The 222067-nt window shown below is 66.8% G+C and carries 234 protein-coding genes (2 of these 234 only partly in view); 126 read left to right on the forward strand and 108 right to left on the reverse strand.

Going from position 1 to position 222067, the window contains the following annotated elements:
• Positions 1-2153 carry the 3' portion of a methyl-accepting chemotaxis protein gene (locus MU553_RS15790; RefSeq protein WP_247379166.1) on the forward strand. Its footprint begins 235 nt before the window's first position, so the window shows 2153 of its 2388 coding nt (coding positions 236-2388); the start codon falls outside the window, past its left edge; the stop codon is at positions 2151-2153.
• A gap of 3 nt (positions 2154-2156) precedes the next feature.
• Here MU553_RS15790 and MU553_RS15795 read toward each other — a convergent pair whose 3' ends face one another.
• Positions 2157-2855 carry a queuosine precursor transporter gene (locus tag MU553_RS15795; RefSeq protein ID WP_247379168.1) on the reverse strand — a complete coding sequence of 233 codons (699 nt, stop codon included), beginning with the start codon at positions 2853-2855 and terminating at the stop codon, positions 2157-2159.
• The gene (locus MU553_RS15800) at positions 2845-3021 is read right to left on the reverse strand and encodes a ribbon-helix-helix domain-containing protein (protein WP_247379170.1); all 177 of its coding nucleotides are present in this window, start codon (positions 3019-3021) and stop codon (positions 2845-2847) included. The genes MU553_RS15795 and MU553_RS15800 overlap by 11 nt, the downstream gene beginning before the upstream one ends.
• Positions 3022-3191: 170 nt before the next feature.
• On the opposite strand from MU553_RS15800, the gene MU553_RS15805 reads away from it, so the two are divergent.
• Positions 3192-4112: a formate/nitrite transporter family protein gene (locus MU553_RS15805; protein ID WP_247379172.1), complete on the forward strand. Its 921-nt coding sequence runs from the start codon at positions 3192-3194 to the stop codon at positions 4110-4112.
• Positions 4113-4121: 9 nt separating this feature from the next.
• Here MU553_RS15805 and MU553_RS15810 read toward each other — a convergent pair whose 3' ends face one another.
• Positions 4122-6371 carry a twin-arginine translocase subunit TatC gene (locus MU553_RS15810; protein WP_247379174.1) on the reverse strand — a complete coding sequence of 750 codons (2250 nt, stop codon included), beginning with the start codon at positions 6369-6371 and terminating at the stop codon, positions 4122-4124.
• A gap of 126 nt (positions 6372-6497) precedes the next feature.
• On the opposite strand from MU553_RS15810, the gene tatC reads away from it, so the two are divergent.
• Positions 6498-8078, forward strand: coding sequence for a twin-arginine translocase subunit TatC (gene tatC / locus MU553_RS23645; protein WP_282594336.1), 1581 nt, complete (start codon positions 6498-6500; stop codon positions 8076-8078).
• A 54-nt stretch (positions 8079-8132) separates the two neighbouring features.
• Positions 8133-8777, forward strand: a complete 645-nt coding sequence (locus MU553_RS15820) for a histidine phosphatase family protein (RefSeq protein WP_247379176.1) — start codon at positions 8133-8135, stop codon at positions 8775-8777.
• Positions 8778-8783: 6 nt separating this feature from the next.
• On the opposite strand, the gene larE is transcribed toward MU553_RS15820, so the two are convergent.
• Entirely contained in the window at positions 8784-9680 is an 897-nt protein-coding gene (larE, locus tag MU553_RS15825; protein ID WP_247379178.1) for an ATP-dependent sacrificial sulfur transferase LarE, read from the reverse strand.
• A 140-nt stretch (positions 9681-9820) separates the two neighbouring features.
• Here larE and MU553_RS15830 point away from each other — a divergent pair, with 140 nt between their 5' ends.
• The 4 genes from MU553_RS15830 (at position 9821) to MU553_RS15845 (ending at position 14514) form a co-directional block, all read left to right on the forward strand.
• Positions 9821-10597: a MinD/ParA family ATP-binding protein gene (locus tag MU553_RS15830; RefSeq protein WP_247379181.1), complete on the forward strand. Its 777-nt coding sequence runs from the start codon at positions 9821-9823 to the stop codon at positions 10595-10597.
• A gap of 46 nt (positions 10598-10643) precedes the next feature.
• Entirely contained in the window at positions 10644-12722 is a 2079-nt protein-coding gene (locus MU553_RS15835) for a helix-hairpin-helix domain-containing protein (protein WP_247379183.1), read from the forward strand.
• Positions 12723-12748: 26 nt separating this feature from the next.
• Positions 12749-13306: a hypothetical protein gene (locus MU553_RS15840; protein ID WP_247379185.1), complete on the forward strand. Its 558-nt coding sequence runs from the start codon at positions 12749-12751 to the stop codon at positions 13304-13306.
• 74 nt (positions 13307-13380) lie between these two features.
• The gene (locus tag MU553_RS15845) at positions 13381-14514 is read left to right on the forward strand and encodes an ORC1-type DNA replication protein (protein WP_247379187.1); all 1134 of its coding nucleotides are present in this window, start codon (positions 13381-13383) and stop codon (positions 14512-14514) included.
• Positions 14515-14544: 30 nt separating this feature from the next.
• On the opposite strand, the gene MU553_RS15850 is transcribed toward MU553_RS15845, so the two are convergent.
• Entirely contained in the window at positions 14545-15762 is a 1218-nt protein-coding gene (locus MU553_RS15850) for a DUF2238 domain-containing protein (RefSeq protein WP_247379189.1), read from the reverse strand.
• Positions 15763-15823: 61 nt separating this feature from the next.
• Complete coding sequence (locus tag MU553_RS15855; RefSeq protein ID WP_247379191.1) at positions 15824-16522, reverse strand: SDR family NAD(P)-dependent oxidoreductase; 699 nt, start codon at positions 16520-16522, stop codon at positions 15824-15826.
• A 240-nt stretch (positions 16523-16762) separates the two neighbouring features.
• On the opposite strand from MU553_RS15855, the gene MU553_RS23875 reads away from it, so the two are divergent.
• The gene (locus MU553_RS23875) at positions 16763-16921 is read left to right on the forward strand and encodes a DUF7563 family protein (RefSeq protein ID WP_428222015.1); all 159 of its coding nucleotides are present in this window, start codon (positions 16763-16765) and stop codon (positions 16919-16921) included.
• 79 nt (positions 16922-17000) lie between these two features.
• On the opposite strand, the gene glmM is transcribed toward MU553_RS23875, so the two are convergent.
• Positions 17001-18308, reverse strand: a complete 1308-nt coding sequence (gene glmM, locus MU553_RS15860; RefSeq protein ID WP_247379193.1) for a phosphoglucosamine mutase — start codon at positions 18306-18308, stop codon at positions 17001-17003.
• 81 nt (positions 18309-18389) lie between these two features.
• Here glmM and rpiA point away from each other — a divergent pair, with 81 nt between their 5' ends.
• Positions 18390-19073 (forward strand): ribose-5-phosphate isomerase RpiA, encoded by a 684-nt coding sequence (gene rpiA, locus MU553_RS15865; RefSeq protein WP_247379195.1) that lies wholly within the window; start codon positions 18390-18392, stop codon positions 19071-19073.
• 14 nt (positions 19074-19087) lie between these two features.
• Here the strand turns inward: rpiA and MU553_RS15870 are convergent, their stop codons facing one another.
• Together MU553_RS15870 and MU553_RS15875 are read right to left on the reverse strand one after the other, a co-directional pair.
• A complete protein-coding gene (locus tag MU553_RS15870) occupies positions 19088-19441 on the reverse strand; it encodes a hypothetical protein (protein WP_247379198.1) in 354 nt (117 codons plus the stop codon).
• A gap of 98 nt (positions 19442-19539) precedes the next feature.
• The gene (locus MU553_RS15875; protein ID WP_247379200.1) at positions 19540-19707 is read right to left on the reverse strand and encodes a DUF1931 domain-containing protein; all 168 of its coding nucleotides are present in this window, start codon (positions 19705-19707) and stop codon (positions 19540-19542) included.
• A 275-nt stretch (positions 19708-19982) separates the two neighbouring features.
• On the opposite strand from MU553_RS15875, the gene larB reads away from it, so the two are divergent.
• The 4 genes from larB (at position 19983) to MU553_RS15890 (ending at position 23088) form a co-directional block, all read left to right on the forward strand.
• On the forward strand, positions 19983-20759 hold the full coding sequence (gene larB / locus MU553_RS15880) for a nickel pincer cofactor biosynthesis protein LarB (RefSeq protein ID WP_247379202.1): 777 nt from the start codon (positions 19983-19985) through the stop codon (positions 20757-20759).
• Positions 20760-20891: 132 nt separating this feature from the next.
• Entirely contained in the window at positions 20892-21038 is a 147-nt protein-coding gene (locus tag MU553_RS23880) for a DUF7563 family protein (protein WP_428222016.1), read from the forward strand.
• 131 nt (positions 21039-21169) lie between these two features.
• Positions 21170-21427: a GIY-YIG nuclease family protein gene (locus tag MU553_RS15885; RefSeq protein WP_247379204.1), complete on the forward strand. Its 258-nt coding sequence runs from the start codon at positions 21170-21172 to the stop codon at positions 21425-21427.
• Between the two features lie 287 nt (positions 21428-21714).
• Positions 21715-23088 carry a phosphoglucomutase/phosphomannomutase family protein gene (locus MU553_RS15890; RefSeq protein ID WP_247379206.1) on the forward strand — a complete coding sequence of 458 codons (1374 nt, stop codon included), beginning with the start codon at positions 21715-21717 and terminating at the stop codon, positions 23086-23088.
• Here the strand turns inward: MU553_RS15890 and MU553_RS15895 are convergent.
• Both MU553_RS15895 and samp2 read right to left on the reverse strand, forming a co-directional pair.
• Positions 23085-23435: a GNAT family N-acetyltransferase gene (locus tag MU553_RS15895; RefSeq protein ID WP_247379208.1), complete on the reverse strand. Its 351-nt coding sequence runs from the start codon at positions 23433-23435 to the stop codon at positions 23085-23087. The two genes, MU553_RS15890 and MU553_RS15895, sit on opposite strands and share 4 nt — an antisense overlap.
• A gap of 55 nt (positions 23436-23490) precedes the next feature.
• Positions 23491-23700, reverse strand: coding sequence for a ubiquitin-like small modifier protein SAMP2 (gene samp2 / locus MU553_RS15900; RefSeq protein ID WP_247379210.1), 210 nt, complete (start codon positions 23698-23700; stop codon positions 23491-23493).
• Positions 23701-23840: 140 nt separating this feature from the next.
• Between samp2 and MU553_RS15905 the strand changes: the two genes are divergently transcribed.
• Together MU553_RS15905 and MU553_RS15910 are read left to right on the forward strand one after the other, a co-directional pair.
• Positions 23841-24818 (forward strand): replication factor C small subunit, encoded by a 978-nt coding sequence (locus tag MU553_RS15905; protein ID WP_247379212.1) that lies wholly within the window; start codon positions 23841-23843, stop codon positions 24816-24818.
• Between the two features lie 201 nt (positions 24819-25019).
• Positions 25020-25184: a hypothetical protein gene (locus MU553_RS15910; RefSeq protein ID WP_247379214.1), complete on the forward strand. Its 165-nt coding sequence runs from the start codon at positions 25020-25022 to the stop codon at positions 25182-25184.
• Between the two features lie 64 nt (positions 25185-25248).
• Here the strand turns inward: MU553_RS15910 and MU553_RS15915 are convergent, their stop codons facing one another.
• Positions 25249-25761: a TspO/MBR family protein gene (locus MU553_RS15915; protein ID WP_247379216.1), complete on the reverse strand. Its 513-nt coding sequence runs from the start codon at positions 25759-25761 to the stop codon at positions 25249-25251.
• 179 nt (positions 25762-25940) lie between these two features.
• Here MU553_RS15915 and alaS point away from each other — a divergent pair, with 179 nt between their 5' ends.
• The 6 genes from alaS (at position 25941) to MU553_RS15945 (ending at position 35025) form a co-directional block, all read left to right on the forward strand.
• Positions 25941-28724: an alanine--tRNA ligase gene (alaS, locus tag MU553_RS15920; RefSeq protein WP_247379218.1), complete on the forward strand. Its 2784-nt coding sequence runs from the start codon at positions 25941-25943 to the stop codon at positions 28722-28724.
• Between the two features lie 170 nt (positions 28725-28894).
• Positions 28895-30400 carry a glycosyltransferase family 39 protein gene (locus MU553_RS15925; RefSeq protein WP_247379220.1) on the forward strand — a complete coding sequence of 502 codons (1506 nt, stop codon included), beginning with the start codon at positions 28895-28897 and terminating at the stop codon, positions 30398-30400.
• Positions 30397-31914, forward strand: coding sequence for a glycosyltransferase family 39 protein (locus MU553_RS15930; RefSeq protein ID WP_247379222.1), 1518 nt, complete (start codon positions 30397-30399; stop codon positions 31912-31914). Before MU553_RS15925 ends, MU553_RS15930 begins: the two co-directional genes overlap by 4 nt.
• Positions 31915-31918: 4 nt before the next feature.
• A complete protein-coding gene (locus MU553_RS15935) occupies positions 31919-33406 on the forward strand; it encodes a glycosyltransferase family 39 protein (RefSeq protein WP_247379224.1) in 1488 nt (495 codons plus the stop codon).
• Between the two features lie 48 nt (positions 33407-33454).
• Entirely contained in the window at positions 33455-34243 is a 789-nt protein-coding gene (locus tag MU553_RS15940; RefSeq protein WP_247379227.1) for an alpha/beta fold hydrolase, read from the forward strand.
• 56 nt (positions 34244-34299) lie between these two features.
• Positions 34300-35025, forward strand: a complete 726-nt coding sequence (locus MU553_RS15945) for a type 1 glutamine amidotransferase (protein ID WP_247379231.1) — start codon at positions 34300-34302, stop codon at positions 35023-35025.
• Between the two features lie 6 nt (positions 35026-35031).
• Here the strand turns inward: MU553_RS15945 and MU553_RS15950 are convergent, their stop codons facing one another.
• The 5 genes from MU553_RS15950 to MU553_RS15970 form a co-directional block, all read right to left on the reverse strand.
• A complete protein-coding gene (locus MU553_RS15950; protein ID WP_247379233.1) occupies positions 35032-36192 on the reverse strand; it encodes a LolA family protein in 1161 nt (386 codons plus the stop codon).
• 143 nt (positions 36193-36335) lie between these two features.
• Complete coding sequence (locus MU553_RS15955; protein WP_247379235.1) at positions 36336-36566, reverse strand: hypothetical protein; 231 nt, start codon at positions 36564-36566, stop codon at positions 36336-36338.
• A gap of 179 nt (positions 36567-36745) precedes the next feature.
• A complete protein-coding gene (locus tag MU553_RS15960; protein ID WP_247379237.1) occupies positions 36746-37213 on the reverse strand; it encodes a cupin domain-containing protein in 468 nt (155 codons plus the stop codon).
• Positions 37214-37378: 165 nt separating this feature from the next.
• Positions 37379-37543, reverse strand: coding sequence for a DUF6757 family protein (locus MU553_RS15965; RefSeq protein ID WP_169302421.1), 165 nt, complete (start codon positions 37541-37543; stop codon positions 37379-37381).
• Positions 37544-37836: 293 nt separating this feature from the next.
• Positions 37837-38346 carry a metallophosphoesterase gene (locus MU553_RS15970; RefSeq protein ID WP_247379239.1) on the reverse strand — a complete coding sequence of 170 codons (510 nt, stop codon included), beginning with the start codon at positions 38344-38346 and terminating at the stop codon, positions 37837-37839.
• A gap of 112 nt (positions 38347-38458) precedes the next feature.
• Between MU553_RS15970 and MU553_RS15975 the strand changes: the two genes are divergently transcribed.
• Positions 38459-39412, forward strand: a complete 954-nt coding sequence (locus MU553_RS15975) for a cation diffusion facilitator family transporter (protein ID WP_247379241.1) — start codon at positions 38459-38461, stop codon at positions 39410-39412.
• On the opposite strand, the gene MU553_RS15980 is transcribed toward MU553_RS15975, so the two are convergent.
• Positions 39409-40596, reverse strand: coding sequence for a hypothetical protein (locus MU553_RS15980; protein WP_247379243.1), 1188 nt, complete (start codon positions 40594-40596; stop codon positions 39409-39411). The two genes, MU553_RS15975 and MU553_RS15980, sit on opposite strands and share 4 nt — an antisense overlap.
• Before the next feature lie 121 nt (positions 40597-40717).
• On the opposite strand from MU553_RS15980, the gene MU553_RS15985 reads away from it, so the two are divergent.
• The 3 genes from MU553_RS15985 to MU553_RS15995 all read left to right on the forward strand — a co-directional run bounded on the left by MU553_RS15985 (position 40718) and on the right by MU553_RS15995 (position 45842).
• Positions 40718-42913, forward strand: a complete 2196-nt coding sequence (locus MU553_RS15985) for an ATP-dependent DNA helicase (protein ID WP_345893386.1) — start codon at positions 40718-40720, stop codon at positions 42911-42913.
• A gap of 109 nt (positions 42914-43022) precedes the next feature.
• On the forward strand, positions 43023-43190 hold the full coding sequence (locus MU553_RS15990; RefSeq protein WP_247379245.1) for a hypothetical protein: 168 nt from the start codon (positions 43023-43025) through the stop codon (positions 43188-43190).
• 66 nt (positions 43191-43256) lie between these two features.
• Positions 43257-45842 (forward strand): PAS domain S-box protein, encoded by a 2586-nt coding sequence (locus MU553_RS15995; RefSeq protein ID WP_247379248.1) that lies wholly within the window; start codon positions 43257-43259, stop codon positions 45840-45842.
• On the opposite strand, the gene MU553_RS16000 is transcribed toward MU553_RS15995, so the two are convergent.
• The 3 genes from MU553_RS16000 to MU553_RS16010 form a co-directional block, all read right to left on the reverse strand.
• A complete protein-coding gene (locus MU553_RS16000; protein WP_247379250.1) occupies positions 45843-46349 on the reverse strand; it encodes a 2'-5' RNA ligase family protein in 507 nt (168 codons plus the stop codon).
• 48 nt (positions 46350-46397) lie between these two features.
• Positions 46398-46583 (reverse strand): hypothetical protein, encoded by a 186-nt coding sequence (locus MU553_RS16005; protein WP_247379252.1) that lies wholly within the window; start codon positions 46581-46583, stop codon positions 46398-46400.
• A gap of 125 nt (positions 46584-46708) precedes the next feature.
• A complete protein-coding gene (locus tag MU553_RS16010) occupies positions 46709-46891 on the reverse strand; it encodes a DUF7554 family protein (RefSeq protein WP_247379255.1) in 183 nt (60 codons plus the stop codon).
• A gap of 88 nt (positions 46892-46979) precedes the next feature.
• On the opposite strand from MU553_RS16010, the gene MU553_RS16015 reads away from it, so the two are divergent.
• The 12 genes from MU553_RS16015 to argF all read left to right on the forward strand — a co-directional run bounded on the left by MU553_RS16015 (position 46980) and on the right by argF (position 59273).
• Entirely contained in the window at positions 46980-48077 is a 1098-nt protein-coding gene (locus MU553_RS16015; protein WP_247379257.1) for a helix-turn-helix transcriptional regulator, read from the forward strand.
• Positions 48078-48232: 155 nt separating this feature from the next.
• Positions 48233-49099 (forward strand): hypothetical protein, encoded by an 867-nt coding sequence (locus tag MU553_RS16020; protein WP_247379259.1) that lies wholly within the window; start codon positions 48233-48235, stop codon positions 49097-49099.
• A gap of 47 nt (positions 49100-49146) precedes the next feature.
• Positions 49147-49863: a DUF7345 domain-containing protein gene (locus MU553_RS16025; RefSeq protein WP_247379261.1), complete on the forward strand. Its 717-nt coding sequence runs from the start codon at positions 49147-49149 to the stop codon at positions 49861-49863.
• A gap of 246 nt (positions 49864-50109) precedes the next feature.
• A complete protein-coding gene (locus tag MU553_RS16030; RefSeq protein WP_247379264.1) occupies positions 50110-51357 on the forward strand; it encodes an argininosuccinate synthase in 1248 nt (415 codons plus the stop codon).
• A gap of 4 nt (positions 51358-51361) precedes the next feature.
• On the forward strand, positions 51362-52843 hold the full coding sequence (gene argH, locus MU553_RS16035; protein ID WP_247379266.1) for an argininosuccinate lyase: 1482 nt from the start codon (positions 51362-51364) through the stop codon (positions 52841-52843).
• A gap of 198 nt (positions 52844-53041) precedes the next feature.
• Positions 53042-53206: a lysine biosynthesis protein LysW gene (lysW, locus tag MU553_RS16040; protein WP_247379269.1), complete on the forward strand. Its 165-nt coding sequence runs from the start codon at positions 53042-53044 to the stop codon at positions 53204-53206.
• A gap of 122 nt (positions 53207-53328) precedes the next feature.
• Positions 53329-54189 (forward strand): lysine biosynthesis protein LysX, encoded by an 861-nt coding sequence (lysX, locus tag MU553_RS16045; protein WP_247379271.1) that lies wholly within the window; start codon positions 53329-53331, stop codon positions 54187-54189.
• Positions 54189-55244, forward strand: coding sequence for an N-acetyl-gamma-glutamyl-phosphate reductase (argC, locus tag MU553_RS16050; protein ID WP_247379273.1), 1056 nt, complete (start codon positions 54189-54191; stop codon positions 55242-55244). Before lysX ends, argC begins: the two co-directional genes overlap by 1 nt.
• A gap of 17 nt (positions 55245-55261) precedes the next feature.
• Entirely contained in the window at positions 55262-56098 is an 837-nt protein-coding gene (locus MU553_RS16055) for an acetylglutamate/acetylaminoadipate kinase (RefSeq protein WP_247379275.1), read from the forward strand.
• 58 nt (positions 56099-56156) lie between these two features.
• Positions 56157-57299: an aspartate aminotransferase family protein gene (locus tag MU553_RS16060; protein ID WP_247379277.1), complete on the forward strand. Its 1143-nt coding sequence runs from the start codon at positions 56157-56159 to the stop codon at positions 57297-57299.
• Entirely contained in the window at positions 57296-58381 is a 1086-nt protein-coding gene (locus MU553_RS16065) for a [LysW]-lysine hydrolase (protein WP_247379279.1), read from the forward strand. The genes MU553_RS16060 and MU553_RS16065 overlap by 4 nt, the downstream gene beginning before the upstream one ends.
• Position 58382: 1 nt before the next feature.
• Positions 58383-59273: an ornithine carbamoyltransferase gene (argF, locus tag MU553_RS16070; protein ID WP_247379281.1), complete on the forward strand. Its 891-nt coding sequence runs from the start codon at positions 58383-58385 to the stop codon at positions 59271-59273.
• Between the two features lie 202 nt (positions 59274-59475).
• Here the strand turns inward: argF and MU553_RS16075 are convergent, their stop codons facing one another.
• The 3 genes from MU553_RS16075 to MU553_RS16085 all read right to left on the reverse strand — a co-directional run bounded on the left by MU553_RS16075 (position 59476) and on the right by MU553_RS16085 (position 60944).
• Positions 59476-59862, reverse strand: a complete 387-nt coding sequence (locus MU553_RS16075; RefSeq protein ID WP_247379283.1) for a DUF7979 domain-containing protein — start codon at positions 59860-59862, stop codon at positions 59476-59478.
• A 308-nt stretch (positions 59863-60170) separates the two neighbouring features.
• Positions 60171-60344: a hypothetical protein gene (locus MU553_RS16080; RefSeq protein ID WP_247379285.1), complete on the reverse strand. Its 174-nt coding sequence runs from the start codon at positions 60342-60344 to the stop codon at positions 60171-60173.
• A 222-nt stretch (positions 60345-60566) separates the two neighbouring features.
• A complete protein-coding gene (locus MU553_RS16085) occupies positions 60567-60944 on the reverse strand; it encodes a CBS domain-containing protein (protein WP_247379287.1) in 378 nt (125 codons plus the stop codon).
• A gap of 262 nt (positions 60945-61206) precedes the next feature.
• On the opposite strand from MU553_RS16085, the gene MU553_RS16090 reads away from it, so the two are divergent.
• The 6 genes from MU553_RS16090 to MU553_RS16115 all read left to right on the forward strand — a co-directional run bounded on the left by MU553_RS16090 (position 61207) and on the right by MU553_RS16115 (position 66413).
• The gene (locus MU553_RS16090) at positions 61207-61815 is read left to right on the forward strand and encodes a stage II sporulation protein M (protein ID WP_247379290.1); all 609 of its coding nucleotides are present in this window, start codon (positions 61207-61209) and stop codon (positions 61813-61815) included.
• A gap of 45 nt (positions 61816-61860) precedes the next feature.
• Positions 61861-62868 (forward strand): RNA 3'-terminal phosphate cyclase, encoded by a 1008-nt coding sequence (gene rtcA / locus MU553_RS16095; protein WP_247379292.1) that lies wholly within the window; start codon positions 61861-61863, stop codon positions 62866-62868.
• Between the two features lie 79 nt (positions 62869-62947).
• Positions 62948-63334: a helix-turn-helix domain-containing protein gene (locus tag MU553_RS16100; RefSeq protein WP_247379294.1), complete on the forward strand. Its 387-nt coding sequence runs from the start codon at positions 62948-62950 to the stop codon at positions 63332-63334.
• A gap of 60 nt (positions 63335-63394) precedes the next feature.
• A complete protein-coding gene (locus tag MU553_RS16105; RefSeq protein WP_247379296.1) occupies positions 63395-64387 on the forward strand; it encodes a CapA family protein in 993 nt (330 codons plus the stop codon).
• Between the two features lie 42 nt (positions 64388-64429).
• A complete protein-coding gene (thrC, locus tag MU553_RS16110; protein ID WP_247379298.1) occupies positions 64430-65695 on the forward strand; it encodes a threonine synthase in 1266 nt (421 codons plus the stop codon).
• A 331-nt stretch (positions 65696-66026) separates the two neighbouring features.
• Positions 66027-66413 carry a hypothetical protein gene (locus MU553_RS16115; RefSeq protein ID WP_247379300.1) on the forward strand — a complete coding sequence of 129 codons (387 nt, stop codon included), beginning with the start codon at positions 66027-66029 and terminating at the stop codon, positions 66411-66413.
• A gap of 9 nt (positions 66414-66422) precedes the next feature.
• On the opposite strand, the gene MU553_RS16120 is transcribed toward MU553_RS16115, so the two are convergent.
• Both MU553_RS16120 and serA read right to left on the reverse strand, forming a co-directional pair.
• Positions 66423-66944 (reverse strand): hypothetical protein, encoded by a 522-nt coding sequence (locus MU553_RS16120; protein ID WP_247379302.1) that lies wholly within the window; start codon positions 66942-66944, stop codon positions 66423-66425.
• A gap of 188 nt (positions 66945-67132) precedes the next feature.
• Positions 67133-68743, reverse strand: a complete 1611-nt coding sequence (serA, locus tag MU553_RS16125) for a phosphoglycerate dehydrogenase (RefSeq protein ID WP_247379305.1) — start codon at positions 68741-68743, stop codon at positions 67133-67135.
• Between the two features lie 112 nt (positions 68744-68855).
• Here serA and serB point away from each other — a divergent pair, with 112 nt between their 5' ends.
• From serB to MU553_RS16140, 3 genes are all read left to right on the forward strand, one after another.
• A complete protein-coding gene (gene serB, locus MU553_RS16130) occupies positions 68856-69497 on the forward strand; it encodes a phosphoserine phosphatase SerB (protein ID WP_247379307.1) in 642 nt (213 codons plus the stop codon).
• Between the two features lie 90 nt (positions 69498-69587).
• Complete coding sequence (locus tag MU553_RS16135; protein WP_247379310.1) at positions 69588-70031, forward strand: universal stress protein; 444 nt, start codon at positions 69588-69590, stop codon at positions 70029-70031.
• A 309-nt stretch (positions 70032-70340) separates the two neighbouring features.
• Positions 70341-71465 (forward strand): PAS domain S-box protein, encoded by a 1125-nt coding sequence (locus MU553_RS16140; RefSeq protein ID WP_247379312.1) that lies wholly within the window; start codon positions 70341-70343, stop codon positions 71463-71465.
• 42 nt (positions 71466-71507) lie between these two features.
• Here the strand turns inward: MU553_RS16140 and MU553_RS16145 are convergent, their stop codons facing one another.
• Entirely contained in the window at positions 71508-72800 is a 1293-nt protein-coding gene (locus MU553_RS16145; protein WP_247379314.1) for an O-acetylhomoserine aminocarboxypropyltransferase/cysteine synthase family protein, read from the reverse strand.
• 168 nt (positions 72801-72968) lie between these two features.
• Between MU553_RS16145 and MU553_RS16150 the strand changes: the two genes are divergently transcribed.
• Positions 72969-73229 carry a hypothetical protein gene (locus MU553_RS16150; protein WP_247379316.1) on the forward strand — a complete coding sequence of 87 codons (261 nt, stop codon included), beginning with the start codon at positions 72969-72971 and terminating at the stop codon, positions 73227-73229.
• Positions 73230-73375: 146 nt separating this feature from the next.
• Here the strand turns inward: MU553_RS16150 and metX are convergent, their stop codons facing one another.
• Entirely contained in the window at positions 73376-74584 is a 1209-nt protein-coding gene (gene metX / locus MU553_RS16155) for a homoserine O-acetyltransferase MetX (RefSeq protein ID WP_247379318.1), read from the reverse strand.
• Positions 74585-75877 (reverse strand): O-acetylhomoserine aminocarboxypropyltransferase/cysteine synthase family protein, encoded by a 1293-nt coding sequence (locus MU553_RS16160; RefSeq protein ID WP_247379320.1) that lies wholly within the window; start codon positions 75875-75877, stop codon positions 74585-74587.
• Positions 75878-76111: 234 nt separating this feature from the next.
• Between MU553_RS16160 and MU553_RS16165 the strand changes: the two genes are divergently transcribed.
• Positions 76112-76831 carry a TraB/GumN family protein gene (locus MU553_RS16165; protein ID WP_247379323.1) on the forward strand — a complete coding sequence of 240 codons (720 nt, stop codon included), beginning with the start codon at positions 76112-76114 and terminating at the stop codon, positions 76829-76831.
• Positions 76832-76897: 66 nt separating this feature from the next.
• The gene (locus tag MU553_RS16170) at positions 76898-78010 is read left to right on the forward strand and encodes a pyridoxal-phosphate-dependent aminotransferase family protein (RefSeq protein WP_247379325.1); all 1113 of its coding nucleotides are present in this window, start codon (positions 76898-76900) and stop codon (positions 78008-78010) included.
• Between the two features lie 84 nt (positions 78011-78094).
• Here MU553_RS16170 and MU553_RS16175 read toward each other — a convergent pair whose 3' ends face one another.
• A complete protein-coding gene (locus MU553_RS16175; RefSeq protein ID WP_247379327.1) occupies positions 78095-78448 on the reverse strand; it encodes a DUF8028 family protein in 354 nt (117 codons plus the stop codon).
• Positions 78449-78606: 158 nt separating this feature from the next.
• Between MU553_RS16175 and ligA the strand changes: the two genes are divergently transcribed.
• Positions 78607-80691, forward strand: coding sequence for an NAD-dependent DNA ligase LigA (gene ligA, locus MU553_RS16180; protein WP_247379329.1), 2085 nt, complete (start codon positions 78607-78609; stop codon positions 80689-80691).
• Positions 80692-80749: 58 nt separating this feature from the next.
• Here ligA and MU553_RS16185 read toward each other — a convergent pair whose 3' ends face one another.
• Genes MU553_RS16185 through MU553_RS16195 form a run of 3 tightly spaced genes read right to left on the reverse strand, consistent with a single transcriptional unit; the run spans position 80750 to position 82884 of the window.
• The gene (locus MU553_RS16185; protein WP_247379332.1) at positions 80750-81604 is read right to left on the reverse strand and encodes an ABC transporter permease subunit; all 855 of its coding nucleotides are present in this window, start codon (positions 81602-81604) and stop codon (positions 80750-80752) included.
• A complete protein-coding gene (locus MU553_RS16190; protein WP_247379334.1) occupies positions 81601-82551 on the reverse strand; it encodes an ABC transporter ATP-binding protein in 951 nt (316 codons plus the stop codon). Before MU553_RS16190 ends, MU553_RS16185 begins: the two co-directional genes overlap by 4 nt.
• Positions 82552-82611: 60 nt before the next feature.
• Complete coding sequence (locus MU553_RS16195) at positions 82612-82884, reverse strand: DUF7967 family protein (RefSeq protein WP_247380103.1); 273 nt, start codon at positions 82882-82884, stop codon at positions 82612-82614.
• Positions 82885-83006: 122 nt separating this feature from the next.
• Between MU553_RS16195 and MU553_RS16200 the strand changes: the two genes are divergently transcribed.
• Both MU553_RS16200 and MU553_RS16205 read left to right on the forward strand, forming a co-directional pair.
• The gene (locus tag MU553_RS16200; RefSeq protein ID WP_247379337.1) at positions 83007-83636 is read left to right on the forward strand and encodes a hypothetical protein; all 630 of its coding nucleotides are present in this window, start codon (positions 83007-83009) and stop codon (positions 83634-83636) included.
• A gap of 39 nt (positions 83637-83675) precedes the next feature.
• Positions 83676-85484, forward strand: coding sequence for an excinuclease ABC subunit C (locus tag MU553_RS16205; RefSeq protein WP_247379339.1), 1809 nt, complete (start codon positions 83676-83678; stop codon positions 85482-85484).
• 322 nt (positions 85485-85806) lie between these two features.
• Here MU553_RS16205 and MU553_RS16210 read toward each other — a convergent pair whose 3' ends face one another.
• Positions 85807-86439 carry a DUF7344 domain-containing protein gene (locus MU553_RS16210; protein ID WP_247379341.1) on the reverse strand — a complete coding sequence of 211 codons (633 nt, stop codon included), beginning with the start codon at positions 86437-86439 and terminating at the stop codon, positions 85807-85809.
• Positions 86440-86762: 323 nt separating this feature from the next.
• Here MU553_RS16210 and MU553_RS16215 point away from each other — a divergent pair, with 323 nt between their 5' ends.
• From MU553_RS16215 to MU553_RS16235, 5 genes are all read left to right on the forward strand, one after another.
• A complete protein-coding gene (locus tag MU553_RS16215; RefSeq protein WP_345893394.1) occupies positions 86763-87815 on the forward strand; it encodes an SPFH domain-containing protein in 1053 nt (350 codons plus the stop codon).
• Positions 87816-87878: 63 nt separating this feature from the next.
• On the forward strand, positions 87879-88685 hold the full coding sequence (locus MU553_RS16220; RefSeq protein WP_247379345.1) for an MOSC domain-containing protein: 807 nt from the start codon (positions 87879-87881) through the stop codon (positions 88683-88685).
• A gap of 314 nt (positions 88686-88999) precedes the next feature.
• Positions 89000-89344 carry an ArsR/SmtB family transcription factor gene (locus tag MU553_RS16225; RefSeq protein ID WP_247379347.1) on the forward strand — a complete coding sequence of 115 codons (345 nt, stop codon included), beginning with the start codon at positions 89000-89002 and terminating at the stop codon, positions 89342-89344.
• 1 nt (position 89345) lies between these two features.
• Complete coding sequence (locus MU553_RS16230) at positions 89346-89657, forward strand: DUF7521 family protein (RefSeq protein ID WP_247379349.1); 312 nt, start codon at positions 89346-89348, stop codon at positions 89655-89657.
• A gap of 63 nt (positions 89658-89720) precedes the next feature.
• Entirely contained in the window at positions 89721-90032 is a 312-nt protein-coding gene (locus MU553_RS16235) for a DUF7521 family protein (RefSeq protein ID WP_247379351.1), read from the forward strand.
• Here MU553_RS16235 and MU553_RS16240 read toward each other — a convergent pair whose 3' ends face one another.
• The 4 genes from MU553_RS16240 to MU553_RS16255 all read right to left on the reverse strand — a co-directional run bounded on the left by MU553_RS16240 (position 90033) and on the right by MU553_RS16255 (position 93527).
• A complete protein-coding gene (locus MU553_RS16240; protein WP_247379353.1) occupies positions 90033-90422 on the reverse strand; it encodes a tautomerase family protein in 390 nt (129 codons plus the stop codon).
• 40 nt (positions 90423-90462) lie between these two features.
• Positions 90463-91305, reverse strand: a complete 843-nt coding sequence (locus MU553_RS16245; RefSeq protein WP_247379356.1) for an ABC transporter permease — start codon at positions 91303-91305, stop codon at positions 90463-90465.
• On the reverse strand, positions 91305-92306 hold the full coding sequence (locus tag MU553_RS16250; protein WP_247379358.1) for an ABC transporter ATP-binding protein: 1002 nt from the start codon (positions 92304-92306) through the stop codon (positions 91305-91307). The genes MU553_RS16245 and MU553_RS16250 overlap by 1 nt, the downstream gene beginning before the upstream one ends.
• A gap of 102 nt (positions 92307-92408) precedes the next feature.
• Positions 92409-93527 (reverse strand): sulfite exporter TauE/SafE family protein, encoded by a 1119-nt coding sequence (locus MU553_RS16255; RefSeq protein ID WP_247379360.1) that lies wholly within the window; start codon positions 93525-93527, stop codon positions 92409-92411.
• Positions 93528-94106: 579 nt separating this feature from the next.
• Here MU553_RS16255 and MU553_RS16260 point away from each other — a divergent pair.
• Positions 94107-94301: a hypothetical protein gene (locus MU553_RS16260; RefSeq protein ID WP_247379362.1), complete on the forward strand. Its 195-nt coding sequence runs from the start codon at positions 94107-94109 to the stop codon at positions 94299-94301.
• A 68-nt stretch (positions 94302-94369) separates the two neighbouring features.
• On the opposite strand, the gene uvrB is transcribed toward MU553_RS16260, so the two are convergent.
• Positions 94370-96436, reverse strand: coding sequence for an excinuclease ABC subunit UvrB (gene uvrB, locus MU553_RS16265; RefSeq protein ID WP_247379364.1), 2067 nt, complete (start codon positions 96434-96436; stop codon positions 94370-94372).
• 97 nt (positions 96437-96533) lie between these two features.
• On the opposite strand from uvrB, the gene MU553_RS16270 reads away from it, so the two are divergent.
• Positions 96534-96794: a hypothetical protein gene (locus MU553_RS16270; RefSeq protein ID WP_247379367.1), complete on the forward strand. Its 261-nt coding sequence runs from the start codon at positions 96534-96536 to the stop codon at positions 96792-96794.
• Positions 96795-96824: 30 nt separating this feature from the next.
• Here the strand turns inward: MU553_RS16270 and MU553_RS16275 are convergent, their stop codons facing one another.
• Positions 96825-97688 (reverse strand): DUF106 domain-containing protein, encoded by an 864-nt coding sequence (locus tag MU553_RS16275; RefSeq protein WP_247379369.1) that lies wholly within the window; start codon positions 97686-97688, stop codon positions 96825-96827.
• A 32-nt stretch (positions 97689-97720) separates the two neighbouring features.
• Entirely contained in the window at positions 97721-98995 is a 1275-nt protein-coding gene (locus tag MU553_RS16280; RefSeq protein WP_247379371.1) for an MFS transporter, read from the reverse strand.
• A 144-nt stretch (positions 98996-99139) separates the two neighbouring features.
• Between MU553_RS16280 and MU553_RS16285 the strand changes: the two genes are divergently transcribed.
• Positions 99140-100366, forward strand: a complete 1227-nt coding sequence (locus MU553_RS16285) for a right-handed parallel beta-helix repeat-containing protein (RefSeq protein ID WP_247379373.1) — start codon at positions 99140-99142, stop codon at positions 100364-100366.
• A gap of 20 nt (positions 100367-100386) precedes the next feature.
• On the opposite strand, the gene MU553_RS16290 is transcribed toward MU553_RS16285, so the two are convergent.
• Together MU553_RS16290 and MU553_RS16295 are read right to left on the reverse strand one after the other, a co-directional pair.
• The gene (locus MU553_RS16290) at positions 100387-101010 is read right to left on the reverse strand and encodes a rubrerythrin family protein (protein WP_247379375.1); all 624 of its coding nucleotides are present in this window, start codon (positions 101008-101010) and stop codon (positions 100387-100389) included.
• A gap of 160 nt (positions 101011-101170) precedes the next feature.
• Positions 101171-102025, reverse strand: a complete 855-nt coding sequence (locus MU553_RS16295) for a sulfurtransferase (RefSeq protein WP_247379377.1) — start codon at positions 102023-102025, stop codon at positions 101171-101173.
• 272 nt (positions 102026-102297) lie between these two features.
• Between MU553_RS16295 and MU553_RS16300 the strand changes: the two genes are divergently transcribed.
• Together MU553_RS16300 and MU553_RS16305 are read left to right on the forward strand one after the other, a co-directional pair.
• Positions 102298-103113, forward strand: coding sequence for a sulfurtransferase (locus MU553_RS16300; protein WP_247379379.1), 816 nt, complete (start codon positions 102298-102300; stop codon positions 103111-103113).
• Between the two features lie 129 nt (positions 103114-103242).
• Positions 103243-103485: a hypothetical protein gene (locus tag MU553_RS16305; RefSeq protein ID WP_247379381.1), complete on the forward strand. Its 243-nt coding sequence runs from the start codon at positions 103243-103245 to the stop codon at positions 103483-103485.
• A gap of 257 nt (positions 103486-103742) precedes the next feature.
• Here MU553_RS16305 and MU553_RS16310 read toward each other — a convergent pair whose 3' ends face one another.
• Together MU553_RS16310 and MU553_RS16315 are read right to left on the reverse strand one after the other, a co-directional pair.
• The gene (locus MU553_RS16310) at positions 103743-104753 is read right to left on the reverse strand and encodes an AI-2E family transporter (RefSeq protein WP_247379383.1); all 1011 of its coding nucleotides are present in this window, start codon (positions 104751-104753) and stop codon (positions 103743-103745) included.
• A 134-nt stretch (positions 104754-104887) separates the two neighbouring features.
• Positions 104888-105625 (reverse strand): class I SAM-dependent methyltransferase, encoded by a 738-nt coding sequence (locus tag MU553_RS16315; protein ID WP_247379385.1) that lies wholly within the window; start codon positions 105623-105625, stop codon positions 104888-104890.
• Positions 105626-105730: 105 nt separating this feature from the next.
• Here MU553_RS16315 and MU553_RS16320 point away from each other — a divergent pair, with 105 nt between their 5' ends.
• Positions 105731-106153, forward strand: a complete 423-nt coding sequence (locus tag MU553_RS16320; RefSeq protein ID WP_247379387.1) for a DUF2391 domain-containing protein — start codon at positions 105731-105733, stop codon at positions 106151-106153.
• A 55-nt stretch (positions 106154-106208) separates the two neighbouring features.
• Positions 106209-106787 carry a DUF7090 family protein gene (locus MU553_RS16325; protein ID WP_247379389.1) on the forward strand — a complete coding sequence of 193 codons (579 nt, stop codon included), beginning with the start codon at positions 106209-106211 and terminating at the stop codon, positions 106785-106787.
• Here MU553_RS16325 and MU553_RS16330 read toward each other — a convergent pair.
• The 6 genes from MU553_RS16330 to MU553_RS16355 all read right to left on the reverse strand — a co-directional run bounded on the left by MU553_RS16330 (position 106784) and on the right by MU553_RS16355 (position 111511).
• Positions 106784-107053, reverse strand: a complete 270-nt coding sequence (locus MU553_RS16330; RefSeq protein ID WP_282594338.1) for a UPF0058 family protein — start codon at positions 107051-107053, stop codon at positions 106784-106786. The genes MU553_RS16325 and MU553_RS16330 overlap by 4 nt on opposite strands.
• A gap of 164 nt (positions 107054-107217) precedes the next feature.
• Positions 107218-108015 carry a DUF7089 family protein gene (locus MU553_RS16335; RefSeq protein ID WP_247379393.1) on the reverse strand — a complete coding sequence of 266 codons (798 nt, stop codon included), beginning with the start codon at positions 108013-108015 and terminating at the stop codon, positions 107218-107220.
• A gap of 153 nt (positions 108016-108168) precedes the next feature.
• The gene (locus MU553_RS16340) at positions 108169-109638 is read right to left on the reverse strand and encodes an MATE family efflux transporter (protein ID WP_247379395.1); all 1470 of its coding nucleotides are present in this window, start codon (positions 109636-109638) and stop codon (positions 108169-108171) included.
• Positions 109639-109820: 182 nt separating this feature from the next.
• On the reverse strand, positions 109821-110426 hold the full coding sequence (locus MU553_RS16345) for a hypothetical protein (protein ID WP_247379397.1): 606 nt from the start codon (positions 110424-110426) through the stop codon (positions 109821-109823).
• 125 nt (positions 110427-110551) lie between these two features.
• Positions 110552-110797, reverse strand: coding sequence for a ferredoxin (locus tag MU553_RS16350; protein ID WP_247379399.1), 246 nt, complete (start codon positions 110795-110797; stop codon positions 110552-110554).
• Between the two features lie 48 nt (positions 110798-110845).
• Positions 110846-111511 carry a chemotaxis protein CheC gene (locus MU553_RS16355; RefSeq protein ID WP_247379401.1) on the reverse strand — a complete coding sequence of 222 codons (666 nt, stop codon included), beginning with the start codon at positions 111509-111511 and terminating at the stop codon, positions 110846-110848.
• 126 nt (positions 111512-111637) lie between these two features.
• Here MU553_RS16355 and MU553_RS16360 point away from each other — a divergent pair, with 126 nt between their 5' ends.
• The 4 genes from MU553_RS16360 (at position 111638) to MU553_RS16375 (ending at position 116829) form a co-directional block, all read left to right on the forward strand.
• Positions 111638-113998 (forward strand): ATP-dependent DNA helicase, encoded by a 2361-nt coding sequence (locus MU553_RS16360; RefSeq protein WP_247379404.1) that lies wholly within the window; start codon positions 111638-111640, stop codon positions 113996-113998.
• Positions 113998-114486 (forward strand): KEOPS complex subunit Cgi121, encoded by a 489-nt coding sequence (gene cgi121, locus MU553_RS16365; RefSeq protein ID WP_247379406.1) that lies wholly within the window; start codon positions 113998-114000, stop codon positions 114484-114486. The genes MU553_RS16360 and cgi121 overlap by 1 nt, the downstream gene beginning before the upstream one ends.
• 79 nt (positions 114487-114565) lie before the next feature.
• Positions 114566-115900 carry an oxidoreductase gene (locus MU553_RS16370; protein WP_247379408.1) on the forward strand — a complete coding sequence of 445 codons (1335 nt, stop codon included), beginning with the start codon at positions 114566-114568 and terminating at the stop codon, positions 115898-115900.
• A gap of 65 nt (positions 115901-115965) precedes the next feature.
• On the forward strand, positions 115966-116829 hold the full coding sequence (locus tag MU553_RS16375; RefSeq protein ID WP_247379410.1) for an alpha/beta fold hydrolase: 864 nt from the start codon (positions 115966-115968) through the stop codon (positions 116827-116829).
• 118 nt (positions 116830-116947) lie between these two features.
• On the opposite strand, the gene MU553_RS16380 is transcribed toward MU553_RS16375, so the two are convergent.
• Positions 116948-117556 (reverse strand): MaoC family dehydratase, encoded by a 609-nt coding sequence (locus MU553_RS16380; RefSeq protein ID WP_247379412.1) that lies wholly within the window; start codon positions 117554-117556, stop codon positions 116948-116950.
• A 235-nt stretch (positions 117557-117791) separates the two neighbouring features.
• On the opposite strand from MU553_RS16380, the gene MU553_RS16385 reads away from it, so the two are divergent.
• From MU553_RS16385 to MU553_RS16410, 6 genes are all read left to right on the forward strand, one after another.
• Positions 117792-118100 carry an AbrB/MazE/SpoVT family DNA-binding domain-containing protein gene (locus MU553_RS16385; RefSeq protein ID WP_247379414.1) on the forward strand — a complete coding sequence of 103 codons (309 nt, stop codon included), beginning with the start codon at positions 117792-117794 and terminating at the stop codon, positions 118098-118100.
• A gap of 4 nt (positions 118101-118104) precedes the next feature.
• Positions 118105-118653, forward strand: coding sequence for a hypothetical protein (locus tag MU553_RS16390; protein WP_247379416.1), 549 nt, complete (start codon positions 118105-118107; stop codon positions 118651-118653).
• Positions 118654-118707: 54 nt separating this feature from the next.
• The gene (locus MU553_RS16395; RefSeq protein ID WP_247379418.1) at positions 118708-119250 is read left to right on the forward strand and encodes a poly(R)-hydroxyalkanoic acid synthase subunit PhaE; all 543 of its coding nucleotides are present in this window, start codon (positions 118708-118710) and stop codon (positions 119248-119250) included.
• Positions 119247-120677 carry a class III poly(R)-hydroxyalkanoic acid synthase subunit PhaC gene (phaC, locus tag MU553_RS16400; protein ID WP_247379421.1) on the forward strand — a complete coding sequence of 477 codons (1431 nt, stop codon included), beginning with the start codon at positions 119247-119249 and terminating at the stop codon, positions 120675-120677. The genes MU553_RS16395 and phaC overlap by 4 nt, the downstream gene beginning before the upstream one ends.
• Before the next feature lie 144 nt (positions 120678-120821).
• Positions 120822-121562: a 3-oxoacyl-ACP reductase FabG gene (gene fabG / locus MU553_RS16405; protein WP_247379423.1), complete on the forward strand. Its 741-nt coding sequence runs from the start codon at positions 120822-120824 to the stop codon at positions 121560-121562.
• 6 nt (positions 121563-121568) lie between these two features.
• Positions 121569-122018 carry a TIGR00725 family protein gene (locus tag MU553_RS16410; protein WP_247379426.1) on the forward strand — a complete coding sequence of 150 codons (450 nt, stop codon included), beginning with the start codon at positions 121569-121571 and terminating at the stop codon, positions 122016-122018.
• A 4-nt stretch (positions 122019-122022) separates the two neighbouring features.
• On the opposite strand, the gene MU553_RS16415 is transcribed toward MU553_RS16410, so the two are convergent.
• From MU553_RS16415 to MU553_RS16430, 4 genes are read right to left on the reverse strand one after another with little or no spacing between them, the layout of a single operon-like run.
• On the reverse strand, positions 122023-123267 hold the full coding sequence (locus MU553_RS16415) for an ABC transporter ATP-binding protein (protein ID WP_247379428.1): 1245 nt from the start codon (positions 123265-123267) through the stop codon (positions 122023-122025).
• 5 nt (positions 123268-123272) lie between these two features.
• Positions 123273-124196: a carbohydrate ABC transporter permease gene (locus MU553_RS16420; RefSeq protein WP_247379430.1), complete on the reverse strand. Its 924-nt coding sequence runs from the start codon at positions 124194-124196 to the stop codon at positions 123273-123275.
• Positions 124196-125185, reverse strand: a complete 990-nt coding sequence (locus MU553_RS16425) for a carbohydrate ABC transporter permease (protein WP_247379432.1) — start codon at positions 125183-125185, stop codon at positions 124196-124198. Before MU553_RS16425 ends, MU553_RS16420 begins: the two co-directional genes overlap by 1 nt.
• Before the next feature lie 2 nt (positions 125186-125187).
• Positions 125188-126633 carry an extracellular solute-binding protein gene (locus MU553_RS16430; protein WP_247379434.1) on the reverse strand — a complete coding sequence of 482 codons (1446 nt, stop codon included), beginning with the start codon at positions 126631-126633 and terminating at the stop codon, positions 125188-125190.
• A 211-nt stretch (positions 126634-126844) separates the two neighbouring features.
• On the opposite strand from MU553_RS16430, the gene MU553_RS16435 reads away from it, so the two are divergent.
• Complete coding sequence (locus MU553_RS16435; protein WP_247379436.1) at positions 126845-127447, forward strand: cupin domain-containing protein; 603 nt, start codon at positions 126845-126847, stop codon at positions 127445-127447.
• A 27-nt stretch (positions 127448-127474) separates the two neighbouring features.
• On the opposite strand, the gene MU553_RS16440 is transcribed toward MU553_RS16435, so the two are convergent.
• The 3 genes from MU553_RS16440 to MU553_RS16450 all read right to left on the reverse strand — a co-directional run bounded on the left by MU553_RS16440 (position 127475) and on the right by MU553_RS16450 (position 129733).
• Positions 127475-128992, reverse strand: coding sequence for a glutamate-cysteine ligase family protein (locus MU553_RS16440; protein WP_247379438.1), 1518 nt, complete (start codon positions 128990-128992; stop codon positions 127475-127477).
• Between the two features lie 43 nt (positions 128993-129035).
• Complete coding sequence (locus MU553_RS16445; protein WP_247379440.1) at positions 129036-129416, reverse strand: universal stress protein; 381 nt, start codon at positions 129414-129416, stop codon at positions 129036-129038.
• A 101-nt stretch (positions 129417-129517) separates the two neighbouring features.
• Positions 129518-129733, reverse strand: coding sequence for a hypothetical protein (locus tag MU553_RS16450; RefSeq protein ID WP_247379442.1), 216 nt, complete (start codon positions 129731-129733; stop codon positions 129518-129520).
• A gap of 504 nt (positions 129734-130237) precedes the next feature.
• Here MU553_RS16450 and MU553_RS16455 point away from each other — a divergent pair.
• Complete coding sequence (locus tag MU553_RS16455; RefSeq protein ID WP_247379444.1) at positions 130238-130993, forward strand: ribonuclease H-like domain-containing protein; 756 nt, start codon at positions 130238-130240, stop codon at positions 130991-130993.
• Here MU553_RS16455 and MU553_RS16460 read toward each other — a convergent pair whose 3' ends face one another.
• The 4 genes from MU553_RS16460 to MU553_RS16475 all read right to left on the reverse strand — a co-directional run bounded on the left by MU553_RS16460 (position 130994) and on the right by MU553_RS16475 (position 134342).
• Entirely contained in the window at positions 130994-132424 is a 1431-nt protein-coding gene (locus tag MU553_RS16460) for a carotenoid oxygenase family protein (RefSeq protein WP_247379446.1), read from the reverse strand.
• A 52-nt stretch (positions 132425-132476) separates the two neighbouring features.
• The gene (locus MU553_RS16465) at positions 132477-133091 is read right to left on the reverse strand and encodes a GNAT family N-acetyltransferase (protein ID WP_247379448.1); all 615 of its coding nucleotides are present in this window, start codon (positions 133089-133091) and stop codon (positions 132477-132479) included.
• Between the two features lie 189 nt (positions 133092-133280).
• Entirely contained in the window at positions 133281-133550 is a 270-nt protein-coding gene (locus MU553_RS16470) for a hypothetical protein (RefSeq protein WP_247379450.1), read from the reverse strand.
• A gap of 75 nt (positions 133551-133625) precedes the next feature.
• Positions 133626-134342: a hypothetical protein gene (locus MU553_RS16475; protein WP_247379452.1), complete on the reverse strand. Its 717-nt coding sequence runs from the start codon at positions 134340-134342 to the stop codon at positions 133626-133628.
• A 371-nt stretch (positions 134343-134713) separates the two neighbouring features.
• Here MU553_RS16475 and MU553_RS16480 point away from each other — a divergent pair, with 371 nt between their 5' ends.
• The 4 genes from MU553_RS16480 to MU553_RS16495 are packed head-to-tail and all read left to right on the forward strand — an operon-like array spanning position 134714 to position 137117.
• A complete protein-coding gene (locus MU553_RS16480) occupies positions 134714-135376 on the forward strand; it encodes an energy-coupling factor ABC transporter permease (protein WP_247379454.1) in 663 nt (220 codons plus the stop codon).
• Positions 135373-135654 carry an energy-coupling factor ABC transporter substrate-binding protein gene (locus MU553_RS16485; RefSeq protein WP_247379457.1) on the forward strand — a complete coding sequence of 94 codons (282 nt, stop codon included), beginning with the start codon at positions 135373-135375 and terminating at the stop codon, positions 135652-135654. The genes MU553_RS16480 and MU553_RS16485 overlap by 4 nt, the downstream gene beginning before the upstream one ends.
• 3 nt (positions 135655-135657) lie before the next feature.
• Positions 135658-136386 carry a cobalt ECF transporter T component CbiQ gene (gene cbiQ, locus MU553_RS16490; protein ID WP_247379459.1) on the forward strand — a complete coding sequence of 243 codons (729 nt, stop codon included), beginning with the start codon at positions 135658-135660 and terminating at the stop codon, positions 136384-136386.
• Positions 136383-137117 carry an energy-coupling factor ABC transporter ATP-binding protein gene (locus MU553_RS16495; protein ID WP_247379462.1) on the forward strand — a complete coding sequence of 245 codons (735 nt, stop codon included), beginning with the start codon at positions 136383-136385 and terminating at the stop codon, positions 137115-137117. Before cbiQ ends, MU553_RS16495 begins: the two co-directional genes overlap by 4 nt.
• On the opposite strand, the gene leuS is transcribed toward MU553_RS16495, so the two are convergent.
• From leuS to MU553_RS16515, 4 genes are all read right to left on the reverse strand, one after another.
• Positions 137110-139752, reverse strand: a complete 2643-nt coding sequence (leuS, locus tag MU553_RS16500; RefSeq protein WP_247379464.1) for a leucine--tRNA ligase — start codon at positions 139750-139752, stop codon at positions 137110-137112. The genes MU553_RS16495 and leuS overlap by 8 nt on opposite strands.
• Positions 139753-140485: 733 nt before the next feature.
• Positions 140486-140920, reverse strand: coding sequence for a hypothetical protein (locus MU553_RS16505; RefSeq protein WP_247379466.1), 435 nt, complete (start codon positions 140918-140920; stop codon positions 140486-140488).
• Positions 140921-141145: 225 nt separating this feature from the next.
• Positions 141146-142360: a site-2 protease family protein gene (locus tag MU553_RS16510; protein ID WP_247379468.1), complete on the reverse strand. Its 1215-nt coding sequence runs from the start codon at positions 142358-142360 to the stop codon at positions 141146-141148.
• A gap of 702 nt (positions 142361-143062) precedes the next feature.
• Positions 143063-143623 carry a SprT-like domain-containing protein gene (locus MU553_RS16515; RefSeq protein WP_247379470.1) on the reverse strand — a complete coding sequence of 187 codons (561 nt, stop codon included), beginning with the start codon at positions 143621-143623 and terminating at the stop codon, positions 143063-143065.
• Between the two features lie 141 nt (positions 143624-143764).
• Between MU553_RS16515 and MU553_RS16520 the strand changes: the two genes are divergently transcribed.
• Together MU553_RS16520 and MU553_RS16525 are read left to right on the forward strand one after the other, a co-directional pair.
• Positions 143765-144982, forward strand: coding sequence for an acyl-CoA dehydrogenase family protein (locus MU553_RS16520; RefSeq protein WP_247379472.1), 1218 nt, complete (start codon positions 143765-143767; stop codon positions 144980-144982).
• A 43-nt stretch (positions 144983-145025) separates the two neighbouring features.
• Positions 145026-145817 (forward strand): N-acyl homoserine lactonase family protein, encoded by a 792-nt coding sequence (locus tag MU553_RS16525; RefSeq protein ID WP_247379475.1) that lies wholly within the window; start codon positions 145026-145028, stop codon positions 145815-145817.
• Here the strand turns inward: MU553_RS16525 and MU553_RS16530 are convergent.
• The 5 genes from MU553_RS16530 to MU553_RS16550 form a co-directional block, all read right to left on the reverse strand.
• Positions 145814-146923, reverse strand: a complete 1110-nt coding sequence (locus MU553_RS16530; RefSeq protein ID WP_247379477.1) for a site-2 protease family protein — start codon at positions 146921-146923, stop codon at positions 145814-145816. The genes MU553_RS16525 and MU553_RS16530 overlap by 4 nt on opposite strands.
• A gap of 52 nt (positions 146924-146975) precedes the next feature.
• On the reverse strand, positions 146976-148073 hold the full coding sequence (locus MU553_RS16535; protein WP_247379479.1) for an NADH:flavin oxidoreductase/NADH oxidase: 1098 nt from the start codon (positions 148071-148073) through the stop codon (positions 146976-146978).
• 66 nt (positions 148074-148139) lie between these two features.
• Positions 148140-148784 carry a hypothetical protein gene (locus MU553_RS16540; RefSeq protein ID WP_247379481.1) on the reverse strand — a complete coding sequence of 215 codons (645 nt, stop codon included), beginning with the start codon at positions 148782-148784 and terminating at the stop codon, positions 148140-148142.
• Between the two features lie 65 nt (positions 148785-148849).
• Positions 148850-149863, reverse strand: coding sequence for an NADP-dependent oxidoreductase (locus MU553_RS16545; RefSeq protein WP_345893391.1), 1014 nt, complete (start codon positions 149861-149863; stop codon positions 148850-148852).
• A 68-nt stretch (positions 149864-149931) separates the two neighbouring features.
• Entirely contained in the window at positions 149932-150813 is an 882-nt protein-coding gene (locus MU553_RS16550) for a universal stress protein (RefSeq protein ID WP_247379483.1), read from the reverse strand.
• Between the two features lie 100 nt (positions 150814-150913).
• Between MU553_RS16550 and MU553_RS16555 the strand changes: the two genes are divergently transcribed.
• Positions 150914-151792 carry a universal stress protein gene (locus tag MU553_RS16555; protein WP_247379485.1) on the forward strand — a complete coding sequence of 293 codons (879 nt, stop codon included), beginning with the start codon at positions 150914-150916 and terminating at the stop codon, positions 151790-151792.
• Between the two features lie 21 nt (positions 151793-151813).
• On the opposite strand, the gene MU553_RS16560 is transcribed toward MU553_RS16555, so the two are convergent.
• Positions 151814-152971, reverse strand: a complete 1158-nt coding sequence (locus tag MU553_RS16560; protein WP_247379487.1) for an MBL fold metallo-hydrolase — start codon at positions 152969-152971, stop codon at positions 151814-151816.
• A gap of 222 nt (positions 152972-153193) precedes the next feature.
• On the opposite strand from MU553_RS16560, the gene MU553_RS16565 reads away from it, so the two are divergent.
• Positions 153194-153910 carry a profilin-fold protein gene (locus MU553_RS16565; RefSeq protein ID WP_247379489.1) on the forward strand — a complete coding sequence of 239 codons (717 nt, stop codon included), beginning with the start codon at positions 153194-153196 and terminating at the stop codon, positions 153908-153910.
• A 44-nt stretch (positions 153911-153954) separates the two neighbouring features.
• A complete protein-coding gene (locus tag MU553_RS16570; RefSeq protein WP_247379491.1) occupies positions 153955-154245 on the forward strand; it encodes a DUF7526 family protein in 291 nt (96 codons plus the stop codon).
• Here MU553_RS16570 and MU553_RS16575 read toward each other — a convergent pair.
• The 4 genes from MU553_RS16575 to MU553_RS16590 form a co-directional block, all read right to left on the reverse strand.
• Positions 154242-154730 carry a hypothetical protein gene (locus MU553_RS16575; RefSeq protein ID WP_247379493.1) on the reverse strand — a complete coding sequence of 163 codons (489 nt, stop codon included), beginning with the start codon at positions 154728-154730 and terminating at the stop codon, positions 154242-154244. The genes MU553_RS16570 and MU553_RS16575 overlap by 4 nt on opposite strands.
• Positions 154723-155178, reverse strand: coding sequence for a hypothetical protein (locus MU553_RS16580; protein ID WP_247379495.1), 456 nt, complete (start codon positions 155176-155178; stop codon positions 154723-154725). Before MU553_RS16580 ends, MU553_RS16575 begins: the two co-directional genes overlap by 8 nt.
• A 77-nt stretch (positions 155179-155255) precedes the next feature.
• Complete coding sequence (locus tag MU553_RS16585; RefSeq protein WP_247379497.1) at positions 155256-155597, reverse strand: glutaredoxin family protein; 342 nt, start codon at positions 155595-155597, stop codon at positions 155256-155258.
• A gap of 48 nt (positions 155598-155645) precedes the next feature.
• Positions 155646-155897 carry a BolA family protein gene (locus MU553_RS16590; protein ID WP_247379501.1) on the reverse strand — a complete coding sequence of 84 codons (252 nt, stop codon included), beginning with the start codon at positions 155895-155897 and terminating at the stop codon, positions 155646-155648.
• Between the two features lie 284 nt (positions 155898-156181).
• Between MU553_RS16590 and MU553_RS16595 the strand changes: the two genes are divergently transcribed.
• From MU553_RS16595 to MU553_RS16605, 3 genes are all read left to right on the forward strand, one after another.
• Positions 156182-156790, forward strand: a complete 609-nt coding sequence (locus tag MU553_RS16595; protein ID WP_247379503.1) for a class I SAM-dependent methyltransferase — start codon at positions 156182-156184, stop codon at positions 156788-156790.
• Positions 156791-156846: 56 nt separating this feature from the next.
• A complete protein-coding gene (locus tag MU553_RS16600; protein WP_247379506.1) occupies positions 156847-157296 on the forward strand; it encodes a CBS domain-containing protein in 450 nt (149 codons plus the stop codon).
• A gap of 272 nt (positions 157297-157568) precedes the next feature.
• Complete coding sequence (locus MU553_RS16605) at positions 157569-158543, forward strand: ROK family protein (protein ID WP_247379508.1); 975 nt, start codon at positions 157569-157571, stop codon at positions 158541-158543.
• A gap of 10 nt (positions 158544-158553) precedes the next feature.
• Here the strand turns inward: MU553_RS16605 and MU553_RS16610 are convergent, their stop codons facing one another.
• The 5 genes from MU553_RS16610 to MU553_RS16630 form a co-directional block, all read right to left on the reverse strand.
• Positions 158554-160032, reverse strand: coding sequence for a sodium:solute symporter family protein (locus tag MU553_RS16610; RefSeq protein WP_247379510.1), 1479 nt, complete (start codon positions 160030-160032; stop codon positions 158554-158556).
• A complete protein-coding gene (locus MU553_RS16615; RefSeq protein WP_282594339.1) occupies positions 160033-160245 on the reverse strand; it encodes a DUF3311 domain-containing protein in 213 nt (70 codons plus the stop codon).
• Positions 160246-160319: 74 nt separating this feature from the next.
• Positions 160320-161039, reverse strand: coding sequence for a 7-cyano-7-deazaguanine synthase QueC (queC, locus tag MU553_RS16620; protein ID WP_247379512.1), 720 nt, complete (start codon positions 161037-161039; stop codon positions 160320-160322).
• A gap of 2 nt (positions 161040-161041) precedes the next feature.
• Positions 161042-161806: a 7-carboxy-7-deazaguanine synthase QueE gene (locus MU553_RS16625; protein ID WP_247379514.1), complete on the reverse strand. Its 765-nt coding sequence runs from the start codon at positions 161804-161806 to the stop codon at positions 161042-161044.
• On the reverse strand, positions 161806-162267 hold the full coding sequence (locus tag MU553_RS16630; protein ID WP_247379516.1) for a 6-pyruvoyl trahydropterin synthase family protein: 462 nt from the start codon (positions 162265-162267) through the stop codon (positions 161806-161808). Before MU553_RS16630 ends, MU553_RS16625 begins: the two co-directional genes overlap by 1 nt.
• Positions 162268-162375: 108 nt before the next feature.
• Between MU553_RS16630 and MU553_RS16635 the strand changes: the two genes are divergently transcribed.
• From MU553_RS16635 to MU553_RS16650, 4 genes are all read left to right on the forward strand, one after another.
• Positions 162376-164229 carry a PAS domain-containing sensor histidine kinase gene (locus MU553_RS16635; RefSeq protein ID WP_247379518.1) on the forward strand — a complete coding sequence of 618 codons (1854 nt, stop codon included), beginning with the start codon at positions 162376-162378 and terminating at the stop codon, positions 164227-164229.
• 175 nt (positions 164230-164404) lie between these two features.
• Entirely contained in the window at positions 164405-166705 is a 2301-nt protein-coding gene (locus tag MU553_RS16640) for a PAS domain-containing sensor histidine kinase (RefSeq protein ID WP_247379521.1), read from the forward strand.
• A gap of 328 nt (positions 166706-167033) precedes the next feature.
• Positions 167034-168353 (forward strand): APC family permease, encoded by a 1320-nt coding sequence (locus MU553_RS16645; protein WP_247379523.1) that lies wholly within the window; start codon positions 167034-167036, stop codon positions 168351-168353.
• Positions 168350-169456 carry a 3-hydroxyacyl-CoA dehydrogenase gene (locus tag MU553_RS16650; RefSeq protein ID WP_247379525.1) on the forward strand — a complete coding sequence of 369 codons (1107 nt, stop codon included), beginning with the start codon at positions 168350-168352 and terminating at the stop codon, positions 169454-169456. The genes MU553_RS16645 and MU553_RS16650 overlap by 4 nt, the downstream gene beginning before the upstream one ends.
• Before the next feature lie 2 nt (positions 169457-169458).
• Here MU553_RS16650 and MU553_RS16655 read toward each other — a convergent pair whose 3' ends face one another.
• The gene (locus MU553_RS16655; protein ID WP_247379527.1) at positions 169459-171108 is read right to left on the reverse strand and encodes a thiamine pyrophosphate-binding protein; all 1650 of its coding nucleotides are present in this window, start codon (positions 171106-171108) and stop codon (positions 169459-169461) included.
• Between the two features lie 148 nt (positions 171109-171256).
• Between MU553_RS16655 and MU553_RS16660 the strand changes: the two genes are divergently transcribed.
• Complete coding sequence (locus MU553_RS16660) at positions 171257-171832, forward strand: peroxidase-related enzyme (protein WP_247379530.1); 576 nt, start codon at positions 171257-171259, stop codon at positions 171830-171832.
• A 275-nt stretch (positions 171833-172107) separates the two neighbouring features.
• Here MU553_RS16660 and MU553_RS16665 read toward each other — a convergent pair whose 3' ends face one another.
• From MU553_RS16665 to MU553_RS16690, 6 genes are all read right to left on the reverse strand, one after another.
• Positions 172108-172881 (reverse strand): creatininase family protein, encoded by a 774-nt coding sequence (locus tag MU553_RS16665; protein ID WP_247379532.1) that lies wholly within the window; start codon positions 172879-172881, stop codon positions 172108-172110.
• 91 nt (positions 172882-172972) lie between these two features.
• A complete protein-coding gene (locus MU553_RS16670) occupies positions 172973-173494 on the reverse strand; it encodes an Lrp/AsnC family transcriptional regulator (protein WP_247379534.1) in 522 nt (173 codons plus the stop codon).
• 92 nt (positions 173495-173586) lie between these two features.
• Positions 173587-174375, reverse strand: coding sequence for a carbon-nitrogen hydrolase family protein (locus MU553_RS16675; protein WP_247379537.1), 789 nt, complete (start codon positions 174373-174375; stop codon positions 173587-173589).
• The gene (locus MU553_RS16680) at positions 174372-175169 is read right to left on the reverse strand and encodes an enoyl-CoA hydratase/isomerase family protein (RefSeq protein ID WP_247379539.1); all 798 of its coding nucleotides are present in this window, start codon (positions 175167-175169) and stop codon (positions 174372-174374) included. The genes MU553_RS16675 and MU553_RS16680 overlap by 4 nt, the downstream gene beginning before the upstream one ends.
• Positions 175162-177354, reverse strand: coding sequence for an acetate--CoA ligase family protein (locus tag MU553_RS16685; protein ID WP_247379541.1), 2193 nt, complete (start codon positions 177352-177354; stop codon positions 175162-175164). Before MU553_RS16685 ends, MU553_RS16680 begins: the two co-directional genes overlap by 8 nt.
• Before the next feature lie 2 nt (positions 177355-177356).
• Positions 177357-178157, reverse strand: a complete 801-nt coding sequence (locus tag MU553_RS16690) for an enoyl-CoA hydratase/isomerase family protein (protein WP_247379543.1) — start codon at positions 178155-178157, stop codon at positions 177357-177359.
• Between the two features lie 148 nt (positions 178158-178305).
• Between MU553_RS16690 and MU553_RS16695 the strand changes: the two genes are divergently transcribed.
• The 4 genes from MU553_RS16695 to MU553_RS16710 are packed head-to-tail and all read left to right on the forward strand — an operon-like array spanning position 178306 to position 182089.
• Complete coding sequence (locus tag MU553_RS16695) at positions 178306-179394, forward strand: ABC transporter substrate-binding protein (protein WP_247379545.1); 1089 nt, start codon at positions 178306-178308, stop codon at positions 179392-179394.
• Between the two features lie 6 nt (positions 179395-179400).
• Positions 179401-180444 carry an ABC transporter ATP-binding protein gene (locus tag MU553_RS16700; RefSeq protein WP_247379547.1) on the forward strand — a complete coding sequence of 348 codons (1044 nt, stop codon included), beginning with the start codon at positions 179401-179403 and terminating at the stop codon, positions 180442-180444.
• Positions 180441-181304 (forward strand): ABC transporter permease, encoded by an 864-nt coding sequence (locus MU553_RS16705; RefSeq protein WP_247379549.1) that lies wholly within the window; start codon positions 180441-180443, stop codon positions 181302-181304. The genes MU553_RS16700 and MU553_RS16705 overlap by 4 nt, the downstream gene beginning before the upstream one ends.
• Positions 181301-182089 (forward strand): ABC transporter permease, encoded by a 789-nt coding sequence (locus tag MU553_RS16710; protein WP_247379551.1) that lies wholly within the window; start codon positions 181301-181303, stop codon positions 182087-182089. The genes MU553_RS16705 and MU553_RS16710 overlap by 4 nt, the downstream gene beginning before the upstream one ends.
• 76 nt (positions 182090-182165) lie before the next feature.
• On the opposite strand, the gene MU553_RS16715 is transcribed toward MU553_RS16710, so the two are convergent.
• Positions 182166-182570: a CBS domain-containing protein gene (locus MU553_RS16715; protein ID WP_247379554.1), complete on the reverse strand. Its 405-nt coding sequence runs from the start codon at positions 182568-182570 to the stop codon at positions 182166-182168.
• Positions 182571-182774: 204 nt separating this feature from the next.
• Between MU553_RS16715 and MU553_RS16720 the strand changes: the two genes are divergently transcribed.
• Positions 182775-183671 (forward strand): hypothetical protein, encoded by an 897-nt coding sequence (locus MU553_RS16720; protein WP_247379556.1) that lies wholly within the window; start codon positions 182775-182777, stop codon positions 183669-183671.
• A gap of 15 nt (positions 183672-183686) precedes the next feature.
• Here MU553_RS16720 and MU553_RS16725 read toward each other — a convergent pair whose 3' ends face one another.
• From MU553_RS16725 to MU553_RS16735, 3 genes are all read right to left on the reverse strand, one after another.
• The gene (locus MU553_RS16725) at positions 183687-185087 is read right to left on the reverse strand and encodes an MEDS domain-containing protein (RefSeq protein ID WP_247379558.1); all 1401 of its coding nucleotides are present in this window, start codon (positions 185085-185087) and stop codon (positions 183687-183689) included.
• A 77-nt stretch (positions 185088-185164) separates the two neighbouring features.
• Positions 185165-185383: a DUF7542 family protein gene (locus MU553_RS16730; protein WP_247379560.1), complete on the reverse strand. Its 219-nt coding sequence runs from the start codon at positions 185381-185383 to the stop codon at positions 185165-185167.
• Between the two features lie 68 nt (positions 185384-185451).
• Entirely contained in the window at positions 185452-186693 is a 1242-nt protein-coding gene (locus MU553_RS16735) for an RNA-guided endonuclease InsQ/TnpB family protein (protein WP_247379563.1), read from the reverse strand.
• A gap of 218 nt (positions 186694-186911) precedes the next feature.
• Here MU553_RS16735 and MU553_RS16740 point away from each other — a divergent pair, with 218 nt between their 5' ends.
• The 7 genes from MU553_RS16740 (at position 186912) to sfsA (ending at position 194116) form a co-directional block, all read left to right on the forward strand.
• Positions 186912-187829, forward strand: a complete 918-nt coding sequence (locus tag MU553_RS16740; protein ID WP_247379566.1) for an SDR family NAD(P)-dependent oxidoreductase — start codon at positions 186912-186914, stop codon at positions 187827-187829.
• Positions 187830-187842: 13 nt separating this feature from the next.
• On the forward strand, positions 187843-188223 hold the full coding sequence (locus tag MU553_RS16745; protein ID WP_247379569.1) for a hypothetical protein: 381 nt from the start codon (positions 187843-187845) through the stop codon (positions 188221-188223).
• A gap of 140 nt (positions 188224-188363) precedes the next feature.
• Complete coding sequence (locus MU553_RS16750) at positions 188364-188765, forward strand: thiamine-binding protein (protein ID WP_247379572.1); 402 nt, start codon at positions 188364-188366, stop codon at positions 188763-188765.
• Between the two features lie 190 nt (positions 188766-188955).
• Positions 188956-191670 (forward strand): aconitate hydratase AcnA, encoded by a 2715-nt coding sequence (gene acnA, locus MU553_RS16755; RefSeq protein WP_247379574.1) that lies wholly within the window; start codon positions 188956-188958, stop codon positions 191668-191670.
• Between the two features lie 261 nt (positions 191671-191931).
• The gene (locus tag MU553_RS16760) at positions 191932-192183 is read left to right on the forward strand and encodes a hypothetical protein (protein WP_247379576.1); all 252 of its coding nucleotides are present in this window, start codon (positions 191932-191934) and stop codon (positions 192181-192183) included.
• A 131-nt stretch (positions 192184-192314) separates the two neighbouring features.
• Complete coding sequence (locus tag MU553_RS16765) at positions 192315-193319, forward strand: arsenic resistance protein (protein ID WP_247379578.1); 1005 nt, start codon at positions 192315-192317, stop codon at positions 193317-193319.
• Between the two features lie 83 nt (positions 193320-193402).
• On the forward strand, positions 193403-194116 hold the full coding sequence (gene sfsA / locus MU553_RS16770; RefSeq protein ID WP_247379581.1) for a DNA/RNA nuclease SfsA: 714 nt from the start codon (positions 193403-193405) through the stop codon (positions 194114-194116).
• A gap of 84 nt (positions 194117-194200) precedes the next feature.
• Here the strand turns inward: sfsA and MU553_RS16775 are convergent, their stop codons facing one another.
• The 3 genes from MU553_RS16775 to MU553_RS16785 all read right to left on the reverse strand — a co-directional run bounded on the left by MU553_RS16775 (position 194201) and on the right by MU553_RS16785 (position 196013).
• The gene (locus tag MU553_RS16775) at positions 194201-194473 is read right to left on the reverse strand and encodes a DUF7577 domain-containing protein (protein ID WP_247379583.1); all 273 of its coding nucleotides are present in this window, start codon (positions 194471-194473) and stop codon (positions 194201-194203) included.
• Between the two features lie 386 nt (positions 194474-194859).
• Positions 194860-195639, reverse strand: a complete 780-nt coding sequence (locus MU553_RS16780; RefSeq protein WP_247379585.1) for a DUF7504 family protein — start codon at positions 195637-195639, stop codon at positions 194860-194862.
• 200 nt (positions 195640-195839) lie between these two features.
• Complete coding sequence (locus tag MU553_RS16785) at positions 195840-196013, reverse strand: DUF7556 family protein (protein WP_247379587.1); 174 nt, start codon at positions 196011-196013, stop codon at positions 195840-195842.
• Between the two features lie 754 nt (positions 196014-196767).
• Here MU553_RS16785 and MU553_RS16790 point away from each other — a divergent pair.
• From MU553_RS16790 to MU553_RS16815, 6 genes are all read left to right on the forward strand, one after another.
• The gene (locus tag MU553_RS16790) at positions 196768-198171 is read left to right on the forward strand and encodes a dihydrolipoyl dehydrogenase family protein (protein WP_247379590.1); all 1404 of its coding nucleotides are present in this window, start codon (positions 196768-196770) and stop codon (positions 198169-198171) included.
• Between the two features lie 52 nt (positions 198172-198223).
• Positions 198224-198391, forward strand: a complete 168-nt coding sequence (locus MU553_RS16795; protein ID WP_247379593.1) for a hypothetical protein — start codon at positions 198224-198226, stop codon at positions 198389-198391.
• 71 nt (positions 198392-198462) lie between these two features.
• Positions 198463-198804, forward strand: coding sequence for an ArsR/SmtB family transcription factor (locus MU553_RS16800; protein WP_247379595.1), 342 nt, complete (start codon positions 198463-198465; stop codon positions 198802-198804).
• 1 nt (position 198805) lies between these two features.
• On the forward strand, positions 198806-199132 hold the full coding sequence (locus MU553_RS16805) for a hypothetical protein (RefSeq protein ID WP_247379597.1): 327 nt from the start codon (positions 198806-198808) through the stop codon (positions 199130-199132).
• Positions 199132-199434: a DUF7521 family protein gene (locus MU553_RS16810; RefSeq protein ID WP_247379600.1), complete on the forward strand. Its 303-nt coding sequence runs from the start codon at positions 199132-199134 to the stop codon at positions 199432-199434. The genes MU553_RS16805 and MU553_RS16810 overlap by 1 nt, the downstream gene beginning before the upstream one ends.
• Before the next feature lie 158 nt (positions 199435-199592).
• The gene (locus MU553_RS16815) at positions 199593-200723 is read left to right on the forward strand and encodes a hypothetical protein (protein WP_247379602.1); all 1131 of its coding nucleotides are present in this window, start codon (positions 199593-199595) and stop codon (positions 200721-200723) included.
• A gap of 81 nt (positions 200724-200804) precedes the next feature.
• On the opposite strand, the gene MU553_RS23960 is transcribed toward MU553_RS16815, so the two are convergent.
• Together MU553_RS23960 and MU553_RS16820 are read right to left on the reverse strand one after the other, a co-directional pair.
• On the reverse strand, positions 200805-201035 hold the full coding sequence (locus tag MU553_RS23960; RefSeq protein ID WP_465262012.1) for a DUF8106 domain-containing protein: 231 nt from the start codon (positions 201033-201035) through the stop codon (positions 200805-200807).
• 22 nt (positions 201036-201057) lie between these two features.
• Entirely contained in the window at positions 201058-201237 is a 180-nt protein-coding gene (locus MU553_RS16820) for a DUF7317 family protein (protein ID WP_247379604.1), read from the reverse strand.
• Between the two features lie 289 nt (positions 201238-201526).
• Between MU553_RS16820 and MU553_RS16825 the strand changes: the two genes are divergently transcribed.
• On the forward strand, positions 201527-202201 hold the full coding sequence (locus MU553_RS16825; RefSeq protein ID WP_247379607.1) for a cupin domain-containing protein: 675 nt from the start codon (positions 201527-201529) through the stop codon (positions 202199-202201).
• A gap of 108 nt (positions 202202-202309) precedes the next feature.
• Here the strand turns inward: MU553_RS16825 and MU553_RS16830 are convergent, their stop codons facing one another.
• Together MU553_RS16830 and MU553_RS16835 are read right to left on the reverse strand one after the other, a co-directional pair.
• The gene (locus MU553_RS16830) at positions 202310-202609 is read right to left on the reverse strand and encodes a DUF4242 domain-containing protein (protein ID WP_247379609.1); all 300 of its coding nucleotides are present in this window, start codon (positions 202607-202609) and stop codon (positions 202310-202312) included.
• Between the two features lie 170 nt (positions 202610-202779).
• Positions 202780-203040, reverse strand: a complete 261-nt coding sequence (locus MU553_RS16835; RefSeq protein ID WP_247379612.1) for a hypothetical protein — start codon at positions 203038-203040, stop codon at positions 202780-202782.
• Between the two features lie 403 nt (positions 203041-203443).
• Between MU553_RS16835 and MU553_RS16840 the strand changes: the two genes are divergently transcribed.
• The 3 genes from MU553_RS16840 to MU553_RS16850 all read left to right on the forward strand — a co-directional run bounded on the left by MU553_RS16840 (position 203444) and on the right by MU553_RS16850 (position 205569).
• The gene (locus MU553_RS16840; RefSeq protein WP_247379614.1) at positions 203444-203689 is read left to right on the forward strand and encodes a DUF7861 family protein; all 246 of its coding nucleotides are present in this window, start codon (positions 203444-203446) and stop codon (positions 203687-203689) included.
• 106 nt (positions 203690-203795) lie between these two features.
• A complete protein-coding gene (locus MU553_RS16845; protein ID WP_247379616.1) occupies positions 203796-204227 on the forward strand; it encodes a ribonuclease H family protein in 432 nt (143 codons plus the stop codon).
• Positions 204228-204303: 76 nt separating this feature from the next.
• Positions 204304-205569: a saccharopine dehydrogenase family protein gene (locus MU553_RS16850; RefSeq protein WP_247379619.1), complete on the forward strand. Its 1266-nt coding sequence runs from the start codon at positions 204304-204306 to the stop codon at positions 205567-205569.
• A 46-nt stretch (positions 205570-205615) separates the two neighbouring features.
• Here MU553_RS16850 and MU553_RS16855 read toward each other — a convergent pair whose 3' ends face one another.
• From MU553_RS16855 to MU553_RS16865, 3 genes are all read right to left on the reverse strand, one after another.
• Positions 205616-206452 carry a bacteriorhodopsin gene (locus MU553_RS16855; protein ID WP_247379621.1) on the reverse strand — a complete coding sequence of 279 codons (837 nt, stop codon included), beginning with the start codon at positions 206450-206452 and terminating at the stop codon, positions 205616-205618.
• 142 nt (positions 206453-206594) lie between these two features.
• Positions 206595-207812 (reverse strand): PQQ-dependent sugar dehydrogenase, encoded by a 1218-nt coding sequence (locus MU553_RS16860; protein WP_247379623.1) that lies wholly within the window; start codon positions 207810-207812, stop codon positions 206595-206597.
• Positions 207802-207954 (reverse strand): hypothetical protein, encoded by a 153-nt coding sequence (locus tag MU553_RS16865; RefSeq protein ID WP_247379625.1) that lies wholly within the window; start codon positions 207952-207954, stop codon positions 207802-207804. Before MU553_RS16865 ends, MU553_RS16860 begins: the two co-directional genes overlap by 11 nt.
• Before the next feature lie 258 nt (positions 207955-208212).
• Here MU553_RS16865 and MU553_RS16870 point away from each other — a divergent pair, with 258 nt between their 5' ends.
• The gene (locus MU553_RS16870; protein WP_247379627.1) at positions 208213-209577 is read left to right on the forward strand and encodes a CapA family protein; all 1365 of its coding nucleotides are present in this window, start codon (positions 208213-208215) and stop codon (positions 209575-209577) included.
• Positions 209578-209724: 147 nt separating this feature from the next.
• On the opposite strand, the gene MU553_RS16875 is transcribed toward MU553_RS16870, so the two are convergent.
• Positions 209725-210411, reverse strand: coding sequence for a helix-turn-helix domain-containing protein (locus MU553_RS16875; protein ID WP_247379629.1), 687 nt, complete (start codon positions 210409-210411; stop codon positions 209725-209727).
• Between the two features lie 217 nt (positions 210412-210628).
• On the opposite strand from MU553_RS16875, the gene MU553_RS16880 reads away from it, so the two are divergent.
• From MU553_RS16880 to MU553_RS16920, 9 genes are all read left to right on the forward strand, one after another.
• A complete protein-coding gene (locus tag MU553_RS16880) occupies positions 210629-211420 on the forward strand; it encodes an alpha/beta fold hydrolase (protein WP_247379631.1) in 792 nt (263 codons plus the stop codon).
• Positions 211421-211594: 174 nt separating this feature from the next.
• Positions 211595-212845, forward strand: coding sequence for a hypothetical protein (locus tag MU553_RS16885; RefSeq protein WP_247379633.1), 1251 nt, complete (start codon positions 211595-211597; stop codon positions 212843-212845).
• Positions 212846-213081: 236 nt separating this feature from the next.
• A complete protein-coding gene (locus MU553_RS16890) occupies positions 213082-215958 on the forward strand; it encodes a bacterio-opsin activator domain-containing protein (RefSeq protein WP_247379636.1) in 2877 nt (958 codons plus the stop codon).
• Between the two features lie 106 nt (positions 215959-216064).
• The gene (locus MU553_RS16895; protein WP_247379638.1) at positions 216065-216208 is read left to right on the forward strand and encodes a rubrerythrin-like domain-containing protein; all 144 of its coding nucleotides are present in this window, start codon (positions 216065-216067) and stop codon (positions 216206-216208) included.
• A 106-nt stretch (positions 216209-216314) separates the two neighbouring features.
• Complete coding sequence (locus tag MU553_RS16900; protein WP_247379640.1) at positions 216315-216617, forward strand: hypothetical protein; 303 nt, start codon at positions 216315-216317, stop codon at positions 216615-216617.
• 169 nt (positions 216618-216786) lie between these two features.
• A complete protein-coding gene (locus MU553_RS16905; RefSeq protein ID WP_247379642.1) occupies positions 216787-217263 on the forward strand; it encodes a DsrE family protein in 477 nt (158 codons plus the stop codon).
• Between the two features lie 158 nt (positions 217264-217421).
• The gene (locus MU553_RS16910; protein ID WP_247379644.1) at positions 217422-218078 is read left to right on the forward strand and encodes a hypothetical protein; all 657 of its coding nucleotides are present in this window, start codon (positions 217422-217424) and stop codon (positions 218076-218078) included.
• A gap of 384 nt (positions 218079-218462) precedes the next feature.
• The gene (locus MU553_RS16915) at positions 218463-219638 is read left to right on the forward strand and encodes a thiolase C-terminal domain-containing protein (protein ID WP_247379646.1); all 1176 of its coding nucleotides are present in this window, start codon (positions 218463-218465) and stop codon (positions 219636-219638) included.
• Between the two features lie 7 nt (positions 219639-219645).
• Positions 219646-220116 (forward strand): Zn-ribbon domain-containing OB-fold protein, encoded by a 471-nt coding sequence (locus MU553_RS16920; protein ID WP_247379648.1) that lies wholly within the window; start codon positions 219646-219648, stop codon positions 220114-220116.
• Between the two features lie 281 nt (positions 220117-220397).
• On the opposite strand, the gene MU553_RS16925 is transcribed toward MU553_RS16920, so the two are convergent.
• From MU553_RS16925 to MU553_RS16940, 4 genes are all read right to left on the reverse strand, one after another.
• A complete protein-coding gene (locus MU553_RS16925) occupies positions 220398-220682 on the reverse strand; it encodes a type II toxin-antitoxin system RelE family toxin (protein WP_247379651.1) in 285 nt (94 codons plus the stop codon).
• Positions 220672-220968, reverse strand: a complete 297-nt coding sequence (locus MU553_RS16930) for a ribbon-helix-helix domain-containing protein (protein WP_247379653.1) — start codon at positions 220966-220968, stop codon at positions 220672-220674. Before MU553_RS16930 ends, MU553_RS16925 begins: the two co-directional genes overlap by 11 nt.
• 77 nt (positions 220969-221045) lie before the next feature.
• Complete coding sequence (locus MU553_RS16935) at positions 221046-221435, reverse strand: HIT family protein (RefSeq protein WP_247379656.1); 390 nt, start codon at positions 221433-221435, stop codon at positions 221046-221048.
• Positions 221436-221555: 120 nt separating this feature from the next.
• Positions 221556-222067 carry the 3' portion of a hypothetical protein gene (locus MU553_RS16940; RefSeq protein ID WP_247379658.1) on the reverse strand. The gene runs 352 nt beyond the window's last position, so the window shows 512 of its 864 coding nt (coding positions 353-864); its start codon lies beyond the right edge, outside the window — the gene reads right to left on this strand; the stop codon is at positions 221556-221558.

Here is a 222067-nt window from a genome sequence, read left to right on the forward strand (position 1 = left end):
TGAACGAGACGCGCGAGTACGAACGAACGTACGAGTTCTTCGACGAGTTCGCGCTGCAGAACACCGATATCGACTCGATCCGCGTGTTCTGGCGAGACGGCAACGTCCTGGCAGGGTACAAGCGCGGCAACCCAGTCAGGCAGGACTACAAGTGGGACAAAGCGTGGTTCCGGACCGTGATGGACGATGACGCGGTCGACGACGACGAAGTGTACGTTTCCGCGATCAACGTCGCCCGGTCGACGGATTCGCCGACCATCCGGTACGCGATGCCCATCCACGTCGACGGCGAGCGAGTTGGGGTCGTCATTATCAATTACGAGTCTACGCCGCTCACGAAACCGGTCACCCACCTCGACCTCGGAGAGGAGGGGTACGGGCTGTTCGTCGATCCGGACTACACGAACGCGGAGGGCGAACAGTTGGGTGCTGCGTATCTAGCCAACGAGCGCGATCCCTCGCTGGCGTTCAACGAGTCGGCCGCGGGCAACCTCACCATCCCGACGGATGAGTTGGTCGGCATGGACGGGACGTTCACATTCACGGACGGGGGAACTACCTGGCACGTCCAGTACGAACAGGTGGAACTCGCGGGCGGCCGAACCTACTACGCCCTGGCGGTGGAGCCGATGTCCCAGATCCTCGCCAGCTCGCGGGCCATTCGCGAGAAAGGGATACTCGTCGGCGGCATCTCCGGTGTTATCGCCATCGGGCTGGGACTGATCGTCACCCGACGACTCGTCACCGGCCCGATCACGCGACTCACGCGAGACGCCGAGGCCGTCGCCGACGGCGAGATGGACCACGAGATACGCACCTCAGACACGAGTGCGGAGATCGGCAGACTCACGCGCTCTGTCCAGCAGATGAAGGGGAACGTCGTCGACGCGCTGGAACAGGCCGACGAACAGCGTCGCGAAGCCGAAGCCAGTCAGGACGAAGCCAGGGAGCAGCGCCGGGAGGCCCAGGCCGCAAAGGAGCAGGCCGAGCAGCTCACCGCCCACCTCGAAGCCCAGGCCGAGACCTACGAGTCGGTGATGCGCGCGTGCGCCGACGGCGATCTCACCCAGCGGATGCGTCCGGACGACGAGAACGAGGCCATGCGCAGCATCGCCGAGGCGTTCAACGACATGGTCACCGACTGGGAGCGAACCGTCGCGGAGATCCAGACGTTCGCGGCCGACGTCGCGGAGTCGGGCAATGAGGTCCAGCACAGCACGGACAGCGTCCGGGACGCCGCCGGCGAGGTGAGCGAGTCCGTCCAGGCCATCGCCGACGGCGCACGCCAGCAGAGCGAGAACTTAGAGCAGGTGTTAGACGAGATGAACGACCTCTCGGCGACCGTCGAGGAGATCGCCTCGACCGCCGAGACCGTCGCCGACACCTCCCAGGAGACCGCGACCGTCACCCGCGAGGGGAAGCAGGCGGGAGAGCAGGCGCTCGACGAGATGCGCGGCGTCGAGGACACGGCCCACCGCACCGTCGAACGCGTCCGGGCCCTCGACGACCAGATGGAGCGCATCGGCGAGATCACGGGCGTCATCGCCGACATCGCCGAGCAGACGAACATCCTCGCGTTGAACGCCAACATCGAGGCCGCCCGCGCCGGCCAGGACACCGACGGCGAGGGCTTCGCCGTCGTCGCCAACGAGGTCAAACAGCTCGCCGAAGAGACCCAGTCCTCGGCGGCCGAGATCGAATCGGTCATCGCGGACGTGAAAGCCCAGACGGACGACGTGGTCGCGGACGTCGTCGAGACCGAAGACCGAATCGCCGACGGCGTCGAGACCGTCGAGACTGCCGTCGACGCCTTCGAGACCGTCGCGGAGAACGTCGACGCCACCGACAGCGGCGTCCAGGAGATCGACCGCGCGACCGGCACGCAAGCGGACTCGACCCAGGAGATCGTCGTGACCGTCGAGGACGTCGCGGCCGTCAGCGAGGAGACGACCGCCGAGTCCGACAACGTGGCCGCGGCGGCCGAAGAACAGAGCGCGACCCTCGAAACGGTCGCCGAAACGACCCGCACCCTCGCAGAGCAGGCCGCGGACCTCGAAGCGCTGCTCGGGCAGTTCGAGGTCGATCAGGACGGCACGGCAGACGGTGCGATCGGCAGTGAGACGTCAGTTGCAGCAGACGGCCGCGGCGACTAATCGTCAGTCAGCGACCGTCGGTTCTGCCGCCCCCGACTCCCGCGAGCGGACGGCCCCGACCACGAGATAGACGAAGGGCGTGTCCACGATCGCGACGAGCAGTTTGAAGACGTACTGGCCGACCATCAGCGAGATCGCCAGGTCCAGCGGCATGCCCTGGAAGACGACGAACGCGATCGTGACGAAGATGACCGTGTCCAGCAGCTGGCTGGTCGCCGTCGACCCGATGTTCCGGAGCCACAGCGCGTCGCCGTCCGTGAGTTCTCGGATGCGATGGAACACGAGCACGTCCCAGTTCTGACTGACGAGGTACGCCACCAGACTCCCGACGACGACGCCAGTGCTCGCGCCGAGCACCTGCTGGAAGGTGCCGGCGGCCACGGGCGAGTTCCGAGCGACCGGCGCCGCGATCGTGGACCAGACCAGCAACAGGAGCACGAAGTTCATGACGAAGCCGACGTTGACGACGACCTGCGCCGCCCGCTTGCCGTACAGCTCCGTGTAGCAGTCCGAGGCGAAGAAGGTGAGCGCGTAGGCGAGTGCTGCGCCGGGCAGGACGAGCGCCCCGCCGGCCAGCGGTAGCTCGAACGGGATGCCGAAGGACAGCACCTTCGAGGCGGTCACCTGCGCGGCGACCAGCGCCGTAATGAACAGCGAGACGAGCCCGACCTGCGCGACCGAGGGATGGGTGTTACTGCTCATCGTCGAGTCGTCCGTGACGTGCATCGATTTCGTCGAGCTGATCCAGCGTCTTCCGAATCGAGGCGCGGATCGCCTCGCTGCGGTTGACGAACTTGCCGCCGCCGCCGACGTGGTCGTCCAGATCGTCGAGCAGTTCCTGGGGCACTTCGACGCTTATCTTGGGCATATCCCAGTGTTATCGGACCCGTCCTAAATCGGTATCGAACAGCCCAGATAGCTGGGAGCTGTCGCTGAGCCTGCTTCCTGCGCGGGAGGCCAGTCTCAGAAGCGGGTGCAGGGAGTGGCAACTGCCCGACGTAACGTAGTTTGATTGGCGAGAACGTTGACCCACGGACCATGGATCCTGGGTCCGACCCCGGGGGCGATGTGGACGGCGACGCCGCAACAGCGGAACGAGACGATCTCGACCCCAGTCGCGCGCGGTCAGCAGTGAACACGGATCCCGACCGGTTCTCGACGGACGAGATCTTCCATCGGGTCGTGATGACGGCGTTCCACGAAGTCAGCGCCCGTAGGAGAGCGCTCTATCTCAGCGGCCTGTCCGCCGGGTTGGCGATCACGGTCACCTTCTTCGGGTACGCGACGGTGCGAACCGCCACCGCGCCCGACCCGACGGGACTGCTCGGCCCGCTGTTGTACCCGCTTGGGTTCCTCTACATCATCCTGGGTCGCTACCAGTTGTACACGGAGAACACGCTGACCCCGGTGACGCTCGCGTTGACCCGGGTGTGCAGCGTACCAGCAGTGTTACGCGTCTGGGTGCTCGTGCTGGCGGGGAACGTCTCCGGGGCGGCCGTCGGCGCGTTCGTCCTGGCGAACACTGGGGTGTTCGACGCGGCGAGTGCGACCACCGCGGCACAGCTCGGACGGGGCGGCATCGAGACGCCGTGGTGGGACCTCGTGTTCAAAGCCGTGTTCGCCGGCTGGCTGGTCGCCGGCGTCGTCTGGCTCGAACACGCCGTCCGGGACTCCATCGCGCGAGTGCTGCTGGTGTACATCGTCATCTACACCATCCCGGTGACCGGCCTGTACCACGTCGTCGTCAGCGTCTGTGACGTGGCGTACCTCGTGTTCCTGGGTCGGGAGAGCCTACTCACCGGCCTGTGGGAGTTCGTGATCCCGGTCCTCCTGGGCAACACGCTCGGCGGCGTCTTCCTCGTCACCGTACTCAACTTCGGCCAGCTCAGCCGGACCCTCCCCGCCGAGATCTCGCGACAGCAGACGCTATCCCTGCGAGCGTGGCTGTTCGGCAAGTGAGCGAGCGCGTCAGTCGGCGGTCGCCTGCTCCGGTTTCGGTCGCCCGCGCCGACCGCCGAACGTGATGAGCCACAACAGCAGGAGGCCGACGAGGAACGCGACCGTCGCCGGGACGGCCAGCAACAGCATCGTGAACACGCCGCGGGGCGAGACGAACGCCGCGACGGCGAAGACAGTGACGACGACCTGTCGCCAGTACCCGACCATGGTGTGATAGGAGAGCACGCCCCCGAGGTGGAACAGCACCATCGAGACCGGGATCTCCGCGATCAGGCCGATCCCGACCGTCGTGTAGATCACCAGCCAGCCGAAGTTGTTGATCCGGTAGGCGATGATCATGTTCGACTGGACGACGTCGGCCGCCAGCCAGGAGATGATCGACGGGGCGACGTAGAGGAAGCCGAGCAGACTCCCCCCGACGACGCCCAGGATGAGCGACCCGCCCCAGACGAGCATGACGCGCGGATCACCGCGGACGAGGCCGCGCTCTTTCAGCGCCGGCCACGCGTAGTACAGTACCAGCGGAATGGTGACGACCGCCGCCAGCAGCGTCGAGAACTTGATCTCGAAGATGAGCGCCTCGACGGGGTGGAGCGTCACGATCTCGACGTCGGGCTGGAGCCCGGCGGGCATCTGGCTGAAGAACGTATTCTTGACCTTCCTGATACCGCCCGTGTACAGCCAGCCGAAGGTCCCGGCCAGCACGAGCATGAACAGCCCGACGATGCGGAACGCCTTCGAGGTGAGCGACTCGAGGATGAAGGCGACGTCGTAGTAGTAGCCGCCGATGTCCTCCTCGGTCGTCTCGTCCTCGGTGAAGGCGTTCATCATGCCGGCGGCCGTCTCGGTCATCGTCCCGCTGCCGCCGTCGTCGCCGCCCTGTCCGCCAGCGCCTGCGGCCGCGCCCGCTGCCGCACCGCCGGCCGCCGCGGCCGCCTCCTCTCGGGCTTCGACCTGTTCCTGGACCTCGTCGAAGCGGTCCAGGATCGCCTGGGCCTTCTCCGGGTCGTCCTCGTCCATGGCCTCGCGGGCGTACGCGAGCGACTCCTCTTCGGACATCTCCTGGAACGCTTCCGGGGGTGCGGCCCGGACGCCGCCGGCGGTGAGGTTCTCGACGTCGATCGCGGCGGGCGAGCCGGCGCTGGCGGGTGCCGCCGGGCTGCCGTAGGCGGCTCGGTCGGCCTCGCTCAGGGATTTCATCACCAGAGAGAACAGGACGATCCCCGTCGCGACGAGCGCGACGACGACGGCCGCGATCCCGGCCGCGATCTCGTCGGGGAGACCGGTCGCCTGGCCCAGGGTCGCGACCTGGAAGCGATACTCCGCGGGGAGTTGGCCGAGCGCGCGGTTGACCAGTTCGACTCCGCCGCGCGCGAAGAAGGCGTAGACGCCGACCAGCGCGAGGAAGGCGACGCCGGCGACGACGTTCCAGCGCTCGCGGACGACGCCGGTCACGTCGACTTGGTCGCTGCTCCGCTTGGCGATGGTGACGAGTTTCGCCATCTGGAGACTGAACGCGTAGAGGAGAACGAGCGGGATCGCCCACATGACCTGCGTGAACGGGTCCGGCGGCGAGAACAGCGCGCCGAACACGAAGATGCCGACCACCGCGTAGCGCCACTTGTCGCGGAAGGTCTCGTACCGGACGATGCCGGTGTAGGACAGCGCGCTCATCACGAGCGGGAGTTGGGCGGCCAGCCCAAACGAGATAGTCAAGAGGAAGATGAACTGCGCCCACTTGACGATGGAGTAGGTGGGCTTGAACCCGACCTGCACGGCGTTGGTCGCGAGGAAGTTGAACATCAGCGGGAAAAAGAGGAAGTAGGCGTAGGAGACCCCGGCGATCAGCAGGACGACCGCGAGCAGGAGGATGACCGCGAGCTTCCAGCGGGCGACGCGCTCGCCGGGCCAGTACCCCCGTCGCCGCAGGGCGTCCCGCGAGAACCAGATGAACACGGGGATCGCCAGCAAGAGCCCGACGACGAGCCCGATCTTCACCTGCAGGAGGATGACGTCGAACGGCGTGATGGCGACGACCTCCGTCTGACTGCGGACGTAGTCGGGCATCCGGCGGAACAGGTCATCCTTGAGCATTCCCCAGACGAACCGGCGCAACACGTAGATGGTCCCCATGAGGCCGATGACGGCGACGATAAACACCTTCTGAAGGTCGGACTGGGCGGCCGAAAGCATCGCTCCGACCGTTTCCCGACCGCTCTGGATACTCTGACGGGTGTCATCACCGACGGCCCCAGACATTGTCGTGCCAGAGGTTACTGGTTGGCTGTTATCAACCTTTTTGAAACGGGCAGCGACCGGTTGGCCTCAGTGACAGCCGACTGGAAAAGAAGGCTTACAATACCTGACGAGCAAATCCGACGCAGAATGAGCGACGGCGACTCGGGACCCCGGCCGGAAACCGACAGCGAGGGTCCCGAGCCACCGGACGACGACTCTCACACACGCCCGGACGACGCAGTCGAGGACCATCCGGAGACCGGACCGGACGTCCCACCGGACGAAGAGTCGGCCAGTCCACAGGAATCCGAGGCGGTCACGCCGACCGAAGAGCACAACCAGGTGACGGTCCCAGGCGAGGAACCGGCCGAAGCCGCCGGAGCGCCGACTGGCGAGCCGACACCGGCCCCAGGGGGCGCGGGACCGGAGCCCGTCGACACGCCCGGTGTGACCGGCGGTGAACCCGGCGGCCCACCGGGCGGCGCGCCGGCGTCGACGCCCGGCGCACCCGACGACGAGGAGATGCCACTGACCGCTCACATCGAGGAGATGGTCCACCGGCTGGGCGTCGTCCTCGTGGTGATGGCCATCGTCGCGGGGATCGCCTTCCCCTTCGCCGACCGGCTCATCAACTTCCTGTGGTTCTCGCTGCTGCCGGGCGTCGCCCAGCAGTGCCCGCCGCCGACCGGCACCAGCCCGGCTGCGTCGGAGGCGGCCTGTCCGCGCGTCTACCACCCGCTCGCGCTGATGCTCGCGCGGCTCAAGGTGGCGACGCTGGCCGGCTTCATCGTCGCCCTGCCCGTCTTCGTCGCCGAGACGTACCTGTTCATGCGCCCCGGCCTGTTCCCCCGCGAGCGGAAGTACTACCTCGCGGCCGTCCCGACGAGCGTCGTCCTCGCGGGCATCGGCGTCGCGTTCGCGTTCCTGCTCGTCCTGCCGGCAATCTTCACGTACTTCCTCTACTACTCCGAAGACGCGGCGGTCATCGCCTTCGGCCTGTCCGAGACGTTCAACCTGATGGTGATGATGCTCGGCATGTTCGCCTTCATCTTCCAGATTCCGCTGTTCGTGATGCTGGCGATCATGATGGGCGTCACGACCCGCCGGTGGCTGGAAACGCGACGCCTCTACTTCTGGGGTGGCTTTCTGACGATCGCCTTCTTCTTCAGCCCCGATCCGACCGGCATGGCACCGATCATCGTCGGGCTGACGATGGTCATCCTCTTCGAGGGGACGCTGGGGCTGCTCCGGTGGACGGGCGAAGGGTCGATGGCGCCCGGCGCCGCGGAGTTCGAGACGCTCCGGCCGCTCGTCTGGCTCCTCGTCGCGGCCGCCGGCTATCTGGTGAGTCCGGCCCCGATCCCGCGAGGGTACTACGACCAGTTGCCGGCCGTCGTCGTCGACGCCACGACGGCGCTCGGGCTGGGTGACGCGATTCCGGTGCTGATCGGCGGCGGGCTGCTCGTCCTGTTCGAGGGGGCGAACTACCTGCTCCGACGGGTCGACGGACCGCTCGCCGTCCGACGACTCCTCGCGAAAGTCAGGGTGCCCGTCTGGCTCGGCTCCGTCGTGGTCGGCTATCTCGCGAGCCCGAACCCGACGCTGCTCCGAGCCGCGGACGTCTCACCGCTGAGCACGATGGAGTCCGCCCTCCTCGTCGTCGGGCTCATCGTGTGGTACGAGCTGCTGTTGCTGGTGGCCAAGCGGCGCGGACGGCGCAACCGGTGACAAATAGGACCGTGAGGTGAACCCTCATCCGGGTGGCCGCCCACTGTCTCGCTAATGACGACTGTCGTGTTGCTCCGCCACGGCGAGACCGACTGGAACCGCACCCGGCGCATCCAGGGGTGGGCGGCCTCGCCCCTGAACGACCGCGGTCGCGACCAGGCCCGCGCGGCCGGCCGCTACCTGGCCGACGCGTACGACCTCGACCGCGTCGTCGCCTCCGACCTCCGCCGAACCAGAGAGACGACGGCGCACCTTCGCTCGGCGGGACCGTTTCCGGAACCCGAGTTCACGAAGGGATGGCGCGAACGGTCGTTCGGCGCCCACGAGGGGCTGTCGTACGAGCGCGTCTTCGGCGAGTTCCCCGAACACAACGCCGGCTACGGAATGGTCGGCCTGGAATCGACGCCCCAGCGCGGCGAGAGCCTGCTGGAGGCCCGCGAGCGCGTCATGGACGCCTGGGACGGCCTCCTCGCGGCCGCCGCCCCCGACGACGAGGTGCTGGTCGTCACGCACGGCGGCCCCATCTACGTCCTGCTGGCGGCTGTCCAGGGGACCGACCTGCCGACGGCGCTGAGCGAGTTCGATCAGAGCAACTGCGCGATCAACGAACTCCGGCACGATCACGACAGCGGCGAGACAGAGATTCGGCGGAAGAGCTACTGCGAGTATCGCGCGGCGGACCTCGAACCGGAACCCTGACGGCCGTCAGTTGCCGGTCGGGTACTCGGCGCTGAACACGTCCTCGACGAGCGGTTCGTCGTCCTCGCCGTCGGGACTGACGCTCCCGGTCCGATAGCCGTGCAGGTCCAGCGTCACGTGGTCGAACCCGGCGTCTTCGATGTGGTCACGCGCTGCGCGGACGAAGTCGGGGTCGAGCGCCGTCTCCAGTTCGTCCTCGCCGACCTCGATCCGAGCGAGGCCGTCGTGGTCGCGGACGCGGAACTGTTCGAAGCCCCACGTCCTGAGGATGCGTTCGGCCTTCTCGACGCGGGAGAGGCGTTCTTCGGTGACCTCCAGTCCCGTCGGGATGCGCGAGGAGAGACACGCCATGGACGGTTTGTCCGCGACAGAGAGGTCGTACTGGCGGGCGATCTCGCGGACTTCGGGCTTGGTGATCCCGTGTTCCAGCAGCGGTGAGTAGGCGTTCAGTTCCTCGACGGCCCGGAGGCCCGGGCGGTGGCCCTCGCCGGGGTCGGAGGCGTTCGTGCCGTCACAGACGATGTCGATGCCCAGGTTCCGGGCGCAGTCGTACATCGCCGAGAGGCGCAGGGACCGACAGTGATAGCACCGGTCGTCGTCGTTCTGGACGAACTCGTCGCTCGTGAGTTCCGAAAACTCGACGATCTCGTGACGGATGCCGATCTCGTCCGCGACGCGGTTGGCGTCGGTCAGTTCTTCGGCTGGTAGCGTCTCGCTCTTTGCGGTACAGGCGACTGCGTCCTCGCCCAGGGCGTCGTGGGCCAGCGCGGCGACGACGCTCGAATCTACGCCGCCGGAAAAGGCCACCAGCACGCCCTCGCGGTCGGCGAGGTCGGCGCGAACAGCGTCGAGTTTCTCCGCGACACTCTCCGCATCAACGTCACCTGACTGCTCGGCTGCCATATCTCTCCTTTTCGACGTGGCAGCAAAAGCCCGTTGTCTCGACGCGCGCGCCCTCTCCTCACGCGACCGTCACGTTGGTTTAAATAACCGGAAAAGTCCGGTGTAATTTATTCCACTTAGGGTGGGGACGAAACGTACACATGGGGGGAACGGTGTACGCAGTCGCCGGCGGCAAGGGCGGCGTCGGAAAGACGACGACGGCGATCAACCTGGGCGTGGTCCTGAAGCAGGCAGGGCAGGACGTCGTCGTGGTGGACGCGGATCTGGCGATGGCGAACGTCGGCCAGCAGTTGGGCATCGACCACGAGCCCGGCATCCACGAGGTGCTCGCCGGTGACGCGACGGTGCGTGACGCCGTGGTCACGGGACCGGCGGGGCTCAGGGTGATCACGGGCGACCGGGCGCTCGACTCGTTCGCCGCGGCGGAGCCGACTGAACTCGACGGCGTCCTCGACCTGCTCGCGGTCGCCTACGACGTCGTCCTGGTCGATACGGCGGCAGGGGTCCAGCGAAACAGCATCGTCACGTATCGGGAGGCAGACGGCGTCGTCCTGGTGACGACGGCGGACGACGTGGCCATCGCGGACGCGAATAGAACGGCGACCATGGCAGCCGACGCCGACTGTCCGACGGTCGGGGCAGCGGTGACCAAAGACGAGTCTGGAACCGCGCCCGACGCCGTGGCGGGACTCGACGCCGACGTGCTGGCCGTCGTGCCAGCGCACCGAACGGGCGGCCCGGTTACGGCGAGCGAACCGAACAGCGACGCGGCGGGGGCCTATCGCACGCTCGCAGCGAGTCTCCCGGCAGTCGACGCCCAGGGCGTCATCCCGGAGGATTCGACCCCGGAAACGGAAGAATCGGACGACAGAGGCACTGAAGATGGGGTCGAACGGGAGGAGACGGCCTCGCCGTAAAGGCGCGAACGCTTTTGTCGCAGGGCGAGATACTGACCGCTATCCGATGGACCTCGAAGCGATCCCGGGGGTCGGGACGAAGACCGCCGAGCAACTGGCGCAACTCGACGACCCCGAGCGCGCGCTGCGGAACGGAGACGTCGCGGCGATCGCCCGAGCACCGGGCATCTCCGAGGGTCGCGCCGCCCGCATCGCCCGCGCGGCCATCCGCGAGGAACACGACGACCCCGGCGGGTTTCTGGGCACCGGACGCGCCCGCGAGCTCTACCAGGACGCGCTCGCGCTGCTCCAGGACCGCACCGTCACCGACTACGCCGCCAGCCGGCTGGAGACGCTGTACCCGAGCGCCGCCGAGTCCCGCATCGAGGAGGTCCGCGCGTTCGCCGCCGCGGCGATGGACCGCGACGTGGACGACGACGTGCTGGACGCGCTGGCGGCCGTCGAACCGCTCGAAACGCCCGGTGACCTGCACGTTCGGGACCGCTGTCTCGCGACCGGCGACGCCGAGACCTACGCCGAGGCACAGGAGGCGATCCCCGAGGTGAGCGTCGAACTCGTCGACGACGCCCGGAAGATATCCGAACTCGCCCGCGGCTACGCGACCGTGATCGTCTTGGACGAGTCGTTCTCCGGCGTCGACGTCGAGGGCGACGTCCGCGTGAGCCCGAACGCACTGGAAAACCCCGAGGAGGTCGTCCCCGAGCGCGTGCTGACGTTCTTCGCGCGCAACCGCGACCGGATACGGGCTGCCGTCGCAGTGCATCAGGCGGCCGGTCTCGACGCCCCCTGCGATCTCGACTCGCTCGAAGCGGCGCTCGCGCGCCTCGAACCCGACGGGACGGTCAAAGGCGACGAGGAACTCGATCGCCTGACGAACGCCGTCGACGACATCGACGCGGCGGTTTCGACCGCCGAGTCGGTGGCCAACGACCGGCTCCGAGAGGCCATCGAGGAGCAGGACGTGACCATCGAGGGGTCGGACCTACTCTCGCTGGTCGAGCGCGGCGCGGGCGTGGACTCGCTGCTCCAGCGGGAACTCGCCGACGAGTACGCCGACGCCGTCGAGGCGGCCCGCGACCACCTCGTCGACGCGCTGGGGTTGCGCGACACCGAGGCCATCGCCCGACGGGCGTTCCCGGACGAGCCCACGTTTCCCGTCGAACACGAGGAGTCGGTCGTCAGCCGACTGCGCGAAGAGTTGACCGCCGCGCGAGACCGGCGGGCGACGCGGCTCAAGCGCGAGTTGGCCGACGACCTGGCCGACGCCCGTGAGGACGCACGGGCGCTGGTCGACGCGGCGCTCGAACTCGACGTCGAGTTGGCCGTCGCGCGCTTCGCCAGCGACTTCGAGTGTACGATGCCCGAGTTCCGCGGGGACGGGTTCGAGATCGAGGGCGGGCGCTCGCCGCTACTGGACGTCCCCTTCGCCGAGGTCGAACCGGTCGAGTACGGCGTCGACGGCGTGACGCTGCTCTCGGGAGTCAACAGCGGGGGGAAGACCTCGACGCTCGACCTGGTCGCGCTCGTGATCGTCCTCTCCCACATGGGACTGCCCGTGCCCGCCGACGAAGTCGAGATCGAACGCGTCGCGGAACTGCACTACCACGCCAAGACACAGGGCACGCTCGACGCCGGCGCGTTCGAGTCCACGCTGCGAGAGTTCGGCGATCTCGTGACGGGCGTCGGGGGCGAGGCGCGGAGCGCCTCGGAGACAGCGAACGGCGAAGCCGTGAGCGAAAGTGCCGAGGCCGACGGGGGCACGGCCGCCCGGAAGCTCGTCCTCGTGGACGAACTGGAGTCGATCACGGAGCCGGGCGCGAGCGCGAAGATCATGGCGGGCATCCTCGAAGCGCTCGACGAGCGGGGCGCGACCGCCGTGTTCGTCTCCCATCTGGCACGAGAGATCCGCGAGGCGGCCAGCACCGACATCCAGGTCGACGGCATCCAGGCCGTCGGCCTCGAAGACGGCGACCTCAAGGTGAACCGCTCGCCGGTCAAGGGGACGCTGGCGCGGTCGACGCCCGAGTTGATCGTCGAGAAACTCGCCGACGACGAGGCCGACGGGGCGGACAAAGCAGACTTCTACGAGCGGTTGCTGACGAAGTTCGAGGCGTCCCAGGACTGATTGTTCAGCGGTGTGATATCACCGATATGGTTCCGCTCGACCGCCTCCGCCCCCGGAGCGCCCTCCTCGTCCCCACGATCGTCTTCGCCAGTCCCGCGCTGTGGTTTTTGTTCCGCGAGGTGAACCGTCCAGACGTCGGCCGGAGCGGCGGGACAGCCGTCGGCTGGACGGTCGCAGTCGCGGTGGGAGCACTCCTGGGGAGCTATCTCCTTGCCGCCGCGGCGGTCCCGACACTCCAGGCGAGTCGGGCTGGTGACCATCCGGTTGTGCGGGCCGTACTTGAACCGCGACCGACGGCGCGATTGGTGTTTGCCGCGCTGCTCGGTGGCGTGGTCGGATACGTCGGCCTCTCTGCCGTGGCGACGATCCCGGCGCCACTCGATTCCCTCGCGCGGCTGGCCGGCGGACTCCTGGCACTCCCGCTGATCGTGCTGTACGGCGGCGTCATCGTCGTCGCGAACGGGCTCTGGGGCGGGTCTGCACCGGTGTGGCTGGAGTGGAGTGCTGTCGCCGTCGGCGTGATGGCGTCAGTCGTCTGGACGGCCCTGCTTGCCAGCGGTGTGACGGTGGTCGCCGAGGGGTGACGGGCCGATCACGACGGGGGTGAACGGGCGCTGCCCAAGGGGTTAAGTGGGCTCGGAGGCTCGGTGAAAGTGAAATGGCCGACGACCCCGAGGAGGGGATGCTCGGGTGGGACGAATCCGTGTTCCGCAACGAGCACGTCTTCGAGATCGACTATCTCCCGGAGACGTTCCACCACCGGGACTCCCAGATGGAGAGCCTGAAGTACTCACTGCGCCCGGCGGTTCGCGGATCGCGGCCGCTGAACGTCATCGCCCGCGGGCCGCCCGGGACCGGCAAGACCACGGCAGTCCAGAAACTGTTCAGCGAGTTGCGCGCCCAGACGCGGGACGTTCAGGCGGTTCGGGTCAACTGCCAGGTCAACGGCACGCGCTACTCGGTCTTTTCCAGGTTGTTCGAGGGCATCTTCGACTACGAACCGCCATCCTCGGGCATCTCGTTCAAGCGTCTGTTCGAGCAGGTCACCGACCGCCTCGTCGAACAGGAGCAGGTGCTCGTCGTCGCGCTCGACGACGTGAACTACCTCTTCTACGAGAACGAGGCCTCCGACACGCTGTACTCGCTCCTGCGCGCCCACGAGGAACACGCCGGCGCGAAGATCGGCGTCATCTGCATCTCCTCGGACCTGGACCTGGACGTGATCGAGGAACTCGACGGGCGCGTCCAGTCGGTGTTCCGCCCCGAAGAGGTGTACTTCCCGAAGTACGATGAACCCGAGATCGTCGACATCCTCGGCGAGCGGGTCGACCGCGGGTTCCACGAGGGCGTCGTCTCGGCACCCGTGCTCGACCGGGTAGCCGAACTCACTGCCGAGAGCAACGGCGACCTCCGCGTCGGGATCGACCTGTTGCGCCGCGCCGGCCTGAACGCCGAGATGCGCGCGGCCAAATCCGTGAGCAAAGAGGACGTCGAGAAGGCCTACGACAAGGCCAAGTACATCCACCTCTCGCGGGCGCTCCGGGGGCTCTCCGACAGCGAGGCCGCCCTGGCCGCGGTCATCGCCGAGCACTCGGGCGAACAGGCGGGCGACGTCTACGAGGCGTTCCACGAGCAGACCGACCTGGGCTACACGCGCTACTCGGAGATCATCAACAAACTCGACAGACTGGGAATCATCGACGCCACCTACACCGAAGTCGAGGGGCGCGGGCGCTCCCGCGAGTTGACGCTGAACTACGAGCCCGACGCGGTGTTAGAGCGGCTGGAGTGACGCCGCGACTCGCGGGCAGTTCTTTTTCGATCACTTCGACGCCCGGAGCGACGCCGAAATGAGGTCCGCCACGCCGTCGAAGTAGCTGATCCCCCACAGCGCGACCGCGAGCGCGCCGACGGCGTCGAAGACGAGATCAAGCACCGTGTCTCGGAGCCCGTACTGGACGAGAACGGCCTCGTGGCCGAGCAGTGACGCGGCCCCGCCGGCGCCGAACTCGACGAGTTCCCAGCAGACGCCAGCGGCCAGGACGAACAGGACGACACAGACCACCCGAAACGCCGGCGTGAAGGTGACGTCAGTCGACCAGTGATCGACCGCCCGGACGATCGCGTACCCGACGCCGGCGACGAGCGACGCCGAGAGGGTGTGGGTGACCTGATCGTACCAGCCGACCGACCCGTACGGTCCCAGGAGGCCGATCGCGTGGAGGAACGCCGCAGCGGTGATCCACAGCGCCAGTCCGGCGCTAACCGACCGGCCGTACCGCCGGCCGACGACCGTCGGCACGAACGTGACGCCGAGTGCGATTCCCGCGTTGCTCACGACCGCGAGGTCGACGGTCGCGACGCCGTAGACGGTAACTGCGAGCAGGGTGGCCTGCATTCCCCTGACGACGTACCGCAGCCGCGACGCCGAGAGCGGGACGCGGTCCTGTCGTGCCGTGTCGTCGCTCGGCGCAGTCGGTTCGGGGGCCGCCAATCGGCCGACGCGTCGCAGGTACGCCTCGAACGTCACGCCGGCGGCGACCCCGACGACCGTCGCGGCGAGCAGGTCCCACATCAGGTCGGCGTTGCTGGCGAGGTGGGTCGTCCCGGCGACGGCGTCGATCGCGTACTGCGTGATTCCCCACAGCGCCGCGATGGCCATGGTGGTCACGGTCACGAACCCGACGCTGAACCAGGGCGTCATGTCGACGGGCGTGAGCACGTCGACGTCGACGGCGACGGCCAGGGCCAGCGCCGCGACGACGCCGTATCCCGAAAGCGGGACGGCCACACTGGCCGCTCGAGCGAGGAGGAAGCCGACGAGGACGACGAGCAGTTCCCAGGGCAGCATCGCGGACGGATCGCGGCGGACGACCGCCGGGAGCACGACCGCGACGACGCAGCCGAGCGCGAACACCGGCACGAGCGTCTCCCCCGCCCGCAATTCGAGCCCGACGACGAGCAGACACGTCAGCACTGCCATCCACCCCACGACTGCGTTGAGCCGCTCGCCCCGAACGAACTCCTCGATCGTCGTCACAGTCGCCAGTCACGCCGGGGCGATGTATTGGCCTTCTGATTCGTCGCGCGTGCGACCGGGATCAGAACGCCTCGACGTGCGGTCTGAGATCCAGTTCCAGCGTCCAGGCCGAGCGATCCTGCTGGACGAGGTGCCAGTAGTTCTCGGCGACGGCGTCGGGGTCGAGGTAGTCCTCGGGCGACGCGACCTGCTGGTCCGGCGGGCGAACCTGCCCGTCGAGCACGACGTGGGCCACGTGAATCCCCTCGGGACCGAGTTCCCGAGCCATCGATTCGGCCATCCCGCGGCAGGCGAACTTGGCCGCCGAGAACCCGATGGCGTTCTCTCGCCCGCGGACCGACGTGGTCGCGCCAGTGAAGATGATGGTTCCCCCGTCGTGTTCGCGCATATCTGCGACGGCTTCCTGCGAGCAGTGCAGCGCCGCTCGGGGGCCGACGTCGAGCGCCCGGTCGAACTCCGCGTCGGTGACGGCTTCGAGTCCCTTCCAGGGCGCTGCACTGGCGTGGTTGACGAGCACGTCGACCGGACCGAACGACTCGCGGACCTGCTCGAACCCGGCAGCGATGGCGTCGGGATCTGCCAGGTCCGTCGGCACCGCCAGCGCGTCGCCGGCAGTCTCGGACAGCTCGGCCGCCAGCGCCGTGAGATACGACTCCGAGCGGGCGAACAAACCGACTCGACAGCCCTCGGTCGCGAACTTGCGAGCGATCGATTCTCCGAGCCCGGGACCGACACCGGCGACGACGACAGTCCGTGTCATGTCTCGACGTGCGAGCGCCACCGACAAAAGACCGATGTGGACACTATATCAGATATAATACCTGTCCGCGCGCGAGCGAATACGGCCCGGGAGATCGCTCACCACGGCGAGAAACCCGGAAATCGTTGCCGAGAGTAACCGGCCGGAGAGCGCGTGAACCGCGTCGCAGGGGTGCGTGGTTGAGAAGGTCTTACGCACACCACCCAAAGTTAAGACACCCCCTTCCTATTCAACACTTGTATGCCGGAATGTCAGAACTGCGGCGCTTTTGTGACGGCCGCATATGCACGTGTCTTTACACCGAACGGCATCCAGAAACCACGAGTCTGCCCGCAGTGCGAAGACAAGATTCGCGACGGCGCCGACGTCCGACAGGCGCGGTCGACGCGACGCGGGTAACGAAAGAGGGCTCCCCCACCTCTCGTCTCTCATCTACTGATTTTTCGGCGCACCCACCGACCGAGTCACCACTGTCGCGTCAGTCGAGTGCCGTCTCCAGCAGCGACTGCGCTTCCGCGAACACGTCGTCGGCTCGCGATTGCTCGCGGGCTTCGGCCGTGATGCGGACCAGCGGTTGGGTCCCGCTGGCACGCAGGAGGAACCAGCCGTCGCCGAGGTCCACGCGGACGCCGTCCAGCGTCGACACGTCGTCGTACGTCTCGTGGACGCGGTCGCTGACGCGCTCCATCACCGCCGCCTTGTCCGCGACCTCGACGCTGTCTCTGCGGATGGGGTAGGTGTCGACGGCGGCCGTCCGTGCCGACAGCGGTCGCTCACTCGCGAGTTCGGCCAGCCGACAGGCCGCAAGCGGCCCGTCCGGACAGAGCGTCGCGTCGGGCCAGATCCAGGCCCCGCTGGGCTCGCCGCCGAACGCGACGCCCCGGTCGGCCACGCGCTCGGCCACGTAGACGTCGCCGACCTTCGTCCGAGTGACCTCGACGCCGCCCTCGGCCAGGTAGTCGTCGACCGCGAGGCTCGTGTCCACCGGCGCGGCGACCTGTTCGCCCTCGCTGGCGGCTGCCCTGGCGAACAACGCCAGCGTGACGTCTCCCGAGAGGTAGGTTCCGTCACCGGCCACGGCGCGCATCCGGTCGGCGTCGCCGTCGTGGGCGATCCCGAGATCGGCGTCTGACTCGGCGACCAGCGCGGCCAGCGACGTGCAGTTCTCGGCGGTCGGCTCCGAGGGACGACCCGGGAACGAGCCGTCCGGTTGGGCGTTCAGCGTCTCGACCTCGCAGCCGAGTCGCTGGAGGGCGTCGACCGTCACGCCGCCGGCCCCGTTGCCGACGTCGACGACGACCGAGAGATCCTCGTCCACGTCCACGGCGTCGACGAGCGCCTGGACGTGCCGTTCGTGGGCGTCGGCCGACTCGCGGTCGCCCAGTCCGGTCCAGTTCTGGAGGTCGGCAGCGTCAGTTTGGATGCGTTCGCTGATCGTCTCCCGACGCGACTCGTCGAAGGCCTGGCCGCTGGGCTGCCAGAGTTTGAGGCCGTTGTCCTGCGGCGGGTTGTGCGAGGCAGTGACGGAGACACCCGCGTCGGCGTCCTCCCAGCCCACGGCACGGGCGACCGTCGGCGTGGCCGCGATCCCGAGGTCCAGCACGTCGGTGCCGGACTCGCGGAGCCCTGCAGTGAGGGCGTCGACGAGTAGTTGACCGCTCTCGCGCGGATCGCGACCGACGACCACGCGATCAGCGTCGATACCGACGGCGCGCCCCACCCGGAGCGCCAGGTCGGCAGTGACGTCTTCCCCCACTGGCCCGCGAATACCGCTGGTTCCGAACATACGCGAGTCGACGGGTGAAGGGGTGAAAAGTATCCGGCTCTTTCCCCGGTACTTTTGTCCACCGAGGGGGTTCCCTCGCCCATGAAACGCGGTGGGAGCGAGGCGGCGAAACGGCAGGCTGGAGAGTCGGCAGCGACGGTCGTCGAGGACGGAGCGGTCGTCGGCCTCGGCACCGGGAGCACGACCGCACACGCGATCAGAGCACTCGGCGAGGCCGTCGAATCTGGGTTGGACGTTCAGGGAATCCCGACGTCCTACCAGTCGCGGGAACTCGCCCGCGAGGTCGGCGTCCCGCTGACGACGCTCGACGACGCCAGTCCAGACGTCGCCATCGACGGCGCGGATCAGGCCGCGAACGGCGACCTCGTCAAGGGCGGCGGCGCGGCACACGCCCGCGAGAAACTCGTCGCCGACGCCGCCGATCGGCTGGTGATCGTCGTCGACGACTCGAAACTGGCCGACGCGCTGTCCGTGCCCGTTCCGGTCGAGGTTCTCCCGGACGCTCGCACGCCGGTGGCCGCCCGCATCAGCGAACTCGGCGGCGAGCCCGACCTCCGGGCCGCAGAACGCAAGGACGGTCCGGTCGTGACCGACAACGGCAATCTCGTCCTGGACTGTGACTTCGGCACCATCGACGATCCGGTCGGGCTGGCGACGACGCTCTCGGCGATCCCGGGCGTCGTGGAACACGGGCTGTTCGTCGGGATGGCCGACGAGCTACACGTGGGGAGTGCCGACGACGTCACGGTCCAGCGGTTCGACTAGCGGCGGCGTCTCAGTCAGGATTTTTCAGCGCTCGTCCCCATCTCGACCCCGAGTCCCACTGCGGTGAGTCCGACACCGAAAACCAGCAACTGGAGTGCATACTCTTGCTCGTTCGACAGCGGGAGTCCACCGTGTACACCGTATTTACCGACGGCGAATGGAAGGATCCCAGCGAGGATTCCCCAGAGTTTCTCTGGCCCTTGCCCATTCCAGACCTCCCACTGACGGGCAGTAAGCCACCCACCGAGTGCCCAGGTGAGTGCCAACAGAACGAGCAACTGCCCGTCTCTGAAACCCACGATCCACAACAGAACGACTGGAAACCCACCGAGCAACAGGCCGAACTTCGGGCGAAACCACTCTGGCATATCCTTCCCCCGTCGAGAAGGTGTCACTGTAAGCAAATATCGCTATCGACTGATGCAGTCGCTACTGGGCTCGAAAAATATTGAGAAGGTAGCCCTGCTTATAGGTCGCGGGGCTGAACGGTTTTTCGGTCGTTCTCCTCTGCACGACGCGCTGCGTCATCGAGCAGCTCGGCGACCTCGTCGTCGAGGGCGTCGTAGAAGTCAGAGGCAACGTTCATGTCATCGAGCGCTTCTTTCACGGCGGCTTTGACAATCAGGTCTGCCATACACCCGGCCATTCCAGAGGGGGATTTATATACTTTCCTGATTGTGCGGTTTCTCGCCGGTATTCACGGGGGTTTGAGCGGTTGTACCGGCCATTCCACACTTAAAGGGGAGGGCTAGTATTTAAACAATTCGGCCAATCATCCGTTTTCGGAGAGTTCGAGGGCGCTCTGTGGGGTCGGCAGACCGCTCGCGCGCGCTCCCCGCGCGGTTCGCGCGCACTCGTCGTCACGCCCAAAAGCGATGGGTAAGAGTACTTCGAGCGTCGAGGAGAGGTATGCGCGAATTGCTCGAAGCAGTCGCGGCCGGCGACCTCTCGCCAGCCGAGGCGGAGGCGGAACTGGCTGGCTACGCGTCGAGCGAGGGCGGGCGGTTCGACGCCGCTCGCGAGACCCGGGCCGGCGTGCCCGAGGCGATCCTCGCCGACGGGAAGACGCCGACGGAGGTCGCCGATCTCGCGACGACTGCCGTCGAGACGACCGGACGAGCCATCGCTACCCGGCTGACCGCCGACCACGTGACGGCAGTCCGTGACCACCTGGGGAGAGAACACGCTGACGTCACCGTCGACTACGACGAGCGCGCTCGGATGCTGGTCGCCCACACGCCCGCGTTCGAGCGCCCCAGTCTCGCCGCCACGGTCGGGATCGTCACCGCCGGCACCTCCGACGCCATCCCGGCGGGCGAAGCCGCGATCATCGCCCGGGAGATGGGCGCGAGCGTCGAGCGCGTGGACGACGTCGGCGTCGCCGGCATCGCCCGCCTGCTCGACCGGCTGGAAGAGTTACGCGAGTACGACGTGCTCATCGTCGCGGCTGGTCGGGAGGGCGCGCTCCCGACGGTCGTCGCTGGCCTCGTCGACACACCGATCATCGGCCTCCCGGTCTCGACGGGCTACGGGTACGGCGGCGAGGGCGAGGCCGCACTCCTTGGCATGTTACAGTCCTGTACGGCCCTGACCGCCGTCAACGTCGACGCCGGCTTCACCGCCGGGGCACAGGCCGCGCTGATCGCCCGTGCAGTCGACGCGGCGTGGGACGCGGACCCTGCCTGAACGCCGAGAAAACCGGCAACATCACCGGATTCGAGGAGGCGTGCGGGGGACACCCAACAGGTTCGGTACCGTCTATTTATCCACTCACTGCTTACAGATCAGCGTCGGCAGCGTCCCTGCCGGCAGAGCCCAATGCCAAAGTGCAACCACTGTAGCGCGCACGTGTCCGAGCAGTTCGCTCGGGTCTTCGCGGACGAATTCGGACGGGTCCACGCCTGCCCAAGCTGCTCGGCGAACGCTGGCATCGCCGAGGTCGCCCGCGAGCGCGCCAAGGCATGAGTGCCACCGTTCCGACACGAATCGTGGGATAACCACCACGCGAAGCCCCTCATGATACGACGCGCATCCACGGACCGGCCGTCGGCCGGTCGGACGGAACACTCACGGTCCGGTCCCGTCTGCGTCCAGGTGTGAGCGACGGTCACTACGTGTACGTGCTGCGCTGTGCCGACGACACGCTCTACACCGGCTACACGACCGACGTCGAGCGACGCGTCGCGGAACACGACGCCGGCGAGGGCGCGAAGTACACGCGCGGGCGCACGCCAGTCGAGTGCATTCACGTCGAGTCCTACGAGACGAAATCGGCGGCGATGAGCCGCGAGTACGAGATCAAACAGCTCTCTCGTGCTGAGAAAGAGCGGGTGGTAGACAGCGAGCGGGAGTAGAAGCCGTAACTTATCGGTTTGTCTGGAGTTGCTGTGCAGTGAGTACACCAGCATCCGCGCGAGCGAAGCGAGGCGCGACCGACGGGAGCGCCTCGGCAAGGCGAGCGGTGGAACCGCGAGCCAGCGAGCGCGGTTCACTCCAGACGAGCGTAGCGAGTCTGGAGCAAGTTTTAGTCCAGGTTTTGGAAACGGGGGTTCCCGCAGGCCCGTCAGGGTCGAGGACACCCCCGTTTGTAAAAAGTGGTCAGTGACGGGAGGTTTTTCACCTGGGGACGGGGACAGAGAGTATGGACGAAATCGCGTTCGGGACCGACGGGTGGCGGGCGACGCTGGAGACGTTCACCGACCGCCGCGTCCGGATCGTCGGGCAGGCCGTCGCAACGTATCTCCGCGCGGAAGGCAACACGGGGACGGTTGCAGTCGGCTACGACGCCCGCGAACACTCCAGAGGCTTCGCCGAGGAACTGGCCCGCGTACTCTGTGCGAACGGCTTCGACGTCCTGCTCCCCGAGCGGGACACCCCGACGCCAGTCGTCGCCTGGACGGTCCGCGAGCGGGACCTCGCAGGGGCGCTCCAGGTGACCGCCTCGCACAACCCGCCGGAGTACAACGGCGTGAAGTTCATCCCCGAGGACGGCGCGCCGGCACCGGCCGCCGTCACCGACGCCATCGAGTCGAACCTGGCCGAGCCGGATCCCATCGACGAGAGCGAGTTCGGCGTCGTCCGCGAGGAAGACCTCGTCGAGCCGTACGTCGACCACGCACTCGAATTCGTCTCGGCGGACCTCGACGGGCTGACGGTGGCCTACGACGCGATGCACGGCAGCGGCCGAGACGTGACCGACCGAATCCTGGACGCCGCGGGCGCGGATGTCGAGCGCCTGCGCTGTGACACCGATCCCGAGTTCGGCGGCGGGTCGCCCGAGCCGAGCGCGGAACGACTCGGCGACCTCGTCGAGCGCGTCCAGACCGGGGACGCGGACCTCGGCATCGCCAACGACGGGGACGCCGACCGCATCGGCGTCGTCACGCCGGACCGTGGCTTCCTCGACGCCAGCCTCTTTTTCGCCGCCGTCTACGACTTCCTCCTCGGCGGCCACGAGGGGGCCGCGGTGCGGACGGTCTCGACCAGCAGCATCGTCGACCGGGTCGCGGAGGCCCACGACGAACTGGTGTACGAGACGCCGGTCGGCTTCAAGTGGGTCGCCGAGGCGATGGCCGACAACGACGCGCTGATGGGCGGCGAGGAGAGCGGCGGCTTCGGCGTCCGCGGTCACGTCCGCAACAAGGACGGCGTCATCGTGGCGCTGCTGGCGGCCGCCGCCACGGCCGACCGTCACCTCGACGAGCGGGTTCGCGAGCTCGAGGCCGAACACGGCGAGATTCACCAGGACCGCATCAGCGTGGACTGCCCGGACGACCGGAAAGCACCAGTCATCGCCGACCTCGACGGCGCGCTCCCCGACGAGATCGCGGGCACGGCCGTCGAGCGCGTCAACGACGTCGACGGGTTCAAAATCTTCCTCGCGGACGGCTCCTGGCTGCTCGTCAGGCCCAGCGGCACGGAACCGAAGCTCCGCGTCTACGCCGAGGCCACGAGCGCCGAACGCGTCGAGAACCTCCTCGTCGCGGGTCGCGGGCTGGTCGAACCGCTGGTCTAACTGGTCTCCACGTCGGTTTCGGCGGTCTCCAGCACGCCCCGATAGCGGTCGCCGCCGCCCAGCGGTTCGACGGCGAACCCGAGAGAATCCCAGAACGGGCGCACTCGGCGGTCGAACTCGGCGACGAGTCGCTCACGGTCGGCTGCGGCGGCCTCGACGAGCGCGGTGGCGATGCCCTGGTCGCGGCGCTTCTGCCGGACGGCGACGGCCTCGATCTCCTCACCAGCGAGGAGACACGCGCCGAGGATGCGGTCCCCCTCGACCGCGAGCAGCAGGTCACCGCGGTCGATGGCCTCGCTGACGGTCTCGGCGTCCGTTTCGAGCATCGCGCTGTCGAAGACCGTCATGACGGCGGGTCGATCGTCCGATGTGGCTTCCTGAACGTGCATCTGTTACCTCTGGTCACCCGCCCTGGATGAGCCGGAGGACGCGGACGTGGTCGGCTTCGACGGGGCGGTCCTCCGGCACTGGCACCCCGTCGACCATCACCGACACCTCGTGCGGACTGTAATCGACGGCCGCGAGCAGATCCGCGTACGTGGGCTCGGACCCGTCGAGTGCGCCGACGTCGACCTCGTAGGTGTCCTCGCCGACGACTTCAACCGTGACCATACGTGGAGTTCGCTGTTCGCGGCCTTGAGCGTGTCGACGCCGTGCCTGGGTAGCACGTCGGGACGGCACCGAGACCGAACGCCAGGAGCCGACGCACCCGTCCCGGACCGTTTAAGACTCGCCCCCGCCTGTCACCGGACATGAGCGAGGCCGACACAGAGTCGCGGGCCAGGCGGGACGAGATCTGGATCGAGAAGTACCGCCCGGAGACGCTCGACGACATCGTCGGACAGGAGACCATCACCGAGCGCCTCAAAAGCTACGTCGCCCGGAACGACCTGCCCCACCTCATGTTCAGTGGACAGGCCGGAATTGGCAAGACCACCTCAGCACAAGCCATCGCCCGCGAACTGTACGGCGAGGACTGGCAAGAGCACTTCCTCGAACTCAACGCCTCCGACCAGCGCGGGATCGACGTCGTCCGCGACCGCATCAAGAACTTCGCGCGCTCCTCCTTCGGTGGGTCGAACTACCGCATCATCTTCTTAGACGAGGCCGACTCGCTGACCTCCGACGCCCAGTCGGCGCTCCGCCGAACCATGGAGGAGTTCTCGAACAACGTCCGCTTCATCCTCTCGTGTAACTACTCCAGTCAGATCATCGACCCGATCCAGTCGCGGTGTGCGGTCTTCCGGTTCTCGCCGCTCAGCGACGACGCCGTCGAGGAACAGGTCCGAATCATCGCCGAGAACGAGGACATCGAGGTGACCGACGACGGCGTCGACGCGCTCGTCTACGCCGCCAGCGGCGACATGCGCAAAGCGATCAACGGGCTCCAGGCCGCCGCCGTCACGGGCGAGGTCGTCGACGAGGACGCCGTCTACGCCATCACCTCGACCGCCCGCCCCGAGGAGATCAAGGAGATGGTCACCGAGGCCCTGGAGGGCGACTTTCTGGCCGCCAAGGCGACGCTGGACGAGTTGCTCACCGACGAGGGGATCGCCGGCGGCGACGTCATCGACCAGCTCCACCGCTCGGTCTGGGAGTTCGATCTCGACGACCGCGCCGCGGTGAAGCTGCTCGACCGCATCGGCGAAGCCGACTACCGCATCACAGAGGGTGCGAACGAACGCATCCAACTCGAAGCGCTGCTCGCCTCACTCGCGCTCGACGACTGATTCGCGACAGTTGTTGCTATTTTTATAAGTTTCGGATTTTCTAATTTTGCGGCCAGGAATATCGTATCCCGGCAGTAATGTAGCGCCTGAGAGGAGAAAGGCTGATATATATTCACTTCTGACTGGCCGAACGTCATATCACTATAAATCATGAAGGTTTATTATGGTCCGCATCGACGAAGGGAATGAGGACGAAATCCAATGACGAACAGGCCTCGACCCGACGAAATCGACCCGATGGTGCCAGACATGTCTAACAAGATGCTTCGCGCAGACGGTGGCATCGTTGCGGTAGCCGAATCGTCGGGACGCTCCCGCTACCACCGCGACGAGGCCGACGCACCGCTCGTTCCGGATCTGTCCTGAACGACCACCCGACCTTCTCACGGTTTCCCGGTCCGGTAGCCGCGGCGCTCGCCGTCGGTCCCCGTCAGTTCAGCCGCCAGAGTTCGTAGTTCAACACCGCGGCGAAACTGACCCACGCGAGATACGGCACGAGCAGCAGCGCCGCGCGGCGGTCGATCCTGGCGAAGGCGGCCAGGGTGGCGACGATCCCGACCCAGAGGACGGCGATGATCACCAGACCGCCGAAGGGATCGCGCAGCCCGAAGAAGACGCCCGACCAGGCGACCTGGACGACGTACTGGGCGGCGAACAGACCCAGTGCGACCCGGACGCGTCGGTCGTCCAGGCCGACGCGCCAGACCAGCCAGGCGGCCACGCCGAGCAGGGCGAACAGCGCCGTCCAGACGGGCGCGAACACCCAGCTCGGCGGCGTGAACGCGGGTTTCGTCAGGGAAGGATACCAGGACGTGACCCCCGACCCCGAGAGGAGGTTACCCGAGGCACCGACGAGTTCGCAGACGAGGATCGCGAGCGCGAGCGAGCCGAGCGGTCGCCGATTCGGGAGTGGCGCGTCAGCGTCACGGGAGACACTCGCCATACGTGAACGTCGTGGTGCAGGGCCAAGAACGCTGGCGTGGGTTCCCGAGAGATGGCCGCGAGGACCGGACAGCGACGGCGGCGATACGTTCGACCGGGGCGACGAGACGGACCAGGTGCGACAACGCTTCGACTGTTCGGAACTGTTTTAGGCTCCGATAGGCGACAATAGACCAACGAATGAGCTTAGAGGAGGAGTACCAGCTCCAGTACTTCGAGGACGAGGGCTTCCATCGACTGGAATGCTCGGAGTGTGGGGCTCATTTCTGGACGCGGGACGGGGACCGACAGACTTGCGGCGAACCGCCCTGTGCTGAGTACAGCTTCATCGACAACCCCGGCTTCGAAGAGGAGTACACCTTGGAGGAGATGCGCGAGGCGTTCCTCTCCTTCTTCGAGGAGAACGGTCACGAGCGCATCGAGCCATATCCGGTCGCAGCCAACCGCTGGCGCGACGACGTCCTGCTCACGCAGGCGTCGATCTACGACTTCCAGCCGCTGGTCACCTCGGGTGAGACGCCGCCGCCGGCCAATCCCCTCACGATCTCCCAGCCCTGCATCCGGATGCAGGACATCGACAACGTCGGGAAGACCGGCCGGCACACGATGGCCTTCGAGATGATGGCCCATCACGCGTTCAACGCGCGCGAAGACATCGAGGACCCCGACCAGTACGCCTACGAGGGCGAGGTCTACTGGAAAGACGACACGGTCCGCTACTGCGACGAACTGTTCGCGTCGCTCGGTGCGGATCTCGACGAGATCACGTACATCGAGGACCCGTGGGTCGGCGGCGGCAACGCCGGCCCGGCGATCGAGGTCATCTACCGCGGTGCCGAGCTGGCCACGCTCGTCTTCATGTCCATGGAACAGGACCCCGAGGGCGAGTACGAGATGAAAGACGGCAACCGCTACAGCCCGATGGACACGTACATCGTCGACACGGGCTACGGGCTGGAGCGGTGGACCTGGATGAGCCAGGGCACCCCGACCGTCTACGAGGCCATCTATCCCGAGATGATCGACTTCCTCAAGGACAACGTCGGCATCGACCACACCGACGAGGAAGAGTCGATCATCCACGACGCCGCGCGGCTCTCGGGCAACCTCGACATCGACGACGTCGACGACGTGGAGGCCGCCCGCGACAACATCGCCGACCAGGTCGGCGTCTCCACCGCGGAACTGCGCGACCTCGTCGAACCCCTCGAAGACATCTACGCCATCTCGGACCACTGCCGCGCGCTGGCGTACATGCTCGGCGACGGCATCGTCCCCTCGAACGTCGGGACGGGCTATCTCGCCCGGATGGTCCTCCGGCGTACGAAACGGCTGTGTGACAACGTCGGCGTCGACGCGCCGCTGGACGAACTCGTCGACATGCAGGCCGAACGGCTCGGTTACACGAACCGGGACACCATCCGCGACATCGTCCGGACGGAAGTCGAGCGGTACCGCGAGACGCTGGACCGCGGCGGTCGCCGGGTTCGCCAGCTCGCCGACGAGTACGCCCAGAAAGGCGACCCGATCCCCACGAGCGAACTCATCGAGCTGTACGACTCCCACGGCATCCAGCCGGACATGGTCGAGGAGATCGCCGCCGAGAAGGGCGTCGACGTGGCCATCCCCGACGACTTCTACTCCCTCGTGGCAGAGCGCCACGGCGGCGGCCAGGCCTTCGAGGACGACGAGGAAGAGCCGTACGCCGACCGCATCGCCGAGTTGCCCGACACCGACCGGCTGTACTACGAGGACCAGCAGCGGACGGACTTCGAGGCAGTAGTACTAGACGTCTTCGAGCGCGAGGGCGGCGAGTACGACGTGGCGCTCGACCAGACGATGTTCTACCCGGAGGGCGGTGGCCAGCCCGCAGACCACGGGACGCTCTCGACGGACGACGTCACCGCCGAAGTGACCGACGTCCAGATCACCGAAGGCGTGATCCTCCACCGGACCGACGAGGACCCCGGCAAGGGCGAGTTCGTCCGCGGCCAGGTCGACGCCAAGCGCCGCCGGCAGTTGATGCGCCACCACACCGCGACCCACGTCGTCGGCTACGCCGCCCGACAGGTCCTGGGCGAGCACATCCGACAGGCCGGTGCCCAGAAACACACCGACAGCGCCCGGCTGGACGTGCGCCACTACGAACCGATCTCGCGCGAGGAGGTCAAGGAGATCGAACACCTGGCCAACGAGATCGTCATGGACAACAGCACGGTCAGCCAGGAGTGGCCCCACAGAAACGAAGCCGAGGCCGAACACGGGTTCGACCTCTACCAGGGTGGCATCCCGCCGGGTGAGCAGATTCGCCTCATCTACGTCGACGAGGACGTGCAGGCCTGCGGTGGGACCCACGTCTCCCGCACCGGCGATATCGGCGCCATCAAGATTCTGGGCACCGAGCGCATCCAGGACGGCGTCGAACGCATCACCTTCGCGGCCGGCGACGCCGCCATCGAGGCCACCCAGGAGACCGAAGACTTCCTCACCGAGGCCGCAGAGATCCTCGACGTGAGTCCGCCGGACGTCCCCGAGACGGCCGAGCGCTTCTTCACCGAGTGGAAAGAGCGAGGCAAAACCATCGAGGAGCTCAAAGAGGAACTCGCGGAAGTCCGCGCGGCTGGATCGGACGCGGGCGAAGAGGTCGACGTCGGCGGCACGACCGCCGTGATCCAGCGCCTCGACGCCGACATGGACGAACTCCGGGCGACGGCCAACGCCATCGTCGACGAAGGGAAGATTTCAGTCATCGGCAGCGGCGTCGACGGCGCGCAGTTCGTCGTCGCCGTCCCGGACGACGCCGACGTCGACGCCGGCGACGTGGTCGGCGAACTCGCCGGTCGCGTCGGCGGTGGCGGCGGCGGCCCGCCGGACTTCGCCCAGGGCGGCGGTCCCGACGGTGACAAACTCGACGACGCACTCGACGACGCGCCGGACGTCCTCCAGCAGGTCCAGAACGCGTAGTCCGACGCATCTTCTTTCTGCGGTCCGATCCGCCCGGCAGGCCGGGTGGCGCGACATGTGTCGCCACAGTAACCTTTTTGCCGACGGATTCGAGACGGAGAAAACGAACCGCAGTACTGCCGCATCGGTTGGACGGGGCCGCCGACACCGGCGACTACGGGGGAGCGGGTATGGACACGAGGGGACTGTCGACGCACGTGCGAGCGCGGCTGACCGCCCAGCCGCCGGTGTTGTATTTCGTCGTGGCGCTCGGGGCAGCGCTGCGGCTGTACGGGCTCGGCGCCGAGAGTTTCTGGATCGACGAGTACAGTTCGCTGGCGTACGTCACCTCGCGGACGACGTTCGAAGTCGCCCGGGAAGTGCCGCTCGTCGATCCGCATCCGCCGCTGTACTACCTGCTGTTGGACATCTGGACGAGCCTCGTCGGCGTCTCCGAACCGGCGGTCCGGCTGCTCTCCGCCCTGTTCGGCATCGCGGCCATTCCGCTGCTGTACGCGCTCGGCGCCGAACTGTACGACCGGCAGGTGGGCGTCTTCGCCGCCGGCGTGCTGGCGTTCTCGCGGTTTCACGTCTCTCACTCCCAGAACGTCCGCATGTACAGCCTGCTCGTGTTCGCTACGGTCTGTTCGATGCTGTTCCTCGTCCGTCTCCGCACTGCACCGACGCGCCGTGCCGCCGTCGGCTACGTCGCGGCGTCGGTGGCCCTGTTGTACACCCACGCGTTCGGCGCGCTGGTGCTCGTCGCCCAGCACTGCTACGTCCTGGGGAGTCGGTTCGTCCGGACCGGTGGGACGTGGGCCGTCGACCCCCGCCGCTGGCTCGGCGTCCAACTCGCCGTGGCCGTCCTCGCCGTGCCGTGGGCGATCGACATGGGGCGGCAGGCGCTGGCGCTGCTCACTCCCGGCGGCGGGAGTGGAGCCGTCGCGTGGGGGTGGATACCCGAGCCGACGCCGATCCGACTCGTCTCGGCGGTCGGAGCGTACGTCACGCCCTCCTTCGAGGACGGGTTCGGCGGCTTCCTCGTGCTGGTCGTGATCGGTCTCCTCGCGCTGGGAAGTCAGCGGCGCGTCTCGCTCGACCGCGAGCGAACGCTGTTGCTGGCCTGCTGGATCGGGATCCCCGTCGTCGCGCTCTTCGTCGTCTCCTCCCTGGTCGTGCCGCTGTTCATCCCGCGATACACGATCGCGGCCATGCCCGCCGTCGCGCTCTTCGTGGCCAAGGAGATCCGGCGCGTGGGCACGGTGGAAATACGCTACATCAGCGTCGTGCTGTTGGTCGTCGCGCTCGTCGCCGGCCTCCCCGGCTACTACCAGACCTCGCAAAACACCGAGTGGGACGACGCGGCGGCCGTCGTCACCGACGGGGCCGACGGGGACGACGTCGTGCTCGTCCACCGGGGGTACTTCGCCGGGCTGGTCGCACAGTACGTCCATCGAGATCGTCCGACGGTCCCCGTCGAGCGGGTGTCGGTCGCGACGCCGGTGGAGTCAGTGCGACAGACGGTCCGCTCACACGACGGCGACGTGTGGCTCGCGATGTCGTCGTCGACCGCCAGGAACCGAACGGAGATCCGAGCCGTCCTCGCTCGCTCGGGCCGCCACGTCCGCACTGAGCGGGCGTTCGACGACGTGACCGTCACACACTACGTGACGAACGACACCGGAGGGACACAATGACGACGAGTGACATCAGTCGTGACGTTCGCACCGCCCTGTCGAACTACCCCGCGGGACTGTACGTCGCCCTGGCGGTCGGGGCGCTCCTCCGTCTGTACGGGCTCGGCGCCGAGGACTACTGGATCGACGAGTTCCGGTCGCTGCAGTACGTCGCGACCCGGTCGCCGATCGAGGTCGCCCTCGAAATCCCGTTTTTCGACCCGCACCCGCCGCTGTACTACGTCGTCCTCGACCTCTGGACGAGTCTCGTCGGCGTCTCCGAGCCGGCGGTCCGACTGCTGTCGGCGATCTTCGGGATCGCCGCCATTCCGCTCGTCTACCTCGTCGGCGCGCAGCTGTACGACCAGCGCGTCGGCGTGCTGAGCGCGGGCATTCTCGCCCTGTCGCAGTTCCACGTTCGGTTCTCCCAGACGGCGCGGATGTACAGCCTGCTCGTGTTCGCGACGCTGCTCTCGATGGACGCGCTGCTCAGACTACGGGCGAACCCGACGCGGCGGACGACTGGCTGGTATCTCCTCGCGACGGTCGTCCTGGTCTACTCGCACGTCTTCGGCGTGCTCGTCGTCGCCGCCCAGCACTGCTACGTACTGGGGAGCCGGTTCGTCCGCGCCGACGGAACGTGGGCCGTCGACCCCCGCCGCTGGCTCGCGGTCCACCTGGCGGTCGCTGCCCTCGCGATCCCGTGGGGAGTCGGCATCGGCCAGCAGGCGATGACGCTGGTCACGAGCGGTGGCAGCGGCGGGTCCGGGTTAGCCTGGATTCCCGACCCGACGCCGATGCGACTGGTTTCGGCGGTCGGCGGGTACCTCACGCCGTCCATCCAGAACGGGTTCGCCGGCCTGCTCGTGCTCATCGTCGTCGGCCTCCTCGCGCTCGGGAGCCAGAGCCGCGTGCCGCTGGACCGCGAGCGCACGCTGCTGCTGGGCTGCTGGCTCGCCGTTCCCGTCCTCGGCCTGTTCGTCGCCTCCTACCTCCTGGTCCCGCTGTTCGTCGCCCGCTACACGAGCGCGGCGCTGCCCGCGGTGGCGCTCCTCCTCGCCAAGGAGATCAGACGGATCGGCTCGGTCGAGTTCCGCTACATCGCGGTCGGACTGGTCGTCCTGTCGCTCGTTGCCGGGTTCCCCGGCTACTACCAGCAGCCCCAGTACACCGAGTGGGACGAGGCAGCCGGGACGATCGCCGGCAACGCCAGCGAGAGCGACCTCGTACTCGTCTACTACGGCCACGCCACCGAGACGTTCGGGCACTACCTCGACGGCCGGCAGTCGAATCTTACCGTCGAAGGCATCAACGGGACGGAGCTGGACGCGATCGAAACGGGTGAGACGCCGCCGGCGACCCGCGACGCGATCGCCGACCACGACGACGTCTGGGTGACGCTCACTGACGTCGGGCCCACGCGCCGCCAGCACGTCCTGGACCTGCTGGAGCGGACCGGCTACGGCGCGCGCAACTCGTACGAGTTCAACCGCGTGAGAGTCTACCACTACGTCGCAAACGGGAGCGAGGGGTGACAGCATGGGGTCGACGACACACCAGGAGACCGACGCGACCGAGAACGTCGACGGCCGTGAACGACTGACCGACTACCCGGCGTGGCTGTACGTCGTAGTGGTCCTCGGCGCTGCGCTCCGACTCGCGGGGCTCGGCGCCGAAGACTACTGGCTCGACGAGATCACCTCGCTGCAGTACGTCCTCTCGCGCTCGCTCGGCGAGGTGATCGTCGAACTCCCCCTCGTCGACCGACACCCGCCGCTGTACTACGCGCTGCTGGACGGGTGGGTCGGACTCCTCGGGACCGGAGAAGCGTCCGTCCGGTTGCTGTCGGCCGGCTTCGGCATCGCGTCACTCCCGCTGTTGTACGCTCTCGGGAAGCGCCTCTACGACGAGCAGGTCGGCGTGCTGGCCGCGGGACTGCTGGCCGTCTCCGGGATGCACCTCCAGCAGTCACAGAACGCCCGCATGTACAGTCTGCTCGTGCTGGCGGCGCTGGCCTCGATGTACTGGCTCGTCCGCCTCCGCGAGGCCCCTGACCGTCGGGCCGCCACCGGATACCTTCTCTCGACCGTCGTCCTGGGGTACACGCACGTCTTCGGGCTGTTCGTCGTCGCCGCGCAGAACGGCTATCTACTGACCTCGCGGCTCGGACCCGACCGGGACTGGCCCGTCCCGCTCCGTCGGTGGCTGGGCCTGCAGGTCGGGGTCGGCATCGCAGTGCTTCCGTACCTCGCCGTCCTCTCGCGGCAGGTGCTGGCCCTCGGCGACGGTGGCGGCGTCGCGCTCGGTTGGATTCCCGACCCGACCGTCTCGCGGCTCGTGTTCGCCATCGGCCAGTATCTCCACCCCCGGAACCCGATGCTCGGACTGGCTGCAGTCGTGCTGGTCGGCGTGTTCGCCGCTGCCGGCAGGACCCGAGCGCCGCTGCATCGCGAGAACACGGCCCTCCTCGCCTGGTGGCTCCTGGTCCCGCTGCTCGTGCCCTTCGCCCTCTCGTATCTCGTCGCCCCGCTGTTCGTCGCTCGCTACACCATCGCCGCGCTGCCCGCGCTCTTGCTCCTCGTCGCCGCGGAGATCCGCCGGCTCGGCGCCGTCGAGTTCCGCTACATCGGCGTCGCGCTGCTCGTCGGTGCGGCGGTTGCGGGACTGCCGGGTTACTACGGACAGCCACAGAACGGCGAGTGGGAGGCCGCGACGGGCCTCGTCGCGGGGAACGCCAGCCAGGACGACCTCGTGGTGGTCAGCGACCGCGCGGCCAACGACACGTTCGCGTTCTACTACGACGGGGCGGCCCCGGTCCGCGGCGTCCAGGAGGACGCCAACGACAGCACGATCAACGAAACGATACGGGGGCACGACACCGTCTGGCTGGTGTTCTCGCGGATGGACCCGACGCAGGAATCGCAGTTCACCCGACTGCTGGACCGTGAAGGGTACGACGTGCGGACGACGCGCGAGTTCAACGCCGTCGACGTCCGCCAGTACGTCCGCAACGGGACGGCGGACTGAGTCGCGAAAGCGAGGTTCTTGTCGCTGGACCCGGTAGGACGAGCCACGATGGCGACGGCGACCAACGACGGCGTGGAGTTGTACTACGACACAGCAGGCGAAGGACCGACCGTCGCGTTCGTCAACCCGGTGGGGTACGGCGCGTGGTGCTGGAGCTGGCTCGCGGACGCCCTCGCCGGCCCGGTCGAGACGCTCGTCTGGGACCTCCGCGGGACCGGGCGCTCGGACGCGCCCGCCGGACCCTACGACGTGCCGACGCTCGCCGACGATCTGGACGCCGTCTTGGCCGACAACGGCTCGCGGACCGCCCACCTCGTCGGGGCGGGGCTGGGCGGGATGGTCGCGCTCGAACACGCTCGCGAGTACGCCCGGGCGGGCACGCTGACGCTGCTCGGGACGACGGCCGACGGGAGCCGAGTCGACCGGGACGCACTGGACGCGCTCGCGGCCCCGCGCGACGATCCCGACGCACTCCGGGACTCCCTTCGCGGTGCGTTCGCGCCCGGCGTCGTCGACGACCACCCCGAGATCGTCGACCGCATCGTCGCGTGGCGAGGGGAGGACGACGCCGACCGCGACGGGTGGGACGCCCAGACCGGCGCGATGACGGGCTTCGACGCCGGCCCGCTCTACGAGGTGACGACGCCGGCGCTGGTCTGTCACGGTCGCGCGGACGGGGTGGTTCCGTTCGAGGCTGGCCAGGCGCTCGCCGACGAGCTCCCGCGCGGCGAGTTCGAGGCGATCGACGCGGGGCATCTCCTGGCGGCCGAGGAGCCGGCGGCGGTCGAGGACGCGCTGACGGCGTTCCTGGCCGACCAGCTCGACACGCCGCTGTAGCGGCAAGCCCTGCCGAACCGAGAGCCATTTGAGGCGAGAGATGCTGTACTAGAGTGATGACGCGGCCACGCATCGCTCTGCTGAACGCAGCCCACGACGGCGCAGACACCCGACGGAACTTCCGTCGCGAACTCGACGCGGACCTCGTCGAGTACCACTGTCCATCCGGCGAGGTCCCCCAGTCGTTCGCGTTCGACGGCTGTCTCGTCACGGGCTCGCGCGCCTCGGTCTACTGGGACCGCGAGTGGATCGACCAGGTCCAGTCCTGGGTCGGCGAGGCGATCGACGCCGGGCTGCCGTTCCTGGGCGTGTGTTGGGGCCACCAGTTGCTCGCCGACGTGCTCGGCGGCACGGTCGAGGACATGGGCGAGTACGAGATCGGCTATCGGACCGTCGAGCACGACGACACGGCGCCGCTCCTGGCCGGCGTCGACGACGAGTTCACCGTCTTCACGACCCACTCGGATCGAGTGGTCGAAGCCCCGCCGGGTGCGCGAGTGTTCGCCGAGAACGACTACGGGATTCACGGCTTCCGGAAAGACCACGTGTTCGGCGTCCAGTTCCACCCCGAATACGACACGGCGACCGCCGCCGACGTGACGAAGGGCAAAGACGACCAGCTCTCGGCGGACCGCATCGAACGAGTCCTGGACGGCATCACCGCAGAGAACTACACCGCCGCCTGCGAGGCCAAGCGCCTGTTCGACAACTACACCGAGTACGTCCGGCAGGTCAGCCGCGACGGCACTGCGAACGGACCACCGAGCGCCGCGGACGACTGAGGTCGGTCAGTCGCTGCCTGTTTCGTCCGGACAGCCGACCGACGCTGCCACTTCTATCAGCTGTTCTTTCGAGAGTGCCACGTCGACCGGCGCCGAGACGAAGTACTCGTCGTCGCCACAGCGCCAGCGGACGCGTCCGTGACCGTAGTGGACGTACTGGCGCTCGAACTCGGCGGGCCGGCCCGCGACGGTCGTGTTCGGGTCGACGGCGTCGTCCGTGATCTGCGGGTCGGTCCGGATGACGCCCAGCCGCGAGATGCCGTCGCTGTACACCTGTGAGACCGTCGTGCCGTTGGCCTCGTGGACGCGGAGACCGTAGCTGAACTCGAAAGAGTCGGGCACCGCCGCCGTCACCAGCGACCCGCTCGCGTTCCGGGCGAGGGCGGCCCGCGTGTGGTACCGCGTGACGTCCGGGTGCTGTTCGGTGACGATCGGGACGCCCTCGACCGGCGGCGCCGCGAACCGCTCGTCGGGCACGTCGACGCCGAGGGAGACGTTCGTCAGCCGGACGGTCCGCACGACGGTCTCGTTCCCGTGGGTCGCCGTCGTGCGGGCCCGCACGGGAAGCCGTCGCTGGGCGTCGATCCAGATGCGCGTCGACGCGTTGCCGATCTCGCTGTCGGGAGCCGTCAGCAGCGACGCCTCCTTGCCGCCGACCGCGAGCGAGATCGTCCGATCGTACTGACTGTAGGAGAGCTGGACCGTCTCGGTCCCCTCGATCGTCTCGCTGCCGTCGTACGTGACGTTCCGGTGGTCGAACAGCGACTCGGTGATCCTGACGAGGAGGTTCGTCGACCGCGACTGGTTGCGGGGCCGACGACGGACGACGTCCTCGCCGGTGTCGTAGTACCACTGAGTCGTCTGGTTGGCCAGGAATATCGGCTGCCTGCCGGCCGGCGTCTCCAGGTAGGTGAGGTTGTATCGACCCGATTCGTAAGCGAGGCGCATACGGACTCGCTGGGTCGTGTCGCCGTACGTGACGGACTGAACCATCGTGACGCGGTAGCTCTCCAGGTTCGCGACGCGGTCCGAGACCGTCTGCTGGATCGCCGTCGAGTTGTTGGGCAACTCGCTGCCGTCGTCACTGCCGAGGAAGGCGACGGCACCGGCCAGGACGAGGGCAACCACCAACACCGTGGCGAGGACCCGGCGGTCGGGCGCGGTCATTGTTTGCAGCGTACTGTGCCGAGTGGTTTGAATCATCCGCTTCGCCGACATAAGGCGCTGCCGCCCGGGACGCCCACCAGGCGGGAACGGTACCACCGGTGCGTCGCTCCCGTCCACAGACGCCGCGACGGCGCGTCCGCGGGTCACGCCCCGACGCGCGCGCCGAGCTGAACCGCCAGGAGACCGACGACCGAAAGGGCCGCAACGAACGCGAAGACCTGGCCGAGGAACAGCGGGTCCGCCCGGCGGAGGTGGATCGCGATCAGTGCCGTGGACGACAGCGAGAAGACCACGACCTTTCCGAGCTGTTTCCGCATCGGCGTGGAACCGGCGTCGCGTTCCGCCGTCGCCGCGTCCCGAGCACCAGGCGCCATGTACGCATCATGCCAGCGCCGGCAAAGATAAACCCGAGTAAGTTTGAGAACGTTGTCTACGGACGACACCGGTGTGCTATGTGGACGTACAGAGACAGCGGAACGCTCGATCGATCCGATCGAAACGAAGCAGGCAGACGGCGGACCGACGGCGGCCGTCCCAGCGGAGAGCGACCACGCTACTGGAAGCGGCCGGTCTCGGCGCCGCACTCGGCGCAGATCGTCAGGATCGCGTCGCGGTCGTCGGTGAGTTCCAGTTCCTGTTCGGTCCGGCCACCGCAGTCCGAACACGCCCGGAGCATCTCGGTCTCGCCCATCTCTGCGGGCGCGCCCATCGCGAGGGCGATCACGCGCTCGTCGTCCTCGTTGGTGCCGAGTTGCCACTCGCCCGGTTCGAAGCGAACGGCCTCGCCCTCGGTGGCGGTCACGTCGCCGTCCTCCGTCTCGAACGTGACGGTCCCCTGGGCGATGTAGAACACTTCCTCCTGGTCGGCGTGGCGGTGATAGCCGAAGCCGAAGCTGTCGCCCGGCGCGAGTTCGTAGTAGTTCAGTACCATGTCGGTCGCCCCCAGCGCGTCGGAGACGGGCCGTTTCACGTCGGCCGGCCCCATCCGGTCCTCGACGTCGTCGACGTTCGTCCGTTCCATGCCAGCGTGTTTACCTGCCCGCACCAAAAGTCACTCGGCGTAACACCTCGTCGGTGACCGACGCGGCGCCACGGCTGGCGGGTCGAAACACCACGGCGACGAATCAAAGAGAGGGCTCGCGGCGCGAGAGCGCCGGCTAGTCAGCCGGTCGGCCAGACGCGGAACTCACTCCGGACCGTCGATGTCGAGTTCCTCTTCGAGATTGGCGAGGGCGTCGCTATCCGCGAGCTGCTCCATCTGTTCGCGAAAGTGCCGCTGGCAGACACCGACTTTGACGCCGTCTTTTTCGACCGCGACTTCGGCGTTGCGGTCGCAGTAGTGACACCGCATACCCTACCGTTGAACCTCCGGTGCTTTGAACCCTACGGCGGCGTCTGACAAGTGGCTCACATCTGGCAGACGGCATGATTTCGCTTCCCTGACCCCCTGAACCAATAGCTGTCGGACGAGAACGGAAGCGGCGAACGTCACCGCGACCCGGATGGGTAAAACGGCTCTTTGAGTCTCCGTCGACTACATTTAAGTGTGGGCTGTAGCAGTGAGTGTCCCCGCACGCTTCGGCCCTCCACGACGACCCCGCTGGCGGCTCTCCGCGACCCGTGCTGTCCTGGGACGTGCGTTCGCTACTTCTTTATCTCGAACTCCTCGAAGACGGTCCCGTCGGGTTCGACCAGGCGGCCGCTGATCCGACCGTCTCGCCGTTCGAGTTCGGCGTGCGCCGGCCGGTAGCGACGCGGCTGGGCGTGGCTCCCGGGATTGAGTAGCGTCACGTCCCCCGCCTCGTGAACGCCGGGGCGGTGGGAGTGGCCGAACACGACGAGGTCGGCGGCCTCCTGACGACCGAGCATGGCCAGTGCCGTCTCGGAGTGTTCGTGACCGTGTACGACGACCAGTCGGATGCCCTCGCTCTCGACGACGCGCTGGTCGGGCAGGCGCTCCCGAACGGCGGGCGTGTCGTTGTTGCCGACGACGCCGGCGACCGTACCGGCTTCCGCGACGAAGGCGTCGAGGACGGACTCGGTCGTGAAATCGCCGGCGTGGACGACGAAGTCGGCTTCGCGGACGGCCTCCAGCGTGCGACCCTCCAGACGATGTGCGTCCTGGCTGTGCGTGTCGGAGACGACGGTGAGCATGGCAGCGGCTACGGGGCAGGAGGCAAAAGGGAGCGTGACTCGGCGTCGGCGAACTGGTCGACGAACCAATCGAACAGAACACCTTTTGGGCTGCCGGGGGAGCGGTGACGTAATGGCAGGCAACAGCAAAGGGGTCGTCATCGCGGCACTCGTCGCGAACGGCGCGATTGCGATACTGAAGTTCGTGGGGTTCCTGCTGACACAGAGTCCGTCGATGCTCTCGGAGACGTATCACTCGATCTCAGACACCGGCAACCAGGTGTTCCTGCTGATCGGCATCCGGTACGGCGCTCAGGAGGCCGACCAGCGCCACCCGTTCGGCTACGGGAAAGCGCAGTTCTTCTACAGCTTTCTCGTCTCCGTCCTGCTCTTCGGGATCGCCGGGTGGGAGTCGGCGAAACACGGCTACGAAGCGCTCACCCACCTCGGTGAGGGACACCACGCGAGCACGGCGACGCTCCCGATCCTCGACATCACGTTCGACGCCGTGTTCGTCAACTACGCCGTCCTCATTGGGGCGATCGTCTTCGAGACCTACGCGTTCGTCAAGGCGCGCAAGGAACTGAAACGCCAGATCGACGTCCACGACTGGAGCGGCTACCGCGAGGCGTTCAGCAAAACGTCCGACGTGACGACGCTGACGGCGTTCACCGAGGACTTCATCGCCCTGGCCGGTGCCGGCATCGCACTCGTTGGCATCTACCTCTCGCGGACGACTGGGAACCCCGTCTTCGACGCGGCGACGGCGCTGCTCATCGGACTGATGCTCATGGGCTTTGCCATCGCGCTCGCCTGGGAGAACAAGCGGCTCCTGCTGGGCGAGAGTCTGCCCAGCATGCGTGAGCAGAAGCTCCGTGACATCGTCACCGACAGCGAGGGCGTCAGCGACATCGTGGACTTCCGGACGGTGTACTTCGGTCCGGGGAAGATCTTCGTCGCCGCCGACGTCGCCTTCGAGAACGGCTACTCCACCGACGAGATCGACGAGCGCATCACCGCCATCGAGGACGCGCTCAAGGCCGCGGAATCGCACGTCCACAAGGTGTACATCGAACCCGAGATCTAACCCGCGTTCTGCCAGGCCTGGTAGTACGTCGGCGCGTGCAACACGACCACCACGGGGCGACCCTGGGGATGGTTGATCGTCGGGCGGATCGTCTGTTCTGGGCCGCCATCGGTCGAGTAGGTGACGTTGTACGCCCGGGTCGCCGTCGCCGTATCGGCGTCGGCGTCCACCGTCGTGTTCATCTGAACGTACGTCCCGACGGTTTCGTTGTAGAGGAACAGCGAGACGTTCCGCTCGTTCGCCCCAGCGGGGAGTTGCGACTCGTCGTACCCCACCGTGATGGTCGCGTTCGCCGACCGGTCACGGACGACGGGATCGACGACGGGAGAGACGGCAGCGTCCGCGACGAATCCCTCCGCGAGCCAGTCGTTCTCGTTTTCTCGCAGGGCGACGTGTCTGCGGTCGGTCGCGTCGGTCACCCGCAACCGGGCGTCCAGTTCGGGATGTTCGACGACGACGGTCCCGGTAGCCTCGGCCACCGGAGCATCGCGGATCAGGGACACCCAGCGGGGTGGCTCGACGGTCGTCTCGCCGACATCGGTGACGGTGAACGATTCGACGACGTCGATGCCGCGGTCCGGAGAGAACGTCCCGCTGGTGTAGTTCGTGACGAGTCCCGACTCCGTGGCGACGGCTTTGCGGTACGGGCGTGGCCCCGAGGCGTTCGTGTAGTCGATTCCCGGCGTCAGGACGTATCGCGTCTCACCCTCGACAGTCGTGGTGTTCGTCACGACGAGTCCACCGCTGGTAGCCGCGAGCAGGTCCGCCCCGGTCGAGCGGTTCAGCGTCGCTGGCCGCGCGACGTACCGGTGCGTCCCGTCCTCGGTCCGGTTGCGAAACGCCGCTTCGTCCGTCTGGAAGAACGTGTCTCTGAACGTGTCGTCGATGCGGGCGAGACCGCTCCCGTCGACGCTCGTGACCCGCGGACCGCCCCGCCGGTCGACCCTGAGCGTGTAGCTCCGGTTCTCGAGCAGTTTCGCGTGCGCACGAGCCAGCGTTTCCAGTTCGACAGTCGCACCGACGGCGAGCGTGAGACCGGACTCCTCGGAGGCGGGTGCGGTCGACGTCGGCGATTCGGGCGATGGGTGCGTCGTCTCGGCCGTCTCGGTGGTCGGTCCACCGCCGGCACACCCCGCGAGCGCCACCAGCACGGCGCAGCAAATGACAGCGAGCGGACGAGACATAGTTCGTAGACGTGACCGTTCGACGATAATTGTATCGGCTACGTATGGGGGACAGTTCGAGCCGATTCGGTTGCCAGTTCGACGCCGCATCTTTTTGTTCGAGAGCGAACAACGAGTGCGTGTGGCGACAGACGGCGCGGACTACACGCGGTTTTTCCCCTACGATGAGCCGTACGACCACCAGCGCGAGGCGATGGCCCAGATCCACGAGGCGCTCACCGACGGCGACGACGTCCTCTTCGAGGGCGCGACCGGGACCGGCAAGACGCTGGCGTCGCTCGTACCGGCGCTCGACTACGCCCGCGAGCACTCGAAGACGGTGGTCATCACGACCAACGTCCACCAGCAGATGCGCCAGTTCATCCAGGACGCCCGCGCCATCACGAAGCAGGAACCCATCCGCGCCGTCGTGTTCCGCGGGAAAGGGTCGATGTGTCACATCGACGTGGGCTACGACGAGTGTCAGGCCCTCCGCGACACCACTCGCGACCTCGTCGACACGGAACAGGACAGAGCGGAACTGAAAGAGCGCGAGCAGGCGCTCTTAGAAGACAGTCAGGCCGGCAGCGAGGAGGCGGCGGAAGCTCGCCAGTCCGTGATGAACGAACTCGACGCGGTCGAGGACGACCTCGAAGACCTTCGTGAGACCGAGAACACCTGCGAGTACTACTACCAGAACCTCACCGGGAACACCGACGAGTTCTACGAGTGGCTGTTCGCGGACGTGCGCGACCCGGACGACATCTACGAGTACGCCGAGATGGAGGGCTTTTGCGGCTACGAACTCCTCAAAGAGGGGATGGAGGGCGTCGACCTGGTGGTGTGTAACTACCACCACCTGCTCGATCCGACGATCCGCCAGCACTTCTTCCGGTGGCTCGGCCGGGACCCCGAGGACGTCATCGCCGTCTTCGACGAGGCGCACAACGTCGAGAACGCGGCCCGCGACCACGCGACGCGCACGCTCACCGAGAACACGCTCGACAGCGCGCTGGACGAACTCGCCGAACGCGACGACCTGCGGGCCGAAGCGGCCGCGAACGTCATCCGGGCGTTCCGCATCGCGCTGGCGGACACCTACGAGGACGCCCTGGAGTTCGGCGAACGCGAGAAAGTCGGCGAGAACTGGTACGACCTGTCGATCACCAACGAGACCGGCCGGGACGACCTGACGCTGGCCTTCCTCAAGCAGTACACCGGCCCGGGCATCGAGCAGGATCTGGAGGACGCCCTCACCTACGGGCGCATCCTGGACGAGGAGTACGAGGACGCCTACAAGAACGGCGACGCCAGCACGCGCCAGGAGTGCCAGACGCTCCAGGCCGCCCAGTTCATCGCGACCTGGATGGACGAGAGCGCCCAGGAGGGCCAGTACCCGGTCGTGAGCCTCCGCCGGGAGGACGGAGACGGGGAGATCTACGGCCGGGCAGAGCTGTACCGGTGTATCCCCCAGCACGTCACGCGCTCGCTGTTCGACGAACTCCACGCGAGCGTCCTGATGAGCGCGACTCTGCGCCCCTTCGAGGTGGCCGAGGACGTGCTCGGCCTGGACGAGCCTGCAACGCTGGCCTACGGCGCGCAGTTCCCCGAGGAGCGCCGTCGGACGTACACGGTGGAAGCGCCCGCACTGTTCGCCAGCAAGCGCGACGACCCCGGCGTGCAGGACACGATCGCCGGGATCCTGGAGGACGCCATTCGGTTCACGCCGGGCAACACGCTGGCTTTCTTCCCCAGTTACGGCGAGGCCGAACGCTATCACGAGCGAGTCAGGTCGAACTCGACACTCATGCTGGACAAGCCAGCGACGCGCGCCGAGGACCTCCGCGAGCGGTTCACCGACAGCGACGACGCGGCGCTGTTCACGTCGCTGTGGGGCACGCTCGCCGAGGGGGTGAGTTTCGACGACGACGACGCCAGAACGGTGGTGGTCGTCGGCGTCCCCTACCCGCACTTAGACGACCGGATGGAAGCCGTCCAGGCGGCCTACGATCAGGCGTTCGGCGACGGCGGCAACGAGTGGATGGGCACCGAGGACGCTGGCTGGGCCTATGCCGTCGAGATTCCGACGGTACGCAAAACCCGCCAGGCGCTCGGCCGCGTCGTGCGCTCGCCCGAGGACTTCGGGGCGCGCATCCTCGTCGACAAGCGCTACACCCTCGAAGGCGAGCGCGAGATGGGCAACTACACGGTCAGGGAGACGTTCCCGGCCGAGCAGCGCCGAGAGATGATCGACATCGCCCCCGAGAAGCTCAAGTTCGCGATGCTGAACTTCTACACCGACATGGACGCCTGGGACGGCGACCCGCCGAAACCCTAGCGTCGCGGTCAGTTGCCCCACGGTTGCGAGGAAATAGCGGAGACGTCTCGCTTACATACCAGATCCGAGTAGGCAAGCGACGACACTGTCCGACGACCGCAAGGGCGAGATGTTCGGGAAAGGCCACGACAGCGATGGGACCGGTATCGGACTGTCCCTCGTCTACCGGTTAGTCGACCAGTACGGCGGGTCGGTGTGGGGAGACGGCGCAGTGGCGCGGGGAGCGATCGTCGGCATCGAACTTGAAACCCAGCTACCAGATGATCGAGTGACATAAGCGGGAAGTGAGACGGTGACAAGCGAGGTATGTATATGGCCGGAGTCAAATTTGAGAGCGAGCAGAATGTCAACTGACGGGGCACCAAGGGAGATTCGCGTGCTGGCAGTCACTGCTGACGACGAGTACGCGACGCAGATCGAAGCGCGGCTTCCTGCTGACGGTGACATCGAAGTCACGACCGTTGCGACCGTCGAGGAGGCACTGGACCGCCTCGCCGACGGCACGAGAATCGACTGTATCGTCAGCGATCACGACCTCCCGGACACCGACGGGGTCGCGTTCCTGGAAGCCGTCCGCGCCCAGACGCCCAACCGTCCCTTTATTTTGTTCACCAGCAAGGGGAGCGAATCGCTGGCCAGTCAGGCGATCTCGGCCGACGTGACCGACTACCTCGTCAAGGAGCGCCACGGCGACCAGTGGGAGCGGTTGGCCGACCTCGTCCGTGACGCCGTCTCCTACTCGCGGTCACACGGCGACCTCATCGAGCCCCACGAACGGGCGAAAGACGTTCTCAACGCGGCACACGATACGATCGCGATCGTCCGCGACGGACGCTACGAGTTCGTCAACGACGCCGGTCTCGAACTGCTGGGTGCCTCGACCAGGGCAGCTCTCATCGGAACGCCCGTGGCAGCCACCATCGCAGGCGACGAGCATCCGTTCTCGGTCGACAACATGGCGGAGATTCAGCGCAGAGACCGGAGCGTCAACCGGAGTGAAGCACGGCTCCTCGGCCTGGACGGGACGGAGACGCCGGTCGATATCACCGGCACCGGCATCGAGTGGGCGGGAGACCCGGCGATCATTCTGGTCGTCCGGGACATCTCGGAGCTCAAAGAACGCAAACAGGAACTCGCGCTGAAAGACCGGGTGATGGACGACGCCCCGGTCGGCATCACGATCGCCGACGCCACGCAGGACGATCATCCCCTGCTGTACGCCAACGAGCGGTTTCAAGAACTGACGGGCTACAGTGAGGGCGAGCTACTCGGGCGGAACCCGCGCTTTCTCCAGGGCGAGAAGACGAAGCCGGAGCCGGTCGCGGCGCTGCGGCAGGCGATCGACGACGACGAGTCCGTCACGGCCGAACTCACGAACTACCGGAAAGACGGGTCCGAGTTCTGGAATCGCGTCACCGTCGCGCCGGTCGAAAACCGCGACGGGGACGTGACACAGTACGTCGGGTTCCAGGAGGACATCACCGAGCGTCGGGAGTCCGAACGGAGCCTCCGCCAGTTCCGGCGCGCCGTCGAAGCCGCCGGGAACGTCATCCTCATCACCGACACCGACGGCACGATCGAGTACGTCAATCCCGCCTTCGAGTCGGTCACGGGCTACAGCAGCGAGGAAGCCCTCGGCGAGACGCCGCGCCTGTTTAGCTCCGGCAAGATGTCGGACGAGTACTACGAGAACCTCTGGGAAACCGTCCTCGCGGGCGACGTCTGGAAAGACGAAATCGTCAACCGCCGCAAGTCGGGTGAGCTGTACCACGCCCGCGAGACGATCGCGCCACTGACCGACGACGACGGGGACGTCACGGCCTTCGTCGCCATCCAGACCGACATCACCGAGCAGAAAGAGCGCGAAGGCCAGCTCCAGCAGTACGAACGGGCCATCGAAGGCGCGAACGACCTCATCTGCGCGACGGACACGAACCACAACTACCTGTTCGCCAATCGGGGCTACCGGGAGTACCACGACATCGAGCAGGACGACATCAGCGACCTGACGCCCGAGGAGGTGCTGGGATCGGACGTCTGGGAGACGGTCGAACCGCACATCGACCGGACGCTCGCCGGCAACTCCGTCCACTACCGGATGGAACGGTCGCGCCCGAACCGCTCCGATCGGACCTTCGACGTCCGGTACTATCCGCTCGAAGACGGCGAAACCGGCGAGGTCGAGGGCGTCGTCGCAACCCTGCGGGACGTCACGCCACAGAAAGACCGGGAACGCCAACTCCACGTGCTCGACCGCGTGTTGCGACACAACCTCCGGAACGCGATGAGCGTCATCACCGGGAACGCGGAACTGATCGCCGCCGAAACGGAGACCGAGATGCAGGGACTCGCCGAGAACATCATCGAGACCGCCGACCAGTTGCTCGGGGTGACGGAACGCGAACGCAAGATCGTCGAGGTGCTCTCGGAGGCGCGGCTCGTCCACCCGCTCGAAATCTCGGCGCACATCAGGCGGCCAGTCGCGGATCTCCGCCAGCGCCACCCGAACGCGACGATCGACCTGACGATGCCCGAGGAGGTCCACGCCGCCACGATCCCCCAGATCGAGCAGGCGATCAGTGAACTCCTCGATAACGCCGTCGAGCACAGCGACCGCGACGAACCAGCGGTCTCGGTGACTGTCGAGTCTCATCCCGAAACGGTCGAGGTCCACATCGCGGACGACGGCCCGGGCATCCCCGAACAGGAGCAGACGATCCTGACCGGCGAGGACGAGATCGACCCCCTGTATCACGGCAGCGGCCTGGGGCTCTGGCTGGTCAACTGGATCGTCACGCACTCCGACGGAACGCTCGGCTTCGAGGAGAACGACCCCCGGGGCAGCGTCGTCCAGCTCACGCTGCCGAAAACCCACACGGACCAGCCGATCGCAGTCGCCGGCCGACCGACAGAGACGTCCGGCGAGTGATCACAGCGGCAGCGAGACGCGACTCGCTGGCTGTTCGCGCGTGGCGTCCCAGAAGACGAGTTCGTCGACGACCCACTCGATCGGGTCGATCTCCGTCTCGGCGAGGCGACGTGCAGCCGCGGCCTGGCCCCCACGGGCGACGGTGACGTGTGGAACGTACGCCGCTCCCTCGATTTCGGAGACTGGATCGAACGTTTCGCAGAGTCGGTCGTGCAGGGCCTCGAGCCCTGGGCTCTCGACCCGGAGGTAGACGACCGGCGCTGGACCGGACGGCACCGTCTCGAAGAGTTCGACGTCGGCGACGCGGGCTTCACAGGCGGGCGTACCGGCCAGGGCGTCGCGAGCGCGGGCCTCCAGATGGGCGTAGCCGAGATCGTCGTCGGTCAGGCGCTTGACGACGAGCGTGTGCGACCCGCGAACGCGGGACTGGGCGTCGAGGAGGTCACGCGCCAGGTCGTCGGCGAGGGCTGCGACGGCGGACGGGACGGGCGCGTTCAGGCTGTACACGATAGGCACTGCTGGGAGCGGGACGACCGAAAAGGGTGCTGGTCCCGGTCAGAACGTCGCGATGAAGATCAGCCCGGCCGAGACGAACCCGAGCAGAATGAACTGCAAGGGGAACAGCGGGATCGTGATGCTGTAGTAGTGCGCCAGTCCCTCCAGGATCACCATGATCTGCAGCAGTCCCAACCCCAAGAAAGTGAAGAGGTTTCTGACCTTCGCCGCCGTAACTTCCCCCATTGCTACCGATAAATTCGACTGGTTTCAGTATAAAACCAAGGGTCTCGACAGAACTACCGGCCGAGCCTCGTATTCTTGGTAGGTTGTACTTGAAGGGTCGGGGTCCCGGCGGGGACGGCGAGTGGCTAGATGCGGTCGGTCAGATAGAGGGCGATGAGGACGACCATGAGAAGGCCAAAGAGCGGGCGGAAGGGGCCGAACACGACGCTGATGAACTCGGAGATGATTTCCAGGAGAATCCAGACGATAGCGAGCACGAGGAGGATCTTCAGGAGGTCCTCGACGTCGACCGCTGCGCGGGGCGTCATTGGCGGATGTCGTCGCGACGGAGGGATAGGCGTTGTGGCCGACGGCGAGCAAGAAAGGATTTCAGGACGCCACGAATACGGGGCAGCGATGACACGCGCCGGCACGGTCGTCCTCATGCTGGTACTCGGGATGGTGAGCCTCGGAGCGGTCGGGGTGACCGTCGCAGCAGCGGACGCGTCGACGCACACCCACGCCGTGACGCCCGAGGCAGTGACGGGAACCCAGACGGACGTCGATCCGGACAGGGTCCTGTTACGGGCCGCCGTTCAGACTGACGGCACGGCCACGTGGACCATCGAGTACCGGGTGCGGCTCGACGACGAGAACGCCACCGACGCCTTCGAGTCCGTCGCCGCGGAGATCCGGAACGACTCCTCGCCGTACACCGAGCGGTTCACCGACCGCATGCAGGGGACGGTCTCGGGCGCGGCGGACGCGACCGGGCGCGAGATGGCGCTCCGGAACGTCAGCGTCGAAACCGACCGGCAGAACATCGGCCAGCCCTACGGGATCATCCGGTATCGGTTCACCTGGACCGGGTTCGCCGTGACCAACGAGACGCACATCGAGGCAGGCGACGCCCTCGCCGGGTTCTACCTCGACGGCGAGTCCCAGTTACGCGTCGACTGGCCCAGCGAGTACCGGACCGTCTCCGTCTCGCCGAACGCGACCGAACGCCTCGACAACGGCGTCGTCTGGGATGGCCGTCGCGACTTCGGCAGCGACGGCCCGCGCGTCGTGGTCACCACCGAGCCAGCGCCCAGTTCCGGGAGCGGCGTCAGCGGGACCACGCTCGTCGGTGCCGCCGTCGTCGCCGTGCTCCTCGGGGCCGGCGGCTACCTCTGGGCGCGCCGCCGGGGCCTGATCGGCGGCCAGGACCGCGGCCGACCCGCCGAAGCCGGGACCACCGCTGGAACGCAGTCGACGGAGCCAGCCAGCGAACAGTCGGCCGACGGTCAGGACGACGACCCGGCCGAGGAACTCCTGAGCAACGAGGAGCGAGTACTCAAGCTCGTAGAGGAGGAGGGCGGCCGCATCAAACAACAGCAGGTCGCCCAGCGGCTCGACTGGACGGACGCGAAGACCAGCCAGGTCGTCACGAAGCTCCGGGAGAACGACGAGATCGAGGTGTTCCGCCTCGGCCGCGAGAACGTCCTCACGCACCCGGACGACGACAGTATTTAATCCTGGCGACGGTTCAGCGGACCGTTCACGATATCGGCTCCGAAAACCACCCGACTACAGCAGGTTTGAATCTGGCTTAATCCGGCTTAAGCGTCGTTGATTCGGGACAGCGATCGACCATTTATATGCTCGTAGAGTGCCAAGCAGGAGACACAATGCGACGCACACTGTCCCTCCTCGCGGCTGTGCTCGTCGTCGTCGGCACGCTGGGTGCCGGGACGGCACTGGGTGCAGTCCACTCGCCACTCAGCGAGACGAACGACCCGGCGGCCGTCGCCGCGAACGAATCGAACGCGACCGTCGCGCCCGGCGAACGCCTGGCAGGCGTCGTCGGCGCCCAGGAAGCCGAACTGGACGGCGAGATCGACTCCCGGAGCTTCGGGCTGGCGGTCGCCGGTGCGTCCAGCGACGAGGCCAAGGCCGCGCTGATCGCCGAGAAGGTCAACGAGACCCAACGGGAACTCGGGAACCTCACGCAGCAGCGCGAGCAGTTGCGCGAGGCCCGCCAGAACGGTAGTATCAGCCAGGGCGAGTACCGCGCTCGCATCACAGAACTCGCTTCCCGAACGGAGAACGTCGAACGCGCGGCGAACGACACCGCCAACGCCTCGCAGGGACTCCCGGCTGACCTGCTCGAATCCAAGGGCGTCAACGTGACGGCGATCCAGACGCTCGGCGACCAGGCGAAGAACCTGAGCGGCGGCGAAGTCGCCGACATCGCACGGTCCATCGCCGGGCCGCAGGCGGCTGACAGGGGTCAGCCCGACGACCGCGGGGCCGACAAGCGGCCGGACGAGCGCGAGCGGGGCAACGCCAGTGATAGCGGCCAGGCCGGACAGTCGGGCGGACCGAACGCCCCGACGGCGTCGGGCCAGAACGGTGCGGGACAGCCCGACGGCACTGCCACCGACCAGAGCGAGCCGAGGGCCACGGCGACCGACGACAGCGGGTCGAGCGATCGCGACCGCGGTGGCAACGCCGGTGGGTCGAGTGGCAGCAGCGACAGCGCAGGGGCCCGCTAACCGCACTGGCCACGGTTTTTATCACTTCGCCGATGAATGTTCCTGACATGAACCGCAGCTACGTCGTCACGATGGCGGTCGTCGCACTCACGGTTTTCAGCGCAGTGACGCCGGCGGCCGGAGCGACGGCCGCGGAGTCCCCCGAGCGGTCGTTCGTCGTGGACGTCCACGAGGACGGTTCGGCGACGGTGACGATGACGACGACGTTCGATCTGGCGAGCCAGAACGAGAGCGACGCCTTCGAGCAACTCAAAAACGACCAGCAGGCGCGCGAGCGCTTCCGCGTTCGGTTCCGCGACCGGATGCAACGCGTCGCCGCGGACGCGGCCAACGCGACGGGGCGCGAGATGTCGATCACCGACGCGACCGTCGACCTGCGAACGGTCGGAGCGACCGGCGTCGTCGAACTCTCGGTAACCTGGGACGGCCTGGCTGCCGTCGAGGGCGATACGCTCACGATCACAGAGCCGTTCGCCAGCGGCTTCACGCCGGACCGACCGCTCAAACTGATCGTCCCCGACGAGTACGCCGTGACGAGCATGGCCCCAGCCGCGGATAGCAGTCTCGACGGAACCGCCACCTGGAAGGCGGGATCGCCCCTCGACGGGTTCGCGGTGACGGTCGAACCGATCGACGCCGGCGAGTCGGGGACGACGGCAGCAAGCGGGACGGAGACGTCCAGCGGAGACGGCCCCGGGTTCGGGACGGGGCTCGCAATTACCGCGATCCTTGGTACCGGATACCTCGCTCTGCGACGCTTCTAGCGGGCGATTTCCATCTCGGAACTTTTTAATACGCGTCTGTGAATAGATTCGAGTACATGACACGGACCCGCCGGAATGGCTCGCAAGCGGTTGCGAGTGGCGAGTCCGTCCGCCTTTTCCGACGACGACGACCGGGCCGTTAGGCCCACCTCTACTCCACTTCATTCCACGGTTGTTCTCACTCACCGCACACCGGCTGGTTCCGGAGCGGTCTTGAACCACTGATACATCACCCACACCACACACATGCCAGAACCAAACGACACCGAAGGAACGGTCGCGCTCGCCTTCTCCGGCGGGCTCGACACCACAGTCTGCGTCCCGCTGCTGAAAGAAGAGTACGGCTACGACGACGTCATCGGCGTCACCGTCGACGTCGGTCAGCCCGAAGAAGAGTTCGAGGAAGCCGAAGAGACCGCCGAGGCGCTCGGCCTCGACAACTACGTGGTCGACGCCAAAGACGAGTTCGCGGACCTCTGTCTCGACGCCGTCAAGGCCAACGCCACCTACCAGGGCTATCCGCTGGGGACCGCGCTCGCGCGCCCGGTCATCGCCGAGGCCATCCTCGAAGTCGCCGAAGAGCAGGGCTGTACCGCCCTCGCCCACGGCTGTACGGGGAAAGGCAACGACCAGCTCCGCTTCGAGACGGTCTGGCGCGACTCCGAGCTGAACGTTCACGCGCCCGTCCGCGAACTCGGGCTCACGCGCGAGTGGGAACAGGAGTACGCCGACGAGAAGGACCTGCCCGTCGAGGGCGGCGACGGCGGCCGCTGGAGCATCGACACGAACCTCTGGAGCCGCTCGGTCGAAGGGTCGGAGCTGGAAGACCCCGCACACGTTCCCGGTGAGGAGATTTACGACTGGACCGAGACGCCCGGCGGCAAGGACGCCGAACTCGTCGAGATCGAGTTCGAGCAGGGCGAGGCCGTGGCCGTCGACGGCGAGGAGATGGACGCCGTGTCCCTCATCGGTCACCTCAACGACCTCGCTGGCGCCCACGGCGTCGGCCGCACGGACACGATGGAAGACCGCATGCTCGGGCTCAAGGTACGCGAGAACTACGAGCACCCGGCAGCGACGGTCCTGCTGGCCGCCCACGAGGCGCTCGAAGGGCTCGTCCTCACGAAGGAGGAGCGCAGCTTCAAGCAGGGCATCGACCAGGAGTGGGCCGAGAAGGGCTACCAGGGCCTCGTCAACGCCCCGCTGTTCCGCGCGCTCGAAGGGTTCATCGACGAGACCCAGACGCGCGTGACCGGCACCGTGACCGTGAAACTGCAGGGCGGCCAGGCTCGCCCGGTCGGTCGCGAGAGCCCGTACGCCTGCTACGCCGAGGGCCACGCCTCGTTCAACACCGAGGACGTCACAGACGACATCGAACAGGGCGACGCGACGGGCGTCGCGAAGTACCACGGCTTCCAGGAGCGCCTGGCGAACAAGGTCAGCGAGGCCGCCGACGCCGAGACAGCGAACAAAGCAGTTTCAGACGACGACTAAATCCATGAGCGAGGAACCCACAGACGATAGCAGCACGGATGCCAGTGGTGACGTGGTCCGCCGGGACCGCTTCAGCGGCGGCCCCGCGCGTGGGTTCCTCTCGTCGCTCGCCGCCGACGAACGCATCTTCGAGGCTGACCTCGCCGTGGACCGCGCCCACGTCGTGATGCTCGCCGAGCAGGGGATCGTCGACGAGGACGACGCCGGGGCCATTTTCGACGCGCTCGACGAGATCGAGGACGCCGGCCACGGCGACCTCCCCGACGGCGAGGACGTCCACGCCGCCATCGAGACCGCAGTGATCCAGCGCGTCGGACAGAAGGGCGGCCGGATGCACACCGCCCGCTCGCGCAACGACGAGGTGGCGACCTGCATCCGCTATCGCCTGCGCGCGGACCTGCTCGACGCAGTGGAAACGGTGGTCGGCGCACGCGAGCAACTGCTGGAGACGGCTCGCGAGCACACCGAGACGGTGATGCCCGGCTTCACGCACCTCCAGTACGCCCAGCCGACGACGGTGGCGCACTACCTGCTCTCCTACGAGCGGGCGCTGGCCCGTGATACGGAGCGTCTCGTGGACGCCTACGACCGGACGAACCGCTCGCCCCTGGGCGGCGCGGCCTTCGCGGGCACGCCGTTCGACGTCGACCGCGAGCGCACCGCCGAGTTGCTCGGCTTCGATTCGGTACTGGTGAACTCGATGGACGCCTCTTCGGCGCGCGATTTCCTGCTGGAGGCGACGACGGCGCTGGCCAACCTGGCGACGACGCTGTCGGGGCTCGCCGAGGACGTCGTGATCTTCGCCAACGACGGGTACGTCGACCTCTCGGACGACTACTCCTCGACGTCGTCGATCATGCCCCAGAAGAAAAATCCCGACACGCTCGAACTCGTCCGGTCGCGGGCGGGCGACGCCCACGCGGCCGTGTCGGGACTGCTGACCACGCTGAAAGGGCTACCCCGTGCGTACAACCGCGACCTCCAGCGAGCGACAGGGCACGGCTGGGAAGCCGTCGACGCCGTGATCGACGCCACGGAGGTCGCCGCCGGCGCTGTGGCCACTGCCGAGTGGAACGAGGACGTGCTCGCCGCGGAGGCGGGCGATGGGTTCTCGACGGCGACGGGCGTCGCCGACCTGCTGGCGATGTCCGGCGTTCCCTTCCGGACGGCCCACGAGATGGTCGCGCTGGCGGCCGAGCAGTCGGCCGATCCCGACTACGAGACGCTCGAATCGGCGGCCCAGGAGGTCCTGGGCGAGTCGCTGTCGGCACACGTCGACCGCGACGCCGTCGAAGCGGCGCTCGATCCCGCCGAGAGCGTGGCGAGTCGTGACTCGGCCGGCGGCCCGGCTCCCACGGCAGTCGAGGGACAGCTCGACGCTGCCGAGGACGACCTGGCAGCCGACGAGGCGGCGCTGGCCGACGAGCGCGAAGCGCTGTCGGGTGCCGAGAACATGCTCCGCGAGGAGGTGGCCGAGTATGTCTGAGAGCCTCGTCCGCTGCCGACACCCGCGACGACCGACCTTCCCATCCCCGCGAGGGGATAATATACCAAATTCATGATACTGAAATCGTGAAACACCGTATTGCCCGCTTTTGCACCGTTAGACGGTAGTTTGTGACTTTCATTTTCGCCGACAAGTCCGAAGGGTTTAAGTACATCCGAAGGGGAGATAGAGGTACCAATGACGGAATGCATCGAGTGCGGGGCGGAAGTGTCCCTGCACGACGACCTGGAAGTTGGAGAGATCGTTGACTGCTCGACCTGCGGTGCGGAACTGGAGGTCGTGGACACGGATCCCGTCGAGCTCGACTCGGCGCCCGAGCTCGAAGAGGACTGGGGTGAATAAGCGGTGACAGCGGTCGGAGCGGCTTCCACAACGACCACCCTCGCGTTCGTGCGCGCGGGCGCTGAGACCTCGGCCGGAGAGGGAGCGCTCCGTCCCGCCTGCACGACCCAGTGGAGGTAACAATGAATGTAGGAATTCTCTACTCGCGCATCCGCAAAGACGAGAAGCTCTTGCTCTCGGAACTGCGCGATCGCGACCACGACGTCACGAAGATCGACGTACGCAAACAGCAGTTCGGACTCACGGAGGCGCCGGCGGACTTCGAGGACGTCGACGTCGTCGTCGACCGGTGTCTGGCGACCAGTCGGAGCGTCTACGCCACTCGCTTCATCGAGTCCTACGACATCCCGGTCGTCAACCACCCCGACACCGCCGAGGTCTGCGCCGACAAGGCGAAAAACAGCCTCGCGCTGGTCGAAGGCGAAGTGCCGACGCCCGAAACGACGGTGGCGTTCACGAAGGACGCGGCCATGGAGGCCATCGAGGACTTTGGCTACCCCTGCGTCATCAAGCCCGTCGTGGGCTCGTGGGGTCGGCTGATGGCGAAGATCGACAGTCGGACCGCTGCCGAAGCCATCCTCGAACACAAGGCGACCCTGGGCCACTACGAGCACAAGGTGTTCTACGTCCAGGAGTACGTCGAGAAGGGCGGCGAGGACATCCGCGTGCTGGCGACCGACGGCGAACCCGTCGCCGCGATGGTCCGCTCGTCGGACCACTGGATCACGAACGCCGCCAAAGGCGCCGACACCGACGAGTTCGGCCTCGACGACGAAGCGCTCGATCTCGTCGAACGCGCCTCCGAAGCGGTCGGCGGCGGTCTGCTCGGGATCGACCTCATGGGCACCGAGAACGGCTACACCGTCCACGAGGTCAACCACAACGTCGAGTTCAAAGCGCTGAACGACACGACCGACGTCGACGTGCCCGCCAAGGTCGTCGACTGGCTCGAAACCAAAGTCGAGCAGGAGGTGACCGCCTGATGTCCGCGAACGGCGAACCGTCACTGACGGCCTCGGTCGTCGGCGGCTCCGGCTTTACTGGTGGGGAGCTCCTGCGGTTGCTGTACCAGCACCCCGAGTTCGAGGTGACCCAGGCGACGAGTCGCTCGTACGCGAACAAGACCGTCGGCCACCAGCACCCCAACCTCCGCGGGATGGACCTGCGTTTCTCCAGCCCCGAGGACCTCGAATCGGTGGACGTGCTGTTCGCCGCGACGCCCCACGGCGTCTCGATGGAACACATCGACGAGTTCCAGGACGCCGCCGGAACAGTGGTAGACCTCTCGGCTGACTTCCGCCTCGACACGGAAGAGCAGTACGACGAGTGGTACGACGGCCACGACCGCCCCGAACTGCTCGAAAAGAGCGAGTACGCTCTGCCCGAACTGAACCGGGAGAACCTGGAGGGCGCGGACCTCATCGCGTCGGGCGGCTGTAACGCCACGGCGACCATCATGGGGCTGCTCCCCCTGTTCGAGCAGGACGTGCTCTCGGGCGACGAGCAGATCGTCGTCGACGTGAAGGTCGGTTCCTCCGAGGGCGGCGCTGGCGGCGGCGAAGCCTCCAGCCACCCCGAGCGCTCGGGCGTCGTCCGCCCGTACGCGCCCACGGGCCACCGTCACGAGGCCGAGATCCAGCAGTTCCTCGGCGTCGACGTCTCCTTTACCGTTCACGCGGTGGAGATGACGCGCGGTGCCTCGGCGACGTGTCACGTCTTCCCCAACGGCCCCGTCTCGAAGGGCGACCTCTGGGGCGCGTATCGGGGAGCGTACGAGGACGAACCGTTCGTCGAGCTCGTCGCGGGCGGCGGCGGGGTGTATCGCTACCCCGAACCCAAGGCCGTCGCCGGGACGAACAAGGCAGAAGTCGGCTTCGAACTCGACCCCGCGAACAAGCGCGTCGTCGTGTTCTCGGCCATCGACAACATGATGAAAGGCTCGGCCGGCCAGGCCGTCCACGCGGCCAACGTCGCGCTCGGCTTAGAGGAGACTGCTGGCTTGGACTTCGCGGGCCTGCATCCCGTCGGCTCCCCATAGCCAGAGGTGATTTTTATATGACAATCGTAATCAAAGTCGGAGGTGCCCGTGCCGTTGACCCGGCGGGTGCCCTTTCGGACGTCGCATCGCTTTACGAAGACGGCGAGTCGGTTGCCGTGGTTCACGGCGGCTCGACCGCCGTCGACGACACGCTGGAACGCCTCGGGATGGAGCCGGAGTACGTCGAGACGCCGTCGGGCGTCGTCGGTCGCTTCACCGACGAAGACACGATGGAAGTGTTCGAGATGGTGTTCGGCCACCTCAACACGCAGCTCGTCGCTGGCCTCCAGAGCCTCGACGTGGACGCCGTCGGTCTCAACGGCGTCGACGGGAAGCTGCTGCACGGCCCGCGGAAGTCGGCCGTGCGCGTCAAAGAGGACGGCAAGAAGAAGATCAAGCGGGGCGACCACTCCGGGACCATCAAGGAGGTCAACACTGACCTGCTGGAGTCGCTACTAGACGGGAGCTACGTCCCCGTCGCCAGTCCGCCCATGGCGGGTGCCGACGACGGCGAGATCACCCCCGTGAACACGGACGCCGACCGCTCGGCCGCCGCCATCGCCGGCGCGCTCGACGGCACGCTCGTCCTGCTGACGGACGTCGAGGGCGTCTACGAGGACCCCGACGATCCCTCGACGCTCATCGAGTCCGTCGAGACCGCCGAGGAGTGGGCGGAACTGGAAGCAGCAGCCGAGGGCTTCATGAGCCGCAAGATCATGGCCGCAGAGGAAGCGCTGGACAACGGCGCCGAAGAAGTCGTCATCGCCGACGCCAACGCCGAGGACCCCATCCTCTCGGCGCTCGACGGCAGCGGGACGCACCTGTATCAGGAAGCTTTGGAGGACACACAATGAGTTCTGAAATACGCAAGGCGCATTTCAACGTCACAGGTCTCACCGGAGGTGAGACGCTGTGACCGGATTCGTCTTCAACGAGAAACCCATTCAGATCGAGTCCGGCGACGGACCGTATCTGTACGACGACAGCGGCACCGAGTACCTGGACATGGGCGCGAGCTACGCCTGCGTCCCGCTCGGCCACAGCCACGAGGCCGTCGACGAGGCCGTCCGGGACCAGCTCGACGACCTGACCTACGTCCAAGCCTCGTACCCCAACGCGGCCCGGACCGAATTGTACGAGAAACTGGCCGCCACCGCCCCGGACCCCATCGACAAGACGTGGCTCTGTAACTCCGGGACCGAGGCCAACGAGGCCGCGCTGAAGTTCGCCCGGAGCGCCACGGGCAACTCGAAGCTCATCGCGACGATGCAGGGGTTCCACGGCCGGACGATGGGCGCGCTCGCCACCACGTGGAAGAACAAGTACAAGAAGATGTACGAGCCGCTCATCGGCGACGTGGAGTTCGTCCCCTACGACGACCCCGAGGAACTCGCCGCGGCCGTCGACGACGAGACCGCGGGCGTCATCGTCGAACCCGTCCAGGGCGAGGGTGGCATCAACCCCGCCTCCACCGAGTTCCTCGAAACCGCCCGCGAGGCGACCGCGGACGTCGGTGCGGCGCTCATCTTCGACGAGGTCCAGACTGGGATGGGTCGGACGGGATCGCTGTGGGCCTGCGAGCAGGCTGGCGTCGTCCCGGACATGATCACGAGCGCGAAGGGGCTGGGCAACGGCTTCCCCGTCGGCGCGACGCTGTGTCGCGACTGGATCGCCGAGAACTACGGCTCGCACGCCTCGACGTTCTCCGGCGGCCCGGTCGTGTCGGCGGCCGCCAACGCCACCGTCTCGACCATCGTCGAGGAGGACCTGCCCGGCCACGCCGCCGAGATGGGCGACTACATCCTGACGGAACTGGAGTCGGCCATCGGTGACGACGTGCGCGAGATCCGCGGCGAGGGCCTGATGATCGGCGTCGAGGTCGGTCGCGGCGCCAACAAGGCGCTGAAGGAACTGGCGCTGAACCACGGCGTGCTGGCGCTGCCTGCCGGCCGAACCGTGGTGCGGCTGCTCCCGCCGCTAACCATCGAACAGGAGCAGGCTGACGCCGTGGTCGCGGCCCTGACCGACGTGCTGGCGGAGGACGACGACGCATGAGCGAGACGCAGTTCACCAGTACGAGCACGATCGACGTGGAAGGCGAGGCGCGGCAACTGCTGGTCGACCTCGTCGACACGCCGTCGGTCACCCGCGAGGAGCGAGAGTGTGCGGACGTCCTCAAGTCCTTCTTCGAGAGCCACGACCGCGAGGTGTGGATCGACGACGTCGGCAACGTCCGCGCCCCCGCCGACGACGGCTGCCTGCTGACCTCCCACATCGACACCGTTCCCGGGAACATCCCGGTCGAGATCAGAGAGGCCGAGGACAGCGACGAGCCGGCGCTCTGGGGTCGCGGCTCCGTCGACGCGAAAGGCCCCCTGGCGGCGATGGCCGTCGCCGCCGTGCGGACGGGTGCCTCGTTCGTCGGCGTCGTCGGCGAGGAAGTCGACTCGAAGGGCGGTCGCTACCTGGTCGAGGACCGCGAGAACGCGCCCGACGCCGTCGTCAACGGCGAGCCCTCCGGCTGGGAGGGCATCACGCTGGGCTACCGCGGCCTGGTCGCCGGGACGTACGTCGCGACGAGCGAGTCCGGCCACAGCTCTCGCCCGGAGAACAACGCCATCCAGGACGCCATCGCCTGGTGGTCGGCCGTCGAAGAGGAGTTCACCAACGACGAGTGGGAGGCCGTCTTCGAGCGCGTCACGCCCAAACCGACCATGATCGAGGGCGGACTGACGGAGGACGGCCTCTCGGTCGAGGCGACGATGGAAGTCCAACTGCGCGTCCCGCCCAGCATGAACACGGAGGAAGTCATCGAGATCACCGAGGGCCACCTCGACGTGGCCGACCGCGTCCACTGGAAAGACAGGGTCGAGCCCGTCATGCAGAGCCCCCGCACTGACGTGGCGCGAGCCTTCCGCGTCGCCATCCGCCAGGAAGGCGGCGACCCCCGACTGCTCCGGAAGACGGGGACGAGCGACATGAACGTCTACGCGCAGGAGTGGGACTGTCCCATGGTGACGTACGGACCCGGCGATTCGGACCTCGACCACGCGCCCAACGAACACCTTCCCCTCTCGGAGTACGACCGCTCGGTCGCCGTGCTGGAGGAGGTCGCGACGCGGCTGCTGGAGGCCTAACATGCCACGGTCACTACTGGACATCGACGACCTGACGACCGACGAACTCGACACCGTGCTCTCTCGTGCGGCCGACCTGAAAGCCCACGGCGACGGCGAACCCCTGCACAACCAGACGCTGGGAATGGTCTTCGAGAAACCCTCGACGCGCACCCGCGTCTCCTTCGAGACCGGGATGACACAGCTCGGTGGCCACGCCGTCTTCCTCGGCCCCGACGACATCCACCTCGGGCACGGGGAACCGGTCAAGGACACCGCCCGCGCGGTCGCCCGCTACGTGGATTTCATCATGGCGCGCGTGTTCGACCACGCCGACGTGGAGGAACTCGCCGAGTACGCCACCGTCCCGGTCATCAACGGGCTCACCGACGACGCACACCCCTGCCAGACGCTGGCGGATCTGCTGACGATCCGCGAGCAGTTCGGCGGGTTCGACGACGTCTCCGTGGCGTGGGTCGGCGACGGCAACAACGTCTGCCAGTCGTTCGTCATCGGCGCGGCCATGGCCGGGATCGACCTGACCGTCGCCACGCCCGAAGGCTACGGGATCGACGACGACGTGCGCGAACGCGCCGCCGACCTCGGCAACGAACCGGAGACGACCAACGATCCGGAGGCGGCCGTCGAGGACGCGGACGTCATCTACACGGACGTCTGGGTCAGCATGGGCCAGGAAGACCAGCGCGAGCAGAAACTCGCCGACTTCGAGGGCTTCCAGGTCGATTCTGCCCTCGTGGGAGATCGGACGGTGATGCACTGTCTGCCCGCCCACCGCGGCGAGGAGATCACCGACGAGGTCTTAGAGAGCGACAACGCCATCGTCTGGGACCAGGCCGAGAACCGGATGCACGCCCAGAACGGGCTGTTGACCTGGCTGGCTGAGCAGGAGTAGTCTCCGGCGAGCGACGTGAGCTGCTTTTTGGTCCAGATTTTTCAAGGACAGGGGCGCGACCGCAGGGAGCGACCCCGACGCAGAAAAAGGTGGCTTGGAACGGGCTGTCGACGTGGCTGGCTGAGTAGGCGTAAGGACCGAGCGCGAACGGAGTTCGACTTCACACGGACTGTTGCCCAGGCTATCCGAGCAAGCGTAGTGATTAGTCGATTGTCATAGAACGAAGGTAGAGAGTGAACAGACTCCGGGCACAGAGCAGGAAGCCGACGAGGCCGGCGATACCCACGAACGGCGTCAAGAAGACGCCACTGAGTCCGGGAGTGCGCTTGTTCGTGGCGAGCAAGTAGTTCCGTCCGTCGTGTCGGACGACGTACCAGCCAGACCCGAGGTTGTTGTAATCCGTCGGATACATGAACGCAGACACCGTCTGGTCTTCGGTCTCGACGACGTGCTTCCCACGATCTATCGTGTGGTCGACGACCTGCTGGCCGCGGGTAGAGAGGTTCGTGTAGCGGACGTGACCTTCGTGTGAAGCGTTGAACGTCCCCTCCTCTTCCGATTCTAATCTGTGGACGTAATCCGTGTTCAAGGTAGTCTGACCGGTCCAGATTGAACCGATCAGCAAAACTCCGCCAACAATAAGATAGAACCAGTTCCTGTCAGCCCACATTACTGTCGGATCTTCAGTCAGCTATTAAGTGTCTTCTGTTCAGCAAGTAAGCGACGGAGTTGGAATAGCGGTGTGGATGCAGCCAGCACCTGCATCCGCGCGAGCGAATGCGAGCGCGGTTCACGGGAGCGAGCGGAGCGAGGTCCCGACTTTTTCGCCCACGTTTTTCGAGGAGCGGGTCGCGAGCGACTGAGAGCGACCCCGACGAACAAAAAGGTGGAGTTGCATCACCGAAAGAGGACGCCGAGGATACAGAGAAGGAGCCCGACCAATCCGAAGGCGGACAGGAATGGGATGACGAGAATACTAACGAGCCCTGAGACCTCGTAAAGCCCCCACGTGGAACCAACCAACAGGAGGGTCCCGAGCAGCAGAAAGACCTGGCTCTTGTCGAGGTCCATTACGGTCCGGTCCTCGCGCCGGCACAAAGTGTTTTCTGGGCGTCACATGAGAGAATAGTGCTTATCGAGCCGTGAGCAGTCCGTCGTTCACCTTGCATCCGCGCGCCTGTGGCGCGCGGTTCACTGCCGGTGAATCGCGTAGCGATGAGCCGGCAGCCTTTTTTGGTCCAGATTTTTTGGCCGGGGTCGAGCGCAGCGAGGCCCCGGTGAAAAAAGGTGGGGTTATTGGGAAAGGTGACTGGTGATGTCGGTCGAGGAGACCATCCCGATGTAGTCGTCCTCGACGACCGGCAGGTGGCTGATGCCGAAGGTGGTCATCATCTGGGCGGCTTCGTTGATCGGGAGGCCCGGCGGGACGGTCTCGACGGATTCGGTCATCACGTCGGTGACGTCGAGTTCCGACGTGTCCTTCCCCTCGGCGACGGCGTCGAGAATGTCCGTGCTGGTGATGATCGACGGCGGGGCAGAGGTGACGAGGAGCGCGCTCATTCCTTTCTCTCGCATTTCGGTCGCGGCCTGGACGAGGGTCACGTCCTCGGAAATCGTCTCGATCGGCGTCGTCATGAGATCTTCGACGCGGATCTGTTCGGTTGAGTTCATATGTCACATACCAACGGCCGGGGTTAATGGTCTTTCCAATACCGATGAGAGCACGGCCCGTGGCTGTTGGTAGCAATCCAGGAGGTCGTTCGACGCGACAGACTGTCAAGAGCGGGCGTCAGAGCTCCGGTGAACGAGTTGTGACGGTCGTCGCGGCGAGCTGGCAGGCGTTCGGTGGCGGGGCGGTAGGGAGCATCACCAACGACCGCGGATTCGCCGGGACCGCCGCCCTGAAACCAGTGGTCATCGTTAGTGAGACTACATGAGCGAGACCCCGTCGAGTCAGGCGGCGAGTGAGTCGCGCTGGCTCCCGGTGCGGCTCTGGGCCGACTACTGGCGCTACGTCGCCCTCTCCGGTGCGCTGTTCGCCGTCGGCATCGTCGTCGGTGCCCTCCTCGTGGATCTGGTCAGCTTGAGCGTGCTGTTCGGTGGCCGGGAACTCGAAGGCGCGTTTCCGGAGCCGACCGTCGGGCTCCTGGTCGTCAACAACGCCATCGTCATCCTGTTGCTCGTCGCCAGCAGCCTGACGCTCGGGCTCGTCACCGCCGCGGTTCTGCTGTACAACGGCGTCATCGTCGGATACGTCGCGACGGAGGTCGCCCGCGAAGGCGGACTCGCGGTGGTCCTGGTCGGCCTGTTGCCCCACGGCGTCCTCGAGATTCCCGCCTTCCTCTTTGCGAGTGCCGTCGCGTTCCGGTTCACGCATCAGGTGCTCGGGGCCGCTCTGGGTCGACGCGAGGACGTGATGACCCAGCGCGAACTCCGGGAAGCCGCCGTGATGGTCGTCGTCGCACTGGTGCTCATCCCCATCGCAGCGTTCGTCGAAGCCGAGATCACGACGGCGCTGCTCGATGGCATGCGAACCGGATAACGGGCAGCCACCGGCGCTTTTCTTTCGCGCTAGCGTACAGCGCGTATGCTCGAACTCGACGGGTCTGACGCGGGCGGACAGTTCCTCCGGCGGGCGCTGGCGCTGTCGATCCTGACCGACACGCCGGTGACCGTCGAGCACGTCCGGGGCTCGCGACCCGAACCGGGACTGAAGCCACAGCACCTCGCCGCCGTCCAGGCCGCAGCGGACGCCTGCGACGGCACCGTCGAGGGCGCACGACTGGGCGCCGAGACCGTCAGTCTCGATCCCGGCCGGCTGTCCGGCGGCACCGTAACTGCCGACATCCAGACGGCAGGCAGCGTCACACTGGTGTTCGATACGCTGCTCCCGCTCGCGCTCCGCATCGACGACCCGCTGACAGTGCGGGCGACGGGGGGCACCGACGTGGCGTGGTCACCGCCGATGACCTGGTACCGCCACGTGAAGCTCCCACTGCTCCGGGACCTGGGCGTCGAGGTCGCCGTCGACGTCGACCGGACCGGCTTCTATCCGGTCGGTGGCGGTGCGGCGACGCTCTCCCTCAACCCCTCCGATCCGGCACCCCTGGCACTGAGCGACCGCGGTTCCCTCGAAGGCATCCGCGTCTACTCGAAAGCCGCAAACGGCCTGGCCGACGCCGAAGTTGCCGAACGCCAGGCCGAGGCAGTGCTCGAACAGTTCGACGACGACGTCACCGTCCTCGAACGAACGATAAGTTACGTCGACACCGACTCCCCCGGGACGGCGTGCTGTGTCCGGGCCGACTACGAGAACGGCGTGGCCGGCGCCAGCGCGCTGGGCGAAAAAGGGAAGCCGGCGGAAGAAGTCGGCCGCGAGGCAGCGAGCGACGTTCATTCCTTTGAGGGCACAAACGCGGCAGTGGACCGCTACCTGGCCGATCAGCTGCTCGTCGTCCTCGTTGCCGCCGGTGGCGAGCTGACGATTCCGACGATGACCAATCACGTCGAGACGAGTCTGGCGTTGTTCGAGGCGTTCGGCGAGTCGGTCGACGTCAGTGAGAAAGACGAGAGAGTCGTCCTCCGGGCCGGCTAAGTACCGGGAAACACCCAGCACACGGGGTGAGCCTGCGGTAACGGCCCCCTTTATCCGGTTCGCACCGTTACCAGAAGCTATGGCAGAGGTCGATCCACAGCCTGATCGGTTCCGGGACCTCATGGTAGACGACGAGCCGGGGTTCGAGGAGGTGCTAACCTGTGTGTTCGGCGTCCAGCGCCACGAAGCCCGAACGTATCTGACGCTGCTGGACCAGCCGGGCAGCACCGTCGCCGAACTGGCAACGACGCTCGACCGCGACCGCAGCAACGTCAACCGATCACTCTCCACGCTCCGCGAGAAAGGACTCGCCACTCGCGAGCGACGCCTCCTCGACGGCGGGGGCCACGTCTACCAGTACACCGCGACGCCGCTCGACGACGCCCGCGAGTTGATGCACAACACGCTCGACGAGTGGGCCGCCTACGTCCACGAACGGATCGACGAGTTCGGTCTCGATCCCTAGGGGCTCTCAGTCCGACCCACCGACGGCACCGTTTTCCACCAGTGTGTGGTACGACCCCACATGCCACTCACGCTCGGCCTGACCGGCGACGTCATGCTCGGTCGAAAGGTAGACGAGTTCCAGCAGCGTCGGGCGGTCGACGCGGTGTGGGGCGAGGTGCTGGGGCACCTGCAGGCGCTCGACGGGCTGCTCATCAACCTGGAGTGTTGTCTCTCGACGCGCGGCCAGCCCTGGCGACGGACGTATCGACCGTTTCACTTCCGGGCCGATCCGGACTGGGCGCTACCGGCGCTCCAGGCCGCCGGCGTCAACTACGCCAGCCTGGCGAACAACCACCTGCTGGATTTCGAGGTGCCGGCGCTCCTCGACACCGTGGACGCGCTCACGGAAACCGGGATCGCTCACGCCGGCGCCGGGCGGACTGTCGAGGCCGCCCGTGAGCCAGCCATCGTCTCGTTCGACGGGCTCGACGTGGCGGTCGTCTCGCTGACCGACAACACGCCGGAATTCGCGGCAGGCCCCACCGAACCCGGCGTCGCCCACGTCCCGATGGAACTGGACCGAGAAGAGCGCGAGACGGTGCGGACGATCCTCGCCCGTGCCCGCCGACACGACCCAGACCTGCTCGTCGCGTCGCTGCACTGGGGACCGAACATGGTCGCAGAGCCGGCTGCCAACTATCGGGAGTTCGGCCACTTTCTCGTCGACGAGGGCGTCGATCTGATCCACGGGCACAGCGCCCACGTCTTCCAGGGGATCGAGGTGTACGAGGGCGTCCCCATCCTGTACGACTGCGGGGACTTCGTCGACGACTACCGCATTAACCGGGACCTCCGCAACGACCGGAGCTTCCTGTTCGAGGTAACGGTCGAGGACGGACGGGTGACCCGTCTGCGACTCCGACCGACCGAGATCGCGGACTATGCCGTTCACTGGGCCGACGGCGACGTGGCCCGGTGGTGTCGCGAGCGAATGCGCGAGCGGTCCAGTCCATTCGGGACGGCCGACGCGTTCGAACGGCTCGGACGAGGGCTGGAACTGACGGTCGCGTGAAAACCGCCCTCTTTTTGCGGCGTGCGGCCCTCGACACGCGCAATGACAGATCTCGGACTCTCCGGTCTGAAAGGAGACACCGTGCCCGACGTCGCCGACGACGGCGTCTGGCTCACCTGTATCGAGTGCGGACACGTTCACCCGCCGTTCGACGACGTCATCTACACCTGCGAGGAGTGCGACGGCCTGCTCGAAGCACGCTACGCAGACGCGCCGACGTTCGACGACTTCGAGGGCCGCGGCGTCTGGCGTCACAGTTCCGCGCTCCCCTTTGAGGAGGGCGTCACGCTTCCCGAGGGCGACACGCCGCTGCACTACGTTCCTCGACTGGAGGAAGACGTCGGCGTCCGGAACCTCCGGATCAAACACGAGGGGATGAATCCCACCGGCTCGTTCAAGGACCGTGGCATGACCGTCGGCGTCCGCGTCGCCGAGGAGGTCGGCGTCGACCGTCTCGCCTGCGCGTCGACCGGGAACACGAGCGCTGCACTCGCAGCCTACGGCGCTCGCGCCGGCCTCGAAACGCTCGTCTTGCTCCCCGCCGGGAAGGTCGCAGCCGGAAAGGTCGCCCAGGCCAGCCTCCACGGCGCGCGCATCCTCGAGGTCGACGGCAACTTCGACTCCTGTCTCGACATCGTCCAGGACCTCGCCGACCGCGGCGAGGCCTACCTGCTCAACTCGCTCAACCCCTTCCGCCTCGAAGGCCAGAAGACCATCGGCTTCGAGATCCTCGAACGCTTCCACGACGACGAGGGTCGCTTCCCCGACCGCATCGTCCTCCCCGTCGGCAACGCCGGCAACACCTCCGCGCTGTACAAGGCGTTCCGCGAACTCGTCGCCAGCGGCGAACTCGACGAAGATCAGGTACCCAAACTGACCGGCGTCCAGGCCGAGGGTGCGGCCCCGATGGTCGAAGCCATCGAGCACGGGTGGGACGACACCGAACGCTGGGACGAGGTCGAAACTCGCGCGACCGCCATCCGCATCGGCAACCCGGTCAACGCCCCGAAGGCGCTCCCCGGCATCCGGAACACCGACGGCACCGCCGTCGCCGTCTCCGACGAGCAGATCACCGCCGCCCAGCGCGACCTCGCGGAAGAGGGTATCGGCGTCGAACCGGCCTCCGCCGCCTCCGTCGCCGGCCTCCGCAAACTCCGCGACCAGGGCGAGATTGGCGCGGACGAAGACGTGGTCTGTCTCACCACCGGCCACCTCCTCAAGGACCCCGACGCGGCCGCCGAGGCCGGCGCTGACCCCGAACCAGTCCCCAACGACACGGACGAAGTCCTCGCTCACCTGCAGGACTGACGATACCCTCGACGGAACTTTTTGCGAGTCGCGACTGAACAGCAATTGAGACGGTCGTCTCGGTCGCTGGCGATGCGGCGAGGTCGACGAGGGTACCCGGACCCCCTGGCGCCACCATACCACCTGTTCCCCACTTCGCGTCGACTACAAAAATTCAGCTACCAGGTAGAAATATATACGTACAGTTTGAATAAAATACAGTGCAAATCACCTACCAGAAACATCCCAGAGAGGCGCGGAAACCGCCAGACTGCAGGGCGTCGGCCGGGCGTGTGACCCCTGTCTGACGGAACTTTTTGAGACTGTGGCACATATTGGTACTCCCGCGACGATGGTACCCGAAACCACCCACAGCCAGCCCGGGGGGGCACCCGAAACGCAGGTCGACACGGCACCAGGCGTGCCACTCGATGCGACTGCGGTCGAGACCGAGGCGAACTCGCTGGCCGCTGAGACACGGCCGGTCTCTGCGGCGACGCGTCTCAGACTCGACAGGATGGAACGAACGATTCTCCACACGCGGATCGCCGCCCTCGAGCGAGCGCTCGAAGCCAAGGATCGACAGCGAACCGCGATCGTCGACCGGTACGAGACGATCGTCGCCGACCTCGAACGGCGAACCGACGACGACGCAGTGGCGATCGAGTTCGACGGCGACGCGACGGCCAGCCAGGACGGCCTCCTAGGGAGTCTCCACTCGCTTCTCGAACGCCGCTAGTCCCCCGACTCAGGACCGTTTTCCCGGAATGCCGATCGTCTGTGCGTCACCAGCCGACGCCGTGTCGGCCGCAACCGTCGCCCGGCGCTGTTCGGCCGCGGCGCGGAAGAACTGCGAGAGATACCAGACGGTCTCCGTCGAGTACGTCTCGAACGACGGCGGCGACGAGCCGTCGGTCGTCGCGTCGTTCGACCCGAAACGTACGAGCAGCGCCGTGACGACCGCGGCGAGCGACCGCCACAGCCGAGACAGTCCAGCCCCGACTGTCGGCGACTGGTCGACGGCTGCTCCCCGGGTTCGATCCTCGACTCGCTTTCGCCGTGCGACCAGTCCTTCGAGTCGTGCGGCGATCGTCATCAGCGCCTGCAGGTCGAGCGGGCCGGTCGGATCGACGCCGGCTACATCTGAAATCAGGTCCCGGTAGGGTTCCACTGACAGCCGCCACACGTCGCCATCTCGTTCGAGTCCGGGGACCGGTGGCTCCCGGTGAACGGTCGGCGGACACGGCGTGACAAGTTCGTCGACACTCATTCGGACGTTCGGATTGAAATGAGCGAGTGTGTATTAAATACACTCATCTCTTGAACGCCATACGCTATATTTTTCCATCGGTTCTATATACTCGTGTGAGATTCTGCCATTCGTCGGTGGATTCGGATACACAGCGCAGCCGCTGACCGGCGCACCGAAAGCAGAAAAATCAGCGACCGGGTGAGCGGTCAGTCGTCGCTCGTGTCGGCGTCGACGGTACCGTTCAGCGAGATGTGACTGACGTTGATGATCCGCTCGTCTTCGAGGATGCTCTCGAGGACCTCCTCGGATGGCGCTTCGTCGAGGTTGTACACCGAGAGCGCTTCGCCGCCGATGGTCTCGCGGGCGTTGAACATGGCCGCGATGTTGACGTCGTGGTCGCCGAGCGTCGAGCCGATGAAGCCGATGACGCCGGGGACGTCCTCGTTGCGCGCGACCAGCATGTGGCCGTGCGGGATGGCGTCGACGCGGTAGCCGTCGATGCGGACGATGCGCGGGTCCTCGCCGGCGAACTGGGTGCCGCAGACGCTGACCTCTTCGTCGCCGTTCTTGACGGTGACCGTCACGAGGCTCTGGAAGTCCTCGGAGGAACGGCTCTTCGATTCGACGACGTCGATGCCGCGCTCTTCGGCGATGCGCGGGGCGTTGACGGCGTTGACCTGCCACTCCAGGGGCTCGAAGACGCCCTTGAGCGCGCTCGCGGTGACGAGATCGAGGTCTTCCTCGGCGATGTCGCCGGCGTAGGAGACGTCGACCTCCTCGACGCGATCGTCGAACAGCTGGACGGCGATCTTGCCGGCCGTCTCCGCGAGGTCGATGTACGGGCGCACGCGGGGGAACGCCGACTCGTCCATCGACGGGGCGTTCAGCGCGTTCATGACCGGCTCGCCGCGGAACGCGGCCATGACCTGGTCGGCGGCGCTCGTCGCGACGTTCTCCTGTGCTGCGGAGGTGCTCGCGCCGAGGTGCGGCGTCACGATGACGTCCTCGACGTCGAGCAGCGGGTTGTCCGGGTCGACGGGCTCTTCGGCGAACACGTCGATCGCCGCGCCGGCGAGCTGGTCGTTCTCGACGGCCTCCGCCAGGGCCGGCTCGTCGATGATGCCACCGCGGGCGCAGTTGACGACGTAGCCGCCGTCGAGCTTGGCAAGTTCCTCTTCGCCGATCATGTTCTCGGTCTCGGGCGTCAGCGGCGTGTGGATCGTGATGAAGTCCGCTTCCTCGAGACATGCGTCGAGGTCGTCAGCCAACTCCGCACCGAGCTGCTCGGCGCGTTCCTCCGAGATGTACGGGTCGAACGCGACGAGGTTCATGCCGAGCGAACCCAGGCGCTTGGCGACCTCCTGCCCGACGCGGCCGAGGCCGACGATGCCCAGCGTCTTCCCGTTGAGTTCCGTCCCGAGGAAGTCGCTTTTCGCCCACTCGCCGTTCTGGAGGCGCTCGTGGGCCTGTGGGATCGAACGCGCCGTCGCGAACGCCATCGCGACCGTGTGCTCGGCGGCCGCCCGGACGTTGCCCTCCGGAGCGTTGGCGACGATGACGCCGTGTTCGGTGGCCGCCTCGATGTCGATGTTGTCGACGCCGATGCCGGCCCGGCCGACGATGACCAGATCGTCGGCAGCGTCGAGCACCTCGTCGGTGACTTCCGTGCCCGAGCGGACGATGAGTCCGTTGGCGTCCTTGACTGCGTCGAGCAATTCCTCGCCCTCGATGTCGTAGGCCGTCTCCACGTCGTGGCCCGCCGCGCGGAGTCGTTGAATGCCCGCGTCAGCGATAGGGTCCGTGACGAGTACCTTCATGCGCGAACCATTCCAGTCGGCAGCCATAACCCTTTCTTCATCGACCCGCGCAGCCGTGATGGAGACGGCGGTAACCGGGAGCTTTGAAACCCCTGCCTGCGAACGGGGGAACATGACACTCGTAGCCTTCGACTTCGACGGGACGCTCTCTGACTCGGAGATGACAGTGTTGCTCGGCGAGCAGTGCGGCGTCGCGGGCGACATGGAGACGATCACCGAACGGGCGATGAACGACGAGATCGAGTACGCCGAAAGCCTCCGCCAGCGCTGTGGCCTGCTGGAAGGGCTCTCCCAGGAGAAAGCGGAAGCCGCCTTCGACCAGGTCGTCCTCCGTGAGGACGCGAACACGGTCATCGACGAGCTCAACGAGGCCGGCGTCCACACCGCCATCCTCACCGGCGGCTTCGAGCGCGGCGTCGAGCGCGCCCTGGAGAAAGCCGGCGTCTCCGTCGACTCCATCGTCGCCAACCGGCTCCCGATGGAAGACGGCGAGCTCACCGGCGAGGTCGAGGGACCGCTCATCGAGGGGACGAAAGACGACGCCCTCGAAGACCTGGCCGGGACGGTCGGCGTCGACATGGACGACACCGTCGCGGTCGGCGACGGCGCGAACGACCTGCCGATGCTGGAAGTCGCCGGCCTCTCGGTCGGGTTCGACCCGAAACCGGCCGTCGAACCGTCCTGTGACACCGTCGTCCTCTCGATGTCGGAACTCCAGGGCGTGCTGGAAGCGGAGAGCGTCCTGCAGCCCTGAGCCACCGACGCGGGCGTATCAGCCACCGAACGTTTCGTTTTGCCGGCGATTCGGGCAACCGTTATTCACCGGAACGTGGTAACGAGGGTCATGAAGACCACGGACGGATACGAGCGACTGCTGGTGCCAGTCGACGGGAGCGACGCGGCCATGGTGGCGCTGGACGAGACGCTGACGCTGGCCGACCGGCTCAACGCGTCGATCCACAGCCTCTACGCCGTCGATCCCAGCCACGCCCACGGGTTCACGACCGAGGACCTCGTCCTCGCGGCGCTCGAAGACGAGGGGGAGGCGACCCTGGCCGACGTTCGCGAGCGCTGTCAGGCCCACGACGTCCCCGTCGAGACGACGATCGAGCGCGGCCACCCGAGCGACGCCATCCTCGACTACGCGACCGACAACGGGATGGACCTGATCGTGATGGCGACCCACGGCCGCCGGGGCCTGGACCGGTTCCTCCTCGGCAGCGTCACCGAACACGTCATTCGTCACGCGGACGTGCCGGTGTTGACGGTCCGGGCACCGGCCGAGTGAGCACCACGCGAAGGCGTCCGACTCCCGAGCCGAACGTAGCCCACTGTACGGCATATAGCGCTATTGTCAACATTTATAAACACTTTATCTGCAGGCCCCCCTCCACGGGAGTGAGCGAGAGATGATAGCTCCAGCAATAGTTGGCTCGTTGATATCGTATGTGAGCCAGTGGACCAGCCGAGGGCACGGCGGTGGAGCTACTGGGAGCGACACCCAGAAAACAGATCAGTGTTCGAATACGATGAGGGAGGACCGGGGCGGGCGGCGGGACCGTCTGTCGCTCACCCGCGGCGTCGAGGGGTCCCGCGGATGAGCGACTTCGACAAACCGCTGGTGAAGTTGACCGACGCGCGGGTCCTCCGGCGGACGGTCGAACAGGCGGGCCACGCGATCATGTTGGTGGATACGGACGGTACGATCGAATACGTCAATCCGGCGTTCGAGCGGATCACGGGCTACACCGCGGCGGAAGCGATCGGCGAGAACCCGCGACTCCTGAACTCCGGCGAGCACGACAAGTCGTTCTTCGCGGACCTCTGGGGCACGATTCTTTCGGGCGAGGTCTGGGAGAGCGAACTCGTCAACAGGCGCAAGGACGGGTCGCTCATGCACGTCGATCACACCATCGCACCCGTGACCGACTACGACGGAACCATCGAGAAGTTCGTCGCCGTGTTCACGGACGTCACGGAACAGAAACTGGAGCGACAGCAGCTCCAGGTCCTCTATCGACTGCTCAGGCACAACCTCCGGAACGAACTCAACGTCGTGATGGGGTACGGTGACGCCATCCGCACGGAGACGACCGACGAGCGGGTCGCCGACTACGCACGGGCGATCGAAGACGCCTGTGCCCGTCTGACGCGGGTCAGCGAGAAGGCCAACACCGTCCACTCGACTGTCAACGACGTCGGGAGCGGGACGGGCTGCGTGGACGTCGTCTCGACGGTCGCCGAGCAGATCGACGCGCTGCGCGACGCCTGCGAGCACGCGACCATCTCGCTGACGGCCCCCGACGGGCGCGCCCCCGTCAAAGTGCCCGTCGTGATCGCGATCGAGGAGTTACTGGAGAACGCGATCGATCACAACGACGCCGAGACGCCGGTCGTCGACCTCACCATCGAACGGAACGAGCGGCGCGACGGGAATCCCTTCGGCCCGGAGTCCTGGGTCGCGATCACAGTCAGCGACAACGGGCCCGGCATCCCGGCGCAGGAGCGAGCGACGGTCCGAGCCGGCAAGGAAACCCCGCTCCAGCACGGCAGCGGCCTGGGACTGTGGCTGGTGAGCTGGATCACGCGCCAGGTGGGTGGAAAAATCGACATCGAGACGCACGACCCGCGCGGGACGACCGTCTCGGTGTTCGTGCCCGAAAGTTCGTCTGCCGACGCGTCCGGGGGGAAGTCCGGGCGACGCATCGGCGTCTCGGACTGACACGCCGCCCGCCACACGGTCGAGACCCGTCCGCAGTGCCGCTTACGTCGCCTGGTCGATCGCCTGATCGAGGTCCGCTTTGATGTCCTCGACGCCTTCGAGCCCGACCGAGAGGCGCACGAGGTCGTCGGTGACGCCCGCGGCTTCCTTCTCTTCTGCGGTGAGTTGCTGGTGGGTCGTCGAGGCGGGGTGGATGACGAGCGTCTTCGCGTCGCCGACGTTGGCCAGCAGGCTGGCGATCTCCGTGGATTCGACGGTGCCGCGAGCCGCCTCGTAGCCGTCCTCTAGACCGAAGGTGAGCATGCCACCGTAGCCGCCCTCTAGGTACTTCGAGGCGTTGTCGTGGGTCTCGTGGTCTTCCAGGCCGGGGTACGTGACCCAGGAGACTTCGGGGTGGTCCTGGAGGAACTCCGCGACGGCCAGCGCGTTCTCGGAGTGAGCGCGCATGCGATGAGGCAGCGTCTCCAGTCCCTGGAGCGTCTGCCAGGCGTCGAAGGGCGACTGCTGGTTGCCCAGGTCGCGCAGGCCGCGGGCGATGGCGGTGTAGGTGAAGGCCTGCTCGCCCATCGCCTCGGCGAAGTTGACGCCGTGGTACGCGGGGTTGTCCTGGGCGATCTCCGGGTAGTCCTCGGCGTGGGCGCTCCAGTCGAAGTTGCCCCCGTCGACGACGACGCCGCCGACAGTGGTGCCGTGGCCGTGAATCCACTTCGTCGTGGAGTTCCACACCAGGTTCGCGCCGTGCTCGATGGGGTTACAGAGCGCGGGCGTCGCGAAGGTGTTGTCCATGAGCAGCGGGATGCCGTGGTCCTCCGCGATACCGGCAAGCCGCTCGATGTCCGGCGTCACCAGCGCGGGGTTGCCGATCGTCTCGCAGTGGATGTACTTCGTGTTCTCGTCGATTGCCTCCTCGTATGCATTGTAGTCAAGCGTATCCACGAACCGCGCCTCGACGCCCTGGCGGGGGAGCGTGTGGGAGTAGTAGGTGTACGTCCCGCCGTAGAGCGAGGACGCAGTGACGATGTTGTCGCCCGGGCCGGCCAGCACGAAGTCGGTGAGGTTGAGCGCGGCCATCCCGGAGGCGGTGGCGACGGCGCCGACGCCGCCCTCCAGCGCGGCGATGCGCTCCTGGAGCGTCTCGACGGTCGGGTTCATCAGCCGCGAGTAGATGTAGCCCGGTTTCTCCAGTGCGAACTGGGAAGCGGCGTCCTCGGCGTCCTCGAAGACGTAGGACGTGGTCTGATAGATCGGCGGTGCGCGCGCGCCCGTCGCCGCGTCGGGCTCTTCCTGCCCGACGTGCAGGGACTTCGTCTCGATGGACTCGTCGTCGTCAGTCATGTTTGAACAGTGAGAGGGAGGGGGCGACATTATACCTGTCCCAATGTGCATTATCCGCCCGTATCTCTGACGCGGCCCGGGAGTGTGAACACTACGTTCCAGATACGTTGACACGACAGGACGACTAGAAAGGTACCGCTATACGAGCGGGGTGGCAACCACCTGGCAATGTGTGGACGACTGGGAGGGAACCGGCGCGGCGTCCTCGAACGAATCAGCGACCACCCGTGGCGGGCGGCGGGTGCCATCGCTGCCCTGGGAGCGACGGCAGTCATCGTCCAGGGAGCAGTGAGCGCGGCCGGCACGTCGGTCGCGACCGTCCAAGGGGCGAGAATTGCGCTCTCGGCGGCCGTGACGGTCTCGCTGGAGCGGCCCGCGTACCCGGTCGCGGTGCTGGCGGGGCTCGCGGTGCTGTTGCGTCGGTCGTAGAGACAAGCATCCGCGCGCCCTGTGGCGCGCGGTTCACGCGAGCGACACGGTCGCTCGCGCTTTTTTAGTCCAGGTTTTTGCGGCGGTGGGTACCCGCAGCAGCGCAAAGCGCTGCGAGGACACCCGCCGTCGCAAAAAAGTGGGTTCTAGTCGGAGAACAGGCTCGTGTGGACGGGCGCGAACTGGCTGCTCTCGTCCTCGCGCTCGACGGTGTCGGTGACCGACTTCCCGTCGACGCCGTCTTCGAGGAAGTCGGCGAGCGGCGGGCCGACTTTCTCGGGTTCGACGAGGAACGCGTCGTGGCCGTGATCGGACTCGATGACGTGGTGGGCGACGGGCTGGTCGACCGTCCGGAGGGCGTCGGCCAGTTCCTCGGCCTGTTCGGTGGTGAAGTGCCAGTCGCCGGTAAAAGACACCACCAGGGCTTCGCCCTCGAAGGCGGCCAGGGCGTCGGCGTCGGACTCGAAGCCGGCCGAGAGGTCGTAGTTGTCCATCGCCCGCGTCAGATAGAGGTAGCTGTTGGCGTCGAACCGCTCGACGAACTTCTCGGCCTGGTAGTCGAGGTAGGATTCGACGTCCCGGTAGGGGAAGAACGTCCCCGCGGGGTCGACCGGAAACGAGCGCATGGCGTCGCGGCCGGCGGCCCGGCGGCCGAACTTGGCCTCCATCGAGGCCTTCGAGAGGTACATGACGTGCCCGAGCTGGCGAGCCAGCGACAGGCCGTCGGTCGGTTTCGCGTCGGTGCCGTAGTAGTCGCCGCCCTGCCAGTCGCAGTCGGTGGTGATGGCGCGGCGCGCGATGGCGTCGATCGCGAGACACTGCGGGTCCAGTCGCGCGGCGGACGCGATAGGGACGACGCGCTCGACGTGGTCGGGGTGGCGCTTCGCCCAGTCGATGGCGTTCATGCCGCCGACGCTCCCGCCGACGACGGCGTGGAGGTGCGGAATCCCGAGTTCGTCCAGCAGGAGCCGCTGGGCCTCCGTCCAGTCGCCGACGGTGACTGCCGGGAAGTCAGTCCCGTACGGCTCGCCGGTCTCGGGGTTCTCCGAGGCCGGGCCGGACGAGCCGTAACAGGAGCCGGGGTTGTTGGCGCAGACGACGAAGTACTCGGTGGTGTCGATGGCCTTGCCGGGACCGACGATGTCGTCCCACCAGGCGCGGGCCTGGCCGGCTGTGCCCTGCGTGCCGCGGTGGCCCGCGACGTGGGCGCTGCCGGTGAGCGCGTGGCACACGAGGACGGCGTTGTCGCCGGTGAACTCGCCGTAGGTCTCGTAGGCCAGCTCCAGGTCCGGGATCGACTCCCCGGACTGGAACTCGAACTCGCCCAGCGAAACGGTGTCGTGGTCAGTCTCCATTCAGGTCGCCTCCTCGATAGCTTGGGCGAGGTCCGCTTTCAGGTCTTCGACATCCTCGATGCCGACCGACAGGCGCACGAGGTCGGGCGTGACGCCGCTGGCGCGCTGTTCGTCCTCGGTCAACTGCGCGTGGGTCGTGCTGGCCGGGTGGACGACGAGCGTCTTGGCGTCGCCGACGTTGGCGAGGAACTGCCCGAGGTCGACCGCCTCGCAGAAGTCGCGGCCGGCCTCGTACCCACCGTCGAGGCCGAAGGCGATCATCCCGCCGTAGCCACCCTCCAGGAACTCGCTGGCGTTGTCGTGGGTCTCGTGACTGTCCAGGCCGGGATAGATGACCCAGGACACCTCGGGGTGGTCCTGGAGGAACTCGGCGACGGCCATCGCGTTCTCGCAGTGGCGTTCCATCCGGAGCGAGAGGGTCTCGCTCCCCTGGAGGGTCTGCCAGGCGTCGAACGGGGCCTGGCCATCGCCGAGCGTGCGCAGGGCGCGGTAGCGGGCGGCCGCCGAGAAGGCGTTCTCGCCGAAGTGCTCGCTGAAGTTCGTCCCGTTGAACGCGGGATTAGGTGCGCCGATCTCCGGGTACCGGTCGGGGTACTCGCCCCAGGGGAACGAGCCGCCGTCGACGAGGACGCCACCGACCGTGGTCCCCGAGCCGTGGATCCACTTGGTCGTCGACTCCCAGACGACGTCCGCGCCGTGGTCGAGGGGGTTGCACAGCGCCGGCGTCCCGAACGTGTTGTCGACGAACAGCGGGACCTCGTTTTCCTCGCAGACGGCCGCGAGTTCGTCGAAATCGGGCGTGATCAGCGACGGGTTCCCGATCGTCTCGCAGTGGACGTAGGCGGTGTCGTCGTCGATGGCGTCGTCGTAGGCGGCGTAGTCGAGCGTGTCGACGAACCGGGCTTCGATCCCGCGCCGACGGGCCGTGTGAGAGAGATACGTGTGCGTGCCGCCGTAGATAGACGAAGCCGACACGACGTTGTCGCCCGCGTCGGCGAGGACGGTCGTCCCCGCGTCGAGCGCTGCCAGTCCGCTCCCGGTCGCGACGGCGTCGACGCCGTTCTCCAGCGACGCCAACCGCCGTTCCAGGGTCCGCACCGTCGGGTTGTGGAACCGGGAGTAGATGTTCCCCTCGCCCTCCAGCGCGAACAGATCCGCCGCGTGGTCGGCGTCCTCGAAGACGTACGAGGTGGTCTGATAGATGGGGGGCGCCCGCGCGCCCGTCGCCGGGTCGGCCTCGGCCTGCCCGGCGTGGACGCAACGCGTCCCGAACCCTCGCGTGTCGTTAGTCATGTACCACACTCATATATCCGCAGCCATCTATAACCAAGAGTTACGGCAAATATCTCAGCGGTGCAAGTTACCACGCGCCATACGTAGTCGCGATGTCACTGTCGCGCGACGGCCACTGCGGACGGTCTTCCCGGCGAGTACGGCCGCCTTACTGGGTAAGCCGTAGGTATCTCGCAAGTACTGGCGCGGAAAGCCAACCTTAATCTCCCTTCACTGGCAGCGTCCCGACAGACGATGGCGGCCGACAGTCCCTCCCCCGACGACCCGCGGCTCGACGACGACCACGTCAGGACGCTCGACGACGGCCAGGTGACGCTCGTCGGCGTCGTTCACGATCACCCTGCCAGTCGCTACCGCGTTCACGAGATCGTCTCTCGTCGCGCGCCCGACGTGCTCGCGCTCGAAACGCCGCCGCTCGCGCTGCCGCTGTTCCGCCAGTACGCGGCCGACGACCGGGACGTCCCAGCGTTCGGCGGCGAGATCAGCGCGGCCATCTCGGCCGCCGAGGAGGCGCGCGTCGTCGGCATCGACGGCATCGACGGCCGCTTCGTGCGGACGCTCGCCGCGAACCTCCGGCAGGAGCGCGCCTCGCTCTCGACGGTCCGGTCGCTCGTCTCGGGGATCACGAGCGTCCTCCGACACGCGACGGTCTGTCGGCTCGCAGCGACCGTGTGCGACCTCACTGGCCTCCGACTGGAAGTCGACGAGCCGGTCGACCACGACTGTAGCCTCCGTGACGCCCCGGCGGTGCAGGCCGACGACGAGCGGTCACAGCTCACCCAGAGCCTGACGCTGTTACGCGTCGCGGACCCGCCCGAACCGGTCAAGCTCCGGGACGAAACCCGCGAGGAATGCATGGCCGAGCGACTGACGGCACTCCGCGAGGAGGGGGACGTCGTCGCGGTCGTCGGGCGCGGCCACCTCGACCCGCTTGCCGACCTGCTGACCCAGTGACTGGGCCGGTATCAAAACTACCATGCCGTCCCGCTCCGAGGGGACACCATACTCAAGGTGGTTTCAGTGACCAAAAAACAAGAATACAAAGACGACTATCCCGACAAGCAGCTGTACATCCCGGGGCCGACCGAGGTGCGCGAGGACGTCATCGAGGCGATGTGCGAGCCGATGTTCGGCCACCGCATGGACCGGATGACCGACCTCTACACGACCATCGTCGAGGACACGAAGGAGTTCCTCGGCACCGACAACGACGTCATCATCCTCACGGGGTCGGGGACCGAGTTCTGGGAGGCGTCGACGCTCAACCTCGTCGACGAGAACATCCTCGTCCCGACCTGCGGGAGTTTCAGCGAGCGCCACGCCAACGTCGCCGAGCGCCTGGGCAAGGACGTCGATCGGCTCGAGTACGAGTGGGGCCAGGCCATCAAGCCCGAGGACATCCGCGAGGAACTCGAATCGAGCGACAAGCACTACGACGTCGTCGCGACGGTGATGAACGAGAGTTCGACCGGCGTCCGCAACCCCATCGAGGAGATCGGCGACCTGATCGCCGAGTACCCGGACACGTACTTCGTCGTCGACGCCGTCTCCGCGCTGGGCGGCGACTACGTCGACATCGACGAGCACAACATCGACGTCATCTTCACCTCCACCCAGAAGGCGTTCGCCATGCCGCCGGGACTGGCGGTCTGCGTCGTCAGCGAGGATGCCTACGACCGCGAACTGGAGAAAGACTCCGCCTCGTGGTACGGCGGCTTCCAGCGCTGTCTCGACTACTACGACCGGAAGGGCCAGACCCACTCCACGCCGGCGATCCCCATCATGCTGGCCTACCGCAAGCAGATGAAACACATGCTCGACGAGACCCACGAGGAGCGCAACCAGCGCCACCAGGAAATGGCCGAGTACACCCGCGAGTGGGCTCGTGAGCACTTCGACCTCTTCGCCGAGAAAGGGTACCGCTCCCAGACGGTGTCCTGTATCGAGAACACGCAGGGCATCGACGTCGCCGAAACCATCGACGCCGTCTCCGAGGAGTACGACATGGTCTTCTCGAACGGGTACGGCTCACAGCTCGGCGAGAAGACGTTCCGCATCGGCCACATGGGCGAGCACACCGTCGAGAGCATCAAGGAACTGACCGACGCCATCGAAGACGTCGCCGGGCTGTAACCACGACAGAACGGGAGGAGTTCCCGACAACAGCTCGCGACGGGGTCGCACGCAGTTTCGTTCTCTCGCGTCGATTCCGTACCGTCAGTCAGCCGCTTCGCTGCGGTCGGTTCCTGCCGTCCGGTCCCGGTCACCGGACCTGTCCGTCGCGTACGGATGACCAACAGAGAGCACCGCGACGTGTGTCACGACCAGCCCGACGAAGACGAGATACTCGGACTGCGTTTTGAGACCGGAGAGCAACACCGGGACGTACAGGAACGGCAGCGGAATCGCCATCCAGAACGCGGCGGCCGTGATGGCGCCACGCAGTCGACCGAACAGGCCGTGTCCGGTCGACGACCGGTCAGTCGTCTGCTCCGTGCGTTCGTCGTCGCCGACCCCCGACGGGACGAGTGACCGAAGCCTCTCCCCGTCGCGGCGCGAGTCCCCCCACATAGTACCTGCAACAACGCCGCAATCCACCATTAGTATACAGCCCGTAATCTCTCGTAACCGACCACTAAACGGCCGGTAGGCGCAGTTTGAGACTTGCTACCAGGTGCCAAAGTCGAGAGGCGGTACAGTTAGGAGTGCAGCGCCCAACCGTCCCGCCGATGGCAGAGACGGAGGCGGCGCCCGAGGACAATCCGTACGTGCAGGCCCCAGAGACGACGTTCCGACCGGTCGACGAGCTCCAGGAGTCCGAGGCTCGCCAGCAGGCGGCCGATCTGCGCGAGGCGATTCGGTTCCACGACTACCGCTACTACGTCGAGAACGATCCGGTGATCGCCGACCGGACGTACGACGCGCTGTTCGAGCGATTGGAGGCACTGGAGGACGCGTTCGACCTCCAGACCGAGGACAGTCCGACCCAGCGCGTGGGCGGGGAGCCCCTGGAGGAACTCGGCACCGTCGAGCACGTCGTGCCGATGCTGTCGATCGACCAGAGCGTCGAGGCCGAGGCGGTCCGGGAGTTCGACCGCCGCGTCCGTGAAGGGCTCGCCGACGCGAACTGGGACGGGAACGTCGAGTACGTCTGCGAGCCGAAGTTCGACGGGCTCTCCGTCGAAATCGTCTACGAGGACGGCGGCTTCGAGCGCGCCGCCACTCGCGGCGACGGCGAGACCGGTGACGACGTGACCGCGAACGTCCGCACCATCCGGAGCGTCCCCCAGCGCCTTCGCGGGGACTACCCCGACCGCCTCGTGGTCCGCGGCGAAGTGTACATGCCCAAAGACGCCTTCACCGAGTACAACCGCGAGCGAGTCGAACGCGGCGACGATCCCTTCGCGAACCCGCGCAACGCCGCGGCGGGCACCCTCCGGCAACTCGACCCGTCGGTCACCGCCGAGCGACCGCTCTCGATTTTCTTCTTCGAGGTGCTCGACGCCAGCGAACGGGCCGACAGCCACTGGTCGGAACTGGATCGCTTCCAGGAGTGGGGGCTCCGCGTCTCCCAGGAAGTCGAGCGCGTCGAAGACGTCGAGGCGGCGATCGACTACCGGGACCGGCTCATGGAGCGCCGCGAGGACCTGGCCTACGAGATCGACGGCGTCGTCGTCAAGGTCGACGACCACGCGGCCCGCGACGTGCTGGGCGCGACGAGTCGGGCGCCCAGGTGGGCCTTCGCCTACAAGTTCCCCGCGCGCAAGGAGGTGACGACGGTCACCGACGTGGTCGTCCAGGTCGGCCGCACCGGCCGCCTGACCCCCGTCGCCCTGCTCGAACCCGTCGAAGTCGCCGGCGTGACCGTCTCGCGGGCCAGCCTCCACAACCCCGACGAGATCGCGTCGCTGAACGTCGGCGTCGGCGACACCGTCCGCGTCAAGCGCGCCGGCGACGTGATCCCGGACGTCGAGGAGGTCGTCGAAAAGCACAGCGAGGGCCACTACGAGTTCCCCGACCACTGCCCGGTGTGTGACAGCGCCGTCGAGCGCGAGGGACCGATGGCGTACTGCACCGGCGGGCTGGCCTGTCCCGCCCAGTTAGAGCGAGCGATCGAACACTACGCCAGCCGCACCGGGCTGGACGTCGAGGGACTCGGTCCCGAGCGCATCCAGCAGCTCCTCGACGCGGGCCTGGTCGAAGAACTGCCGGATCTCTACGATCTCGACCGGGAGGACCTGGCGGCCCTCGACGGCTGGGGCGAGACGAGCGCCGAGAACCTGCTCGACGAGCTGGACGACGCGACGGAGCCGTCGCTCGACGCGTTCCTCTCGGCCATCGGCGTCCCCGAGGTCGGGCCGACGACGGCCAAATCGCTCGCGCGGGCGTTCGGCGATCTGGAATCCGTCATGGACGCGACCGAAGCGGACCTCCGTGCGGTCGACGACATCGGACCCGTCGTGGCCCGCGAGATCCAGGAGTTCTTCGACTCGGACCGGAACCAGGCGGTCATCGAGCGGTTGCGCGACCACGGCGTCGACCCCCAGCCGGTCGAGGTCGACGGCGGCGACGAACTCGACGGCCTCACGTTCGTGTTCACCGGCGCGCTCGACGCGTTCACCCGTCAGGAGGCCCAGGACCTCGTGGAGCGCCACGGCGCGAACGCCACCAGTAGCGTCTCGGGGAACACGGACTACCTCGTCGTCGGCGACAACCCCGGTACGTCGAAACGGGAGGACGCCGACGCGAACGACGTCCCCCAACTCGACGAAACCGAGTTCGAGGCGTTGCTGGCTGACCGCGGCGTGCAGTGACGCGCCGACCGATTCTCACCGGGCCTGCTCGGCCGCGCGACGCGCGCTGTCGCGGGAGCTACAGATCGGCGTCGCGGAATCGCAGGTAGCCCACCCACGACGGGAGGACGATCCACAGCCCCAGGATGACGAGCGCGAACCACCAGGAGAGGTAGAAAGGCACAGGCCCGCCGAGCTTCGACTGGAGGAGGGACGATCCCTGGAACAGGAGGAACGTTCCCTCGTAGGCGCCGGTGGGGCTCAGTCGCTGGAGGAAGACGAACCAGGCCGGGAACTCCCCGGTTGCGGGCATCATCGAGCCGGCCGACAGGAGATACAGAGCGTTCGGAACCCCGCCCCAGACGAAGTTGAACAACGCAAAAGTGCCGACCGCGCCCGCCGCCGCCCGGCTGGCCGACGCCGTGAACGCCGAGAACCCGACGGCGATGCTGACGAACGCCGTCGACAAGGCGACCGTAAACGCGATGAACGCCAGGAAGAGCAGGGGCGAGCTCGACTGGTAGAGGACGAGGCCGATGAGAAACGCCGTCGCGAAGCCAGCAGTGATGGCCGACGCGACGACGAGCGTCCGCCCGACGATCTTCCCGAGCACGACGTCGCGGCGCTCGTGTGGCAGGGACAGCAGGAGTTTGAGGCTGCCGGACTCGCGCTCGCCGGCGATGGCCTTGTACCCGACCAGCAGCGCGGTGATGGGCACCAGCCACCCCGCCGGCGTTCGCAAAAAGAGGATGAGATTGTACATCCGGTTCGAGCTGGGCAGGGTGAGCCGGTCGCCCGATCCCGGTAGCGCGAGGAACGAAAACAGGATCGCGGCGGCGACCGCGAGGACGGCGAACAGGCCCGCGACGACCCACAGCGTCTGCGACCGGATCGCGTCGTGGAAGTCCTTTCGGGCGACGGCGACCCAGGTCATGCCCGTCCCTCCCCGCTGACGGGCTGGGCCGTGTTTCCGGACGTGTACTCGACGAACAGGTCCTCCAGCGAGGCCTCCTCCGTGACGAAATCGAGCACCGGCGCCCCGTGCTGATCCAGTGCGTTGAGCGCCGGCAGTTTCGCCTCGTCGGCACACGCGATCGAGACGGTCGGGTCGGCCGCCCCGCGGTCGGGAGCGACGGTCGAAACCCCGCTCAGAGTTCGGACCGCCGAGACGGCACCGTCGGGAAGCGACTCGACCGTCACGTGGAGCTGTGTCCCGCCGCCAGCGTCGGCGCGCAGCGACTCGACGCGATCGACCGTCTGGACGGCGCCGTCTTCGAGGATGGCGATGCGGTCACAGACGGCCTCGACCTGGCCGAGGATGTGCGACGAGAAAAACACCGTCGCGCCGCGGTCGCGCTCGGTCCGGATGAGTTCGCGCATCTCCCGCGCCCCGTTCGGGTCCAGCCCCGAAGTCGGTTCGTCCAGGATCAGCAGGTCCGGCTCGCCGACCAGCGCCATCGCCAGTGCGAGCCGCTGTTGCATCCCTTTCGAGTAGTCCCCGGCGGTGCGGTCGGCGGCATCGGCGAGGCCGACGCGGTCGAGCAGGCCCGTCACGTCCGCGGCGACGTCCTTCGACTCGGCGACGAACTCGACGTGCTGGCGCGCCGTCAGCCGATCGTACACGTCGAAGCCCTCGGGCAGCACGCCCGTCCGGGCGCGGACCTGTGCGGACTCGGCCTGTGCGTCGTGTCCCAGGACCGTCGCGCGGCCGCTGGTGGGCCGGACGAAGTCCAGCAACACGTCGATGGTGGTCGATTTCCCCGCGCCGTTCGGCCCCAGAAAGCCGAATATTTCCCCCTCTTCTACCGTGAGATCCACCCCACGGAGAGCTGTCACGGCGTCGAACTCCTTGGTGACGCCGTCGAGCTCGATCGCAGCCATACCCACGGATGTTCGTGCTGGCGTATAATTCTGTTTTTTCGACTGATTCTGCCCGGGGCGTCAGACTTCGTCGTCGGGTGCGTGTTTCTCGGCCATGCGCTGGGCCTCGCTGGCGTAGCGCTCCCGTCGGTCGGCGTCCGCGACGGGTTCGAGTTTCTCGGGGTCGGCCTGCGTCGCGGCGGTGACGCCGTTGCGGGTGAGCATCTGCGAGGAGCGGTTGCTCTGCTGGAACCGTTCGCCGTCGGGCGTCGCGTACACGAGCGTGACGAGTCCCTTGTCGTTGTAATCGCGTTCGACGAGCCACAACTGGACGGTGTCGTCGCCGTCGGTCATGTGGGAGCGTTGCCCGCCGTCGGGTTTGTATCCACGCATTGCCGTCGTGCGCGCGTCAGACAGATATCGACAGCGAGAATCGAGGGACGAATTTCATATGCGCGGGCCCGGAAGCCCCGCACATGGCGCGCTGGAGCGAACGGGCACGCCAGCGATTGCGGGACGGCGAGGAGATCGAGGACGCCATCTCGTTCGGGGAGAACGGGATCGTGGTGACCAATCAGCGACTCCTGGCGTTCACGCCCGAGAGCGACGGCGCCAACTACCGGGCCATCGAGCGGCCGAACGTCGAGGGGGCGGCCCTGGAGAGCAGCGGGGAGACCCAGTGGCTGGGGTACATGGGCAAAGGCGGACTCGGGGGTCTCGTCGGCGTCGGCGTCGGCTACACCATGGATTTCGGCGGCCTGATCTCGCTCAGCCAGCTCAACACCAAGGCTGCGAGCCAGACCGGCGTCGGGAGCATGATGGGACTGCTCAGTACCGTCTCGCGGTTCCTGGGGATGCTCGACGACGTGCTGCTCGTGGCCGGCCTCCTCGCCTTCGCCGTCTGTCTCGGCGCGCTGGGCCTGTACATCGAGAGTCGCACGCACGGGCTGTGGATCGCGGTCGCCGGCGACGACGATCTGTACGTCCCCGCGCCGAAGGGGGCCACGACGGAGTTGACCCGCCTGCAGCGACACCTGCGGACCGAACCGGAGCCCGGGGCCGAGACCGCGCCACGGGAGGACCCACTCGAACCCCACCCCGAGTAGCAACGCAAATACGGCGACGGCACCTAGGGCCGCGCCGAGATGGACCCCACTGCGGTTCGGGACCGCGCGGCCGATCTCCCTCGGGAGCCGGGCGTCTATCAGTTCCTGACCGACGACAGCGAGGGACGCAGTCCCTCTGGCAACCGGACGCAGTCCGGTGATAGCGTCGTCCTGTACGTCGGCAAAGCGGTCGACCTCCGCGACCGCGTCCGCTCCTACGCCGATCCGCGCGGCGAGCGCATCCGCCAGATGGTCGCCCGCGCGACGGACGTGGACGTGGCGGTCACCGACACCGAGACCCAGGCGCTCCTGCTGGAGGCGAACCTCATCAAGCGCCACCAGCCCCGCTACAACGTCCGCCTGAAAGACGACAAGTCCTATCCCCTGGTCCAGTTGACCGCCCACCCGTTCCCGCGCATCGAGATCACCCGTGACCCCGACGACGACGCCATCGTCTTCGGCCCGTTCACGGACAAGAGCCGCGTCGAGACCGTCGTCAAGGCGCTCCGGGAGACCTACGGGCTGCGGGGCTGCTCGGATCACAAGTACGCCACCCGCGACCGGCCCTGTCTGGACTACGACATCGGGCTGTGTACCGCGCCCTGCACCGACGAGATCGGCGAGGACGCGTATCGGGACGACGTCGAGAGCGTCCGGCGCTTCTTCGAGGGCGAGACCGGCATCCTCGCGGACCCGATCGGTCGCGAGATGGAGCGGGCCGCCCAGAACCGGGAGTACGAGCGGGCGGCGAACCTCCGTGACCGACTGGAAGCCGTCGAGGCGTTCCACGGCGAGGGCGGCGAGGCGGTCTCGTCAAGCGACGCCGGCGGCGAGCGCGCGGTGGACGTCCTCGGTGCGACCGTCGAGGGCGACGAAGCGACCGTGGCGCGACTCCACGCCGAGGACGGCCAGTTGGTCGACCGGGAGCGCCACACGCTCGCGGCACCGAAGGACGACGGCGTGGCGGGTGACGGCCACGTCGGGGCGGTGTTCGCCGCGTTCATTCCCCAGTACTACGCCGAGCGGGACCTTCCTGATGCGATCCTCCTCTCGGAGCGCCCCGACGACCGCGAACTGGACGCCTGGCTGGACGCCGAGGGCGTGGCCGTCCGCGTGCCCGGCGCCGGCCGCGAGGCGAAACTGGTGGACCTCGCGCTGAAGAACGCGCGCCGCGGCGTCGGCGCCCGACAGGACGAAGGCGGGGCGCTCGCACAGGCGCTCGGCCTCGACTCGGCCGTCGAGCGCATCGAAGGGTTCGACGTGAGCCACGCCCAGGGGCGAGCGGTCGTCGGAAGTAACGTCACGTTCGTCGACGGCAGTCCCGAAAAGAGCGACTACCGGCGGAAGAAACTCGACGAGACGAACGACGACTACGCGAACATGCGGACGCTGGTGCGCTGGCGCGGGAAGCGCGCGATCGACGGCCGCGACGAGCGACCGGACCCGGATCTGCTGTTGATCGACGGCGGCGAGGGGCAACTCGGCGCGGCCCAGGACGCCCTCGCCGAGACTGGCTGGGACGTGCCGGCCGTCGCCCTCGCGAAGGAGGAAGAGCTGATCGTCACCCCCACGGGAACGTACGACTGGCCCGACGACGCCCCACACCTGCACCTCTGCCAGCGCGTCCGCGACGAGGCCCACCGCTTTGCCGTCCAGTACCACCAGTCGATACGAGACGAGGTCTCGACGGCGTTAGACGAGGTGCCGGGCGTCGGACCGGAGACCCGCCGGCGTCTCCTCAGGCGGTTCGGCAGCGTCGAAAACGTCCGCAACGCGTCGGCGTCGGAGCTACAGGGCGTCGACGGGATCGGTGAAAAAACGGCCGCGACGATCGCATCGCGGCTGTAACCGGGGTCAGGAGAACCAAACGCGGAGGTGAAAAACCGGGACGGCACACCCCAATCCACCCGATACGGCTCCCACACCTGGAGGCGAGATGACGCGGCGAGGCCGACTTCACTCACCTCCGCAGTTCCCCATAGCACACCCGGGGTCATTGTAAATTTCCAGGTAACCGTCAGTCTCCGAGATGATAACGCGATAGGGCAGTCATAGAGTGTGACCTTAGGCGGCAGATAAGCTGGTAAAGAGTGACCGAATGAGGGCTGGCCCCCCGCCAGCCCCAGAATCAGAATTGAAACTCAGTGTGGACGCCGACGGGTCGGCCCGGTCACTCTCGCGTCTGCGTGAACTGGAACAGCCCGACCGCACCGACGAGCACTGACACGACGGGCAGCAGGAGTTCCACCACGACAACCGTCGAGACGGCACCGAGCGCTGTCGCGGCGGTGACGAGCAACCCGCTCAGCGACGCGAACAGGTAGCGGTGTAATTCTACCTCGTCGACCGATTCGTCGTCCGCGTCCGCCGCCTCGTCCTGCACCCTCGACGGCGTCTCGTCGAGATAGAGGTACGGTTCGAGGTGGTGAGCGTTCGCTCCGAGCTCGAGCGTCTTCCGGTCGGAGTCGAACTCGATGATCCCGGCCTCGTCCATCTTCGGCAGATGGCACTGGTAGAGACTCACGTACATCCGCTTGCGTTCCTGTGACGTGAGTTCGGTGATCGTCGTCTCGAACTCGGCCGCGGCGAGGTGTTCGGCCAGCGTACCGAGTTCGACCGCAGTGCGACCCTCTTCGAAGAAGAATCGAAGCACGTCTCGTCGGCGCTGGTTCCGTAGGATCTCGAAGACGTCGTCAGGTTCGAGCGTGACCGACCGCGCTGGCGACCCGTCGTCACCACCGACGCCGGCCGAGAACTCACCCTGTCCCCCACAGGAACCGACACTCGTTTCCCCTTTTATCATTGCACGAGAATGTTAACAGCAGGACAAAATAAAGCATTTGGCTAAACAATTATGTGTGTCACATCGTAGCACCCCTCAATCGGCGCGTCGAGTCCGCCACGCCCCGTCCGTAGACCGGTCTGACAGGCCGGTTGTTTATTCGCAAACCGCGCGGTAGAATTAAAACGGAGACGGCCGTACCGGGAGACATGAACAACGACCACCGGGACAGCCTCGCCTACAAGTTGGGGCAGGCGAGCGCTGGCGGTGGCCCCGGGCTGTCGCCCAACGGACTCGCCGCCGCCGTCGTCGGCCTCGCGGTGCTGCTGGCGGCCGTCGGCGCCGTGAACACGACCGGCCTCGTCGGACTGCTCGTCCTGGCGATCGCGATCGTCGTCGTCAACAGCACGGTCGTGATCGTCCAGGCCTACGAGCAACAGGCGCTGGTCGTCCTGGGGTCGTTCCGGAAGGTACTGGAACCCGGCATCAACGTCGTGCCGCCGCTGGTCTCGGAGACGTACAGCTACGACATGCGGACCCAGACGATGGACGTGCCCACGCAGGAAGCGATCACCCGGGACAACTCCCCGGTCACGGCCGACGCCGTCGTCTACATCAAGGTGATGGACACGAAGAAGGCGTTCCTGGAGGTCGAGGACTACGAACGCGCCGTCTCGAACCTCGCGCAGACGACGCTCCGCGCTGTGCTGGGCGACATGGAACTCGACGAGACGCTGTCGAAGCGGTCTGAGATCAACCGGCGCATCCGGCGGGAACTCGACGAACCCACGAACGAGTGGGGGATTCGCGTCGAAAGCGTCGAGGTCCGCGAGGTCAAACCCTCCCAGGACGTCGAGGACGCGATGGAACAGCAGACCGCCGCCGAGCGTCGCCGCCGCGCGATGATCCTCGAAGCCCAGGGCGAACGCCGGAGCGCCATCGAGAAGGCACAGGGCGACAAGCAGTCCGACATCATCCGCGCCCAGGGCGAAAAGCAGAGCCAGATCCTCGAAGCCCAGGGTGACGCCATCTCCACCGTGTTGCGCGCGAAATCCGCCGAGTCGATGGGCGAGCGCGCCGTCATCGAGAAGGGAATGGAGACGCTCACCGACATCGGCCAGGGCGAGTCCACGACGTTCGTCCTCCCCCAGGAACTGACCTCGCTGGTAGGTCGCTACGGCAAGCACCTCACCGGCAGCGACGTGCGAGGCGACGCCGAGGTGCTCGACAGCCTGGACTTCGACGAGGAGACCCGCGAGATGCTCGGCCTCGACGACATCGAGGAGATTCTCGGCGAGATCGACGCGGACCTCGAGGACGCCGGCTCGACGACGAACGGCACGACCGTGCAGGACCCCGACGCGGTCGTCGACGAGATAGACCAGAAGCAGCCCTGAGGCGGGGTCACCGCCCCAGACCGGAATTCTTGAGAGAACTGCCCGCGTAGTCGCCGCCATCGAATGCGCGAACTCGCACGGATCACAGTCTATCCGGTCAAGTCGCTGGACGGCTGCACGCTCGACAGCGCGACCATCGGCGCCCACGGCGCACTCGCGCTCGACCGCGAATACGCCATCTTCGACGCGGACGGTGCGTACGTCAACGGGAAAGCCACGGCGCGAATCCACCGGCTCGACGCCGCGTTCGACCCCGCGACCCACGACCTCACGGTCGGGGAGCGCGGGACCGACGAGCGCCACACCTACTGCCTCCGCGACGAGACCGAGCGCGCGGCGCTGAACGAGTGGCTCTCGGACTTTTTCGACGAACCGGTGACCGTCGAGCGCGACGCCGAGGGCGGCTACCCCGACGACACCGAGATTCACGGGCCGACGGTCATCAGCACCGGCACGGTGCGTGCGGTGGCGGACTGGTTCGACCTGCCGCCGGAGAACGTGCGGCGGCGATTCCGTGCGAACCTCGAACTCGACGCGACCGAGCCCTTCTGGGAGGACCGGTTGTTCGCGGACCACGGCGAGGTCGTCCCGTTCTCCATCGGCGACGTGACGCTCCTGGGAGTCAATCCCTGCCAGCGCTGCGTCGTTCCCTCCCGGGACCCCGACACCGGCGAGGAGTCCGAGGGCTTTCGCGAACGGTTCGTCAGGAAGCGTGAGGCGACGCTGCCGGCGTGGACGCCGTCGGATCGGTTCGACCATCCCTACCGACTCATGCTCAACACCGACGTTCCCGAGTCAGAATGGGGCGCGGAACTCGCCGTTGGGGAGTCAGTCACGGTCGGAGAACGGCGACCTGCCGATGCAACGTAACGGGACCGGTGGAAGGCAGGGACCAGTGACGACGGGCGGCAACGGAACGTCGTCAGTGGCAACCGATCGCTGGTGGGCAGATGCCGTGGCAGGGTTGGCATCGTGGGATCGGGCAGGGAGCGCCCACCAGCAGGGCAGGTGCGTGCGGAGGCCAACTGTCGGGCGGCCAGAGGGCACACGCAGGACAGGGCGAACGTCCTGGGACGGCCCCCGCAGTTCGACAGACGGGAGCCGGGATAGTAAGGGGACGCGGACAGTTTCAGGCCCAGAAAACGTGACCGTTTTTTTAAGGGTACGGTCGAAGAACATGCGCGATGCCCGTGGATGAGGATGCTGACGAGCTCTTCGCGCTGCTCGACGACGAGTACGCGCGGACCATCCTCATCGCGACGAGCGTGGAACCGTTGTCCGCCGACGCGCTCGCCGAGCGCTGTGACGCCTCCGAACCGACGATCTATCGGCGGATCGACCGCCTGGAGACGTTCGACCTGGTCGAGAGCGAACAACAACTCGATCCCGACGGCCACCACTACAAGACCTACGCCGCGCGGCTCGAACGCGTCACGATCGAACTCGAAGACGGCAATCTCTCCGTCGCGGTCGACCGGACCGAAGACGCAGCCGACCGCTTCACGCGGCTCTACGAGGAGTTGAGATGAGATGCTAGGCCCACTCGCGACCACCGGTGGCTCGTTCGCCGTCGTCGTCGCCGCCATGGTCGGCCGCGTCGTCACAGTCGCGCTGGCGCTCGCCATCGCTTACCGGGCCTGCGGTGGCTTCTGCATGAACCGCCGCACGCCACTGTCGTACCTGGCGCTCGGCATCGTCTTCCTCACAGTCGTCCCGACGCTGTTCGGGTTCGTGTTCCCGACGCTGACCGACGTGTCGCGGCTCCAGCAGAGCGTCGTCACCCACGCCAGCCAACTGCTCGGCCTGGGTATCATCCTGTACTCCATCTATGGCAATCCCTGACCGACAGACAGCGGCCGGTGCGTGCCCCCTCGCCAGCGGCGCGGCCGCGCGGCGGTGGTCGCCATGACCGCCGCCCCGCTGCTCGACGGCGTCAGCCCCGTCGACGCCGAGAGCGCCATCTTCGCCATCACGCTGGTGACGGCGACGGTCGGCGCGTTCGTCGCCTATCAGGCGTTCCGCGGCTACCTGCGCAACGCCAGCCAACCGATGTTGTATCTGGCCGTCGGCATCGCGCTGTTGACCGTCGTCCCGTTCCTCGTGACGCGCGGACTGCGACTGGCGGTCACGCTGACCGACGCGCAGTTCCTCTTGCTCGTGACCGCCTTCGACATCGCCGGCCTGAGTGCGATCCTCTACTCGCTCACGCGCGCGTGACTACTCGCTCCCTTCCGAGGGGTCCCACTCGGCGCCGACGCGGTCGTATCCCATCATGTTCGCCCCCTCGTGTTCGGTGAACACGACCTTCATGTTCGGCGTCGGAATCTCGAACTCCTCGGCGGCGAGGTCCATGAGCGCGAGGGCTAGCTCGCGTTTCGTCTCGGACGACCGGCCCCGACGGATCTCCGCGTCGAGAAAGAGGTAGTCCTCGTCGGGGACGCCCCGTCCGATCGACAGCTCGCCGGGCGAGCGCGGCCGCACGACGACGGCCGCGTGACTCGTCCCGGTCTGCATGATCTCACCGTACAGGTCCCGCACCGCGTCGGCGAACGTCCGTTTCTCGTCGGCCGACAACTCGACGGTCGTCTCGAACTGCAGGAGTGGCATACCCGGACAGGTCGCTGCCGAGGCAAAAAGGGTGTCCGAGTCAGCCCAGTTCAGACCGGTCGAACGAACGGTACCCGACCGCGAGCGAGAGGGCCGTCCAGCCGAGCATCACCAACAGCGTGAACCAGGGCTGGCCGTAGAGTTCGCCGGAGTCCTCGAACTGCGCGAACGTGTCGTACTGGTCCATCACGCCGGCGTAGACGGGTTCAGTCGCCCGAAGGTAGGCCGTCCCGGGCGACAGCACGGTCAGGTAGTCCCGCGTCGTCTCCGAGATTTCGGTGCCGAGGAGACTGCCGACGGCGTCGAGGACCGTCTGGAGGTTGACGAGCGGGAAGAAGCCGAACCAGAACACCACGAGCACGAAGTACGCGCCCAGGGCGCCGAACATGGCCCGCGCACGGCTCGTCGTGGCCGCCGAGATGGCCAGGAAGATGCTGACGAACGTCAGCGCGTACACGATCGTCACGGCCGCGAAGGTGGCGAACCGGACGGGACTGGGCGTGTTCGCGTACGTCGCCAGCGAGACGACGAAGCCAACGAACAGACCGGACAGCACGGCCGCGGCGGCGGTCCCGAAGCGAGAGACGAGCTTCCCCGCGAAGTACTCCAGGCGGCTGTTGGGCAGCCCCATGCTGAACTTGATGGTCCCGCTGATGCGGTCACCGGCGATAGAGAGGTACACGAGCGGTGCCAGAAACAGCGGGAACACGAACGAGACGAGGATCGAAACGTCCCACAGCACTCGGTAGGGGTCGTCGTAGATGCTGATCTCGGAGGCGAAGATGAGCCCGACGAGCGCGGTGAACACGCCGATGACGCCCAGGACGATGTACGACCGACGAGCGTTGGTGAAGTCGTCGCGAGCGACGGTGTAGGTCCCCATCAGTCGTCCCCTCCTGTAGCCGGGACGACTGCCGGCTCCGCGTCGGCAGTGGCCGCCTCCTGGCTGGTGTACTCCTCGAACAGCGCTTCTAGCGACGCGTCCTCGATAGCGACGTCGTTGACGGTCGTCGCGTCGTCGAGACGACGGAGTGCGGTCATCTTCGTCTCCGGCGCGTCGCAGGTGATCCGGACCACGTCGTCGGCGACGGACACCTCGCGGACGGCGTCGAGCGCTCGCAGCGGATCGAGGTCCGGCACGTCCGCCACCGTGGCTTCGACGACGGCGCCGGTACCCAGTTGCTCGCGGAGGTCGTCGATCGCGTCGACGGCGACCATCTCGCCGTCGGCCATGATGCCGACGCGGTCGCACACTTTCTGGACCTGGCCGAGCGCGTGGCTGGAGAAAAACACCGTCGCACCGCGGTCGGCCTCCTCGCGAACGATCGTCCGCAGCAGCTTGATTCCCTTCGGGTCGAGCCCGCTGGACGGCTCGTCGAGGAGCAGCAGGTCCGGCTCGCCGACGAGGGCGATGCCGAGCGCGAGGCGCTGGGCCATCCCCTTCGAGTAGCCGCCGGCGGCCCGGCGGGCGTCCTCGGGGTCGAGGCCGACGCGGTCGATGATCGCGTCCGGGTCGTCGTCGGCGCCCTTCGTCTCGATGGCGGACTGCACGTGTTCGCGGCCGGTGAGGTTCTCGTAGAGATCGAATCCCTCGGGGAGGAGTCCGAGCCGCGACCGGAGCGCGGTGGAGTTCTCGGTCACGTCGTGACCAAGGACTTCGGCGCTCCCGCTGGTCGGGTGGATGAACCCGAGCAGCATGTTGATCGTCGTGGACTTCCCGGCGCCGTTCGGGCCTAAAAATCCGAAAACTTCGCCGTCGTCGACCGTGAGGTCGAGGTCGTCGACGGCGAGCACGCCGTCTGACTGCGTTCGGCGACCGAGCGGGCTGAATCGCTTCCGTTCGCCGAACGTCTTCGTCAGGGCGGTCGTCTGGAGGGCAGGCATACAGCCGGCACGTCCACGGCAATCGCCCTTACTTCGACGGGACAGTTTCTCGGAACGAAAGCCGAGACCAAGATTTATGTCCGGGAGGGAATTCGGCGCGGGTTACAGGATGCCGCCACTGGCCATGATGAACAGCGCAGTGGCGATGACGGCGAACAGCACGCCGACGCCCTTTTTGAGGTACTCCGTGTCGAGCGCCGCGGAGACGTAGGGCGCGATCTGCCCGCCGGTGACCGTCGCTGGGACGGTCCAGACGACGATGTTCCAAGGCGTCGTGGCGAGGTCGATCGAATGTCCACCGACGAGGCCGCCGCCGAAGACGTGGACGAGCGAAGCCAGCACGGCCGTGGCGGCGACGACGATGTGGTTCGTGCCGATGGCGACGCGGACCGGGATCGACGTGCGCAGCATCGAGATGATGCCGAGTTCGCCGCTCCCGAAGCCGGCCAGGCCCTGGAAGATACCGCCGATGCTGTAGTTCGCGAACCGTTCGAGGTAGCCACCCCGGCCGTAGTTGTAGTCGGACCCCTCGCGGTCGACGCGGGTCACGACGCCTTCGGAGTCGGTCGCGACGCCCGCAGCGCCGGGTTTGCCGCGGTCGTTCGGGAGGTCCGGTCCGCCGTCCGCTTCGACGGCGGCGTCGTCGTCAGCATCGGCCCCGCCCGGTTCCTCGTGGCCGAGGTCTGCCCGAACCAGAAGGAACGACGCGGCGAGCAGCGCGAGCCCGAGCAACCCGTGGAAGATGGGTTCCGGAATAATAAACGAGAGGAGCGCTCCGCCGACGACGAACGGAATGGAGCCGCCGACGATCGTCAGCGCCAGGCGACGGTCGACCAGGCCGTACTGGATGAACGCGAGCGCCGAACTCGACAGGCCGAACGACTCGCTGATGAGGCTCACCTTCACGATGGTCGACGGGCCGAACGGCGTCGACAGGATCGTCTCCGGCGCCATGTACGGAACTAACACCGGGAAGATGAAGATCAAGAACGGGACGAACAGGGCCGACCCGCTGATGCCGACGGTGTTGACGATGGTCGCACCCAGCAGGAAGAAGGGGAACAACCACCAGTATCGCAGCCAGTAGCCGTCGCCGGCCTCGGCCGGGAGAGGCGCCGCGAAGAACACGGCCGCCACGAACGTGATCGGCGCGAGGAAGACGAACACGTGCTGATACTTCAGGAACGACTTCTGTACCCGCTGGGATGTGGATGCACTCATACGTGTTCAGTAGGCTGCGACTTGGTCCACTGGTCGGCCGACGGCTCTCGTCTCGGACCGGAGATCGGAGTGGACAGCCGGACAATCACGTCGGGAGACGGTGGTTCCCGTCGAAAAGGAGGTCCCTCGGTGGCGCTGCCCGCCACGGGCGGTCGACTTGAAACCCACCGGCGAACGGCCGGCGGGCGAAACTGGGCGTGACTGCATCTAGGAAATCCCCCCGAGCGACGGATCGAGGGTCGAACGGAGATGCACGTACTCTCTGGGGTGGCGGAACATGGTGGTGCCCCGGCCGTAGTGAAAGGACACGTAAAAATCCTATGAGGTTATCCACGTGTGAGACGCCGCCCCACGGCAGTTTCGGGCCGCAGCGACGACGCTCAGCCCGTCCGAGCCCGGAAAAGCAGTGTCCCAGCCAGCGCCGGAGCAGCGACAGAGACCACAGACCGACGCGTATCACCACTGGCCCCCATCCAGTCGCAACCGTCGCCACTGAGCGGGACGGGCACGCTGACAGGCCCAACGTGCACCAGTCAGTGCCCAATATTTATTACAAACGCCGTGGTATTAGTACACGTAATGAGCTTTAAAGAGGGACTCATCGAGGGAGGCGAGCAGTCCGCGTACGGAGACGATCGTGGTGACTCGACGGAGTCTCTCGCAATATCGGAGAGTCAGCGTGGACTCTTCGGCCGTCTGAAACGCCACGTTCGCGAGTGGTCGGGGCGCTACGTCCAGATGCGCATCGACGCGCGGACGGGTCGGAACGACTGACGGACTCCGTTCGAGGCACCATCCGTTTCTGCCACAAACGACCGAGCAGCCGCGCGTCCCCCGGTCGCTCAGAACTCGTCTGCCGGTTCGGGAACGACGCCGTCCTCGTCCTCGCCACCCTGGAGGTCGTACTCGTCGCGCACCTCGCGGATGCGGTCGCGGATGTCCGCCGCCAGCTCGAACTCCAGGTTGTCGGCGGCCTCCTGCATGCGATCTTCGAGGTCCGCGATGAGCTGTGCGGCCTCGTCGTCGTCGGCCGGGTCCATGCCGGCGACGCCACCGGTGTCGGTCTTGCTCCCCGGGAGGTTCGTCTCGCCGACCGGCTTGTCGATGGTCGTCGGCTCGTAGCCGTGTTTCTCGTTGAACTCCTGCTGGATCTCCCGGCGGCGCTGGGTCTCGTCGATGGCCGACGCCATCGCGTCGCTCACGTCGTCCGCGTAGAGGATCACCTCGCCGTTGACGTTCCGGGCCGCCCGCCCCATCGTCTGGATGAGCGTCGTCTCCGATCGGAGAAAGCCCTCCTGGTCGGCGTCGAGGATGGCGACGAGCGACACCTCGGGGATGTCCAGCCCCTCCCGGAGGAGGTTGATGCCCACTAGCACGTCGATGTCGCCCAGCCGGAGCGACCGCACCAGCTCGTGGCGTTCTAAGGTGTCTGTCTCGTCGTGCATGTAGGCGACATCGACGCCGGCCTCTTCGAGATACTCGGTGAGGTCTTCGGCCATGCGCTTCGTGAGCGTCGTCACGAGCGTGCGCTCGTCGCGGTCGATGCGCTCGTCGATCCGGTCCATCAGGTCGTCGACCTGGCCGGTCGCGTCGGCCACCTCGACCTTCGGGTCGACGAGGTGCGTGGGGCGAACGATCTGTTCGGCGATCTGCTCGCTGGTTTCCTGCTCGTAGTCGCCCGGCGTCGCCGAGACGTACAGCGTCTGGTCGGTCTTTTCCTCGAACTCCTCGAACGTGAGCGGGCGGTTGTCGAACGCCGTCGGCAGTCGAAACCCGTTCTCGACGAGGCTCTCCTTCCGGCTCTTGTCGCCGGCGAACTGCCCGCGAATCTGCGGAATGGTCTGGTGAGACTCGTCGATGACGGTGAGGAAGTCGTCGGGGAAGTAATCGAGCAGCGTGTAGGGCGCCTCGCCCGAGTCCCGATCGGAGAGGTGAACGGAGTAGTTCTCGATCCCCGAACAGTAGCCCGTCTCTTTCATCATCTCCAGGTCGAACGTGGTGCGCTCCTCGATGCGCTGGGCCGCGACTGCGTCGCCCTGGCGCTCGAAGTAGCGGATGCGGTCGTCCAGCAGCTCCTCGATCTCCTCGATGGCCCGCTGGAGCCGTTCCTCGGGGATCGAGTAGTGTTCTGCCGGGTGGATCAGGACCGCTGGCTCCTGGCTCTTGACCTCGCCCTCCAGGGGGTCCATCTTCACCAGTCGGTCGATCTCGTCGCCCCAGAACTCCACGCGGACGGCGTAGCGGCCGTACATCGGGTAGATTTCGAGGGTATCGCCGCGCACCCGGAACGTGCCCTGCGTGAAGTCCACGTCGTTGCGTTCGTAGTTCAGATCCACCAGCCGGCCCAGGAGTTCGTCGCGGTCGATCTCCTGGCCCTGCTCGATCTGCAGCGACATGTCGACGTAGTTGCGCGGGTCACCGAGGCCGTAGATCGCCGAAACGGAGGCGACGACGATGACGTCGTCCCGAGTCAGGAGCGAGCGGGTCGCGGAGTGGCGCAGGCGGTCGATCTCGTCGTTGATCGAGGCGTCCTTGTCGATGAACGTGTCCGTCTGTTCGACGTAGGCTTCGGGCTGGTAGTAGTCGTAGTAGGAGACGAAGTACTCGACGGCGTTGTCGGGGAACAGTTCGCGGAACTCCTCGTACAGCTGCGCCGCGAGCGTCTTGTTGTGGGCGATGACGAGCGTCGGTTGCTGGATCTCTTCGACGACCCAGGAGACGGTGTTCGTCTTCCCGGACCCCGTGACGCCCAGGAGCGTCTGGGTATCCATGCCCTGCTGGAAGCCCTCGGCCAGTTGCTCGATGGCCTCGGGCTGGTCGCCCGCCGGGTCGAAGGGCGCGTCGACGCGGAAGTCCCGGTCCACGTCGGGACGGTCCGGACTGAGGGGGCTGCCGGAAGTGTCGCTCATTGCGAGTAGCCTAGACCTGGAGGGACTTCAGGCGCTCGTTTGACACAGCGCGACAGGGAAGCGGAGCCCTAACTGGCTCGCCGTCGAACCGTGTCCCATGCAGGTGTTCTGCACCGACGGCACCGTGTTCGCGTGTCGGAGCTACGACCTCACCGAGTACGGCGTCAAGCTCTACGGGCAGCACCCGGATGCAGACGAACGGTACCGCGACGACCCAGAACAGATCGGGTTCGTTCCCCACGACAGACTGGGGTACATCCTCCCGGACGGCGTCAGGCCGGCGTCACAGTCCGTCGTCGGTGCACAGCCAGTGATGGGGAGCGGGTATCCGCCAGGGCCTGCCGGAGGGGTTCGCTGAGACAGAAGTCGGTCCGACGCGCTCCGACCGCTAGGCCGTCGACGACCGTCGGTCGAGGAGCCGCCGCGTGGACAGTCCGGTGACCAGCGACCAGCCGACGTACCACAGCGTCCAGGCCTGCACCGGCCCGAATACGCGAGCGGTCCAGACCACGCGACCGAGCATGGGGAACACGGTCGCCGTCGGCGCGATGGCCTGGGCGGGCGCGACGACCAGCCACGACACCCACAGGAACGCTGGCACGACGACGAGCATCGTCCAGGCCATCGGTCGGAGCATGGCGGGCAGCAGCCCGAGCTGGTCACCCAGGAGGTTGCGCTGTTGCTGTTGCAACCGGTGGACTGCCTCGTCGTCGCCGCGTTCGCGGGCCGCTTCGAGCCGCTCGCCGACCCGCTGCAGTCGGTCCTGGTGGCGTTGCATGCGATCTCGGTCCCCCAGGCGGCGCTGGATGACCGTCGAGACGACTGCCGTCGCGATCGCCAGCAGCCCGACGACCGCCGGGAACGGGAGGACGGCCTGGAGCGGCCCGAGAACGAGGTCGACGCTACTGGCGACGGCGTCGCGGATAGCCGACACCTGATAGCCAGCCATCAGGGTCAGGGCACAGACGCCGGCGGCCTTGTCTGCGAGCGACCACGCGCTGTCGGCGTCCGCGTCGTGCTCGTCGAGTGCCGCACGAACGGCCAGCGGGTCGTCGACGACGAAGGCGTCGCCAGCGGCGACGAGGAGGCCAGTCCGGAGGAGTCTGGCCCACTCGTCGCTCGTGAGTGCGTCGCTGACGTCGGCCCAGGTCACGGTGCCGTCTCCCTGTTCTGCACGTTCGAGGACCGTCGCCAGTGCGTCGGCCAGCGTCGGGTCGTCGTCGAGGAGGACGTCGGGCGGCTTCGAGCCCATGGGCTACTGTTGACAACGCAGCAGCATAAGTCTCAGCCGCCGTCGAGTCGGTGGAGCCACAGCGCGGCGAGCAGCGCCACCACGCCAGCGCCCGCCACCAGTCCGAACGCGACCCGGTAGCCCAGCACCGAGTAGGCCTGCGTGCCGCCGATCGTCTCGCCGGTCCCGTACGTGTCCAGCACGACCCCCATCAGCGTCGGGAGCAGCGCCGCCCCCGTGAAGGCAATCGTGTTCACAGTGCCGGTCGAGACGCCGCTGGCACCGCTGACGTGGCGTTCCTTGATGACGGTGTAGCCCAGGGCGTACGCCCCGGCGAGGAACCCCGAGGCGAAAAACACCAGGCCGACCACGGGGAGCGGCGGCTTGCCGAGCACGGCTAACAGCGCGTAGCCGCTGGCGAACAGCCCCTCGCCGACGACCATCAGGCTCGTCCGGCGCTCCAGGCGGTCCGAGAGCCAGCCCACGAGCGGCGGACCGACGAGCAGGCCGAGACTCCCCAGCAGCGTGTACGTCGAGGCGTCCGTGACCGACAGCCCGTAGGTCTGGACGAGGTAGGGCACGCCCCACAGGCCGAAGACGGTGATGTTCACGCCCGTCCCGGCGAAGAGGACGATCCCGACGAGCCACGTCTCGGGTTCGCGGAGGACGCCCCTGACGTTCCCGAGGACCGACCGGAGCGAGGGGGTCCGGGCCATCGGCACGCCGTCGATCTCCGGCAGGCCGGCGTCGGCCGGCGAGTCACGCGCCAGCAGGTACGCCAGCGCCGCGAGCACGAACCCCAGGCCGCCGAGCCCGAGCATCGTCGTCCGCCAGTCGGTGGCGGTGACGACCATCGCCAGGGGTGTCGTCGCGAGGATGCCACCGAAACCAGCGGTTGCGATAGTCAAACCACTCATTCGCGCGAACTCGCCGGGTCGGAACCAGTTGGCACAGAACCGCAGGATAGCGATAAAGAGGAGGCTACCGCCGAACCCGATGAGCGCCCGCGCCAGGAAGGCGACGACGTAGCTGTCGGCGGTACCGAACACCAGGACACCGACGCTCATCACGACGGTGCCGGCCGCGACCACGCGGCGACTGCCCAGGCGGTCGGCGACGACGCCGGCCGGGAGTTGCATCGCGGCGTAGATGTAGAAAAACGAGGCGTGCAGCGTCCCCAGCGCGGCGCCGGTCGTCCCGAAGGCGGCCGTCAACTGCTCGGCGAGGACGGCCGTCGAGAGCCGGTGGACGCTCACCAGGGCGTAGGCCGCCGCCAGCGCCGTCCAGGCGATCCAGCGTCGCTTCGTGGGGTCCGACCAACTGCGCACGTGTTCCCGTCCGACCTTACAACTGTTAAGTGTTAGTTCTCATACCCAATGTCCCGTTTGCGAAAACACCCGTCAGCTACTAACAGCATGCTATCGATAACGCCCTCGTAACTAACGAGACGAGCAGTGTTGCCCACCGACCGCATGCAACACAATGGCGACGACAACGACGACACAGAGACACCCACGCGACGGGCCGTCCTCCGACGAGGCGCCCTGACGTCGGCAGCACTCGCAACTGGCGTCGGCGCAACGTCGGCGCCGGCCACAGCCCACCACCGCTGCACCATCACCGTCAACGACGACGGAAGCGCGGATTACTCGACGATTCAGGCCGCCATCGATGCCGCCGCGGAGGGCGACACGATCTGTGTCGAACCGGGGTCCTACAGAGGGACGGTGACGGTAGACAAGGAGGATCTCACTCTTCTGTCGACCAAACGATGTGGAGCGAGCATCATCAACGGCGACAGCGAGACCGGCGCAGCGGTGAGCATCGCGGCTCCCGGCGTCACTGTCAAAGGGTTCAAAGTATCGTTCCCCGACGGCCTGCTCGGCATCGCGGTCCAATCGGGCGTCGACGACGTGACCATTCGGAAGAACGTCGTCACGGACGTCGGCCCAGTCGGTCGGCTCGGCGCAACCGGGATCATCGGCAGTGGCCCACACGACAACCTGACCATCGCGAAGAACGTCGTCGAAGACGTCACGAACGAGATCGACGAAGACTCCAACTTTCCGACCGTCAACGGCATCTTCGTCGACGATCAGGGCAGCGGCTCGCTGACGAACTCGACCATCAAGCGCAACCTGGTGCGGGACCTCAACAGCGACGTCGCGTCGATTGGAATCATCCTCGGAATCGACGCCGAGAACGTCAGCATCAGGGGCAACAAGGTCCACGACCTCGTGGCCGACCCGGCAGTCGACGGCGACGACACCGACGACGCGGTCGACCAACCAAATACGTTCGCACAGGGCCTGAACGTGGACGGCGGGACGACGAACGTCACGATCACGAAGAACGTCGTCAAAGACGTGCGGGCGACGTTCTTCGTCGGCACCGGCCTGAAGATCGACGGAGAAGCCGACGGTCTCACCGTCAGATTCAACGATCTCCTCCCGATCGTCGGCCTCGAAAACGCCGACGACGACACGGTCACCGCGACCTGCAACTTCTGGGGCAGCCCCAAAGGGCCGCGGGTGGTCGACACCAACCGGGAAGCAGACGACGCGCCGAACGCCCGGAAACGGAGCGCCGTCGTCGGCCCCGTCGAATTCGAGCCGTGGTTGGTCCGTTCGATCCGCTCCTGCAAGAACCTCGAAAAGAGCTGCGTCGGTGGCCGCGGCCGGCGATGCGGGCACCAGTAAGCACGGAAACGGGGGGCAGTTCAGCAGACCGGCTTGGGGTTGACGCCCAGGGCTTCGAGCGTCTCGAAGTACTCCTCGTAGGCGGCGTCGATGGCCGTCACGGCGGCCCCCTGGGCCAGGTCCCAGTCGTCGTCGCCGTCACAGACCGCTGGCAGCGTCTCGGCGCCGAGGTCGATGGCGTCCTCGACGCCACCGCGGACCTCGCGGAAGGTACTGGCAGTCTGGGGCGACGCCTGGCCGACGAAGAAGCCGACGGCCTGGCCGATCTTGTTCTCGACGACCAGCGCCCAGCCGACGGCGCCGCCGACGCGCTCGGGCGTCGTCTCAAGACCCTGCAGCGCCTCGACGACGGCGGGCGCCTCGCCAGCGTCGTGGTCGCCGTGTTCGCTGGCAACGGTCTCGTACTGCTCCCCTGTGGTGTCAGCCAGGTCGGCGAACAGGTCGGCAGCGGAGCCGGATGCCTCGTCGGCCCACGTCTCGAACGTTGCTGTGGCGTGGTGGAGGTTGTCGGCGACGGCCGTGAGAACCGGCCCCTCGTCCATCTCGCCCTCGGTGTCGGCGTACAGTGACTTCGAAGAGCCGAGCCGCGACAGTTCCGTCTTGGTCTCGGCGCGTACGGCGTCCGTAAATTCCTCGACGTCCATAGCCGTCGGTTCGCCGGGAAGCCGCTTGTAAGCATCGACAGTGGCAGAGATAGAGCTCGCTATCCGTCGGAGCGAGGCCTCTACAGCCCCAAAACGAAGAGTGTGCTCGCCATGGCAACGCGGATCGGAATCCGTGGTTCAGCCAGCGGGCACTGCTCGGTCAGTTTCCTTTTTCTATGGGCGCGCCGACCAGATTGCCCCACTCGGTCCAGGAGCCGTCGTAGTTGACGGCGTCCTCGTAGCCGAGCAGTTCGTGAAGTGCGAACCACGCGACGGACGAGCGCTCGCCGATGCGGCAGTACGCGACGGTCGTGCTGTCGCCAGTGATCCCCTCGTCGGCGTACAGCGCTTCGATCTCGTCGGCGTCCTTGAACGTGCCGTCGGCGTTCGTCACGGCCGCCCACGAGATGTTGCGGGCGCCGGGGATGTGGCCGCCGCGCTGTGCGGTCTCCTGGAGTCCCGGGGGCGCGAGGATCTCGCCGGAGTACTCCTCGGGCGAACGAACGTCCACGAGCGGAACGCCGCGCTCGATCGCGTTCTCGACGTCCTCGCGGTAGGCGCGAATGGACTCGCGCGGACCGGACGCCTCGTACTCGACTTCGGAGAACTCCGGTACCTCCTCGGTGGTCGGATAGTCGTTGTCGTCCCAGTACTCGCGGCCGCCGTCCATCAGACGGACGTCGTCGTGGCCGTAGTACTTGAACTGCCAGTAGGTGTAGGCGGCAAACCAGTTGGAGTTGTCACCGTACAGAATGACGGTGGAGTCCTCGCTGATGCCGTGGGACCCGAGGAGGTCCTCGAAGTCCTCCTTGTCGAGGATGTCGCGGGTCGTCTGGTCCTGGAGCTGGGTCTCCCAGTTCCAGCCGATGGCGCCCGGCGCGTGGCCCTCGTCGTACAGTTCCGTGTCGACGTCGACCTCGACCAGTCGCAGATCCGAATCGTCGCTCTCGAACTCCGCTAAACGCTCTTCGACCCAGTCAGGGGAGACGAGAACGTCCTTGGCGTAATCGCTCATAATCCGTCTGACCCTATCCAGACCAGCCATATAACGCTCTGCGAGCCGGCACGTTCCGCCACTCATCCCCCGTACCGGCATAGCTTGCCGGTGTTTTGCTACCGGTTCGTACACAGGAAGAACCGGCCCCCGGGAACGGGCGACTGCACGCTGCCCGGCCGCGGGCGTCACACCGGTGGACCGACCTATCGAGCAAGTTGCGGAGAGTGTTGCCCTTATCTCAGAGAATCCGGAACTGAAAGCTTGAAACGGCGGCCATCGTAGGGCAAGGTATGAGCGAGGTAGTAGTTCCGGCGGGGTGGCTGGCCGACCGTCTCGAAGACGTCGCCATCGTGGACGTCCGGGACGCCTGGGAGTTCGACGGCATCGGCCACGTGCCGGGTGCGGTGAACGTCCCCTTCGAGTCGTTCCGCGCCAGCGGCCACGAGGCCGAGGGCGAAGGCGGCCAGGACGGCGAGGAAGGAATGCTCCCGGGCAGCGATCGGTTCGCGGCGTTGCTCGGTGAGGCAGGGATCGAACGCGAGGACGAGATCGTCGCCTACGACGACACCCACGGCGTGTTCGCCGCCCGCTTTCTCGTGACCGCCCAGCTGTACGGCCACGACCCGGCGAAGCTCCACCTGCTCGACGGCGACTTCTCGTCGTGGCAACTCGACCACGAGACGACGAGCGACCCCACCGACGTCGAGCCGACGAGTTACCAGGCGACGCCGCTGGCCGAGGGCGAGACGCCGCTGGTCGACGCCGACGCCGTCGCCGCTGCCATCGACTCCGAGGCCGTCATCGTCGACACGCGCGAGGAGTGGGAGTTCGAGGAGGGACACATCCCCGGTGCAGTCCGGCTGGACTGGCAGGAACTCGTCGACGACGAGACGCGCGGGCTCAAAACCCGCGAGGAGATCGAGCGCATCCTCGACGACCGGGGGATCACCCGCGACCGGCGGATCGTCCTCTACTGTAACACAGCCCGGCGCATCAGTCACACCTACACCGTCCTCCGTCACCTCGGCTACGGGGACGTAGCCTTCTACGAAGGGAGCCTCACCGAGTGGGAAGCCGAGGGGCGGCCGCTGGAGACAGGGAGCTAGGGTCGTTCACCGGGGTTCTCCGGGTCGATCGGTCGTTTTCTCAGTTGCCGGAGGCACCGTGCAGATCGGGACCAAAGGAAGTCCCTCGGAAGTACACAGTTTAAGATTCTGGCAAAACTGGCGTCCGGTATGGACGACGACGCCCTCCTCCGTCAAACAATTCGCCGGTGTACTGCCGTCCTCGTCGCCACCATTGGAATCACCGGATGGACACTCATGGGAGAACGTCAAGCCGGCCCCCCGCTTCTACTGGCTTTCGGTGCAATAGTGTATCTCGCGGCGCAGTACATGGATTTAACACCAACACAAGCGGGAACTGACAAGGACTCGTCCAAGTCTGCCCCCGCCGAAAACTCTGGAAACAACCCATAGTCTACTGCTTCGCTCAGTTGTGACTTGACTTACAGAAGTGACGGTGCAATAATGAGCACGCAAGCATCCGCGCCGCTTTGCGGCGCGGTTCACTCGGCGCGAGCGGTGCGAGGCACGAACGGAGTGAGTGCCTCGCACGGCGAACGGCGTAGCCGTGAGCCAGGGAGCGCCGAGCAGTTTTTAGTCCAGGTTTTTACGAGACGGGTTCCCGCAGGCCGCTTTGCGGCCGAGGAAACCCGTCGCAGTAAAAAAAGTGGTTAGTCAGCCTCGGTCGGTTCGACGCCCATCTCCTCGGAGAGCAGTTGGCCGGCTTCGAGCAGCAGCGCGACCACGAGCGGGCCGGCGATGAAGCCGACGATCCCGACGGTGAGGACGCCGCCGGTGAACCCGACGAAGTAGAGGCTGCCCGGCATCCCGGCCGTAAAGGAGGCCAGACGCGTTCGGATGATCGCGTCCGGGAGAAAGCCCACGAGGACGAGGCCGAACGTGGTCACCAGGATCGCCGCGCCGGTGTTCCCGATGACGAGCTGGTACCCCGCGAGTGCGAGCACGACGACGCTGGGGCCGACGACGGGAATGAACTGCAGGATACCGGCCATGACCGACAGCATCAGCGCCGAGTCGTACCCGAGCATCGCGAAGACGACGTACGCGATGAGGAAGGTGGCGAACGCCGTCGCCGCCTGGAGGACGTAGATAGCGTACAGCGTCGCGCGCACTCGCTCGTGGAACGCGACGACCACGTCGTGATAGCCGATCGGAAAGAAGGCGAACGCCGCCGCCCGGATGTCGTGCGGGCGGAGCAAGAGCGCGTAGACGAGCAACACGAACAGGGCCGCCTTCAGACCGATGACCGGCGCCGCGCCTGCGAAGTCGACGGCGATCCCGGTCAGACTGCGCTGGATGAACCCGAGGGCGACGCTCACGTCGATCGTGTACTCGAACCCGTAGGCCGAGATCGGCACCTCAGCGGGCAGTTCACGGACGAACGCGAGAAACTCCTGGCGGCGGCCGTACAGGGCGCTGACTATCGGAACGACGGCACCCAGGACGGCGAGAAACCCCACCAGCGTCGCGACGGCCGCCCCGACGCGGCGACCCCGGCCCCGGGCGACGACCCACTGCCGAACCGGATACAGGACGTACGCGACCGTGATGGCGAAGAAAACCGTCGCGAGAACGCGTGCGAGGACGGCCATCGTCACCAGCGCTGTCGCGACGAGCAGCGCCAACAGGACGCGGCGACGACGACGGCTGTTCGAATGCACGCGCCGTCCTACTCACCCGTCGGGCAAAACATTTGGTGACAGATACGTCAACAGTTCTGATCTCTCAGGCACCTGGGAAACAGTCGGCCCTTTGCTAACAGTCTGCAAACGAAATCGAGGGGTCGGACGCGCGATCACGCAGAGACCCCAACGGTAAGGAGCGTCCCGTAGACCCGGTAACGCTCCACCATGTCCTCGCGAGTATCCCAGTCTTCAGTTGGAAAGTCTTCGGCCGGCGGAATCTCGGTTTCGCGGTCGGGAACGTTGTCCTGGGCGGCGACGTGAAAGCCAGCCGACCTGAACGCCTCGCGGTACTCGGCGGCCGACCAGCGGGTCATCTCGACGCCGACCGCGTCCGGCCAGTGGTGGGAGTGGACGTTCTCCTCGAAGAAGTTCACCGCGCAGTAGAAGGTGCCGCCCGGCCGGAGCACGCGGTGGAGTTCCGCCAGCGCGGCGTGGGGGTCGGCGGCGTAGTAGAACGCTTCCATCGAGAAGCAGTGGTCGATGCTGTCCTCGGCGAAGGGGAGGTGCTCGAAGTCGCCGTTGACGTAGCCCACCTGCGGGTCGTCCGTGTAGGATCGCGCGTTACGGACCATCTCCGGGGCCGCGTCGAGGCCGTACACCCGGCCGGCGTCCTTGGTCTCGCGGAGGGCACGACCGGCGTACCCGCTCCCACAGCCCAGGTCGAGAATGGTGTCGCCGGCCTCTCGCGGCTCCTCGTCGTCACCGCTCGAGTGTTCCGAGGCGCTCCGCGCCTCGCCCTCCACCGGCATTCGTGCGAGGGCGTGTTTCGCGGTGTGCCAGTGGCGTTCCTCCATGCCCTTGTCGCGCCCCTCGTTGGCCCACCGGTCGAACTCCTCGCTGACGCTCATGTCCGCTGGAAGCGGCGGGGCGGACATAACCGGTTCGGTGTGCAGCGCTGCGCCGCTGGCGTCCGGACCCGGGACGTTTTATCGCTGGGGCGGACTCTCACGAGTATGGGACGCGCGCCACGGTACAAACTCGCGGACACGGCCCAGCAGTTCGTCGGCGGATTCCTGCTCGCCGGGCCGTTCGTCGTCACCCAGGAGGTGTGGGACCTGGCGCGCAACATGACGTACCTGCACGCGCTGCTCACCGTCGGGATGGTCGCCGCCATCGGGTACGGCGCACTGTACAAAGCCGACGACGACCGCGACCCCGATCGGGAAGTGGACGTCGGGGGCGTCCCGCTGCGCTTCGTCTCGCTGCTGGCCGTCGCGTACGGATCGGTTGCGATCCTCGCGCTCGCTTTCACCGCGCCCGGGACCTTCCTCTCCGATCTCGGTGGCGTCGACCGCCTGGAAGTGACCGTCCGTGCGGTCAGCGTCGGCGCGATCTTCAGCGTCGTCGGGGCCGCGACGGCCGACACCGTGTTCTGATGGCGAGTTGTGGAAACCCGCAAAGTTAACGCCCGGCCCCATGTTTGTGGACCACATGGAATACCAGCTCGCTATCGAGAACACGCCGGATACTATCGAGGGTGGGACCGGGATTCTCCTGTTGCATCCGAGCACCGGCGAGACGGACCGCATCGACACTGATTTTCTCGCGACCGACACCGATCACATGCTGATCATCTCGACTCGCACCACCGCCCGCGAGGTCGAGCAGAAGTTGGAGTACTACGAGGTCGACGAGGACTGCGCCGTCATCCTCGACACGCTCTCCATCGAGCGCGGCTACACGCGCCGCCCGTCGGACAAAGTCCGCTACGTCTCCTCACCGGACGACATGGACGGCATCGTCGAGCAGGCCCGGGAGTTCCTCGACTCCCACGACGGGAAGCTCCGCGTCAGCCTAGACTCCATCACCGAGTTGGTGTACTACGCCGACGAAGAGCCCGCTCGCGGCGCCGTCGAAGACCTGCTGGAGTTGCTCGTCGAACACGACGCCGTTGGCCTGTTCCACCTCGCCGAAGAGGTCCACGACGACGACGTGGTCGCCGGGTACCGCGACCTGTTCGATGGCGTCATCGAACTCTCCGAAGACGGGACCGTCAAAAGCGAATTCTAGCCGTCCCAGTTTTCGAGCCGTCGAGACGCGTCCCGCCTTTCGTCGTCCGTCCTCGAGTCCGGCTCCGAGAGCGCAGTCGCGAGTCCCTCGAGCAACGCCAGAACCGCCTCGTGGTGTTCGGCTTTCCGCCGGTGGACCGCAGACGGATCGAGACGGCTGTCGTCGTACCCGGCGAAGGCCCCGGACGCAAGCTCCGTTCGTTCGCCTACCCGTTCCCGCAAGAGCAGGCACAGTGCGTGCAAGTGAATGAGTTCCTGTTTCCGCATGGTGCAGTAGTGAAATCTGATGTCGCTCGCTCGTCGTCGAGGAGTCGCACGGCTAGTCCGAGGACGTGGACACGGTTGAGGGTTCGGCCTGCTGAAACGCTAATAGTTCCGTTCTGGCAAGGATAAGTCCGCCTTACCGGCCGGTCGCCGGATCGGTCGCGGGGCTACTCGCCGAGTTTCTCGAACGTCTTTCGCGCCCACTCGACCGCGTAGGTCGGCCCGTGGTCGAGGTACGCGGTCGTATCGAGCGCCGCGAACGGCGACGGCACCTCTCCCTGGTGTTTGATCGCACTACAGGCCAGTTCCGCCGCCGCCGGGAACGCGGTCTCGCCGCGGGCGAGTTCCTTCGAGAGACCGTCGAGGCGCGGTTTCAACCGTTCGCCAGCGTCGACCCACGCGTCGAAGAGCACGGGGGAGTCGTCTTCCCAGTCCGCGAACACCTCCCGGGTCTGGAGCCCGACGTACCCGGTGTAGAGCGCGGCTGCGAGCTGGTAGGTCTCGGAGGGGGCCAGCGGCACCGCCGCCGACAGCGCTGCGTACTGGTCCTCGAAGAAGCCGAGGAACTGTTCGGGCACGTCCAGCCCGACCTCGACGAGCGCCTCGGCGAGGAGAAAGGCGACGAACGAATCGGGCGACCCGGCCAGCCGCGGCTTGACGAACACCGTAGGCGGGTCGGTCTGGCGCGTCCAGGCGACGCCGCCGTCACCCGGCATCCCGACGGTGAACTCGTCGCTCGCGTAGCGCTGGAGCAACTCGGGCGCACTCTCGGGAACCCACTCGGCGGGATAGCTGTGTGGGTCCAGTCGGTCGGTGAGCAGTGCGAGTTCCTCGGCGACGGCGGGATCGAGGGTCTCGAAGTCCCGCTCGCAGTCGAGGACGAGCGCGTCGGGTGCGTGTCGCTCACGGACCGCCGCCAGTTCGTCTGCGGCCGGCCCAGTGTCGAGGGTGCGCTCGCTGAACATCTACGCCAGCGCGGCGTTGGCGATCAGTACGACGGCCAGCAGCCCGAAGACGGCGAGCGACGCGAGCACGAACTTGGTTGCCTGACTCATACTCGGTCCTTCCGCCAGCAGCGATTTAAAGCCTTCAGTTCGCCGCCAGCGCGCCACGCCGGGTCAATCGTCGTCGGCGCCCGCGCCAACGCTGGCCGCACGCGCGACGCCCTGCCAGTTACCGCTCCGGAACCGCGCGGTGTTGACCGCCGCCTTCACGTAGAAATCCCCCACGAGCGCGAGAAAGACCGCGACGAGCCCGAGCCCCATGCCCGGCGTGACGGTGACGCCGGCGACCGTGAGCGAAAAGGCCGTCGGCAACGCCAGCACGGCGACGGGCAACCGAACCAGATACGACCCCACGAACGTGCCGTAGAGCGGCCAGCGCGTGTCGCCCGCGCCCCGGAGGCTCCCCCGCATCGTCCGCGAGATGGAGAACCCGGCCACGATCAGCCCGAACACGCGGATGAACTGGACGGCGAGGTCGGGGTGAACCGTCCCGAACGCCGTCGCGATAGGACGGGCCGCCAGAGCGATGGCCGCGCCGACGAGCAGTTGCGTCGCCAGCGCGATGCGCATCGTCTCCCAGCCGTAGGCCGTCGCGTCGTCGAGGTCGCCCGCGCCGATCGACTGGCCGACGAGCGTGCTCGCGGCCGTCGAGTATCCCCACGCCGGCATCAGCGCCAGCAGCATGACCCGGCGCCCGATCGCGTAGGCCGCGACCACCGGCGTCCCCAGAACCCCGAGAACGAACAGGAACGGAAACCGCCCGAACGCCTGGAGCAGCCGCATCCCGCCCAGGGGCAGTCCCACGCGAACGATCTCCCGGCAGAGATCGAGGTCGACCTGCGGTCCCCCCACCGGGAACTGCACGGCGTACCGGCCGGAGACCAGCAGGCCGAAGAAGACGACGGCCGCCAGCGCGTTCGCCACGGCCGTCCCCCAGGCCGCCCCCGCCACGCCCAGCGTCGGGAACGGTCCCAGGCCGAAGATGAGGACGGCGTTCAACACGACGTTGGTGGGCAGCGTCAGCAGGCGCACGTACATCGGCGTCCGGGTGTCCGCGCTCCCGGCCAGCGCACGGGCGGCGATCATGCTCCAGAACCGGAAGGCCAGCGACAGCATGACGATCTGCAGGTACACCGCCCCGAGTTCGATCGTCCGCGGATCGTCGGTCAGCACGTCGATCAGCGGCTCGGCGTACAGCCAGGAGAGCAGCGTGAGCGGCAGGGACAGCAGTAGCGAGAGCCACAGCGACTGCTTGACCGCCAGGTCCGCTCGGCCGGGGTCGTCTGCTCCCTTGAGTCGGGAGACGACGCTGATAGTCCCAGACGAGAGCGCCAGCGAGAGGCCGTAGCCGATGAAGTAGTACTGAAAGCCCAGTTCGAGCGCGGCGATAGCGGCGTCGCCGATGGCGATCCCGACCATCAGGAAGTCGGCCATCCGGAGCAGAATGCGCAGGCCGCCGGTGACCATCACCGGGAGCGCCAGGTCGAACGCTTCGGTGCCCTTCTCGCGGTCGACGAGTCCGAGACGGGCCAGTGCGGCGGGAAACGACAGGAGGGCGTCGCGAACGGCGGCACGAGTGCCCATCTACCGGCAGTACGGAGGCGAGTTCCCTGTCACTTTCGACACGAACTCAGAGCGGCACAAGCGTCTGATGCCCCAACGGTTGTTCCAGAGACACGAGAAGTATGTGGTGGCGCCGACGGGACTAGTTCCAAGAGCTGACAGCAATCGGCATGGTCGCCGGATACACCGGGTGACTCGAACGGTTACTCACCGGCGTTCGAGAGGGTCGATTCGACGGCCGCGGCGAGCGTCGCCAGTCTCGCGTCGATCCAGGGTTCGAACCACAGCCCGACGGCGACGAGCGGAAACCCGACGAGCAACGGCAACGCGTCCACGTCTACCGAGCAAGCCCCACCGGGGTGGAAGCTGAGCACCGGGATCGGTTCGGGCAGGTACGTCGCCGAGTAGGCGTAGCCGAGCGACACCGAGAACTGCGGGTCGACGAGGGGTCCCCTGGTGGTGAGCGCACAGCCGACGGCGATCGTCGTCTGGCCGACGGCGAGAATAATCAGTCCTGCACCCACGAGCGCCAGTCCCAGCGTCGGGGCTGACCACCAGTTCCTCGCTGCTTGTGCGTACCGGTTCGCACGCCAGTAACACCACACGGCCACGAGCGCCGGGACGACGATCAGCAGGACACCCAGGAGAGCGGTCGGGATCGGCGAGGTCCCCGTCACGCGTCGTTGCTCGGCGAGCACCCACAGCGTCGTGATTCCGGCGTACTGGACCGCCAGGAGCACCGCGAGGACGGCACCAACCCCGGTCACTCTGAGCAGCACGTGTGGCCGAGTGACGTCGAGGGAGCCCATGGTAACCCAATATCATATTCCCGCTGACAAAAATCTCCCGGGGAGCACGAGTCGCCGGGGCTGACGGCCAGCGTCTCAGACGGATTGTTGGCGGTCGTCACGAGACACAGTTACAACAAGCCGTGTCAGGGGATCAACTGCTCGCCGTCGTCGTCGTACACCGTGATCGCTTCGACGGGACAGGCACGGGCGGCGAACTTCGCGTCGAGTTCGGCGTCGTCGGGCACTTCGCGGACGAACAGATCCTCGTCGGTTTCCTCGCTGTCGGCCAGCACTGCCTTGCCGGCGTCCTCGTCGCGTTCGAACGCGTCCCACTCGGCGACGCACTGGAACATGCCGATACAGGTGTCCTTGTCGTACTCGATTCGCATGGCCGATGGTTTGCGGGACGGAGCCAAAGACCTGACGACGAACGCCGCTCAGGAGAGTTCGGAGAAGTCGGGTGCCGCCTGGGCTTCCTCGGTGATCTCGTCGATGTCGATCTCGTGGATGAGGTCGACGAGCGCGTCCAGTTCGGGGAAGGTGTAACAGGTGAGATCGAGGTCGACGTTCGGGGCAGTGATGTGCGAGTCGATGACGAACACGATGTCGCTGCCGGGCCAGTCGGAGATTTCGTCTAAGATGGCAGCGCTCTTGCCGAAGGCGAAGTGCGGCGGGGAGTGCTTGATCGAGGTGCCGAGGACGTTCGCCCAGCCGTCGATGAAGCTCGACGTCATGATGTTGGCGACCTCCTGGATGGCCGACTTCTGCATGTCCGAAAAGCCCCCTTCGCTGTCTGCGTCCATCTCCTGGCCGAGCATGGCGTTCGCGAGGTTCTTCGCCTGCTTCGTCGAGACCATAAAGAGGAGATAGCCGTACGGTTCGTCCTCCAGTTCGACGTAGATGCCGACCTGCGGGTCGTCACCGGCGGTCGTCTGCAGGTGGGTCTGTACGTCCTCGTAGTCGAGAAAGTTCAGCTTCGAGACCGACGCTTCGGTCTCGATCCCGCTCATCTGCTGGAGATGGTCCGCGACGGTCGTCGCCCCCTCCTTGGCGAGCCCGTTGAACAGATGTAATTTCCGCACGTCGACCTTCAGCGAGTCCATAGCGTAAATTAAACGCCAGGCCACATGAATCCACTCATGACACTCGCTGGAGAGTGAGAAGACCCGGGAGCCCGCGGTGGGCGCGAGACGGAGGTTTAAATCCGGGGACTCGTTAAGGACATCGTAATGGACGTTGCGGAGATTCCGGGGATTCCGGACTGGTTGCCCGCGCACTTACAGGACGCGGGGATCGCCGAACTCTATCCCCCACAGGCCGAGGCCGTGGAGGCGGGGGTCACCACCGGCGAGAACCTCGTCGCCAGCGTGCCGACCGCCAGCGGGAAGACGCTCGTCGCCGAACTCGCCATGCTCTCGCGGGTCGCCGAGGACGGGAAAGCCCTCTACATCGTCCCGCTCCGGGCGCTGGCCTCCGAGAAGAGCGAGGAGTTCGAGCAGTTCGAGCAGTACGGCGTCGACGTGGGCGTCTCGACCGGCAACTACCAGTCCGACGGGGAGTGGCTCGCAGATTCGGACGTCATCGTCGCCACGAGCGAGAAGGTGGACTCGCTCGTTCGCAACGACGCCCCCTGGCTCGACGATCTGTCCTGTGTCGTGACGGACGAGGTCCACCTCGTCGACGACGGCCAGCGCGGCCCGACGCTGGAGGTCACCATGGCGAAGCTCCGCCAGCTCAACCCCGACCTCCAGACCGTCGCGCTCTCGGCGACGATCGGCAACGCCGACGAACTCGCCGACTGGCTCGACGCCGAACTCGTCGACTCGAACTGGCGTCCCATCGAGCTCCAGAAGGGCGTCCACTTCGGCCAGGCGCTCCACTTAGAAGACGGGAGCCAGCAGCGCCTCGAAGTCAGGAACAGCGAGGACGAGACGGCCGCGATCGTCCGGGACACGCTCGCCGACGACGGCTCGACGCTCGTGTTCGTCAACTCCCGCCGGAACGCCGAGGCCGCGGCCCGCCGACTCACGCAGACCACCTCGGAGTTCCTCGACAGCGAGGAACGCCAGCGCCTCCAGGACGTCGCCGACGAGATCCGCGAGGTCAGCGACACGGAGACGAGCGACGATCTGGCCGACGCCGTCGAGCAGGGCGCGGCGTTCCACCACGCCGGCTGTGCCAGCCAGCATCGCGCGCTCGTCGAGGAGGCGTTCCGCGACCGCCTGCTGAAAGTCGTGTCCGCGACGCCCACCCTCGCCGCCGGGGTGAACACGCCCTCCCGGAGAGTCGTCGTCCGGGACTGGCGGCGCTACGACGGCACCGTCGGGGGAATGCAACCCCTCTCGGTGCTGGAAGTCCACCAGATGATGGGACGGGCCGGGCGCCCGGGACTGGACCCATACGGCGAGGCGGTCCTCATCGCCAACAGCCACGACGAACTCGACGAGCTGTTCGAGCGGTACGTCTGGGCCGACCCCGAGCCCGTTCGGTCGAAGCTGGCGGCCGAGCCGGCGCTCCGGACGCACCTGCTGGCGACCGTCGCGTCGGGCTTCGCGAGTTCCCGCGAGGGCCTCCTCGAGTTCCTCGAACGCACCCTCCACGCCTCCCAGAACGCCGACCGGAGCGAACTCGAACGAGTGACCGACCGGATGTTAGACTACCTGGAGGTGAACGACTTCCTGCAACGGGACGGCGACCAGCTCCAGGCCACAGGACTGGGACACACCGTCTCGCGCCTGTACCTTGACCCGATGAGCGCCGCCGAGATCATCGACGGGCTGCGGGACTGGGAGCGCGGGGGCACGACCACGCGGTCCAGCCGCCAGGAGGACGACGCCGTCGGGTTCACGACGGCCAGCGAACTCGCCGCGAACGAGGAGTCGGACGCCGACCGCGGGCCGCCGGGCGCGCTGGGGCTGTACCATCTCGTCGCGCGCACGCCGGACATGTACGAACTGTACCTGCGGTCGGGCGACGAGGAGGAGTACACCCAACTCGCCTACGAGCGAGAAGACGAGTTGCTCGGCCGGACGCCCCACGAGCGCGAGGAGCGGTTCGACGACTGGCTGTCGGCGCTCAAGACGGCGCGGCTGCTCGAAGACTGGGCCAGCGAAGTCGACGAGAGCGAGATCACCGATCGCTACGGGGTCGGCCCGGGCGACATCCGCGGCAAGGTCGACACCGCCCAGTGGCTGCTCGGCGCGGCCGAGTCGCTGGCCAGCGAACTCGGCCTGGACTGCGTGCCCGCCATCCGCGAGGCCAGAACGCGCGTCGAACACGGCGTGAGCGCCGAACTGGTCGACCTCGCGGGCGTGCGCAACGTCGGGCGCAAGCGGGCGCGGCGGCTGTACGACGCCGGCATCCGCACTCGCGCGGACCTCCGGGAGGCCGACAAGTCGGTCGTCCTCGGGGCGCTCCGCGGCCGCGAGAAGACCGCCGAGACCGTCCTCGAAAACGCGGGTCGCCAGGACCCCTCGATGGACGGCGTCGAGCCGGCCGAGATCGACGGCGTCGACGCCGGGACGGAGCAGAGCGAGACCGAGGCGGACGACCAGAGCCCGGATGACCAGTCGAGCCTGGGTGATTTCTGATGGAGGTCGTCGAAGGCCGGGCGACGGTCGACGACCTCGACGCGTTCGTCGCGCGATTGGGCGAGATCGGCGAGACGTACGGCTGTGCGGTCCAGGCGTTCGACGCCCGCTACGTCGTCGACCGGGCACACCTCGAACGAGCGGTCGAGCTGGCGGACCGCGCTCGCGCCCGCGGTGAGGCCATCGCGAACGAGCACGCCGTCGAGATCCTGCTGTACGCGGCCGGTCGCCGCCAGATCAACCAGGCGCTGGAGATGGGCGTCTCGACCGGCGAGTCGCCGGTGGTGGTCGTCGTCCACGGCGACGACGAGGCCGGGGCCGCCGCGGCGGTCCGCGAGGAACTCGCGCCGGCCGACACCCTCGGATCCTACGACGAGGAGCGCGTTCGGTCGTTCTTCGACGTGGGCGACCGGGAGACGGCGGCGACGAGCGCCGACCTCCCGACCCTGGTCCGCGAGCGCGTCGCGCTGCTCACCGTCGACAGGTAGAGCGCGACCCGCCAGCGCGGCCCGCCAGTCGGTTCCGACTCCCGACAGGTCTTACTCGGTGGCCGAGAGACCGAGAGCCATGGCGACCCTCGACGACCCCGTGTCCGTCGGCGGCGTCGAGTTCCGGAACCGGCTGTACCGCGCGCCCCTCCTCGAATGCGCGGGCAACGGCCCCGACGCCGTCGACCGCCTCGTCGACGAACTGACGCCGGCAGCCGAGAGCGGCGTCGGCTGCATTCACCAGGGCGCGACCCTCGTTCGAGGCGAAGGTGGCTGTGCGGCCCCGAACATGACCCGGGTCCACGACCCCGCGTTCGTCGGGTCCCTCGGCGCGCTGACCGACGCCGTCCACGACCAGGGCGGCCACATCTTCGTGCAGCTGGAGGAGGGCGGGCTGCGGAGCATGGAGACGTGGCACGCACAGTACCGCGACCGTCACCCCGACCTCGAACAGCTGGCCGTCTCGCGGCCGCCCTGGCAACTCCGGCTGCTCGACCGGGCAGGCTTCATCGACCTGACGCCGCGCGTCCTCGCGACCGACGAAGTGTACGACCTGGCGCGTGACTTCGGCCGTGCCGCCGAGCGCGCGGTCGAGGCGGGGTACGACGGCGTCCACCTCGCCGGGGCGAACATGGGCATCATCCAGCAGTTTCTCTCGCCGTTCTACAACCGACGCGACGACGAGTTCGCCGACGGCGTCCGCTTTCTCGAACTGGTTCACGACGAGATCCGCGACCGCGTCGGCGGCGTGCCCCTCGTGACGAAGGTCCCCGCGGAGACCGCGGCGCCGCCGACCGTCCGCCGACACCTCTCGCTCGCGGACGGGGTGGCCGTCGCCAGCCGACTCGCCGACGCGGGGTTCGACGGCCTGGTTCCCGTCGAGTGTTCGGTCGTCTGGGACATGAGCCTCGTCCGCGGGGCCTTCCCGGACCGGGCCTGGGCGGCCGAGGACATGCAGGCGGACTACCGCGCGGCGTTCGGGGGACGACTTCGCGCCCGCGCGGTGGCGACGCTGAACTGGCTGCAGGCCCAGCGCTTTCGACGAGAGCCGGGCTGGAACGCACGGTTCTGCCGGCGCGTCCGGGAACGGCTCCACGCCGAGGGGCACGGCGACGTGGCGATCTTCTGTGAAGGGGGCGTCCGGACGCGCGAGCAGTGTGACCGGCTGCTGGGCGACGGGCCAGCCCGCCAGGCAGCCGACCTCGTGGGGATGGGGCGACCGTTCTACGCGGAGCCGCGGCTGGGCGCGCGGCTGCTCGCCGGCGAGGACGCGCTCTGCCGGAGCTGTAACAACTGCACCGTCCCGCAGGCGGCCGGTGCGGACGGGCGGTGTCGCACCCCGAGCATCGTCCGCGAACGAGGGAAACTGGCGGCGGCGGGTGCATACGAAACGGACGAAAACAGCGCCGAGTGACACGGCGAACGACCGTACGTACGGGCCCGAAAGTCCTTGACTGCGGACTGAGTAGTCGCGGCCGAATGGTGCCTCCCCGCAGTGACTCCCGGGAAATCACGGTCACGACAGGAAGCCGGCGACGCCGAGCGAACGAGACGACGATCCGGTATCTGGACGCCGGCGAGGGGCCACCGGTCGTGTTGCTCCACGGGATCGGCCTCGACGCCGCCGCGATTTCCTGGAAACACGCCATCCCGGAACTGGCCGAGACGCATCGCGTCATCGCCCCGGACCTCCCCGGCCACGGCGAGAGCGACAAGCCGCGTCGCCGGTACACCACGGAGTACTACATCGAGACGCTGGAGGCGTTGCTGACGGAACTCGGCCTGGAGACGGTGAGCCTGGCGGGCATCTCGATGGGAGGCTGTGTCGCGCTGGGGTACGCCCTGGAGAACGACGTCGACCGGCTCGCACTCGTCGACAGCTACGGGCTCGGCACCGACGCGCCCTGGCGGCCGATGGCGGCGATGGGACTGCGGGTGCCGGTCGCGAGCACGGTCCTCTGGCAGACGATGGGCGTCAACGAGGGGACCGTTCGGGACACCCTCCGCGGGTACGTGACCAGCGCCTCCGAGGCGTTCGTCGAAGAGATCCACGAGGTCCTGCAGGACCCGGACAACGGCCGGACGCTGCGCAGCTGGCAGCGCAGCGAGTTCCGCTCGTACGGGTTCAGAACGTGCTACCTCGACGAACTGACCGAGTTGAACGCGCCAACGCTCCTGGTACACGGGGACGACGACACGCTCTTGCCGACGTCGTGGTCAGAGCGGGCGGCCACGAAACTGGCCGACAGCGAACTGCACGTCTTCGAGGACTGCGGCCACTGGCCGCCTCGCGAACGCCCCGAGCGGTTCAACAGCGTTCTCACCGAGTTTCTGGCGAGCTAAGGGCGGTAAACGGTCGACGGCCGTCGACCAGCTATCAGATGGTGCGCGAGTCCGGGGGCTCCGGACGCGCAGGCAGCAAAAACGTCAGCGAACGCGAGCGCGCGGCTCGTGGACCCGATCAGTCCGGCTTCTCGTCGATGAGGACGACGGCTTCGCCGTCGATGACGGTTTCGTCCTCGTCTTTGACCTGGGTGGTCAGGCGGAACTGCTTGTTCCCGAGGTCCTCGACGATCTCACAGTCGGCGGTGACGCGGTCGCCGATGCGGACCGGGTTGTGGAACTCCAGATCCTGCGAGAGGTAGACCACGAGCCCGGGGAGGCGGGCGAGCGCGGCGCTGATGAGGCCGCCGACGAGCGTCCCGTGGGCGATTCGCCCGCGGAAGCGGGTCTTTTCGGCGTACTCGTCGTCGAGGTGGAGCGGGTTGGTGTCACCGCTGGCGGCCGCGAAGGACTTGACGTCCTCGTCGGTGATGGTCTTGGTGAACTCGACGCGGTCACCGACGCCCAGCTCGGTCCGGTCGTCTTCGCTGAGTTCGACCGACCACTCGGCCAGGTCTTCGTCGGGTTCGATGCGATCGCGTGCGGTGAGCGCTGCCCCGTCGTCCTGCGATGGAACGCCGAAGGCCGCGAAGGCCGCCCGGTTGGCGGCCATGACACTGTTGAAGACGTGCGATGACGTCTGGGTCCAGGTATCAAGCAGCGCGCTCCGGTGCGGATTGGAGCTCATTGACACCCTCCTTTGGAGATTGCTATATTAAAACGTGGTGGTTCAGCCGACGCTGCAGCCGTCTGCGGCCGTCTCCAGCCCACAGAAGGGACATTCGAAGTATCGTTTGCCCGCGCGCGGACCGGAGCGAAAGCCCCGAAGTAATCAGTTCGTACCATCTGCTTCCATTGAATGGTAACGAGTGGTGAGAATGATAACGCTTATGGTGTCAGCTGGTGTAGGACGGAGTGAAGAGATGACCGACGAGAGCGACAGTCCGGACGGGCTGATGTGGCCCCCATCGATGATGAAGGGACTTCAGCAGGCGAGCGAACAGGCCATGGAGCAACAGCAGGAGTTCATCCAGCAGTTGCTCGGGGCCAGTACCTCCGGTGTGGGGGTCCCTCAGTTGGGTGCGATGAGTCAGATGGCGACGTTCAAGACTCGCGTCCAGAGCGGGGGTCGCATCAGCATTCCCGATGCGGAGCGCGAAGCGCTCGACATCGAGGAAGGGGACATCGTCCAGACCGTCGTGATCCCGGTCAAACGTAACCGCAACGAGTGAAACCATGGAATACACAGCACCCATCACCACGACCTTCGAGATGCAGCGCGCAGCGATCAAGCAGAGCCAGCAGGCCTTCGAGCAGACCGTCGAGTTCCAGCACAACGTCAACGAGGCGTTCCTCGACAGCCTCGACAGCCAGGAGTCCGCCCAGCGCCGCGGCGTCGAACTCTCCCAGTCGGCCATCCACAGCTACCTCGACACCGTCGAGAGCACGGTGCCCGGCGCCGCCGGCTCCGTCGAAGAAGTCCGCAACGCCATCGACGAGCAGTTCGACCTCCTGCTCGAGAACCACGCCGAACTGTTCGAGAACCTCTCGGACGAGTACTCCGAAGGGCTCGACGCCTACGACGAGCTGACCGAGGACTACGTCGAGGCGATGAACGAGCAGATCGAGATGGTGCTCGACGCCCACGAGGACCTCGAAGGGCAGTCCCTCGAGGCCGCAGAGCAGATGGAAGAGCAGATCGAACAGGTCCAGGAACAGGTCGAGCAGGTCCAGGACCAGGTCCAGGAAGTCCAGCAGCAGGCCCAAGAGCAGATCGAAGCGTAGCGCGGACTTCAAGTAGCTTAACTTTTTATTTTCGCAATAGGAGACAACCCACCCATGAGCGATACAACCAACGACGCGATGGAGGACTGGAGCGAGATGGTCGAGCAGATGAACGACGCAGTCGCGGACTCGGTCGAGCAGAACATGAAGGCCCAGGCGGCCTTCATGGAGTCCTGGGCCGACGCCGTCGAGGGCTCGCTGCCGGAGGAAGAGGAACTGGCCGAGGGCTTCGAGGGGTACAACCGCGCCTACGAGGTCTGGATGGACGCCGCCGACAAGATGTTCGAGCGGACCACCGACGCCGCCCAGGGCGAGGACGTCGAGCCCACGGAGATCCGGGACATCTGGCTGCAGTCGGCAAACGAGGCGTTCAAGGAGGTCATGGGCACCTCCGCGTTCGCCGCCGCGAACGGCCAGCTCGTCGAGGCCATGATGGACATGCAGGACGAGGCCGACGACATCACGCAGGACACCATCCAGCAGATGGGGCTGCCGACCCGTGACGACGTGATGGAGGTCGGTGAACGCCTGGTCGAACTGGAACGCCGTCAGCACGCGGTCGAGCAGAAACTCGACCGGATCATCGAGGAACTATGATGAACCCCCTGCAAGCCGCGCTCGACGTCCAGCGGAAGGGCATCGAGGCGATGACCGAGGGCGTCGAGAAGGCCGAAGTCGCGCCGGAGCGGGCCGGCCCGCTCGCGGACATCGACGTCGGACAGACGCCCAGCGAGGTCGTCTACACGGAGAACAAGCTGGAACTGCTCCACTACAAGCCCGAGGAAGCAGGCATCGAGGTGGCCGAGGAAGACAAGTGCGACGTGCCGATCCTCGTCGTGTACGCGCTGATCAACCGGCCGTACATCCTCGATCTCCAGCCCGAGCGCTCGGTCGTGCGCCGCCTGCTCGAAGCCGGCCACGACGTCTACCTCATCAAGTGGAACGAACCGTCGCGGATGGACCAGTTCCTCACGCTCGACGACTACGTCAACCGCTACATCCACAACTGCGTCGAGGAAGTCGCCGACCGCGCCGACCGGGAGAGCATCAACGTCCTCGGCTACTGCATGGGCGGCACCATGTCGGCGATGTACGCCGCGCTCCACCCCGAGAAGGTCAACGCGCTGGCGCTGATGGCCGCCGGCCTCTACTTCGAGGACACCGGCGGGGTGCTCGAAGAGTGGGGCAGCGACGAGTACTACGATCCCGAGGACGTCACCCAGGCGTTCGGGAACATGCCCGCGGAGATGTTAGACGTCGGGTTCGCGCTGATGGACCCAGTCAACAACTTCGTCTCGAAGTACATCCGCCTGTACGACAACATCGAGAACGAGGACTTCGTCGAGAACTTCGCGCGCATGGAGCGCTGGCTCGACGAGGGCGTCGACGTCGCGGGGAAGGCCTACGAGCAGTTCCTCCGGGACATCTACCAGCGCAACGCGCTCTACGAGAACGAACTCGAACTCGACGGGAAGCGGGTCGACGTCGAGAACATCGACATGCCGATCCTCCAGATCATCGGCGAGTACGACCACCTCATCCCCGCCGCCGCCTCGAAACCGTTCAACGACGTGGTCGGCACGGACGACGTCGAGATCATCGAGTACCCGACCGGTCACATCGGGCTCTCGGTGTCGGGATCGTCCCACAAGGACGTGTGGCCCGAGGTGTGTGACTGGTTCCACGAGCGGAGCGAGGCCGCGGACGAACTCGACGAGGAGGAAGCCGCCGAGATCGAGATCGACGACGCCACCGACGGCGGCGACGGTTCGGCCGGCGGGGACGTCATCGACGCCGAGGAGACCAGCCAGGTCGACAACGCAGACGAGCAGGCGACGCTGACCGGCGACGGCACGGCCGACGTCGAGAGCGTCGACGGGATCGGCCCGACCTACGCCGAGCGCCTGCGCGACGCCGGCATCGAGACGACGACCGACCTCGCCGCGGCCGACGCCGCAACCGTCGCCGAGGTCGCAGAGGTGTCGGAATCGCGAGCCCAGGACTGGCTCGACCAGCTCGCGTGAGACGGGTCCGGCAGGCACCCGCCACGGCCCCAGCTGAGAGAGTCTCCGACGGTGAAAACGTCATTTCCCACGAAGGCAACATAATCGGAGCGGCGTGTTCGATCCGCAGATATCCTTTTCCCGCCAGCGGCTGAACAGGTAGGTATGCTTTCCGATCAGACCTGCGTGGTCACCGGTGGATCGCGTGGGATCGGCCGCGGCATCGCGGAGGAACTCGGCCGTCACGGAGCGAGCGTGGCCGTCAACTACCGGTCCTCGGACGCGGAAGCCAGAGAGGCCGTCGCCCAGATAGAAAGTGAGGGCGGCGAGGCGATCGCGGTCCAGGGGGACGTCGCGGACTACGACCAGGTCGAGGCGATGTGCGAGGAGGTCCGCGACGCCTTCGGGTCGGTCGACGTGCTGGTGAACAACGCCGGCATCACCATCGACAAGACGTTCGAGAACATGACCAGAGAGGACTGGGACAGGGTCATCAAGGTGAACCTCGGCGGCGTGTTCAACTGCACGCACTGCCTGTTCGACGACATCAAGGCGGCCGAGGAGGGGCGACTCATCAACATCTCCTCGGTCGTCGGCCAGCAGGGCAACTACGGCCAGGCCAACTACGCGACGACCAAGTCGGGACTGTTCGGGTTCACCCGCACGATCGCGCTGGAGCTGGCGAGTACGGGGTCGACGGCCAACTGCGTCGCCCCGGGCTTCGTCAAGACCGACATGCTCGAAGAGGTGCCCGAGCGCGTCCAGCAGAAGATCCTCGACCGCATCCCGCTCAACCGGTTCGCGACGGTCGACGACATCGCGGGCATCGTCCGGTTCGTCGCCAGCGAGGACTCGAGTTACATGACGGGCCAGATCCTCGCGGCCAACGGCGGGATGGAGTGGTAGCGAGGAATGCGCGTGAGCGTCATCGGCGGCGGGTCGGTCACCGACGAGACGTACCGGACGGCCGTCGCCCTCGGCCGGGAACTCGGCGAGCGCGGCCACACTGTCGTCTGTGGCGGGCTCGGCGGCGTGATGGAAGCCGTCTGCGAGGGGGCACGGGACGCGGGCGGGCACACCATCGGAATCCTCCCGGGACCGGATCGCGAGGCGGCCAACGACTACGTCGAGACGGCGATCGCGACCGACATGGGCAACGCCCGGAACGTCGTGGTGGTGCTGAACGGCGACGCTACCGTCGCCATCGACGGCTCGACGGGGACGCTCTCGGAAATCGGCCACGCGCTGGATTTCGGCCGCCCCGTCGTCGGACTGGACACGCACGACGTCCCGAGCGTCGAATCAGTCGAGACGCCCGTCGAGGCGGTCCAAACCCTGGAGAAGACGGTCGGCGTCGAGTGAGCCGTTACCGGGAGGCGTCGTCGGCCTCCCGTACCTCGTCTGACCCCTGCGTCTCGGACGCGGCCTCTTGCGTTCCCGTGTCGGGAGCCACAGCCGTTGTCACGCCGTGGACGAGCGCTTCGCCGGAGTCGGCGTCGAACAGGTGGATAGCCGACCGGTCCAGTCGTACTCGGGTTCGGTCCCCCTCGGGACCGCCGGAAAGTTCGGGCACGGGCGGCGTGCTCATCAGGAGCTGGTCGGCCTCGTCGACCTCGTCGGCCCGGCCTTCCCCGACCTGCCCCACGTACTCTCCGCCGAGCAGCAGATAGACGAACACCTCGTCGCCGACGGGTTCGACCACGTCGATCGTGGCGACGATGGACTCGGTGGGGTCGTCGACGCGCTCGTCGCTGTCCGAGAGGACGACGTCCTCCGGACGGATGCCCAGCCTGACGGCCTGTCCGGGCGCGAGGCCGAACGCGTCCGGGTCGAGGTCGATCGTGAAGTGCGCCGTGTCGACGCCCGACTCGGTCACCTCGGCGTCGATGAAGTTCATGCTGGGCGAGCCGATGAAGCCGGCGACGAACTCGTTGGTCGGCTCGTAGTAACAGGTCAGCGGATCGGCGAACTGCTGGACCTCGCCCTCGTTCATCACGGCCAACCGATTCGACATCGTCATCGCCTCCTCCTGGTCGTGGGTGACGTAGACGATAGTCGTCCCGAGTTCGCGGTGGAGGCGCTGGAGTTCCGTCCGCATGTGGACGCGCAGTTTCGCGTCGAGGTTCGCGAGCGGTTCGTCCATCAGGAACACTTCGGGTTCGCGGACGATGGCGCGGGCGATGGCGATGCGCTGGCGCTGCCCCCCGGAGAGTTCGTCGGGCATCCGGTCTAACATGCCGTCCATCTGGACCGTCTCGGCGGCCTGCTCGACGCGGCGGTCGATCTCCTCGTCGTCGAAGTCCCGCAGTCGGAGCCCGAAGCTGACGTTGTCCCGGACGTCCATGTGCGGGAACAGCGCGATGTTCTGGAACACCATCGAGAGCCGGCGGTCCTTCGGCGGGAGGTCGGTCACGTCCTCGCCGGCGATCGAGACGCGGCCCTCGCTGGGCGTCTCCAGGCCGGCGATCATCTCCAGGGTGGTCGATTTCCCACAGCCCGAGGGGCCGACGAGCGTGACGAACTCGCCGTCTTCGATCGCGAGCGACACGTCCTCGACCGCCGTCACGTCGTCGTAGCGTTTGTACAGGTGTTCTAGCTTGACGTCTCCCATTGAAATCACTCCTTTAACGCGCCAGCGGTGAGGCCGCTGACGATCTTCTCCTGGGCGACGACCACGAGGATCGCCACCGGCAGGACGCCGATGATGCTCGCGGCCGCCATCAGGTTGTAGAGGTCGGCGTACTGGCCCTGGAACCCGAGGATGCCCCAGACGATGGGCGCCCAGTTCCGGGCCTGGCCGTCGGTCAGCAGGAACGCGAAGAAGAACTCGTTGTAGACGGAGATGAACGTCAACACGCCCGCAGTGGCGACGCCGGGAGCCGACAGCGGCATGATCACCCGGAAGAGCGCGCCGAGTCGGGTCGTCCCCTCCACCCTGGCAGCCTTCTCCAGCCCGTCGGGGATCTGTCGGTAAAAGGTTGCGAGGATGAAAATCGAGAGGGGCATGAACAGGGCGCTGTAGGGCAACACGAGCGCCCCGGGCGTGTTGAACAGCATCGGACTCTGGATCTGACCGACGCCGGGCAGGGTGAGGACGGTCACGTTCCCGGTGAACAGCCGGAACAGCGGCAGCAGGAACGCCGCCGGCGGGAAATACGAGATGGCCAGCACGAGCAGCATCAGCGGCGTCCGCCCCGGGAACTCCAGGCGGCCGAACACGTAGCCGGCGAGGCTCGCGAGCACGAGGACGACGAGCGTCGTCAGCAGCCCCAACACGAGGCTGTTGAACATGTACCAGTGGAACGGAACGGTTTGAAACACCGTCAGGAACGCCTCGGGGTTGAACCCGTTCGGGGCCAGCCCCACGTCCGCGAGCCGGTCGGCGGGCGTCAGCGCCAGCACCAGCAGCCAGTAGAAGGGGAACAAGGTGGTAAACAGGAAGAAGACGGTGACGACGACGAACAGTGCGCGGTACACCTTCTGGGGGTTCTGGATGGCGCTCGACACCCAGCGCTCGTAGGGACCCTGATCGGTCGCCATCAGAGACCGCCCTCCTCGGTGTCGGCGTAGAAGACGATGTAGATCGTCACGAACAGACCGATGATGACCGCGGTGACGAACGCGATGGCCGCCGCCGTGCCGTACTGGCGGGCGCTGAACGTCGAGACGACCAGACAGGAGAGCGACGGAACCGTCGAACAGCTCGTCACCGTCTCGATGAGACCGAACACGCGCATGGCCGCGATGGTCCGGAACAGCATCGCCACGAGGACGGCTGGCAGGACGAGCGGCAGCGTCACGTACGTGAACCGCTGGATCGTCGAGGCCCCTTCGACGCGGGCCACGTCGTAGAGGCTGCGGTCGACGCTCTGGAGGCCGGCGAGGATGATCAGCGCCATGAACGCGGAGGTCTTCCAGACGTCGGCGACGACGACGATGAGCAGTGCGTCGACGCTGTTGACCGTGGGCGTCGCCGAGAAGATTCCCAGGTTCTGCAGCGGTTCGACCAGGAACCCGATGCCGGGCTGGAAGAGCAGGTAGAAGATCATCCCCTGGATGACGATCGGGACCGCCCAGGGGAGGATGATCGCGACGCGGACCCAGCGCCGGCCCGCGAAGTCACGGTCCAGGACGAGCGCCTGGCCGAACCCGATGAGGGTCTCGAACAGCACGCTCACGACGGTGAAGATGAGCGTCACGGTGAGTGCGCTCGTGAACGGCTGGGAGAGGTCGAAGAATGGCCGGGTGAGCTGGGCGTCGATCTCGCCGGTCAGGAGGGCGACGTAGTGGTCGAACCCGATGAACTGCCCGAGCTGCTGGGCGCCGTACAGCCGGTCGGCGTGCAGCGACATGGTGAACGTCCGCAGGAGGGGCCAGAAGGCGATGAGGCCCAGGACGAGGAGCATCGGCGTCAACAGGAGGTAAGCGAACTGCGTCTCGCTCAGGTTCTCGATCCATCTGGTCGCGGCCGCCGACACGCCAGTTGGCCGCTCGCGGGTTCGGTCAGTGGTCTCGGTCTCTGTTGCCATAACTAGGTGGATTGGGCAGTACTCGTCTCGATCTCCCGGAGGAGTCCCGCGAGGTCACCCATGGCAGATCCAGGCGCCTTCTCGCCGGTGAACGCCGCGCTCACCTGCTGGGCGATGCGCGGGGACTCCATCGGCCAGGCCACAGTGACGGGGCGCGGGAGCGCGTGCTCGCCGGCGTACCGGATCGTGTCCACGTACCGCCCCATGACCGGCGTCTGTTTGACCGCCTTCGAATCGAGCAGCCCCGGCTTCGGCGGGACGTAGCCGAGTTCTTCGAGATAGGTGCGGTTGAACTCGTCAGTGGTCATCGCTCGCACCACCGCCTTCGCGGCCTCCGGATGCTTCGCGTTGGGATTGAGCGTGACGTGCCAGCCGCCCAGCGCCGAGACGGACCCGCCCATGCCGGCGACGGACGCGTTCGACTCCCCGACGCCGTAGGGAATCGGCATCACGCCGAGGCGGTCGTCGAAGGCGTCCTCGCCTCCCGTCGCCATGACCGCGAACGGCCAGTTCCGGTGGGCGATCGCCCGGCCGTTGGCGAACGGGGAAAGCGACGGGCCTTCCGACCAGGAGAAGACGGCGTTGGGGCTGATTCCCCCGGGGAGTCCGTCGAACGTGTTCGCGGCGTCGGACCCATGGACGAACGACCGGATCATCCGATTGGCGCGGACGACCGGGTCCTCGTCGACCGTGACCGGCCGCTCGCCGACCGGTCCGAACAGGTACTTTCGGGGACCGAAGTACGACCCGCCCCACGATCCCATAAACTCGGTGAACGTACAGCAGGACAGGCCTTCGTACACGCGCGCCTGGAACGTGAACCCGTAGTCCGTCCCGGTCTGGGCCTGCGCGTCAGCGACGACCTCGGCGAACCGATTCCACGAGATGGGATCGGTCGCCCAGCCGCTGGGGTCGTAGCCAGCCTCGCGGACGAGGTCTTTCCGGTAGAGCATGAGGCCGAAATCGGAGAACAGCGGAACCCCGTAGAGGTCGCCGTCGGGGCCGGTCGCCGTCGCGACGCTGGCGTCGAAGTAGTCCGCCTCGACGCGACTGGCCACGTCCGGGAGTTCGCGGCTCAGGTTGGTCACCTGGTCGCGCAAGATGAAGGGGATGGTCCACCCGCTGTCCATCCGCAGCAGCGACGGCTGGTCGAGGCCGGCCGAGAGCCACTGGGAGAACTGCGAGCGGGCGATGTCCGAGGACGTGCCCAGCACTTCGAGGGTGACGTCGTCGGGTACGCCCACTGCGTGGAGGGTTTCGTTCAATGCGGGCTGGATGGATTTCTCGTCCGAGGACGCGGCCAGCTGGACGACCGTCCCGCTACTGTCGGTCGCGCCACCGAGCGTGCAGCCGGCAGTGCCGACAGCCGATCCCACGGCACCCGCGGCAGCGAGAAATCGGCGGCGCGACGACGAGCCGTCGTCGTTGCTATCGGGCGTCTCCGCCATTTGCCTTCAGTTCGCCGGCCCGGAGACTCATGCCCGTGTCGCCTGCACATGCAACCATCCGGGCAGTGCGCCGGCGGAACGCGAACGTGGGCACCCGATACGCTGGTGTGACGGAGTGGTATCGGAGGCGAGAGGAAAGTGAGATCACTCTCACGCAGGGGAAGAGGCCACCGTAACTACGGCTAAGCCGTGCTAAGTAATAGCACACATCATGGAACCAGAAAAGAGACCCGACAGGGGTTGGGCGGAGACGCTCACAGCCCTCACTCGCCGAACGACGCTGAAAGCCGGGGCCGTCGCGGCCGGTGCACTCGCGACGGTCGGGGCCGCGACCGGGGAGGTACACGAGGACGACGAAGACAGTGAGGGCCAGACCGAGGACGGCGGGCAGGTGGACGAACCGGCGGGGTTCGAGGCGACGGTCCTGGCACCGCACGCGACGTTCCCCGACACCGTGGCAGTCGAGTTCACCGTCGAGGACAGTGCGTACGGAGAGGAAGAGGCCGCGATGCTCGAAGACGCGTCGACGGTCCTCTTCGCGGAGATAACCGTGGAACCCGGCGGGACCTCGGGGTGGCACACCCATCCGGGGCCCGTCCTCGTGAACGTCCGCGAGGGCGAACTCGAGATCACGAGCGACGAGAGATGCGAGCCAACGAGCTACGCCGCTGGCGAGGCGTTCGTCGATCCCGGCACCCACAACGAGGAAGCGGCCAACCCCAGCGACGAGGAGGAGGCTGTCGCCCTCGCGGCGTTCATGGGTGTTCCCGACGGGGAAGAACCGACCGAGTGGGTCGAACCGGCAGACTGCTGAGAGAGACCACCGGGCAGCCGTACGAGGTCATTCGAGCCAATCGGCGAACGACCCCTCGACGAGCGTCTCGGACTGCCGGTCGGCGTACTCGGCCTGCATGCCCCAGACTGCCTCCGTGAAGGGAACGCCGTCATCGACGGCCTCGGAGACGTGGTCGTGTTTCCAGCGGGCGGGGGTCGTCCGGCGGTCGACGCGCTCGCGGAGCGGGCGGATGTACTCGTGTGCCTGCTCGGTCGACAGGCCAGCGAGTTCCAGCCCGTCGCGGGCGTACTCGAACAGTTCGCCGTAGATCTCGTCGATGGACTGGGTGCGCTGGGCGTCGGCGTTCACCCAGGTGAACTCGGCGTTCAGCCCGTCGCAGACGGCGGCGTAGAAGTTGGCTTTGGCCGTCTGCCAGTCGAGTTTCTTGAGCGGATGCTCGCGGCGCGGCAGGCTCTCCATGAGGCCGGCGAAGACGGCCTGGAACGCGACGGCGTCGCGGATCGTCGGCTGGGCCGACAGCGGGCGGAACTCGATGCGGGCGTTGGCCGCCGAGTGGCTCGGCCCGTCGAACACCGGGCGGACCCACCGCCAGTAGCTGCCGTGTTTGTGCCGGAAGTGCCGGAAGCGGTCGTCGAACCGCTGGCCCTGCGGGAGGTCCATCGGGACGATGGTCCGGTCGGCCGCGATGTCGTCGATGGCGTCCTCGACGGTCTCGAAATCCGGCGGGAAACACACCTTCGGATCGCCGTCGCCGGTCTGTGGGTTCAGCACGTCCTCGAAGACGGTGATGCGGTGTTCCATCCAGGCGTCGGCGAGGATGCGCCCCGGCGGCACGTCGTCGTACATCTCCGGCGGGAAAAACGGCGAGTTGGCACCCAGCGCCGCGAGCGGCCCGGCCACGCGCAGCGCGTAGGTGAAGTGCTCGGGCAGGTCCGGCGCGTGGGCGACCTGGTAGTGGGGCTGGATAGAGGTGATGAGGCTCTCGGGCATCACCGTCTCGGCGTCGAGCGTGACGTGCGGGGCGTCGACGCGCAGGCCAGAGGGGTAGTCCGTGTTGGCCATCGCGTGATACCGCACAGAATCGCTCATGTTCGTCGCGATGCGGATACCGTCGGCCTCGATGTTGCCACAGAGGTAGTCCGTCGCCGTCTCGCCGTTGGGCGGGACCGTCCAGAGCCCGTCGCTGACCAGTTGGATGCCCTCGCGCTTGACGGCTTGCTGGGCGGCGTGGAGGTGCGCCCGGAGTTCCGCTTCCTGTGCTTTCAGGCCGTACGCGGACAAGGGAACTGGCGTCGTCTGAATCTCGGCGTTGTGGAGGCCGAGCTCCTTCTCGAAGCCGATACGGTCGAGCAGCCGCCGCGGCACGCGCTGCAGGGCGTCCGTCCGGTCGTCGACGGCGTACAGTTCCTGTTCGAGCCCGATGATCGACTGGGCGTTGTCGAAGGTGCCGTCGAGCACCTCGGCTTTGAGTTGTTCGGCTTCCTCCTCGGCTGAAGACTGGAACGTCTCCGGGTCCACTTCGAGGACCGCTGCGACCTGCGCCGCCAGCTCTGACCCCGACATACCCCTCACTCCACCGGCCACCGTGTTAAGACTGGGGCTCTCCTCACTCCAGGTCGGGCAACGGCACCACGACCACCGGCACGTCGAGGCTGACGATGAGATCGGCCGCGGTGCCGCCGAGCCCCGGTTCGGCGTCGGGATCACCCCGCCGTGGGCCGATCAGCACTTCGTCGACGCCGCGCTCGGCGACGAGTTCCTGAACTGTGTCGCTGGGGCGGCCCTCCTCGGTGATGGTCTCGACAGCCGGGTCGACCAGTCGGGTGCGGGCGACGTTGGTCGCGTCGCCAGCATCTCGCTGGTCCATGCCGGCTTCGGTGACGCTGACGACGAGGACTGTGTCGTCGGGCGTCACGCGCTCGTTCAGGTAGTCACAGACCGCCGCCGTGGTGTGGACCGACGCCGTCGCGACGAGAAACGTGGTCATAGCTGACGATGGGAGTGACAGCACCAAACCAGTTGTCCCGTGTGCGCTCGCTGGCGTGGCCACCGAAGCGACTGGACGACCCAACCGCCCCCGTCGAGCGCTTACTCCGCCGGGAACTCGTCCGCAGAGAGGTTCGTTTGCGAGATCGGGAGACAGCAGAGCGAGTCGCGGCCACTGACGTGATAGCAGACGACGCCCGCCTCCGGATCGACGATCCGGTGGAGCGTGTCCGCCTCGAACGCCCCGTTCCGGATCACCGCACTGTAGCCCGTGATCTCCCTGTGGTTCTCCTCCATCGACCCGTCGTCGAAGTCCATACGCGCCCATAAGTCGGGTCATCTGTTAAGTCCAGCGTTAATTCTAACACTCCGAGAAATCGCCCCTCAAACGCTAAGGCGCACGTCCATTTCTGAACGTCGGAGTAATTGTTGCGAGTTTGTCAACATCTCGAATGCTCACCTCCGGGAGTCCGCAGGCAGACGCTGATCCGAGAGCCACAGGACAACCCTTGGGAGAGAGTGTCTGGCCCGCAGCGCAGACATCGGAACAACCTTTGGTGAGTTACTGAGAGTTTATACTGTCACGGACGGCGTCGAAGGGTCCGCAACCACCTTCGGTTCGCCGGTATACGCCTGCACAGGCGATCCGTGACGGGCGCCGGATTCCTTCCCCACCCCCAGGATCCGTGTGCCACTCTCACTCTCGGTTTTTCGCCGATACCGAACCCGTCGATACCGACGTGAACGAGGTGTCGGGTTGCGAGAGCGACACGCCAGATCGGCAGCGACAGTCTTTAGACCGGGGGACGCACCCAACCGAGTGTGCGCATCGAGAACAGTTTCATCCCGGTACGGGGCGTGGGTGAGAAGACCGAACGGAAGCTCTGGCAGGCGGGCGTGACCCACTGGGACGAGTTCGAGGGGTCGGTCGTCGGGGAGACGACGGCCGACCGCATCCGCTCGTTCATCGACACCGCGCGAGACCGCCTGGCCGCCAACGACGCCCGCTACTTCGACCAGGAGTTCCCCTCCAGCGAGCGCTGGCGACTCTACGAGAACTTCCGCGAAAACGCCTGTTTCTTCGACATCGAGACCACGGGCCTGGACGAACGCCGCGACGAGGTCACGACGGTCAGCCTCCACCAGGCCGGCGACACCACCACCCTGATTCGCGGCGACGACCTGACCGCCGAGAACCTCCGCGCGGCCTTCGCCGACGCCGACTTGCTCGTGACGTTCAACGGCGCGCGCTTCGACGTCCCGTTCCTCGAACACTCCTTCGACGTCTCGCTCGACCACCCGCATCTCGACCTCATGTACCCCTGCAAGCAGCTCGGGCTGTCGGGCGGCCTCAAGCAGATCGAACAGGACGTCGGCATCGAGCGCGACCGGCCGGACATCTCCGGCCGCGACGCCGTCCGCCTCTGGCGCGAACACGAACGCGGCGAGGACGGGTCCCTGGAGACGCTGGTCTCCTACAACCGCGAGGACACGGTCAACCTCAAGACGCTCTCGGAGACCGTCGTCGACCGACTCCACGCCGACGTCTTCGAACCGGCCGTCAACCCGAGTCCGTAGTCAGAGCATCGACGGCGACGGCACCCCATCGCCCCGGAAGAACTGCCCGTGGAACCCGAAGGGCAGCGCGTGGGGCAGCGGCGCGCGAGCGAGTTCTTCGAGCGTCGACGCGTCCAGCACCAGCAGGGCGGATCGTTCTGTTGCCACGTCGAGGACGACCGACAGGAGCACGCCGTCGTCCTCTCCGGTGCCGTCGGGCCGCGGGACGAACACGGCCTCGCCTGGGTAGGTCTCGGGTTCGTGCCAGGTCGACGACGCGCCGGTTTCGACGTCGATCTTCTCGATGGCGTTCAGGAATCCCGGTCCATCGGCGCGGCCGACGCCGTAGACGTAGCGGTGCTGGCGCGCGTTGCGCCCGCGGTAGTCGATCATCGGGAACTCCACTGGCCCCGGATGGAGTCGGTCAGAGTGGACGGTCTCGCTGTCGAGGTCGAGTCTGTATCGGCGAAGCTCACCGCCCGGCGGGTCGATTTCGGGGCGGCGTAACCGGTCGAGATAGAGCGCATCGATTACGCTCGCGTCCTCGAACGCCACCAGGTCGACGACGACCGCAGCGCCGCTGCCCTCGTAGGCATTTACGTGGTGAAATACGAAGAACGGGTCCGTCCGGAGCCGTGCGACGCGCTCGCCAGTGCGCCGGTCCACGACGTGGAAGCGAGTCGGTTCGTCGGGATGCCACCTGAAGTTCTCGACGAACGGTCGGCCGCGAGCCATTCGGAGCGGGTGCACGTCGAACGGCGGTTCCGTGACGACGACGTAGCGGTCGGTCAGCGCGAAACTGTGGAGATACGAGGGGCGGTCGACGGCGACCGCGCCGATCTCCTCGCGTTCGGCCGAGCGTTTCCCGCGACGGAACAGTCGATAGTGGCTCGTCGGTCCGTACTCGAAGCCGAGTCCGATCTCTTCCTCGCGGTCGAAGTCGTAGTGAGCGTGCGCGAGCGAGCCCAGCAGAGAGAGGTCGTCGTCGAACGTGTGCGTGCGGACCGTCGAGAGCGTCTCGGCGTCGACCAGCACGGAGCGAGCGGTCTCGGTGACGGCCGCAATCGTGCCGTCGATCCGAGTCACGTCCACGCTGGCGTTGTCGGTGAGCCGCCCCCGGGCCACCTGGACGAGGCGACGCGGCAGGCTGTAGTCGGGATTGGTCCCGAACTCCATGAAACCCAGTTCGTTCGTCGCCTGGGCGTGCGTGTACGCTTCGCTCCGGAGGTAGCGGGCACTGTACGAAACCGTCCCGTCGCGGATCTCGAACCCGCGGAGGAGCGCGAGCGCGTCGAACCAGTGAGCGACGGACTCCCCACCGACCTCGAACTGGCCCGGTCCGTTCCGCAGGAGGTGGCCGTCGAGCCAGTCCGGAATCGCCCCCGCGACCGGGAGGTCCCGGTCGCGACACTCGTCGGTGAACGTCTGTAACCCCAACCGATGGTCACCCATGTGAGAAGGGATGTCACTGATGCCGAAATAGCTGCCCCCGGCGACCGCAGGCTCACTCCTCGATTTCGGCCGTGGACCCGAACCACTCGTCGGGGTCGGAGTCGTCGTCGAAGTACTCTTCGAGGTCGAACCACTCCCCGGATTCGGCCGCGTCGGTCGCGTCGGCGTCGACGTCGAGGTCGGTGGGATCGAGGTCCTTGCGCATCCGGACCAGTTCCAGGTCGACGTCTTCGATGGTCGTCACCTCGTCGTCCAGCCGCCAGTAGCCGACGGAGCGATAGAACGCGACCGCGTTCTTGGCGGCCATCACGTCGAGTTCCACGATACCCTGGAACTCCGCGGAGAGTTCGAGCTGCTTGACGAGGACCGTCGCGATCCCTCTCCCGTGGTGATCGGGGTGGACGTACACGGCGTCGATGCGTTCGTCTGGGACGTTCAGCGCGCCGTAGCCGACGATCGTGCCGTCGTCCTCGGCGACGTGGACGACGAACCGGTCCGTGTCGATGGCCTGCTCGAACGTGTCGAGATAGCTGTCCTTGGGTGCCCACGCCCGGATCTGTTCGGGGCTGTACTGCCAGTGTTCGAGTTCCTCGATCGCCGCTCGCTTGGTGGCGAGAATCTCCCCGGCGTCGGCGGGCGTCGCGCGACGAAAGCGGATGTCCGACATCGATTCAGTGTCACCCCAAGGCAGGGTCTACGTACACATCGGGAAGGCGCAATAAAAAGGATAGGGCGATACAGTCCACCGAAACAGACTGTCAACCACTCAGAACGACGGGGCGTCCGTTCGAATGGAAACGGGGGGTCGTTCGCCTACTGTTCGACCGGTTCGCCGCGTGGGGTGGCGTCGCCGGACTCAGTTCCCGTCACGTCTACCGCGACGGTGTCGCGCGCGGCGACGGCCGAAGCGCCGTGCGACGACGCTGCCGACGACCGCGATCCCGAGCACAGTCACGAACCTGCGTTTGCGTCCCGCTCCCGGGCGTTCATCGTCGGCAGCCGCCGTCTCGACGTCGACCTCGGTCGAGTCCGCTTGGCCCCCCGTTTCGTCTGCCCGGCTGAAGAGCGAGCCGAACTCCGTTCCGTCGACGTGCACCTCGAAGAGCGTCAGGTTCTCGAATGCCATACCACTGGTACGTCCAGCGAGGACATATAGTAGTAGTGACACGTAATAGCAGCCAGAGAGCCGTGACAGAGGGGTTCAGAACCCGCCCCAGCGGAGGAACACCATCACGGCGATGATTGCCAACTGGAACAGGCCCTGAATCCCGCTCAGTTTGGCGTTGCGCATCCCGATCGTGCTGATGACCTCGGGGTCCGGATCGGCCGACCGCATCTCCATGTACATTCGCACTTCGCCCGGCAGCAACACCCCGAACCCGAGGACCGACAGGACGGCGACGATGCCCAGCGTGACGACGATCACCGGCCGCGTCATCGCGAACGCCGGCAGCGTCAGGCCCAGATACGCGCCACTACCTACGAAGGAAAGGCCGAACGCGGCCAACCACCGCGAGTCCGCAAAGGCGTCGAACTGGAACCCGATGAGTAGGAGGGCGGGCAGCAGCGTCGCCGCCGTCAGGATCGCCAGCCACGGCTCGGCGTGCGGGAAGTACCCCATGTCGAGCGCGAGCGTGATGCCGCCGGCGATGGTCACGAGCGCCAGCGTCGGCATCAGGAACGTCATCTTCGGGGTGAACCGCTGGAACACCTGCGACCGCTCCGTGACGGCCAGCCCGCCGAGGACCGGCCCCAACACCAGTGCCATGAACAGATCGATCCCCGTCCACAGCACCCCAGCCATCACGTGGACGTACATGTGCTGTTGCATCGTGCCGGCCGTCAGCGCGTACGCGAGCGCCCCCAACGGGACCGCAACCGCCCCGACGGCGAACGCCGGATTCGCCCGAGTTCCCATACCCCGAACCGTACCGCGAACGGAAACTGCCATCTCGCTTAGTCATTCAGACAGCGCTCGGAAATACGCACTGGTGACGGCAGATGTGTCGTGCTGACGACGGATTTGCGCCCAGCGTTGAGCCCCCGACTCCCATGCCTATTAGCGCAGTTCCCCTACTCCCGATGTGTCACGAGAGCGTTCATGAGCGCCGGCGGCGTCTCGGCGCGACGGACACCAACAGACGGCAGGGGAGAGGGCCACCGCACACAGCCGCAGAATCGCGGTCGAAATCCATCACGGTGGGTAGACGGCGTATAGAAACTGAATTTGCACTAGCACAAGCGCAATTGTTTTACGGAGCGGGATGGAACCAGGCGTACAGACAGTACATGCACATCATGGAAGGGTTCCTGCCCGGATTCTGGGCGCTGGTGTGGTACGGGATCGCTGCACCAGTCGTCTGCTACGGGACGGTGAAGACGGCGCGCATCGCACGGGACCAGTCGATGACCAAAGCACACGTCGCCGTCGCAGCGGCGTTCATCTTCGTCCTTTCGGCGCTGAAAATGCCCTCCGTCACCGGGAGCACGTCGCATCCGACGGGCACCGGCATCTCGGTCGTCCTCTTCGGTCCGGCCGTCACTGCGTTTCTCTCGACGCTCGTCTTGCTCTACCAGGCGCTGCTTCTCGGCCACGGAGGACTCACGACGCTCGGGGCGAACGTCACGTCGATGGGGATCGTCGGCCCACTCGTCGGGTGGCTGGTGTTCCGGTCGCTCAGGCCGTACACGGACCTCCAGAAAGCCACGTTTGGCGCGGCCGTCGTCGCCGACTGGACGACGTATCTGGTCACGTCGCTGCAACTCGCCCTCGCGTTCCCGGCGGAACCCGGGGTGAGTGGCGTCGTGGACTCCGCCGTCACCTTCGCCGGCGTCTTCTCGGTGACCCAGCTCCCAGTGGGCATCGTCGAAGGGGCACTCGCAGCCGGCTTGATGAGCTACATCGCGATGTCGAACGAATCGCTCCGAAACCGATTGGGAGTGACGGCATGAATCGGTGGCTCGTCGCGGGCGGCCTGCTGCTGGGCGGTCTCGTCCTCTTTTCGTTCGTGACCGCCGGGACGTGGGGCGGCGCCGACGGCGTTGCAGGGGAGAAAGTCGAATCCATCGACCCGGAGTACGAGCCGTGGTTCGAGAGCCGCTGGACGCCGCCGAGTGCCGAGATCGAGAGCCTGTTGTTTAGCCTGCAAGCGGCCGTCGGCGGCCTCCTCATCGGCTACTATCTCGGACGGCGGCCGACCCGAGACAGCGCGCCCGCAACGTCGAAGTGAACCATGCACCACGCGAGCCTCGAACAGATTCAGGCGACTTCGAGCCCCCGAGTCGAGGGGCGGTTGAACGCGTACTTCGCGTTTACCGCGTTAGTGCTGGTGCTGTTCGCTCCCAGTCGGCTCGCGTACGTCAGCGCACTCGTCTGTTTCGTCGCACTCGGCGTCGACGCTGCAGGCCGTGACTATCTCACAGTCGTCCGTCTCCCGGTGTACTTTCTCCTGCCGAGCCTGCTGCTCGTCGTCCTGTTCACGAGCGGGTCGACCGCCCTCGCCTTCGGTCCCTTCTCGGTTTCCTGGGCCGGACTCGATCGGTCGCTTACCACCGGCTTGCGGTCGATCGGGTCGATCACGATACTGAGCTATCTGATCGTGACGACGACGGTTCCGCAACTCGTCGCCGCGTTACAGTCACTGCGGTGTCCCCGGTTCGTGATCGACGTCTCCCTGCTCACGTACCGTGCCATCCAGATCCTGCTCACGGAACTCGCCCGACTCGAACTCGCGGCGACGGGCCGCCTCGGCTTTCGAACGCGCCGGACGACGCTTCGCACGTCGAAGTCGCTCGCGTTTTCGCTGTTCCTGAAGTCCCTGTCGCGGGCTGAAGCGCTCAACGACGCGATGCTGGCGCGGGGCTACGACGGGAAACTCCCGTCGGCGACGACCGCGAGTCGGGGCCACAGCTACGTCGCCGTCGTGCTCGGCTGTATCGCCATCGCTGGGTGGTCCCTGTGATCGAAACCGAGGAGCTGCGCTTTCGACACGGCGACGAACGCGTCCTCGACGGTGTGAACTTCACGGCGAAGGCAGGCGAAGTGACCGTCATTTTCGGTCGGAACGGCGCCGGCAAGTCGACGCTGTTGCGCCACTTCAACGGCCTGCTCGAACCCGATTCGGGGACCGTCTTCGTCGGGGGCGATCCCGTCGCGTACGACGACGACTCGCTCACCGACCTTCGCAGGCGCGTCGGACTCGTTTTCCAGAACCCGGACGATCAGCTCGTCGCGCCGACCGTCGAACAGGACGTCGCGTTCGGTCCCCGGAACGCGGGCGTCGACGAGCCGGAACGGATCGATCGCGTCCTCTCGGAGTTCGACCTCGACAGCCAGACCGAACGCCTGTGCAACACCCTGAGCGGCGGAGAGAAGAAACGCGTCTCGCTGGCGGGCGTGCTCGCGATGGAACCGGAGTACGTGCTCCTCGACGAGCCGACCGCCGGGCTGGACGGGACCGGCTGCCGGGCCATCGGCCAGTTCGTCGAGTCACTCACCGACGCCGGCATCACGCCGATCATCGCGACCCACGACGTGGGGTTCGGGCTGACCGTCGCAGACACGGTGACCGTGCTGGACGGCGGCGTCATCGACTACCGGGGCGACACACTCCCCCGCTCGCTCGCCGATCGATACGGACTCCGACAGTACGTCTTCGAGTCGTGGACTGCACCCGACGGGGACCTCAGCTGATGTGGATCGCCGGCTTGTTGGGTTTCGCTTTCCCGGCCAGCTCGTCGTCGTCGGTGGCCGTCCGCACGGTCACGGTCGCGCCGAACTCGTCCTCGAAGAGCCAGGCAGCCTGCTCCAGGACTTCGAGTTCGCGGTCGGCGTCCATCGTCGGTTCGAGTTCCGCCTGGCGCTCCTGGAGGGCGGCCGCGAAGTCGGCGGCGGCCTCGCCGTGGTCGCCGACCACCTCGTCGTCCATGATCTCGCCCACGACGGCCGTCTCGGCGTCGGCCTCGCTGGCGATCTCGTAGGCGCGGTACTTCCAGTCCTGAGCGACGACGATCTCGATTGCCTCGGGGTCCTCGATGTCGACGACCTCCGTGATGTCGCGCACGTCGTCGAGCGTCCGCCGGATGAGCTGGCGCTCGACCCGATAGTCGTCCACGTCGTGCAGCGGCGTCGGCCAGTCGGCTTCCGCCGCCAATCCGCCCTCGCCCAGGTGATTCCACAGCTCCTCGCCCAGGTACGGCGCGATCGGTGCGACCATGGCCGACAGCGCCCGCAGGCCGCGGCTGTAGGCGTACTTGTACGGCGGTTCGTAGTTGCGGTACCGTCGGAGGAGGCGGGCGAACCGCTGGAGTTCGTTGACGACCTGGTGGAAGCGGAACCGGTCGTACTCCGCGGTGACCGCCGCGACGGTGCGGTCGATCTCCCGTTCGAGGTAGGCGTCGTGGGGTGCGCTTTCGGTGCGAGTGTCGTGGTCACCCTCCGAGAACGCCAGCACCATCCGGTAGAGGTCCTGCTGGAACTCGTAGGAGTTTTTCACGTCTTTCACCGTCCACTCGAAGTCCTGCTGGGGATGGGCCGCCGAGAGGACGAACAGTCGCGTGGTTTCGGCCCCGTACTCGTGGGGCGCGATGGCGTTGCCCTTCGATTTCGACATCTTCTGGCCGCTGTGGAGCACCGTCCCCTGGTTGATGAGCCGGTCGACCGGTTCGCGCACGTCGAGCAGGCCCAGGTCCGCTAGCGCGCGCGTGAAAAAGCGGATGTACAGCAGGTGGAGCACGGCGTGTTCCTCACCGCCGACGTACACGTCGACGGGGAGCCACTCGTCGGCGGTGTCGCTGTCGAACGGCGCGTCGTCGAAGTTCGGCGAGAGGTACCGCAGGAAGTACCACGAGGAGTCGACGAACGTGTCCATCGTGTCGGTCTCGCGCTCGGCAGGGTTGCCGCAGTCGGGACACTCGGTCTCTTTCCACTCCGTGGCGGCGTCGAGCGGGTTGCCCGTCGTCTGGACGAACTCCGGGAGTTCGACGGGCAGGTCCTCGTCAGGCACGGGGACGCGGCCGCAGTCCTCGCAGTGGACCATCGGGATGGGCGTTCCCCAGTAGCGCTGGCGGGAGATGAGCCAGTCCCGGAGCCGGTAGGTCACGTCCGACTCGATGGCGTCGTCGGCAGCCAGGAGCTGCTCGCGGGCGGCCGAACTCGCGAGGCCGTCGTACTCGCCGCTGTTGGTGAGCATCCCGTCGCCGGTGAACGGTGCAGTCGAACTCTCGTCAGTCTCGCCGATGGGTTCGACGACCTCCCTGACGGGGAGGTCCTGCTCGCTGGCGAAGCGGTTGTCGCGCTCGTTGTGCGCGGGCACGCCCATGACCGCGCCCGTTCCCACGTCGTCGAGCACGTACGCGGCGACGTACACCGGAATCTCGTCGCCGGTCAGCGGATGCGTGGCCGTCAGCCCGGTGTCGACGCCGGACATGCCGGCCTCGCCGGGGTCGCTCTCGCGGACGTCTGCGACGTACTCGGCGATCGCCTCGTCGTCCTCGGCGAGGGAGGCCGCGAGATCGTGGCCGGGCGAGAGCGCGACGTAGGTCGCCCCGAAGACGGTGTCCAGACGGGTGGTGAACGCGTCCACCGCCTCGTCCTCCCCTACTTCGAAGGTGACCCGGGCACCTTCCTGGCGGCCGATCCAGTTGCGCTGGATGTCCCGGACGCCCTCAGGCCACCCGTCAAGGTCGTCGAGGCCGGCGTGGAGTTCCGCGGCGTAGTCGGTGATGGTGAAGAACCACTGGTCGAGTTCACGCCGGCCGACGGGCGTCTCGCAGCGCCAGCAGACCTCCTCGGTCCCGTCCTCAGTGTCGTCCTCTATGACTTGTGCGTCAGCCAGGACGGTCTCGCAGTCAGGACACCAGTTGACGGTCGCAGCCTCGTAGTCGACCAGGCCGGCGTCGTGGAGCCGAGTAAAGAGCCACTGGTTCCACCGGTAGTACTCTGGGTCGCAGGTGGTGATCTCGCGGGACCAGTCGTAGCCAAAGCCCATCGTCTCCAGTTCGTCGCGCATCCGGTCGATGCAGGTGCGCGTCCAGGACTCGGGGTCCGTGTCCCGCTCGAAGGCGGCGTTCTCGGCGGGCAGGCCGAACGCGTCCCACCCCATCGGGTGCAGGACGTCGTCGCCGCACATCCGCCGGTAGCGCGCGTACGCGTCGGTGATGGCGTAGTTTCGGACGTGGCCCATGTGGAGCGCGCCCGACGTGTAGGGGAACATTCCGAGGACGTACGTGGGGTCCTCGGCGTCGTCGGGACAGTCGTAGACGTCCTCCCGGTCCCAGACGTGCTGCCAGTACTCCTGCACCCGCGAGTGATCGTATCTTCGCGACATCGAGATTCGCCGTTACCCTCTCTGGTACCGCGGCCCACATCAGGTTTCCCACTTTTTACTTCGTCGGGTGTCCTCGGCCTTCGGCCTGCGGGCACCACTCCTCGTAAAACCTGGACTAAAACTGCCGGACGGCTCACTCCCGCCGGTCGTTCGCGTCCGGAGAACCGCGCGCCTGCAGGCGCGCGGATGCTCGTCTGCTCACGACACGGCCGATTCTTGCTCCACCCGGATAGGAGCCACTCAGACGGCTCCAAGAACGCGAGCGTCCCTGCGCCCGTCATCCGCCAGGAACAGCACGCCTGCCCTTCCCCGTCTCCGCAAACGGAGTGAGCGGATGGCTCGGAAGTGCTTCTCTTCCAGCGAGTCGCGCCATGAACGGCGCTCCCGGCCATGCGGCTGGCGCGCACAGGGTGCGGCGTTCATGCCGCGCCCGACGCGTGAGGTCCCCGTGAGGAAGGCGAACGGGGGCTGTCAGGCTGGTCGCAGTGCTATCTCCGGCCGAGTCGGTTCGTGCTCGTTACGTATTCGGGACTAAGTAGCGAATCGCTTCATCTGCCGGGAATCTGTCAGGTACACGGTGCTACATAGAGAGGTTCCATGCAGCACAGTGACTTCGTTTTTTTTTTTCAGCCACTCTCCGCTGAATCACCTGCTCACTGTGTTTGCGTACTAAGAGATAGCACGAACCTGAAGGGCCGATCAATAATCTGTGTGGGGAGATATGCTGGACCAATCACTCGCTCATCTTCTGGGGAAGCTCGTTCTCAACGACTTCCCCGGTAAAGAGGAGGGTTATCACAAGCGTGACCCAGAGAGAGATCGTTATCAGTACGTCATATTCATTTCCCGCCTCACTACCGAGGGCCATACCGTATCCACCAGTCAAGAGTGCTATGACCAGCAACCAGGAATAACGACTCTCTTGAATCGCTTTGACAACGATGAGTGCGCCCAGCAGAGCCGTGAGTGAACTCGTAAAGATACTATATGCGTCAACAACGCCGAACAGGAATTCGTATCCAACCAGACTTCTGGATTCTGCATAGCCGACTTGGTAGCTGTGGGGAATGAACATGAAAAAGACGAAGAAGAGTATACCAAACAACGACAGGAGATACCCGAGGGCCTGTCCGAAGAGAGTACACGGATTCGATGTGCGGACTGTCATTGAAATGCCCGTTCTAATGTCAAAGCCCAATAATTTTCCACACAGAAAAGCCACAGGTGTCATATCGGGAAACAATCGCCATGATCTGTGAATCATCGCAGGTACCGCTTTGATGCATGTTGTCTGCGCAATCTCAGATCTCTATTCAGCAGACCACTCCCTACAAACCGAGAATCTGACGAAAGTATCGAGGACTACAGCCGGGAATCTGGTGCAGAACCCGTCTCACTTCGCGACGATCCGTTCGACGGCCTGCTGGGACTGGCCGGTCTTGCGAATCTCGAACACCGTCATCAGGTCGGTCCGCGAGACCAATCCCTCCAGATCGCCGCGCTCGTCGGTCACGAGCACGCGACCGATCCCCTGGCGCTGCATGATCGTAACCGCGTCTTCGGCGCCGGTCGTCGCCGACACCGTCTGCAGGTCCGTCGACATCACGTCGCCGACAGTGGCCGTATCGCGACGATCGGGATCGACCGACTGGACGTCTTCGAGCGTCACGAGGCCACGGAGGTCGCCGACTCGCGGGTCGTTCACCTCCCCGCTCACTCTCTCCGAGTCGCTTCGCGACTCGCCGTCGAGCACTGGATACCCGGTGTGGCGCTCCTGGATCATCCGTTCCAGCAGTTCCGAGAGCGGCGTCGTCGGCGTCACCGTGTCGAGGTCGGCCGCCGGCGTCATGATGTCGCCGACGGTGAGTCCCTCGAAGGTGTCCTCCAGCAGTATCTGGCGCGTCTCGCCGGTCGCACCGAGGTAGATGAAGAAGGCGATGGCGATCCAGAAGACGTTGAACAGGAGGATGCCGGCGAAGGTGAGCAGGACGGCGAACGCCTTCCCGACGCCGGCGGCGATCTGGGTCGCTTCCAACCGTGAGCGGTTGCGCGAGAGCAGCGCTCTGAGAACCCGCCCGCCGTCCATCGGGAAGCCGGGCAGCAGGTTGAACCCGGCGAGCACGACGTTCAAAACCGCGAGATACCCGAGGACGAACCTGACGGCAGGGAGGTCCGCGGGGAGAGCAGCGAACCCACCGTAACAGAGCGCGCCGATGACGACGCTCACGATTGGGCCGGCGATGGCGATCTTGAGCTCCTGGGTCCAGCTGTCGGGGAACTCCTCGAACTGTGCGAGACCGCCGAGAAACCAGAGCGTGATCGCCTCGATGTGGACGCCGTAGCGGCGGGCGACCAGCGAGTGGCCGAGTTCGTGCAGGAACACGCCCAGGAACAGGCCGAGCGCGGCAGCCAGGCCCAGCACCCACGGGAGGACGCCGTCGGTGAGCGCGGCGGCGTCGATCTCTCCGCCGAGTAACTCGCCGAGCAACGCGGCGGTCATCCCGATCTGGGTGCCGATGAGATACGCGATGAGCGGCACCACGAGCAGGAACGAGGTCCCGAGTTTGATCGGAATCCCGAAAACGGAGCCGATCCGCACACTTGCCATGCCGGCCGGTTGGCCAGACCCTCAGATAGGCCGACTGCCGGCATGTGCAGGCCACCGGACGGATGTCAACGACCGGCGAGATCCGGAGGTCGATTGCCCTGGAAGCCGTACCGACGGTATGGTGTTCCCCAGCCTCACCGATCCGATGGGACTGTTCGAGTATCTCATCGCGCTCATCATCATTACCGCACTGTTCATGGGTATCGTGCTGGTGCTCGGCCTCGGGCCGTTCTGACCAGTGCCGGGACGCTCCCCGGCGTTCCGCGGGCAGCGTCAGCGCCGACCCGTCACTTTCGGGTCGAGACCGCCCGACACGACAGTGACACCACCGCGCGCGACGGCTGCCGAAACGATCCTTCCGTGTGGACTATAGCCACACTGTCACCCCGGCAGACGAGGTCGACGGCGTCACGCCCCCGGCACCTGCGACGCCGCACCCGTTCGTTTCAGGTCGAAGACCCACTGACGGGACGGGAATTTCCGACCCAGCACCGACGCACGAAACCGACCCCACGACCTCTCCAGAGAGATACGGAGACTGTCCGATCTGCGCTGCACGCAACCCGTTGTCTTCAGGTCGAGAACCCCCAGATGATGGGTCGTCTGACGTCAGTATGAGCGCTCACGAAACGACCCCCAATCGTCTCCGGAGACGGATCGTGTGGTCGCGTGAGAGGGCGTCGGGTCACCAGTCGTCGCCGATCACCAGTCGTCGCCGAGCGCGTCGCGTGCGCGCTGGTACCCCTCGTTGGTCCGCCAGGTACGGCCGGAAGCGACGTGGCGGACGACGTACGCGCTCCCGCAGTCGCCACACCGATAGCCCTCGTCGGGGAATTTGACGGGCTTGGAAGCGCGGTGGCGGTCGGGTCGCCACCCGCAGTCGTCGGCCGTACAGACGAGTTCGAGGCGGCCGTCGGTGAACGTCCGGCAGTGACGCGGGGCGTCGATTTCGTCGGCTTTCTCGCGAAAGCGCTCGCCGTGGCCCGACTCGCCGAAGTGGTGAAACTCCCAGGCGTGGACGAGTTCGTGGCGAATGGTGCCGGTGAACTCCCGCCAGCCGAACTCCTGGTAGGCCGCCCAGGTGAGCACGATCGTGATCGCACCCGTCTCAGCGTTGTACCGACAGCCGCCGGCGCGGCGCTTGGCACGTTCGGAGATGGTCCAGTCGAGTTCGGCGACGGGCACGTCGAGGTCGATCGACTCGGCGTACGCGGCCGCACGAGTCAGCAACTCGCGACGCGTCGTCGGCTCCTCCCGCTGCACAGTACGTCGTGGCTCGAACCCGACCACAAAGTGCGTTTCGCCCACCACCCCTAACGCTCCCCACACTCGCGCGCATTTATTCTAACATTGTTAGAACATGGACCAGTTTTTATTACCGAGTAGGGGAGACACTGAGGGGACATGCTTTCGTTCAACGACTCGGCGGCGGCCGAAGAACTCGCCGGTCGCGCGCGCGACCTGATGGAAGAGGTCGTCATCCCGGTGGAGCGGGAAATGAAGGGCGGGATGACGGTCTCGGACGGGACGATCCGAGAACTGCGGGAGGCGGCCCGCGAGTACGGCGTCTACGCGCCCCAGATCGACGAGGAACACGGCGGGATGGGCTACGACTTCCGCGACACCCTCCCGACGTTCGAGGAGGCGGGGCGGTCGATCCTCGGCCCGCTGGCGATGCGGGTGGACGCCCCCGACGAGGGGAACATGCACCTGCTGGAACTCCACGGGACCGAGTTGCAGAAAGAGCAGTACCTCGAACCCCTCGTCGCGGGAGAGATCGCCTCTGGCTTCTCGATGACCGAGCCGATGCAGGGCGGCGGGTCGGACCCGAAGATGCTCCAGACCACCGCGGAGAAAGACGGCGACGAGTGGGTCATCAACGGCCACAAGTGGTGGACGAGCAAGGGCATCCAGGCCGACGTGCTGCTCGTGTTCGCCCGCACCGATCAGGAGGCACACCCCTACGAGGGCAGTTCCGTGTTCCTCGTCCCGAAGGAGGCCGACGGCGTCGAGGTCGTCCGCAACATCCCCCACGTCGGCAGCGACGTCCACGGCATCGGCCACGCCGAGATCAAGTACCACGACGTCCGCGTGCCGGAGGAACACCTGCTCGGCGAGGAAGGCAAGGGGTTCCAGCACGTCCAGGAGCGACTCGGCCCCGCGCGACTGACCCACTGCATGCGCTTTTCGGGCATGGCCGAGCGCGCGCTCGACATCACGAAGGCGTACATGGACGAACGCGAGGGATTCGGCTCGACGATGGCCGACAAACAGGTCCCCCGGTACGCCATCGCCGAGCAGGAGACGCGGCTGGCGGCCGCCCGGTCGCTGGTCCGACAGGCCGCGGACCAGATCGACGCGGGCGAGGAGGCCCGCACCGCCGTGTCGATGAGCAAGGTCTTCACCGCGAACGTCACCCAGGAGGCCGTCGACACGGCGCTGCAGTTCCTCGGTGGCAACGGCATCGCCAAGGACCTCCCCGTGGCGGACTTCTACGAGGACGTCCGCCAGTTCCGCATCGTCGACGGCGCCGACGAGGTCCACAAGCGGACCATCGCCCGCGAGGCGTTCGCCGACGTGGACGAGGCCGAACTCGACCAACTCACCCGATTCGACGCATGATCCGGGGAAAGGGTTACTCCGCCGCGCGCCGGAGGGGACGCCAATGGTAGACGCGACGCTCACCCTCGTCGACCGCGGGACCATCCGCGCGGACGCGAACTTCCTGCTGGAGAACCACGTCGTCGGCACCGCTGCCGAACCGAACCCGGACGCCCAGTTCGTCGAGGGGCCGGTGTACAACCTCGTCATCGACCACCCCGAGGCGACGATCCTCTGGGACACCGGCTCGCATCCCGACGCCGGCGACGGCTACTGGCCGCCGGAGCTGTACGCCGCCTTCGAGCATTTCGACGCTCACGAGCACCCGCTCCCCGACGCGCTCGCGGAGGCCGGCTACGCGCTCGACGAGATCGACGCCGTCGTCCAGAGCCACCTGCACCTCGACCACGCGGGCGGCCTCCACAACTTCGCCGGGACTGACGTGCCCGTGTTCGTCCACGAGGAGGAACTCAAGTTCGCCTACTACAGCGCCTGCACCGACCACGGCTCGGACGCGTACGTCCGCGCGGACTTCGACCACGAGCTGAACTGGCAGGTCGTCACGCGCCACCGCGAGACCCACTTCACGGACGTGGAGTTCGTCCACCTCCCCGGCCACACGCCGGGTCTGCTGGGGACGGTGCTCCACCTCGACGGGGAGACGGTGATCCTCGCGGGCGACCAGGCGTACGTGCGCGAGAACTACGACGACGAGCAACCGATGGGCGGCGACCTGCTCTGGAGCAAGCGCGACTGGCGGGAGAGTCTCCAGTTAGTCAAGGAACTCCAGCGTCGCCACGACGCCACGGTGTACTGCGGGCACGACCCCGAGGACGTCTCCAGCCTTTCCACTTAGGCCGAGACGACGATCGGGATCGGCGTGAAACACAGCAGTCCGAGTACCAGCGTGAGCGCGCCGAGCGCCTGCCTGCCGGGACCGACCGACGACTGATCCAGGGGTTCCGCGCCGGGGACGCGACTCAACAGCAGCGCGAAAAAGCCCCAGAGCACCCAGATAAAGGCGGCCTGGCCGTCCGCAAACACCAGGAGCCCGCCGGCCAGCGAGAACAGTACGGCGGGCACGAGTTTCTGGACGACGCTCGTTCGATCGCCGACCAGCGCCCGGGTGACGTGCGCGCCGTCGAGCTGGCCCACCGGCAGCAGGTTCAGGAACGTGACGAACGCGCCGACCCAGCCACCGATGACGACGGGGTTGACCATCAGCGACGGGTCGCCGTAGGAGAGCGGCTGACCGAGCGCCGTCGCGATCCCCTGTAACAGGAGCGGATAGCCGAGTTCGGTCTGCTGGACGAGTTGCGACCCGCTCGTCTCGATGGGCGGGAGCGAGACGCCGATCGCGGTGACGACGACGGTCGCGACCAGGCCCGCCAGCGGCCCCGCGACGCCGATGTCGAACAGCGCCTCCCGGTCGGGGATGTGGTCGTTCATGCGGATGAGCGCCCCGAGCGTCCCCAGCAGGTTCGGGATCGGAATGAAATACGGCAGGGTCGCCTCCACCTGGTGGTGGCGGCTCAGCGCGTAGTGGCCGAGTTCGTGGATCGCGAGCACCGATAGCACCGAGAGGGCAAAGGGCCACGCCGCCAGCAGGGAGAGTGGCTGCTCGCCGATGGGGAGGCCGTACCAGCGGGCGCCAGCGAGCAGCGTCGTCACGACGGTGGCGGCGAAGAGCGCGAGGTTGGTCCAGGGGACGGTATCGACGGACAGCGACCGCTCGGTGGCGACGAGCACGTGCTCGCCGGTCTCGTAGCGCAGGTCGATCCGATAGCCTCGGTCGCGGAACCGGGGCGCCAGTCGCTGGACGACGGTCTCTTTGGCATCCAGCGGCTCCCCGTAGTAGCGGACGTCCTGGTCGTCGACTTCCACCTCGTAGACCTGGAAGGAGTCCGTCAGCGCGTCCGGCTCGGGCAGGTTCCCCGGCACCGAGGCCGTCGGTGTCGACATCACCCTGGCTAGGGCCGGGAACGGTAAATACCTGTTCGCGCCCTGGAGCGAGTCAGAACGCCCGACGGTACTGCGGTGGGACCTCGACTGCGTCTTCTCGGTCTAACTGCTGGGCGGCGTGGAGCGTGAAGTACGGATCGCGGAGGTGTTCCCGGCCGACGATCGCCAGATCGGCGCGACCGTTCCGGACGAGTGAATCCGCCTGTTCTGGCGTCGTGATGCCGCCGACGGCACCGATCGCCACGTCAGACTCGACGCCCTCCCGGAGCTGTCGCCCGTAGCGGATCTGATACCCCGGTCCGGCCGAGGGGACCTCCTGGTCGGGGTGGACGCCCCCGCAACTGACGTCGATCAGGTCCGCCCCCGCAGCCGCGGCACGGTCGGCAAAGCGGATCGACTGCTCGACGGTCCACGACTCGCGATCGGGCAGCCAGTCGGTCGCCGAGATGCGGACGAACACGGGCAAGTCCGACGGCCACACCTCCCGGACGGCCTCGATGACTTCCAGCGGGAACCGAACCCGCCCCTCGAAGTCGCCGCCGTACTCGTCCTCGCGCGTGTTCGTGACCGGCGAGAGGAACTCGTGGAGGAGGTAGCCGTGGGCCGCGTGCACTTCGGCGATCTCGAAGCCGGCGTCGCGAGCCCGGCGGGCTGCGTCCGCGAACGACTCCCGCACGTCGGCGATGTCCTCGGTCGTCATCGCGCTGGTCGGCGGCGCGTCGGCCTCGTAGGGATACGGCTCGTCGGTCGGCCCGACGACCTCCCAGCCACCGTCGCCGGGCTGGAGCGGGTCGTGGCCCTCCCAGGGGCGACTGGTCGAGGCCTTCCGGCCGGCGTGGGCCAGCTGGATCGCCGGGACCGAGCCCTGGTCGCGAACGAACGCAGTGGTTTCGGCCAGCGCGTCGGCGTGTTCGTCGCTCCAGATGCCCAGGTCCTCCGGCGAGATGCGCCCGCGCGGTTCGACGGCGGTCGCCTCGGTCATCACGACGCCGGCGCCGCCGACGGCGCGGCTCGCGAGGTGCTGGAAGTGCCAGTCCGTCGCGAGGCCGTCCCGGTCTTCACAGGAGTACTGACACATCGGCGACACCATCACGCGGTTGGGAATCTCCGTTTCGGCGAGCGTGAGCGGCGTGAAAAGGTCGGCAGTCATCACAGGTCCGAGGTGTGGAGCGGTAAAAACCTCAGTGGCCGCGGTGAGACGGGCCGGTATCTCGGGTCACCGCGCGAGATCGAACGCGACGGCGACGTTGAGCGCCCAGAAGACGAACCGATACCGACCGGCCGGCAGGTCCGGACAGACTCGGAGCCGATCTTCGAGGGGATGTTCTGCGACCAGTCCCGTCTTTGTCAGTTCGAGCGTCCACTCGAAGGCCTCCCCCGGCGGGTGGACGATCCCCAGATCGTTATATACTACTGACCTGTCAGACGACGTTCCTCGGACGTCTTGCCATCCAGCCGCCGTCTGGACCTCGATGCTGTACTCGTCACTGGTGCCAGTGTGCTGCTCCTCGTCGCTGACGTTGGTGAGCGTGATCGTTGCGGTCTCGCCGTAGTCGTACGCCAACTGATCGACCCGAAGGGCGAACTGTGGCGTCCCGTCGGTCTCGGTGGTGTCGCCCCACGCCAGTTCGTCGGCGTCGTATCCCGCCGGATGCCGCTCGAAGTCCGTCTCGTCGCAGGACAGCGCCGGCGGCACCGTCTCCGGGTCGTCCTCGGGTCGGACGTGACCGGACAGGTCGTCGGTCGTTGGTGGCTCGTCTGTCGGTTGAGACGACCTGTCGCTACCGAGACAGCCGGCGACGGCGGTTCCGAGCCCAGCACCGGCCAGCGCGAGGGCACGACGACGGCCGAACTGTTGCATAGGTAACCAGAACAAACACCCCGGTAAGGGCTTTGTGTAAAAAAAGCGACCGCCGATCGCTTCGTTCAGTCCTCGACTTTCACGAGTTGCTTGCCGATGTTGACGCCCTCGAAGAGTCCGAGGAAGGCGTCGGGGGCGTTCTCCAGGCCCTCGGTGACGGTCTCCTCGTACTGGATGTCGCCCTGTGCGACCCACTGGGCCAGGCGCTCGGTCGCCTCACGGAAGCGCACAGCATAATCGCTGACGATGAACCCTTCGACGCGGGCCTTCTTCTGGACGAGCGTCGTCAGTTTTCTGGGACCCGTCGGCTGCTCGGTGGCGTTGTACAGCGAGATCTGGCCGCAGACGGCGACGCGGGCGAACTCGTTGAGGTTGGCGAAGGCGGCGTCGGTGATCTCGCCGCCGACGTTGTCGTAGTACACGTCGATCCCTTCGGGACAGGCCTCGGCGACTGCCTGGTGGAGGTCGTCGGCAGTCTTGTAGTTGATCGCCGCGTCGAAGCCGAGGTCGTCGGTCAGCCAGTCGGTCTTCTCGTCGGCGCCGGCGATGCCGACCACGCGACAGCCGTTGCGTTTGGCGATCTGGCCGACGACGGAGCCGACGGCACCGGCCGCGCCCGACACGAGGACCGTGTCGCCGGGTTTCGGCTCGGCCACGTCGAGCAGGCCGAAGTACGCGGTACGGCCGGGCATCCCCAGCACGCCCAGCGCAGTCGAGACGGGGGCGAGGTCCGGGTCGACCGGCTGGAGGGCGTCGCCGTCGGCGGTGGCGTAGTCGGCCCACCGGAGTTCGCCGGTGACGACGTCGCCCGCCGCGAAGTCGCCGTGGTTCGATTCGACCACGTCGCCGACCACGGCGGCTTTCATCACGTCGCCGACGGCCCAGGGTTCGGCGTAGGACTCGGCGTCGCGCATCCGGCCGCGCATGTACGGGTCGACGGACAGATATCGGGTCTCGACCAGCACCTCGCCGGGACCTGGCTCCGGAACCTCGTTCTCGACCAGTTCGAAGTTCTCCATCGTCGGTTCGCCCGTCGGGCGGCTCGCGAGTATCCACTCTCGGTTAGTGTCGGTAGGCACGGTTCGGGACGAGGGAAGTGGGGCGGATGAGTGTTCGCATACCGGAAGGGGTTCGCCGGGATGACGGCTTACTTGCGGGGCGGAACCACGAGCACGGGCACGTCGACCAGCCGGAGGACGCGGTTCGTGACGCTACCGAGCAGGCTCTCGCCGACGCCGGAGTGGCCGTGCGACCCCATCACGACCAGGTCGACGTCGTTGGCCGGGACGTACTCGCTCAGTGCCTGGTGCGGTCGTCCGCGGGTCACCGTCGTCGACACCGAGACTGCCGGGTCGGTCTCGTGGATGCGGTCGGCGACGCGATCCGTCGCTTCCTGGCCGTTGGCCTCGAGTTTCTCGATGAACTCCTGGGAGACGCCGCCGGCGTCGAAGGGGCCGGCGTCGACGAGCAGGTCGATGACGTTCACGACGTCGACCGGAGCGTCGAACCGGCCGGCGAGGTCTCCGGCCCACGGGCCAGCGGCTTCGGCCTCGTCGCTGCCGTCAGTCGGGACGAGCAGTTTCTCGACGGCCACGTCGTCGGGGTCGGTCGGCCCGTCGTAGCAGGTCGTCAGGACCGGGACGCTCCCCTGCCGGAGCACCTTGTCGGTGACGCTGCCCAGGAGGCGCTCGCGGACGCCGGTCGGCCCGTGGCGTCCCATCACGACGAGGTCGCTCCCGTGCTCGTCCGCGAACTCGAGGATCGCGTCGTGGGGCGTCCCCTCGACGAGGTGGGTCTCGACGGACTGGTCGGCGTCGGTCGCCTGCGTCTCGGCGTCGGCGAGGAACTCCTCGCCCCGCTCGCGCAGTGTGTCCGCGTCGGTCGTCGAAAACAGCGACGAGAGGCCGCGGTCCAGGACGTGCAGGACGTCGATCGTCGCGTCGGTGGCGGCTGACAGCGCCAGTGCGTGTGCCATCGCGACGGGCTGGCCGTCGCTCCCGTCGACGGCGACGAGAATCCGGTCGTGCATGCACGAGTGGTCGCCGCGCCGCGTGTTAAATGTAGGTCCACCTGCCAGGACCGTGAGACCCCCGCACTGATACTCGTGGGTGGCGAACGGCAGCGTGTGAATGTTCGACCGGATCCTCGTCCCGACTGACGGCAGTGACGTCGCCCTGAACGCCGCCGACAGCGCCGTGAGACTCGCGGCCCGCTTCGACGCCACGCTGCACGTGCTGCACGTCCTGGAACTCGGGGAACTGCCCCCCGGGATCGAAGACGCGGACGCGGACGAGTTCGCGCACGTCGGCGAAACCGCGATCGACGAGCTCACCAGCGCGGCCGGCGACGCCGGCGTCGAGACCGCCACCGACGTCGTCGAATCGCACGGGCCCACCCACGAGGTGATCGTCGAGTTCGCGAACGAACACGCCGCCGACCTCGTCGTCATGGGCACCCACGGACGCACGGGCCTGGATCGCTTCGTCCTCGGGAGCGTCACCGAACGCACCCTCCGGGAGTCCGACGTGCCGGTGTTGACGGTCCACGAGGGCGGTAGCCTCCCCGCGAACCTCGACCTGGAGAACGTGCTCGTGCCGATCGACGGCAGTCAGAGCGCCGACGCCGCCCTCGCACTCGGGATCGACCTCGCCGCCGAGACCGACGCGACCCTGCACCTGATTACGCTCGTCGACACGAGCAAACCCTGGCACCGCGCTGCCTCGGGAGAGACGCAAGAGGCAGTGGACGAACTCGGCAAGGACGTCCTCGACAACGCGCTCCTCCGCGCCGAGGCCACCGACGTGGGCACCATCGAAGGCAGCGTCGGCCGCGGCAAACCCGAAACGGCGATCCTCGAGTACGCCGCCGACCACGACGCCGACTGCATCGTCATGGGCACCCACGGGCGCAGTGGCCTGAACCGTTACCTCCTGGGCAGCGTGACCGAACACGTGGTCCGCACCGCCGACGCCCCCGTTCTCTCGGTGCGAGCCGTCGAGGATCAGTGACGCCGCCGGCGTTGGCCGTCGTCACTCCGTCATCGCGTCGGTCGACGCAGCGCAGTTGTTCGGGCCGCGTTCGAGTTGCAGCGCACGCTGGCGAGACAGGTCGCGCTGCCCGAGGTTCCCGTCGATGATCTGGGCGTGGTTCGCGGGCCGCGGGGGCATATCCCTCAGCACGTGTTCGATGAACTCCTCGACGGGCAGCGACAGGGCGTCCATCGCCTCGACGAGTTCCCCGAGCGTCGCCGTGTAGCTTCCGTCGGCCGCCGGCTCGGCGGCGTCGCTGTAGTGCCCCGGCGCGATCAGCGTCGTCTCGGGCAGCGTCAGGACGCGCTCCTGAAGCGAGTGGTACAGCTGGGCGGCCGCCTCCGGCGCGCCCTCGGACCCGGCCTCCAGGTCCGGCCGCGCTACGCTCTCGACGAACAGCCCGTCGCCGGTGAACAGGACCGCCTCGTCGACGTAGTAGGCGGTCATCCCCGAGGTGTGGCCCGGCGTGTGGATCGCCTCGATCGCACTCTCGCCCACCGCGAGCGCGTCGCCGTCGGCGATCGTCTCGTAGGCCACGTCGTACTCGACGCCGCGGTCCGTCGCCGCTTCGGGGACGACCGCCGTCGCCTCGGTGTGCTCGCCGAGCGCCCGGACCCCGCTCACGTGATCCGCGTGGACGTGCGTGTCGACGGCGTACCGGATGGTAGCGCCGTAGTCGGCCGCCACGTCGACGTACTCGCCGGCGAACGCCAGCAGCGGATCGATCACCGCGGCCGCGTCCCCGGAGACGACGAGATACGCGAGACACCCGCTCGACGGCCGCCGGAACTGCACGATCGTCGCGTCCGCATCCGTCGTCAGTTCGGTGTGCACGGAGAGGTCTGCCCACGCTTCCATCCCGCCGGCGAGGTTTCTGACGTCGGCGTCAGTCCGCTGGAGGTGCCGCGCCGAGCCCCGACTGATCTTGCCCGTCCCGCAGACCGTGACGACCGTCTCCGTCGGCACGTCCGCCAGCGCGACCGCCGGGTCCATCCGGGAGAGCTTCCGGTCCGGCACGTTGATCGTCTCGACGCTCGGCCCCTCGATGCGCCACTTCTCGAACTCGTGGGGCTGGCGCACGTCGACGATCGTCACCGACTCGCCCGCCTGGATCTTCGCGTACAGTTCCTCGGGCGTGATCTCGGGGACTCGCGACATGTTCGTACCAGTACAGGCGGACCAATTCGCCATAAACGTTCCCCCAGTATTGTACAATATACACAATTATATGAGGGCACTGCCAACCAGGACACACAGCCGGTTTGGGAGAGATCTGTATTCAGTTCCACAGGCGATATTCGAACGGCGAGCACTCGTCCCGTCGTCAGTCGGGGCACTCGGAACACAGCCGTTATGCCCACCGACGGCCTCTCCCCGACGATGATCGACGTGGCCGAACTCGAAGACACGGAGGCCGTCGCCGCCCGCCGCGACGAGATCGTGGCGGCGGTCCGCGACCACGCCGGACGGGTCGCCTACGCGCTGGCGAAACTGCAGGGCGGCGACTACGGCCAGCGAACGTTCGACACCGACCGCGGCAAGTGGACGGTCAAGTACGAGGCCGGCGACCTCGAGTATCTCCGCTTTTCCCCGAAGTCGGGGAGCGATATCTACGTGATCTCGACGAAACAGCCGCCCGAGCCGGAGGCTCTTGCGACGGCCATGCGGGACTACGAGGGATTCGTCGCGAGCTACAACGACCACGTGGCGTCGCTGGACGGCGTCCTCGACGACGTCCCGACCGAGTTTCCCGCCCTGGCGTCGACCGACGGCGTCGTCGCCGAGCGCGATCGCATCGTCGGCCGCATCCGCGAGGTCTGCGACTCGATCGCCCACGCGCTCCACCGCTACGAGGGCACCGACTACGGCACGTTCACCGCCCGCGTCGACGGGACGCGCTGGGAACTGAAGTGGGACGACGAGGGCGCCTCGTACCTCCGCGTCGGCGGCGAAGGCGGGATCTACCTGCTCTCGCAGTACGAACCGCCGGCCGCTCCCGACATCCGCGAACTCGCGCCCGCGTTCCGTGGGTTCGTCGAGGCCTACAACGAGCACGTCGGGGAACTCGAGTCCGACCTCGCGACCGTCGAGCTGTAGCCGCCAACTGCAAGACACATCTGTCTCGAGTGACTGCGGTCGGTATGGCCCAGACGGTGCGTGGGGAAGTGATCCACGTCGTGGACCCGGACGACAGAGACGAGTTCGAGCTCACCGAGGACCTCCGGACGCTCGCCGAGTCGCGGTACATCCTCGTCTGTCGGGAGGGCGGGTCGCCCTCCTGGTTCGAGCGCATCCGCTCGTTCCTGGCGCGCACCCCGATCAAGGCGGTGACGATCGTCTCCGACACCGAAGCATCGGAGGGCGAGGAAGTGACCGCGACCGTCGAGGAGACGGGGATTCCCGGCGTCTACGAGGCGACGGACCTCCGTTAGGCGTCCTCGTCCGACGCCGCGGCGGCCTCGGCGACCGTCTGGCGGTCCGGGAAGTACGCCGGCGCGTCGCGCTCGACCTCGAACCGGACGACCCGTTCGAGCGCGTCCGCACCGTCGGACACGTCGGATTCGAGTTCTGCAGCGAGCTCCGTGTAGTCGGCGGCCAACTCCTGGAAGGCGAGCATCCGGGCCTGTTTGGCCTCGACGAGCGCCTGCTTCTGTTCGAGGTCGGCTTCCCGCGCCTCCAGGTCGTCGAGATCGACCGACTCGTCCGGCCCCGTCGCCGACGGCGGGCCGACAGTGTCGGCGACCTCGTCGGGGCGGCCGTCGAGTTGCGAGCGGATCTCGGCCATCTCCGCGTCGAGTTCGTCCAGCAGGTCGTCGAGGTCGTCGCTCATCGTCTCGACGCGCCCCGAAAGCAGACCCGCCTGCACCTGGCAGTACTCGACGAACTCGTCGACGGAGAGCGCGTCGTCCTCAGCCATGGTTCTCACCGGCGGACTCCGCCGGCGCGTCCGGCTGACAGGTCTCGCAGGCACGCGTGTAGCGCGCGTAGACGAGGCCGCCCAGCAGGACGACGGCGACCGCCCCGAGCAGCGGGCGCAGCGGATCGAAGTACGTCATGAGCGCCGAACTGCTGAACAGCGCCAGGAGGAAGGCGTTACAGATCGGGCAACCGAACGCGAGGAAGCCGCCGACGGTGCCCAGCGTGGCGAGTCGGTCGTCGGATCGGTCCTCGACCGGCGGCCGCTGGGCGACGTAGACGCCGAGCAGCCCCGCCGTGAGGACGAGAAACAGGTAGTCGACGGGCCGGGAGGGAACCATGCGGACGTAGATCGGGTTCGGAATCAATCCCGTCACGACGCCGAACAGGACGAAGCTCCCGAGGCTCACCGCAGCCCCCTTCGCGAGTCGCAACCGTGATGCGTCCATCAGTTACCTCGTCGTACCGGGCGTGCGGGCATAAACGTCCGGGACCCTGGCGGGACGGCTGGCCACGACGGCCCGGCTCAGGCGTCGAGGGTGGCCGCCAGTTCGCCGCGCTCCTCGAGTTGCTCCAGAATGTCGCTCCCGCCGACGAACTCGCCGTCGACGAACGTCTGGGGGATCGTCTCCCGCCCGCTGTGAGGTTCCAGCGCGGTCCGGAACTCGTCGAGTGATTCGAGCACGTCCACCGTCTCGAACTCGTCGCGGTGTTTGCCGATCAGCGCCATCGCCTTCTCGGAGTACCCACACTGGGGCATGATCGGCGTTCCCTTCATGAACAGGACGACCTCGTTGTCCGCGATCGCGTCGTCGACGCGCTCGGTCACCTCGTCCTGCGGCAGGCTCTCGTTCGGGTCGAAAGTCATACCTGTTACGTCGACGGCCCGAGGCAAATGCGTTCCGCTACCCCGCGGTCAGGCCGCGTCGTCACGTTCGGTCGGCGTGTACGTCTCGATCTCCAGCGCGTGGATGTCACGCGTCAGTCGCTCGCCCAGCGCGTCGTGGACCCGCTGGTGGCGGTCGACCAGCGATTCCCCCTCGAACGCGGGCGACACGACAGTCGCCGCGAGGTGATCCTCGTCTTCGGGCCCGCGAGCGTGCGTGACCGTCGCCTCGGCGTCGGGGATCGTCTCCTCGATACACGCTTCGACCTCGTCGAGATCCATGTCCCAGGGGAGGCAACCGAGGCAAAAAACAGTTCCCACCGCGCACGGCGTCCGCACCGCCAGCGAAGCGAGTATCATCGGTGATACTCCGACGGATGGATTTATTACCCATCACCCGCCAGTGTCAGTTACTGGCACACCGCGTGCCACCACCCCCCACCCCCACCCCCCACTTCTTCCTTTCGCGGTACCCACACCAGTATCCGTTCGCGACCGGCGGGTCTCGCCAGTGCGCCCGTGGCCGTCGGCCGGGATTGATGAGGGCGTCAGTCGTAGCGCCGTACATGCCGACGTGGGACGAACGCTTTCGCACGGGATCGTATCCACAGGACCCGGACCCGTCGCCGGTGCTCGAACGCTACCTCGGGGCGTTCCCGGACGGCCGGGCGCTGGACGTGGCGGCCGGGACGGGACGTAACGCCGTCTTCCTCGCCAGTGAGGGATACCAGGTGGACGCCATCGACCAGTCGCGGGCCGGCCTGGAGATCACCCGCGACCGCGCCGGCGAACGCGGCGTCGCCGACCGCCTGAACTGCATCCAGGCGGACGTCCCCTCCTACTGTTTCCCCACCGGCACCTACGACGTCGTGACGATCAGTTTCTACCGGGCCATCGACCGCCTGGCCGACCTCAAGGAGGCGCTGGCGCCCGGGGGCGCCCTCTTCGTCGAACACCACCTCCGGACGACCGACGACGTCGAGAGCGGGCCCAGTACCGATCGGTATCGCTTCGCCGCCAACGAGTTGCTCCGCGCGTGTCTCGACCTGACGGTGCTGTACTACGACGAGCGCACCGAGGACCGCGGGGACGACCGCCAGTCGGCCACCGCGCAGATCGTCGCCCGGAACACGACCGGGCCGCGACAGTCCTACCCCGCGGTGCCTCGCGAGTGACCGTCCAGCCCCGACGCCGCCAACACTGATATCGGAGCAGTGAGAAGACCGCGGGTATGCTCGTCAAGGACGTCATGGCGACCGACATCGTGACGTGTGACGTCGGCGCGACGCTCCAGACCGCGGTCGAGCGGATGCTGAAAAACGACGTCGGGAGCGTCATCGTCACGCACAGCGACGATCCGTACGGCATCCTCACCAAGACTGACGCGCTCCACGCCGGCGCCGTCACCGAACGCCCGTTTCCCGACATTCCGGTCAAGAAGGTCGCCAACAACCCCCTGGTCACGGCGTCGAAAAGCGAGACGGTCCGGACCGCAATCGATCGGATGCACGACAAGAAGATCAAGAAACTCCCCGTGGTGGAGGACCTCGACGTCGTCGGCATCATCACCCAGAGCGACATCAGCGCCCACTTCCACAGTTTCATCCGCGAGGCCCACGCGCTCGAACGGGGACACGCCGACTGGTCGAGCAACGACCGCGTCCAGGGCTTCGACGAGTGACGAGCCCGGCACGGCGTCAGCGCCGACCGCGACGACCTCTCACGAACGTACGCCCCGTACGTTCGACGCGGCAGAGACACCACCGAGCCGACGGCGGACGGTGAGAATCGTGACCCGAGCTCCAGCCACAGAACCGTCACGCGAGCGCCGGCAGCAGCAACGTTCCGCCACTCCGTCGGGGCGGCATCCGTCCCGCGACGGGAGGACGCGGCGTACTCGGTAGCGAGTAAAAATGGCGCATTTAAGTGACTGCATCACCCGGGGTCGACCAGATGGGACGGTACGGTGGTATCGACGTCGGGGGTACCAACACGCGGGCAGTCGTCGGCGACGACGACGGTGAGATTCTGGCGACTGCGCGAGCACCGACGCCGCAGGGACCGACGGGTATCGACGTCACCGAGGCCGTCCTCGACCTCCTCCGGGAGGCGTGTGCGTCCGCGTGGATCGACCCGGAGCGGCTCGACGCGGTCGGGGTCGGCTCGATCGGGCCGCTCGACCTCGCCGCGGGCGCGATCGACAGTCCGGCCAACCTGCCGGCGTCAGTCGAGTGCGTCCCGCTGACCGGGCCGATCAGGGAGCTGGTCGGCGGCAGCGACGTGTACCTCCACAACGACACGGTCGCGGGCGTCATCGGGGAACGGTTCTACGCCGACCACACCCCCGACGACATGGTGTATCTCACCATCTCGACCGGGATCGGCGCCGGCGTCTGCGTCGACGGCCGCGTCCTCTCTGGCTGGGACGGCAACGCCGGGGAGATCGGCCACCTGACGCTGGACCCCGCCGGCGCACTGACCTGCGGCTGCGGCCGCGACGGTCACTGGGAGGCCTACTGCGCCGGGTCGAGCATTCCCCAGTACGCTCGGCACGTCCACGAGACGATCGACGTCGAGACGGCGCTGTCCGTGACCGACGCGTCGTTTTCGGCCGCCGACCTGTTCGCGGCCGCCGGCGAGGACCCGCTCGCCGACGCGGTCGTCGACCGCCTCGCGGACTGGAACACCCGCGGGGTCGTCAACCTCGTCCACGCCTACGCGCCGCTGGTGATCTACGTCGGCGGCGCGGTGGCACTCAACAACCCCGACCTGATTCTCGATCCCGTCCGGGACCGCCTCGACGACGAGGTCATGTCGAACATCCCCGAGATCCGGCTGACGACGCTCGGCGACGACGTGGTCGTGCGCGGCGCCCTCGCCAGCGCGATGACCGCCGGCACCGGCGACCGGTCTCGACTGGCCGACTGACCGCGGCCGGTCAGTCGGCGCGGAGCCCCTCGAAGTAGACGGAGACGTCCTCAGCGGGCCCAGCGGTCGTGAGCGCGGAGAAAACGACGGTCAGCACGAGCCCGAGCACCATTCCGAGCAGCGACGCGTTCCAGCCGCCGAACACGAGCGAGGGGACCTGCGCGAGGAAGACGCTCGCGAGATAGAACGCCTGGCTGCCGACGACGCCGGCGAGGATGCCCCAGCGGGTCGTCCCGGTCCAGTAGAGCGCCACGAGCACGGGCAGCGCGAGTTGGGCGAAGCCGCCGAACGCCGTGTCGCCGATCTGAATGAGCGACCCCGGCGCCCAGAGGCTGGCGACGAACGCGGCCGAGGCGAAGACGACGACGCCGACGCGGGCGACGGCGTCCTCACGGCGGTCGCTGGCGTCCGGGTTGACGAACGGCCGGTAGATGTCGCGCGTGAGGTACGACGACCCCGAGAGGAGCATCGAGTCAGACGACGACATCATCGCCGCCATCGCGCCGGCGGTCACGAGCGCGGCGAACCAGACCGGCGTGTACGACGCGAGCAACACCGGCAGGACGTTGCCGTTCTCGGGCACGGTGACGCCGAGCCCCTTCGCCCAGGCGCCCAGCATGAACGCGGGCACGAACAGCAACACGACCAGCACCGGCCACAGCGAGAAGGTCCGCTTGAGGACGCGCTTGGAGCGCGCGACGAAAAAGCGCTGGTTGATCTGCGGGAACATCGCCACGCCGAAGGCGATGTTCACCGCGCTGGAGACGACGAACGCCGGCGAGTACGGCGCGCCCGGCGCGGCGGCCCCGCCGAGGGCCTTGAACTCGGCTGGCAGGCTGGCCGTCGCGGCGCTCGGCCCGCCGACGGCCGCGAGCACCCAGGCGACCGCCGCCCACACCATGGTGAGCATGAACAGTCCCTGGACGGTGTCGGTCCAGGCGACCCCCTGCATCCCCGCGACGACGACGTAGAGGATCATGAACACGGTGATGCCGCCGGCGCCGACCCAGAAGGGAACCGCCCCGCCGGTCAGCGCCTGGATGGCGGTGCCGGCGCCCTTCTGCTGGAGCATCACGTACGGGAACAGCCAGAACAGGCTGATAGCGGCGACGAGTCCACGCAGTCGCTGGGAGCCGAAGCGGTCGCCGAGCATCTCGCCGAGGGTCATGTACCCCTGGCGGCGCCCGATCAGCCACTGCTTGTAACCGACGACGTACCAGAGGATGGCAAAGAGGACGCCGTCCATCAGCCCCATCACGAGAATCCACTCCGGCCCGGCGCCGTAGGCGATGTTCGGGCCGCCGAAGAACGTGAACGCCGACAGCAGCGTCGCGAACGTCGTGAACAGCAAGACGACGGTCCCGATGTTCCGCCCGGCGAGGTAGTAGTCCTCAGCTGTTCGCTCGGTGGCCCTGTAGGCCACGACGCCGATCAGCAGCGTCACGACGAGGTAGGCCGCGATGATCCCGAGTTCGAGAAGGACGCTCATCTACGCGCCCTCCTCGATGCCGATCCCCCAGGCGCGCGTCGCGAAGACCCGGAAGACGGCAGCCGTCACGGCCATCCAGCCGACGTGCCACCAGACCCACACTGGAAGCCCCGCGACCACCGTCGCGTTCCGCCAGAGAAACCACGGCACGCTGAACGCCACCAGGATCGCAAAGACGGCGGTCCACAGGAGCGCTCGCTTCGATTCGATCATGCTACGTGGTGCTCTCTACAGCCCCGCGAAAGAATAGTACTTGCCAACCGTCGCCGCAGGAGCGCGGCCGAGCGTTACGCGTCGTCGGCGTAGTCCGGCCGCTCCTCGTAGGCGATGGGGTCGGCGACGTCGAGCCGCTGGAACGCCTGCAACCGGAAGGCACACGCGTCGCAGGTGCCACACGCGGGCGACTCCGACCGGTAGCAGCTCCAGGTGTGCTCGTAGGGCACGCCCAGTTCCAGCCCGCGCTCGGCGATGTCGGTCTTCGACCACTCGACGAACGGCGCGACCAGGTCGATCTCCGTGTCGGGTTTCGTCCCCACGTCGACGACCTGCTGGAACGCCTCGAAGAAGGACGGCCGGCAGTCCGGGTACCCCGAGAAGTCCTCGCTGTGGGCACCGATGAACACGGCGTCGCAGTCGTTGGCCTCGGCGTAGGAGACGGCCATCGACAGGAGGTTCGCGTTCCGGAACGGGACGTAGGAGGTTGGCACCTCCTCGCTGTCCAGGGCTGCGTCGGCGATGTCCAGTTCGTCGTCGGTGAGGCTCGACGCGCCGATGGCCGCGAGGTGGCGCGTCTCGACGTGGAGGAAGTCGGCCGCGGCGACCTCCTCGGCAAGCCGTTCGGCGCACTCGCGTTCCCTGTGTTCGGTCTCCTGGCCGTAGGAGGCGTGCAGGAGGTACGGGTCGTAGCCGCGATCCATCGCCTCGTAGACGGCGGTCGCGCTGTCCATGCCGCCGGAGACGAGGATCGCCGCGCGCTGCTCGGTCGTGGTGGGTGTGTCGTCAGTCATGCTCAGGTACCAGGGGCGTCGTTCCAGAGATCGACGTGCAGTCGGGGGGTGTACCGGTAGCCGCGGTCCATCGCCAACTCGGCCACCGCGTTTCGCGTCTCGTCCAGCGCCTCGCGGGTCGCGCCCTCGGGCATCAGCAGCACGTCGGAATCGTGAACGGTCGTCGCCGCCGCGTCGCGGACGCGTTCGACGAGCCGGTCGATCTCCGGCAGGTCGTCGGCGTCGGTGACGACGAACTTCAGCTGGCTCTCGTAGGCGTCGACCAGCGCGGCGAGGGCGTCCAGGTCGACGCGGCGCTGGTCGTGGCGCTCGGCCCACTTGCCCTCGCCCGTCGGGTCCTTCTCGGGGGTTGGCGTGCTACTCTGTAGTTTCGGGCTGATGCTCGCGAGGTCGACGTGCGCGTCCCGGAAGATGGTGCCGTTGGTCTCGACGGTCGTGTGATAGCCGGCGTCGCCGAGGCGATTGAGAAGGTCGACCGACGCCTCGTGGAGCAGCGGTTCGCCACCCGTGAGGACGACGTGCTCGGCCTGGTCGTACGAGTCGACCGCGGCGACGATCTCGTCGACGTCCTGCCAGTCGTGGGTCGGCTCCCAGGACGTGTGGTAAGAGTCACAGAACCAGCACCGGAGGTTGCAGCCGCTCGTGCGCACGAACACGGTCGGGACGCCCGCGAGCCGGCCCTCGCCCTGGAGCGAGTAGAACAGCTCGTTGATCGGCAGGGCGCCCTCGGTTTCGGCGTCGGTGGTGCCGTCGGCGTCGACCGGCATCAGTAGCTCGCGCAGAGTTCGCTCGTCTCGCGGACCTCGACGGACACGTCCGAGACGGTGTCCGGGAACGACTCGAGCATGCGCCGTTCGAGCACGACGCTCATCACCTCGGCCGTCGGCGGGTCCTCGAGGACGACCGTCGCGTCGCCGTCGCCGCTGGCCTCGAACGCCTCGACGAGCGGATCGCCGTCTTCGAGCAGGAACCTGTGATCCCACTCAGAGATGATCCCAGTAATATCGCCTTTGTCGACGACCCACCCCTCCTCGGTCAGTTCGCCCGTGACTTCGACAGTGATCTCGTAGTTGTGGCCGTGCGGGCGCGAACACTTCCCGTCGTGATGCAGCAGTCGATGGCCGGCACTGATCCGAATCGGCCGGTCCCGACCGACGTAGAGGGTTCGTTCGCCGGCAGTCGCCAGCGCCCCCTCGGGCTCTCGCTCTCGAACGCTCCCGTGAGTCATACTCGGAGATTATCCCAGGAGGTCTTATATGGCCGGGTTCGCGGCGCACGAATCACTGCTGAAAACAGGGAGAACGTTATTAATAGTTTAAATGCAATCGACGAGTCCATGGATGAGTCTCCGGCGTCCGTCGACGAGGAGCGGCACAGCGACGGGTTCGGCGACTCACGAGCACAACTGTGGGCAGCCACCGAAGAGTTGGCGGACGCCGGCGGGTGGGAGCTGGACGTTCGCACCCAGACGCTCCGCTGGACGGACGGAACGCGCCGTATTCACGAGGTCGGCGCGGAGTACGAACCGACGCTGGAATCCGCACTCTCGTACTATCACCCGGACGAGCGACCCAGGATGGCCGCCGCCGTCGAAGCGGCGATCGAAGACGAGGCGCCGTTCGACGAGACGGTTCGATTGGTCACCGACACCGACGACGTCCGGTGGGTCCGCGTCCGCGGGGAACCCGTCACGGAAGACGGCGAGACGGTCCGCGTGTACGGCGCACTCAGGGACGTCACCGAGCTGAAGCAGCGCGAGCGGACGCTCCGGACCAACGCCGCGAAGCTCGAGGCGCTGACGGCGGCGTTTCCGGACCTGGCGTTCCTGTTCAACGGAGCGGGGCGCTGCCTGGAGGTGTACGCCAACGAAGACAACGAATCGCTGCTCACGAGATCGCCGGCAGCGATCAGGGGTGAGACGGTCACGGACATGCTGCCGGCCGAGCCGGCCCAGAAGATCGTGAGCGCCATCGAGCGAGCGCTCGAGACGGAGGCGACGCAGGCCATCGAGTATCGGCTCGACGTGCGCGCGGGCACCCGCTGGTTCGAGGGACGCATCGCTCCGCTCACTGAACCCACCGAGGAGGGCGAGGGCGTCGTGATGGTCACCCGCGACGTCACGGACCGACACGAGACCGAGGCGCGACTGCGCGAGCGCAAAGCACACCTCAGGAACGCACAGGCCGTCGCCGACGTGGGCAGTTGGATCCGAGACGTCCCGGACGACGAAATCTGGTGGTCCGACGAGGTGTACAACATCTTCGGACGGTCCCGGGCCGACGGCTCGGTCGACCACGAGGAGTTCATGTCGTTCGTTCACCCCGCCGACCGCGAGCAGATGGCGGACGCGTGGAATGCCGCGCTGGAGGGCGACACGTTCGACGTCGAACACCGCATCGTCGTCGACGGCGAGACCAAGTGGGTGCGCGAGAAAGCGGAGATGGAGTTCGACGCCGACGGGCAGCCCCAGCAGGCGATCGGCGTCGTCCAGGACGTCACCGAACGCAAAGCGTACGAACAGCAGCTCGAAGCCCAAAACGAGCAACTGGCAGTGCTCAATCGGATCATGCGTCACGACCTCCGCAACAAGATGAGCGTCATCCTCGGATACGCGGAGGAACTCGACGAGCGGTTCGACGGCGAGCCCAGTTCCCTCGCGACCCGCCTGCGGACCGGGGCCGAGGAGTTGCTCGCGATCAGCGAGGAAGTCCACGACCTGCGCGACCTCTTCGAGAACGACGCGACACTGCGAGCGCTCGAACTCTCGTCGCTCGTCGACGACGCCGTCGAAGCGGTCCGTCGAGAACACCGCGCGGCGTCGTACGTGACGGCGGTGCCCGACGGCCTCCGCGTCCAGGCCGTCCCGGCACTGCAGGTCGCCCTGACGAACCTCGTCGAGAACGCGATCGTCCACAACGACAGCGAGCAGCCGCGGGTCGCGGTCGCGGCCGAGGAAGCCGACGAGACCGTCACCGTGACGGTGACCGACAACGGCCCGGGCATCCCCGAAACCGAGTACGAACACCTCACGGGAACCCGCGAACGAACCCAGCTCGACCACACGAGCGGCCTGGGACTGTGGGCCGTCCGCTGGATCGTCTCGAACTGTGACGGGGCGGTGCAGTTCGAGACGGCCGGCGACGGAACGACCGTGCGACTCCGACTGCATCGAGCCGCCTCGTCGGCCTGACCGACTCGCGTTGCTCGCGGCCGTGGACGCGTGGCGCCCATCCTGACATCGAAAAATGAACAAATAGTAACATATATCGGCACTCTACTGAAGAACCACAACCTCGAGCGGCCAGGAGTATCAGTTTTGACTTGCGGACCGTCATACTTTCGGAGAGTCAGCAATATGCTTACGTATGGATGCCGACGGTCCCACCGAGGAACAGCGGATCTCGGCGACGATCCGCGACGTCAATCGGGGACTCGTCGAATCGGAGTCGCTCGGAGAACTCGAAACGACGGTCTGTGCGGTGTTCGCCGACGCAGACCCGTACGTCTTCGCCTGGATCGGCGAGTACGACGCCGAGTGCGGGGAGGTCGTCCCGAGCACCGCGGCCGGAGTGGGCGAGGACTACTGCGACGACCTGGTGATCTCGGTACGTGAAGGCCCGGCGAGTCGTGGTCCCACCGCGACGGCCGTCCGGACCGGCGAGATTCAGGCCATCCAGAACATCCACGACGACCCAGACTACGAGCCGTGGCGCGAGGAGGCGCTCGCGCGGGGCTACGAGTCGAGTGCAGCCGTCCCCCTCGTGTGCGACGGCCGCGCATGTCGCGTGCTCAACCTCTACACCGACCGGCCCGACGCCTTCAGCGACGCCGAGCGGGAACTGCTCGCAGAACTCGGCGAGACGATCGCGAACGCCATCGCCGGCATCGAAGCCCGGAACGAGCTCCAGTCCCAGAAAGAGAAATACGAACAGCTGACAGAGCGCATCTCCGACGCGTACTACGCCGTCGACACGGACTGGACGATCACCTACTGGAACGATAAGATGGCCGAGCGGACCGGCGTCGCCGAAGCCGAGGTGCTGGGTGAAACACTGTGGACCGTCTTTCCGGAGGTTCGAGGAACGGAGACGGCAGCCCACTACCGGACGGCGATGGAGACGAGCGAACCGGCGTCGTTCGAGACGTTCCTCGACGATCCCTTCGGATACTGGGTGACGGTCGAGGTCTATCCCGACGCGAACGGACTGTCGATCTTCTCCCGGGAGATCACAGAGCGCAAGGAGTACGAACGGCGACTCGAGGCGATCATCGAGAACACGACGAACCCGATCTACCTCAAGAACCGCGACGGGGAGTACCAACTGCTGAACGACGCGGCTGCGAGCCTCTTCGGGCTGGACCCCGCAGACGCCGTGGGATTGACCGACGACGACCTGTTCGACGCGGAGAGCGCCGCCGCGATCAAGGCACACGACAGCGAGATCGTCGCGTCGGGTCAGTCCGAGACCGGCGAGACAGTCCGCCACATCGGCGGGCGCGAGCACGTCTTCATCGACAACAAGTTCCCGTACCGCGACGGGGCCGGCAACGTCGTCGGCGTCATGGGCATCAGCCACGACATCACCGGCCGGAAGGCACGCGAGCGCGATCTCAGGGAGACCAAGCGCTGGCTCGACCTGGCGCTCGACGCGACCGACACGGGCGTCTGGGAACAGGACCTCGACACCAACACGTCGACCTGGAACGAGAGCATGGAGCAGTTGTTCGGCCTCGATCCGAACACGTTCAACGGCAGTTACGAGGACTTCATCGACCTCGTTCATCCGGACGACGTTCCGGAGATCGCCCGTGCGCACAGACGGGCGATCGAGAGCGGCGACCTGTACGAGGCGGAGTTCCGGATCCAGCCCGACGAGGAGACGGAACGCTGGGTCGAGGCACGCGGGCAGGTCGTCACGACCGACGAGGGCCAGGGCCGGATGATCGGGATCGTCACCGACGTCACCGACCGGAAGACTCGCGAGCGACGTCTCCAGGAGCAAAACGAGCGGCTCGAAGTGCTCAACCGCATCGTCCGCCACGACATCCGCAACGACATGCAGCTCGTGGTGAGCCTGAGCGAACTGCTCGCCGCCCGGACCGACGACGAGACGCTGACCGACTACGCCGACCAGATCCTCGACCACGCCGATCACGTCGTCGAACTCACGCAGATCGCCCGTGACCTGATGGAGACGATCCTGCAGGACGGCACCAACCGCGAACCGACGCTACTCGCGCGCACGCTCGAAACCCAACTCGACGACCTCCAGTCCGCCTACGACCACGTACTCGTCGAGACCACGACGCCCATCCCCAGAACCGCCGTCTACGCCGACGAGATGCTCAACTCCGTCTTTCGCAACCTCCTGAAAAACGCCGTCCAGCACAACGACAGCGACCGCCCCGAAATCGAGGTGTCGGTCACCGAGTCCGACTCGACGGTGACCGTCCACGTCGCCGACAACGGCCCGGGCATTCCAGCGGGTCAGACGGAGTCGATCTTCGGCAAGGGCACCAAAGGCCTCGACAGCGACGGGACGGGGATCGGCCTCTATCTCGTCAACTCCCTCGTCGAGAGCTACGGCGGCGAGGTCTGGATCGACGCGAACGACCGGGACGGGGCGACGTTCAACGTCCGCCTGGAGACCGTCGACGGCGACTGACGCACCGGAACCGGTCCAGCGGGTCGCGGACCGCACACTCGGCCCACAACACCCCGGGACGCCGATCGCGAACCAGTTAGCGAACCATCACGAATATCAGCCGTGATAATCTGGAAGGTGCCTTTATTACCCAGCGGCGGAGAATTGCAGGTACTGGCACGCAGTGTGCCACTCACCCCCCACAACCCCCACCCCCCAATTCTCACTCTCGTGGGTTCCCACCCCCACGTTTCGACGACTGGTAGTGGCCTCGCCAGGGAGACGTGACAGCACAATCCAGTTGGAGGACAAACATTTTCACGCGGTACGACGTGTCAGAGAGTGTCACGTGCAACAGCCACACACCGATGACGGGATCAGCCTGCTCCACGCGGTGACGATCGAGGTCGGCCTGATCGTCGGCGGGGCGCTGTTCAGCCTGACGGGGATCGCCGTCGGCATCACGGGGCCTGGCGTCGTCGTCGCGTTCGTGCTCGCCTTCGGCATCGCCATCCTCGGGTTGCTGCCGACGGCGATGCTCGGCGCGGCGTTCCCGACGACCGGCGGGAACTACCGGTATCCGGCCGCGCTGGTCTCCCGTCCCCTCGCCTTCCTGGCCGCCTGGGGGCTGGGGATCAGCATGTTCAGCGGGGGCCTCCCGCTGTACGCGCTCACCGCCGGCCAGTACGTCGAGTCGCTCCTCCCGGTCAGCCCGACCCTCGTCGGCCTGGCGGTCCTGACGCTGTTTTTCGCCGTGAACCTGCTCGGTCTTCGCCCCGCCGCCACCGCACAGGTCCTGATGTTCGTCGGTCTCGTCGCCGCGCTCGGGTCGTTCATCGTCTTCGGCGCGCCGGCGGTGCGGACGGCGAACCTGACGCCGGCGTTTCCCAACGGCGCCGTCGGCGTCGCGACGGCGGCGGGCGTCCTCTACTTCGTCTGTCTCGGAGCGAACTTCGTCGTCGACATCGGCGGGGAGATCCGCGACGCGACGGTGACCATTCCGCGCTCCTTCGCCGTGAGCGTCCCGCTGGTGCTCGTCATCTACGCGAGCATCGGCCTGGTGGCGGTCGGCACCGTCGGCCCCGAGGCGATGGCGGGCGCGACGCTCGCCGTCCCGGCCGCGCAGTTCCTCCCAGCGGCGCTCCAGTCGCTGTTCGTCGTCGGCGGCGCGCTGTTCGCCATCGCCACCAGCGTCAACGCCGTCTTCATGATCACCCCGAAGTACCTCGAAGTACTGGCCGCCGACGGTCTGATGCCGCGGTCGCTCGCGGCCACGAACGACCGCTTCGACACCCCACACTGGGGCCTGGCGGTCGTCTACGTCTGCTCGGTGGCGGCGCTCGTCTCACCGCTGCCCATCGCCGAACTCGGCTCGCTGCTCGGGTTCGGTGGCGCGTTCCTCCTCGTCCCGGTGATGCTCGCGGCGCTCGCGGCGATCCGGACGAGACCGGGGGAGGTCGCCGCGGCCCTTCCGCTTCCGAACCGGGCCGTCGCCGGTATGGCAGCCCTCGCGATCCCGCTCAACTGCCTCCTGCTCGTCTTGCTGGCGAGCCAGTCGCCCACGGTGTTCGCCGCCTGGGTGGGCTCGCTCGCCGTCGGCGGGAGCTACTACCTCCTCAGAACGCGGACCGGTGAGCAACCGGTCACCGATCCCACTCTCGAGCCATGACACGACCACACACGACCGGCGTCGTCGGCGCTGGCCTGATGGGCCGCGACATCGCGGGCCTGCTCGCGAACGGCGGCTTCCCCGTCACCCTCGTCGACGTCGACGCAGACGCGCTCGCATCGGCACGGGACTACCACCAGACGATCCTCCCGGAGGCCCTCGACGCCGCGGGCCTCGACCCCACCGAGGGCCTGGCAGATCGGATCGACTACGACACCGACCTCGACGCGCTCGCCGACTGCGAGTTCGTCGTCGAAGCCGTCCCGGAACGGCTCGAGTTGAAACGGGACCTCGTGGCGGACCTCGAAGCCGTCCTGCCGGACGATGCCGTCGTAGGCACGAATACGTCGTCGCTGACGCCCGGCGACGTCGCCGCCGAGCTGGAGCGCCCGGAACGGGTCGTCCTCTTTCACTTCGCCAACCCGGCGCTCGAACGCGACGTCGTCGAGATTTCCGGCGACGACGCCGCCGAGCGCGCGCTCTCGATGGCCCGGGCCGTCGGCGAGGCGATCGACCGGACGCCGATCGAACTGGGCGCGGAGTACCGGGCGAACTGCCTCTCGCGGCTCTCGGCGAGCATCAAGTGCGCGGGCACCTGGGAGCTGCTGGCCGCCGACGCCGCAGCCATCGATCGCGGTGCGGCGAACGTCGGCTTCGACCGCGGCCCCATCGAGTTCATCGACCTCATCGGGATCGACGTCCACCTGGCGACCGTCGCGAACCTCGGCGAGGTGTACGGCGATCGGTACGCGCCGCCGCCCCTGATCCACGACCGCATGGACGCGATGGTCGCGGCGGGCGACCTCGGCAAGAAGACCGGGCAGGGCTTTTTCGAGTGGGACGGCGAGACCTGCCTGCTCCCCGCGGTCGACGAGCCCCACGACGTGACGCCCGTCGTCGGCGCGCTCGTCAACGAGGGCCACCGGCTCGTCCAGGACGGCGTCGGCGACGAGGACACGATCGACGAGATCCTCAAGCGCGGGTCCGGTGGCGACGTCGGCCCGTTCGACGTCGAGTCGATGCTCGGCCGGGACTTCCTCCGGGAGACTCTGCAAACGAGGTACGAGGAGACCGGCGCGGCCGTGTACGACCCGGTGTTCTAAAGTTACTCGACCAGCACCGGCGGCGCGGCGTAGGGGTCCACCTGCACGTCCAGCAGCGTCGGTTCGTCCGATTCGAGCGCCTCGGAGATGGCCGGACCGATCCGCTCGGGGTCGGTGACGCGCTCGCCGGCGCAGCCGAAGCCGCGGGCGACCTGCGCGTAGTCGACGCCGTCGTGGAAGTCCGTGGACTGGTCGACGTTGTACGCGCCGAGCTGGCTCATCTTCGATGAGCCCAGCGAGTCGTTGTTCGTGACGACCACCGTGATCGGGAGGTCCTCCCGCGCTGCGGTCTCCAGGTCGGCGACGTGGTAGCCGATGCCGCCGTCGCCCGAGAGCGCGACCACGGGCTGGTCCGGCCGCGCGACCTGGACGCCCAGCGCCTGCGGGAGACAGACGTTGATGCCGTCGCTGCCGCGCGCCTGGAGGTAGCCCAGACCCGCCGTTTCCGTCTCGTAGAACGCACCCGAGAAGAAGCCGGGGAAGCTCGTCGCGCTCACGAGGATCGCGTCGGCCGGCAGCCGCTCGTTCAGTTCGCCCACGACGCGCTGGGGCTTGACCGGGGTCTCGTCGCTCGTCAGGTCGTCTTCGTGGGCGGCGCGCCAGTCCGCGCGGTCGGCGGCGAGGTCGTCGACGCGCGCGGCGCGGTCGGCGTCGCCCGTGGCCGCGTCGGCGAGCGCATCGAGCGTCGCCCGGAGGTCGGCCCGCACCGCCACGGTGGGTTCGTAGTTGCGGCCGAGCCACGCCGGGTCGAGGTCCACGTGAACCAGCGGGACGTCCTCGGGCACGAGCGTCCACCCCACCGAGGTGAGTTCGCCGAACCGCGTTCCGAGCCCGATGACGAGGTCCGCGTCCGCGACGGCGTCGTTGGCCACCTGGCAGAAGCCCCAGCGGCCGACGACCCCGAGGGCGTAGGGCGCGGTCTCGGCGACGGCGCCTTTCCCGTTCATCGAGGTCACGACCGGCACGTCCGCGGTCTCGGCGAACGCCGAGAGCGCGTCGCTGGCACCTGCCCGGATGACGCCCTCGCCCGCGACGATCACCGGGCGCTCGGCGTCGGCGAGCAGGTCCGTGATCGCCGCGATCGAGTCGTCGCTGGGGGCCGGACGCGTCCGCGGATACGTGCCGTCCACGTCGCCGCGGGGCTCGCGGTCGGTCTCGGCTGCCATCACGTCTTCTGGGAGGTTGACGTGGACCGGCGACGGGACGCCGGTCGTCGCCTCTCTGACGGCGTGTTCGACCGCCGCGACGGCTCTGTCCGGCGTCTCCGCGTCGGCCGTCGACGCGGTGAACGGGTCGAGGATCGCCTCGTTGTCGCCGTCCTGGATGACGCCGGTGCCGCGGGTTTCCCGGTCGTTGCCGCCCGTGAGCGCCAGCACCGGCGAGGACGCGCCGGCGGCCTCGCAGAGCCCGACGCTCATGTAGGCGGCGCCCGGGCCGCTGACGCCGTCGACGACGCCGATCGTCCGGGCCGCCCGAGCGTAGCCGTCCGCCATCAGCGTCGCGCTCGCCTCGCTCCGGGCGAGGACGTGCCGCAGATCCGAGCCGGCCAGGCTCGCGTAGTAGGGGTCCATCTGCTCGCAGGGGAAGCCGAACACCGTCTCGACGCCGGCCGCCTCGAAGAGCGCCGCGACGGCGTCGGTCGTCCGCGCCATCAGTACTCGCCTCCGTGCGTCGTGGGGACAGTGTGCATACCAGTGACCTGTGAGAGCAGGGACAAAAACGCTCCCCCGGTTCCAGTACCTGTGCGACCTGGGGCCGCACCGCCCAACACCTATGGCGCCTGCACGAGCAGCCAGTCGTATGGCAGACGAAATCCCAGCCATGACGCGGTTTCCAGTGCCGGACGTCGAGGAGCTCCCCCCGGAACTGCAGGAGCGGATCGAGGAAGAGACCGAGCGCGCCGGCTTCACGCCCAACGTGTTCCGCGCGCTCGCCTACCGGCCACAGCAGGCCCAGGCGTTCATTCAGTACCACGACGCGCTGATCGAGGAGACGGCGCTGGAACGCGAGGAGATCGAGATGATCGTCGTCACCGTCAGCGGCGTGAACGACTGCCTGTACTGCATCGTCGCCCACGGCGCGCTCTGCCGGATCTACGCCGACGACCCGCATCTGGCCGAGCAGCTCGCCACCAACCACCGGACGGCAAACGTCAACGAGGCCCACGAGGCGATGCTCGATTTCGCCGTGAAGGTCACCGAGGAGCCCGCCCGGATCGACGACGAGGACCTCGAAGAACTGGAGGCCCACGGCTTCAGCCGGAAGGCGATCTGGGACGTCGGCAACGTCGCAGCGTTCTACAACCTCTCGAACCGGCTCGCCCACCTGACGGACATGCGACCGAACGCGGAGTTCTACGACCTGGGCCGCGACTAGGGGCGTGCAGTCACGCCCCACGTGCGTGTGATTCCACCACAGACACCGTCATGACCGGCGCATTTAACTACTCAGGACGAGCGCATATGATCCGATGGTGGTCTGTGACATCTGCCAGAAAGAGCACCATACGAAGGTGCCCCCCACGTACTGCACGGAGTGCGGGGCGCGGCTGGAGTGAATCCTGCGGTCGGTGACAGGTGAGGCGCTTCTCGATGGGCGTGACGTCGGTAGCGATGCGTCCGCAGCCGCCAGCCCGCCGATTGCTCGCCGGCTCAGTCAACGTGTGGGTCGGGCATGAGGTCCGCGAACGGCTGGGCAGCCAGCCACTCACAGAGCTTCACGAGCTGGTCGCTCGCGGCCCCGAACAGTTCGGCCCCGATTTCGGGCGTGGCGTCCGTCTGGTCGCCGAACACGCCGTTGGGGCTGTTCTCGACCGCGTCGTAGAACGTGCGGGCGCCGTGCTCGCGAAGCTCGTCCGCCCCCAGCTCGACGCGGCCGCCGTCTCGCGCGTCGGTCATCCGATCTTCGTGGACTAGCTCCCGCGCGATGTGCATGAGCATCGCCGTCTCTTTCGGGCCGCCGTGAGGGCCGTTGTGCTCGAACGCCTCGTCGACGAGGTCGGGGATGCTCTCGTCCCACATCCACTCGATGGCGTAGGCGGTCTCGTCGTCGTGGAGGCGACGACCGACCTCCCGGAGGTGTTCGACGTTGCCGCCGTGGGCGTTGACGTACACGATGCGGTCGATGCCGTGGTACGCGAGGTTGCGCGAGAAGCTCTCGACGTAGTCCCGGAACACCGGCGCGTCCACCCACATCGTCCCGTGGAACTGGCGGTGGTGGGGGCTGACGCCGATGTTGATCGTTGGGGTACAGAGGTAGCCGGTGCGCTCTGCGGCCTCGCGCGCCAGCGCCTCCGCGATGAGGTGGTCGGTGCCTTCCGGGAGGTGCGGACCGTGCTGTTCGGTCGACCCCAGCGGCACGATCGCCAGCGACTCCGCCTCGAAATACGTGCCCAGGTCGGGCCAGGCCTCGTCGGCGAGATACATGTCCGACGGCCTACGCGTGCGAGCCTCAATAGCCTACTGGCGTCGCCCTGCGGACACCGACGCCACGGAGGCGTAATCGCGCCTCGTCGGCTCAGTCGTCGGCCGGCCGCGGGGTATCGCCGAAGATCCGTTCCAAGTCCTCGTCGTCGTAGTTGACCAGCAGGCGGTCCTCGTCCTTGAACGTCCGGAGGACGATGTTCGTCGTCGAGTTGTCCACGCCCTCGGTCTGGATGATCTCCTCCATCAGCTTCTGGAGGTGTTCGTGGTCGCGCACCCGGGAGAGCACGTAGAACGACATCTCGCCGAGCATGAAGAACACGCGCTGGACGCCCGAGAGACCCGCGATCTTCTCGGCGACCTCCTCGTAGCCCGGGCCGTCGTAGTCGGCGTTGATCTCCGTGATCGCCGTCAGCTCCAAGCCGAGTTTCTGCGGGTCGAGCTGGGCGATCTCGCCCTGGACGATGTCTTTCTCCCGGTAGTTCTCCATCCGGTAGTAGATCGTGGAGGTGCTGACGTCGAGTTCCTCGCTCAGTTCGTCGACGTCGATGTCACCGTTCTCGTCGAGTCTGCGGAGGATCTGGAAGTCCACCTCGTCGAGCGCTACCTTCGTCATTGACTGATCATTGGAGTGCATTTCGGTAATAGCTTGGTTTCGTTCCAATTCGCAAGGGGCGTTTCCGGAAAGATCCCAATCGGGACGCGCCGTCACTGACGCGTCGCGTCCGCGTCGGTGGCCGGGCGGTCCCGCCGCATCGGGTTCCGTTCGCGCTCGGCCGCGACCACGCCGGGATCGAGCGTGACGGCGACCTGGCCGGGGCCGGTGCCCAGCTCGACGACCGTCGTGCCGTCGGGTTCGATCACTGTGCTGTGCCCACAGAACGTGTTGCCGGCCTCCGTACCAGCGCGGTTACAGCCAACGACGTACGCGCCCTGTTCGACCGCGCGCGCCGGCAACAACGTGTGCCAGTCGCGTTCCATCGTGTGCGACCAGGCGGAGACGTTGATCACGACGTCACACTCCGCACGGGCGAGCGCGAGACTCGCCGCCGGGAAGTTCAGGTCGTAACAGATCTGGACGCCGACCCGACCGAACGGGGCGTCGACGACAGCGTACTCGTCGCCGACCGCGTAGACCGCGCGCTCGTCGCCCCAGCAGTGGCGCTTGTCGTAGCGCGCCCGTACGTCACCGTCGCCGTCGAGCCAGACTGCGCTGTTGTACACGTCGTCGCCGTCCTGAACCGGCATCCCGAACAGCACCTCAACGTCGGCGTCGGCGGCAGCCGTTCCGAGCGCCTCGGTCGTGGGGCCAGGGACGGGTTCGGCCACCTCGGGGAGGTCGTCGAAGACGTGGTAGCCGGTCGTGGCGAGTTCCGGGAACACCACCAGGTCCGCGTCCGCGGCAGCGATGGCGTCGGTCATCCGATCGAGCGTGCCGTCGTCGGCCGGGCCGAGCGTGCTCTCGAACTGGACGACGCTGACCGTGAATCGCTTCATCGCCCCTCGAACTCCGGTTCCCGGTCCTCCTGGAACGCCGCGACCGCCTCCTCGTGGTCGTCCGTCTGCGAGCAGATGCGCTGTGCGCGGGTGGCGTCACCGAGCGCGCGGTCGATGTCCACGTCGAAGCTCTCGTTGACGAGGCGCTTGCTCTGGGCCAGCGCGACGGGCGGCCGACCGGCCAACTGATCGGCGAACGCCGCGGCGGCGTCGAGCAGTTCGTCCGCAGGGACTTGCTCGCGCGCGAGGTCCCACTCGACGATCTCCTCGCCTGTGAGTTTCTTCCCGGTGAAGATGAGTTCCTTCGCGCGCGCCTCGCCGATGAGTCTGGGAAGGAGGAACGCGCCGCCGTCGCCGGGCACGAACCCGACGTCGATGAACGTCTCACCGACGACGCCCTCGTCGCTGACGACGCGGAAGTCACAGGCCAGCGCCGTGTCACAGCCGGCGCCGAGCGCGTAGCCGTTGACCGCGGCGATGACCGGCGTGTCGATCCCGCGGAGCGTCCGGACGACGTTCTGGAACAGGCCGAGGCCGGTCTCGTACTCGGCGAAGTCCATCTCCGGGGTCAGCGGCATGTCGTTCAGGTCGACGCCGGCGCAGAACGCGTCGCCGGCGCCCGTCAGGACGATCGCGCGTATCTCGTCGCGGTCGTCCAGACGCTCGAACGCCTCGACCGCACCCCGAAGCAGGGGTTCGTTGTACGCGTTCATGGCGTCGGGCCGGTCGTACGTGACGCGGGCGACGTGGTCGTCTGTCCGTTCGACTCGCAGCGGGGCGTCGATTTCAATCATCAGTGGTTCCTCGTGAGAGAGCTGGTTCGCTGTCGGGGCGCACAGTTCCATCGGGATCGAGCGTGATCGCAGCGTCGACGATTTCCACGCCGTCTTCGGTGGCGAACACGGGGTTCAGGTCCAGTTCCGACACCGAAGGGTTCGCCGCGACGAACTCGGACATCGCGACCAGCAGGTCCACGACCGCGTCGCGGTCGATCGGCGGGTTTCCGCGGGCGCCGTCTAACATCTCCTGGGCGTCGATGTCGGCCAGGAGCGCGCGGGCGTCAGCCTCGGTGAGCGGCAGCGCGCGGAACGCGACGTCCTCCAGGACCTCGACGAACACGCCGCCGAGGCCGCACATCACCACGGGACCGAACTGGTCGTCGTCGACGACGCCGACGATGAGTTCGACGCCGGCGTCGGCCATCGGCGAGACGAGCACGCCGTCGACCTGGGCGTCGGGGTCATACTCGTGGGCCGCCTCCAGCAGGTCGTCGTAGGTGTCGGCGGCGTCGTCGGCACTGACGTCCAGTGCGACGCCGCCCGCGTCGGACTTGTGGACGATGTCGGGCGAGACGACCTTCATCGCGACGGGGCCGTCGACCGACGCTGCGGCCTCTCGGGCCTCGTCCGGAGTGGTCGCCAACTCGAAGGGCGTGATCGGCAGGTCGGCCGCCGCGAGTGCCTGTTTGGACTCGAACTCCGAGAGCTGCGTCCGGCCGCCCGCGACCGCGTCGGAGATCGGCTCGGCCGCGTCGGGCCCGTCCGCGAGCTGGAAGTCGCTGCTCTCGCCGGCGGCCGCGACGCGCTCGCCGTAGGTCGCCAGCGCGTCCAGGCTCGCCGTCGCCACGTCGAGCGACTCGACGACGGGAATCCCCTGCTCGCGCAGCACTGCGTGCGGTTCCGTGTCGAATCCTTCGTAGGCACTTTGAACCACCAGGGGTTTCCCGTGCTCTTCGGCGAGGGCGGCCAGGTCGTGGGCCGCTTCGATCTCGACCTCGGTGTACTGCTCGGCGAAGCGGATGCCGTAGCCGCCGAAGAGCCCCGAGAGCATGAGCGCGTCCACGTTCGGGTCGGCGACGATGGCCTCGGCGCAGTCGACGAACACCGACTGGTCCTCGTCGGTGCCGCCCGCGACGTCGACGGGGTTGACGACGCTGGCCGCGTCCGGCAGGACCGCCTGCAGTCGATCCTGGGTCTCGTCGGTAAGCTGTGGGATGGAGAGCCCGCGCTCGGACAGGGCGTCCGCGGCGAGCGTCGCGTGCCCGCCGCCGTCGGCGAGGATGGCGACGTTCTTCCCGTCGGCGCTGGGGAGCGATGACAGCGCGCTCGCGGACGACAGGAGTTCGTCCGAGCGGTCGACGCTGACGACGCCCGCCTGTTCGAGGACGGCGTCCGTCACCGCGGCGTCGCCGGCCAGCGACCCCGTGTGCGAGGACGCCGACCGCTTGCCCACGTCCGAGCGCCCACTTTTCAGCACGACGATGGGCGTGTCGGTCGTCACCTCACGGGCTTCCTCGAGGAAGGCCCGGCCGTCGCTCATCCCCTCGACGTAGCAGACGACCGCGTCGGTTTCGGGGTCGTCGTCGAAAAAGGAGAGGTACTCGTGGAACTGGAGGTCGGCCTCGTTGCCGACGCCGACGTAGTGACTGAAGCCGACGCCCTCGCGGGTGGCGGCTTCGGTGAATAGGGAGATGGCCATGTTCCCGCTCTGACAGAGCAGCGCGAGGTTCCCCTCGGGCACCGTGTCGGCGCCGACGAGGTTCAGGCCCTGGTGGACGTTGATCATCCCCGACGTGTTGGGGCCGATGAGTCTGACGCCGTGTTCGCGCGCGAGGGAGACGATCTCGTCTTCGAGTGCCTCCCCTTGCTCGCCGGCCTCGCCGAAGCCGACGGCGATGACGACCGCGCCCGCCAGGTCCGTGTCCGCGCAGTCTTCGAGGATCTGGGGGACGATCTTCGCGGGCGTGACGATGAGTGCGAGATCGACGCGGCCCGGGATCGCAGACACAGTGGAATAGACGTCGAGGCCGCGGATCTCGTCGGCCGAGGGGTTCACCGGATAGATGTCGCCCTCGTAGCCGCCCTCCTGGAGGGTTTCGATGGCCTGGTAGCCGCGTTTGGTCTCGTCGGTGGAGGCACCGACGACGGCGACGGCGTCGGGGTCCATGATGCGGTCGATGTCGGTCGCGGTGTCCGGCACGATCAGGCCCCCTCGAACGACGGGTCGCGGTCCTCGGCGAACGCGTCGACGCCTTCCTGCCAGTCGTCGGTCGCCATGCAGGCCAGCAGCGCTTCGGCCTCGGCCGTGAGCATGTCGTCGCGCGTCGCCCGGCCGACGCGCCCGAACTGCGCTTTGGCGAACTCCATCGGGATCGGCGCGTTCCCCGCCAGGTCCGCAGCGAGGTCGTCGACGGCGTCGTCGAGGTCGTCTTCGGCGTGGGCGCTCGTGACGATGCCTTCGTGGGCAGCTTCCTCGCCGGTGAGCGACGCGGCCGAGAGGATCAGTTCCTTCGCGCGGGCCTGGCCGACGCGGTCGGCCAGCGTGTAGGTGACGCCGCCGCCGATGTAGGTCCCGATCGAGACTTCCGGAAAACGGAGTTCGGCGTCGTCGGCCATCAGAATGAAGTCCGCGCTCAGCGCCAGTTCCGCACCAGCACCGATGGCGTATCCCTGTACTTTCGCGACCACCGGTTGGGGGTGGGTCTGGACTGCTTCGGCAGCCTCCTGGGCCTGCCAGACGTACTCCCGGCGTTCCTTCTGGGTGCGTTCCGTCTCGTCATGTTTCTCCATGTCAGCGCCCACACAGAAGGCCCGACCCTCGCCTTCGAGGACGACGACGCGAGCGCCCTCCTCGGCGGCCCGGTCGAGTCCGTCGCGGATTCCCTCGTACAACGCGGGCGTCACCGCGTTGAGACTGTCCGGCCGGTTCAGGCGGACGCGTGCGACGTTCCCGTCCCGTTCGTAGATCGTCGGGGACTCCGTCGCTGTGTCTGTCGTTGTCATGGTCAAGCCACTACGTAGACTCAAATCATTTAGCCATATAAAATTTTGCTCGCTCCTAATCCAGAGGTCGAACTTGAGAATTTTCCCAAACAGGGGGTTGAGTTCTACGAAAGATTATTATGTTATTGTGTAGTACACCCTCACGGTAATGTCACACAAAGACATGCACAAACGACGGGACGTGCTGGCAGCGGCAGGCGCAGGAACGTTGACGGCTCTGGCGGGTTGTTCGTCGATCCTCGGCGGCGGCGGCGGTGGCGGCTCGGGCGGTCAACTCCGATTCCTCGGCTTCGGTGGGAACACGCAGAAAGCGCAGATGGGCGTGTTCGACGGCTGGGACTCGGAGACGAGCGTCAAAGGCACGTCCGCTGGCGGAACGACGGAGATGATCTCGCTCATCAAGCAGAACCCCGGCTCGTTCGACGTCGTCGCGTTGAACGACACCGGGATGGCCCGGGCACAGAAGGAAGACGTCCTCGACCCGATCGACCTCTCGAAGGTACCCAACTACGAGAAAAACATCAAGGAGAGCGCTCGCTCGCTGTCGTTCAACATGAACGGCGAGGACACGATGGGGCTCATCCGCGAGAACGGAGCGACCGGCTACGCGTACAACACGGACAAGATCAACAAGAACCTGGATTCCTGGGACGCCGTCCTCGATCCTGCCTACGAGGGCAAAGTGTCGCTCATCGACCGGACGATCGACCGGCTCTCGAACAGCGCGACCGCGGCGGGCATGAACATCAACGAGGTCCCCGGGAACCAGTCCAAGACGGACAAAATGTTCCAGCGGGCGAAAAAGGAGAACCAGAACGTCTTCGCCTACTGGGGCGACGGCGCCACCTCGATCCGCTACCTTCGTCAGGAGAACGCCTGGATCTGTGAGGCCTGGGGCGGTCGCGTCCTGGCACTCCAGAACGAGGGCTACGACAACATCGAGTACGTCATGCCCAAGGAAGGCGCGATGGGGTGGGCCGACAACCTCGCCGTCGTCAAGGGATCGGAGAGTCGCGAGAAAGCCCACGAGCTGCTGAACCACACCTACAAACGCGAGAACCTCCTGACCCTCTCGGATAAGATGAACTACACGGTTCAGGTGAAGAACCCGCCGAAGAAGATGAAGCAGCTGCCCGACTACGCGCCCGCCGAGGACCTGGCGTTCCGTGACTGGAACACGGTCCTCCCCAAGCAGGAAGCCTGGACGCAGCGCCTCGATAAGATCAAACAGAACTAACATCCAATGCTCGAAGTCGAGAACTTCACCAAGTACTATGGTGATCTCTGTGCCGTCGAAGACCTCTCCTTCCACATCGAGGAAGGGGAGTTCGTCACGTTGCTCGGTCCCTCCGGCTGTGGGAAGTCGACCACGCTGCACGCGATCGCCGGACTCGTGGAACCGACCGACGGCCGCATCCTCCTGCGCGGGGAGGACGTGACGGAGCTGCCACCCGAGAAACGCAACATCGGGATGGCGTTCCAGTCCACGGCGCTGTTCCCGCACATGACCGTCCGGGAGAACATCGCCTACGGGCTGAAGATGCACGGCTACTCGACGGGCGACATCGAAGACCGCGTCGAGGAGTCGCTCCAGCTCGTGGACATGCCCGACCACGGCGACCACAAGCCGGGCGAGCTCTCGGGCGGTCAGCAACAGCGCGTCTCGCTGGCCCGCTCGCTCGCGTACGAACCCGACATCCTGCTGCTGGACGAGCCCCTGACGGGCCTGGATCGGGTCCTCCGCGAGGAGATGCGCGGCTGGCTCAACCGCATCCAGCGCGAGGTCGGCGTCACGACGCTGTACGTCACCCACGACCAGGAGGACGCCCTCTCCATGTCGGACAAGGTCGTCGTCCTGAACGACGGGAAGGCCCAGCAGATCGCCAGCCCCGAGGAGATCTACGAGACGCCGACCAACCCGTTCGTCGCGGAGTTCGTCGGCAAATCCACGCAGTTCGACGGGCAGGTCACCCACGAAGACGGCCGGGCGGTCGTCTACAACGACAGCAAGCGGATCACGCTGCCCGACTCGGGCGTCAGTGACGACCAGTCGGTCGCGCTGTACGTCCGTCCGGAGGACATCGACGTGAGCCCCGACCCGACGGGCGCCGAAAACGAGTTCCTCGGCACCGTCACCGACATCGCGAACCTCGGCAACCGAGCGGAGATGACGATCGAACTCGAAGACGAGTCGACGGCGCTCGCACACACCACGCGCTTCCCCGACATCGAGATCGGCGACGACGTCTACCTCAGGTTCCCGGCCGAGCGGGTGATCGTCCTATGAGCGTCGAGCGGGGCGGCCTGGGCAGACTCACGCACGTCATCGGCGAGGGCCTCGAAGGCCGGGTCGCCAACCGCCACCTGGCGCTCTTTGGCCTGGGCTTCGTGGGCCTGTTTTTCATTCTCCCGGTCCTGTTGTTGATCCCGGAGAGTTTAGCGCTCGACTCGTCGACGCCGTTCGAGTCCTACCTGCGTGCGATGGACGGCATCTACGTCGACGCGTTCGTCCGCTCGTTCCTGTTCGGCGTCGTCACGACAGCCGTCACGCTCGCGCTCGCGTACATGCTGTCGTACTTCCTCGCTTTCAGCACCGACCGCGTCCGCACGGCGATGACGCTCATCATCGTCCCGCTGTGGATCGCGTACATCGTCCGGTACTTCGGCATCCTGCTCTTTCTGTCGCCGGCCGGTCCGTTGGCCGACCTGACGGGAATCGAGACGGGACTGCTGTTCACCACGCCGGCGGTCATCATCGGCCTGGCGAACGTGTACCTGCCCTTCGCCGTGTTGCCGATCTACAACTCGCTGAACGCCATCGACGACGAACTCGTCGACGCCTCGCGCGTCCTCGGCGCCGGGAAGTGGCACACCATCGCGAAAGTCATCTTCCCGCTCTCGCTGCCGGGACTGGTCGCCGCCGGACTCATCGTGTTCATCCTCGCGGCCGGGTCGTTCCTCGGGCCGGCGGTGCTGGGCGGGCCCAAGCAGACGATGATCGCGAACGTCATCGCGCAGGCGTTCCTCTCCAACTTCAACATCCAGTTCGCCTCGGCGCTGGCCATCGTCTACACCGTGTTGCTCGTCGGCACCCTGCTGGTGTTCAACACCGTCTTCGACCTGCAGGAGGCGCTCGGTAACATATGAGCACGAGTACGACGGAGCGGCTGGAAGGACTCACCTTCCGTGCGCTCATCACGGTCGTGTTCGCCTTCCTGCTCCTGCCAGTGGTCATCGTCATCCTGACGTCGTTCACCACGCAGACGTTCCCGACGATCCCCCAGGAGGGGTTCTCGATCAAGTGGTACGAGCAGCTCATGGCCGACCAGCAACTGCTGGACGCGCTGACGGTGAGCCTGCTCGTCGCGACGGCGTCGGCGATCCTCTCGGCCATCATCGGGACGATCGCCGCCATCGGCTTCGTCCGCGGGGAGTTCCCCTACAAAGAGCAGATCTCGACGGTCATGCTGCTCCCGATGATCATCTCGCCGGTCATCACGGGGATCGCCCTCGTGCGCTACTTCAGCCAGATCGAACTCCCGTCGGGCTTCCCCGCGCTCATCCTCGGGCACACGGTGCTGTCGCTGCCGTACGTGTTCCTGCTGGTGCGCTCGGAACTGGTCACCTACGACCAGGACCTAGAGCGCGCTTCGCGCGTGCTCGGAGCCGACCCCGTGACGACGTTCCGGCACATCACCGGCCCGATCATCTCGCCGGCGATCCTCGCCGGTGCGTTCATCGCCTTCGTCGTCTCCTTCGGGGAGTTCACCGCGACGCAGTTCCTGATCTCCCCGGGCACGAGCACCGTCCCGGTCGTCATCTACACGATGCTCCGGACGGGGCTGACGCCGACGATCAACGCGCTGTCGGTCGTGCTCATCGTCGTCATGCTCGTGGTCGCCCTGAGCAGTCGGAAACTCTCCTCGACCTGATTCTTTCGCTGTCGATACCCCGTTCAGCGGGCGTCGTGCCGATCGAAAAGAGCGGTCGTTTCAGTACGCAGCGGTGCTACGACGGGTTCGGCGTCTGAACCTGCGAGATGTAGGCCGCGAGGTCGGTCGTCGTGACCATCCCGATGAGGCCCTCGTCCTCGTCGACGACCGGCATGTGATGGAACCCTTCTTCGAGCATCGTGTCGGCCACGTCCTGGATAGAGTCCTGGGCCGTCGTCGTGATCACGTCCGTCGTCATGTAGCGCGACACCGACGTCTCGGCTTTCGGTTTGCTCTCGGAGACGATGGTGACGAAGTCGGTGGTCGTCAGAATGCCTGCGAGCTGGTTGTCCTCGTCGACGACCAGGACCGACCCGATGTCGTTGTCCAGCATGATCTGTGCCGCGTCCTCGACGAGCGTGTCTGGCCGCACGGTGTGCAACCCGGTGGACATGACCCGGGCGACGAAAATATCGTCCATACAGGCACGTCCGCCGGACCGCAGGTGAATGTATTGTAAAATATCACAGACTATTCGGTAGCAATTAGCAAATGTAGTGTTATCGACCCACATAGAACACAACCCCGAAGTTGTTCAATCCGGCACAGCGACGGTCTCGCGAACGGTCAAACACGTGTTTGTGTCTCCTGAAGGCATTTGATGCGTGCCGAAAAACGGTGGAGCATGCACCGACGGCAACTCCTCACGCTCGCCGGCGCCGGTCTCGTCGGACTCGCTGGCTGTCTCTCCGACCCTGGCTCAGGCCCACCGGAGGAGGAACCGAGCGATCCCACCACGACGGATTCCCCGACGAGTTCGCCGACAGGGTCGCCCACCACGTCACCCGACGACCCGCCGTCGCCGGACGGCGTGACCGTCGAGGACGTCGTCGTCCGAAAAGCCGTCACGTACGAGTCGATCATGGGGTCAGGTGGCGTCCTGGCGGCCGAGGGAACCCAATACGTGGTCGCAACGGTGCGGAGCGACCGGAACGACCTGCCATCGTTTACGTTCGAGACGGACGACCAGTCCTGGGAGTCCGGCCTCTCGGACACCGTCGGCGCGGCGAACTTCGCGGTCGCGGGTCACGAGGGCGGGGCGGTCGGTCGCCGTCTCGGCGGCGACGGGGAGTCGTTCCTCGCCTTCGAGATCCCGTCCCCGCTCTCGGCGTCGAATCCGCGCATCCGACTCGGCGGGAGCGACCCCGCCGAGTGGCCGCTGTCCGCCGACGCGACCGCGCGGCTGGCAGCACCCGCGCCCCGCTTCGAACTCGACGAACTGTCCGTCCCGGACATAGTTTCCGAGGGCGACGCCCTGTCGGTCACGCTGACGGTTCGGAACGTCTCGGACACCGACGGCCGCTTCCTGGCGGCGGTGTACTGGCCGACCGCGCGCATCGCCGACGACGACGAGTCCCACCTCGTCGAACGCCAGGTGGCAGCCGGCGAGTCGGCGACCGCGACGCTGGAGCTGTCGACCGAGTACACGGCGGCCGAATCCGGGCCGGTGACGCTCTCGGTCGACGGCCACGTCGCTGCCGAGCGCGAGGTCACCCTGCAGAACGTCTCGACGCCGGCCTGAGCGGCGACTGGCGCGTTAGTGGAGTGGACCGTCGGGAGCGTCCGCGTCCCGCGCGTGCGGGAGCCGTACCTCGACCACGCTCCCCCGCGGCTCGTTTTCCTCGAACGCGAGCGTGCCGCGCGACCGGTCGACCAGCCAGTTGACCAGCCAGAGGCCGAACCCGCTGCCGTGAAAGAGCTGGTCGATGTCGCGGTCGCCGGTCAACACCTCGGCGTCGTCGGCGGGAATGCCCGGCCCGTTGTCGGCGATCCGCACGTTGACCGCTCCGTTGGGCGTACACGACGCGTCGACGCGCACGCGAGGCGCGTCGCTGTCGTTGTGGCGGATCGCGTTGTCGAGCAACTCCTCGAACGCCAGTTCGATGCCGTCGACGGCGAGGACGGGGGCGCGGTCGGGCAACTCCGCAGTCACGGCCGCGTCGGACACCTGTCGCTCGACCCGTTCGAGTTGGCGTGTCAGGATCGGCGTCAGGTCGGCCGTCTGGAACGACTCCGCTCGTTCGAGAATGGTGCTGGCCTGCCGGGCCTGCTCGCTCATCCGGACGAGCGACTCCCCGTGGTCGCGGATCCGGGCCAGTTCCTCGGCGTACTCGTCGCCGAGGTCGCGTTCGAGGAACTCCAGCGTGCTCAAGACGACGTTGACGTTGTTCCGGAGGTTGTGTCGGAGTGCGCGGTTCAACACCTGGAGTTGCACCTCGCGGTCTCGCAGCCGGTTCCGCAAACGCTGGCCCTCCACCAGCGAATCGAGCACTCTGTCGAGACTCCAGGTGTGCTCGGTCGCCAGGAACTCCTCGGGCGGGACGAAGTGCGGGTTCTCACAGAGGGTGTAGCGATAGATGAGCTGGGGGTGCGTCTCGACGACGCCGCGCAGGACCTCGTCGGAGAACCGGGTGCGGTTGTACTGGCAGATGGCGAGACACGCGTGCTCGTCGAGGAAGGGCGTCAGCTTGGCCTCGTACTCCATGAGCCGCTCCGTCCCGGGGTCGCCGCCGAGCTGCCACGTCATCTCTCCGGTGACCCGCAGCGCGTCGAACCCCTCGGCCAGCGCCGCTTCCGTCTCCGTCTCCAGGAACGCCAGCATCTCGTCGGGGTCGAAGTAGCCGTCGCGCAGGTACGTGTCCGCCGGGACCGCCACCTCGAACGCGCCGCTGTCGAGCGCCCGCTCGACGGCCATCCCGCGCGCTTCGAACTCCGATGTGACGTCTTCGACCAGGTTGTCGTCCGCGATGTAGATGCACTTCTCGTCGTTCTCGAGCCCCGCCTCGATGAACGGGAGCGCGGCGTCGAACTGCTCTTGACGGTTCTCGTAGATGAGCGCAAGGTGATCGTGGACGGCGACTTCCTCGATCGCGTCGAGGAGTTCCACTTGCGTCTGCTGTCGCAAGAACGTCGCGTGGTCTTCGAGAGTCCGTCCCATGTCCTTGCTCGGCGACTTCTCACGCAGCTGTTAGTAGTCTTCCGACTCGACGGTGGCGGCGGGACGGCGAGTGACCGTCACTCGGTCAGCGGCTCATCGCTGCCTGGGACGCCACAGACGCCGGCCGCCTCGCCGGCGCGTTCGACGCCCGAAGAGAGGCCGTGCAGTTCCCACGCCGGGTCGTGCCCCGTCTCGGCGCGGTGGTTCTCGATGCACGTGCGCGCTGCCTGGAGCTTCTCGAACGTCTCTTCGAGGTCGCAGGACGGACAGGTGACGGTCGCCCGGTGGGTCGACATTACTCCGACCGAGGAGCGTCGCGGAGTTGAATGTTACCCCGCGCACGGTGGCGCGGGGAATCCTGCTCTCACGAGGGTAGGCTTCCTGTTTCTAAGACGTGACTTGCAGACACACGCTGGAAATCAGCGGCGTCCGTAGCGGTCACAGTCTCCACAGGCGTTCCTTCGGGCCATCCCAGCCCTAGTTCAGAAAAACCGCGCTTCAGAACGTTCATCGCCGCGTTCGCATCCCTATCCGTCTCGAACCCACACGACGGACACGAATGTTCCCTGACCCAGATGGGCTTCGACGTCTCCACACCACACGACGCGCACTCCTTCGTCGTCCCTCGTGCTTCAACCTGCACGACGTGCGTCCCGTACAACTCGGCCTTGTATTCGAGGAGGGTGATGAACTGTCGCCACGCCGTATCCTGCTTGTTCCGAGCGTTCCCGTCGCCCTGAAGCATACTCTGGATGTTCAAGTCTTCAACAAACACGGCGTCGTATTCTTTGACGAGCCATGTCGTGATTTTGTGCTGATAGTCCAGAACCTTCCGACGAATCCGACGCGTGACTTTGGCAACTTCGACTCGTTGTTTCTCGTAGTTGTTCGACCCCTTCTCTTTTCGAGACAATTTCCGTTGTTCGCGGCAAAGACGCTCGTAGTCGTCTTCGAGGTCAAGCCAATCCACGGTCTTGCCATCGCTGGTGTGGATGTAGTTGAGAATGCCGAGGTCGATCCCGACGCTGTTGCTCGTGTCTAATGAGTCCACAGCAGGTTTCTCGGGGAGGTTAGCGTCGTCGGTTTCCAGTCCGAAGGAGACGAACCACTCGCCATTTCGTTCTTTTTTGAATGTGACCTCTTTGATCGTGGCGTGGTCGGGAATCGGGCGAGAATACCGGAGTTTTACCCAGCCGATCTTGCTGAAGCGGACGTAGCCGTATTTGTCGTGGCCCCTCTTTTCATCGAGGTCGAAACCAGACTGGTTGTACGTCACACTCCTATACTCGGCGGGTGCTTGCCGTTTGAGCCGACCGATGTTGTACCCCTTCTCCTTCTTCTTGCGAAGGTTCGAGAGGTTGCGGTGGAAGCGAGCGACGGTGGCTTGGGCGGCTTTCGAGTGCAATTCACTGAACACTGGCCACTTGCGCTTCCATTCGGGGAGTTTGTTGTTCTGGTCGTACTCGCTCGGCTTGTCGTCCTCTGGACTGTTCTCGTAGTCCCAGCGGACGTGGTTGTAGAGTTGGCGATGAACGTTTAGATGATGTTCCAGTCGTGCCGCTACCTCTTGTGTCGGGTAGGCGTGGTAGCGGTGACTGTATTCCATCGCTGTCTCTTGATTATTGATGTTGTCACTTAGTGGTTTGTCTCACGAGTTGTCGGCTTCATCCCCGACCACGGTGGGTCGGGGTATTCGCCTCGCTGACCATTATAAAAGACCCGCCTCTCCCGGTCCGCCCTGCACGGACGGTCCGCACGACCATCACGATTACAGTTGGTTCCCGTTCACGATGGTTTTTGTTGCTGTAGCGCTATTCGAAACCAATGTCACGCGCACCGGAACAGCGCGCGGGGGTTACGAACAGGGATCTCTCGGGGACGCGGGCGCTCGTCACCGGCTCGACGAGCGGCATCGGCCGGCAGACGGCGCTGTCGCTGGCCAGACTCGGCGCGGACGTGATCGTCCACGGCCGCGACGCCGACGCAGGGGCGACAGTCGTCGACGAACTCCGGGAGCTGGGGTCGGACGCCCGGTTCGTCCAAGCGGACTTCGCCGACGTCGAGGCCGTCCGGGAACTGGCCGAGACAGTCAAGAACGACACCGACGAGCTCGACGTGCTGGTGAACAACGCCGGCGGGATGTCCCGCGACGGGCGGCTCACGGACCTCGGCGTCGAGTACACGTTCCACGTCAACCACCTCGCGCCGTTCCTGCTCACCACGGAATTGCTCGACCACGTGGCCGACGGCGGCCGCGTCGTGACGACCGGCTCGCTGGCCCATCGCGGGGTCCGCCTCGACCTCGACGAGGTGACCGACGTCGAGCGCCACACCGGCTGGCGCGCCTACCAGCGCTCGAAGCTCGCGAACGTCCAGTTCGCGCTCGCGCTGGCGCGCCGTCTCGACGCGGCCGGCCGCGACGTCACCTCGAACACGCTCCATCCGGGCGCGATCCCCGGCTCGGGCTTCTCGCGGTTCCTCCCGTCGCCGCTCCCGGAGACGATCTCGCTGCTCGACGGCCTCCCGCTGGTGACCTCCGTCGAAGACGGCGCCGCGGGGCTCGTCTACCTGGCGGCGTCCGACGAGGTCGCGGGCGTCTCGGGGCGGTACTTCTCGAAGCGACAGCCGCGGAAACCGTCGCGAGAGGCGCGCAACCGCGACGCCCAGCGCCGCCTCTGGGAGCGGAGCGCGGCGTTCCTCGACGTCGAGGAACCCCTCGCCGAACCGGCGGCCGTCCAGTGAGGGCGGGACCGAGATGCGACTGTACTACCGCGACGGGCTGTTGGCGGTCGGGAGCCTCGCTGTAGTCGTCGCGGTCGGCGTGCTGACGAGCGGTGTCGGCGCGTTCGGTCGGCCGCTCGCAGTCGGCAGCGGGATCGCCGGGGCGGTCGCGCTGGAAGCGATCTTCCTCCGGTATTCGTCGGTGCTCCTGACGGTCTGGGAGCGACCGGGCGTCGCGCTGGCCGGCGTCGTCGCCCTCGGCTGGGTCGCCCTCTGGGCGGTGTGGTCCGCGCCGTGGGCGCTCGGCGCGATCGCCTGGGGACTCGTCACGTATCTCGTCCTCCTCGGTTGCGTGCTCGGTGGCCTCGGCAACCCGGTCGCCGCTCTGGTTTCGACCGGACGCGAGCGGGAGTGACGGCCCGGAGCCGCCGTCGCGGCGTCGCGGACGCCGACCTCTCGCCAGTCCGCGAAAGTACTTTTGTCCGTGTTCGTAGTTACCACCAGACGCGCCGTCGGCGGTCAGGCGACCGTCCCGGCGGTGTCAGGTATCCAGCCATGTCTGTCATTGCACGATTCGAGGTGATCCCCGTCCGCGAGGGGAGCATGTCCACCGCGATCGCCAGCGCGCTCCGCGCCCTCGATCGGTTCCCCGTCTCCTACCAGACGACCGCGACGGACACGATCATCGAAGCCGACAGCGTCGAGCAGGTGTTCGCCGCCGTGCAGGCCGCCCACCAGGCCATCCCGGACGACCGCGTCATCACGTCGGTCGAGATCGACGAGGATCGTCGCCGCACGCAGGAGATGGGCCAGCGCGTCGCCTCGGTTCAGCGCGAACTCGGGCACCCGCCGCAACGAATCCAGCCACCGGCGTCTCACCACGCGTCTGCCCGGCACGCACAGCAGCGACCGATCGGACAACAAGCCGCACAGCAACCGCAACCCCCGGTAAAATAACTGTTGCTTTGCCGCAGAATCCGGTCGCTCGGGCGGCGAATTCGACCCCGGATTCTTCGCGGTAGCGTCGCCAACACTTTCGATTCACCCGTGGTCGACAGGGACCGGCCGACCCCGGCAACCATAATCATTTATCAGGACACTGGATTCGGAGTTAGTATATATAGTGCCCTCTATTCTGAGGCAAGCAATGACAGAAAGCGATCCGTTCGGAGCGATTCGTGAATTCGAACACGACGGAGAGACGTACAAGATGGCGGATCTCACCGCCCTGGAAGAGGAAGGCCTCTGTGAGCTCGACAAGCTCCCAGTGAGCATTCGCGTGCTGCTGGAATCGGTCATCCGGAACATGGACGGCGAGAACGTCACCGCCGACGACGTGCGCAACGCCGCCTCCTGGGAGCCGGACGTGCCGGACGTCGAGATGCCCTTCCAGCCGTCCCGCGTCGTGCTGCAGGACCTGACCGGCGTGCCGGCCGTCGTCGACCTGGCGGCACTGCGTTCGGCCGTCGACCGCAAGGACCAGGACCCGAGCATCGTCGAGCCCGAGATCCCGTGTGACCTCGTGATCGACCACAGCGTCCAGGTCGACTACTTCGGCGACGAGGACGCCTACGAGAAGAACGTCGAACTCGAGTACGAGCGCAACGAGGAGCGCTACCGCTCGATCAAGTGGGCACAGCAGGCCTTCGACAACTTCGAGGTCGTCCCGCCGGGAACCGGGATCGTCCACCAGGTCAACCTCGAACACCTCGGTCGCGTCGTCCACAACCGCGAGGAGGACGGCGACCAGTGGCTGTTCCCGGACTCGCTCGTCGGCACGGACAGCCACACGCCCATGATCGGCGGCATCGGCGTCGTCGGCTGGGGTGTCGGTGGGATCGAGGCCGAGGCCGCGATGCTCGGCCAGCCGATCACCATGGGTCTGCCGGAAGTCGTCGGCGTCCGCCTGGAGGGCGACCTCCCCGAGGGCGCGACCGCGACCGACCTCGTGCTCCACCTGACCGAGAAGCTCCGCGAAGTCGGCGTCGTCGACCGCTTCGTCGAGTTCTACGGTCCCGGCGTCGAGAACCTCACCGTCGCCGACCGCGCGACCATCTCCAACATGGCGCCCGAGCAGGGGTCGACCATCAGCATGTTCCCGGTCGACGACAAGACCCTCGAGTACCTCGAACTCACGGGTCGTGACGAAGACCACATCGAACTCGTCAAGGAGTACCTCGAAGCACAGGGCCTGTTCGGCGAGCAGGACCCCGAGTTCACCGAGACCGTCGAGTTCGACCTCAGCACCGTCGAGCCGAGCCTCGCCGGTCACAAGAAGCCCCACTCGCGCATCCCGATGGGCGACCTCGACGACCACTTCCCGAACCTGCTCGAAGAGCAGAACGTCGTCGAAGCCGACGGCGCCGCAGCCGTCGAGCAGGGCCTCGACCTCGACGACAAGGTGCCCGTCACGCTCGAAGACGGCACCGACGTCGAGATCGGCCACGGCAGCGTCCTGGTCAGCGCGATCACCTCCTGTACGAACACCTCCAACCCGTCCGTGATGCTGGCGGCCGGCCTGCTGGCTCGCAACGCCGTCGAGAAAGGCCTCGACGTGCCTGACTACGTGAAGACGAGCCTCGCACCCGGCAGCCGCGTCGTCACGGCCTACCTCGAAGAGTCCGGTCTCATGGACTACATGGAGGAACTCGGCTACAGCGTCGTCGGCTACGGCTGTACGACCTGTATCGGGAACTCCGGCCCGCTCCAGGACCCCATCGAGGACGCCATCGACGAGCACGACCTCTGGGCGACCAGCGTGCTCTCGGGCAACCGCAACTTCGAGGCGCGTATCCACCCGAAGATCGCCGCGAACTACCTCGCCAGCCCGCCGCTGGTCGTCGCGTACGGCCTCGCCGGGAACATGGACATCGACCTCGAAGAGGAGCCGCTGGGCACCGACGACGAGGGCGAGCCGGTCTACCTCGAGGACATCTGGCCGTCCACCGACGAGATCCACGACATGGTGCACAACAGCGTCTCCCCGGAGATGTTCGAGGAGAAGTACGCCTCCGTCTACGAGGGCGACGAACGCTGGGAAGCGCTCGACGCACCGACGGGCGAGGTCTACGACTGGGACGACGAGTCCACCTACATCCGCGAGCCGCCGTTCTTCCAGGACTTCCCGCTCGAGGAGCCGGGCGTCGAGGACATCGCCAACGCCCGCTGTCTCATGACGCTGGGCGACACGGTCACCACCGACCACATCAGCCCCGCCGGGCCGTTCGGTGAGGACCTGCCCGCCGGCCAGTGGCTCAAGGAGCGCGGCGTCGAACCGTACGAGTTCAACACGTACGGCTCCCGCCGTGGCAACCACGAAGTCATGATGCGCGGCACCTTCGCGAACGTCCGCATCGAAAACGAGATGCTCGACGGCAAGCAGGGCGGCTACGCCAAGCACCTGCCGTCCGGCGAGGAGACCACCGTCTTCGAGGCGAGCGAGCGCTACCGCGACGACGACACGCCGCTGATCGTCATGTCCGGCGAAGAGTTCGGGACCGGCTCCAGCCGCGACTGGGCTGCCAAAGGGACCGACCTGCTGGGCATCCGCGCGACCATCGCCAAGAGCTACGAGCGGATCTACCGCGACAACCTGCTGGGCATGGGCGTGCTGCCCCTGCAGTTCGAGGACGGCGAGGGCTGGGAAGAGCTCGGCCTCGACGGCACCGAAGTGTTCTCCATCGAGGGCCTCGACGACGGCCTCGAGATGAACGACGAACTCACCGTGGTCGCCGAGGACGACGACGGCGAGACCACCGAGTTCAACGTCACCGCACAGGTGTCCACGCCGGCCGCCGTCAAGTACATCGAGAACGGGGGCGTCCTGCACCTCGTGCTCCGCCGCCTGCTCACCGAAGAGTAAGCGCGGACCCGCAGACCCATAACACCCGTCGCGCTCGCCGGACCGCCCGGCGCGCACGACGCTGATTTCTGTCCCATATTTTCGCGACGGCTGCCACCGGGGCGGCCGGCTGCGATACCGCAGCCAGACGACGGAGCTGCTGCACCCGGTCGGCGCTCGACGAATCAGTACGTCGCCACGTCCCACGACAGGCCGAAGAGCTACATATCGCTCAATAGGGCTCATAGCAGCGCCTTTTTCCAAATCGCGTGAACGGTAGGCATGGTCGAACTCGGCGTTCTCACGTGTCCCGTCTGCGAACAGGCGCGGGTCTGTCGCATGGACCAGTTCGAGACCCGCGACGCGGTCAAAGACTGTGCGAGCGTGCACCTGCGCGAACACCGACTGGACGAGAGCAAACGCGCCATCTACCGGGTGCTGATGGCCGAGCGACTCAATCGGTTCGACGCCACGGATAGCACCGAGTACCCGCTCGGTGAATGGACGACCGACGGCCGAGAACTGTCCGCCTAGGCTCGACGTCAGCCCGGTCTTTCGACCGACACACAACACCAATACAGCACACTGTATTTTCCAAAACCGACAGGCCAATTCCACCAGCCAGACCGGAATGCTATTGTATATCTGGTGCACAACAACCAATAATGGTTCGCAGATACCTCACGCAGCTCAAGGACCACCTCATCTACGTCGTTCTCGGCTCGTTGGTGGCCGGGCTGGCGTTCGGGCAGGTCGCGGGACCGGAGATCAAGGGGCTGCTGAAAGCCGCGATCCTGCCGGTGTTGTTCCTGATGATCTACCCGATGATGATCAACATCGACGTGCGGGAGATTCTGAACGTCCGCGGGCACGCGAAGCCGGTCGGGCTGAGCCTGCTGATCAACTTCGGCCTCGCGCCGCTGCTCGCGATCGGCCTCGCCCGGACGTTCTTCGCAGGGAACCTCGCGTTCGCCATCGGCCTGTACTTCATCGCGCTCATTCCGACCTCGGGGATGACCGCGGCGTGGACCGGCCTGGCGAAAGGCGACCTCGAGACGGCGCTCGTCGCGATGGCAGCGAACCTCCTCGTGGCCATCGCCGTCCTGCCGGCGTACCTGTCGGTGTTGATTCCGGGCAACGTGGGGTTCGAGCCGACGGCGCTGTACCGCCAGCTCGGCCTGATCGTCCTCGTGCCGATGGTCGCCGGCTCGATCACCCGGTGGGGTCTCCTCCAGCGCTACAGCACCGAGGAGTTCAAGCGCATGAAGCCGACGTTCGGTGGTCTCAGTTCCCTCGGCGTCATGCTCATCGTCTTCATTGCGATGGCGATGCGCTCACAGAGCATCCTCGCGGACCCGCTCGCCTCGGCGAGTGCGATCGTCCCGCTCGTCGTCTTCTACGCGCTGCTGCTCGGCATCGGCTCGTTCATCGGGCGCGCGTTCCTCGAACCCGACCGCTCGGTCGCGCTGGTGTACGCGACGAGCATGCGAAACCTCTCGATCGCCGTGGCCATCGTCGCCGCCCCCGGCTTCCCACCGACCGAGGCAGTCCTCCCCATCGCGCTGGCGTACATCCTGCAACCGCCGCTGGGCGCCGTCTACATGCACTACCGCCGCGACGTCGTCGGTGAGGGCCTGACTATCCGCGAAGCCATCGCGAACAGAGTGTAGCGGCCCCTCGCAGGCAGCCGTCCACCCGCGATCGGGACGCTACCGACGAAACGGTAATGCACCACCACCGACCCCCTTGTAGCATGGAGCCGCTAGTCACGTACGAGGACGCCCTCGTCGCAGGCACGATCGTCGACCGGCCGAACCGGTTCGTCGTCCGCGTGCGTTTCGACGACGAGCCGGAACGCGCCTTCCTCGGCGATCCCGGCGCGCTGGAGAACATCCTCGAACCCGGCGCAGAAGTTCTCTGTACGCCCGTCGACGATCCCGAGCGAGCGACGGACCACGACGCCATCGCCGTCCGCGTCGACGACACCTACGTGAGCGTCCGCGCTGCGCTGGCCAACGACCTCTTCGAGCAGCTACTCGTCCGTGACGCCCTTCCTGCCTTCGAGGGCTATTCCCTCGTGAAACGCGAGCCGCAACTTCCCGATCACGGGCGCGCGGACTTTCGACTCGAAACGCCGACCGGGGCGGACGTCTACGTCGAGGTCAAGTCCTCGACGCACGTCGACGACGGCGTCGCCAAGTTCCCCGACCGCCAGACCGAACGCGGTCGCCGCCACCTCCGCAGTCTGGCGGCCCTGGTCGACGACGGAGCCGAGGCCCACCTGGTGTTCGTCGTCCAGCGACCGGACGTCGAGCAATTCCGCCCGTATCGCGAGGTCGACCCCGAGTTCGCCGCCCTCCTCGGTCGCGTCCGGGACGCCGGCGTCGGCGTCCACGCAGTCACGACCGCGTTCGAACCACCGCACTACCGGCTCGAGAGTGCCGATCTGGCGATCGAACTCCCGTGATCGAGTCCGGCCGAAACAGTCGCCGCCTGCCGGTTCTGCAGCGTTCGAGACCCCGACGGCGGCACTGCGTCCCCGCGGCTGCCGTCAGTCGCAGGGCGCGGCGAACGGCTGCTCCGGCAGCGGCGTCGTACACCGGCGGCAGAACTGGTACTCCGACTCGTTCGGCCGCCCGCACTTCCGACACCGGACCGTGTCGACGGTCGCCGGGTCGATGAGCTCCCCGTCGCGAGATTCGGTTCGTGCGGTCGCGTACGTCCCCCCACCGGACGTGAGCGACTCTTCGTACTTCCACCCCCGATAGAGGAAGTGGGCGCTAATCGCCACTGCCATGCCAACCGCCCAGACGGTTGCGTCCATGCACGTGTAGGTGTAGCCGAACTGGCCGATTAAACGCCATCGATTGCGCTCTGCCGCAGGACGCGACCCAGACGTGTGAGCGTCGCGACCGATCACCGGACCGATGCTAACCGCGTTCGCTCACTGGCGCACCGGCCTCGCTCGGGAGGTCCCCGGTTCTCCCGATGAATCGACGCTGCGCGAGTCGTATGTGATGCCGTTACATGACCGAAAACAGACACCGGGTTTCCGGTGAATCGCCGGAGAGCGGAACGGAGACCGCCGACGTGTGCACCCGAAGGTCGGTAGCGTCGGAACGGCCGGGCCCGTTCGGACGAGGAGCCCGTCGGCGTCCGACCCGCTTCCGAAGTGAGGAACGCGAGCTCAGGAGCCGTCGTCCGGACGCGTCACCGCGGGCCGTCAGGGACGTCGAGCACTCCATCGACCGTTTGCGCCAGCGTCTCGACGGTCTGATCGTCGTGCATCCTCGGGTTGAACACCAGCACGCCGGTCCCGTCGAACTCGTCTAGGAGCGAGCGCACCGTGGAGACGAATTCGACGACAGTCTCCAGGTCCGTGTACACGAGTATCGTCGACAGTGAGAGCAGTCCGAGGCGGACCGTCTCTCGGTCCCCGGCAGCCAGGCGCTCCAGTTGGTTCGTCAGTCGGACGCCGACGGTCGTGAGCGCGCCGGGCGTCGACGCGTACTGAACCCCGTCGTGCTGGACTTCTTCTTCGCGGTGCGAGGACTGGCACTCGATGATGCCGTAGTTCGCGAACAGTGCATCCCGGTCAGGCGTCTCACCCCGTCGCTGGTCGCCCTCTCCGCCCGCCAGGAGCGTCTTCAATCGCGTCGAAACGGTCTCGGCGCTGTCGTTCGGGGAGATGACGACGCCGGCGTTCGAAGCACAGCCGGGCTCCGAGACGAATCGGAGCGCGAGGTCGCGCCTGCCGGTGTAGGCGGCCCCGGACAGGAGATACGTCCCCGGGGACAGTTCGTCGAGCGCACGCTGTCGGTCGGCACCCGACTGGGAGTCCATCGAAGAGATCGGTGGCGGTCGCTGCCAGGCTGCACCTCTGCTGTTCACGACCGGTGTGGACTCGACCATCGCCGGAAGCCCGAGTAGTTGCGAAGAGTCCGCGGGCTTCGGGGCGTCGTCGGAGCGACCGAACGCTGCTCTCCGCATCTCGTGTGCGGTCGTTGTACTTCCAAAACCAAATAACTGTACCCGAGGTCGAATCCCAAAGCCAGCGCCCGATATGACAGTAGGTGTTCACGAAATCGGTTCCAAAACTGCACTCGGCTCCCTGCTCGAAGGAGCGCGTCACGTCAACAGGGGAACCGAGCGGCAAACGGTGGCAGGCCGGGCGTGTCGCGAAGACTGAGTCACAGGTGGGCGCGTAGCGACACGGCATCGTCCGCAGCGACCGAGATCCAGGACCCGTCGTGACTGATGTCTGCGATGATGAACTCGCGCCCCGTCGCAGCCTCGTCGAACGCTGCGACGACCATCCGTTCCTCTCCCAGCTGTCCATCGATCGGCGACGTTTCCTGCTCCATGAACGGTTGTACGGCGTATAGGATTATGAACGTTGTGTTTGTTCCACCATTGGTGTAAAGTCTAGCAGCACTTGCGCATAGGATTGAGATGATGTGAATCGAGGAGTCCGCAGATCACATCGGAACGGTCGCAGTCGCGCCAGCGCCCCAGCGTGGTCCGGCGCAGTTGGGCAGTGTGTGATCGTCACCGAACCGACGCCCCAAGCCGGGCGTCGCAGTGCGGATCGGCCGCGTTTCGATTCACGCCACACTGACGACGGCGAGTCGTCGACTCGGGAGCCACAGGTGCGGCCCGCAACTGCTACTGGAACGAACACGTCCGGTACTCGTGAGTCGTGGCGAGCGGAGAGGTCAGCCACCGAGACAGTCTCTCACGTGGCCGACAGGTGGTGCTTCACGGGCTCGGTTGGCCGATTTCACTCGAAACCCGGCGTGTCACAGACTCCGAGTGCTCCGACGAGGTATCAACGTCGGTATCGTGAATCCAAGTCCAGCACAGAGAGCGATCCGTGGTGCAGGCACTGCGTCACGGACAGGCACCAGCCCAGATAACCCACAATATCGCTGCGAGAGAGGCAGGGAGAAAGTGAAAGGAATCGTTTTGCGTGATCCGCCAATCACACAGGTTTTTTGCCAGACGAAGAGACCACACGCAGATTCGGACAACAGCACGCCCGATCCGCGAGACTGCACTAATATTGTACGCTTTACCCAATACATAACAATTATGTTGCGCACGCCGGTAGTTTCGCGTATGAAGACACACGTAGCAGTCGTCGGTGCGTACGGGAGCGCAGGCGTCGCCGTGGCCGACCGGCTCGCTGCCGAGCCGGACGTGGAGCTGACGCTGATCGACGACGGCGATCCCGGGGGCGGACTCTGCATCCTCGAGGGGTGTATGCCGTCCAAGGAGTTGCTCACGGCGGCCGAACGACGCTTCGCCGCCCGCGACGACGAGCGGCTCCGCGGCGCGGTCCCCGACGTGGATTTCGAGCGAGTGATCGAGCACAAGGACGACAACATCTCGACGTACGCCAGCGGGCGACGCTCGCACGTCCAGGAACTCGCCGACCGGGACGACGTCACCCTCCGACGAGAAACCGCCGCGTTCGTCGACGACCGGCGGCTGGCCGTCGGCGACGACGTGCTCGAACCCGACTACGTCGTCGTCGCGACCGGCTCGACGCCGAACGTCCCGCCGATCCCCGGCATCGAGGACGTGCCGTTCGAGACCAGCGCGGACGTGCTCGACGCGACCGAGTTCGGCGAGTCCGGACTCGTGATCGGCCTGGGCGTCATCGGCCTGGAACTCGTCCCCTATCTCTCGGAGGCGGCGGGGATGGACCTCACCGTCGTCGAGCAACTGCCCGCGGTGCTGCCCGACGCCGACCCGGCGTTCGGTGACGCACTCGTCGACTACTACGAGGACAGGTTCGACGTGGACGTCCGGCTCGACACCGGAACCAAGGGGCTCGAAGCGACCGACGACGGCGGCGTTCGCGCAATCCTCGACGACGACGGGACCGAGACTGCCGTCGCGGCCGATCAGCTGTTCGTCTTCACGGGTCGGAAGCCGGCGCTCGATCGCCTCGGCCTCGACGAGACGCGGCTCACCCCCGAGCCCGGCTGGGTCGCGGACACGATGCAGGCTCGCGACGACGAGCGCGTGTTCGTCGTCGGCGACGCCAACGGCACCGAACCGATCCTCCACGTCGCCAAAGAGGAGGGTGCCGTCGCCGCCGAGAACGTCCTCCGGCACCGCGACGGCGAGCCCCTGGAACCCTACGAGAACGTCACCCACCAGGTCGTCTTCTCCGGACTCACCGAACTCCCCTACGCGCGGCTGGGCCACACGGCGAGTTCGGCCAGCGAGGCCGGGATCGACCACGTCGTCGCCACCCGCGAGGTGTCCGGCGAGGGCGTCTTCCGCAGCCGGAACTACTCCGAAGGGCTCGCGCGGCTCGTCGTCGGCACGGACGGGACGGTGCTGGGCTACCAGGGCCTCCACCCCGACGCCGACGTGATGGCCAAGACGATGCAACTGGCCGTCGAGATGGAACTGGACGTGCGCGACATCCCGGACCGCGCGTACCACCCGACGACGCCGGAGATCATCGACGGGTTGCTGCAAGACGCGGCCGCGGCACTCGACGGCTGAGCGTCCACACGCCCGGCAGCGGACAGCACAACACTCGTGCCCTCCGACTCAAGTGCGCGCGTGGTCGCTCGGTCGCCCGTCCGCACGCAGGTTCGCCCAGGAGCAGGCCGACCAGCAGGTAGTAGCCGTACTGACTGGGATGCGCGACTTTCCCGCCGTGCAGGAACGCGAAGACGACGCAGTTCACCGCGAGCGCGAGGCCGACCGCGAACGCTTGTAGCATCGGAGGGACGGCTTCTCCCCCGGAAGCTCCGGGGGCCTTTTTACCATCCCTCGAACACGAGTCGGTGTATGGACGAGGATGACGACGACGTACTCGCGTTGCTCGAAGACGAGTACGCGCGAGCCATCCTCGCCGAGCTCACGACTGCACCCATGTCCGTTTCCGAACTCTGCACGGCCTGTGAGATGTCCGATCCGACGGCGTATCGCCGCCTCGAGCGCCTCCAGGCGGCCGGGCTCGTGACCGACCAGCAGGTGGTCGACGCCGACGGCCACCACTTCAAAAAGTACGTCACGACGATCGAGGACGTGACCGTCACGTTCGACGATGGGACGTACGACGTGACTATCACGCGGCCGTCGACGGACCCGTCCGACCGCTTCACCGATCTGTTCGAGGGGTTGTCCTGACATGCAGGTAGTCCTCGCACAGGTGCGCACGACCGCCGGGAGTTCGCTGGTCGCGCTGGCGGTCGTCGGTCTCTCGGTGCTCACCATCGCGATGTCGGTCGCCATCGCCGTGGTGCTGCTTCGCGGCTCCCGTCGTGAGCCAGGTCACACGGGGCAGTTGCAGCTCGCGGCCGGACTGCTCTTGCTGACGAGCGTCCCGGAGCTGCTGCGGATCGGCCTGCCGACGGTCACGAGCGTCGGCGTCGTGGGCCGCTCGATCCTCGTGAGCGGCTGTGAACTGGCCGGCCTGGGCATCATCCTGTGGGCCGTCTTCGGGGGGCGGTCGTGATGCTCCCCGAAGTCCTGCCGTTGGTCTCGATAACGCCCAGCGACGTCGCGTGGGGGTCGCGGGCGCTGACGGCGCTCGTCGGTCTCTTCGTCGCCGGTCTCGCCTACCGCGGGTACCGACGCAACGACGCGCCGAAGATGCGCTCGCTCGCGCTCGGCATCTTCCTGTTGACCACCGGCGTCTTCCTCACCGTCGCCGTCGTCACCCAGGTTGGTGCCGGAGCCGGCCCGGTGCTGCTCGCACGCGGTCTCGTGACTGTCACGGGCCTCGGCGCAGTGTTGTACGCCCTCGTGTATCAGTAGCCGTGCCGTCCCGGAGTGTCGGTCCACCTCGTTGCCCGGGCAGTCGGTCGGCGATCACCGCCTCGGTCAGTGAACGAATATAAGTATTTCGGCGGTGCTTCCGGCAGAGAAGCACTGCGACCGTTTATACGGGAGTCGTGGACGAACGTTCGGCCGTCATGGCACCCCGCACAACCAGACGACGCTATCTCGGCGGCCTCGCGACGCTCAGTCTCGCGTCACTGGCCGGCTGTATCGACTCGCTCGACGGCCAGAACAGCACGCCCGCAGCGAACGACACGCAACCGACGACGGACAGCGAGACGACCGAGAGCGACGCGACGCCTGGCGACGGGTCCGAAACCGGCGACTCGGTCGCCGGCTCGCCGAAGCAGGTCGTCCGCGCGTACGTCGAAGCCGGGTACGAGAACCCGACCGCGGTTCGACAGCACTTCCACCCGATCCATCCCTTCCACCCGGACAACCTCTCGGCGGAGAAGGCGAAGAAGCTCCTCTCGTCCGAGGGAGCGCTCGCCGAGATCGACCTCGAAACCCGCGACGTGGACGTCACGCCCGAGCTGGTGCAGTCGGCGCCGCTGTTGCGGACGGCAGACGTCGATCAGGAGACGCTCAGCGACGCGCTCGCCGGCGAACAGACGGCCGTCGTCGAAACGGTCGTCACGACGACCGACGGGAAGCGACAGGTTTCCCGGATCGCCACCGTGACCACCGACGGCGAGTGGGCCATCCTCGCGCTGCGAATCGACCCGAAAACCACCCAGTCAGCCCAGTTCGAGGGACGCGTCGTCAGCAAGGTCAGCGTCGACACCGAGAAGGACCGCGTGCGGCTCTACTTCGACGGCGCACCGACCGCAGAGGAGCTCACCGCCAAGACGACGAACGCGCGCTCGTCACGCTCCTCGACGACGCCCGGGTCGATCTCGTACTTCGACCTCTACCCAGATCCGGCGGGCGACGAACTGGTCGTGACCGCCACGGTCGACGGCGACACCCGCACCATCCACAGAGAGCAGTACCCGCCCAGCGAGCGGGCCGTCGAGGACGTCACGTACGACGACGACCCCGAGAGCGACGTGTTCGACGCGGCGGCCACCGTGTCGTTCGCGGACGACCGCGACGGTGAGCGGTACGTCGTCGAGTCGACGATCCACGGCGGGAGCGTCACGCTCGACCCCGACAACCCCGCCACGGCCGTCGTCGGCGTCGATCCGGCGGCCGACGAAGTCGTCGTGACCCGCACCACCGACGGTGCGTCCGACGTGGTGCACCGCGAACGGCACCGGTTCTAGGCACTCGTAGTCCGTACCCGCACTCTGTTTCACGAGACCCTTCCAGAGCACTGATATCGAGAAATACGGTCCTCGAAACCGCTAATCACCAGACGTCGACACTCGCTGCGAGGACGCACACCGCTTTTCGAGCGGCGCGGTGGGTCGAGTCGTCACCGTCGCACGACAGTTCGGGCACAGATAGTGGATTGCATCCCCGTTCACGACACGATTCCAGGCGCTGTCGTACCGCCCCTGGTGATCACAGTCCGGGCAGAAAAGGGTGGATTTTGCAGCGACGTCCGATGCAGTCGACCGTGTATCTGGGCTCATCTCTTTCGACACCAACTCTCAGTTAGTCAGCGGCCTGGGCAGCCAGCACGTCCCGATCCACCTCTCGGACCGGAATGCCGCGCGCACCGAGTGCCGAGGCCATCTTTGGCACCGAGACGCTACTATACTCGGCTGCCTGCTCGAGGGAGAGCGTCTGACTGCGATACAAAGTGAGCGCCGTTGTGAAGGACTTGACTGACATTCCCTGTTCGAATCAACGTCGCCCACCGAGGATGTTAAACTTTTCGGCAATAATACTAATGCTCATCGAGGGAAGAGAGGATTCCTTTCCGTATTGTCACACATAGACGGTCAATAGTAGACGTTCGGCGTTTTCTGGCGTGGTAGACACACCCATAGTAGTCTCGTTTGAGGCGAGAGGCTGGGGACGGCTCTGCGCCGACGGCCAGTGAGAGTGGCGGCCGACCGCGGAGACCCCGGGTGGCCAGGGGAGGCGTGAGGTTTTCGATGGTCGAAACCAACTAGTGGCCATGACAGCAGTCACGACGGGTCGGACGCTCGACGAGAACGGCCGCCCGGTCGCAGACACCGGGTTCACGTACGAACCGGGGAGCCTGCTCGCCGAGACGCTCCGCGACCGGTCAGGGCCGCTCACCTCCCACCCGACGCGCCCGTCGTGGGGGACACTCCCGACACCGACAGACGACGACCCGGGGACACACCGAGCGCTCAGCGTGCTCGGCCCGGGATACGACGGCCCGCCGAGGCACTATCACGAGGTCAGCGAGGAGCACTTCGAGGTGTTACAGGGGATGGTCGCGTTCGAACTCGACGGCACGGAGCGCCGCGTCAGTGCGGGTGAGACGCTGGCCGTTCCGACAGGCGTCCGTCACTCGTTCCGGTGTTCCGGTCCCGAGTTGGCGGTGATGCGGACGGAAATCGCACCCGCGGGCCGCATCGGGTTCGTCCTGCCGACGCTGGGTGGGCTCGCCCACGACGGCGGCATCGACAACCCCCTCCAGCAGGCCGCCATCGCCAAGCGCCTCGAAGGGGACACCGTCTTCGTCGAACCCGACCGCCGCGTAGCCAAGCCGCTGACCGACGCGCTCGCGCCCTTCGCGCGGCTTCGCGGGTATCGCGGCGGGTACGGGAAGTACGCACAGCCCGCGTTCTGGGAACGCCACGTCGAACAGCCGGAGGTGTGATCGTGTCGACCAACCACGGCGGCCACTACGACGCCTCCGCCAGCGCGGCGACGGCGGCGTCGAAACCGGTGTTGCGAGAACTCGTCGTCACCTGTTACCTGAGCCAGGTTACTCGCCTTCGAGCGGTTGCCCGCGGCGGTCGATGCGCGTCGCAGGGAGGTCGGCTCGCTCCGCATGCTCGCGGAGCGCCGCCTCGCTTTCAGCCTGGTAGTGGCAGAACGTGCCCGTGACTTGCCCGTCTTCGTTCGTCATGACTTCTGATTCGACCCAGCGAATACCGGTGCCTTCGTCTCGGAGCGCCTCCAACACCTCGCCGGATTTCTCGCCCGCTGCGTGGAGGTCTTCTTCAGTGATCGGTTCGTCCAGTGCTCGGAGGATGAGGAAGTCCTCTAACTGGTCTTCGGACATGGAACCCACACCCACATCGTGATGTGGTATCACCGGGCATAAACCTACGCGTCAGCCGAACCGAGCGATCAGGGACGAGTGATCCAATGAGCGATTCCTGACTCCGGAATCGACTCTCTGTGACGAAAGCGACGACCACTCGGAGTCGCCTGCACCAGGTCGGAAACGGGTTAGTCGAGAAACTTCGCGGTGATCAGCACGGTCGGAATGAGTATCGGGATCGTCAGTATCGCGCCACTGATGACCACGAACGGGGCGACCCCCTCGACGGGATAAGTCAAGACGTCGACCGTCACCCAGTTGACCACGTTCACCATGACGGAGTACGCGACGGCCGCGAGCACCACGATCAAACCGAACGCGCTGGCCATGACGCCGGCGACACTCCGGACGGATCGACTGCCTGTCTCTGTCTCTTCTTGAACGCTCATTCAGTATTAATTCCCGTACCGATTGTAATAACTGCACACTTTTAAACGAGTTGTATTCGCATACGGAGAGTGCAACGTGACCGATGCGCACATCACGAACGACGATCCGGTCGGTTTCCTGTCGGGCGAGGAGTCGGTTGTGAAACAGTGTTGCGACGGGAAACAGAACTTTCGAAACTGCCGTGCAGTGACGAGCGTCGACGTCGTGCTGGGGACAGAGCGCGTGTCTCACACGGTATCCGCCAGTTCGAGAATGCCACGGCCGCACAATACAGTTTCGACCGTGTCCGCGTCGTCGCCCCTGTTGATCGCCTCAACGCTCGCGTCTTCAGAACTGCCTGCTGTTAGAACAGCGACACCGGCACCGCTGCGCTGAAGCGGATGGACCACCTTCCAGTGGGCAATGGTTCACGACCGGGTTCACGCACGGGAGCCGACCCACGACCGCGAGAGGTGGCAAACCGGCACGATCGCGGACGTGACGGAGCGTGACGGCCACTGCGTCGTCACCGTCACCGACGACGGAACGAGCGTCGAACTGGTCGTCACGGTGGCGATCCGGGACCTGTTCGTCTCGCGGCTGGACGTTCCCGACGGTGGGTCGCCCGTGGGCGAGCAGGTCTGGTACCGCAAGAAAGGCGACCAGTGAGCGCCCGAATTCCGCGACGGCGCGTCGCTGGCACCGGTATGCGAGCGCCGTCCCGGAACCGGGTCGCGAACGCAACACCTGTGTACGCACAGTCCGCAGCGTCCGTATGCGTAGCCCGCCGTCGTTGCTCGCCTACTTCGACGCGAGCGTGCTGTACGGGCCGGACAACGGCACACCGACGTCGGGTGCGATCGGATTTCTCGTCGAAGACGGCACGACGACGTACGTCGAAGCCTCCCGCTCTGTCGGGGCGTTCGTCTCGAGCGCCGCCCTCGAATTCCGCGCCCTCCGGGAGACGGTGAAAGCGGTCGACGAGCAGTTCAGCCACGTGAGTTCGCTGCATCTCCACGGCGACGCCGACGCGGTCATTCGCGCCGCCGACCCCGACCACCCGGCCGAACCTTCGGACCCCATCGTCCGCCGGCGGCTGGCGGACGTCCACGCCCGCGTCGCCGACATTCCGGTCGTCACCTACAAAGTGCTCCCGCGGGGGCGCAACGAGCGAGCCCACGCGCTCGCACGGGCCGGCCACGAGTAGCGCGGCGACGAGCGAGCGCCAGTGCCCGAAAAACGACCACACACTTCAATCGTGACATCCAAGCAAGGAGTAACACATGTCGAGCAGCGACCGACAGTACGATCTCGTCGTGTGGGGGGCAACCGGCGTCGCTGGCCGCCTCACGGCAGAGTACCTGACTGAACAGTACACACCGGACAGTCTCTCACTGGCGATCGGCGGCCGGGACGAGGATCGCCTGCGGGCCGTCGAATCCGAGCTCGTCGACAGGAGTGACGACTGGGAGGAACTCCCGATCGTCATCGGGGACGCGACGGACCCAGAGAGCCTCCGCGATCTCGCAGAACGCACGCGGGTCGTCTGTACGACCGTCGGCCCGTACACGACGTACGGCACCCCACTGGTCGAGGCGTGTATCGAGGCCGGGACCGACTACTGCGATCTGACCGGGGAGGTGAACTGGACCCGCGAGATCGTCGACGAGTATCACGACGCGGCAGTCGCGGCCGGCACGCGGATCGTCCACAGCTGTGGCTTCGACTCCGTCCCTGCTGACCTGGGCACCCTCCTCGTCCAATCGTTCGCAATGGAGGAGTTTGAGGTTCCCTGCCGCCAGGTCCGGATCTACGTCGAAGACACCGCCGGCGGCGTGAGTGGTGGCACGCTGGCCAGCGCCGCCGAACTGTTCGAGGCCGCGTCCAAGGACCCCGACGTCAGGAAGGTGCTCGGGAACCCGTACTCGCTGGCACCACCCGGCGAGCGGGAAGGCGTCGACCCGGGCGAGCAACGTTTGCCCCGGAAGGACCCGCTACGGTCCACCTGGACGGCTCCGTCGCCGATGGCACCGGTGAACGAACGCGTGGTTCGCCGGAGCAACGCCCTGCTGGACTACCCCTGGGGGCGTGACTTCCGCTGTACCGAGGTCATCCCGACCGGGCGTGGACTCGGGGGTGCAGCCACGGCGGGTGTCGTCGCCGGTGGCCTCGGGTTGTTCACGCTCGCGATGTCGATCGGCCCGACGCGCTCGGCGCTCAAACGGTTCGTGTTCCCCGACCCCGGGGAGGGGCCGTCGGACGAACAGATGGAGAAGGGACATTTCAGCGTGCGCACGCGCGGCCAGGGAGTCACCGAAGACGGGCCCTTCACCGTGGACGCCGTGATCGGTGCCGACCGGGACCCGGGCTACGGCGGCACCGCCCGGATGCTCGGCGAGTCCGCGATGTGTCTGGTGGAAGACGACACCGACTCACCGCTGGACGGCGGCGTCCTGACGCCCGCCTCGGCGATCGGCGAACCGCTCGCCGACCGACTCCGCGCGGTCGGGTTCACGGCGAGTGCCAGCGTGGCCGAGGAGTCCAGGTAACATCCGCCGCGTCGCAGTACCCCTCGACGGAGACTGCGAGCGCGTCTCAGTCGTCGGTGGGCGTCGAGGGGGCGGCGCTGCTGCGCGCGGTCGTCGAGACAGTCCCTTCGTTCGCGGCGACCCACCGCAACAGCAGGAAGGCGAACACGTACTTCGCGACGATGTCGAGCACGGAGTAGCCCCACGACGTGAGCCCGATCGACTGGACGATGGCGAACCCTTCGGCGCCGAGCGCCCAGACGATGGGATAGCCGAGCCACAGGACGACCGTCAGCACTCGGAGGGTCGCGAAGATCTCGTCGGTGCCCGCCTCGACGGCCGCCGTCGGCCACTCGGCCAGCAGGGCGTAGAGGACGACGGCGAAGAACGTACAGCTCACGCCGTAGAACACCCACCGGAACAGGTACGCGGAGGTGGTGAGTGCGGCTGCGAGGCCGGTCACACACATCGCAATATCGGCCGCGAGGACGGTGAAGAGACTGGCTCTGTCCACGTCAGCGAGGAGCCCCAGCGCGAGCAGTATCATCGGCGTCGAGAGCGCCCACGTGAGGTACCGGCCCCACTGCACCATGACCTCCTGGCCCCCGAGTGCGTGGCCGGGCGGCATCTCGAGGAACCCGATGGTCAACCCCGACACGAGCCCCAGATAGCTCGAAATCGAGACGAGTGGGATCAGCAGTGTCGCACCCCAGATCAGCCGCGCACGCTCGTCGGTGACGTTCCGACCCATGTAGACGAACAGGAGGATGGACAGCCCCGCGAGGGCGACGTTGCCCCACAGCGAGGAACTGAGGAGGGGATCGGACCGGATCTGCGAGACCGCGTCTGCCTGTGTTGCCTGGAGGGCGACACCAGTCGTAGCACCGGATGCCACTGGTAGCATACACCATACGTTGGCGTTGCTACGGAATATAAGATAGTGCGGCTGCGCAAGAACTCACAGCCAGCGTTCACCGGCCCGTCGAGGTCTGTGTCCGACCCGTCGCGGCCGTCTCGTTGACGGGTTGACGCCTGGACCAGACTGCTCAGGCCGGCCGGAGCCGAACGATCGGCGCGTCGGTGTCGTCGACCGCCACGTACAGGTGACCACTCTCCGGGGCCGGAACCACGTCACGGATGCGCCAGCCACGCTCGGCGAGCAACGGCTCGGCCTCGGTCACCCTGCGGCCGTCGACCGTGAAGCGGGCGAGATACTGCGAGGCCAGGCCGCCGACGAACAGGTCCCCCTGCCAGGACGGGAACGCAGCGCCGGTGTAGAAGGTCATCCCGCTCGGCGGGAACCCGCCACTGCCGCAGGGCCAGGAGTACACCGGCGCGACAACGTCCTCGCGCTCGCTGTGTGAGACCCCGATCGGATCGTCGGTCCCGTACCGACAGCCCTCGTCGGCGACCGGCCAGCCGTAGTTCGCGCCCGCCTCGACGACGTTCAGTTCGTCACCGTCTCGCTCGCCGAACTCGCTTTCCCAGAGGGCACCGGTCTCGGGGTGGACCGTCAGCCCCTGGGCGTTCCGGTGGCCGTAACTGTAGATGGCGTCGCGTGCGTCGGCCCGGTCGACGAAGGGGTTGTCGTCGGGCACGGAGCCGTCCGGCGCGAGCCGCAGCGTCACGCCGTGTTCCGTCGAGAGGTCCTGTGCGGTGTGGTCCGGGCCGAAGTCCTTGAACTGCCGGTCCCCGACCGTCTGGTAGACGAACCCGTCGGGGCCGAAGGTGACCCGCGAGCCGAAGTGCCCGCTCGACTCGACGAAGGGTTCGGCGACGTGTAACTGCTCGAAGTCCCGGAGGGAGCCGCCGTCCCGATCTAGTCGACCTCGGCCGAGGTGTGTCGCGGACCGGCCGTTCCCGTCGGTCGCCGAGTACGTGAGATACACCCAGCGAGCGTCCGGAAATTCGGGATGGAGTGCAATGTCCAGCAGGCCACCCTGGCCCTGGGCGTACACTGACGGCGTGCCCGAAACAGTCCGGATCGTGCCGTCGGCGACGTCGACCAGGCGCAACCGACCGCCGCGTTCGGTGACGAGCAACTCGTTCCCGTCCGGGAGCGGCGCGAGACTCCACGGCTCGGCGACCGGCTCGACGACCGTCTCGACCGCCACCGTGACGTCGCCGCTGGTACTGGTCGGCGACTCGGCTCCGGGAAACGGCCCGGTCGCACACCCAGCGACCGCCCCGAGCGCACCAGTCGTCGCCGCGAGGACTGCCCGACGGGTCACCGACCGACCCGAGGAGTCGTCGTCACCCGGCATGTGTCTGTGTTGCCCGTCGCTCTCTGCCGACGGCCGTCAGCCGCCACCGGCGGACGCCCCAGGTGCTGTCGCAGCCGGCCAGTTTCCTCGCAGACCGCCAGCGCTGGGAGGACGCTGTCTGCGTGAAGGGATCGATGCGCATACGCCCGATTACGGCCCGGCGCGTATGAATGTCCCCCCGGAGGAACGGCCACCGGCTGACCGACCGAGCCGGTTCCGAGGTTCCCGTCGCTGCTGTGTCTTCGTGTTGTCCCACCGCTAGGGAGCCCGCCGGCGTGTGTCTCCGTTACTCGCCACCCGGGCCAGCAGGACCGACGAGATCACAGAACGCCGTCTCTGCCGATCGCACGGTTATATATCACACAGAAGGGATAAGCCAGCACGCGCTGCATGTGGGACCGTGACGCCCGATTCGTTCACCCTTGCTGCCACGGGCGATGCGATCATCGCTCATCCCGTGTCCCAGGTCCAGGGGAACGACGCGCAGTTCGACGCCCTCATCGAGGTCCTCCAGGGGGCGGACGCGGCAGTGACGCAACTCGAACCCGTGTTCGTCGACGGAACCTGTCGCCACGCCTCCCTCGCACAGGTACGCGACCAGTACCAGTACCTGGCCCCGTTTCCGGGCGCCCTCATCGGGACCGACCCCGCGCTCGTCGACGAGTTGACGGCGATGGGGCTGAACCTGTTCACCCTCGCCTCGAACCACGCGCTCGACTTCGGCCACGACGGCCTGGAGACCACGCTGGCCGCACTGCGCAACCACGAACTCACGTTCGCCGGCGTCGGCGACGATCGAGCCGACGCCAGAGCGCCGGCGTACCTGGAGACGGACGCCGGCCGGGTCGGGCTCGTCGACGCGTCGACGAGCGTCCCGCCTGGTGGCGCGGCCGGCGTCTCGACGGACCGCTTCGACGGCGTCCCCGGGATCAATCCCCTCCACGTCGAGTGGACCTATCGCGTCCCGCCGGACCGGCTCGAGCAACTCCGGGCGATCGCCGAGCAGACCGGCATCGAGGCGGTCAAAGGCGAGTGGCTCCGGCGGGAGCACCCGGACTGGGCAGCCGACGACGCGTTTTACTTCATGCAGATGCGGTTCGCCCCGGCGACCGAGCAGCGACCGCCCGGCATCTACCAGTCGCTCCGCCAGCAGGACCGCGAGGCGGTGCTCGCCGGGGTCAGCGACGCGGCCGCGAACGCCGACTGGGTGGTGATGGGCCTCCACTCCCACCAGTCCCGGGCTGGCAGCCGCAACACGAGCGAGGTCCCGTCGTTCCTGCAGGGGTTCGCGCGCGACTGCGCCGACGCCGGTGCCGACGCCGTCGTCGTGACCGGGCCACACACCCTCCGCGGGATCGAGGTGTATCAGGACAGCGTCGTCTGTTACTCGCTCGGGAACCTCTTCTTCCAGGACGACGCCTTCTACCGGATTCCGGACGCTGTCAGCGAGACCACCGACGAAACCGTGCCGGACGTGCGTGGCGACGCCGCGTCCGAGGAGACGACGTCGGACGTCGATCACGACGCGGACAACTGGCAGTCCGTCGTCCCGGAGTGTACGTTCGACGCCGCGGGCGGACTCGACCGCGTCACGCTGTATCCGTGTACTCTCCAGCCGACTGCGGACCGGCCGCGGCGTGGGATGCCGGTACTCGCGACCGGGGAGCGAGCGGAGTCGATCCTCCGAACGGTCGCCCGGCGCTCGGCCCCGTTCGGAACGACCGTCAGCATCGAAGACGGCGTCGGAACTGTCGAGTTGTCGTAACGTCGCCACACGTCTCAGCGGACGGACACCGGATTTCCGGTGTACGGATTGATACGTTTGGCATCGGGCCCTGGACGGCGTGTGGACGGCTCGTCGGCCCGGACGAGACGCCGGAGATGGTCCGTCGAACCGACGAGTCTGTGGCCGTCAGTCGGGGAGCGGCGGCCACGTCGTCGCCACCGTCTCCTGGATGAGCTGGGTCTGGGCGCGCCGCAGTCGCTCGGACACCGAGGAGGCAGTGATCCCTAACTCAGCCGCGACTGCTTCCAGCGACGCCCGACGCGGGATGTCGAAATACCCCAGTTCGTAGGCGATTCGCAGCGCTTCGTGTTGGCGGTCGGTCAACCCCTCACCCGGCGGTTCCGATTCGCCGTCTCGCGTGAGGCGAAGCAACCGGAACCCGGCGTTTCGCTGCCAAAACGACGAGAACTGCGTGAACGCGTCCCGATCGGCGAACCATCCCGTCTGTCGCCAGCCGTCCGGAACCACCTCGATCCGTTCGATAATGGCGTCGGCCGTGGCGAGGGTTTCGAGCCCCGCGAGATCGTCCAGGGAGTCGCCGAGTTGCGCCTCGAAACTGAGCGCTGGGCGCGCCTGATAGCGACGCGTGTCGCCGGCCGCCCCGATCACCGTCCAGTCGGCGACGTCGTAGGCGTCCGAGAGGGCGTCCTCGATCGCCGTCTGTGAGCCGCCTGTGACGGTAACGAGAAACAGGGGCCGCTTCCCGTGGTTGAACTGGAGGTCGAGGCGGAGCGTCGCATCGGACGCCGCCCTCGCGATCTCGACGAGCGGGAGCGCTTCGCAATCGATCTCGAATTCGGCGACGAGCCCCATACCAGCACGTGTCAATCGGCCCTAATGGGACTGGCGAAGGCCGCACTCACGGCCAGACCGCTATGATGCCCACCCGGCTGATCCCCGCCAGCCCACCGACGACAGTCCCGCCGGGTGCACTCCGACGCAGTATGTCCAGCCATCTGCCACCCGCCATTTAAATGGCCCCACCACTGAGAGAGCGACTTAGCCAACACGCCCTCGAAGGCAGCGGTGCATGGTGACGACACAGTCCGCAGATGGCATCGAAGTCGCCTACGAACAGCACGGGACCGGACAGCCGCTCGTCTTGCTGCACGGCGGGATGGCTCCCCGGGAGTACTGGACTCCGGTGATTCCCCACTTCGAGGAGTACGCCGCGATCGTTCCCCAGCGGCCCGGGTTCGGCACGTGTCTGGACGGGCCAGCCGAAACGACCGCCGACGAGATCCTGGAGCGGGAGGCCAGGTACGTCCGAGCGCTCGTCGACGCCGTCGACGGCGAGCCGATTCTGTTCGGGCACTCCTACGGGGCGCTCACCGCGATCGAGGCCGCCACGGCTGCACCCGTCGAGGCGGTCGTCGGCTACGAACCGGCGGTGCTCCCCGAGGGTTTCCGAGCGGAGGCCGACCTCGCCGACCGCATGGACGCGCTCATCGACGCGGGCGACCGCCGGGAGGCCGTGAAACGCTACGTCGAACAGGTGCTCCATCCCCACGGAATCGACGACCTCGACGCCTGGCTGGCGGAGTGGCCGGTCTGGCCCGACTGCGTCGACCTCGCCGAGGAGGTCGTCCGCATGAACCGCGCCGTCGAGCAGTACCAGCTGCCGGATCGGCTCGCCGTCGACGCGCCCGTGCTCGTCCTGACCGGCACCAGCGGTCCGGACTTCCTCCGCGAGAGCGCTCGGGCCGTCCACGACGCGCTCCCCCAGAGCCGCCTCGTCGAGTTCGACGGCGTCAGCCACAGCGGCCCCGGCGAAGCGCCAGCGCTGCTCTCCGCAGAGGTCGATGCGTTCCTCGCCGAGTGAGTTCGAGGGCGTTGAGAGAGCTCAGACCTGAGCGGAGAGGTCTCTGAGCGCGAAGCATCTCTGTCCGCCAGCAGCGATCTGCAACCGTGTATGGGTGAGGCATTGCCTCGACCGCTGTTGCACTGTGGGCAGGAATGGTCACTTTTGTAACGAGTGGCACGGAATAACTTGGGGATGTCCGCCCGACTCCCCCTCCTGCTCGTCGTGCTGGTGGTCCTCGCGGGCTGTAACGCGCCCGGGGCACCGGCCGTCGACACCGACCAGCCGACCGTCAGCGAATCGCCCGCCGCAAACGTATCGCAACCGACCACTGGCCCATCGTCGAACGCGTCGACCGCCAACTCGTCGACGATTCCGGTGGAGGGCGGCCGCCTCGCCGCGGACCCGGACCGGACGTTCCGGCGCGTGACCCGTCAACTCGGGGTCGACGCTCGCCCGCCGGAGCGAATCACGATCGTCGACCCCAGCGAAGCGCCGACAAGCGTCGACCCACCGCACTTTCTCCAGGTGCTGGGCATGGATGCCAACGCGTCCCGGCCGGGACTCGCTGGACAGACCATCGGCGAGGACTGGATCCGCGTCAACCGGACCGTGGCGACGCGGCCGCGCATGGAGGGCGTGCTCGCTCACGAGTACGTCCACGTCGTCCAGAACCAGCAGGGCGTGACGGGACAGCTGTTCGCGTCGGGCGTCTGGGAGTCGGTCCCGCCGTTCAGCGTCGAACGGCCCCTCCTCGTCTCGGCCGTCAAGGAGGGAGCGGCGACCTACGTCGCCACCCAGTACCAACGGAACTACACCGAGATGCGACTGCAGGCCACGCGCTACGGCCGTAGCTATCGCCAGCAGGAGACCGCCGCCGGGCGCTACTTCATGGCCCCCTACTGGTTCGGCTACCGGTACGTCGCCGACCGCCTGGCCGACGACGAGACGCTCGACGCGATCTACGACCGCCCGCCGCGGACGAGCGAAGCACTTCTCCACCGCTACGCCCCGGGTGCGGAACCTCCGGTAAACCTCTCGGTGACTGTCGAGCCGGGCGCGTGGCGAGCGGACAAGCGTGGCCGCGTCGGTGAACTCGGCACGCGCCTCGCGCTCGCTGCGACCCTGAACACCTCGCGGGCCGTCGCTGGTGCCGACGGCTGGGGCAACGACGAACTCGTGATCTTCGAGCGAAACGAGACGCGGGGCTACGTCTGGGTGACCCGCTGGGACGACGCCGCGAACGAAACCGAGTTCCGGACCGCCCTCACCGCCGCGCTCGACCGGCAAGGGACCCGCACGGACGCGGGATGGCGCGACGGAACGACCGCGTTCCGCGTCCGGCAGGGCGACGACCGCACGACGGTCGTCGTCGCCGGCCCGTCGGCGTTCGTTCGGACTGCGAGCGCCAGCGTCGGACAGCAGGTGGTCGTTCGCGGTCCGTAGCCGGGACAGTGAGCCGCCTCACGGGCTGACGACGGGGTCAGTTCGCGCAGGCGCCAGACTGGTCCGGCCACTCAGATCGGCGACCTGCGTTAACTACCAAACAGCTATGTCGCGGAACGCTTATACTGTGAACCATTCATGCGCTCGCAGCTGACGACGCGGCAGCGCCGGCACGCACGGTATCAGTCGGGTGAGGCCCAGCCGTTGGCGTTCGAGAGACTCGACGGAGCCAACTGATGGCAGGTGCCGAGTCTCCCCTCGATTCGTCCCACGTCCTCCTGACCGGGACGACGAGCTGGATCAGCGAACTCGCCGCGCGACTCGACTCTCAGACCGACGCGTCCGTCCACACGGTTGCAACGGCAGCCGAGGGGCTGGATGCAGTCCACCGCAGCACAGTCGACTGCGTCGTCACCGAGTACGCGCTCGCCGAGACGACCGGCGTCGACTTCGTCCAGGACGTCCGGGCGGCCACGACGACGGTGCCCGTCATCCTCGGGACGGCTGACGGGGACGAAACCGTCGCGAGCGACGCGATCGCAGCCGACGTCACCGACTACGTCGTGGTCGAGGAACCGCTCGACCGGACGCTCGACACGGTCCTGACCCGAATCGAGGACGCACTCGAGTCGGCACGGCAGACGAGGATCCGCCGCGAACGAGCGCGCCAGTTCGACGCGGTGTTCCACGACGCACAGACGGCGACGTGGGTCCTCGACCCCGACGGAACGGTCGCACGCGCGAATCAGGCAGCACGCGAGCTGACCGACGAGGACACGTCCGTTGGCGAGCGATTCTGGCACCTCCCGTGGTGGTCGGACACGGCGGCCCAGAACGACATCCGACGGCTCGTCGACCAGGCACGCGACGGCACGTTCGGGAACGCGATCGTCTTCGAGCCACCAGACGCGACCGCGCGGCGCGTGATCGACTTCTCCGTGCGCCCGGTCGAGAACGAACGGGGCGAACTCGCCTCGATCGTCGTCAAAGGCGTCGACATCACGGATCGCGTGACGCTCGAACGGGACCTCCGCCAGTCCGAAGAGCTCCATCGCGTCACGCTCAACAACATGACCGACACCGTCCTCATCACGAACGAGGACGGCGAATACACGTACGTCTGTCCGAACGTCCACTTCATCTTCGGCTACACTGCCGAGGAGATTCACGAGCAAGCGACCATCGACGAACTCCTCGGCGACGACCTCTTCGACCGCGACGAACTCAGGGCAAAGGGCAGTCTCACGAACATCGAGTGTACGGCGACCGACAAGGCAGGCCGCGAACACACGCTGCTGGTCAACGTTCGGGAAGTCGACATTCAAGAGGGGAAACTCCTGTTTAGCTGTCGCGACATCACGAAACGGAAACAGCGCGAGGAGGCGCTGGCCACGCTCCAGGAACTGGCACGGGCGTTCCTGTACGCGGAGACGCACGACGAGATCGCCCAGCACATCGTCGAGGAGGCAGCGAGCGTTCTGGACGTCGATGCGAGCGCCGTCTACCTGTTCGACGCCGATACGAACGAACTCCGGCCGGCGGCACACTCCCAGGCGATGCGAGCGCTCAACGGGCCGCTGCCGAGAGTCCACGCCGACGGCGACACGCTTCCGGGCCACGGGTTCATCTCGGGGGAGACGCTGTTTTTCGACGACGTTCACCAGGAAGACCGACTCGCCAACCGGGCGACCGACCTCAGAAGCGCGTGCTACATCCCGCTGGGCGATCACGGCGTCTTCGTCGCTGGATCGGACGACGTCGGCGCGTTCGACGACGTGACTCGCGAGCTCGCCGACCTGCTCGCCGCGACCGCCGAAGCAGCCCTCGACCGCGTCACGCGGGAGTCACAGCTCCGCGCACAGGACCGACAGCTCCAACAGCAAAACGAGCAGCTCACCGCACTGAACCGGATCAACGAGACGATTCGGGCGATCGATCAGGCCGTCGTCCAGGCCGAGACGCGCGACGAGATCGACCACACGGTCTGTGAACTGCTGACGAGCGACGACCGGTTCAGCTTCGCCTGGATCGGGACCGTCGATCCGACGACCGACACGGTCGAACCGCACGCGTGGGCCGGCGACGAACAGGGGTACCTGGACAGCCAGCGCTTTGCCGTCGGCGAGTCGGGGACGGAGCCGGCCGGTGAAACCGCAGCGACGGGCGACGCGACGATGGTTCCCAACGTCGCGGCCAACCTCCGCAGGGACTCGTGGCGATCGGACGCGCTCACCCGCGATTTCATGTCCGTGTTGAGCATCCCGCTCAGATATAGCGATCTCACGCACGGCGTGCTGACGGTGTACGCGGACGCGCGGAACGCGTTCGACGAGACGGCACGGGCTGTGTTGACCGAACTCGGCGAGACGATCGCCGCTGCACTCAGTGCCATCGAGCGGAAAAACGCACTCCTCACGACGTCGATGACGCGCGTCGAGTTCGAGATCGACGACCCGACGTTCGTGCTCTCGCGGCTCGCGCGGGCCGCCGAGTGCACGCTCTCGTATCAGGGCGGCGTCCAGCAGACGACGACCGGGAGCTACGTGTTCGTCACCGTCGACGACGCTGCCACCGAGACCGTCGAAGCCGCCGCGTCCGAACTGGTCGGGATCGACGACGTCCGCCAGATCAGCGTGGACGGTGACGGTGGCGTCCTGCGACTCGGTCTGACGCAACCGTTTCTCGCACTGGAGCTCGCCGATCACGGTACCGTCTTTCGGGAGGCGACCGCCGATCCGGCGACGACGACGCTCACCATCGACGTCCCGACGAGCATCGACGTCCGCACCATCACGCAACTGGTGACCGACACCTTCGCCGACGTCGAACTCCAGAGCAAACAGACGCTCGATCAGGCCGCCGAACACGGCGTCTTCGCTGACTTCCTCGCGGACCTCACCGAACGGCAGCTCGAAGTCGTCCAGACGGCCTACTACAGTGGCTTCTTCGAGTCACCGCGCGAGAGCACCGGTGAAGACGTCGCGGCGATGCTGGACATTTCCCCACCAGCGTTCTACCAACACGTCCGGACAGTGCAGCGCAAACTGTTCACCGCACTCTTCGAAGAACAGAGCGCGTCCATCGCCGCATCAGCCGACGGGTTCAATAATTAACCACCCGTGTGAATTCGCTTTGATACTGAACGATTGGATATACCCTTATACACTTATTATCGCCAGGTGAGTGCCCGTGCCGACGGGAGGCACTCGTGAAGACACTATGAGAGATGTCACGCAAACTCCCGACGAGGAAACGCCGTACGAGTGCTTCGAGTGTGGGGCTGTCGTCGTCGCAGAGGACAAACCCGACGCCTGTCCCCAGTGTGAGAGCGAGATGCGAAACCGGCAGATCCCGCTCGAGTGACGATGCCGTCCAACACGGCGGTCGCTCGTGACGATCAGTTCGGCACCCTGTCGCGGTCGCTGACCGCGAGGGCAACCGGAGCGTCCCTCGCTCACCAGTCCATTCTATGACAGACGTCCAGGACTTCCTCGAGGACCCGAGGACCGTCAGGCACGTGCGATACCCGACGTCGGTGCCGTATTTCCGGTCCGTCACGCGGATCTGTCACTTCCCGAGCGGGGACGTCCTTCTCGACCGCGCGGACCGTCGTCAGTGTTTGCTCCCGGCGATCGACCGCGTCGACGTGCCAGCGAGTGAGATCCAGCGAATTACAGATGCAGTAGTACTCGACACCGAGGCCACGGTTTACGTCGTCGAGGACGGCGGCGATCGGGTAGTCGTCCCGTTCGACGAGGAGCTCGTCTTGTAGTCGCCCGAGCGGACGAGTCAGCGACTGCGGCCATGGCAGAAGAGAGCGGATCAGGGCTCACGTTGGTGGCCTCGACGCAAGGAGTTTTCGAGGCTGGGACTTGTCCGCTGGCGACTGCGAAACAATCTCGCCACAACGCAGTACCCCGTCCCGTGCGAATGCGGCGTGCATGGAACGACGAGGCTTCGTTTCGGCCGCCGGGACGCTTGGTGCCCTCCTCTTCGGGAGCGAGACGGCCAGTGCGACGCGCGAGCAGCGCGGGACGCAGCCCCAGGACGCTCGCCCGTCGCCGCCCGCGAAGACGGTCCTCCACCTGTCGAGTGGCGAGACGGCGGCCTACAAGGGCGCGCTGATGAACGCACAGAACCTGTTGGCTGACGAGACGGTGCCCGTGACGGAACTCGTCTTCCTGTCGAACGGGCCGGGCGTCAAGCTCTACACGCCGCCGGGCCGGGAGAACGACTTCGCCGACCGCATCAACTCGTTGCAGGAGCGCGGGGTCTCGTTCCGGGTCTGCCAGAACTCCATGGCGATGTTAGACCTCACTGAAGACCAACTGATCGACGGCGTCGAACCCGTTCCCTCTGCCGTCGGCGAATTTGCCCGGCTCCAGGAAGTTGGCTACGGCTACATCAAGGTCCCGTAGCGAGCGACGGCGACGCCGAATCGGGGACAACCGGCAGGTAACACGGGCGGAAGCCGTGACACAGAGCAAATTTGCTGAAGAGACTGGCAGCCGTACAGTACGCGTCGGTGCGCTGGACCGGCACCGCACCGGCCCAGCACCGACACAGCGGGGACAGCATGCACGAGGATTACCTTTCAGCCAGCGTCAACCGACGACGGTTCATCACCGGGGCCGGTCTACTCGGCTCTGGACTCGTCGCCGTCGAGCCGGTTCGGGCGGCAAGCCAGGGCAATTCCGACGACTTCGACGCCGACATCGAGTTCGACGACGACTGCCAGGAGCTCGTGGTCGACCCGACCGACGACGATGCGGAGTACGTCCTCGAGTTCGAGGTGGACGACGACAGCAGCTTCGAGCTCGAGGCGACCGGCCGGATAGAACTGACCACCGACGACGGGTCGTTCTCCCGCGCCTCCGTCGACTACGACGGCGAGGAGGTCGCGTCCGAGGAGTGCGACGCGGACGACGAGGATGACGATGACGACGAGAACGACGACGACGGTGACGACGAGATCGACGTAGACGACGAGGACTTCGACGACACCGACGACGACTTCGACGCCGACGTCAGTTTCGACGACGACTGTCAGACGGTTCACGTCGATCCCACCGACGACGACGAAGAGTACACCGTCGAGGCAGAGATCGAGGATCGCGGGACTTTCACCGAGGACTACGAGGGGGCCGTTCGGCTCGAGAGCGACGACGGTGAGTTCGAACGCGTCACGGTCGAGTACGACGACGAGGAAATCGCCGAAGAAACCTGTTCGTGAGGGACGGGTGTCGGGACGCGGGCTCCCGACGCTCTCCGAGTCTGCGACGCCAATCGGCAGCGACCATTCGCTAAAAGCGTAGAATTATCGAAGGACGGAGCCGGCACACGCGGGGACGATCGGGTGTCGCGGGAACGACGGCACACCGTGGGAAAAACAGCAGTCGGGTGTCGAGGTGCTGCTACTTTCGTTGGGTGGTCGACCGCGGGGAACCTCCGTGACGAGCGGCTCCGCCTGACGAATGTCTGTCCGGCAGTAGCGACGATGCCGAGAGGGACGTCTGGGAACTGTGTCGAGACAGGAGACGAGGCGATACACGCTCTCAACTGCGTACTGCTATCACGCCTGCAAAAGTTAACACCGGGGGAAGACAACCCTCAGAGGATGGCGACAGCTCATCTCATCGCAGTCGGTGCCTCGCCGCTGGGCACGACAGACCTGCCCGGCCGCGACCTGTTCTCGACGGCCCTGGCCGAGGCGTTCGAGGGGTTGCCCGACCCGGCGGACGTCGTCGACGGACTGTACGTCGGCGCCCAGTCCGAACGGTACGAGAACCAGATCATGCAGGGCACGCTCATGGCCGAGTGGGCCGGCCTGCGGAACGTCCCCGCAGAGCGCGTCGAGGCGTGTGCGGCCGCTGGAGCGCTCGCCCTCAAGAACGCAGTCCGGGACGTCCGGGCGGGCGTCCACGACGCCGTGCTGGCCTGCGGCGTCGAGAAGATGACCGCCGGTGGAACCGAAGGCGCCACGAACGCGCTCGGTGCGGCCTTCGAGCGCGCCCTCGAACAGCGGTCCGGGGTCACCGCGCCCGCCACGTACGCCCTGCTCGCGCGGCGGTATCTCCACGAAACCGACGCGACGGAGCGAGACCTGGCCCGGATCGCCGTGAAGAACCACCGGAACGCGGCGGCCAACCCACGGGCGATGTTCCAGCAGGCAGTCGACGTCGAGACCGTCATGGAGGCTGCCGACGTCGCGCCCCCGCTGAAACTGTACGACTGTGCGCCGGTCACCGACGGTGCCGCAGCCGTAGTCGTGGCGAACGACGAGGTGGCGGCCGACCTGCTCGATCGTGAAGAGACGGTCCGCGTGGCCGGCGTCGGCTCGGCGGCCAACAACCTCGCCGTCGCCGAGCGCGACCTGACGTTCGTCGAGGGGGCGAACGTCGCCGCTACGACCGCCTACGAGGACGCCGGCGTGGACGCCGCCGCCGTCGACGTCGCGGAAGTCCACGACGCCTTCACCGTCTGCGAGGCACTCCTGGCCGAGGCCGCCGAGTTCGCCCCCGAGGGGCGCGGCATCGAGACCGTCGAGGACCCCAGCGACCGGTCGGCAGGCTGGACTGACGTCCAGATCAACACCAGCGGCGGCCTGAAGGCCCGTGGGCACCCGATCGGGGCGACCGGGCTGTTGCAGGCAGTCGAAGCCTACGAACAGCTCACCGGGCAGGCCGGCGATCGCCAGGTGGCCGACGCCGACACCGCACTGCTCATCAACGAAGGCGGCGTCGCCGACGCCCACACCGTCGCCCACGTCCTGACTACCGACCGAGGAGCGTGATTCATCCATGCCAGACACCGACCCCACGACGACAGGACCGCTCGCACCAGAGGACATCACCGCCGACTCACCGTTCACGCTGCCCGGCTTCTTCGACGCGTTAGCCGAGGGCCGGCTGGTGGCCGCCCGCTGTACCGAGTGCGACACCCACCTGCTCCCGCCGCGCCCCGCCTGTTACAACTGCGGCAGCCGGGCGGTCACGATCGAGGAACAGCCGCGGACCGGCGAAGTGATCTCGTACACGTCGGTCAACCGGCCGCCGTCCGCGTTCGCCGACTTGGCGCCGATCACCGTCGCGGTGGTCGAACTCGACTCCTCGGCGCGACTGACCGGTCGCGTCGACGCTACGCTCGCGGACGTCACCATCGGCGACCGCGTCGAACTCCAGGTCCGTGATCCCGAGGCAGCCGGTATCGACCCGGAGTTCGACCTGTCCTACGAGGAGGAGTGGCCGGTCCACGTCTTCGAGTTGGTGTGAGCGGACAGCACACTGGCGAGGGTCAGTTCGGGCACACACTCTTCGGACGTTTCTCTGCAGATGGTAACACACCAGGGTTTTCCAGTGGTCAGGGGTGTCTGCCACGATAGATGGCTCGGGAACTAGTCATCTCGGTGTCCAGCATCCTCGTCAGCTCTCACTATACGTTCGTTTCTCGGGAATGACACCGGGCACGCCAACCGTCTGATCGTCTACATCGCCGTCGTCTCGGAGAATAATATACCAGTGGGGATCTGTTGAAACCCTCAAATGAGCCGTGCTCAGTCGTCGGCAGTATAGGCGCCGCTTCGATGTTCGATCCGATGGACTTCGAGGACCGTGGCATCGAAATCAAGGATGCAAGCGAGGCGGTACTGGCCGACGCGGAGTTTCGAAAACGGACCTCCAGTCAACGGCTCCAAAAAGTCGTCGGGATCTCGCCACTCAGAGTTCACCACCTCGTCAAGCTTCGAGACGATGCGGTCTTGGACATGTGGATCCAGCGCGTCGAACTGGTCTGCAGCACGGGGCGTGAACTTCCAGGTCCAGTCCGCATCACTCGTCATCCGCACCCTGATCCATCATCTCGATCACTTCGTCGCGTGAGACCAACTCCGCATCACCGGCCCGTAAGTCGTGTTCGCTCGCCGCGATCTGTTTCCATCCCTCTCGGGAGAACTCGGGATGTTTCACCGCGTCACGAGCAGCGTACCGAAGGAACTCGCTCCGGGAGTTGAATCCCTGTTCCTCCCACGTCGTATCGATGTCCTCGAGGAAGGCCTTGCTCAGTCGGAGGTTGATCTGGACCATCTCTGGTCCGTCGTCTCCCATCCCGGTATCAGCATCGGACATATACACATGCTTTACATCTGTATATAGAAAAAGCTTCTCGCGAGTTGCGGTTGTACGTGGCATCGGACTTACCGTCGTCACTCGCCGTACGTCCGTTTCTCGGGAATGACGCCCCGCACGCCACCCGTCGGATCGACCATGTCGCCGTCGTAGCGGGGGATGACGTGCCAGTGGCAATGGGGCACCGTCTGCCCAGCCGCCTGGCCGTTGTTGAGTCCGATGTTCGTCGCATCAGGATCGTACCGCTCCTTGACCTTCGCATGGGCCTCCTGCAGAAACGCAAAGAGCGCTGATCCGTCGGCCGCTTCGAGATACTGGATGTGTTCTTTCGGCACGACGAGTGCGTGGCCTTCCGTCACGGGAGATGTGTCGAGAAAGCAGAGATATTCCGGTGATTCGTGTAGCACTGTCGCGTCGCGCTCTCCGTCGATGATCTCACAGAACACGCAGTCGTCCGAGCGAGCCATATGCGAGTGTCTACCGGGGAGCAGGGAAAGGAGTTGTCTCGTCGGGACTCCCAGCCACCCAGCGCTTCGAGTTCCTGGTTCGGGTGGCCGACAGTGGTCGGTGGGAAGACGGCGACGGGTTCACATCCCGGTTGGGAGGTGCGTAGCCAGGTCGAAGCGGCGAAGACCGTACTCGAGAGCTGCCGCGATCAGCAGCACGGCCAGAAACAGGAACCAGCCGCCGAAGTAGAGCGCGTGGGGGTCCTCCACGCCTGCCGTGAACTCCGCCCGGACATCGAGCATGATGAACAGCGTCAACAGCGCCGACGGCACGAGTAATCGGTGGCGAACCAGAAGGTAGAGTGGAATCGCAGCGAGCACCCACATGCCACCAGCACCGAACAGAAACAGGAGCCACACAGACCCTCCGGACAGCGTCACTCCGAGACGAGCAGCGAACCACACCATGACGGCAGCGTGGAGCAGTCCGCCCGCGGCAGCGATCGCGGCCGCCCGTCGTCGTGAGGCAGGGATCGCCAGCCCCGGAACGGAGTTCGGGACTGACGGGAGCCACGGCAGGGTATCGCGAGCGACGTACTCGACGAGTCCGAGGAACAGAAACGCGACCGTCCAGACCGAAGCGTTGACCATGT

The organism is Halorientalis brevis, from assembly GCF_023077655.1.

Bases quoted from the DNA above. Each gene is read 5' to 3' on its own strand.
- MU553_RS15795 (WP_247379168.1), bottom strand. From the start codon at position 2,855: ATGAGCAGTAACACCCATCCCTCGGTCGCGCAGGTCGGGCTCGTCTCG.
- MU553_RS15800 (WP_247379170.1), bottom strand. From the start codon at position 3,021: ATGCCCAAGATAAGCGTCGAAGTGCCCCAGGAACTGCTCGACGATCTG.
- MU553_RS15805 (WP_247379172.1), top strand. From the start codon at position 3,192: ATGGATCCTGGGTCCGACCCCGGGGGCGATGTGGACGGCGACGCCGCA.
- MU553_RS15810 (WP_247379174.1), bottom strand. From the start codon at position 6,371: ATGTCTGGGGCCGTCGGTGATGACACCCGTCAGAGTATCCAGAGCGGT.
- tatC (WP_282594336.1), top strand. From the start codon at position 6,498: ATGAGCGACGGCGACTCGGGACCCCGGCCGGAAACCGACAGCGAGGGT.
- MU553_RS15820 (WP_247379176.1), top strand. From the start codon at position 8,133: ATGACGACTGTCGTGTTGCTCCGCCACGGCGAGACCGACTGGAACCGC.
- larE (WP_247379178.1), bottom strand. From the start codon at position 9,680: ATGGCAGCCGAGCAGTCAGGTGACGTTGATGCGGAGAGTGTCGCGGAG.
- MU553_RS15830 (WP_247379181.1), top strand. From the start codon at position 9,821: ATGGGGGGAACGGTGTACGCAGTCGCCGGCGGCAAGGGCGGCGTCGGA.
- MU553_RS15835 (WP_247379183.1), top strand. From the start codon at position 10,644: ATGGACCTCGAAGCGATCCCGGGGGTCGGGACGAAGACCGCCGAGCAA.
- MU553_RS15840 (WP_247379185.1), top strand. From the start codon at position 12,749: ATGGTTCCGCTCGACCGCCTCCGCCCCCGGAGCGCCCTCCTCGTCCCC.
- MU553_RS15845 (WP_247379187.1), top strand. From the start codon at position 13,381: ATGGCCGACGACCCCGAGGAGGGGATGCTCGGGTGGGACGAATCCGTG.
- MU553_RS15855 (WP_247379191.1), bottom strand. From the start codon at position 16,522: ATGACACGGACTGTCGTCGTCGCCGGTGTCGGTCCCGGGCTCGGAGAA.
- MU553_RS23875 (WP_428222015.1), top strand. From the start codon at position 16,763: ATGCCGGAATGTCAGAACTGCGGCGCTTTTGTGACGGCCGCATATGCA.
- glmM (WP_247379193.1), bottom strand. From the start codon at position 18,308: ATGTTCGGAACCAGCGGTATTCGCGGGCCAGTGGGGGAAGACGTCACT.
- rpiA (WP_247379195.1), top strand. From the start codon at position 18,390: ATGAAACGCGGTGGGAGCGAGGCGGCGAAACGGCAGGCTGGAGAGTCG.
- MU553_RS15870 (WP_247379198.1), bottom strand. From the start codon at position 19,441: ATGCCAGAGTGGTTTCGCCCGAAGTTCGGCCTGTTGCTCGGTGGGTTT.
- MU553_RS15875 (WP_247379200.1), bottom strand. From the start codon at position 19,707: ATGGCAGACCTGATTGTCAAAGCCGCCGTGAAAGAAGCGCTCGATGAC.
- larB (WP_247379202.1), top strand. From the start codon at position 19,983: ATGCGCGAATTGCTCGAAGCAGTCGCGGCCGGCGACCTCTCGCCAGCC.
- MU553_RS23880 (WP_428222016.1), top strand. From the start codon at position 20,892: ATGCCAAAGTGCAACCACTGTAGCGCGCACGTGTCCGAGCAGTTCGCT.
- MU553_RS15890 (WP_247379206.1), top strand. From the start codon at position 21,715: ATGGACGAAATCGCGTTCGGGACCGACGGGTGGCGGGCGACGCTGGAG.
- MU553_RS15895 (WP_247379208.1), bottom strand. From the start codon at position 23,435: ATGACGGTCTTCGACAGCGCGATGCTCGAAACGGACGCCGAGACCGTC.
- samp2 (WP_247379210.1), bottom strand. From the start codon at position 23,700: ATGGTCACGGTTGAAGTCGTCGGCGAGGACACCTACGAGGTCGACGTC.
- MU553_RS15905 (WP_247379212.1), top strand. From the start codon at position 23,841: ATGAGCGAGGCCGACACAGAGTCGCGGGCCAGGCGGGACGAGATCTGG.
- MU553_RS15910 (WP_247379214.1), top strand. From the start codon at position 25,020: ATGACGAACAGGCCTCGACCCGACGAAATCGACCCGATGGTGCCAGAC.
- MU553_RS15915 (WP_247379216.1), bottom strand. From the start codon at position 25,761: ATGGCGAGTGTCTCCCGTGACGCTGACGCGCCACTCCCGAATCGGCGA.
- alaS (WP_247379218.1), top strand. From the start codon at position 25,941: ATGAGCTTAGAGGAGGAGTACCAGCTCCAGTACTTCGAGGACGAGGGC.
- MU553_RS15925 (WP_247379220.1), top strand. From the start codon at position 28,895: ATGGACACGAGGGGACTGTCGACGCACGTGCGAGCGCGGCTGACCGCC.
- MU553_RS15930 (WP_247379222.1), top strand. From the start codon at position 30,397: ATGACGACGAGTGACATCAGTCGTGACGTTCGCACCGCCCTGTCGAAC.
- MU553_RS15935 (WP_247379224.1), top strand. From the start codon at position 31,919: ATGGGGTCGACGACACACCAGGAGACCGACGCGACCGAGAACGTCGAC.
- MU553_RS15940 (WP_247379227.1), top strand. From the start codon at position 33,455: ATGGCGACGGCGACCAACGACGGCGTGGAGTTGTACTACGACACAGCA.
- MU553_RS15945 (WP_247379231.1), top strand. From the start codon at position 34,300: ATGACGCGGCCACGCATCGCTCTGCTGAACGCAGCCCACGACGGCGCA.
- MU553_RS15950 (WP_247379233.1), bottom strand. From the start codon at position 36,192: ATGACCGCGCCCGACCGCCGGGTCCTCGCCACGGTGTTGGTGGTTGCC.
- MU553_RS15955 (WP_247379235.1), bottom strand. From the start codon at position 36,566: ATGGCGCCTGGTGCTCGGGACGCGGCGACGGCGGAACGCGACGCCGGT.
- MU553_RS15960 (WP_247379237.1), bottom strand. From the start codon at position 37,213: ATGGAACGGACGAACGTCGACGACGTCGAGGACCGGATGGGGCCGGCC.
- MU553_RS15965 (WP_169302421.1), bottom strand. From the start codon at position 37,543: ATGCGGTGTCACTACTGCGACCGCAACGCCGAAGTCGCGGTCGAAAAA.
- MU553_RS15970 (WP_247379239.1), bottom strand. From the start codon at position 38,346: ATGCTCACCGTCGTCTCCGACACGCACAGCCAGGACGCACATCGTCTG.
- MU553_RS15975 (WP_247379241.1), top strand. From the start codon at position 38,459: ATGGCAGGCAACAGCAAAGGGGTCGTCATCGCGGCACTCGTCGCGAAC.
- MU553_RS15980 (WP_247379243.1), bottom strand. From the start codon at position 40,596: ATGTCTCGTCCGCTCGCTGTCATTTGCTGCGCCGTGCTGGTGGCGCTC.
- MU553_RS15990 (WP_247379245.1), top strand. From the start codon at position 43,023: ATGTTCGGGAAAGGCCACGACAGCGATGGGACCGGTATCGGACTGTCC.
- MU553_RS15995 (WP_247379248.1), top strand. From the start codon at position 43,257: ATGTCAACTGACGGGGCACCAAGGGAGATTCGCGTGCTGGCAGTCACT.
- MU553_RS16005 (WP_247379252.1), bottom strand. From the start codon at position 46,583: ATGGGGGAAGTTACGGCGGCGAAGGTCAGAAACCTCTTCACTTTCTTG.
- MU553_RS16010 (WP_247379255.1), bottom strand. From the start codon at position 46,891: ATGACGCCCCGCGCAGCGGTCGACGTCGAGGACCTCCTGAAGATCCTC.
- MU553_RS16015 (WP_247379257.1), top strand. From the start codon at position 46,980: ATGACACGCGCCGGCACGGTCGTCCTCATGCTGGTACTCGGGATGGTG.
- MU553_RS16020 (WP_247379259.1), top strand. From the start codon at position 48,233: ATGCGACGCACACTGTCCCTCCTCGCGGCTGTGCTCGTCGTCGTCGGC.
- MU553_RS16025 (WP_247379261.1), top strand. From the start codon at position 49,147: ATGAACCGCAGCTACGTCGTCACGATGGCGGTCGTCGCACTCACGGTT.
- MU553_RS16030 (WP_247379264.1), top strand. From the start codon at position 50,110: ATGCCAGAACCAAACGACACCGAAGGAACGGTCGCGCTCGCCTTCTCC.
- argH (WP_247379266.1), top strand. From the start codon at position 51,362: ATGAGCGAGGAACCCACAGACGATAGCAGCACGGATGCCAGTGGTGAC.
- lysW (WP_247379269.1), top strand. From the start codon at position 53,042: ATGACGGAATGCATCGAGTGCGGGGCGGAAGTGTCCCTGCACGACGAC.
- lysX (WP_247379271.1), top strand. From the start codon at position 53,329: ATGAATGTAGGAATTCTCTACTCGCGCATCCGCAAAGACGAGAAGCTC.
- argC (WP_247379273.1), top strand. From the start codon at position 54,189: ATGTCCGCGAACGGCGAACCGTCACTGACGGCCTCGGTCGTCGGCGGC.
- MU553_RS16055 (WP_247379275.1), top strand. From the start codon at position 55,262: ATGACAATCGTAATCAAAGTCGGAGGTGCCCGTGCCGTTGACCCGGCG.
- MU553_RS16065 (WP_247379279.1), top strand. From the start codon at position 57,296: ATGAGCGAGACGCAGTTCACCAGTACGAGCACGATCGACGTGGAAGGC.
- argF (WP_247379281.1), top strand. From the start codon at position 58,383: ATGCCACGGTCACTACTGGACATCGACGACCTGACGACCGACGAACTC.
- MU553_RS16080 (WP_247379285.1), bottom strand. From the start codon at position 60,344: ATGGACCTCGACAAGAGCCAGGTCTTTCTGCTGCTCGGGACCCTCCTG.
- MU553_RS16085 (WP_247379287.1), bottom strand. From the start codon at position 60,944: ATGAACTCAACCGAACAGATCCGCGTCGAAGATCTCATGACGACGCCG.
- MU553_RS16090 (WP_247379290.1), top strand. From the start codon at position 61,207: ATGAGCGAGACCCCGTCGAGTCAGGCGGCGAGTGAGTCGCGCTGGCTC.
- rtcA (WP_247379292.1), top strand. From the start codon at position 61,861: ATGCTCGAACTCGACGGGTCTGACGCGGGCGGACAGTTCCTCCGGCGG.
- MU553_RS16100 (WP_247379294.1), top strand. From the start codon at position 62,948: ATGGCAGAGGTCGATCCACAGCCTGATCGGTTCCGGGACCTCATGGTA.
- MU553_RS16105 (WP_247379296.1), top strand. From the start codon at position 63,395: ATGCCACTCACGCTCGGCCTGACCGGCGACGTCATGCTCGGTCGAAAG.
- thrC (WP_247379298.1), top strand. From the start codon at position 64,430: ATGACAGATCTCGGACTCTCCGGTCTGAAAGGAGACACCGTGCCCGAC.
- MU553_RS16115 (WP_247379300.1), top strand. From the start codon at position 66,027: ATGGTACCCGAAACCACCCACAGCCAGCCCGGGGGGGCACCCGAAACG.
- MU553_RS16120 (WP_247379302.1), bottom strand. From the start codon at position 66,944: ATGAGTGTCGACGAACTTGTCACGCCGTGTCCGCCGACCGTTCACCGG.
- serA (WP_247379305.1), bottom strand. From the start codon at position 68,743: ATGAAGGTACTCGTCACGGACCCTATCGCTGACGCGGGCATTCAACGA.
- serB (WP_247379307.1), top strand. From the start codon at position 68,856: ATGACACTCGTAGCCTTCGACTTCGACGGGACGCTCTCTGACTCGGAG.
- MU553_RS16135 (WP_247379310.1), top strand. From the start codon at position 69,588: ATGAAGACCACGGACGGATACGAGCGACTGCTGGTGCCAGTCGACGGG.
- MU553_RS16140 (WP_247379312.1), top strand. From the start codon at position 70,341: ATGAGCGACTTCGACAAACCGCTGGTGAAGTTGACCGACGCGCGGGTC.
- MU553_RS16145 (WP_247379314.1), bottom strand. From the start codon at position 72,800: ATGACTGACGACGACGAGTCCATCGAGACGAAGTCCCTGCACGTCGGG.
- MU553_RS16150 (WP_247379316.1), top strand. From the start codon at position 72,969: ATGTGTGGACGACTGGGAGGGAACCGGCGCGGCGTCCTCGAACGAATC.
- metX (WP_247379318.1), bottom strand. From the start codon at position 74,584: ATGGAGACTGACCACGACACCGTTTCGCTGGGCGAGTTCGAGTTCCAG.
- MU553_RS16160 (WP_247379320.1), bottom strand. From the start codon at position 75,877: ATGACTAACGACACGCGAGGGTTCGGGACGCGTTGCGTCCACGCCGGG.
- MU553_RS16165 (WP_247379323.1), top strand. From the start codon at position 76,112: ATGGCGGCCGACAGTCCCTCCCCCGACGACCCGCGGCTCGACGACGAC.
- MU553_RS16175 (WP_247379327.1), bottom strand. From the start codon at position 78,448: ATGTGGGGGGACTCGCGCCGCGACGGGGAGAGGCTTCGGTCACTCGTC.
- ligA (WP_247379329.1), top strand. From the start codon at position 78,607: ATGGCAGAGACGGAGGCGGCGCCCGAGGACAATCCGTACGTGCAGGCC.
- MU553_RS16185 (WP_247379332.1), bottom strand. From the start codon at position 81,604: ATGACCTGGGTCGCCGTCGCCCGAAAGGACTTCCACGACGCGATCCGG.
- MU553_RS16190 (WP_247379334.1), bottom strand. From the start codon at position 82,551: ATGGCTGCGATCGAGCTCGACGGCGTCACCAAGGAGTTCGACGCCGTG.
- MU553_RS16195 (WP_247380103.1), bottom strand. From the start codon at position 82,884: ATGACCGACGGCGACGACACCGTCCAGTTGTGGCTCGTCGAACGCGAT.
- MU553_RS16200 (WP_247379337.1), top strand. From the start codon at position 83,007: ATGGCGCGCTGGAGCGAACGGGCACGCCAGCGATTGCGGGACGGCGAG.
- MU553_RS16205 (WP_247379339.1), top strand. From the start codon at position 83,676: ATGGACCCCACTGCGGTTCGGGACCGCGCGGCCGATCTCCCTCGGGAG.
- MU553_RS16210 (WP_247379341.1), bottom strand. From the start codon at position 86,439: ATGATAAAAGGGGAAACGAGTGTCGGTTCCTGTGGGGGACAGGGTGAG.
- MU553_RS16220 (WP_247379345.1), top strand. From the start codon at position 87,879: ATGCGCGAACTCGCACGGATCACAGTCTATCCGGTCAAGTCGCTGGAC.
- MU553_RS16225 (WP_247379347.1), top strand. From the start codon at position 89,000: ATGCCCGTGGATGAGGATGCTGACGAGCTCTTCGCGCTGCTCGACGAC.
- MU553_RS16230 (WP_247379349.1), top strand. From the start codon at position 89,346: ATGCTAGGCCCACTCGCGACCACCGGTGGCTCGTTCGCCGTCGTCGTC.
- MU553_RS16235 (WP_247379351.1), top strand. From the start codon at position 89,721: ATGACCGCCGCCCCGCTGCTCGACGGCGTCAGCCCCGTCGACGCCGAG.
- MU553_RS16240 (WP_247379353.1), bottom strand. From the start codon at position 90,422: ATGCCACTCCTGCAGTTCGAGACGACCGTCGAGTTGTCGGCCGACGAG.
- MU553_RS16245 (WP_247379356.1), bottom strand. From the start codon at position 91,305: ATGGGGACCTACACCGTCGCTCGCGACGACTTCACCAACGCTCGTCGG.
- MU553_RS16250 (WP_247379358.1), bottom strand. From the start codon at position 92,306: ATGCCTGCCCTCCAGACGACCGCCCTGACGAAGACGTTCGGCGAACGG.
- MU553_RS16255 (WP_247379360.1), bottom strand. From the start codon at position 93,527: ATGAGTGCATCCACATCCCAGCGGGTACAGAAGTCGTTCCTGAAGTAT.
- MU553_RS16260 (WP_247379362.1), top strand. From the start codon at position 94,107: ATGAGCTTTAAAGAGGGACTCATCGAGGGAGGCGAGCAGTCCGCGTAC.
- uvrB (WP_247379364.1), bottom strand. From the start codon at position 96,436: ATGAGCGACACTTCCGGCAGCCCCCTCAGTCCGGACCGTCCCGACGTG.
- MU553_RS16270 (WP_247379367.1), top strand. From the start codon at position 96,534: ATGCAGGTGTTCTGCACCGACGGCACCGTGTTCGCGTGTCGGAGCTAC.
- MU553_RS16275 (WP_247379369.1), bottom strand. From the start codon at position 97,688: ATGGGCTCGAAGCCGCCCGACGTCCTCCTCGACGACGACCCGACGCTG.
- MU553_RS16285 (WP_247379373.1), top strand. From the start codon at position 99,140: ATGCAACACAATGGCGACGACAACGACGACACAGAGACACCCACGCGA.
- MU553_RS16290 (WP_247379375.1), bottom strand. From the start codon at position 101,010: ATGGACGTCGAGGAATTTACGGACGCCGTACGCGCCGAGACCAAGACG.
- MU553_RS16295 (WP_247379377.1), bottom strand. From the start codon at position 102,025: ATGAGCGATTACGCCAAGGACGTTCTCGTCTCCCCTGACTGGGTCGAA.
- MU553_RS16300 (WP_247379379.1), top strand. From the start codon at position 102,298: ATGAGCGAGGTAGTAGTTCCGGCGGGGTGGCTGGCCGACCGTCTCGAA.
- MU553_RS16305 (WP_247379381.1), top strand. From the start codon at position 103,243: ATGGACGACGACGCCCTCCTCCGTCAAACAATTCGCCGGTGTACTGCC.
- MU553_RS16315 (WP_247379385.1), bottom strand. From the start codon at position 105,625: ATGAGCGTCAGCGAGGAGTTCGACCGGTGGGCCAACGAGGGGCGCGAC.
- MU553_RS16320 (WP_247379387.1), top strand. From the start codon at position 105,731: ATGGGACGCGCGCCACGGTACAAACTCGCGGACACGGCCCAGCAGTTC.
- MU553_RS16325 (WP_247379389.1), top strand. From the start codon at position 106,209: ATGGAATACCAGCTCGCTATCGAGAACACGCCGGATACTATCGAGGGT.
- MU553_RS16330 (WP_282594338.1), bottom strand. From the start codon at position 107,053: ATGCGGAAACAGGAACTCATTCACTTGCACGCACTGTGCCTGCTCTTG.
- MU553_RS16335 (WP_247379393.1), bottom strand. From the start codon at position 108,015: ATGTTCAGCGAGCGCACCCTCGACACTGGGCCGGCCGCAGACGAACTG.
- MU553_RS16340 (WP_247379395.1), bottom strand. From the start codon at position 109,638: ATGGGCACTCGTGCCGCCGTTCGCGACGCCCTCCTGTCGTTTCCCGCC.
- MU553_RS16345 (WP_247379397.1), bottom strand. From the start codon at position 110,426: ATGGGCTCCCTCGACGTCACTCGGCCACACGTGCTGCTCAGAGTGACC.
- MU553_RS16350 (WP_247379399.1), bottom strand. From the start codon at position 110,797: ATGCGAATCGAGTACGACAAGGACACCTGTATCGGCATGTTCCAGTGC.
- MU553_RS16355 (WP_247379401.1), bottom strand. From the start codon at position 111,511: ATGGACTCGCTGAAGGTCGACGTGCGGAAATTACATCTGTTCAACGGG.
- MU553_RS16360 (WP_247379404.1), top strand. From the start codon at position 111,638: ATGGACGTTGCGGAGATTCCGGGGATTCCGGACTGGTTGCCCGCGCAC.
- cgi121 (WP_247379406.1), top strand. From the start codon at position 113,998: ATGGAGGTCGTCGAAGGCCGGGCGACGGTCGACGACCTCGACGCGTTC.
- MU553_RS16370 (WP_247379408.1), top strand. From the start codon at position 114,566: ATGGCGACCCTCGACGACCCCGTGTCCGTCGGCGGCGTCGAGTTCCGG.
- MU553_RS16375 (WP_247379410.1), top strand. From the start codon at position 115,966: ATGGTGCCTCCCCGCAGTGACTCCCGGGAAATCACGGTCACGACAGGA.
- MU553_RS16380 (WP_247379412.1), bottom strand. From the start codon at position 117,556: ATGAGCTCCAATCCGCACCGGAGCGCGCTGCTTGATACCTGGACCCAG.
- MU553_RS16385 (WP_247379414.1), top strand. From the start codon at position 117,792: ATGACCGACGAGAGCGACAGTCCGGACGGGCTGATGTGGCCCCCATCG.
- MU553_RS16390 (WP_247379416.1), top strand. From the start codon at position 118,105: ATGGAATACACAGCACCCATCACCACGACCTTCGAGATGCAGCGCGCA.
- MU553_RS16395 (WP_247379418.1), top strand. From the start codon at position 118,708: ATGAGCGATACAACCAACGACGCGATGGAGGACTGGAGCGAGATGGTC.
- phaC (WP_247379421.1), top strand. From the start codon at position 119,247: ATGATGAACCCCCTGCAAGCCGCGCTCGACGTCCAGCGGAAGGGCATC.
- fabG (WP_247379423.1), top strand. From the start codon at position 120,822: ATGCTTTCCGATCAGACCTGCGTGGTCACCGGTGGATCGCGTGGGATC.
- MU553_RS16410 (WP_247379426.1), top strand. From the start codon at position 121,569: ATGCGCGTGAGCGTCATCGGCGGCGGGTCGGTCACCGACGAGACGTAC.
- MU553_RS16415 (WP_247379428.1), bottom strand. From the start codon at position 123,267: ATGGGAGACGTCAAGCTAGAACACCTGTACAAACGCTACGACGACGTG.
- MU553_RS16420 (WP_247379430.1), bottom strand. From the start codon at position 124,196: ATGGCGACCGATCAGGGTCCCTACGAGCGCTGGGTGTCGAGCGCCATC.
- MU553_RS16425 (WP_247379432.1), bottom strand. From the start codon at position 125,185: ATGGCAACAGAGACCGAGACCACTGACCGAACCCGCGAGCGGCCAACT.
- MU553_RS16430 (WP_247379434.1), bottom strand. From the start codon at position 126,633: ATGGCGGAGACGCCCGATAGCAACGACGACGGCTCGTCGTCGCGCCGC.
- MU553_RS16435 (WP_247379436.1), top strand. From the start codon at position 126,845: ATGGAACCAGAAAAGAGACCCGACAGGGGTTGGGCGGAGACGCTCACA.
- MU553_RS16440 (WP_247379438.1), bottom strand. From the start codon at position 128,992: ATGTCGGGGTCAGAGCTGGCGGCGCAGGTCGCAGCGGTCCTCGAAGTG.
- MU553_RS16445 (WP_247379440.1), bottom strand. From the start codon at position 129,416: ATGACCACGTTTCTCGTCGCGACGGCGTCGGTCCACACCACGGCGGCG.
- MU553_RS16450 (WP_247379442.1), bottom strand. From the start codon at position 129,733: ATGGACTTCGACGACGGGTCGATGGAGGAGAACCACAGGGAGATCACG.
- MU553_RS16460 (WP_247379446.1), bottom strand. From the start codon at position 132,424: ATGGGTGACCATCGGTTGGGGTTACAGACGTTCACCGACGAGTGTCGC.
- MU553_RS16465 (WP_247379448.1), bottom strand. From the start codon at position 133,091: ATGTCGGACATCCGCTTTCGTCGCGCGACGCCCGCCGACGCCGGGGAG.
- MU553_RS16470 (WP_247379450.1), bottom strand. From the start codon at position 133,550: ATGGCATTCGAGAACCTGACGCTCTTCGAGGTGCACGTCGACGGAACG.
- MU553_RS16475 (WP_247379452.1), bottom strand. From the start codon at position 134,342: ATGGGAACTCGGGCGAATCCGGCGTTCGCCGTCGGGGCGGTTGCGGTC.
- MU553_RS16480 (WP_247379454.1), top strand. From the start codon at position 134,714: ATGCACATCATGGAAGGGTTCCTGCCCGGATTCTGGGCGCTGGTGTGG.
- MU553_RS16485 (WP_247379457.1), top strand. From the start codon at position 135,373: ATGAATCGGTGGCTCGTCGCGGGCGGCCTGCTGCTGGGCGGTCTCGTC.
- cbiQ (WP_247379459.1), top strand. From the start codon at position 135,658: ATGCACCACGCGAGCCTCGAACAGATTCAGGCGACTTCGAGCCCCCGA.
- leuS (WP_247379464.1), bottom strand. From the start codon at position 139,752: ATGTCGCGAAGATACGATCACTCGCGGGTGCAGGAGTACTGGCAGCAC.
- MU553_RS16505 (WP_247379466.1), bottom strand. From the start codon at position 140,920: ATGACAGTCCGCACATCGAATCCGTGTACTCTCTTCGGACAGGCCCTC.
- MU553_RS16510 (WP_247379468.1), bottom strand. From the start codon at position 142,360: ATGGCAAGTGTGCGGATCGGCTCCGTTTTCGGGATTCCGATCAAACTC.
- MU553_RS16520 (WP_247379472.1), top strand. From the start codon at position 143,765: ATGCTTTCGTTCAACGACTCGGCGGCGGCCGAAGAACTCGCCGGTCGC.
- MU553_RS16525 (WP_247379475.1), top strand. From the start codon at position 145,026: ATGGTAGACGCGACGCTCACCCTCGTCGACCGCGGGACCATCCGCGCG.
- MU553_RS16530 (WP_247379477.1), bottom strand. From the start codon at position 146,923: ATGTCGACACCGACGGCCTCGGTGCCGGGGAACCTGCCCGAGCCGGAC.
- MU553_RS16535 (WP_247379479.1), bottom strand. From the start codon at position 148,073: ATGACTGCCGACCTTTTCACGCCGCTCACGCTCGCCGAAACGGAGATT.
- MU553_RS16540 (WP_247379481.1), bottom strand. From the start codon at position 148,784: ATGCAACAGTTCGGCCGTCGTCGTGCCCTCGCGCTGGCCGGTGCTGGG.
- MU553_RS16550 (WP_247379483.1), bottom strand. From the start codon at position 150,813: ATGCACGACCGGATTCTCGTCGCCGTCGACGGGAGCGACGGCCAGCCC.
- MU553_RS16555 (WP_247379485.1), top strand. From the start codon at position 150,914: ATGTTCGACCGGATCCTCGTCCCGACTGACGGCAGTGACGTCGCCCTG.
- MU553_RS16560 (WP_247379487.1), bottom strand. From the start codon at position 152,971: ATGTCGCGAGTCCCCGAGATCACGCCCGAGGAACTGTACGCGAAGATC.
- MU553_RS16565 (WP_247379489.1), top strand. From the start codon at position 153,194: ATGATCGACGTGGCCGAACTCGAAGACACGGAGGCCGTCGCCGCCCGC.
- MU553_RS16570 (WP_247379491.1), top strand. From the start codon at position 153,955: ATGGCCCAGACGGTGCGTGGGGAAGTGATCCACGTCGTGGACCCGGAC.
- MU553_RS16575 (WP_247379493.1), bottom strand. From the start codon at position 154,730: ATGGCTGAGGACGACGCGCTCTCCGTCGACGAGTTCGTCGAGTACTGC.
- MU553_RS16580 (WP_247379495.1), bottom strand. From the start codon at position 155,178: ATGGACGCATCACGGTTGCGACTCGCGAAGGGGGCTGCGGTGAGCCTC.
- MU553_RS16585 (WP_247379497.1), bottom strand. From the start codon at position 155,597: ATGACTTTCGACCCGAACGAGAGCCTGCCGCAGGACGAGGTGACCGAG.
- MU553_RS16590 (WP_247379501.1), bottom strand. From the start codon at position 155,897: ATGGATCTCGACGAGGTCGAAGCGTGTATCGAGGAGACGATCCCCGAC.
- MU553_RS16595 (WP_247379503.1), top strand. From the start codon at position 156,182: ATGCCGACGTGGGACGAACGCTTTCGCACGGGATCGTATCCACAGGAC.
- MU553_RS16600 (WP_247379506.1), top strand. From the start codon at position 156,847: ATGCTCGTCAAGGACGTCATGGCGACCGACATCGTGACGTGTGACGTC.
- MU553_RS16605 (WP_247379508.1), top strand. From the start codon at position 157,569: ATGGGACGGTACGGTGGTATCGACGTCGGGGGTACCAACACGCGGGCA.
- MU553_RS16610 (WP_247379510.1), bottom strand. From the start codon at position 160,032: ATGAGCGTCCTTCTCGAACTCGGGATCATCGCGGCCTACCTCGTCGTG.
- MU553_RS16615 (WP_282594339.1), bottom strand. From the start codon at position 160,245: ATGATCGAATCGAAGCGAGCGCTCCTGTGGACCGCCGTCTTTGCGATC.
- queC (WP_247379512.1), bottom strand. From the start codon at position 161,039: ATGACTGACGACACACCCACCACGACCGAGCAGCGCGCGGCGATCCTC.
- MU553_RS16625 (WP_247379514.1), bottom strand. From the start codon at position 161,806: ATGCCGGTCGACGCCGACGGCACCACCGACGCCGAAACCGAGGGCGCC.
- MU553_RS16630 (WP_247379516.1), bottom strand. From the start codon at position 162,267: ATGACTCACGGGAGCGTTCGAGAGCGAGAGCCCGAGGGGGCGCTGGCG.
- MU553_RS16635 (WP_247379518.1), top strand. From the start codon at position 162,376: ATGGATGAGTCTCCGGCGTCCGTCGACGAGGAGCGGCACAGCGACGGG.
- MU553_RS16640 (WP_247379521.1), top strand. From the start codon at position 164,405: ATGGATGCCGACGGTCCCACCGAGGAACAGCGGATCTCGGCGACGATC.
- MU553_RS16650 (WP_247379525.1), top strand. From the start codon at position 168,350: ATGACACGACCACACACGACCGGCGTCGTCGGCGCTGGCCTGATGGGC.
- MU553_RS16655 (WP_247379527.1), bottom strand. From the start codon at position 171,108: ATGGCGCGGACGACCGACGCCGTCGCGGCGCTCTTCGAGGCGGCCGGC.
- MU553_RS16660 (WP_247379530.1), top strand. From the start codon at position 171,257: ATGGCAGACGAAATCCCAGCCATGACGCGGTTTCCAGTGCCGGACGTC.
- MU553_RS16665 (WP_247379532.1), bottom strand. From the start codon at position 172,881: ATGTATCTCGCCGACGAGGCCTGGCCCGACCTGGGCACGTATTTCGAG.
- MU553_RS16670 (WP_247379534.1), bottom strand. From the start codon at position 173,494: ATGACGAAGGTAGCGCTCGACGAGGTGGACTTCCAGATCCTCCGCAGA.
- MU553_RS16675 (WP_247379537.1), bottom strand. From the start codon at position 174,375: ATGAAGCGATTCACGGTCAGCGTCGTCCAGTTCGAGAGCACGCTCGGC.
- MU553_RS16680 (WP_247379539.1), bottom strand. From the start codon at position 175,169: ATGATTGAAATCGACGCCCCGCTGCGAGTCGAACGGACAGACGACCAC.
- MU553_RS16690 (WP_247379543.1), bottom strand. From the start codon at position 178,157: ATGACAACGACAGACACAGCGACGGAGTCCCCGACGATCTACGAACGG.
- MU553_RS16695 (WP_247379545.1), top strand. From the start codon at position 178,306: ATGTCACACAAAGACATGCACAAACGACGGGACGTGCTGGCAGCGGCA.
- MU553_RS16700 (WP_247379547.1), top strand. From the start codon at position 179,401: ATGCTCGAAGTCGAGAACTTCACCAAGTACTATGGTGATCTCTGTGCC.
- MU553_RS16705 (WP_247379549.1), top strand. From the start codon at position 180,441: ATGAGCGTCGAGCGGGGCGGCCTGGGCAGACTCACGCACGTCATCGGC.
- MU553_RS16710 (WP_247379551.1), top strand. From the start codon at position 181,301: ATGAGCACGAGTACGACGGAGCGGCTGGAAGGACTCACCTTCCGTGCG.
- MU553_RS16715 (WP_247379554.1), bottom strand. From the start codon at position 182,570: ATGGACGATATTTTCGTCGCCCGGGTCATGTCCACCGGGTTGCACACC.
- MU553_RS16720 (WP_247379556.1), top strand. From the start codon at position 182,775: ATGCACCGACGGCAACTCCTCACGCTCGCCGGCGCCGGTCTCGTCGGA.
- MU553_RS16725 (WP_247379558.1), bottom strand. From the start codon at position 185,087: ATGGGACGGACTCTCGAAGACCACGCGACGTTCTTGCGACAGCAGACG.
- MU553_RS16730 (WP_247379560.1), bottom strand. From the start codon at position 185,383: ATGTCGACCCACCGGGCGACCGTCACCTGTCCGTCCTGCGACCTCGAA.
- MU553_RS16735 (WP_247379563.1), bottom strand. From the start codon at position 186,693: ATGGAATACAGTCACCGCTACCACGCCTACCCGACACAAGAGGTAGCG.
- MU553_RS16740 (WP_247379566.1), top strand. From the start codon at position 186,912: ATGTCACGCGCACCGGAACAGCGCGCGGGGGTTACGAACAGGGATCTC.
- MU553_RS16745 (WP_247379569.1), top strand. From the start codon at position 187,843: ATGCGACTGTACTACCGCGACGGGCTGTTGGCGGTCGGGAGCCTCGCT.
- MU553_RS16750 (WP_247379572.1), top strand. From the start codon at position 188,364: ATGTCTGTCATTGCACGATTCGAGGTGATCCCCGTCCGCGAGGGGAGC.
- acnA (WP_247379574.1), top strand. From the start codon at position 188,956: ATGACAGAAAGCGATCCGTTCGGAGCGATTCGTGAATTCGAACACGAC.
- MU553_RS16760 (WP_247379576.1), top strand. From the start codon at position 191,932: ATGGTCGAACTCGGCGTTCTCACGTGTCCCGTCTGCGAACAGGCGCGG.
- MU553_RS16765 (WP_247379578.1), top strand. From the start codon at position 192,315: ATGGTTCGCAGATACCTCACGCAGCTCAAGGACCACCTCATCTACGTC.
- sfsA (WP_247379581.1), top strand. From the start codon at position 193,403: ATGGAGCCGCTAGTCACGTACGAGGACGCCCTCGTCGCAGGCACGATC.
- MU553_RS16775 (WP_247379583.1), bottom strand. From the start codon at position 194,473: ATGGACGCAACCGTCTGGGCGGTTGGCATGGCAGTGGCGATTAGCGCC.
- MU553_RS16780 (WP_247379585.1), bottom strand. From the start codon at position 195,639: ATGCGGAGAGCAGCGTTCGGTCGCTCCGACGACGCCCCGAAGCCCGCG.
- MU553_RS16785 (WP_247379587.1), bottom strand. From the start codon at position 196,013: ATGGAGCAGGAAACGTCGCCGATCGATGGACAGCTGGGAGAGGAACGG.
- MU553_RS16790 (WP_247379590.1), top strand. From the start codon at position 196,768: ATGAAGACACACGTAGCAGTCGTCGGTGCGTACGGGAGCGCAGGCGTC.
- MU553_RS16800 (WP_247379595.1), top strand. From the start codon at position 198,463: ATGGACGAGGATGACGACGACGTACTCGCGTTGCTCGAAGACGAGTAC.
- MU553_RS16805 (WP_247379597.1), top strand. From the start codon at position 198,806: ATGCAGGTAGTCCTCGCACAGGTGCGCACGACCGCCGGGAGTTCGCTG.
- MU553_RS16810 (WP_247379600.1), top strand. From the start codon at position 199,132: ATGCTCCCCGAAGTCCTGCCGTTGGTCTCGATAACGCCCAGCGACGTC.
- MU553_RS16815 (WP_247379602.1), top strand. From the start codon at position 199,593: ATGGCACCCCGCACAACCAGACGACGCTATCTCGGCGGCCTCGCGACG.
- MU553_RS23960 (WP_465262012.1), bottom strand. From the start codon at position 201,035: ATGAGCCCAGATACACGGTCGACTGCATCGGACGTCGCTGCAAAATCC.
- MU553_RS16820 (WP_247379604.1), bottom strand. From the start codon at position 201,237: ATGTCAGTCAAGTCCTTCACAACGGCGCTCACTTTGTATCGCAGTCAG.
- MU553_RS16825 (WP_247379607.1), top strand. From the start codon at position 201,527: ATGACAGCAGTCACGACGGGTCGGACGCTCGACGAGAACGGCCGCCCG.
- MU553_RS16830 (WP_247379609.1), bottom strand. From the start codon at position 202,609: ATGTCCGAAGACCAGTTAGAGGACTTCCTCATCCTCCGAGCACTGGAC.
- MU553_RS16835 (WP_247379612.1), bottom strand. From the start codon at position 203,040: ATGAGCGTTCAAGAAGAGACAGAGACAGGCAGTCGATCCGTCCGGAGT.
- MU553_RS16840 (WP_247379614.1), top strand. From the start codon at position 203,444: ATGGTTCACGACCGGGTTCACGCACGGGAGCCGACCCACGACCGCGAG.
- MU553_RS16845 (WP_247379616.1), top strand. From the start codon at position 203,796: ATGCGTAGCCCGCCGTCGTTGCTCGCCTACTTCGACGCGAGCGTGCTG.
- MU553_RS16850 (WP_247379619.1), top strand. From the start codon at position 204,304: ATGTCGAGCAGCGACCGACAGTACGATCTCGTCGTGTGGGGGGCAACC.
- MU553_RS16855 (WP_247379621.1), bottom strand. From the start codon at position 206,452: ATGCTACCAGTGGCATCCGGTGCTACGACTGGTGTCGCCCTCCAGGCA.
- MU553_RS16860 (WP_247379623.1), bottom strand. From the start codon at position 207,812: ATGCCGGGTGACGACGACTCCTCGGGTCGGTCGGTGACCCGTCGGGCA.
- MU553_RS16865 (WP_247379625.1), bottom strand. From the start codon at position 207,954: ATGCGCATCGATCCCTTCACGCAGACAGCGTCCTCCCAGCGCTGGCGG.
- MU553_RS16875 (WP_247379629.1), bottom strand. From the start codon at position 210,411: ATGGGGCTCGTCGCCGAATTCGAGATCGATTGCGAAGCGCTCCCGCTC.
- MU553_RS16880 (WP_247379631.1), top strand. From the start codon at position 210,629: ATGGTGACGACACAGTCCGCAGATGGCATCGAAGTCGCCTACGAACAG.
- MU553_RS16885 (WP_247379633.1), top strand. From the start codon at position 211,595: ATGTCCGCCCGACTCCCCCTCCTGCTCGTCGTGCTGGTGGTCCTCGCG.
- MU553_RS16890 (WP_247379636.1), top strand. From the start codon at position 213,082: ATGGCAGGTGCCGAGTCTCCCCTCGATTCGTCCCACGTCCTCCTGACC.
- MU553_RS16895 (WP_247379638.1), top strand. From the start codon at position 216,065: ATGAGAGATGTCACGCAAACTCCCGACGAGGAAACGCCGTACGAGTGC.
- MU553_RS16900 (WP_247379640.1), top strand. From the start codon at position 216,315: ATGACAGACGTCCAGGACTTCCTCGAGGACCCGAGGACCGTCAGGCAC.
- MU553_RS16905 (WP_247379642.1), top strand. From the start codon at position 216,787: ATGGAACGACGAGGCTTCGTTTCGGCCGCCGGGACGCTTGGTGCCCTC.
- MU553_RS16910 (WP_247379644.1), top strand. From the start codon at position 217,422: ATGCACGAGGATTACCTTTCAGCCAGCGTCAACCGACGACGGTTCATC.
- MU553_RS16915 (WP_247379646.1), top strand. From the start codon at position 218,463: ATGGCGACAGCTCATCTCATCGCAGTCGGTGCCTCGCCGCTGGGCACG.
- MU553_RS16920 (WP_247379648.1), top strand. From the start codon at position 219,646: ATGCCAGACACCGACCCCACGACGACAGGACCGCTCGCACCAGAGGAC.
- MU553_RS16925 (WP_247379651.1), bottom strand. From the start codon at position 220,682: ATGACGAGTGATGCGGACTGGACCTGGAAGTTCACGCCCCGTGCTGCA.
- MU553_RS16930 (WP_247379653.1), bottom strand. From the start codon at position 220,968: ATGTCCGATGCTGATACCGGGATGGGAGACGACGGACCAGAGATGGTC.
- MU553_RS16935 (WP_247379656.1), bottom strand. From the start codon at position 221,435: ATGGCTCGCTCGGACGACTGCGTGTTCTGTGAGATCATCGACGGAGAG.